This is a genomic window from Kribbella sp. NPDC026596 (genome assembly GCF_040638415.1).
Lineage (GTDB): Bacteria > Actinomycetota > Actinomycetes > Propionibacteriales > Kribbellaceae > Kribbella.
In genome coordinates this window covers 1-181,672 of sequence record NZ_JBEZYF010000009.1, presented here as the reverse complement: position 1 = coordinate 181,672, position 181,672 = coordinate 1, and the positions used below count along the sequence as shown (strand labels likewise).

Genomic DNA, 181,672 nt, shown 5'->3' with positions numbered 1-181,672 from the left:
GGGCCCTGGCTCCCGGCCTTCCCTCGTCGCTCCGGTCGCTGCGCTCCCTGCGCTCCTCAGTCCAGGCCGGGAGGCCCCATGACCGAACGTGTGGTGATCATCGGTGGTGGGATGGCGGGCCGGCGGCTCGCTCAGCTGCTGCCGAACGCGGTTGTGCTCGGTGACGAGCCGTCGTACAACCGCAGTCGGCTGACCGAGTACGTCGCCGGCCGTGCGGCAGCCCCCGTGGTCGGGGACGAGGCGGTGGCTACCGCGGTTGCCGTCGACCGGGATCGCCGGGTGGTGACCGATGCCGGTGGTCGCGAATGGGAGTACGACCGGCTGGTGTTCGCCACTGGGGCGGTGCCGGTGGTGCCGGCCGGGGTGGTCGAGGCGGCCGGGATTCACACGTTGCGATCCACAGCCGACGCGGAGGCGGTCGTTGGTCTCTCGCACGTGCGGCGGGCCGTGGTTCTTGGTGGTGGCGTGCTTGGTGTGGAAACCGCGTGTGCGCTGCGAGAGCGGGGTGTCGCGGTCACGTTGGTTCATGACGGGGAAAGCCTGCTGGACAAGACGGTTCGGCTCTCCGCCGGGCGGCGGGTCACGCGGGCCGTGCGGGAGTTGGGTATCGAGGTGCTGCTCAACACGCACCTGGACGGGACCGAGCTGAAGGACGGGAGCTTTCGGGCGCTGCGGCTGCAGAGTGGGCGGCAGGTGTTCGGTGAGTTGCTGGTGGTCGCGTGTGGGGTGAAGCCCCGGACCGAGTTGGCGACCGGGCTGACCGTCCGGACCGGGATTGTTGTCGACCGCACGCTGACGAGCCCGGATGACCCGCGAGTGCACGCGATCGGCGACTGCGCCGAGGTGGACGGCCGGATTACAGGCACTGTTGCTTCTGCCTGGTCTCAGGCCGAGGCACTGGCCCAGCAGTTGTCGGGTGCGCCGGCTGAGGTGCCTGACCTTGACGTGGTTCGGCTGACGGCCGGCGGGCTCGACGTGCTTGTGCTGGGTGGCAAGGACGAGGGCGGGGAAGTTGTCCGGCTGGAGGACGGCGGCCGGTATGTGCGGGCCGTTCTGCGGGACGGCGTGGTGCGGTCGGCGGTCGCGGTGGGGGCGCCGGACGTAGCCGCGGAACTGGTTTTGCTGGCGGACCGTGGGACGCCGGTGGTGGCGGACGGGTTGCTGGCGGAACCCGTCGTACCGAAGAAGAAGGTGGCGACCGTCTGCAGGTGCAACGGCGTCACCCGGGCCGCGATCGAGGCGGCCTGGCGTGGGGGTGCCGACAGTGTCGCCGGCATCGCCGCCACGACGCGGGCGACGACCGGGTGCGGCAGTTGCACCGGCGCCGTCGGCGAACTGCTCGACCGCTTCCGTCGCGGCGAGACCGAACCAGTCCCGAGCAGGAGGGCGACGATGGCAGAGCTGAACAAGGCCCGGCAGGTTGTGGTGGTGGGCGGCGGCATGGTCGCGCACCGGCTCGTGGAGGCACTGCGCTCCCGCGACACCGGTGTCAACTACCGCGTCACCGTGCTGGCCGAGGAGCCGCGGCTCCCGTACGACCGAGTCGCGCTGACCAGCTACTTCTCCGGCCGCGACCCGCACGACCTCTCGCTCGGCGACCCGGAGCTCTGGGACGACCCCGCCGTGACCCTGCGCAAGGGCGTGCAGGTCACCGAGATCGACACCGCCGGCAAGACCGTGAAGACCGCGCGCGGCGAGGAGATCGGGTACGACGAACTGGTCCTGGCGACCGGCTCGTCGGCCTTCGTCCCGCCGGTGAAGAACAGCGACGCCCAAGGCTGCTTCGTCTACCGCACCATCGACGACGTGGCCGCGCTGCGGGTGTACGTCGAACGGCTCAAGAGCGAAGGCAAGGACGTCCACGGCGTCGTCGTCGGCGGCGGTCTGCTCGGCCTCGAGGCAGCCGGTGCACTCCGGGCCTTGGGTGCGGCAACCAAGGTGGTCGAGTTCGCGCCCCGGCTGATGCCGCTGCAGGTCGACGAGGGCGGCGGCAGCGCGCTCGCCCGGCTGATCCGGGACCTCGACGTGGACGTGATGACCTCGACGGCGACAACCCGGGTCAAGCTCACCTCGCAAGGTGCGGCCCGCGCGATGGCCGTTGCCGAAGGCCCTGATCTCCCGGCTGACGTGGTCGTCTTCGCGACCGGCGTACGCCCGCGGGACGAGCTCGGTCGGGCCGCCGGCCTGGAGATCGGTGAGCGCGGCGGCGTGGTCGTCGACGAGGCCTGCCGTACGTCGGTGCCCGGTGTCTGGGCGATCGGCGAAGTCGCTTGTATCGAAGGCCGTGTGTGGGGATTGGTTGCCCCCGGCTACACCATGGCCGAGATCGTCGCCGACCGGCTGCTCGGTGGCGAGGCGACGTTCCCGGGTGCGGACACCTCCACCAAGCTGAAGCTGCTCGGCGTCGACGTGGCCAGCTTCGGTGACGCGTTCGGCGCGACCGAGGGCGCGCTCGACATCGTGTACGCCGACCCCGTGGCCGGTGTCTACAAGAAGCTCGTGCTGTCCGATGACGCTCGTACGCTGCTCGGCGGCATCCTGGTCGGCGACGCGTCGGCGTACTCCGGTCTGCGCCCGATGGTCGGCCGTGAGCTCGGCGCGGATCCAGCCGCGTTCCTGCTGCCAGAGGGTGCGGGACCGGTGCAGCTCGAGCTGCCCGACGACGCGCCGGTGTGTTCGTGCAACAACGTGTCCGCGGGCACGATCCGGTGCGCCGTACGGGACGAAGGCTGCAGCGACATCAAGTCGGTGTGTGGCAAGACCAAGGCCGGGACGAGCTGTGGTTCCTGCCTGCCGATCGTGAAGAACCTGCTCAACACCGAGCTCACCAAGGCCGGCGTCGAGGTCAGCAAGGCCCTGTGTGAGCACTTCGCGTTGAGCCGGGCCGAGCTGTTCGACGTCGTCCGGATCACCGAGCTGCGCACGTTCAGCGAGATCGTCGAGCGGCACGGGACCGGCCGCGGCTGCGACATCTGCAAGCCGGTGGTGGGCTCGATCCTGGCCAGCCTGGACCCCAGCGGGCACGTGCTCGACGGCGAACGGGCGACGCTGCAGGACACCAACGACCACGTGATGGCCAACATGCAGAAGGACGGCACGTACTCCGTCGTCCCGCGGATCCCGGGTGGCGAGATCACCCCGGAAGGCCTGATCACGATCGGCGAGGTGGCCCGCGACTTCGGCCTCTACACCAAGATCACCGGCGGCCAGCGGGTCGACCTGTTCGGCGCCCGGATCGAGCAGCTGCCGGCGATCTGGCAGCGGTTGGTCGACGCCGGCTTCGAGTCCGGGCACGCCTACGGCAAGGCGTTGCGGACGGTGAAGTCGTGTGTCGGGTCCACTTGGTGCCGGTACGGCGTACAGGACTCGGTGGGCATGGCGATCGCGCTGGAGCTGCGGTACCGCGGGCTGCGGTCGCCGCACAAGCTCAAGCTCGGGGTGTCCGGCTGCGCCCGGGAGTGCGCCGAGGCCCGCGGCAAGGACGTCGGCGTGATCGCGACCGAGAAGGGCTGGAACCTGTACGTCGGCGGCAACGGCGGCATGACGCCCCGGCATGCCGAGCTGCTCGCGTCCGATCTGACCGACGAGGAGCTGTTCCAGGCGATCGACCGGTTCCTGATGTACTACATCCGCACCGGCGACCGGCTGCAGCGGACCGCCGTGTGGATGCGTGAGCTCGACGGCGGCCTGGATCACGTGCGGGACGTCGTACTGAACGACAGCCTCGGCATCGCCGCCGACCTGGACGCCGCGATGGCCAAGCACGTCGACTCCTACGTGGACGAGTGGCAGGCGACCCTGAACGACCCCGACAAGCTGGCCCGGTTCGTCTCGTTCGTGAACGCACCGGACCAGCCCGACGCCGACCTGCGGTACGTGGTCGAGCGCAACCAGCCGCGGCCGGCCACCCCGGCCGAACGCGGACAGCTGGAGCCGGTGCTGCTCGCCGGCCCCCGATTGGAGGTACGCCAGTGAAGGAGCGAAGCGAGTTCACAATCAAGCACAGCGTGCCCGGTGCCTCATCCGCGCCCGGAGCGAAGCGAGGACGCGGATGAGTGTGACGGCCATGAGTCAAACGGTGGTCTGCCGGTACGACGTACTGTTGCCGGAGCGTGGTGTCGCGGCCCTGATCGGGGACGTGCAGATCGCCTTGTTCCGCACGCACGACGGCGAGGTGTTTGCCATCGGCAACCAAGATCCGTTCAGCGGCGCGAATGTGATGTCCCGCGGCATCGTCGGCAGCCGGGGCGACGTACCGACGGTGGCGTCGCCGATGTTCAAGCAGGTCTTCGACCTTCGCACCGGCCAGTGCCTGGACGATCCGTCGGCGTCACTTCCGGTGTATCTGGTCGAAGTGGTCGACGGACAGGTAGTGGTGAACCTCGGTGACTAGGACCGGGCCACTCAGTGGCTGCACGATCGCGATCAGCGCGCACCGCCGCGCCGAGGACCTGATCGCCTCGTTCGAGCGGCGCGGCGCGAAGGTGATGCACGCGCCGACGCTGCAGATCGTGCCGGTCGCCGACGACCATGCGCTACTCGAGGCGACCCGGCGGGTGATCGCGAACCCGCCGGACGATGTCGTCGTCACCACCGCCGTCGGTTTCCGCGGCTGGATCGAGGCGGCCGACACCGCCGGCCTGGCCGCGGATCTCCTCGGCACGCTGGAGCAGTCGCGCATCCTCGCCCGCGGTCCGAAGGCTCGGGGTGCGATCCGGGCTGCTGGACTGGTCGAGCACTGGTCGGCTCGGTCGGAGACGACCGCCGAGGTGGTGGAGTGGCTCCGTGACCAAGGGGTGCACGGGCGGAAGATCGTCGTACAGCTGCATGGATTGTCGGACCCGGCGCTGCAGGACGCACTGCGGTCGGCTGGGGCGTCGGTGCGCGGGCTGGAGGTGTACCGCTGGGGCCCGGCGCCTGACCCGGCGATGGTCGAGCGGATGATCGGTCAGGTCTGCACAGGGATCGTGGACGCGGTGGTGCACACCTCTGCACCCGGTGCGCAGGCCATGCTGGACGCTGCGGCGCTGACCGGGCAGTACGACGCTCTCGTGTCGGCACTGCGGACAGGTCGGGTGCTAAACGCCTGTGTCGGCCCGGTCACCGCTGGACCCTTTGTGGCGTTGGGCTTGGAGCCGCTCGTGCCGGATCGCTACCGATTGGGTGCCCTGATCCGGATCGTGACCGACCGGCTGACGGATGACAACGCCCGGTCGATCGAGACGGAATTCGGGCAGTTGGTGATCCGCGGTGGTGCTGCGGTGCTGGACGGTGTGGTCCTACCGCTCGGCCCGGGTCCCCGCGCCGTACTGGCCGCCCTTGTCGCGGCCGGCGGTGATGTGGTCTCGCGACCCGCGTTGCTCGCCGTACTCCCCGGAGCCGAGGACGTCCACGCGGTGGAGGTAACGGTCAACAGACTGCGTACGGCGGTGGGCCGTCCCGAGCTCGTGCGGACAGTCGTCCGCCGCGGCTACCGCCTCGCAGTCGAACCAGCCGGAGTGCCAACGTGACCGATCTGATCGCGGCGGCTCACGGTACGGCGGACCCGCGCGGGATCCGGACGGTGCACGAGCTGGTCCGGATGATGGCCCGACAGCGTCCCGACGTACCGGTCTCCCTCGGCTTCGTCGACGTCGATGTCCCCGCGCTCCCCGGGCTCGTGCGTCGTGTCGTTGCTGACAGCAACCAAGCTGTGGTGGTGCCGCTGCTGCTGTCCGGCGGCTACCACGTGTATGTCGATGTGGCTGCGGAGGCGGATCGGTACCCCGGCCGGGTCCACGCCGCCGACGCGCTCGGCCCGGACCCGGTGCTGGCCGAGATTCTCGCCGACCGCCTCGGGAGCCTGAGCCGCGTCGACCACGTGGTCCTGGCCGCGGCGGGTTCCTCGGACCCCCGAGCTCTCGCCGACTGCGCCGGGACAGCCGAGCTGCTCTCCGCGCGGATCGACCGCCCGGTGTCGGTCGGCCACGTCTCCGGCGCGGGTGAACGCCTCGCCTCCGTCCTGTCCCGAACGCCGGGCCGGGTGGCCGTGGCGACGTACCTGCTGGCCCCTGGCTTCTTCGCCGACCGCGTCCGTCGCCTGTCGGTCGGTCGCCCGGTGAGCCGGCCGCTCGGTGCCGATCCCCGGCTGGCCGCGCTGGCCGTTCAGAGGTACGACGAAGCGCTGGCGCCGATCTACGCCGCAGCCGGCCGGTAGGTGTTGATCACCACGCCGGTCGTGGTGGGCTCGAAGTGCTCGAGGGTGAGTGGTTGGTGCAGGTCGCCGAACAGGCGGCGGCCGGTGCCGAGGACAAGCGGGTGGATCAGCAGGATGTACTCGTCGATCAGGTCCGGAATCGATCGGATCAACTCACCGCTGCCGAGGACGATGAGGTCCTGCTCGGCCTTCAGCTTCGCGATGTCGTCCACGCCGATCACGTGGCTGTTGACCCATTCGGGGTCCGTCAGCGTCGACGAGACGACGTACTTCTGCTGGCGGTTGAGCGCCTCGGTGTACGGGTTGTCCGGCTGCTTCGGCCAGAAGTCCGCGAAGTCGTCGTACGTACGCCGCCCGAGCAGCATCCCGCCGTACCTGCCGGCCCGCTGACCCAGCACGCGCCCCATCGCGTCCTGGCTGTACGGCGTCGCCCAGCCGCCGTACTCGAAGCCGTCGCGCACATCCTCATCCACCCGCCCCGGCGCCTGCATCACACCGTCCAGCGTCAGGTTGCACACCACCGTGATCATGACTATCTCCTCGCGTAGGCGTTCTCTCACCCCGTACACGAATGCCCCGACCACGGATCGACAGTCACGCCTTGGTTTCCGGCCTACGCCAGGTTGCGCCCGTCTGCCGCACGTACTCCTCGACGGCCTCGTCCAGCGTCGGGAGGAAGTGCTGCGGATCGATCGTGCGGGTCAGTTCGTACCGCTCGATCTTCTCGCGCACCGGATCCTTCATCTCCGCGAAGACCAGCGAAACCCCACGCTCGTTGAGCCAGGCGTCCAGCTCGTGCAGCATGTCGGAGGCGGTGGTGTCGACGTCGGTGATGGGCTCGGCGGCGACGATGATCCATCGCAGGTCCGGGTCGTCCTCGGCGAGCTCCCGCACCTTCTCACCGAACATCCGCGCGTTCGCGAAGATCAGCGGTGCGTCGAAGCGGTAGACGACCAGACCGGGCAGCAGATCGGCGTCGGGGTAGCTCTCGGTGTCGTGCAGGCCGTCGATCCCCTCCACCCGGCCGAGCTCGGCCTGGTGCGGCCACCAGGCGCGGCGGAAGACGTTGAGAATGGACAGGCCCACGGCGATGAGAATGCCGGGCAGTACACCGAGGAGGGCCACGCCGAGCAGCGCGATGATGGACAGCCAGAACTCCGTCCGCCGTTGCCGCCACAGCCTGCGCGTCCCGGCGATGTCGGCCAGCGACAGCGCGGCGGCGATGACGATCGCGCCCAGGGTCGGCTGCGGCACGTACTGCATCAGGCCGGTGGCGAAGACCAGCACCACCGTGATCGTCACAGCGCCGACGACACCGGTCACCTGGGATTTGGAGCCGGCCTGCTCGGCGACGGCGGTACGGGACCCGCTGGTGCTGACCGGAAAACCCTGGAAGAACCCGGCCGCGATGTTGGCCGCACCGATACCGACCATCTCCTGGTTCCCGCGCACCCGGTCGCCTCTGCGAGCGGCGAACGCCGACGCCGTGGACATCGTGTCGGCGAGCGCGACGACGGCGATGGCGAACGCCCCGACGACCAGTGGTGGCAGGTCGCCCCAGGTGACATCCGGGATCGTGAACGGCGGGAAGCCTTCCGGGAGCACGCCGACCGTGTCGACGTCGTGGGACGTCAGGTCGAACGCGCCGACCAGAACGGAGGTCAGCACCACGATGATGAGGACGCTCGGCAGCTTGGGCATGAACCTGTTCAGCAGCAGGATGCCGGCCAATGAACCCACGCCGAGGATCGCAGCGGTCAGGTTGGCCTGCCCGTTCGCGAGCCCCGACGCCACCTCCCGCACCTCCTCCACCAGCCCCTCGGCATCGACCGAGAACCCGAACAGCTTGGCCAGTTGGCCGATCACGATGGTCAGCGCGAGCCCGTTCATGTAGCCGATCTGGGTCGGCTTCGACAGCAGGTCGGCCACGAACCCGAACCGGGCCAGCCCGGCGACCGTCATCACCACGCCGACCATCAGCGCCAGCATCGACGCGAGTGCGATGGCTCGGGCGGGGTCACCATTGGCGAGCAGGAGTGGGGCGATCGTTGCCGCGATCATCGGGCCGAGCGAGGAGTCGGGGCCGAGCACCAGGACCTTGGACGGCCCGAAGACCGCATAACCGAGCAGGCACAGGATCGAGGTGTAGAGGCCGGTCACCGGCGGCAGGCCGGCCAGTTGGGCGTACGCCATCCCTTGCGGCACCAGCAGCGCCGACAGGACGAGGCCGGCGACGATGTCCTTGGGCAACCAAGCTCGCTGGTACGTCCTGGCCAGCTCCACGCCAGGCACATACTCCCGCCACCAAGGCGGTTTGACGTCAGGACGGTCGGCGGGCGCAGCCATCGGGATCGTGGCCTACCCTGCGAGGAACGGATCGGCCGCCGCCCCTTTCGGCGACTGTGCCTCGAGGGTCTTCTTGATCTCCAGGAGCGCTTGCCGTGCGTCGCTGTCGATTGTGGGGAAGCGCGGATCGAGCTCCATGAGCGCGTGGGCGATCACGGCGCCCGAAGCGATCCGTGCGTACCACTTGCGGTCGGCCGGAATCACGTACCACGGCGCCCACTCGGTGCTCGTGTTGGACAGCATCTTCGAGAACGCCCGCTGGTAGTCGTCCCAGTACTCACGCTCGCGGACGTCGGCCGAGGAGAACTTCCAGTTGTGGTCGGGCAGATCGATCCGCCGCAGGAAGCGGGTCCGCTGCTCCTCCTTGGACAGGTTCAGGAAGAGCTTGACGATCTTGAACCCGTTGCGGCTGAGGGTTCGCTCCCACTCGTTGATCTCGTGGAAACGGCGCTTCCAGAGCCCGTGCCCGCGGGCGTTCCCGGGCAGGTTCTGACGTTCGAGGAGCTCCGGGTGCACGCGGACGACGAGCACCTCCTCGTAGTGTGAGCGATTGAAGATGCCGATCTCGCCGCGACGGGGCAGTTGCAGCCCGTAGCGCCACAGATAGTCGTGATCCAGCTCCGCGCTGGAGGGAACCTTGAAGCCGTGCACGGCGACGCCCTGGGGATTGACCCCGGTCATGACATGGCGGATGGTGCCGTCCTTTCCACCGGCGTCGAGCGCCTGGAGAACCACGAGAACGCCGTGGGTGTGCTGTGCGTACAGCCGGCTCTGGTACTCGGCCAGCAGTTCGATGCCCCCGGCCAGCAGTCGACGGCCCTCCTTCTTGGACTTGATCGTCCCCCGGAAGGCCGGATCGAAGTCCCTGCCCAGCTTGACCTTCGAACCTGGCTCGACCCGGAACGCCTCGATGAAGTCGGCGATCCGCTGCTCGCGAGATGTCATCCACAACCCCCTACCGGCCCGATCCGGCTCCACCCTCCAAGCGATCATTCGACTACCCCGGGCACCCGTCCTGCATCACCCTGCCCGGATGAAGCCGGATCAGCGACGGCCCCGTCCCGCGCGTGGGAGAATTCGCCATGGTGGCCGACGGCGGGTGGGTTACGGAGTACGTACGCGTCGAGGGCAGGTCAGTCCACGTCCAGCGCAGTGTGAGTGGCGGCGGGATCCCCCTCGTCCACATCCACGGCTTCGCCATCTCCGGCGCGTACATGATGCCTACGGCACGTGTCCTTGCCGGCCGCCGGCTCAACGTCGTCCCGGACCTGCCGGGCTACGGCCGCAGCGAACGGCGCGACCACGTCCTGGACATTCGCGCGCTGGCCGGCGCCCTGCTGGCGATCCTGGATGCCCTCGATATCGACCAGGCCGTGCTGCTCGGGAACTCGATGGGCTGTCCGATCGGACTCGAGGTGGCGCACGAGGCGCCTGAGCGGGTCCACAGCCTGGTCCTGGTCTCGCCGGCTGGAGGTCTGCAGAACCAGCCGCTGCGCCGCGGGCTCGGCCAACTGGCGCTGGACGTGAGTCGTGAGAGCCCGAGGATGGTTCCCGTCGCGCTGCCGGACTACCTGCGGTTCGGGCCGGTCAACGGCCTGCGCCTGTTCCACCAGCTGACCCTCTTCCCGTCCCTGGAGCGATTGCTGCACACGCCCGTCCCGACGTTGGCCGTCCTGGGTGGCCGGGACCCGCTCATGCCGTCTCCGTCGCGGGTCGACGAGGTGGTCCGGCTCGCTTCCGGGCACCTGTCGGTCGCGCTCGTCGAACGGGCGGCGCACGCGGTGAACTTCAGCCACCCGGAGGAGTTGGCGAAGGTGGTCGAGGCCTGGCTGGACGGGGCGCTGCTTGCCGGCGGCGCTCAACTACCTGCCGGGGTCCGTGTGGTCCACCTCCCCGGAGACACCGTCTGACGTGGTCGCCGGCCGTCGAGCGCGTGCCGGGGCGACGGCGTACTCGGGGGTCAGGGTTGGTGGTCGGGGGTGGCGGCGGCGTCTGATCAGCTTGCCTACCTCGACGACGATCGGGAGGATCGCGGCCAGGCCGGCGCAGGTGAACCACTGGCGCGGACTCAGTTGGGTGGTGAGCAGCCCGCCCTGGAGTGTCGGGAGCTGCGTGCCGAGGAAGAGCAGGACGAAGGAGATCAGCCCGATCGCCACGGCCTTCACGATCGGTGGGGTGAGGCCGCTGGTCGGGTCACGCCGGTTGACCACTGCGTTGAAGACGGTCCCCAGACCCATCACCACGAACGTCATGGTCATCGACACGCTGGCCTGGGTGGGACTCGGCTCGTCCGGCCCCAGGATCAGGGGCCCCAGCGCGGCCAGGAACAGCGCGAAAGCGTAGACGAGCCACATGATCACGGCGCCCCGGTTCGTGATCGGTACGCCGGGGTCACGCGGTGGCCGGTGCATCACGTCGGGGTCACCGGGATCGACGGCGATGATGACGACGCCGGCCACGGTGGCGACGAACAGCAGGTACAGCACCATGGAGGGCGTCATCGCCACACCCTCGTTGATGTTGAACACCGTCGCGGCGAGGTAGAGCAGGACCAGCGACAGCAGTTGCGTCATCTGGTACCGGACGTACGACACGACCTTGTCGTAGACGCGCCGGCCGATCTCGACGGCGTGTACGAGCGTGCCGAAGTTGTCGTCGGTGAGCACCATCCGCGCGGCCTGCTTGGTCACCTCGCTCCCGCTGCCCATCGCCACTCCGATGTCGGCCTGTTTGAGGGCAGCCGCATCGTTGACGGCGTCACCGGTCATCGCGACGATCAGGCCCAGCTCCTGCATGGTGCGGGCGAGCCTCAGCTTGTCCTGGGGCGTGACGCGGCCGAACACGTGCAGCTGGGGCAACCGCTCCTTCAGCTCTTCGTCGGTGAGCGCCTTCAACTCCGCCCCGCTGACTGCCCCCGGACCAAGGCCCAGCTCGCCGCCGATCGCCTGCGCGGTGATCGCGTGGTCACCGGTGATCATGCGTACGTCGATGCCGGCCGTGAGCGCCGTCCGGACCGCGTCCTTGGCCTCCGCGCGCAGTGGGTCGATGATTCCCGCCATCCCCACGAACGACAGCCCCTGGGTCAACGCCATCGGGTCGGCGGTCATCGTGGGCAGTTCGTCGTCGGCGATCAGGCGGGCGGCGAACGCGAGGACCCGCAGGCCCTTCTGTCCCATCCGCAGGTTGGCGTCGTCGATACCGGCCCGCGACTCGGCGATCGGCAGCTGCGAGCCGCTGAGCGGACCGCCGGCCTGGGTGCAACGCGCGACGACCACGTCGGGTGCGCCCTTGACCAGTTCGATGACGTGCTCGACATCGTCGACGGTCACCCGGTGGAACGTCGCCATGAACTTGTACTCGGAGTCGAACGGAACCTCGGCCAGCCGCGGGTAGGCCTGCCGGGTCTCCTCCGCGTCGATGCCGAGCTTCGCGGCCAGCACCACCAGCGCCGCCTCGGTCGGGTCGCCGATCACCGATCCGTCGTCACCGACCACCGCGTCGCTGTCGAGGGCCAGGCCGAGGGCGAGGCGGGTGAAGTCCGGCACGGGCTTGCCGGCCACCGAGCGGATCGCGCCGCTCTTGCGGTAACCCTCACCGTCGACGGTGAACCACAATCCGCTCGCGTACAACGTCGAGACCATCATCTGGTTGAGCGTCAGGGTCCCGGTCTTGTCGGTGTTGATCGCGCTGGTGGCGCCGAGGGTCTCGACATCGGTGAGGTTCTTCACCACCGCCTTCGCCGCGGCCAGCTGCTTCGCGCCGAGCGAGAGCAGGCCGGAGACGAACGCCGGCATGCCGGTGGGGATCGCCGAGATCGCCATCGCGGTGCCGAGCAGCAGCACGTCCTTGCCCGGCACCCCGCGGATCAGGCCGGCGACCACGATGATCGCGACCGCGCCCCAGGCGATGGTCCCGAGGATCTTCGTCAGCGAGTCCAGCTCCCGCTGCAACGGCGACCGCGTCCGCTTCACCGAGGTGAGCATCGTCGCGATCTGGCCCATCTGCGTCTGCATCCCGGTCGCGGTGACCAGGATCGTGCCGGTGCCCCGGGTCACCGAGGTGTTCTGGAACAGCATGTCGGTCTGGTCGCCCAGCGCGACATCTGCCTCGATCAGCGTGCCGGAGTCCTTGGCGATCGGCGCGCTCTCCCCGGTGAGCGCGGCCTCCTGCGCCTCCAGCGTCGCGGACCGGATGATGCGCCCGTCGGCGGGCACGATGTCGCCCGCCTCGACCTCGACCAGGTCGCCCGGAACCACCTCGGTCGCCGCGATCATCGTCACCTCGCCGTCGCGGATCACCCGGGCCTGCGGGATCTGCATCTTGGCCAGGGCATCGACGCTCGCCCGCGCCGTCAGCTCCTGGCGGGTGCCGAGTCCGATGTTCAGCAGGATGAGCAGGGCGACCAGGATCCCGGTCGAGAGCTCCCCGATCAGCAGGCTCACGACCACGACGGCGATCAGCATCAGGTTCATCGGGTCGCGGACCTGGGCCAGCGCGACGGCCAAGATCGAGGGCGGCTTCTCCGCCGCGATCTCGTTCGGGCCGTACGACGCGAGCCGGCTCGCCGCTTCGGTCCCGGTCAGCCCGGCGACCGCGTCGGATCCGGCCGCGGCGACCGCTTCGTCCGTCCCCAGCGAGTAGGGCGGCCCCCCGGTGCCGGTCGATCCGGTGCCGGTTGCTGCTTTCCCGGTCGATCCGGTACCGGTTGATGCGGACGCTGTCATGCCGGTCTCGCTCACGGTTTCTCCCCTCCGCCTCGTGTACGGCGGCCCCGCTTTCACGGTAGACCGAGCGTCGCCGTACGCCTACGGCTCCGCGTCGTGGGGATCTACCGGGTGTTCAGCGACTCGAGGTCGGCCTGGCAGCGGCGCTCGACCTCCGCCAGTTCCTGCAAGGTCTCGTCGATGTCGCGGCGGCGCTGTTCGAGGTCGGCGCGGCGGTGGGTGATCTGGGCGAGGAGGTATTCGAGCTGGCCTGCCTCACCCGGCTCGGCGTCGTACATGTCGACGATGGTGGCGATCTCGTCGAGGGAGAAGCCGAGGCGCTTGCCGCGCAGGATCAGGCCGAGGCGGACCTTGTCGCGGGAGTGGTACACGCGGACCGTGCCGCGGCGCTCGGGCGTGAGCAGGCCGCGGTCCTCGTAGAACCGGATCGTTCGCAGCGTGACGTCGTACTCGGCTGCCAGTTCGGCTATCGACCAGGTAGGCACCGGGATATTGTGCACGCACCCCAGCGTGCTTTACGTTTACGTAAGCGTCAAGCACAGAGGAGTGCGTCATGTTCGAGCTGTCCGAGGAGCACCGCGAGTTCCGCCACAGCGTCCGCGACTTCGCCGAGGCGGAGATCGCGCCATACGCCGCCGAGTGGGACCGCAAGCACTACTTCCCGGTGGAGGTCGTGCAGAAGATGGGCCGGCTCGGCCTGTTCGGACTGACCGCACCGGAGGAGTACGGCGGTGCGGGCGGTGACTTCACGAGTCTGTGCGTGGCGATCGAGGAGATCTCCCGGGTCGACCAGTCGATGGGCATCACGCTCGAGGCGGCGGTCGGGCTCGGGATCAACCCGATCCTCACCTTCGGCACCGACGAGCAGAAGGCCACCTGGCTGCCCGACCTGGTGGCGGGCCAGAAGCTGGCCGGGTTCGGGCTGACCGAGCCGGAGTCCGGGTCGGACGCGGGTGCGACCAAGACGCGCGCGGTGCTCGACGGCGGCGAGTGGGTGATCGACGGCGCGAAGCAGTTCATCACCAACTCCGGCTCCACGATCACCTCGTGCGTGACCGTGACCGCGCGGACCGGTGAGAAGGCCGACGGCAAACCGGAGATCTCCACGATCATCGTCCCGAGTGGTACGCCGGGCTTCGTGGCCGAGGCGGCGTACGACAAGCTCGGCTGGCATGCGTCTGACACGCATCCGCTGGCGTTCACCGGCTGCCGGGTGCCGGAGGCGAACCTGCTCGGCACGCGCGGCAAGGGGTTCGCGCAGTTCCTCGCGACGCTCGACGACGGGCGGGTGGCGATCGCAGCTGTCGCGCTCGGATGCATCCGGGCCTGCCTGGAGATGTCGGTCAAGTACGCCGGGGAGCGGCAGACGTTCGGTGGTCCGATCGGGCGCAAGCAGGGCGTCGCGTTCCAGATCGCGGACCTGAAGGTGATGGCCGACGCGGCGGAGCTGCTCGTCTACCGGGCCGCGGCCCTGAAGGACGCCGGGGCGTCGATGGCCGAGTTCAAGCAGGCCGCATCGGTGGCGAAGCTGTACGCGACCGAGTCCGCGGTGACCGCGACCCGGATCGCGACCCAGGTCTTCGGCGGCTACGGCTTCATGGAGGAGTACCCGGTGACGCGCTTCTACCGCGACGCCAAGATCCTCGAGATCGGCGAGGGTACGTCGGAGGTCCAGCGGATGCTGATCGCGCGGGGCCTCGGCCTCCCAGTGGAATGATGGCTGAATGACTGTATTGATGCCACGCCTCCGGCGCGGCGGGTCATGGGGCTTTGGCTCCCGGCCTTCCCTCGTCGCTCCAGTCGCTGCGCTCCCTGCGCTCCTCAGTCCAGGCCGGGAGGCCCCATGACCCACGATCACTGGACCGAGGTCAAGGTCGCCCGCGAGGCGACGCTGGGGCCGCCGGAGAAGGCCGCGGCCAAGCTCGCGAGTCAGAACAAGCTGTACGTGCGTGACCGGATCGCCCTGCTCGTCGACGAGGGCAGCTTCGTCGAGGACGCCCAGCTGGCCAACGCGCTCAACCCCGGGCTGCCCGCCGACGGCGTGGTCACCGGCCGGGCGCTGGTCGACGGCCGCCCGGCCCTGCTGGTCGCCAACGACCCGACCGTGAAGGCCGGGTCGTGGGGCGCCCGGACGGTGGAGAAGATCGTCCGGATGACCGAGGTCGCGATCCGCGACGAGCTGCCGATCTTCTGGCTGATCGACTCCGCCGGCGCCCGGATCACCGACCAGGTCGACCTGTTCCCCGGCCGGCGCGGTGCCGGGCGGATCTTCCACAACCAGGTCGCGCTGTCCGGCAAGGTGCCACAGATCTGCTGCCTGTTCGGTCCGTCCGCCGCCGGTGGCGCGTACATCCCGGCGTTCTGCGACATCGTGATCATGGTCGACGGCAACGCCTCGATGTACCTCGGCTCACCGCGGATGGCCGAGATGGTGGTCGGCGAGAAGGTGACGCTCGAGGAGATGGGCGGCGCCCGGATGCACACCAGCGTCTCCGGCTGCGGTGACCTGCTCGCGTCCGACGACACCGAGGCGATCGAGCTCGCCAAGCAGTACTTCTCCTACCTGCCAGGTTCGTGGCAGTCGCGGCCGCCGTCGTACGACGCTTCGCCGCCGGCGCGCGATTTCACCCGGGACCTGGTGCCGGCCGAGGAGAGCGTCGGGTTCGACATCCACGACGTGATCGAGGCGGTCGTCGACGCGGACACGTTCTTCGAGGTCAAGCCGGCGTACGCGCCGGAGCTCGTCACCGGGTTCGGCCTGCTGGCCGGCCAGGTGGTCGGGATCGTCGCGAATCAGCCGGCCGTGAAGGGCGGCGTACTGTTCGTCGACTCCGCGGACAAGGCGGCCCGGTTCATCTGGTTGTGCGACGCGTTCAATGTGCCGCTGGTGTACCTGTGCGACGTACCGGGCTTCATGATCGGCAGTGAGGTGGAGCGGGCCGGGATCATCCGGCATGGCGCGAAGATGATCACCGCGGTGTCGGAGGCGACCGTGCCGACCGTGTCGGTGATCGTCCGGAAGGCGTACGGCGCCGGCCTCTACGCGATGTGCGGACCCGGGTTCGCGCCGGACGCGTGTATCGCGTTGCCGACCGCGAAGATCGCCGTTATGGGGCCGGAGGCGGCGATCAACGCCGTGTACTACAACAAGATCCAGGAGATCGCCGACGTGGGTGAGCGGGTCGAGTACGTGTCGAAGCTCCGCGAGGAGTACGAGACCGATATCGACATCCTCCGGCTGGCCGCCGACCTGGTCATCGACGCCATCGTCGAGCCGGAGAACCTGCGCGACGACCTGATCGCCCGGCTGGCCGCCGCCCAGTCCAAGGACCGGACTTTCTCGCACCGCCGCCACGGCGTCCCGCCGGTGTAGTTAGCCTCGTCCGTATGACTGACTTCGCCAACCGGATCCGTTCGCGCGAAAAGCTGGTCGGCTACTGGGTGACGCTGGATGCGCCACCGGCGACCGAGCGGATCGCGCGGCTCGGCTACGACTACGTGGTGCTCGACGGGCAGCACGGGCTGATCGGATCCACCGGCCTGCTGAACGGGCTGCTGGCGATCGACGCGGGCGCGGCGCTCGGCGAGGTCAGGTCGGTCGGGCTGGTCCGCGTCGAGGCGAACGACCCGACGCCGATCGGGCGCGCGCTGGACTCCGGAGCGGCCGGTGTGATCGTGCCGTTGATCGACACCGCGGACGACGTGGCGCGGGCGGTCCAGGCGGCGAAGTACCCGCCGCTCGGTGGGCGCTCGTTCGGCCCGATCCGAGCGTCCCTGCGGATCGGCCCGGTCCCGGCCGACGCCAACGCGGCGACCGTCGTACTCGCGATGATCGAGACCCCACTCGGCCTGAAGAACGTGGCGGAAATCTGTGCGACGCCCGGCCTCGACGGCGTGTATGTCGGCCCGTCGGACCTCGGGCTGGCGCTGGGGGCTCGGTTCCCCGGCGACCCGGAGATCGACGGCCCGTTCGAGGAGGCGGTCGAGCTGATCGCGCGGACCGCCCAGGAAGCCGGGATCGCGGCCGGCATCCACACCTTCGACGGCGAGTCCGCCAAGCGCCGCCTGGACCAGGGCTACACCTTCGCCACCGTCTCCTCCGACCTCAGCCACCTCGAGGCCATCGCCGCCGCACACCTCGACACCGCGCGCGCGTAGGAACACCTCGGCACCGTCTCGGGTTAGGTTCGAAGAGGACCACACCGAGGAGGCCGGGAATGAAGGCACCCGAGCGAGCGGCGCTGCCGCTGGGACTGGCGGCGACGCTGGGGCGGACGTATGGGCGCCTGACCGAGACCGTGCAGGGGTTGAGCGACGCGGACTTCGAGCGCGAGACCAGATGCGCCGGTATGCCGGTCGGTCCGCTGCTGGTCCATCTCCTGTACGACGCTCAGCGCGCTCTGATCGCGTTCGCCAGCCCGGCCACCGCGGATCCGGACCGCGATTTCGTCACCTACTGGCAGGACTTCCCGGCCCGGACCAAGGGTGACCCTGAGCCGGACACGAGTTTCGTCCGCGGGGTCGCGGCGGCGTACCGGAAGCCCGGCGTACTCGTCCAGCACTGGCGCGAGGTGTCCGAGGCGGCGGTGCGTGCGGCCGCGGTCGGCCTGGCCGACAAGACCCGCCGGGTCGAGACACAGGGACATGTGCTGCGGGCGAAGGACTTCGTCGCGACCTTGGTGCTCGAAGCAACCGTCCACCACCTCGACTTGGTCGTCGGCTTCCCGGACGCGCCCGAGCCGGACCCGGAGGGGCTGCAGGTGGTGGCCCGGACGCTGGACGGCCTGTTCGGCCCGGAGGCGTGGGACGAGATTGGCTGGGACACCACGACGTACGTGCTCAAGGCGACCGGCCGGATCCCGCTCGACGAGGACGATCTCGACATGCTCGGCCCGCACGCAGACCGCTTGCCGCTTCTCGCCTAGAGCACCCCGGCGAACGGGTCGTCGAGGTCCTGCCAATTCAGGCTGGCGAGCTCGGACTCGGTCAGCAGGCACGCGTCGAGGACCGACTGCAGGCGGGCCGGATCCAGGCCCATGCCGGTCGCCACGACCGTGCACTCCGCGAGGTGCTCGGTCTCGGACCACTCGCCGAGCATGCCGAGCGACGCGCTGTACCCGGCCGACTCCCAGCGGACCCGTTGGGTCGGACGGTTCGCCAGCCAGACCACACCGCGGCTGCGGACCACGCCGTTCACGATGTCCTCGAGTGCGTCGTTCAGCCTGGCCGGATGCAGCGGCCGAGTCGATCGCCACAGCACAGTCGTGACGCCGTCCCCGCTGGGTTGGACCCGGTCCGACGACGCGAGCTCACCGGCCCACGCCTCGGCCGCGTCGAAGTCGAACAACCCGGTACGCGCGACCGCGCCGATCGGCACGCCTCCCGGGTCGGTGGCAACAACCGTCGTCCGCGGGTTCAGGTGCCCGAGGAGGTTGTGCAGTCGCCCGGGCGCCGCGTTGCGATGGGCGTTCGCGAGTACGCAGACATCGGCGTACTCGATCTGTCGTGCGGTGAGCTCCGCGACGTTGCGTCGGTCCGGCAGGCCGAGCGCGAGCCCTCGCTCTGCCAGCAGTTCGTCGCCGGACAGTTGCGCGACGAGCAGTACGGCGTCGACCACGCAGGTGACCGTGTCGACGACGAGCTCGGGCAACGCCGCGACAAGTGTGGTCACGAGCGGCCGCGCCTCCATCGCCGGGGGAGTGGCCAGTACGACGTGATCCCAGTGCGCCCGCGCGACCAGAGTCTCGAGTAGGGGCACCAGCGACGCGATCAGCTGGCACGCACCGCAGTCGTCCCCGACCGTGAACTCGCCGGCGTCGATCGGCCCGGACGCATCCTGCACTCGCCAGGTCAGCACGTCGCGCTCGGGCAGCTCGTCCTGATCGATCACCACGACCACTGTGGTCGCGTCCGTCATCGCAGCGAGCACCGGCTCCCGCAGCGTCGTGGAGAGCCCCACCAACAGGGACAACGGCGTCTTCACTTGGGCGGTCATGCCCCGAGTATATGAAAACGATTTTCATCAGTCCAGACCTGAGCTGATCTCTTGCTCAGCCTCGTCGGCAACGGATGCCCAAGGCAACAAGAGCCTTCGCACGCCCGGTCCCGGGGGTACTACCGGCTGTCGTCGGGACGGGAATTCGGTGGGCGAGGGTCCGGGGGTCTGGTAGGCAGGGGGCATGGCGATCGAGACCGGGCGGTTCAAGGGTGGGTGGGACGAGCTCGTCGAGCTCCTGGACCTGGCGTTCGCGGCGCCGTGGACCGACGCGCAGTACGAGACGGAGCGCAAGGTCTGGGAGGCGGACCGGAGCATCGTCGCGATCGACGACGGACAGCTGGTCGGTCATACCGGGGCGTTCTCGCTGCGGATGGCTGTGCCGGGTGCCGCCCGGGTGCCGGTGGCCGGGGTCACCATGGTCGGGGTCCGGCCGACGCATCGGCGGCGTGGCATCCTGCGGGACCTGATGCGCGAGCAACTGACCGAGATCCACGAGACCGGGACCGAGCCGCTGGCCGCCCTGACCGCGAGCGAGCCGGTCATCTACGGCCGCTTCGGCTATGGGTTCGCGTCGGACGTCCAGGAGATCGTCGTACCCAAGGCCGCGCGCGGACTGCGACCGGTGGCCGGCATCGACGACGTACGGATCCGGTACGTCGACGTGCGGGAGACCCTCGCGACCTGCGCGGCACTGCGCAACCGGCTCGCGGCAGAGCGGCCGGGGATGTTCCAGCATGACGAGCGCTGGCACGAGTACGTGATCGCCGACAACGGGACGGGCGATCCGGCCAGCGGGTCGAAGCGGCGGTGTGTGCTGGCCGAGCGCGACGGCGAGGTGACCGGGTTCGCGTACTACCGGACGAAGCGGGCCGAGAAGGGTTTCGTCGAGGTCAACCGGGTGCACGCCGTGGACGTCGCGTCGCACGCTGCGCTGTGGCGCTACCTGCTGGAGCCAGACCTGCTGAGTGAGACCCGCTGCGAGATGCTGGCCTCGGACGACCCGCTGCTCGATCTGCTGCTCGACCAGCGAGCTCCGTCGCCGATCACCCGGGACGGCCTGTGGGTGCGTACGGTCGACGTCGGCCGCGCGCTCGCCGCCCGGACGTACGGGCGGGATCTCGACGTCGTCCTCGCGGTCACCGACAACTTCCTGCCCTGGAACGCCGGGACGTGGCACCTCACCGGTGGGCTGGACGGCGCCACCTGTGAGCCCAGCACGCGGACGCCCGATCTGACCGTCGACGTCCGCGAACTCGGGGCCGTCTACCTCGGCAAGCCGTCGCTCGCGCGGCTCGGCCGGGCCGGACTGGTCGAGGAGCACACGGCCGGTGCGCTGGCCGCGACCTCGCAAGCGTTTTCCACATCTCGCCTACCGTTCCTCGATACCGGCTTCTGATCGGTTAGCCTTCCCAGATGCAGACGCAGCGTCGGGGTGCGCTCGCGCTGGCCGCCGTCCTGCTCGTGGGGGTCGTGGCGGCCGGATTCGTGGTGCTCGCGTCGGCCGGTGGTTCGGTCCGGCCGGTCAGTGAGAGCACGTTGCGGTCCAGCCCGCGCACGCTGCCGACCTTCACGCCGACCCAGTCCGTGAACGTGCCGACACCGGTCGGGCCGCCGCCGCAGCGCAACGTGAAGCCCCGGCCGGTGCCGGACTGGTTGAAGGCCTTGTGGCAGGCGCTGGTCTACCTCCTGATCGCGGTGATCGCGCTGTTCCTGGGCCGGCTGATCTACCGCATCATCCGCAAGGTCGAGCTTCCGCAGGCAGAGACGACGGACGCCGAGTGGGAGCGGATCAAGGCCGATCGGTTGGCTGAGGCCGTCGACACCGGCTTGGCGCGGATCGACTCCGGTACGGCGACCGACGCGGTGATCGCGTGCTGGGTCGCGCTCGAGGAGGCGGCCGCGTCCGCGGGCGTGGCGCGTGATGCGTCGGAGACGCCGGCCGAGTTCACCGTTCGGGTCCTGGGCGTCGGGGGTATCTCCGAGCCGCAACTGGATCGGCTCGGTGAGCTGTACCGCGAGGCCCGCTACTCCACGCACGGCTCGACCGAGGAGGCGCGCACCGAGGCCCGGGCCGCGCTCCTTCGTCTCCGCGACGAGCTGGCTGTTGCCGACACCGCAGGAGCCGTGTCATGACGTCGTACCGATGGTCGCCGTTGGAGGAGAAGGGACCGCCGCCGGATCCGAAGGAGCGGAAGAAGGTCCGGTCGCTGCGGCCGAACAAGGTGCTTCTGCAGCATGTCGGGCTCACCGTGCTGGCGAGCCTGCTGCTGGTGGCTACGTTCGCGGCGGCCGGGATGGCGCCTCGGCCGTTGTGGTTCGTGACCGCGGCGCTGGCGATCGGGTTCGGGTCGCTGGCGATCCGGCTGATCGGCCCGCAGGTGCTGGAGACCAACTGGCCCGGTCGGCAGGACGAGCTGGCCGTGCTGCGGGCCCGGAGCAACGACAACCGGACCCAGTTCATCGCCACCTGGTTGCAGGAGTCCAGCCGGGAACGCCGGGCCGGCGAAGGCTCGCAGACGTTCATCCGCCGGATCCGCCCGCTGCTGCTGGAGCTGACCACCGATCGCCTGGTGCACCGCCACGGCATCGATCCCGAGCGCGAGCCGGACCGGGCCCGCGCGCTCACCGGCGATCGGCTCTGGGGTCTGATCACCGGCGACGACAAACGCACCGCGTCCCTCGACGAGATCGAGTACGCGATCCACACCATCGAGAACCTGTGAGGAACTGTGACTGATCACGACCTAACGCTCGGTGAGGTCTCTGAGCTGAGCCGCCGGGTGCTTGAGCGGGTGAGCCAGGCAGTGGTCGGAAAGTCCGAGGCGTTGGAGCTGGTGCTGGCCGGGATCCTCGCGGGCGGGCACGTGCTGCTGGAGGATTACCCGGGCCTGGCGAAGACGCTGGCGGCCCGGTCGTTCGCGCAGGCGCTCGGGCTGGAGTTCCGCAGGGTGCAGTTCACGCCCGACCTGCTGCCGTCGGATGTGACGGGCGCGTTCGTGTACGACCAGAAGGAGTCGGAGTTCGTCTTCCGGCCCGGGCCGATCTTCACCGGCCTGCTGCTGGCCGACGAGATCAACCGGACCCCGCCGAAGACCCAGGCCGCGCTGCTCGAGTCGATGCAGGAGCACCAGGTCACCGTCGAGGGCCAGACCTTCCCGCTGCCCAACCCGTTCCACGTGCTCGCGACCGCGAACCCGGTCGAGTACGAAGGCACCTACCCGCTGCCCGAGGCCCAGCTCGACCGCTTCATGTTGCGCATCGGCTTCGGCTACCCGAGCGCCGAGGAGGAGTGGGAGGTACTGCGTCGCCGGATGAGCCGCCGCCAGGAGGACCAGACGGTCGACGCCGTCACCGATGCCGCCGGACTGCGTGCCGCCCAACGGGCCGTCGAAACGGTCACCGTCGACAACACGGTCGGCCAGTACTGCGTGGAGCTCGCTGCCGCGACCCGTCGGGACTCGCAGGTCCTCGTCGGCGCATCACCTCGTGGCTCGCTCGCGCTGCTCCTGACGGCCCGTGCGTACGCCGTGATCCAAGGCCGGGACTACGTCGTACCAGAGGATGTGAAGGCGGTCGCCGTACCTGCTCTGGCGCACCGGATCACCGTGCGGCCGGAGCTGTGGCTGCATGAGGTCACCGGCGCGACCGTGGTCCGCACAGTGCTCGGTACGGTCGCGACACCTCCGACCGTGGTCAGCGCTTCCCGCTGATGAGATGGCAACCGACCCATGCGCAGATCCGGGCGGTCTGCGCGGCCGCTGTGCTGCTTGGCATCGCGGTGCTCGCGCGGCGGCCGGATGCTGCGGTGTTCGGGCTGCCACTGGCGTTCGTCGCGGTCTGGGGACGGTACTTCCGGCCGCGTGAACGGCCCGACGTGCATACCGAGCTCGACACGGACGTGTTGTTCGAGGGACAAGCGACGACGTACCGGCTGCGGGTGTCCGGGACCATTGACCCGGACATCGACCTGATCGTGGCAGCCTTGCCGAGGTCGCAATGGTTCCAGTACGACCCACCGCAGGCGGCGATCGCGGAGCCGGTGTCGGACGGTGCCGTCACGCTCGAAGTCGGGTTGCGGTCCAAGCGGTGGGGTCAGCGGGCGTTGGAGCGACCAACGGTTGCGGCGACCTCGACGCTCGGCGCTTATCGGGTCCAGGTGACGTCGGCGGAGCCGCTGTCCGTGACCACGTTGCCGTTGCGGGAGGGCTTCGAGGCGGTCGACGCCGTACCGCGGCCGGCCGGATTGGTGGGGCTGCACCGCTCGCGGCGACCGGGTGAGGGGACCGAGCTGGCCGGCGTACGGCCGTTCCGTACCGGGGACCGGCTGCGGCGGATCAACTGGTCCGTGTCCGCGCGGACCCGCGAGCTGCACGTCACGTCGACCTGGTCCGATCGCGACACCGAAGTGGTGATCCTGCTCGACACCGGCGGCGAGATCGGGATCAGCGAAGGCATCGACGGGCGCTCGAGCAGCCTGGACACCGCCGTACGAGCGGCCGCGTCGATCGCCGAGCACTACCTGCGGCACGGCGACCGCGTCCGGCTGATCGACACCGGGAACCTGGTCCGCGGCGTCCGCTCCGGCAGCGGCCGGGGCCATCTGCGCCGGATCCTCGACACCCTCGTGCACGCCGATCGCCGGGGCCGCCAGCAGGACGAAGAACAACTGGCCCGGCGGAACCGGATCAGGTCCGACAGCCTGGTGCTGGTGCTCAGCCCGCTGCTCCGGCAAGCAATGCTCGGGTACGTCGTGACGCTCGTGCACTCGGGTTGCACGGTGATCGCCGTGGACACCTTGCCACCGGACATCGCGTCGATCATCGACCTCGAAGAGCACGACGCCCGGACCTGGCCGCTCGCCTGGCGCCTGCGGCTGCTGGAACGACGCCGAGACCTCGACCGCCTCAGCGACCTGGGCGTACCGACCGTGCGCTGGCGAGGCGCCGGCACCCTGGACGAGGTCCTACGAGACGCGTCCCGGCTATCCGCGGCCCCAAGGATGCGCTCATGACAGCCGCCGAGAGGATCACGCTGTGGCTGGCCCAACTGCGGGCATCCGGACGAGCCGTACTACTGGCAAGGCTGGTGATCGCCGTCGCGGGAACCGTCGCCCTCGTGGTCCCGGCGCTGCAGTCCTGGGACCAGATGGACCTGATCCCACTGCTCGGGGTCCCGATGCTCCTCGCGACGGTGGTCCTACCGGATTCGCTGGCCGGGTTGGTCTTCCTCCTGATAGTCACCTTTGGCTGGCTGATGCGAGCCCCGGGCAAGCCGACCTGGGGCCTGGCCATCACCGCGATCGCCTTACTCCTGGTCCACCTGGCCACCGCGTTCACCGCCCAACTCCCGTCGTACGCCCGAATCCACCGAGACGCCGTCCGCCGGTGGCTGTTGCCGGGGGCAATTGCCACCCTCCTCGTCCCAGTAGTCGCCATAGCCGCCGCCCTGGTCCAAGGCGCCGACATCCCGGGATCCCTCCTAGTCACCGTCGGCGCCCTCCTCCTCGCCACCGCTACCATCTGGTTCGCCGCCGGCCAAAAACTCACCCGCGACTAGCAGCCAGGAACTCCCGCCACCTTGTGCACCGGTCGACCACCGAACTGGCCCGACAATGGTCGGTGGATGCACAAGGTCGATTCAGATGCGGCGACGGAGGAACCCGTCAGCCTGCCGCGCCGACCCAATGGTGGTAGGCGTTGAGGTCGACGTTGCTGCCGCACACGATGGTGACCACGTGTCGGCCGGCGAAGCGGTCACGGTCTTCGAGGATCGCCGCGATGCCGAGCGCGGCTGACGGTTCGACGACCAGGCCGGCGCGGTCGAGGAGTAGCCGCATTCCGGCGATGATCGACGCTTCCTGGACCAGGACGGCGTCGTCAGCGACCTTGAGGAGGTCGTCCAGGACGGCCGGGATGGGATAGCGGCCGGCGACGCCGTCGGCGATCGTGTTGGTGGAGTCGGTGGTGACGACGCGTCGTTGGTGCCAGGAGTGGGTCATCGCCGGTGCGCCGAGCGGCTGGACGCAGATCACCTCGATCTCGGGTGCCAGGGCCTTCAGTACGTGACCCACGCCGGTGGCCAGCGCCCCGCCGCCGAGCGCGATGAGCACGGTGTCGAACGATGGCGCGGTGTCCACGAGTTCCAGGCCGATGGTCGCGGCGCCCTCGCAGGTTTCGATGTCCAGGCTGTCTTCGAGCAGCCGGATGCCGTCGTACTGCGCGATGGCCGCCGCCCGCTCACGGGCCAGCTCGTGGTCGCCGTCGACCAGTTCCAGCTTGGCGTCCAGCGCGCGGATGCGATCAAGCTTGGCGACGGTCGCGAAGCGGGATGCCACGACGGTGACGTCGAGCCCGCGTCCGCGACCGGACCACGCGAGGGCTTGGCCGAGGTTGCCCGCGCTGGCGCACACCACGGCCCGCGAGCCGTTCTCCGCGAGCTGCGCCGCGACTAACTCTGTGCCGCGGCCCTTGAAGCTGCGGACCGGATTCGCCGTCTCGAGCTTGATGCTCACCGCGCACCCGAGGGCCGGCTCCAGCGCCTCACAGGGGTACAGGGGAGTGTCCAGAAAGATCGGGTCGATAACCCGCCGAGCCGCCCGAACCCGAGCAAGATCAAGCCGCGTCTCCAGCACGCGACAGGAGTCTAGCCGGGAGTACGCGCGGGTTAGTCGGTGCCGAAGGTGGAGGTCAGTTCTTCGGACCAGGGGAGGGTGATGGCGTTGGGGCCTAGGACTTGCATGGCTGACATGACGGTGAGGAGCATGCCGGTGGAGAGGAACTCGCGGGCCTCTCGCGGGGACGCGCCGGTGAGGTCTCGGATCAGGTGGTAGATGCCGCCGAAGCGGTTGCGGACGCAGTCCCCGATGGCTGGGTCGCCGCTGGCTGAGAAGCCGTGCAGGAGGACCAGCAGGAGCTCCGGCTCCTCCAGCAGGCGCTCGTAGTTGTGGCCGAGACTGCTCAGCTCGGGGGACTCCTCGGCCGCCTCGCGGAAGATCTGTTCGATCCGGTCGCAGACGGACTGTACGGCGGCCAGGAACAGCTGCTGCTTCGTGCCGAACAGGCGGATCACGTAGGGCTGGGACACACCCGCCATCCGGGCGATCTCGTCCGTCTTGGTGCCCTCGTACCCGGATGCTCCGAACGCCTGCACAGCCGCCCGCAGCACCTCCTCGCCCCGCTCAGCCGCCGTCAACCGAACCCTCGTCATAGATCTTCTCCTTCGCGTCCCTTGACATGTTATCAGTGGATGCATACTTTGGTCATCAACTTGTTATCAGTGAATTACAACTAGGAGCTTGAGATGACGCCGACCGCTCTCGATGAGCTGGACAAGGTCACACCGCCGGCCCGCCGCTTCGGGCTCGGCGCTGTGCTGGCCGCGGTGGGGATCCCCACCTTCATGGTCACGCTGGACAACCTGGTCGTGACGAACGCGCTTCCGGTGATCAAGGCCGAGCTCGGCGCGTCCCTGTCCGACCTGCAGTGGTTCGTGAACGCCTACACGCTGTCCTTCGCCGCCCTGCTGCTGACCGCGGCGGCGATCGGTGACCGGCTCGGTCGCCGGCGGATCTTCCTCGCCGGGATCGTCCTGTTCACGCTCGCCTCGGCGGCCTGCGCGCTGGCGACCGAGCCGTGGATGCTGATCGGTGCCCGCGCGATTCAAGGTGTCGGCGCGGCAGCCGTGATGCCGTTGTCGCTGACACTGCTGGCCGGCGCCGTACCCGAGAAGATGCGCAGCGCCGCGATCGGCATCTGGGGTGGCATCTCCGGACTCGGCGTCGCGGTCGGTCCGGTCGTCGGTGGAGCTGTTGTCGACGGCCTGAACTGGCAGTGGATCTTCTGGCTGAACGTGCCCGTCGGCGTGATCGCCGTACTGCTCGCCGCCCGCGTGCTGACCGAGTCGAAGGGTACGGCGAAGCGCCTGGACCTGCTCGGCTTGGTTCTGGCCACCGGTGGGGTGCTGTCGATCGTCTGGGGTGTCGTGCACGGTGCCGACGACGGCTGGACCTCTGCTGGAGTGCTGGGCTCGCTGGTCGCCGGTGTTGCGCTGCTGGCCGCGTTCATCGGCTGGGAGCGGCGGACCGCGGCTCCGATGCTCCCGCTGCGGTTGTTCTCGGTACGGGCGTTCAGCGTCGTGAACATCACCTCGTTCACGTTCTCGGTCGGTGTGTTCGGCTCGGTGTTCCTGCTGGCCCAGTTCTTCCAGGTCGTGCAGGGCTACAGCCCGCTGGAGTCGGGCATCCGGACGATGCCGTGGACGATGGCGCCGATGGTGGTCGCACCGATCGCCGGCCTGATCGTCGACCGAGTCGGGGCGCGGGCGCTGATCGCGACCGGGCAGGTGTTCCTCGCGGCGGCACTCGGCTGGATCGCGCTGATCACCACGGCGACGACGCAGTACGGCGAACTCGTCGTACCGTTCGTCCTGGCCGGGGTCGGCATGGGGCTGACCTTCGCCCCGGCCGCGAGTGTCGTGATGGCGAGCGCGTCCGACGCGGACCGCGGTGTGGCGTCCGGCACGAACAACACCATCCGTGAGGTCGGTGTCGCGATGGGCGTCGCCGTACTCGCGTCAGTCTTCGCCTCGGCCGGCTCCTACGAGTCCCCGGAGCGGTACGCCGACGGACTGGTCCCCGCGGTCTGGACCGGCGCCGCCATCGTCGCCGCCGGCGCGGTCGTCGCGCTCCTGCTCCCGGGCCGCAAACGCCTTACAGTGTGAGCGTGCTGGACGCTGACGACGTACGACGGATCGCGCTGTCCTTCCCGGCGACGGTGGAGAAGCAGCGGTGGGGACACCCGACGTTCGATGTCGCGGGGCGGATGTTCGTGACGGTGCCGGACGACCAGACGTCGTTCGCGGTGCGGTGTCCCCGGCTGGAGCGGGAGGAGCTGATCGCGGCGGAACCTCAGAAGTTCTGGGTTCCGCCGCACGAGGCGGGTTCGAACTGGGTTCGGGCCCGCCTCGCCGCGCTCGAGGACGCCGACGAGCTGCACGACATCCTGCTCGACTCGTGGCAGCAGGTCGCCCCGCCGGATCTAGCTGACGTTGGCGGGTGACGCCGCGAAGGTGTTGCAGCTGGCCGGATTCGCGTTGGTGAAGGACTTGCCCATGAAGCGGGCCTGGCTGGCCACGCTGCCGTGGTCACCCTGCTCGGGCTTGTCTCCGGCGGTGACGACCCACTTCTTCCAGACGTAGAGCATCATCCCGTTGATCGGGTAGCTGCGCTTGTTCGCGGCCAGGAAGACACCGGCGAAGCAGTTCGCCTGCAGTTCCATCCGGCGCGTCATCCGCATCTGGCCGGCGTAGTCGGTCTGCTCGTACCGCATCCGGCTGGACGCCTGCAGGATCCCGGTCATGTACTGCACGCTGTGCCCGTACTCGTGGGCGATCGACCGCGAATACCACATCCGCGCGTACGCCTTGGACTCCGCGTCCGGGTACTCGTTGTACGCCTTCACGAAGACGTCGACCTTCATGTACATCATGTGGTTCCCGGAGCAGTAGAACGGCACGTTGACCGGGCCGTCGCCGCACGGACTGTGCACGCTGGTGCCCGACCAGTAGAGCATCTGCGGCGCCGTGAACTTGTAGCCCGCCTTCGCCACCAGCGGGGCCCATGACTGGTCCAGGCAGGGCTTGAGCGCGGCCCAGTACGACGCCGCGTTCTTGGCGGTGGTCGGCCGGACCTTCGGCTCCTTGCAGTTCACGGTGCGCATCTGGCCGACGGTGTAGAGCGCGTTCTTGGCGACGACCGTCGCGTCGGACGGGGCCTGCGTCGGAGCTGAGGTCGACGACGTCGAGGTCGGCTCCTCGGTGGGCTGCTCGGTCGGCTCCGAGGTGGTGGTCGGCTCCGGCGTGTACCGGCGCGAGCTGACCGGCGGGGTGTAGTCGTTGTCGGCGTTCTTCTTGATCACACCGAAGATCCAGGCACCGACGACGGCCACCCCGACCAGGCCGAGAATGGCGACCAGCGGTCCCTTGGACTTCTTCTTCGGCCGCTGCGGCTGCCAGCCCGGCTGGAACCCCGGACCACCAGGACCACCAGGCCCACCCGGACCGGGCGGCCCGAAGCTGGGTCCCCAGCCGAAGCCCGGTCCCTGCTGCGGCGCCATCGAGGCCGGGCGGTACTGCGGCTGACCGCCGTACTGAGGCTGGCCCTGAGGCTGACCGCCGTACTGCTGTGGTGGCGGACCGTAAGAACCGGGTGGCGGGCCGTACTGGGCGGGTGGCGGACCCGGCTGCTGGTACGGCGGGTTCTGACCCGGACCGCCGTAGGGTGGCTGACTCAACCCCGTTCCTTTCCTCAGAATCGCTCGGCCACAGTATCGGCAACAAACAGGTCAGCCCTCCGCACCCCTGCGAGGTAGGGTCGGCCAGGTGACCGACGCACTCACGCCGAACAGCCCGATCGACCAGCTCGCCGACCGCTACCTCGAGCAGTACGTCTCTCTGCAGCCGGCCGCCGCGACCTTCATGGGGATCGCGGGTCACGACCACGCGTTACCGGACTACTCTCCGTCCGGCTTCGAAGGCCTGATCGAGCTGACCCGGCGATCGGTCGCCGAGGCGCGGGCGATCGAGACGAGCAGCCCGCGCGAGGAGGTCGCCAAGGACGCGTTCCTGGAGCGCCTCGGGCTGGAGCTGGAGACGTACGAGGCCGGCCTGCCGCAGCACCAGGTGAACGCGATCGCCTCGGTCGCGGCCGAGATCCGGCAGGTGTTCGACCTGATGCCGACGGCAACGGATCAGGACTGGGAGACGATCGCGATCCGGCTCAACCAGGTCGGTACGGCGCTGGACGGGTACCGCGACTCGCTGCTCGACCAGGCCGGGAAGGGCCGTGTGTCGGCGGTGCGGCAGGTGAAGGATCTGGCCGACCGGATCGCCAGCTGGACCGGCGCCGACGGGGACGACTTCTTCGCCGGACTGGCCGGCCGGGCACCGGACAGCGCGGTCAAGTCGAGCGTGGAGGCGGCCGCTGCCTCGGCGCGGAAGGCCTACGAGCAGTTCGGTCAGTGGCTGACGTCCGACCTGGCGCCGCGAGCGACGGAGAAGGATGCGTGCGGTCGCGAGGTGTACTCGCTGGCCTCCCGCAACTTCCTGGGCGCCACGATCGACCTCGAGGAGACGTACGCCTGGGGCTGGCAGGAGCTGGCCCGGATCGAGGCGGACATGCAGGCGATCGCGGCCGGCCTGAACGGCGGCGACCCCGGCATCGAGGCGGCCGCGGCCTTGCTGGACGACGACCCGGGCCGCAAGATCCACGGCAAGGACGCGTTCCGGGACTGGATGCAGCAGATGTCCGACGCGGCCGTGGCCGAGCTGGGCGGCACGCACTTCGACATCCCGGACGAGATCCGCATCCTCGAGTGCATGATCGCGCCGACCTCGGACGGCTCGATCTACTACACGCCACCGAGCGAGGACCTGACCACCCGGCCGGGCCGGATGTGGTGGGCGGTCCCGAACGGTGTCGAGGACTTCGCCACCTGGCGTGAGGTCACCACGGTCTACCACGAGGGCGTGCCCGGGCATCACCTCCAGTGCGCGCAGACGATGCTGCGCACCGACCTGCTGAACCGCTGGCAGCGGATCGCCTGCTGGGTCTCCGGTCACGGCGAGGGCTGGGCCCTGTACGCCGAACGCCTGATGGAGGAACTGGGCTACCTCGAGGACCCCGGCGCGCGGTTCGGCATGCTCGACGCGCAGGGGTTCCGGGCGGCCCGGGTGATCGTCGACATCGGCATGCACCTGGAGCTGGAGATCCCGCGGGACAACCCGTTCGGCTGGCGTCCGGGGGAGCGGTGGAACGCCGACCTCGGGTTCGAGTTCCTCCGCGCGCACTGCCGGATGGAGACCGAGTTCCTGCGGGCCGAGCTGAACCGCTATCTCGGCTGGCCCGGGCAGGCGCCGTCGTACAAGGTCGGTGAACGGATCTGGCTGCAGGCGCGCGAGGAGGCCAAGCAGCGCAAGGGATCCGCGTTCGACCTGCGGACGTTCCACTCCGCTGCGCTCAACCTCGGGTCGATCGGCCTCGACCCGCTGCGCCGGGCCCTCGCGAAGCTGTGAAGCCCCGGTTCGTGCTCGCGTCGGCGTCGCCGGCGCGGCTGAAGACATTGCGGGATGCCGGGGTCGAGCCGGAGGTCATCGTCTCCGGGGTCGACGAGGACCACATCACCGCCGAGAACCCGAGTGAGCTCGCGCGTCTGCTCGCGACCCTCAAGGCCCGGGCGGTGGTCGCCTCCCTGGACGACCACGCGACCGTGCTCGGGTGCGACTCGGTGCTCGAGTTCGACGGCGTCGCGTACGGCAAACCCGGTACGCCGGAGGCCGCGCGCGATCGGCTACGGACGATGCGCGGGCGGTCCGGCGTACTGCACACCGGCCACTGCCTGATCGACACCAACTCGAAGCAGGAACTGCGCGAGCTCGCGTCCACCACCGTGCACTTCGCCGACCTCACCGACGCGGAGATCGACGCGTACGTCGCCACCGGCGAACCGCTCGTGGTCGCCGGCTCGTTCACCGTCGACGGCCTCGGTGGTCCGTTCGTCTCGGACATCGAAGGCGACTACCACAACGTGGTCGGCCTCTCCCTGCCGCTCCTCCGCCGGATGCTCATCGAGGTAGGCATCCCGTGGCCCGCCCTCTGGCAGCCGTCGACCCGCTTCACCTACGACGAGTCCGTGGCTTCCACGTACGACGAAACCCGCGGCGGCACCATCCGCGCCCAAGCCGCCGCCCACGCCGTCCACTCCCTCCTCCCTGGCGGCGGGCGGGTGCTCGAGCTGGCGGTGGGCACCGGGGCTGTCGGCGCCGAGCTTGTTGCCTTAGGCAACCTCGTGCACGGGGTGGATCTGTCGGCCGCGATGTTGCGGCACGCGAAGATCCGGCTGCCCGGTCACGTCGCGGCCGCGGACGCGACCACGCTTCCGATCGCCGACCGCCGCTGTGACGCGGTCGTCGCGATCTGGCTGCTGCACCTGCTCGACGACAGCGAACCGGTGATCGCCGAGATCGCACGGATCCTGCGCCCGGGCGGAGTCTTCATCACCACCACCGACAAGACCGACGCCGGCCTCTACGCCGACGGACGCGTCCCGAACGAGTCCCGCGCCCAGGACGCCCTCACCCACCTGGTCGCCACCGCCGCCCGCCACGGCCTCACCCTCGACGGCGCCACCACCTTCCCCGGCCCGCCCCGCACCACCGACCAGACCCCGATCTACCCGCTGATCCGCTTCCGCCGGACCTGACGTGGAGATCACCACTATCAACGGCGTGCCCGTGCTGCGACACAGCGGGACACAGAGCCACACCGACATCACGCTGACGTTCGCCGTCGGTTCGCGGGACGAGACCCTGCGCACCATCGGTGTCGCGCACGCCCTCGAGCATCTGGTGATGCATGCCGTCCGCGACGTACCGATCGAGATGAACGCCGAGGTCGACCTGATGACGACCACGTTCGTCGCGTCGGGCTCGGCGGCCCGGGTGGGCGAGTTCCTGAACCGGTTGTGCCGCGTGCTCGCCGACCCTCCGGTGGAGCGCCTCGCGCTGGAGGCCGGCGTGCTGGCCGCCGAGGAGGGCAGCGTCGCGCATCCGGTGACGGCACTGCTGATGTACGTGCGGTACGGCGCGACCGGACCCGGCCTCGCCTGGCTGGAAGGTCCCGGGTACGACGGCCTGACGCCGGAGCACGTGACGTCGTTCGCGCGCCGGTGGTTCGTGGCGTCCAATGCCGTACTCCAGGTGTCCGGCCCGCTGCCGGAGAACTTGGAGCTCGCGCTCCCTGCCGGTCCCGCTGCGGATCGGGTCCTGCGGCCCGGGCGGACGTTCGACGGTCCGGCCGTGGTCGGGTTCGGAATCCCGGCGGCTGGTGTGCTGCTCACGCTGCCGCCGGACGACGACGTACGGCTGTCCACCTTGGCGATCGGCGTGCTGCGGCAGCGGGTCGAGGAGCAGTGCCGGCACGTCGGCGGGCACAGCTACGACGTCGACGCGGACCTGCTCGTGGGACCGGGTGGAAGCAGTGACTGGGTCGTGTACGCCGATGCCCGCGACGGCAGCGAGAAGGCGGTGTCGGCGGCGGTCGTCGAGGCGCTCATCGACCTCGCCGGGAACGGGCCGACGGCAACGGAGCTCGGGTACGCGGTCGCCCGCGCGGAGGAACGGATCGCCGCGGACGAACCCGAGCTGCGCCGGGCGTTCATGAACCTGCTGGGTGGGATGTTCGGCGAGCCCGAGCTCAAGCCCGTCGATCTGAACCGGCTGGCCGCGGTACAGCCCGCGGACGTTGCCGCCGTACTGAAGGCTGCGCTGCCGACCGCGCTCGGATACGCCGACGAGCACGCACTGGACCCGTGGCGGCAAGCCGGGTTCACACGTCAGGCGATCTGCCCGGTGGTCGCCGAGCTGCCGCCGGGTCGGACGTTCCGGCCGTCGCTCGCAGCGCGTGCGTTTCTCAAGGAGGCGCGGGCGATGACGTGGGTGCGCACCGACGAAGCGTTGGTACTGCGGGACGAGGACGGGGTGCACGCGGTCCGGTGGGACGAGATCGCCGGTGTGCAGCGCGGCGACGACGACAGCCCGACGATCGTCTTCGGGCTGAACGGCTGCTCGATCCCGGTGGACACCGACATGTTCCGCGGCGCCGGTGACCTGCTCGCCGAGCTGGGAGACCGCGTCCCGGCCGAGCTCTGGTTCGACGAGACCAAGCTCGGCCCGGCCGACCACTAGCGTCAGGCGGTCAGTCCGGTCTTGGCGTCCAACTGCTGGAGCAGGTCGTGCGCGGCCAGCTCCACGGACTTGTGCCGCCACTCCGCGGCTCGATACACGCAGGCGATCAGAGCAGTGCGGTGGATCCGGCGGAAATCGCCCATGACGAAGGCGTAGCGCGCCTTGGTCTCATCGCTCGGCCCCTCGGTCAGCCCGAGGTGCCAGGCGGCGTACTCGGCCCAGCTGTGCTTGTCCAGGAACGCGTTCTGGTCGTCGGCCCGGGGCTGCACCTCACCCCAGTCGCTGTCGAGCACGTACTGCCGCGCCTCGATCAGCTTGCGTGCGTTCTCGACCGCCTCGGCATTGACCTCGTAGCTGGCCATACAGCCAGTGTTACGGATGGGCGCTTGCGCGCCAACGACCCGGGCCGGGGTGGAACGGCGTACGGGCGTTGCGCCAGTAGGTGGCCCAGTTGTTGGCTCGCTCGGGTTCGGGAGCGGGCGCTGGGGCAGCCGCGCGGGCGGCGATGACCGTGACGAGAGCTGCCAGCTCTTCGGGAGTGGGGTCGCCCTTGACGACCTGCAGGATCGGTTCGGCCTTCACAGGGGGATGTTCCCATGCTTCTTGGGCGGCAGGGTGTCGCGCTTGGTGCGCAGGAGGCGGAGGCCGCGGACGATCTCGGCGCGGGTCTCGCTCGGCTTGACGACGGCGTCGATGTAGCCGCGCTCGGCCGCGATGTACGGGTTCGCGAGGTGGTCCTCGTACTCGGTGACCAGCTGCTGCCGGCGGGACTCCGGGTCCTCGGCTCCGGCCAGCTCGCGGCGGTAGAGGATGTTCACCGCACCCTGTGCGCCCATCACCGCGATCTGCGCGGTCGGCCAGGCGATGTTGATGTCGGCGCCCAGGTGCTTCGAGCCCATCACGTCGTACGCGCCGCCGTAGGCCTTGCGGGTGATCACGGTGATCATCGGCACCGTCGCCTCGGCGTAGGCGTAGATCAGCTTGGCGCCGCGGCGGATGATGCCGTTCCACTCCTGGTCGGTACCGGGCAGGAAGCCGGGCACGTCGACGAAGGTCAGGATCGGCACGTTGAACGCGTCGCAGGTACGGACGAACCGGGCCGCCTTCTCGGACGCGTCGATGTCCAGCGTGCCGGCGTACTGCATCGGCTGGTTCGCGACCACGCCGACCGGGCGGCCCTCGACCCGGCCGAAGCCGACGATGATGTTCGGCGCGAACAGCGTCTGCACCTCGAGGAACTCACCGTCGTCGACGACCGCCTCGATCGCGGTGTGCATGTCGTACGGCTGGTTCGGCGAGTCCGGGATCAGTGTGTCCAGCGCGAGGTCGGTCTCGGTGAGCTCGAGGTCCGCGGGAGCGTCGTACACCGGCGGGTCCTCGAGGTTGTTCTGCGGGAGGTGACCGACCAGGGCCTTCACCCACTCGATCGCGTCCTCCTCGTCGCTGCCGAGGTAGTGCGCGTTGCCGGACTTGGTGTTGTGCGTCCGGGCGCCGCCGAGCTCCTCCTGGGTGACGTCCTCACCGGTGACGGTCTTGATCACGTCCGGGCCGGTGATGAACATGTACGACGACTCGTCCACCATCACGGTGAAGTCGGTGACCGCCGGGGAGTAGACCGCGCCGCCCGCGCACGGGCCCATGATCAAGGAGATCTGCGGGATCACGCCGGAGGCACGGACGTTGCGGCGGAAGATCTCGCCGTACAGGCCGAGGCTGACCACGCCCTCCTGGATCCGCGCGCCGCCGGAGTCGTTGATGCCGATCAGCGGGCAGCCGATCTTGGTGGCCAGGTCCATCACCTTGAGGATCTTCTCGCCGAAGACCTCGCCCAGGCTGCCGCCGAAGACCGTGAAATCCTGGGCGAACACGCACACCTGGCGGCCGTCGATGGTGCCGAACCCGGTCACCACGCCGTCGCCGTACGGGCGGTTGCCGTCCAGGCCGAAGCTGGTCGACCGGTGCCGGGCGAACTCGTCCAGCTCGGAGAAGGAGCCCTCGTCCAGCAGCAGCGCGATCCGCTCGCGGGCGGTCTTCTTGCCGCGGGCATGCTGCTTCTCCACCGCGCGCTCCGACCCGGCGTGCACGGCCTCGTCGAGCCGGTGCTCGAGGTCGGCGATCTTCCCGGCAGTCGTGTGGATGTTCACCGTCTCTCCCATAAGCGGGCAGCCTACGCGCCAGTACGGCGTACCGGCGCTGTGATGTTCCCCGCAACAGTCCCGCTGAACCGTGTCACCGATAGGTTCCAGCCGTGGCGGACGCGAATGTCGACAAGCTCATCCGCAGCATCAACCGGCTCGTGGTCGAAGACACCGGCGGCGTGTCGCTTGCCACCGCTCGCGACACCGCGTCTGATGCAACGGCTGCTGCCGCAAGGCGGCGCGGAGATGCTCGGGCTCGATCCCAAGCCTCCACTGGCGTACGACACCGTGGCCGCGCGGACGATTGCCGTCGGCATCAGTGGGCGGACCGGTACGGGCGAGGACGAGATCCTGACCGAGATGGCGGGCGCCGGCCGAGGTGCGGCCGGGCTGGCCGGAGCACGGCTGCTGATGCGATCGCGGCCGGGGTTCGCGCAGTTGGCGGAGGCCGACCAGCGGGCGATCGTGGAACGCGTCGCGGCTGACCCGGCGGTTGCTCCGGTGCGGAAGATCCAGACCTCGGCTGCGGCACCTGGGTCGGTCCGTGGCGCCCCGCAGGAGCAGAAAGGGGTCGGGCCTCGATCGGTGAGGTCAGCTGGGGCCGACGGCGAAGATCTTGGTGAGGCGGGCGGCCAACGCGAGGTCGCCGCGGACGGAGAGGCGTTGCTTCAGCACGGCCAGGACCGGGTCCTCGTTGCCTGTGACGACGCGAAGCAGGGTCGTGGGATCGGTGCGGATCGAGATGTCCGCGGGTTCGGGGTGATCGGCGAGCACCGTGCAGCGGCCGTCGCGGATCCGGATCCAGTGCTCGTCCACGTCCTCGGGCCGACCGTCCCCGCCGGCCCCCGTGATCTGCCAGGCGACGACTGCGTCGAACCCGGCGGCCCGGGCGGGGCGGAGATACTCCGGCATCCGGCGAAAGATCTCGCGCAACGCGATCTCTCGCACACCCCCGATGAGCCGATGCCGAAGCTCTCGCTCCGAGGTCCGGTCGACCAGCCGGGCCAGTTCCTTCGCGTCCAGCGTGGTGAGTCCTGCGGACTCGAGCCACACGGCACTGCCTCGCTCGGCCATCGCGACCACCCCCGGGCAGTTCCTACCAGACCGTAGGAATTTCCTACGATCTGGTAGGTTTGTCAAGTGGTTGAGGATTCCGAGAAACGCCGCCGGGCGGCGCATCTCGGGCCGGAACGCCGGCGCCCGATGATCCTGGACGCCGCCCTCGAGGTGTTCTCCGCCAACGGCTACGCCGGTACGACGATGCAGTCGGTGGCCGACGCGGCCGGGGTGACCAAGCCGGTCGTCTACGACTGCTTCGCGAACCGCGACGAGCTGCTGCTAGCTCTGCTCGGCCGCGAGGAGCAGCACCTGGTCGCCTCGATCGTCTCCGCGCTGCCCGCCGACCCGAGCGTCGGCACTCCCGAGGAACACGTCCTCGACGGCCTGACCGCCTTCCTCACCACGGCGGCGAAGAACCCGCAGTCCTGGCGGATCGTTTTCGGGGCGCAGTACGGCGCCGCACCCGCGGTGGCCGAGCGAGTCCGGGCCGCCCGCGCGTTCCTGGTCGAGGGTTTGCGCCTGACCCTGCTGCAGTCCCTGCCCGGCGTCACCGACCCGGACGCGAACCTGCCGGTCCTGGCCGAGCTGCTCGCCTCGATGACCGAGGCCTGCGCCCGGATGCTCGTCGTCGACGGCACCGATCGCACCCCCGTCGAGCTGGCCAAGGTCGTCTCCCAAGTCGTCGGCGGCGGCTTCGCCAACGTCTGATCTCCTTACTGGGAAGTAGCTGAGCGCAGGGTCACGATCAGCTTCCAGTGGGCGGACGGGCGGGCGTCGGCGGGCGCCCGCCGATAGGGTGGGCGAACGTGACCGAGACCGGTAGTGAGACCCGTACCCGCGCGCGGTTCGAGGTGCCCGAAGAACTTCGGGCCGACGTCCGCCTGCTCGGCGAGATCCTCGGCAAGGTTTTGGTCGAGTACGCCGGTCAGCCGCTGCTCGACGACGTCGAGAAACTGCGGGAGCTGACCATCGCCGGTGACGGCGCCGCCGCCGAGCAACTCGTCGCGTCCTGGCCGTACGAACGAGCCGAGGACGTCGCCCGCGCGTTCACCTGCTACTTCCACCTGACCAACCTCAGCGAGGAACTGCACCGCGCCCGCGTGCTGCGCGAGCGGGACCGCTCCGGGGACGCACCGGCGATCTCCGAGCTGGCCCAGGCGGTCGAGCAGATCTCCCACGACAGCGGCGAGCAGCAGGCGCGGGCACTGCTCAACGGGCTGGAGTTCCGCCCGGTGCTGACCGCGCACCCGACCGAGGCCCGGCGGCGCGCCGTCCTGGCCACGATCCGGCGCATCTCGTCGCTGCTGGACGAGCGTGGCGACCCGCGGACCGGCGACAGCGAGCTCGCGGAGAACCGGCGCCGCCTGATCGAGCAGGTCGACATCCTCTGGCGTACGTCGCAACTGCGCACGAGCCGGCCGTCTCCGCTGGACGAGGTCCGGTCCGCGATGGCCGTGTTCGAGGAGACGCTCTTCGATGTCATCGGCAACGTCTACCGGCGGCTGGACGACGCGCTCGCCGGTGACGCGGCCGGGATGCGCCCGCCCGTGGTGGCGCCGTTCGTCCGCCTCGGTTCGTGGATCGGCGGCGACCGCGACGGCAACCCGAACGTCACCGCCGCGATCACCCGCGAGGCCATGCAGATCCAGGCCGACCACGTACTGCGGGCGCTCGAGCAGGCCACCGACGTCCTCGGCCGGGCGCTCACCCTGGACGCCGCGACCACTCCGCCGTCCGCCCCGGTCCGTCGGATCCTGGAGGACGCCCGGGCGGTCAACCCGGACCTGATCGCGGACATTGAGACTCGCTCACCCGCCGAACCGCACCGCCAGCTCCTGCTGCTCGCGGCGCGCAGGCTGGCCGCAACTCGCTCCCGCGACGCCGACTTCGGCTATCCGCGGGCCTCTGACTTCCTGCACGAGCTCAAGGTGCTGCAGGACTCTCTGGTCACCGCTGGAGCACCACGCCAGGCGTACGGCGAGCTCCAGCAACTCATCTGGCAGGTCAACTCGTTCGGCTTCCACCTGGCCGAGCTGGAGGTCCGTCAGCACTCCTCGGTCCACACCAAGGCGCTCGAAGAGGTGCTGGGCGGCGGTGAGCTCTCCGACCAGACCGAAGAGGTGCTCGCGACGCTGCGGGTGATCGGTCAGATCCAGCAGCGCTTCGGCCCCGAGGCGTGCCGTCGGTACGTCGTTTCGTTCACCCGCAACGCCGGAGACCTCGCAGCTGTCTACGAGCTGGCGGATGCGGCGATGGACGGGCGTCCGATCGAGCTGGACGTCGTACCGCTGTTCGAAACCGGTGAAGACCTGCAGAACTCGGTGGAGGTGCTGGACAACGCGATCCAGCTCACCCGGGTCCGGCACCGGCTCACCGCCAACGACCGGCGCTTCGAGGTCATGCTCGGGTACTCCGACTCCGCCAAGGACGTCGGCCCCGTCTCGGCAACACTCGCCCTATACGACGCTCAGGCCCGGATCACCGCGTGGGCGCAGCGCAATGCGGTCCGGCTGACCCTGTTCCACGGTCGTGGTGGGGCCCTGGGACGTGGCGGTGGCCCGGCGAACCGTGCCGTACTGGCTCAGGCTCCCGGATCGGTGGCCGGGCGGTTCAAGCTCACCGAGCAGGGTGAGGCGATCCCGGCCCGTTATGGCAACGCGGCGATCGCGCAGCGGCACATCGAGCAGGTGACCGCGGCGACGTTGCTGGCCTCCACTCCGGCGATCGAGGAGCGGGCTGCCGCGGCGGCCAATCGGTTCGCCGTGGTGGAGAAGACCCTCGACGAGGCCGCGCGTACGACGTACCACCGGCTGGTGAAGGCGGATGGCTTCGCGGAGTGGTTCGGGCGGGTGACTCCGCTGGAGGAGCTCGGTCAGCTGCCGCTCGGGTCGCGGCCGGCCCGGCGTGGTGTCGCGGTGTCGTCGTTGGAGGACCTGCGGGCGATCCCGTGGGTGTTCGCGTGGTCGCAGGCCCGTGTGAACGCTCCTGGCTGGTACGGCCTCGGCTCTGCGCTCTCGGCGGTCGGGGACGTCGCCGCGCTGCGGGACGCGAACCAGAACTGGCCGCTGTTCCAGGTGATGCTGGAGAACGCGGAGATGTCGCTGGCGAAGACCGATCGGCGCATCCTGGGCCGCTACCTCGAGCTGGGCGACCGGCCGGACCTGACCCAGCTGATGCTCGACGAGCACGCCCTCACCACCGAGTGGGTGCTCAAGGTGCTCGACCAGGACCGGTTGCTGGCCGGGCGGCGAGTGCTGGGCCGAGCGGTCGAGCTGCGGAACCCGTACGTCGACGCCCTCAGCTACCTGCAGTTGCGGGCACTGCGGACACTGCGGACCGATGACTCACTCGACGAGGAGCAGATCGTTCGTACCCGGCGGTTGCTGTTGCTGACCGTCTCGGGTGTCGCCGCCGGCCTGCAGAACACCGGCTGATGTTCAGCGACCTGGATCGGCCGCCCCTCGACGCACGGTTCCTGCGTGGGCGGCTGGTGCGACTTGGTTCGTTCTGGACGCAGATCGACGTACTCGCGGAGACGCCGTCGACCAACGCGGTTGTCGCGGCGGCGGCGTCCGCGGGGGCCGCTGAGGGACTGGTGGTGGCCGCGGAGTACCAGTCGTCCGGTCGTGGGCGGCTGGGGCGCACGTGGACTACGCCGACGCGTTCCGCCGTACTGATGTCGGCCCTGCTGCGTCCGACGGCTGTGCCCGCGGCCCGGTGGCCATGGCTCGGTCTGCTGGTCCCGCTGGCGGTGGCAGCCGCCGTACGACGGGTGGGGGAGATCCCCGCGCTCGTGAAGTGGCCGAACGACGTACTGATCGAGGACCGCAAGCTGGCGGGCATCCTGCTCGAACGGGTCGACGGCCCGGCTGCTGTGGTCGGCATCGGCCTCAACGTCACCCTGCGCGAAGATGAGAAGCCGCATCCTGCGGCGACCTCGTTAGCGCTCGAGAAGGCGGCCACCACCGACCGGGCCACCGTGCTGACCGTCGTACTGCGCGAGCTCGCCGACCGCTACCAGACCTGGGTCGACGCGAACGGCGATCCGGCGACGATCCTGCCCGAGTACCGCGAACTCTCCGCCACCCTCGGGCAGGCCGTTCGCGTGGAGTTGCCGGACGGCTCCTTCCTCGAAGGCACCGCCCGCGACCTCGCCGACGACGGCCGCCTCATCGTCGACACCCGGGAAGGTCCGCGCCCGTTGGCCGCCGGAGACGTCACTCATCTACGCCCGGCGTGACACCTCGCCGATCGTCTTCCCGCCGTCCGGCCGATAGACCACGACGATCCGGTTGCCGGCCCGCACCGAGCCGGTCGACAGCACCTTGAGGTAGGCCCCGACCCGACCGGTACGCGCGAACCGGTGATGGAACCGCGGGATCCCCATCCGGCCCGACAGGTTGCCGCAGGGCGTGCGCGCCGACCGGACCTCGACCAGGATCCCGGTCGTCGGCCCGCCGATCCGCCAGCGTTCGCCGATCAGCGCACTGGTGATGTCGAGGCCATGAGTCGTCAGGTTCTCGCCGAACAGGCCGGGCGGGATCTCCCGGCCGAGCTCGACCGACCACCAGTCGGCGTCCTCCTCGGCGTACGCGTAGAGCGCTTTGTCCGGGCCGCCGTGATACCGGGTGTCGCACTGCTTGTCGCCGACCAGACCGAGCTCCTCGACCACGACCGCCCCGGGCACCGGGCGCTTGTCGATCGCGATCCAGCGGGTCGGTCCACGGATGATCTCGTGGACGACGTTGACCGCGATCAGTCGCGCGGACATCAGCTTGCCTGGGTGATCCAGCGGATCGGATCGCCACCGTCGAAGTCGTCGCGGCCCGCGTCGTGCAGAGCACCGGCGACGAGCGTCCGACGGTACGAGGCGAACGTGATGACATGGGCGATCATCGCGCCCGCGGTGTAGACCTCGACGTTGTCGCCCGGGCAGACGATCAGCTCGTCCAGGCGGTTCTGGCTGCAGAGTTCACCGATCTCGGCGGCGAACGCCGGCCCGGCCTCGTCGAGCCGGTGACGCATGCTCTGGACGCTTTCGCCTTGTTCTACAGCGAAGTCGTACTCCTGTCCGGCGAGATTAGCGTGCCACATGGCGAGCTGACCGACCAGGCGCGACAGGAGCGAGCGCAGGGTCGGGTGGTCGTCGATGCCTTCGACCGAGATCTCGATCGGGCGGTCGAGTTGCTCGTCGGTCAGCGTGGCCGCTTGCTCGAGCATCTTGCCCAGCAACCAGATGTGATGGTCGACGATCGTACGAACGAGGTCCATAGAGCTCACCTTGTCCCTGGCCGGCACGCGCAGGCCGTTCGGTGGGTGGAAGTGGATGCCACTCGGCGCGTCGATCCGGATCCGGTCCGGACGACCCCGCCAGGCCGCCGGCGCCACGCCGTACGCCCGGCTGAAGGCGCGCGTGAACGCCTCGTGCGATCCGTAGCCGGCCTCGACCGCGACGTCGAGGATGTGGCCCGGCCCGGTCAGCAGCCGGTACGCGGACCGCTCCAGCAGGATCCGGCGCCGGAACGCCCCCGGTCGCTCGCCCGCCGCGGCCGCGACCACTCGGTCGAGGTGCGACCGGGACAGCTGGACCCGAGCGGCCAGGTCGGCGGTGCCGGTCGCTCCGTGATCGTCCAGTGCCTCGGCCAGCACATCGACAAAGGCGGCGAACAGGTCAGTCATGGGAGGCCCCATGACTCGCCGGCGCCGGAGGCCCGGCGGATAGCACTGTCATGGGACCATCGTGCCGCCGCCGGGCTCGTCGTACTTGATCGTTTTCGCTGTTTTAACTGGTGAAGATCTTTGCCGCGGTGATCAGGGTTTCGATGATGCCGTAGCCGAGGAGTACGGCGACCAGGAGCCAGGAGATCACCAGGCGTGCGGTCTGGGTCATTGCGCTGCCTCCACAGTGGCTTCTTCAGATTTCTCGTGGAACCGGTCGGAGACCGAGCGGATCATCAGGTTGGCGACGAAGCCGAAGGCCAGCACGCCGACCATCGTGAACAACGCCGGCCGGTACGCCGCGGCCGTCAGCGTGCCGGGTTTCCCTTCGTGGTCGAGGAAACCGTTGATGATCAGCGGCCCGGCGATACCGGCTGCTGACCACGCGGTCAGCAGCCGGCCGTGGATCGCACCGACCTGATAGGTGCCGAAGAGATCCCGCAAGTACGCCGGAACCGTCGCGAACCCACCGCCGTAGAACGAGATGATCACCGCGGCCAGCAGGACGAAGATCACCGTGCTGTTATGCCCGACGGTGGCGAGCAGGAAGTAGGCGATGATGCCGACGCCCAGGTACATCGCGTAGATGGGCTTGCGGCCGATCACGTCCGACGTGGTGGACCAGCCGAACCGGCCGGCCATGTTGAAGATCGAGAGCAGTCCGACGAACCCGGCCGCCGCCGCGACTGCGACGCTGGACTTGCCGTCCGACCCGCGGAAGAAGTCCTGGATCATCGGGCTGGCCTGCTCGAGGATGCCGATCCCCGCGGTGACGTTGCAGAACAGCACGATCCACAGGCACCAGAATTGCGGTGTCTTGATCGCGTTGGCCGCCGACACGTTGGCGGTGGTCACCAGAGGCTTCTGCTTCACCGTCGCCGGGTCGAACCCGTCCGGTGCCCAGCCCTCCGCGGGCACCCGGATGTTGAAGACTCCGAACATCATGATAGCGAAGTAGCCGATGCCGAGGGTGAGGAACAGGCCGACCAGCGCGCCACCACCGGCGACCGACGAGCTGACGTCCGGGTCGTAGCCGGAGTCGTACACACTCAGCAGTTGCCGCGACAGCGGGCTGGCCACGAGTGCGCCGCCGCCGAAGCCCATGATCGCCAGGCCGGTGGCCAGGCCCGGGCGGTCCGGGAACCACTTGATCAGCGTCGAGACCGGGGAGATGTAGCCGATGCCCAGGCCGATGCCGCCGATCACGCCGTACCCCAGGTAGACCAGCCAGAGCTGGCCGGTGCCGATGCCGAGGGCGCCGACCAGGAAGCCGGTGGCCCAGAAACACGCGGACACGAACATCGCCTTGCGCGGGCCGTTGCGTTCGACCCAGGTGCCGCCGACCGCGGCGGACAGGCCCAGCATCACGATCGCGATGCTGAAGATCACTCCGATCGCGGTCTGGCTGCTGTCGAAATGCTTCACCAGCGACGTCTTGTACACGCTGGTCGCGTACGCCTGCCCGATACACAGGTGAACCGCCAGCGCCGCCGGCGGGATCAGCCAGCGGCTGTATCCCGGGGGCGCGACGGTTTGCTCCCGATCGAGTACCGACAAGATGCCCATCACGGCTCCTTCTCTTGTCCCCCAGGTGGTTACCCCTCGCGCATACTGGCGCACTGTATGCATTTTGTGAAGTGTTAAATCACTTCTTCGCCCGATCGTGTCGGGGCCGGTTCGGCCCGATCGTGTCGGGAGGGGACAGCGAACCTGGGAACTGTGACACTGGGGACATGGCGATCTCGGCGAAGTTGTTGGGTGAGGACGAGTACGTCGTCGTCAGCACCCGGACGCACTGGAAGGCGCTGATCTTTCCGGTGTTCCTGCTGCTCCTGGTGGCGGGCGGCGGCGGTTTCCTGGCCGCGATCGTGCCGTCCGGATCACTGCAGACGCCGGCCCGGATCGCGGTCCTCGCGGTCGGCGTGGTGATCCTCGTGGCCTTCGCGCTGAAGCCGTTCCTGAACTGGTTCTTCTCGACGTACACGGTGACGAACCGCCGGCTGATCACCCGCCACGGCATCCTCACCCGGACCGGGCGGGACATCCCGCTGATGCGGATCAACGACGTCTCCTACGAGCACGGCCTGATCGACCGGATGCTCGGCTGCGGGACCCTGCACATCGAGTCCGCCGGTGAGCGCGGTCAGGTCGTGCTGCCCGACGTACCGCATGTCGAGCACGTCCATCTGCAGATGTCCGACCTGCTCTTCGGTGGTCCGGAAGGCCGGCCCGGCGACGGCATCCTCGCGGACGAGGAGCCCCCGGACCACATGCGCCGCCGCCCGCAGCAGCAACAGCAACCTCGTACGGACGACAGCGAGACCCTGTTCAGCTCCGACGACAACGAGCGCTAGGACTCCGCACCGGACCAGCGATCGAGGAGCTCCGGGAGGCGGGACAGGACGTCGCGGAAGGTCTCGTAGGCGTCGGTGCCCAACTCATCGGTGAGCCACTGCTCGAGCTCGATCAGGTGCCGATAGCCGTCGCTCGCGACGGACACGCCGTGATCGGTGTAGGTGACGACCTTGGCGCGGCCGTCGTCGGGGTCGGTGCGCATCTCGAGGACGTCCAGGGCGACCAGGTCGCGGATCACCTCACCCATCGACTGCCGGGTCATGCCGGCGCGGGCGGCCATCTCCGCGGCCCGGGCGCCGTCCTCGGTCAGCGTCCCGAACACCGAGTTGTGGGCCGGCTTGACGTCGGTGTGCCCACGGAGGTGGGCGGTTCGGACCATGTCGGCCTGCAGGGCCCGGTTGGCCCGGTCGACCAGTGCGATCAGCGGCTTGCGGCCAAGCCGCGGCAGCTCAGCTCTTGACATCTTGTAAGGATACCTTCCAATATTTCGACAGGAATCCTTACAGTATCAGGAGGGGACGATGAACCCCAGCGCGCTGCACGAAGCGGTCGCGGTCCAGTTCGGCCAAGGCGGAGGTCGAGGCCGTCGCCGGACCGTTCGGGTTGCCGTCGAGCAGGAGTTCGTCGTCAGCGATGCCGCGACCGGTGACGCCGTACCGATCGAGCGGGTACGACGAGCGGCTGACTCGCTGTACCTGAGTTTCGAGCCCGGTGGTCAGCTCGAGCTGAGCCTGCCGTGTGGGCCGGATCCGGCCCGGCTGCTTTGCGATGTCACGCACGACCTTCAACGTCACCTGGCGGCGGCCGGCATCCGCATCCAGCCGATCCCGGTCGATCCACGTCCGCACGTGCAGTTGCAGCTGACGAGTCCGCGGTACGTCGCCATGCAGCGGCACTTCGACACGATCGGGTCGGCCGGGCGGCGGATGATGCGGCGTACCGCGTCGACCCAGGTGTGCCTCGACTGGTGGCCCGGGCGCGCGGGGCTGGAGCAATGGCGGGTCCTCAACCTCGCCGGTCCCTTCCTGGCCGCGGCGTTCGCGCGCAGCGCCGGGCCTGACGGCCGGCTCACCACGTGGCTCGACGTCGACCCGGCCCGGACCGGCTTCAACGACCGAGTGCTGCACGGCGATGACCCCGTCGCCGCGTACGCCGACTTCGCCGCCGGCGCCACGGTGTTCGTCGATGGCGGGCCGGCCGAGCACCTGACGACGATGTTCCCGCCGGTCCGGCCGCGGGCGACGTACCTCGAGGTCCGTTTCCTCGACGCGCAGGAGCCGGCCGCCGTCGGGTGCGCGATCACCGCGCTCACCGGTCTGCTGTACGACGACGAGCGCCGCCGGCGCGTCCTGGCCGCACTGGAACCGGAGCGGCACCGCCTCGCCGAGCAATGGCACGCGGCTGCCGCCGGGGAGCTCGACGGATTGGAGGCAGCGGCATGACCGGCGTCCTGTTCGTCACCGACCCGCTGGCCGGGCTGCAGGCCGACATCGACGCGACCATCGGCCTGATGAGCGCCAGCCAGGACCTGGGCCTCGACGTCTGGTGCTGCGATCCCTCCGGGCTCGCCGTGGTCGATGGGCGACTGTTGGCCCGAGCCCACCAGATCCGGCTCCGGCCGCGCCGGCCCGCGGGCGGCGATCACCGGTGGCTCGTCGACGCGACCTGGTGGGACGAGCTCGACCTCGCCACGGTCGAGGTGGCCGGGTTCGATGTGGTGCACCTGCGGATCGACCCGCCCGTCGACGAGCGTTACCTGCACGCGACGTACCTGCTGGACCTGGCCGGTACCCGGGTGGTCAATCGTCCGGAAGGGGTCCGGGCGGTCCACGAGAAGCTGGTTGCACTGCGGTTCCCCGAGCTGTGCCCACCGACGTATGTCGGTGCCTCGATCGCCGGCCTGCGTGACTTCGTCGCGTCGGTCGGTACGGCGGTCGTGAAGCCGGTCGACGGGTTCGCCGGACTCGACGTGTGGCTGGTGCGCGACGACCATACGGCGGTAGCGCTGCTGGAGTCGGCCACCCACGGCGGTCAGCGACAGGTGATCGCCCAGGAGTACCTGCCGACCGTTGCGCATGGCAACAAACGGCTGTTCCTCGTCGACGGTGAGATCGCCGGTGCGGTGCTGCGCCGGCCTGCCGCCGACGACTTCCGGATCGGGCCGCCGGTCGCGCCGGCAACGATCGACGACGCCGACCGCGCGATCGTCGCCGCGCTCGGTCCGCTCCTGCGCCGGCATGGCCTCGCCATCGCCGGGGCAGACGTCATCGGCGGCCGCTTGATCGAGGTCAACGTGACTTGCCCGGGTGGCATGCACAAGACCGACGCCCTGCTCGGCACCCGGCTGAGCGAAACCATCGTCCGCCGGCTCATCGAACCGGCGCTGCTCCCGGAAGGGGTAGTCGCATGAGTACTGTCACCATCGTTTGCATTGCGCTGATGGGCATTCTGCTGTTCGTCCTCGGCGCCAACGTCTCGCGGCAGCGCGGGATCCGCGGCGCGGGCAACCAGGCGCCGACCGACCCGACCGATCGGCTGCTGATCGCGATCCGCGCGCACGGCAACGCGGCCGAGTACATCCCGACGATGATCGTCCTGCTGCTGGTGTGTTCGACGCTGTCGGACAGCTGGCTGGTCGACGTACTGGCGGTGGCTTCGCTGGCCGCCCGGACGACGCACGCCGTTGGGATGCTCTCGGCGAAGACGCTCGCGGCCCACGGTCCGCTTCGCGACTTCGGGGCGTTCGGCACTTACTTCGTCGGTGTGGCCCTCGGCGTAACCGCGATCGTGACGATCTGAGCCGTTGTCAGAAGACCTCGATGCTGACTGGGGCGATCGGCCAGGTGAAGGCTGAGGTCACTGTGGCCACCGCTCCTGGGGTGTGCTCGGTGACCCGGCCGGTGGCGGCGAACTCGGCGAGGGTGCGGCCGCCGAGGTAGATCGCGCCGAGCTCGGTCACGGACAGCGTCAGGTCGGCCGGATCGTCGGTCCGTTCGCACCGGGCCGTCGTACCGTCGGCGGTGAGCTGGAACCGGCCGGCGTTGGCCGGGATCAGGTCGTCGGTCACGTCGAGGACGAGGTCCACGGGGACGGCGTACCGGCGCTGTTCGAGGGCGCGAGCGACGTCCGTCACGCGGAGCCAGAGCGACTCGTTCACCCGCCGGTTGAGCGCGGTCGGGGTGGTGACGAGTTGCTGCAGCGGCTCGTCGACGGCGGCGTACTCGAACTCGAGGGTGGCGGCCAGATCCAGCGTCAGCACGTGCTGCCACAACGCCTTGTACGCCGTCGGTTCGAGTGCGACGAGCTCCTGGAGCGACACCTCGCTGGCCGGACCGGTCGCGCCCCAGTTCAGCTTGCCGCGCCACAGCGCGTACCCGTCGATGGCGCCGGTCTCGTCACGGTGCACGAGGATCCGCCGGGCAGTCTTGCCGTGCCGATCGTCTTTCTTGTCTTCCAGCCGCCGCTGCCACTGGAGCTCGGAGCGGCCGGACACTCCCGGCCGTCGTTCCTGCAGGCTGCGGAGGAGCGGCGGCAGCTCCTTGAGGGCGTCATCCGCGGTCAGTTCGCCGAGCTCGCCGGGACGGATCCGCACGCTGGGCGGGCCGACGCGGTGCAGATCGACCTCGTACGCCGTGCCCCACGTGGCAGCGCCGTACCCGAATCGGCCGTAGATCCCCGGCTCGCTGGCCCAGAGCACCGCGATCGCCTCCGGCACCTCACGCAACTGCCGGGTGATCAAGGCCGACATGACACCCCGCCGACGATGCGTCGCCTTCACCCCGACCCCGGTCACATGCGCGGCCGCCACCACCCCGCCCGGCACCGACAGATCCCGCGTCAGCGCCCGGGTAGTCCCGACAACCTCCCCGCCATCGGTCGCCACCAACGCCCGCTCAGGCTCGAAGAGTTGCCGACCCAGCTCATTAGGCGATGGATCAAACATCATCGCCGCCCCGAACAACTCCGACACGTCCTCGAAGTCTCCGGCCACCCCGACTCGAACACCGATCTCAGCCATGCCGCATCTTCACACGCCCCACCGACAGACAGCCAACGACAAACCTGCGCCGGCAGCTCCGAGATTCGTGAAGCCCGCGCTAACGGACCGCTGGGAGGTCTCCGGTGGACTCGGGGTCCAGGGCGGCGGGGGAGTTGGGGGCGGGGGTGTGTTCGGCCTCGTCGAGTTCGATCTCTTCGCGGAAGACGAACTTGCGATAGGACCAGAAGCGGAAGAGGGTGCCGAGACCCAGGCCGACGAAGTTCGCGGCGATGTTGTCGGACAGCCAGCTGTGCAGGTCCAGGACGTAGCGGGAGAAGGCCAGGCAGCCGGCCGCGATCAGCAGGCCGATGCCGTTCAGCACGAAGAACAGCACGTACTCGCGGTGCAGCCCGCTGCGCTCACGGTGCCGCCAGGTCCAGTACCGGTTCCCGAAGTAGGTCACGATGGTCGCGACCGTCGTCGAGATCAGCTTCGCGGTCAGCGGCTTGTGGTGCAGCATGCCCTCGCCGGAGTCGGCGAGCACCAGAGGGTTGTTGAAGACCAGCCAGTTGTAGATCGGCAGGTCGACGACCAGACCGAGCAGACCGACCAGACCGAATTTGGCCACTTCGTGCACCAGGTGCTCAACCTGGCGATACAGCGTGGTGACAAGCTTCAACGGTCTCCGGAACCTTCTGTGATCGCATCGCAACGGGGAGGGGCAGCATCCCACGGTACCCGGCGAACGGTCCGGTTCCGAAATCCCCCGCGCGTGTCCGTAGCCCGCTGCCGGACGGATGATGTATGGACATAAGCTCCAGCCTGTGAAGTTCGATCGCAAGGATCTCCCCGTCGGAACACCCGTGGTCGGTATGGTCGGCGGCGGTCAGCTGGCCCGGATGACGCAGGAAACCGCGGTCGCGCTCGGCATCCAGCTCCGCGTGCTCGCCGAAGGCCCGACGGTGTCGGCCGCCCAGGCGGTCGCGGACGCGCCCGTCGGCGACTACAAGGACCTCGAGACGGTACGCCGGTTCGCTGCCGAGTGCGACGTGGTCACGTTCGACCACGAGCACGTTCCGACCGATCTGCTGCACGCGCTCGAGGCGGACGGCATCAAGGTCCACCCGGGACCCGACGCGCTGGTCCACGCCCAGGACAAGGCGGTCATGCGCCGCCGGCTCGACACCTTCGACGCACCCTCGCCGGCGCATCAGGTGGTCGAGACCGCGGCCGACGTCGCGGACTTCGCCAAGCGGGTCGGCGGGTTCCCGATCATCCTCAAGACCACCCGCGGCGGGTACGACGGCAAGGGCGTCTGGTTCATCGACGGCCCGGACGACGACGCGATCACGGTCGCGCTCGACAGCGGCGTACCGATCCTGGCCGAGGAGAAGGTCGACTTCGTTCGCGAACTGTCCGCGATCGTGGCCCGCTCGCCGCACGGCCAGGCGGTCGCGTACCCGATCGTCGAGTCCGTCCAGAAGGACGGCATCTGCGTCGAGGTGACCGCGCCCGCACCCGGCCTCGCACCGGAGAGGGCGGCCCAGGCCCAGCAGACCGCGCTGCGGATCGCGGGTGAGCTCGACGTCGTCGGCGTCGTCGCGGTCGAGATGTTCGAGGCCCGCGACGGGCGCCTGCTGGTCAACGAGCTCGCGATGCGTCCGCACAACACCGGCCACTGGTCGATCGACGGCGCGGTCACGTCCCAGTTCGAGAACCACCTGCGGGCTGTGCTCGACCTGCCACTCGGATCGCCGGCCGCGCGAGCGCCGTACACGGTGATGGTCAACCTGCTCGGCGGCGACGTCGAGGACATGCACCGCGGGCTGCTGCACTGCCTGGCCCGCGACCCCGGCCTGAAGGTCCACTTCTACGGCAAGTCGGTCAAGCCGGGTCGCAAGATCGGCCACGTCACGGCGTACGGCGACGACCTCGAGCAGACCCGGGAACGCGCCCGGCACGCGGCCGCGTACCTGACCGGAACCATCGACGAGTAGGGGTAGCGCATGAGTGTTGGCATCGTGATGGGGTCGGACAGCGACTGGCCGACGATGAAGGCCGCGGCCGAGGTGTGCGTCGAGTTCGATGTGCCCTTTGAGGCAGATGTGGTGTCGGCGCACCGGATGCCGACCGAGATGATCGACTACGGACGGTCAGCGCACGAGCGGGGACTGAAGGTGCTGATCGCCGGTGCCGGCGGGGCCGCGCACCTGCCCGGCATGCTCGCGTCGGTGACTCCGTTGCCGGTGATCGGCGTACCGGTGCCGCTCAAGTACCTGGACGGGATGGACTCGCTGTTGTCGATCGTGCAGATGCCGGCCGGCGTCCCGGTGGCGACGGTGTCGATCGGCAACGCGCGCAACGCGGGCCTGCTCGCGGTCCGGATCCTGGCCGCGTCCGACGAGAAACTGCGGGACCGGATGATCGCCTTCCAGGAGTCCCTGGCCGATCTGGCCCGGGCCAAGGGCGATACTGTGCGTAACGGCGCGGCAGAGCTCCGTAAAGGCTGAATACGCCTCAGGTTTTCCACAAGCTGCAGCAGGGTAGTCGTGTGATCCCACCCGTTGTCGTCTAAGGTCGTCGATCGTGACTCCGCCCACTGAACCGGATACGCAGCGCATCCCGGTCCGCTACTGGATCTGGCTGTTCGGCGCTGTCGTGTCCTTGCTGGGTGACCTGACGATGACGTTCGCCATCGGATGGTCGGCCACCCAGCACGGCGGCCGCGTCGCCGGCCTCATCCTGCTGCTGGCCGCCGCCCCTCGGGCCGCTCTGCTGCTGATCGGCGGCGCCGTCGGCGACCGCTTCGGCGCGCCTCGCGTCCTGCTGGTCAGCTGTACGGCGATGTTCCTGGTGACAGCCGCCCTGGTCCCGGCCTCGGCGGCGGTGGGCGAGCCGATCTGGCTACTGGTCGTGCTGGCGCTCGTCGTCGGCGTGATCGACGCCTTCTTCCTGCCGTCGTCGCGATCCATGCCGCGGCTGCTCGTCCCGCCGGCGCAGGTGCCGCGCGCCCTGGCCAGCTTCCAGGTCATCGGCGTCGTCTTCGCCGTCTCCGGCACCGCGGTCGGCGGTGTCCTGGTCAACTGGGCCGGCCTGACAGCCGCGGCCGGCTTCGACGCCCTCACCTTCGGCATCATGATCGTCGTCCTGATCGTGCTGCGCGGCACGACGGCGCCGCACGGCGCGCGGACCACGACCATGTTCCGCTCGATCGTCGACGGCGTCCGCGCGGCGTTCGGCCGGCCACTGACCCGCGCGCTGCTGATCACGATGACCATCGCGGCCGGTCTGCTGATCCCGATGGACTCGCTGCTGCTGCCCTTGCTGGCCCGCTACCACCACTGGGACGCGCAGACCGCGGGCATCCTGATCGCCACCCGCAGCCTCGGGGTCGGCGTCGTTTCGATCCGCATCCTGATGCGCGGCGCGTTCCAGCGACCGGGCATCGTCGCGATGCTCGGCCTGCTGCTCGCGGCGGTCGGATTCATCGGACTGTCCGCGCTGGACCGACTGCCGCTGACCATCGCGGCTGCTGTGGTCAGCGGCATCGGTGTCGGCACCTTCACCGGACACGTACTGCCCTTGCTGATGAACTCGGTGGAGCGCGAGTACCAGTCGCGGCTGCAGTCGGTCATCGTGCTCTGCCAGAGCCTCGCCCTGGTCGTGATGAACCCGATCCTCGGCAGCCTCGCCGACGTCAGCAGCGTCGGCATCACCGGTGTGTGCCTGGGGATCGGCATCGCGGCCGCACTGATCGGGCTCGTGGCCCTCAGCCGCCCGGTCATCCGCAGCGCGACAGTGTCCTAATGCGTCCTCGGGCTCCGTCCTAAGGGGTCCTAGGGCTTGCCGGGGGCCCGGTAGGTCCAGCCGGCGGCGCGCCAGGCGGCGGCGTCGAGCAGCAGGCGGGCGTCGATCACGACCGGGTGCTCCACCACGCCGCGGAGCGCGGCCGGGTCCAGCTCCCGGAACTCGGGCCACTCGGTCAGGTGCAGTACGGCGTGCGCACCCTCGCAGGCCTCCGTGGCGGAGGCGGCGTAGCGCAGGGTCGGGCGGACCTTGCGGGCGTTCTCCATCGCCTCGGGGTCGTAGACGGTGACGTTCGCGCCGTGCAGTTGGATCCGGCCGGCCACGTCGAGGGCGGGCGAGTCGCGGACGTCGTCCGTACCGGCCTTGAAGGCGGCACCGAGGACGGTGACGTTCTTGCCGACCCACTCGCCGCCGAGCACCTCGTGGGTGACGTCGACGATCCGGGCCCGGCGGTGCTGGTTGATGTCGTCGACCTCACGCAGCAGCGTGATCACCTCTTCGACGCCGAGCTCGCCGGCCCGGTGCATGAACGAGCGCAGGTCCTTGGGCAGGCAGCCGCCGCCGTAGCCGGGGCCGGCGTTCAGCATGCCGCGGCCGATGCGCTTGTCGTACCCGAGCGCGTCGGCCAGTTGGGTGACGTCGGCGCCGGTCGCGTCGGCGAGCTCGGCCAGCGCGTTGATGAACGAGATCTTCGTGGCCAGGAAGGCGTTCGCGCCGCCCTTCACCAGCTCCGCGGTCGGCCGGTTGCACACGACCACCGGCGTACCCTCGGCGATCGGGGTGGCGAAGACCTCTCGCAGCCGGGCCTCCGCGGTCGCCGACTCCACGCCGAACACGAGCCGGTCCGGGTGCAGCGTGTCGTCCACGCCGTGCGCCTCACGGAGGAACTCAGGCTGCCAGGCGAGCTCTACCGCCGTGCCCGCCGGCGCCTCGGTGTGGAAACGCTGCTCGATGTGCTTCGCCGTACCGACCGGCACGGTCGAGCGGCCCACCACCAGCGTCGGCTTGGTCAGCAGCGGCGCGAGCATGTCGACGACCGAGTTCACCTGCGACAGGTCGGCCGCCTCGCTGCCCTCGAGCTGCGGCGTGCCGACGCAGATGAAGTAGACGTCGGCCCAGTCGCCGATCTCGCGGTAGTCCTTGGTGAACCGCAGCCGGCCGGAGTCGACGTGCTTCTTCAGCAGCGGGTCCAGCCCTGGTTCGTACAGGGGGGCCTTGCCGTCGTTCAGCAGCTTCAGCCGGTGCTCGTCGATCTCGACCCCGATGACGTCGAAACCGAACTCGGCCATCCCCCCGGCGGTGTTCGCGCCGAGGTAGTTGGTGCCGATGACGGCGATCCGCAGGGGGCGGGAGGTCGCTTCACTCATGCCGGGGACTCTACCCATCGTGGTTATCACCCGGTGACCGGCTCATGTCCACCGGCTCTCCAAGGTGTGCGCTGTTGGTCACTTTCGGCGTACGACGTCCTCCGTTCGCGGATTGTTCGTCGTACTGTGTGACTCGTGAGTAACTCATTCGACCTGTACGCGCTGTCCGAGGAGCACCAGGCGATCCGCGACGCCGTGCGCGACGTCTGCGACGCCAAGGTCGCCCCGCACGCGGGTGACGTGGACGAGCTCGCGGAGTTCCCGAAGGCGTCGTACGACGCGCTCAAGGCGTCGGACTTCCACGCCCCGCACATCCCGGAGCAGTACGGCGGCGCCGGGGCGGACGCGCTCGCGACGGTGATCGTGATCGAGGAGGTCGCCCGGGCCTGCGCCTCGACCTCGCTGATCCCGGCCGTCAACAAGCTCGGCTCGCTGCCGCTGCTGCTGTCCGCGTCGGACGAGGTCAAGCAGCGTTACCTGCCGCCGGTCGCCGCGGGTGACGCGATGTTCTCGTACTGCCTGTCCGAGCCCGAGGCCGGCTCGGACGCGGTCTCGATGAAGACGCGCGCGGTCGCCGATGGCGACGGGTTCGTTGTGAACGGCGTGAAGCGGTGGATCACCAACGCCGGGGTGAGCGACTTCTACACGGTCTTCGCGGTGACGGATCCAGAGGCGCGGTCTCGCGGAATTTCTGCCTTCGTGGTGGAGAAGTCGGATGAGGGGGTGTCGTTCGGGGCGCCGGAGAAGAAGCTCGGCATCAAGGGCTCGCCGACCCGCGAGGTGTACTTCGACAACGTGCGGATCCCGGCTTCGCGGATGATCGGAGAGCCGGGCACCGGGTTCGCGACCGCGATGGCGACGCTGGACCACACCCGGGTGACGATCGCCGCGCAGGCGCTCGGGATCGCCCAGGGTGCGCTCGACTATGCGCTCGGGTACGTGAAGGAGCGCAAGCAGTTCGGCAAGGCGATCGCGGAGTTCCAGGGCCTGCAGTTCATGCTCGCCGACATGGGCATGAAGATCGAGGCGGCCCGCCAGCTCACGTACGCCGCTGCCGCGCGCTCCGAGCGTGGCGACGCCGACCTCACCTACTTCGGCGCCGCCGCCAAGTGCTTCGCCTCCGACGTCGCCATGGCCGTCACCACCGACGCCGTCCAACTCCTCGGCGGCTACGGCTACACCCACGACTACCCCGTCGAACGCATGATGCGAGACGCCAAGATCACCCAAATCTACGAAGGCACGAACCAGGTCCAGCGAATCGTCATGGCCCGCCAACTCCTCAAGGGCCTCGGCTAAGGACGTTTCCGCAGGAAAGCCATGCCCGCGACTCGGCCTGCTCGCCACCATCCGCGACCTCGCTGCCCGGGGTGCTCGACTGGGAGGCGCTCGGCACCAGGCTGGCGTCCTACGGTCGGCGTCCCGCGGGATGTCAAGAATATGATCGTGGTCCCGACCAGGAGGTGACCGGCCGCTCGGCCGGTCACCGTCCAGCGGAGGTGCCACATGAGAACCGACATCCTGACCGTCCCCGGCGCGAGGTTGTATTACGAGGTCCGCGGGGCCGGGCCTGTCCTGCTTTTGGTGTGCGGCGGGGTCTACGACGCCGCTGGGTACGCCGATCTGGCCGAGCACTTCGCCGATCGGTACGCGGTGGTGACCTACGACCGGCGGGGTAACTCCCGCAGTCCGCTGACTGGTCCGCCCGAGCGGCAGAGCATCGAGGTCCACAGCGACGACGCCGCGCGGGTGCTCGCGGCGGTAGGCGTCACCGCGGACGAACCGGCCGAGATCTTCGGCAACAGTTCGGGCGCGATCATCGCGCTCGACCTGGTCGCCCGTCACCCCGAGCTGGTCCGCACAGTCGTCGCCCACGAACCGCCGTTGTTCGAGCTGCTGGCCGACCGCGACCACTGGCGCAAGATGATCCGATCAGTCGAAGAAGCCTTCCAGTCCGCCGGCCCGTGGGCCGCCCTGGAAACCCTGAACGCCGGCTTCGCCGCCGACCGTGCAGGAGATGAGGGACCGAAGACAGAAGGTGACCGTCCGCCGGGGCCGGATGCTGAGGCTGATGCGGAGACCGTGGCGCGGATGCAGGCGAACTTCGCGTTCTTCGTGGGCTACGAAGTGCCGCCGTTTGCGGCGTACGAGCCGGACCTCGCGGCGCTCGCAGCGGCGCCGACGCGCGTGGTACCGGCTGTGGGTGAGGGGTCGGACGGCGAGCCCTGGGTGCGGGCCGCCGTCGTCCTGGCGGAGCGGCTGGGAACTGATCCTGTTGGGTTCCCTGGAGACCACGGTGGCTTCGGTAGCGAGCACCTGCAGTTCGCCGCCCAGCTGGACAAGATCCTCAGAGGGGCAGTGTGAGCAGGGGAGCGAGGCGCTCGCCGATCAGGCGGTCGCCCTCGGGCCCCGGGCACGCGACACACTCCTCGCGGCGCACAGCTCACCCATCCCGAGGGCGAGTATGACCCTGCGAGCCGTGCGCGGGCAAGGGTAGCGTCAGGTGGGGGAGCGAGGGGGAAGCGATGAGTCTCCTGCTGCGGCGTTGGGGTCGCGCGCTGATCGCCGCCGCATGTGTGGGCCTTGGGCTGGTCGCCGGTGGGTGTGCCTCGGACGCAGACCGAGCTGCGCGAGAGGTCGCTTCGTGGCCGTTGCGCGGCAACCTCGCCGATGACAGGCAACTCGTGGATGGCATGAATGGCCGACTCGACGCGGAGCGGCGCGAGCCCGGCAGGATGCTGATCGCGACTCGGGTCGAGGGTCTGACTCTGTTCGTGGCCGAGACCAAGTCCGGGAAAGGATCCTTCGTCGCGGTCTATGGCCGGACCGGAACGCCGGTACAGTCGATGCGCCTGGTCGACCTCGGCAAGCCGCCAGATGCGACAACGCTGTCGTTGGGGATCGACAACGCGGTGGCCAAGGTGGCGTTGGTGGTGCCGGCCCCGACTGTTACCCGCGTGGCGATCAAGGCCGGCGTGGATGCCGCCGGCCAGCCTGTCATGGTCGAGGTGCCGATTCGTGACGGAGTCGCCTCGCTGCCACTCAAGGGTCAGCGGCCGGCCAACATACTCATTGATCTGGAGGTCGATGGCCAGGCAGTGACCTCGGTACCGGAGCTGCAGGCGCTGGACGTCGACGATCCGGTGAAGGCGCAGCCGAACTTCAAGCCGGACTTGGAGGACGAACCGTCGGCTGAGGCGTACGAAAGAAACTATCTCGCTCTTGGAGCGTTTGTTGCCTTGGTCGCCCTGGGTGTGGCGGCGATCTGGGCCGCGGGCCGCACGAAGAACATCGCGAGCCATTCACGATGGTCTGTGCCCGCTCTGGCGGCAATCGGGCTGACTCTGGCTGCGCCGCTGGTTTGGGTTGCCGCGAGCCTGGCGATGTACTACCTGTCGGCTTCGGACCCGTCATTCGAGGCGCCCGCCTATTGGCTTCCGTTCGTGCCCGCGATCCTGGTCTGCGTCGCGGCGATCCGCTGCGCACACACGGGACTCCAGCAGGCGCGAGACCCGGCCCGCCGCCCGGCCCTGGCGCTATCTGCCGGCGCCACGGAGTTGGTCGTGGCATTCGCCTACCTCGTCGGCGTGCTGCTCGTAGTCGCCGGCGGCTTCTTCGCCCTGCTCAGCCTTGGGGGAGGTACGTTGAGTGGCGGCTGAAGACGCCAGCACTGTCAGGTGCTTCGTCGAAATGCATTGAGCGACCGAAGTCGTGAGACACCGACGATCACCTGCAGCGTGGCAGGCATGGAATTTTGACTTCCACGCCGCCTCGTCGTCACCGGCCCACCGAAGGCGGCAGCATCACCCACCCCCGATCCAGGCGACCGGGCTGTGGAGGCCGCGGTGCGACCGGGTGCTGCCCTCACCGGCCAGCGAGGACTTCAAGCTGTCCAGCACCGCCTCGACCCTGTGTGCCGGCGAATGGCTTCCCGGAACTACGGGAGAGTGTGGCCGGCGGCGGTGAAGAGGCGGTACCACTCCTCGCGGGTGAGGTCGATGGTGGCGCCGGCGGCGGATTCGCGGACTCGGCCGGGGTTGGTGGTGCCGATGACGACCTGCATGCGGGCGGGGTGGCGGGCGATCCAGGCGATGGCGATGGCCGTCGGGGTGGTGTTGTGGGTCTGGGCCAGCTCGTCGAGGGTGTCGTTGAGCTCGGGGTAGTTCTCGCGGTCGCCGAGGAAGACCCCGCCGGGTGGGGGCTTCTGCAACGAGCCCCAGGTCTGGATAGTGATGTCCTTCAGGCGGCTGTAGTCGAGTACGCCGAGATCCAGGTCGGCGGACTGGTCGAGCCCGGTGATGTTCGCAGCCAGGCCTTGGGCGACGAGGGCGGCGTTCGCGATGCTGAACTGCATCTGGTTGGCGACGAGCGGCTGCCGGACCGACTTGGCCAGCAGTTCCATCTGCGCGGGCGTGTGGTTCGAGACGCCGAACGCCCCGACCTTGCCGCTGCTGTGGAGCTCGTCGAACGCGGCAGCGACCTCGTCCGGCTCGACCAGGGTGTCCGGGCGATGGATCAGCAACAGGTCCAGATAGTCGGTCCGCAACGCTTTCAGCGACTGCTCGACACTCGACAGGATGTGTTCGCGCGAGGAGTCGAAGAAGCCGGCGCGGATGCCCACCTTGGACTGGATCGTGACCTGGTCGCGCTCCGCCGGCGGGACGGGTTGCGCGTCGCCGTACCGCTGCTCGCAGCCATGCGACCCGCCGTAGATGTCGGCGTGGTCGAACATCGTCACCCCGGCCTCACGTGCGGTACCGACCAGCTCCCGGATCTCCGCATCCGTGAGCTGCTTGATCCGCATCAGCCCCAGCACAACCCGGGACACGACCATCCCGGACCCGCCCAACTCAACCGTCTCCACAGCAGCCGTCCTTCTACTCGGGTGGGTTGCCGGTGAAATGTTCCGGCTTGACGAGGACCGCCGTACGACGGTCTGCCGCCATCGCGCGATCGTATTCCTCGAGGTCCGGGTGCACGCCGCCGGCCGCGTGGTAGATGTCGCGCAACAGCAATCGCAAACGCTCCGCGTCGATGCCGGGCAGGGCGTTGTCCGGCCCCGCGAGCTCGACCGAACCGCTGACGCCGACCCATTGCCAGCCCGCGCGGAAGACGAGCGTGGCCTGCGGGGATCGCCGTAGGTGGGCGAGCTTCGCCGTACCGCCGCGGGCGACGAGGGCGACGACCGGCTCGCCGGTGAGCGGATGGTCCAGCACGCCGGCGTTCACGACCGAGGCGGCCGGTTCGCCGGAGCGGCGTTGGGTGATGAGCACGGCGAGCCAGTGATCCTGACTGCCGAGCCGGGAAACAAGATCGAGTCCGCTACGAGTGTCCACCCCAGGACGCTAACGGATTCGGCCAGAGCTCGGGCTGGATGGCCGGGTCGGTGTAGTCGGGATCGGGGTTGTGCCCGACGAGCGTGTCGTTCGGGTGGGACGAGCCGGCGCGCCAACGGTTGTCACTCGGTTGCAGGTGGATGGCGAGAGACCGGCGTGGCGCCGTACTGCGGTTTGCCGAGCTGCCGTGGACCGTGCGGCAGTGGTGGAAGCTGACCTGCCCGCGACGCATCCGGGGTACGACGGGAGCCGGATCGAAGCCCTGGTCGACGATCGAGGCCTCGAGAGCGGAAACGTCCTGCGAGAAGAAGTCCAGCCCGGTCACGTCCCACCGATGACTCCCTGGCAGGAACGACACCGCACCGTTGACCTCGTCCACGTCATGGAATCCGACCCACGCGGTCAGCATGTCGTCCGACGTACAGGACTGCCAGTACTGCCGGTCCGTGTGCCAGCCCACCTGCGCCGAGCCGCCCACCGGCTTCCGCAGCAGCTGGTCGTGCCACAACCGGATCCCGTCCGCACCGGACAGCGCGGCCGCCGTCGCGCCGATCGCCGGATGCCGGACCAGCGCCGCGAGCTCGTCCACCCGCAGCGAGGAGTAGTCGTTCTTCCGGAGTACGTCGCCATCGGACGGCTGCCAGCCACGGGTCGCCGGCAGGTCCGGGAGGGCGTGGTCGTGATCGCCGGCGTAGAAGCGTTCCATCCCGCGCTCGGCCGCGTCGAGTACCTCGGGCGGCACGATCACCGGCGAGATCCAGTAGCCGTGTTCGCGGTAGAAGGCGATGTCGTCAGGTCCTGGGAGCATGCGAGAACCGTAGCCAGCCCGGTGGTCGGAAGCGTTGCCGTTGTTCAGGCGACTGGACACAATCTTCAGGTGTCTCTCACCCGGCCGAGCGGACTCCGCGCAGGCTTCCATGCCGACGTGCACGACCCGATCAGCGGTCTCGTGCATGCCGGTGAGCAGTGGGTCCCCGAGCAGTTCCTGATCGAGCCGCACGACCATCCGGTCTGGGAGATCTACCTGCAACTGCACGGCATCACGCACTGGGTGGCCGGTGCGGAGAGCTATGTCCTCCGGCCCGGCCACCTCTTCGCCGTACCGCCCAACGTCACCCACCATCTGGCCGGACGCTCGGGCAACCACCACTTCTACTTCGCCGCCATCGACCTGGACCCCGTCGTACGTCGCCAACCGCCGCTGGCGACGCCATGGCCGAAGACCGTGGTGCACCGGGAGGCGGGGGAGCTCGCTTACGCCTTCGCCCAACTGGTCCGCGAGGTCACCACGCGCTACGAGTACGCCGGAACCGGTCTGGCGCTCGCGGTCGACCATCTGGTGCTGGCGGTCGCGCGATCCATGACGCCGACCGCCGTACCGCAGCTCGCGATGCATCCGGCGGTGCGGACCGTGAAACGCCTTCTGGATCAGGAGTTTCACGAACGGTGGACACTCCGGCAGCTGGCCGATCGCGTCGGCCTCGCGCCGTCGTACCTGGCGGAGTTGTTCGCCGGCCAGCTGGGTCAGCCGCCGCATCGCTATCTCAACGAACGCCGGATCGATCGCGCCCGGCAGCTCCTCGACACCAGCGACGTGACCATCACCGCCCTCGCCCTCAGCCTGGGCTTCAGCTCGAGTCAGCATCTCGCCCGGGTCTTCCGTCAGCTGGCCGGGACCACGCCGACTGCCTACCGCTCGTCCTCGGCCGGCGGCAGCGTCGGGTAGTCGAGGATCGGGTAGAGCCCGACCGTGAAGCCGTAGGTGGTGTCGCCGGAGCGCGGCAGTTGGTCGAAGGCGTGGATGACCCGGTCGACCTCCTGCCAGAACTCGGCCGCGCGCTCCTCGGGGATCCGGGCATGCCGGATGAACGATCGCATCTGCCCGGCCTCGTACGCCGACTTGGACTCGTCGGCGGCGACCTCGAAGTCGTTGAAGTCGTGCGGCAGCTGCCCGTCCTGCCCCTGGCGGCCGAGACCGACGTAGAACATCCGGGCGGCCCGGCCGTAGAACCGCTCCTCGATCGCCCGCACCCGCCGGGTCCGGACCACCTGCAGGATGCCGGCGTCGGTCAGCACCTTCACGTGGTGCGCGACCGTGCTCTTCGGGCGTTTGACCGCGATGGACAGCTCGGTCACGGTCGCGGCCCGCTCGTGCAGCAGGCCGAGGATCGTCGTCCGCAACGGGTCGCTGATCGCGCGGACCTGCTCCACCGTGGTCAGCTCGATGGTGTCCGCGAGGTCGTAATCGGGGACCGAACTGTTGATCGACATGATCCGAATAGACTAGCATCGCCGATTGTTCGAGATATTTGGATCATTGGAGCTGATGATGGCCGAGGTTGTGCTGTACCACCATGCTCAGGGACTGACCGACGGGGTGAAGTCGTTCGCCGACGAGCTACGTCAGGCGGGCCACACCGTTCACACGCCCGACCTCTACGAGGGCCGGACGTTCGGCACCCTCGAGGAGGGGATCGGGTACGCGAAGGAGACCGGCTTCGGGGTGATCCTCGACCGCGGCCTCAAGGCCGGCGAGGGATTCTCCGACAGTGTCGTCTATATCGGGCACTCGCTCGGCGTGATGCCCGCGCAGCAGCTCACGCAGACGCGCCCGGGGGCGAAGGGTGCCGTGTTCCTCTACTCGTGCCTGCCGGTGTCCGAGTTCGGCTCGTGGCCGGCCGGCGTACCCGTGCAGATCCACGGCATGGACGGCGACCCGTTCTTTGCCGACGAGGGTGATCTGGACGCGGCCCGGGAGCTGGTCGCATCCACCGATCGGGCCGAGCTGTTCCTCTACCCCGGCAAGGACCACCTCTTCGCCGACGCCTCACTTCCGGCGTACGACGAAGCGGCGGCCGCACTGCTGACGCGCCGCGTGCTCACCTTCCTCGGCGCGCTCGAGGCGTGAGGGGCGGAGCTACAGGGCGTGGAGTTTGGTGAAGGGGGCCTGGATGCGCATCAGCTTGCCGGCGCCGAAGTCGACGACGACCGCGTAACCGCCGTCGACCGAGCTGATCCGGCCTAGGCCTTCTCTGTCGTGGGACACTCGCTGCCCGACCTCGAAGACTTTGACCGGGTCCGGCACGCGGGGTTTGAAGGGGCTCGTGGACAGATGACGACGCGTCGTCCCGCGGAAGGATTCCATCAGGTCTCCAGTATGCGCCACATCGGCGTGACGTGAACCGGCCAGGTGGTGTCCGCTTGATGCCAAGCAGCCGCACCCGGCCGGTGTCGACGTCGTCAGGCGCGCGCGGCCTCGGCTTCCAAGACCGGTGAGTCCGCGCCGCGGCTGGTCGGGATGAAGGAAGCGATCGCGAGGGCGGTCAATGCGGCGCCGGCGCCGATCAGGAGCACGACGCGGAAGCCGGTCTGCGACGGCAACGTGTAGCCGCCGAGGCTGATGGTCAGCTGGGCCAGGATGACCCCGGCGACCGCGCTGGACACCGAGGTGCCGATCGACCGCATCAGCGTGTTGAGGCTGTTCGCGGCCGCGGTCTCCGAGACCGGTACGGCGGCCATGATCAGCGCGGGCATCGCGCCGTACGCGAGGCCGATGCCCGCGCCGATCAGCAGCGAGACCAGGACGAGCTCCCAGACCGAACTCATCAGCACACTGCCCACGCCGTACCCGGCCGCGACGACGACGGCGCCGAGCATCAGCGTGACCTTCGGGCCGCGGGTCTTGGAGATCTTCGCCGAGAACGGCGCGGTGATCAGCATGACCAGGCCGGACGGGCCCATCACCAGACCGGAGGCCAGCATCGACTGGCCGAGGCCGAACCCGGTTGCCTTCGGCATTTGCAGCAACTGCGGAAGGACCAGCGACATCGCGAACATCGCGAACCCGAACACCATCGAGGCCAGGTTGGTCAGCAGCACCTGCGGGCGGGTCGTCGTCCGCAGGTCGACCAGCGGCTCGTCGGTACGGCGTTCCCACCAGCCCCACGCGAGCAGCGCGGCGACCGCGAGCGCGAACAGACCGAGGGTCCGGCCACCGGTCCAGCCCCAGTCGGCACCTTGAGAGATTGCCAACAGCGACGAAATCAGGCCGACCGACAGTCCGACCCCACCGAGTACGTCGAACCGGCCGCCGGAGCGGACCGATGACTCGGGAACGAAGCGCAGAACGAGGACCAAGACGATCGCGCCGAGGGCGGCCGACAGCCAGAACAGCGTGTGCCAGTTGAAGTTCTCGGCCAGTAGCGCGGCCGCCGGCAGACCGAGCGCACCACCGACACCGAGTGACGCGCTCATCTGCGCGGTCGCCGTACCGAGCTTCTCCGACGGGAGCTCGTCACGCATGATGCTGATGCCCAGCGGGATCACGCCGGCCGCCAGGCCCTGCAGCGCACGGCCGGCGATCATCGGCACGAGCGAGCTGCTCAGCGCGGCGACGACCGAGCCGGTGATCAGCATCCCGATGCTGATCAGGAGCATCCGGCGCTTGCCGTACATGTCGCCGAGCCGGCCCATGATCGGCGTCGCGACCGCGGCAGCGAGCAGGGTGGCGGTGATCGCCCAGGCGGTCCCGGCGGCCGAGGCGTGCAGCAGCTTCGGCAATTCCGGGACGAGCGGGATCACCAGGGTCTGCATCAGCGCGACCGTGATGCCGGCCGAGGCGAGCACCGGTACGACGGCACCGGTGCGCGCAGGCGCTGGTGGTGCCCCAGCTTCAGACGCAGCCGAGGTAGGAGCAGCGGACATCACGAGCCTCCGACGAACTAGATAGTTGGTTTGTGCAACTAGACTTTAAGTCAGGCAGTTGACTTAAACAAGTCCATCGGGCAAACTGTGAGCGGTGATGATGATGGCGAAGGAAGTCCGGACCGAGCGGGTCAACCAGACCCGGGAGCTGATCATGGCCACTGCGGAGCGGATGTTCGCCGAGCGCGGCGTGCACGAGGTGTCGAACCGGCAGATCAGCGAGGCAGCCGGGCAGGGCAACAACACGGCGGTCGGCTACCACTTCGGGACCAAAGCCGATCTGATCCGGGCGATCGTGCGCAAGCACTCCGAGCCGATCGAGGCGCGACGGCGGGAGTTGCTGGCCGAGCTCGGCCCGCGGCCGGACGTGCGGGACTGGGTCACCTGCCTGGTCCGGTCGGCTACCGATCACATGGGCAGCCTCGGCACGCCCAGTTGGCTGGCCCGGTTCAGCGCGCAACTGATGACCGATCCGTCCTTGCGGGAGATCCAGATCGAGGAATCGCTGACGTCGCCGACGCTGCAACAGATTCTCGAAGGGCTCAACGAGTGCCTGGCCGAGCTGCCGTTGCCGGTGCGACTCGAACGCGGCGACATGGCACGCCACCTGATCATCCAGATGACCGCGGAGTTCGAACGCGCTCAGGCTGACGGAACGCCCACCGCACGAGCGACCTGGCGCGAGATGGCCGACGGACTCATCGACGGCATCGTCGGTCTGTGGACCGCACCGGTGATTACCTGAGTGTTCTCGCGCTCCCGAGTAGAGTGCGGGAGATGATCAATGGTGCGCATGTGATCATCTACAGCCGGGATGCCGAGGCGGATCGGGACTTCTTCCGGGACGTGCTGGAGTATCCGCACGTTGACACCGGCCATGGCTGGTTGATCTTCAAGCTGCCGCCGGCCGAGGTGGCGATGCATCCGGCCGACGAGGAGTCGCACGAGCTGTTCCTGATGTGCGACGACCTCCAGCGAACCGTCGCCGAGCTGACCGCGCGGGGAGTGGAGTTCGTCAAGCCGGTAGCGGAAGAGCGCTGGGGTCTGGTGACGTCGATCCGGTTGCCCGGGGGTGGGGAGGTCGGCCTCTACCAGCCGCTGCACCAGACGGCGTACGACCTCTGAGGTGATCCCGTTCAGCATCGAGGTGCCGGATGCGGAGCTCGATGACCTGCGGGAGCGGCTGCGGCGGGTTCGTTGGCCCCGGCAACTGCCTGGGGACGGGTGGGATCGTGGGGTGCCGGTGGATTATCTGCGCGGGGTGGTCGATCGTTGGCTGGCCTATGACTGGCGGGTGTGGGAAGCGCGGCTCAACAAGTATCCGCAGTTCACGACGCGGATCGACGAGCAGACGATTCACTTCCTGCATGTTCGGTCGCCCGAGGTTGATGCACTGCCGCTGATCTTGACGCACGGTTGGCCCGGGTCGATTGCCGAGTTCCTGCCGATTCTCGGTCCGCTCACGGACCCGGCGGCGTACGGCGGGGATGCGCGGGATGCCTTTCACGTTGTGGCGCCGTCCGTGCCGGGGCACGGGTTCTCGGTGCCGTTGGAGTCCGCGGGATGGAACCACGGGCGGATCGCTCGAGCCTGGGTCGAGCTGATGAGCCGGCTCGGTTATCAGCGGTACGGCGCTCAGGGCGGCGACACCGGATCCGTCGTGTCACCCCTGCTCGGGCAGATCGATCCGGCGCACGTGATCGGCGTACATATCAATGGTGGCTTGGCGTATCCGGCGATCGAGCCCGGTGATCTCGAGCAGCTCACTGACCTCGAACGCGGGCGGCTCCAAGCTGCCGAGCGGCTGCGTGCGGTCGGGACCGGGTACGCCGAGCTGCAGGCGACGCGGCCGCAGACCGTGTCGTACGGGTTGAGCGATTCGCCGGTGGGGCAGTTGGCCTGGATCCTCGAGAAGTTCTGGGAGTGGACCGATCCGGCGCATGGGCTGCCCGAGGACGCGGTCGAGCTCGATCACCTGTTGACCGATGCAAGCATCTACTGGTTCACGAACACGAGCGCGTCCTCGGCCAACCTGTACTACGAGAATCGCACCACGGCTGACGACCTCGGGCCGGGCGTGCCCACCGGTGTCGCGGTGTTTCCAACGGATCCCGCGATCCGGCGGGTGCTAGATCGCCGGCACCGGATCGTGCACTGGTCGGAGTTCACCCGTGGCGGGCATTTCGCCGCGCTCGAGGCGCCGGACCTGCTCGTCGACGACATCCGCGCGTTCTTCCGGCTGGTCCGGTAGGCGCGCCGGTACGGAGAACTCGAGGAGCGTGCCCTCGCGCTGCACCGTTGCCTCGGGCCAGCGGCGGCGGATCATCCGGATCGTCCGGTCGTTGGCCGCGCCGACCATGAACAGGAAGCGCGTGGCGCCGGCCGCGATGGCGTCCGCGGCCGCGATCGACAGCATCCGGATCCCGAGCCCGCGCCCCTGCTCGGGTTCGCTGATGATCGCCGCCAGCTCGGCAGCGGAATCGCCCGGAGCCCAGGCCCACATCGCGTGGCCGACGATCGCGTTCGCGCGGGTCGCGACGAACGCGTCGCCGGTCGGGCACAGCATCCGCAGCAGGAGTGCGGGCCGGGGCGGCCGGCCGATGGCGGTCTGGAACCGGAAGTAGAGGCTGACGTCGGTCAGCCCCGTGAGCATCCGCGCCAGCTCGTCCGTGTCGGCTTCACCGGCACGGCGGACGAGCGGCGTACTCATCGGCGTCGGCACCGGTCGCGACGCCCGCGCCCGGTCCGTTGTCTGAGTCTGGTTCACGGATTCAGCCTGACTCGGCTTGGCTAAGTCTGTCAAGCGGACTTATCCTGACGCTATGACTGAGCAGGTGCCCGAGGCGATGCGCTGGTCGACCGAGAACTGCACGATCTCGCGGACGATGCAGATCCTCGGCGACAAATGGACGTTCCACGTGCTGCGCGAGCTGTTCGTCGGCGTCCGGCGGTTCGAGGACATCCGGGCCCGGGCCGGGATTCCGCGGCAGGTGCTGACCGAGCGCCTCGCGGCCCTGATCGAACGCGGCTTGCTGCGCCGCCAGCCGTACCGCCTGCCCGGCCAGCGCGAGCGGTTCGAGTACCGCCTCACCGAGGCCGGACTGGCGCTGTATCCGGTCCTCGTCGCGATGATCCAATGGGGCGACGAGTACCTTCCGCTCGACGGCGGCCCGCCGATCGAGCCCCGCCATCGCGGCGACTGCAACGAGCGCGTGCACGTCGTCCTGCAGTGCGAAGCCGGCCACGAACCGACACCGCGTGAAGTCGCGATCCGCCCCGGACCGGGCGCACAACTCCGCGCACTGGCGGGCTGACCGCTAAATGGCGTCGATAGCTTCGCGGAGGATGCGGTCGGTCTCGCGGGGCTGAGCCGCGGTGATGGAGAGTGCGTCCATCGTGACGACGTACGCGTCGAGGTCTTCGCGCTTGTCCAGGTAGACGGCGCTGGTCAGATGCTCGATGTAGACGATGTCCGGCAGGTCGGTGTCGTTGAAGCGCAGCAGCGTGAAGGCGCCGCCGGTCGCGGTATAGCCGCCCTTGTCGAACGGGATGATCTGCAGCGTGACGTTGTGCCGCTTCGATGCCTCGATCAGGAACTCCAGTTGTGTCTTCAGCACCGCCTTGCCGCCGATCGGCCGGCGCAGTACGGCCTCGTCGACGACTGCCCAGAGCCGGGCCGGTCGCGGCCTGGTGAGCACCTGCTGACGGCCCATGCGCAAGGTGACCAGACGCTCCTGCTCCGAGCGTGCCAGCGGCCGGTCCTGCCGGCCGAGCTGGACCACGGCCCGGGCGTAGTCGGGGGTCTGCAACAGGCCGGGGATGAACTGGAGCTCGAAGGTCCGGACCAGGTCCGCGGCCATCTCCAGGCCGAGGTAGGAGTGGAACCAGTTCGGCGTCAGGTCGTCGTACCGCTGCCACCAGCCCGGGTTGTTGGCGTCCCGGGCCAGGTTGAGCAGACGTTCGCGTTCCTCGCCGTCCTTGAGCTTGTAGAGCGTGAGCAGGTCGTCGACGTCGCGGACCTTGAAACCGACCCGGCCGAGCTCGAGCCGGCTGATCTTGGACTCCGAGCCACGGATCGCCCAGCCCGCGTCGGTCCGGGTGATCCCGGCCTCCTCACGCAGCCGGCGCAGGTGTACGCCGAGCATGATCCGCAGGGCGGTTGGGCCGCCGTACGTGCCCGGTTCCGTCACGCCTCGCCTCCCAGCAGCACTGTGTCCCTGTGCAAGCAGTAGATCATTTCACAACAGATTGTGAACGCGTCCAGCCGGACGCGCATACACGACGTGTTCACCGGCCCCTACTGTCAGTAGAGTCGGAGCCACAGTCATCCCGACCCTCTGCGAGGCCCACTGATGCCCGATGCCACCAAGGCACCCAGTTCGATCCCGGTGGGCGTGGACACCACCCGAGCGAGTATCGCCCGGGTGTACGACGCCGCCCTGAACGGCAAGGACAACTTCGAGATCGACCGCGAGGTGCTCCGCCAGGTCGCCACCGTGGCGCCCCAGGTCAACGACCTGGCCTGGTCGAACCGGAACTTCCTGATCCGGGCCTGCCGGTTCCTGGCCGGCCAGGCGGGCATCACGCAGTACCTGGACTGTGGTTCCGGGCTGCCGACCGCGGAGAACACCCACCAGGTCGTGCAGCGGCTGCAGCCGGAGGCGAAGGTTCTCTACATCGACAACGATCCGGTGGTGCTCGCGCACGGCCGGGCGCTGCTGGAGGAGAACGAGAACACGCGGTTCGTCAGCGCGGACATCTTCGACCCCGACGACGTGCTGAGCCTGTCCGAGGTGAACGACTTCCTCGACTTCAGCCAGCCGATCGCCGTCATCCAGAACGGCACGCTGCACCACTACGTCGGCGACGACGGTCCGCAGATCATGAAGAAGTATGTCGACGCCGTGGTGCCGGGGTCGTACACGGTGGTCGCGCACTTCTTCGACCCGGAGACGCCGGAGCACTCCGAGATCGCCCGGATGATGGAGGACAAGTTCGTCCACAGCCCAATGGGCAGTGGCGTCTTCCGCACCCGCGATCAGCTGCTCGAGCTGTTCCCCGACCAGGAGCTGATCCCGCCGGGCCTGGCGCTCTGCGACGACTGGTGGCCGGACGGCCCCCGGGTCAAGCCCCTCAACCAGGTCGAGGAGTGCATCGCCGGAGCCGTCGGCCGCAAACTCTGATCGATCGCGTACGACGATGCGCCCGGGACCACTGTGGTCCCGGGCGCACCCGTTTCAGGCCGGCGTGGTCCAGCGCTGGGCCGCCGAGTTATTGCATGCGGCAACAGTCACCTGGTTGCCCAGGGCACCTGGTGCGGTCAGGCACAACCCGTTCGCGCGGATGGTGCCGTCACCTGGCTACGCGTAGGTGTGACCGGCGACTGGTCGAGGCGGCAACTACCGCCGGTGCCGTCCTCCTGGAACTGAATGCAATACGTGCCGGCGTCGCCGACGCGCCAGGCGGTCGAGTTCCACAGGGAGTAGATGAACATGCCGACCCCGTCGCGATGCGTCTGGATGCCGGTGTACCCGCCGACAGCGGCGGCGGTGAAGCTGAACTGGTTGGCCCAGTAGACGTTCGCCTTGCCGCGGCGTTGTCCAGAGGTGAGCGCTTGACGTTACACGTGCTCGGAAACGAGCGTGGCGGCAGTGTCTTCCTCAAGGGCCTGGAAGATGTGCGGGAGGTCGCCGGGATAGGCGATGTAGTCGCCCGGGTTGAGTTCGACCGGGTCGTCGGCCGGGCCGACCAGGGCCCGGCCGGAGCCGAGGATGACGTGTTCGACGACGCCCGGCATGTGCGGTTCGGACTTCCGGCCGGGGCCGGGGGAGGCGACGATGCGGTAGATGTCGCGACGGGCGTTCGGTGGGCTGGATGCGACCAGGGTGGCGCTGTATTCGGCCTGGTCGGAGTAGATGATCGGGCCCTCGCCGGCGCGGATGAGCTGCACCTTCGGGCGGGGTGGGTCGAGGAGTGCCGCGAACGGGGTGTCGAGGGCAACCGCCAAGGCCCACAGGGTTTCGACGCTGGGGTTGCCGGTGCCGGACTCGAGCTGCGAGAGCGTCGACTTGGCGACGCCGGCGCGTTTGGCCACCTCGGTCAGGGACAGCCCTGCCCGGGCCCGATGTCTGCGCAACGACGCGGCGATCACGTCGAGGGGTGCCTTGGTGTCCATCTGTGTTCGCTCCATCGGTCTGGTTGTTCGGCTTGACGAACGGGCGGAGTGCTGTTCATCATAATGCCCATGCGTTCGATCTGGCGAACACTCGACCGTGGCCTGGGCCGTGACATCGGCCTGGTCTGCCTGGCCGACGGCGTGGTCGGTCTGTCCTACGGCGCGATCAGCGTCGGCGGCGGGCTGCCGCTGTGGGTGCCGGTGCTGCTCTCGATCGTGGTGTTCGCGGGCGCGTCGCAGTTCCTGTTCGTCGGGATCGTGGCGGCCGGCGGCAGCCCGATCGCCGCGATGATCGCCGGTCTGCTGGTGAACACCCGGCACGTCGCGTTCGGTCTGGCGGTCAGTGACGTCATCGGCAGTGGCTGGCGGCGTTTCCCGGGCAGCCACGTGATGACCGACGAGAACGTCGCGTTCGCGATGGGCCAGGAGGAGCTCGAGCAGAAGCGCGCCGCCTACTGGGCGGGCGGCATCGGCATCTTCATCTGCTGGAACCTCGGCGTCGTCGTCGGCGGTCTGGCCGGCTCCGTCATCACCGACACCGACAAGTTCGGCCTGGACGCGGCCTTCCCCGCGGTTCTGCTCGCCCTGGTCCTGCCGGCGCTGCGCGATCGTTCGACCCGTACGGCGGCCTTGATCGGAACCGTGGTCGCGTTGGCGGCAACGCCTTTCCTGCCGGCCGGTCTGCCGGTGCTGCTCGCCTTGGCGGGCCTGCTGTTCTATCGCGCGGACAAGCCCGCCCTGGAGGTGTCTCGATGACCAACACCCCGCTCGTGCTGGCCGGCATCCTGATCCTTGCCGTGGGCACCTTTTCGCTACGATTCGCCGGTCCGGCGCTGCGCAGCCGCTTCGAGATCCCGGAGCGGGCCCAGCAGTTCCTCGCCGCGGCGGCCATCGTCCTGCTGACCGCGCTGGTTGCGACCTCCGCGCTGACCGACGGCCACGGTCCGGCCGGGATCGCCCGCCCTGCTGGTGTGCTGGTCGGCGGCGTCCTGGCCTGGCGTAAAGCCCCGTTCGTGCTGGTCGTGGTGGCGGCCGCCGTGACCGCGGCCGGCCTGCGACTGCTCGGCGTACCGTAGCCGGAAGCTATAGCGTGCTCTCATGAACGAACGCAGTGAGTTCATCATCGAGCGCAGCGCCTGTTGTGTCTCATCCGCGCCCGGAGCGAAGCGAGGACGTGGATGAGCACCTATCCCGGGCAGCCGGTGCCGGCGCCGGCTCCGGCGAAGAAGACGCTGATCTGGATCGCGATCGCGTGCTTCACGATCGGCCTCCTGCTGACCGGGTTCTTCGTCTGGCGGATCGTCGTGACGGCACCGCGGACGCCGGAGTCGATCGACAACGGCGTGGTCCACCTGGACAAGGAGGGCCTGACGATCTACTCGTCCGTGCCGGTGCCCGCGCCGCCGTGCGAGGCGAAGGACTCCTCGGGGGCTGACGTGCCGCTCGAGGATCCGGGTGGATCGGAGACGATCACGATCAACGGCGAGAGCTGGTACGTCGTCGCCCGGTCGGTGGACCCGGTCCCGGCGGGGGACTACAGCATCTCCTGCGCCGATGAGGAGACGTCCGCGACGTACGCCGTCGGGCCGCGGTCGTCCGTGGTCGCGTTCGTGCTGTCGATCTTCGGGGCGATCGGGTCCTTCCTCGTCTTCCTCGCCCTCGGCGCGACCCTGCTCGTCATCGGCATCGTGAAGAACCGCCGCCGCAACCGCCCGGGCAACACCTTCCCCACCCAGCCACCAGGTGCCCCCGGCAACTACCCGCCCGGCACCTATCCCCAGCAGGGGAACTACCCGCAGCAGGGGAACTACCCGCAGCAGGGGAACTACCCGCAGCAGGGGAACTACCCGCCGCCGGGCAACTATCCGCCGCCGGGGAACTACCCACCGCCGGGCGGCTATCCGCCGCCGGGGAACTACCCACCGCCGGACAGCAATCCACCACCGGGCAGCAATCCGCAGCAGGGCAACAACCCGCCGCCGGGCAACACATTCCCGCCGCCTCCGCCGTACAACCCGGGACCGAATCCGGACCGCCCCCAGGATCGGTAACCCCATGGACCTCGACTGGCCCGGCTGCCGCAACGCGCGCGACGTCGGCGGACTGCCGACCGCCGACGGCCGCACCATCCGCCCAGGCGTCCTGATCCGTTCGGAGAGCCTGCAGTACCTCACCCCCGAAGGCGTCGAGGCAGTACGGCGTTCCAACGTCAGCCGGATCCTGGATCTCCGCGGCGACTGGGAGGTGGAGAGCGCACCGACCCCGTTCACCGGCGGCCCGCTCGCCGTCCGCCAGTCACTGCAGGACCCGGCCGACCCGGATCACGGCCAGCCGACGATCGTCGCGGCCTGCATCTGGATGCTCGACCGGCGACCGGAGTTGTTCGCGGCCGCGGTGAAGGCGATCGCGGACGAGCCCGAAGGCGCGGTGGTCGTGCACTGTCACGGCGGCAAGGACCGCACCGGCATGGTCGTGGCGCTCGCGCTCAGCGTCGCCGGCGTACCCGAGGACGAGATCGTGGCCGACTACTTCCTCACCCAGGTGCGACTCGCCGGGTGGCTGGCCGAACAATTGGCGGACGAACCGGACACCTCGAAGCATTCGGAGATGATCGAGTTCCGCGACACGCGCGCCGAATCGCTGGTCGCAATTCTGCGGCATGTCGACGAAAAGTACGGCGGCGCCGAGGCATACCTGCGGCACGGTGGTCTCACCACCGACGATCTCGACCGCCTGCGCGCCCGGCTGATCGCCTAGCCGCTGAGGTCGACCACCGTCACGACCGCGTCACAGAGCGCAGTAGATTGGCGCAATGCCGACCGCCGCAGTGTTGGATGCCGCCCCTCCGGCGCGGCGGGTCATGGGGCCTTGGTTCCCGGCCTTCCCTCGTCACTCCAGTCGCTTCGCTCCCTGCGTTCCTCAGTCCAGGTCGGGGGCCTCATGACCGGGCCGACCGGGGTAACCGACCCGGCGGCACTGGCCGAACGCTTCGGACTCTCCAAAAGCTCGATCCGCCCCTCGCTCGGCTCGTATCTGCGCGAGCTGTGGAGCCGTCGCCAGTTCGTCCTCAGCTACGCCACTGCCCGCACCTACGCCATGTACGCCGGAGCCCGCCTCGGCTCGCTCTGGCAGGTGCTGACACCGCTGCTCAACGCCGCGGTCTACTACCTCGCCTTCGGTGTCCTGCTCGGTACCAAGAACGGCATCGACAACTACGTCGCGTTCTTGCTCAGCGGGATCTTCGTCTTCACGTTCACGCAGCGTTGCATGACCGAAGGCTCCCGCTCACTGGCGCTGAACCTGTCGCTGATCCGCACTCTGCACTTCCCGCGCGCGACGCTCCCGCTGGCCTATGTGCTGAACGAGCTGAACCAGATGCTCGTCTCGATGGGCATCCTGTTCGTGATCGTCGGCCTCACCGACGGATTCGCCTGGCGCTGGCTGCTCGTCGTACCGGCACTGTTCCTGCAGGTCATGTTCAACGTCGGGATCACGCTGGTCTTCGCGCGGATCGGGACGTTCGTGTCGGACGTCAGTCAGCTGCTGCCGTTCATCACGCGGACCTGGCTGTACGCGTCCGGGATCTTCTTCTCGCTGCCGGCCAAGCTGGCCCAGATCGACGCACCGGGCTGGGTGGTCCAGGTCCTCGCGTTCAACCCGATCTCGGCGTACATCGACATCGTGCGGCGCGCGCTGCTCGACGAGCACGAGCGCAACCAGCTGCCGCATGCGTGGACGATCGCGATCGTCTGGTCGTTCGTGATGCTCGCCGCGGGGTTCGTGTACTTCTGGCGTGCGGAGGATCGCTATGGGCGAGGCTGAGCCAACGGTCATCGCGGACCACCTCGACATCATCTACAAGGTGATCGCGGGCCAGGGCGGCAAGGGCACGGCGGCGACCGCGTTCCGGCGGATCCTGAAGCACCAGGACCGGCCGACGATCCGCGAGGTGCATGCGGTCAGGGACGTCAGTTTCACTGCCTACAAGGGCGATGCGATCGGCGTGATCGGCCGCAACGGCTCCGGCAAGTCGACGCTGTTGCGTGCGATCGCCGGGCTGCTGCCACCCGCGTCCGGCGTGGTCTACACCGGCGGGCGGCCGTCGCTGCTCGGCGTCAACGCTGCGATGATGAACGACCTCACCGGCGACCGGAACGTCGTCCTGGGGTGTCTCGCGATGGGCATGTCGTCGGCCGAGATCGAGCAGCGGTACGACGAGATCGTCGAGTTCTCCGGGATCGGCGACTTCATCGACCTGCCGATGTCGACGTACTCGACCGGGATGGCGGCGCGGCTGAAGTTCGCGATCGCGTCGGCGAAGACGCATGACATCCTGCTCGTTGACGAGGCGCTGGCGACCGGTGACGCCGAGTTCCGGGTCCGGTCCGAACGCAAGATCCGCGAACTGCGCGACCAGGCCGGCACGGTGTTCCTGGTCAGCCACAGCCTCGAGGTCGTCCTCGACACCTGCAACCGAGCCCTCTGGCTGGACGCCGGCGTACTCCGCCAGGACGGCCCCGTCGAAGAAGTAGTAGCCGCCTACACCAAATCCGCCACCCGGGCGTAGCTCCCGCCCCGCGGTGGGGTGGTTGGTGGTGGGGTGGGTCAGACGGCTTTCGGGTCTTCTTTGAGGCCTAGGAGGAAGCCGAGGCCCCAGGAGACGTGCATGGTGGCGCAGACCAGGGGCATCCAGATCAGGGCCTTCCACGGCAGGTAGCGGCCTTCGAACGCGGAGCCGGCCAGCAGGAGTACGGCGTACCCGAGCGGAGCCAGGAAGCCGAGGTCGAGCCAGCTGCTGCCGGTGGCCAGGCCGATGATGCCGAGGATGGTGCCGACCGCGAGCAGGATCACCGCGACCGGCGGCGCCAGGTAACGCTTGTTCGCCGTCTCGGGGTGCCGGCGGATCACCTCGCGGCGCCACTGGCCGGTGTGGAAGAACTGCTTCGCGACCGCCGACAGCGACGAGCGCGGCCGGTAGGTGACGGACAGGTCGGGAGTGAACCAGATCAGGCCACCGGTCTTGCGGATCCGGTAGTTCAGCTCCCAGTCCTGGGCCCGGTGCATGGTCTCGTCGAACCCGCCGACTCGTTCGAGCGCGGCCCGCCGGAACACGCCCAGGTAGACGGTGTCGGCCGGCCCGGCCTTGCCGCCTTGGTGGAACGCCGACGCACCCAGGCCCAGCCGGGACCGGTAGGCGCAGGCGACCGCCATCTCGGTCGGCGTCCGGCCCTCGGCCGCCATCACGCCGCCGACGTTGTCCGCGCCGCTCTCGTCGAGCACCTCGACCGCGCGGGTGATGTAGCCGTCGGTGAGGGCACCGTGCCCGTCGACCCGGACCAGGATGTCGTGCTTGGCATGCGCGATGCCGACGTTCAGCGCGGCCGGCGTCTTGCCGGTCGGGTTCGGCACGATGCTGATCCGCGGGTCGCGGTCGGCCAGCTTGTCCGCGATCTCCTGGGTCCGGTCCTTGCTCGGGCCGATGGCGAGCACGACCTCCAGCTCGCCGGGGTAGTCCTGGTCGAGGACGCGGCCGACCGCTTCCTCGAGGTGGCGTTCCTCGTTCAGCACGGGCATCACGACGGACACGGGCGGCCAGTGGGACAGCGGCATATCAGGCCTTACAGATCGAAGCGACGTCGTCGACGCCGGTGGCGGGTGTGGTGGTCGAGCTGCCGGGTTTCGGTGTGCTCGGCTTCTTCGTCGTACTGGTGGTCGGCTTGCTGGTGGTGCTACGCGGAGTGTTCGGAGTCTTACCGTCTCCCCCCGAGCCCGCCTTGTCCAGCGCTTCCGACTTCGCGATGGTCTCGGCGACCTTGGTTCTGATCAGCGCGAAGTCGGGATCGCCGGTGTGGATCAACGGCGGGACCGCGGAGAAGCTTGACACCGGCAGCTTCTTCGCGTCCAGCGCGAGATCGGTGAAAGTGCCCAGCTCACTGGCCGGAATGCTGGTCTTGACCACCTGTTTGCTGGCCGAGGCGATGCCCTGGAACTTGGTCAGCACGGTCGACGGCGACAGCTGGTTCAGCATCGCCGACATCACGCACTTCTGCCGGGCCATCCGCTCGTAGTCCGACGACTCGGCCCGGGACCGCGCGAACCAGAGTGCGTGGTAACCGTCCAAGTGCTGGTTCTTGCCGGCCTCGATGTAGCCCTTGATCGGCGAGCTGCCGCCGCCGATCGGGACCCGCTTGCCGATGTCCAGGGTGATCCCGCCGACCGCGTTGAGCAGGTCCCGGAATCCGGCCAGGTCGATCAGCACGAAGTAGTTGATCTTCAGCCCGGTGACCGCCTCGATCGCCTGCGTGGTCGCGGTCTCACCGGGGTTCGGGTCGCCGGGGAAGAGGTTCTTGTGGTCGGCGGCGTACGTATAGACGGCGTTCAGCAGGCACTCGGCGCCGCAGTTCTTCCACGTGAATCCGTCCGGGAACTGCTTGGCCATCGCCGTGCCGGCCGGGAACGGCACCTTGGCCAGGTTCCGCGGCAGGCCGATCAGGACGGTCCGGCCGGTGTCCGCGTCGATGCTGGCCACGGTCATGCTGTCCGGGCGGGTGCCGATCCGGTCCGCGCCGGAGTCGCCGCCCATCAGCAGCACGTTGTAGCGGCCCTTCTCGGCCTTCGACTTCTGCCCGCTGCCGAACACGCTGGCGACGAAGTCGCGCTGGGTGTTCACGATCACGCTGCCGTAGATGAGCGCACCGACCACCGCGAACACCAGGACACCGTCCAGGATGCTGGTGATGAGCCGGTGGTTGCGCTCCAGCGTCAGCGGCTGGCCGAGCCGGTACGCGTCGACGAACAGCGCGGCCCAGCCGATCGCGAGCAGGATCAGCAGCACCTGGACGATCCGCAGGGTGCCCGGCCTGGCCATCAGGTTGATCGTGCCGGAGCGCCACACCAGCCCCAGCAGCACCAGGAAGACGACGATCGCGATCAGCCCGGCGACGATGCGCCAGGCCCAGCGACCGGCTCGCTTGCTGCCGGCCACGATCTGCGCCGATCCGGGCAGCACCAGTGTCATCAGGACCAGCGTCAAGGCCCGCTTGAACCGCACCGGCTCGCCGAGATTGCGCAGGTCAGGTTTCTCCTGCGGCATGACGTCCTTCCGTTCTCTGATCACGCGGCACGGCGGGCCGATACTGCAGTCGACCGTACCTTGTCGTCCCCACCCTCTCCGGTACGACGTGCCGGATGAGCCGATGGTTCGAGCAGAGGCGGACCCGGAGACGAAGAGTAGCAGTCCTCTCACGCAGCGCAGGAAAACCCGTGCGTATACCCGCCTTCATACGGCTGTGATGGTGACCGGCAGGTGCATGCGTTACGAAGTCTTCCAAATACAATCAGTGAGAACAGGAAACCGCCCATGAAACTGTTCCGTACACTTCTGGCCGCTACCGCGGTCGTCGCCACCACGCTGGTCGGCAGTACGTCGGCCCAAGCCTTCGAACCCGCCGTACGGGCGCCTGGCGCCGACTTCACCGGGATCGCCGCGCTCAGCAACTGCTCCGCGTCCCTGGTCCGGTACGCCGAATCCGTCAGCACCGACAAGGCGCTCGTACTCACCAACGGGCACTGCTACGAAGGCGGGTTCCTGCAGCCCGGTCAGGTGCTGGTGAACCGTGCGTCGTCCCGGTCGATCACGCTGCTCAAGCCGGACTCCAGCCGGGCCGGCACCGTCCGCGCGAGCCGGATCCTCTTCGGCACGATGACCAAGACCGACATGATCGTCTACCAGGTGAACGAGAGCTACGCCTCGATCAAGAGCCGTCTCAACGTCTCGCCGCTCACGCTGGCCAAGCAGGGCCCGGCGAACGGCGCCGGGATGGCGGTCGTGTCCGGCTACTGGAAGCGCATCTACACGTGCTCGGTGCAGGCGACCATCCCGCAGTTGCGCGAGGGTGACTGGACCTGGCAGAGCTCGATCAAGTACCAGCAGCCCGGCTGCGAGACGATCGGCGGTACGTCGGGATCCCCGGTGGTCAGCACCTCGACCGGTGAGGTGATCGGCGTGAACAACACCGGTAACGAGGACGGCGAGCGCTGCACGGTGAACAACCCGTGCGAGGTCGACGCCGATGGCAACATCACAGTCGAGCAGGGCGCGGCGTACGGTCAGCAGACCTGGTGGCTCTACACCTGCCTGACCGCGACCCGCGCCATCGACCTGAACAAGTCGGGGTGCCAGCTCCCGAAGCCGGCCGCGCGTCACTGACGCTGCGTCACGACGGGTGCGGGGTGACGCACACCACTGGGAAATCCGGTAACGTCGCCCCGCATGGCTGTCGACTCCTCCACTGACCAGGTCAGTACGTCGAGGTGGCCGAGTCCCCTCGGGGTCCGGACCCGCTTGGTCGCGTCCAGTGCGCTGATGCTCTTCACCGAGCTTGCGCTGATCCGCTGGACCGGCTCGAACGTGGTCCATCTCAGCTACTTCTCGAACTTCGTGCTGCTCGGTTCGTTCCTCGGTATCGGAATCGGCATCCTCCGGTCCGGCAAGGCGAAGCGGTTGCCGTACTACTCACCGATCATGCTCGGGCTGCTGGTCCTGGTGATCGCGTGGAAGCCGGTGACGGTGAACCGCGGCAGTTCGTCGAGCGTCATCTACTTCACCAGCCTGAACACCACCGGCCCGCCCGTGTGGGTGATCCTGCCGATCATCTTCATCGCGGCCGCGGTGGTGCTGGCCGGTCCCGCCGAGCTCGTCGGCCGGTGTTTCGCCGAGTTGCCACGACTGACGGCGTACCGGTTCGACCTGATCGGCAGCCTGATCGGGATCGTTGGCTTCACCGGGTTGTCGTTCCTGGGCGCGCCGCCGATCTGGTGGGGCCTGGTCGTCACGGTCATGTTCGGTGCCCTGATGATTCCGCGGTCTCCCGGAACCGGTCGCCGTGCCGTTGCCACCGGGTTGAGTGCCGCGTTCGTACTGTCGCCGTTGCTGGTGATGCTGGGTGTGCTCTTCCATGAGTCGACGCGGCCGGAGAACAGTTGGTCGCCGTACTACAAGGTGCAGACCAAGCAGTACACGTGGGAGAACGTGCCGCTGCTGACGATCACGGTGAACGGCGTACCGCACCAGCAGGCGATCCCGGCGGACGCACGGTTGCAGTGGGAGCCGCAGTACGGCCTCCCGTACGAGCGGGCCAACGTCGGCAAGGCGCCCAAGAACGTGCTGATCATCGGCGCCGGGTCGGGGTCGGACGTGGCGATCGCGTTGAAGAAGGGCGCGACGCACGTGGACGCGGTCGAGATCGACCCGCGGATCCGTGACCTCGGCAAGGCGCTGCACCCGGACAGGCCGTACCAGGACCCGCGGGTCTCGTCGCACATCGACGACGGACGGGCGTTCCTGTCCCGGACCGACAAGAAGTACGACCTGATCCTGCTGGCGCTGCCGGACTCGCTGACGCTGGTGAACGGTGCTAGCTCGCTGCGGCTGGAGAGCTACCTGTTCACCGAGGAGGCGTTCAAGTCCGCTCGCGATCACCTCAATCCGGGTGGCGCGTTCGCGATGTACAACTACTACCGCGAGACCTGGCTGATCGACCGGCTGGCGTCGACCGCGCAGTCGGCGTTCGGGCACAAGCCGTGCGTGGACAAGGTCGGCGACGACCTGCAGCAGGCGGTGGTCACGGTCGGTCTCACCGAGCAGGACCAGAGCTGTCAGAACGAGTGGGCCGGGACGACCTCCATCACGCCGCCGCCCGCGACCGACAACCGGCCGTTCCTGTACCTGTTCACCGACCGGATCCCGTCGCTGTACCTGGTGACGCTCGGCCTGGTCATGCTCGCCGGTCTGATCGGGGTCGGGATCGCCGGCGGCGGATCGTCGTACCGGCGGATGCGCCCGTACGCGGACCTGTTCCTGCTCGGCGCCGGCTTCATGCTGCTGGAGACCAAGAGCATTACCGGGTTCGCGCTGTTGTTCGGTACGACGTGGGTGGTGAACGCGATCGTGTTCGCCGGGGTGCTGGTGGCGGTCCTGGCCGCGGTCGAAGTGACCAGGAAGTTCAAGACGCCACCGGTGAAGATCATGTACGCCATTCTGTTCGGCGGGCTCGCGCTGGCGTGGATCTTCCCCGACGAGTGGCTGCTCTCGATGCCGCTGGGGTTGCGGGCCCTGGTTGCGGTGCTGATCGCGTTCCTGCCGATCTTCGCCGCGAACGTCATCTTCGCCAAGCGCTTCACCGACACCGCGGACGGCACCGCGTCCTTCGGCGCCAACCTGCTCGGCGCGATGCTCGGCGGCTGCCTCGAGTACGCCGCGCTGATCATCGGCTTCGACGGCCTCCTGATCATCGCCGCCCTGCTCTACGCCGGCGCCTTCATCCTCACCCCCAAAATCCGCCAGGTGGTACGGAGCTAACCGATGAGCGACCTGGCTGACTACTACCGCGACCGTGCGACGGAGTACGACGCGGTGTACGCGAAGCCGGAGCGGCAGGAGGACCTGGCGCGGCTGCGGGCCCTCCTGCCACCGCCGGCTTCTTCTGGTCACATGTGCCGCGGGCCGACGTACGACGATTTGCCGAGGCGCTGGTGGATCGGATCGAGCCGGGTGGCGTGGTGGTCCTGGCCGACAACCGTTTCGTAGCAGGCAGCAACCACCCGATCACGCGGACCACGGTGGACGGCGATACGTACCAGACACGGCAGTTGTCCGACGGGCGCACGTTCGAGGTGCTGAAGAGCTCCGCCGAAAGGTCCAGACCGGTCAGTCCCGGGCGATCTCCTGGGTCCGGGCGCGGACGTTTTCGTCGAACTCGGCCACTTTGGCCGCGGTCCGTTCGGGGGTGAGGGCCGACTCCTCGAGAACGGTGAAGCGGCCCGGGCGGGTCAGCGGGGCGTAGCACACGATCTCGGCGAACTCGTCCAGGCTGAAACCGAGGTCTGCGGGTCGTACCGGGAGCCCATGGCGATACAGGCAGTCGACGGTCGCGTTGAAGTGGTCCGCGTCGCCGCGCAGGAACCACGCGAAAGCTGCTCCCAGGCCGACTTGCTCACCGTGGAAGGCCCGTCGGCCCGGATAGCGCAGATCGATGGCGTGGGAGATCTCGTGGCAGGCCCCGGAGGCCGGCCGCGAGTTGCCCGCCACCACCATCGCCATCCCGGACAGCACCAGGCCCTCGGCCAGAGTGGTGAGGAACGCGTCGTCACCGACCCCGCCGCGATGATCCATCACCGCTTGTGCGGCGGTCCGGGCCAGCGAGACCGCGAAACCATCGATCGCCTCCCCGCGCAACCGGTGTGCGGCCTCCCAGTCAGCGGTCGCGGACAGGTTCGAGACGATGTCGCCGATGCCGCTGCGGACCGATCGAGGTGGTGCTTGGCCGATCAGGTCGAGGTCCACCAGCACGGCGATCGGCGCGGGAACGCTGTACGAACCGCGACCGGCGTCGTTGTCCAGCGTGCTGATTGGTGAGGCGATGCCGTCGTGCGCGAGGTTCGTGGCCACCGCGACCATCGGCAACCCGAGCCGGGCCGCGGCGAACTTGGTCACGTCCAGCACCGTGCCACCGCCGATCCCGACGATCGCGTCGTACTGCCGCGGGCGGATCTGCTCGACCAGCCTGATCGCGGCGTTGATCGTGCAGCCGTCCACGGTGAACCAGTCCGCGCCCGCGAGCCCGGCCTGGAAGGTCTCCCGGACGACCGGACCATGGGTCGGCCCGACCGCGATCGCCACCCGGCCGGAGGGCGAGATCCGCTGGTCGGCCAGGATCTTCGCCAACTCGCACAGGGCTCCCCGCCGCACGTCCACAACGAGCGGTGCCGGGATCATCCGGGCTAAGAGCGGCATACGATCTCCCGCGCCCGGGTCAGGTCTGCGTGGTTGTCGATCTCGACCCAGTCGACCGTGCCGATCGGAGCCACGTCGATCCGGAATCCCTGGTCCACAAGGACTTGGTACGCATCTTCGTAGTAGAGCTGCGGATCGTCTTCCCAGGTCTCCTGGAGTGCGGTGGCGAGGTCGGTCGCCACGTCCGGCTCGATCACGCAGACGCCGATGAACTCACCGGTGGCGGCGCCTGGGTCCATCAGCTTGGTGATCCGCTCGACGCCGTTGTCCTCGGACCAGATCACCTTCATCTCCTCCTCGGCCAGCTTCTTCTCGGTGTCGAGGGCCAGGATGATCCGCCGACCGCCACCACGGGCGTCGAGCAGGGTCTGCTGGACCGAGGCCGGGTGCACGGTGTCGCCGTTGGCCAGCAGCGCGCCGGATTTCAGGTGGTCGCGGGCGCACCACAGCGAGTAGGCGTTGTTCCAGGTCTCGGCCTTGTCGTTGTGGATCAGTTCGAGGCTGACGCCGTGCCGCTGCTCGAACCCTTTGACGCGGGCCGCGACCGCATCAGCGGCGTACCCGACGACTATGCCGACATCGGTGACGCCGACCGACGCGTAGTTGGCCAGGATCAGGTCGAGCACGGTGGTTTCCGGGCCGATCGGGACCAATGCCTTGGGCAACGTGTCCGTGTACGGGCGGAGCCGGCGACCCGCGCCGGCGGCGAGAACGAGGCCGATCATGACCCATGGTACGAGTTCGGCCCGTCTGAGCGCGCTGGTTTGCGAGGTGGTGGCACCATCAGGTCATGACGTGGCTTGTGACTGGTGGTGCTGGGTATATCGGGGCGCATGTGGTGCGGGCGTTCCTGGCCGATGGGATCGATGTTGTGGTGATCGATGACCTGTCGAGTGGGAAGGCCGAGTTCGTGCCGGACGGGGTGCCGTTCGTGCAGGCGAACCTGCTCGACGGCACGGCGGTGCGCAGCGCGCTGGACGGGGTCAGCGGGGTCGTGCACCTGGCCGGGTTCAAGTACGCCGGTGTCTCGGTGGACCGGCCGCTGCACACGTACACCCAGAACGTGACCGGGATGGTGTCGCTGCTGGAGGCGATGGCGGAGCAGGAGATCCGCAACATCGTGTTCTCCTCCAGCGCGGGCGTTTACGGCACCCCGAAGGACGAGCTGGTGACCGAGCAGACGGCACCGGATCCGCAGAGCCCGTACGGCGAGTCGAAGCTGGTCGGGGAGTGGCTGCTCCGGGACCAGGCCGCCGCCACCGACCTGCGCCACACCTCGCTGCGCTACTTCAACGTGGTCGGCTCCGGCGACCCGAAGGTGTACGACGCCAGCCCGTACAACCTGTTCCCGATCGTGTGCGACCTGCTCACCCAGGGCAAGGTGCCGCAGATCTACGGCAACGATCACCCGACGCCGGACGGCACCTCGGTCAAGGACTACGTCCACGTTGCCGACCTGGCTCGCGCGCACGTGGCCGCCGCCCGCGCCCTGGACGCCGGCAAGACCCTGGAGCGGGTCTACAACCTGGGCAGCGGCACCGGCACCTCGGTCCGCGAGATCATGGACGCCGCCCGCCGCGTCACCGGGATCGACTTCACCCCGACCGAGGGTCCGCGCCGCCCCGGTGACCCGTCACGCGTCGTCGCCGACGGTCAACTGGCCGCCCGCGATCTCGACTGGAAGAACACCTACTCGGTCGACGACATGTTCGCGACCGCGTGGGAGGCCTGGCCGAAGAGCTGAATCGTGGTGAGCGGTCCTCGCCGGTTGTAGCCTGTGGCGCAGTTCACAGAACCGCCCGCGCGCCGGGCACCGATCGAGGGGTGCGATCCATGAGTTACGAGAGCCTGCCGCAGTTCCTGTCGAAGATCGATCTCTTCGAGGGGCTGTCGAAGGACACGCTGTCCGACCTGATCGAGCGTGGCACCACGCTGAAGGTCGCGGCCGGCCGCCACGTGATCGAGCAAGGTGCGAACGACGCCGGCCTGCAGGTCGTGCTGGAGGGGTCGGCCGAGGTGGAGGTCAACGGTGTCGTCCGGGGGCCGCTGAACGTGGGGGACTACTTCGGTGAGATCTCGCTCGTCGACGGCCTGCCGCGGTCCGCGACCGTGGTGGCGGGGCCGGACGGGCTGAGCACGTTCGCGCTGTCCGCACTGGCCTTCGAGCCGGTCGTGAAGGAGAACCCGGAGGTCGCCCAGGCCCTCCTCAAGGCCCTGACCGCCCGGATCCGCTCGCTAGAGTCCGAGAGCTGAGCCGTCCTGCTCGATCAACGCCCGGGGGCCTCATGACCGAGGAGCGCAAGGTCGTCTCGGTGCTGTTCTGCGACCTGGTCGGCTTCACAACCGCGTCCGAGTCCGCCGACCCCGAAGACGTCCGCCGCTGGCTGGCGCCGTACCACGCGACCCTGCGGCAGACGGTCGAGCGGTACGGCGGGACGGTGGAGAAGTTCGCCGGGGACGCGATCCTGGCCGTGTTCGGCGCACCGCGGTCCCGGGAGGACGATGCCGAACGAGCGGTCCGGGCCGGCCTGGCCATCCTCGAGGCGGTGCGCGCACTGCCGGACGGGCCGCTGGAGGTCCGGATCGGGATCGAGACCGGCGAGGCGCTGGTCCAGTTGACCGCGCGACCCGAGCTCGGCGAGCCGTTCGTCACCGGCATGGTCGTCAACACGTCCGCCCGGCTGCAAGCCTCGGCGCCGGTCGGCGCGGTCGTGGTCGGGCCTGGTACCTACTCGGCGACGAGTCGCGTGTTCGGTTACGAAGCGCTGGAATCCGTTGTGGCCAAGGGAATCAGCCACCCGGTCGAACGCTGGCGGGCCGGACCGCCGCGAGCCCGGTTCGGCGCGGACGTGATCCGCGACCTCAGCACGCCGATGGTCGGCCGGCAGCGTGATCTCACCTTGCTGTGCACGGCGTTCGAGAAGGCTGTCGCGGAGCGGGTGCCGCAGTTCGTCACGTTGCTGGGCGAGCCGGGCATCGGCAAGTCCCGCCTGGTCGCGGAGCTCGGTGCCTGGCTGGATCAGCACGACGAGCTCGTCACCTGGCGCGAGGGCCGGTCAGTGCCGTACGGCGAGACGCCGTTCGGGCCGATCGCGGAGATCTTCAAGGTCCAGGCCGGGGTCCTGGACACCGATCCGCCGACGCTGGTCGCGGACAAGCTCGATGCGATCCTGCCGGACGGCGCCGACCGTGCCTGGCTGCGCGCCCGGGCCGGAACGCTGGTCGGCGTCGAACGTTCCGGGCCGCCGGAGTCGGTGACGCAGGAGGAGTCGTTCGCGGCCTGGCGGCAACTGCTGGAGTCGTTCGCCGAGCAGTCACCGGTGGTTCTGGTGTTCGAAGACCTGCACTGGGCGACGGACGCGATGCTCGCCTTCGTCGACCACCTGGCCGAATGGCTGAGCGACCTGCCACTGCTGGTCGTCGTGACCGCCCGCCCGGAGCTGCTCGAACGCGGACCGCAATGGACCCGCGGGGTGCAGAACTCCCTCACCATCGGCCTCTCGGGGTTGACGGCAGCCGAGACCGATCAGCTCCTGATCGAGATGTTCGCCGGTCAGGACGTCCCGGACGAGACCCGCCGGCGCCTGGTTCATCGCGCCGACGGCAACCCCCTGTACGCCGAGGAACTCGCCCGGATCGTGACCGAGTGCGGCCCGGACCAGGCCGCCTCCGCCGAACTGCCCGCCGGCATCGCCGCGCTCATCGCGGCCCGGCTGGACACGCTGGAGCCCGATCGCAAGGCACTGCTCGCCGACGCGGCCGTGATCGGCCGGGTGTTCTGGGCCGAAGCCGTTGCTGCGCTGTCGGACCGGGACCCGGCGGACGTCGTCCAGGCACTGCAGGAGCTGGCCCGCAAGGAGCTGGTGCGTCCGGTCCGGCGGTCGACGATGCTGGGCCAGCACGAGTACACCTTCTGGCACGCGCTGACCCGCGACGTCGCCTACAGCCAGGTGCCGCGGGCAGCTCGGTCGGCGCGACATCTCGCCGCCGCCGACTGGCTCGAGCTGCGCTGCCCCGCGTGCCAGGCCGAGACTCCGAACCTGATCGCGTACCACCTCACCACCGCCCTCGATCTGGCCGCGGCAGTCGGCGACACGGACGCGGTCGCGGCGATCAGGCCACAGGCCCGCCATTACCAGCTGATGGCCGCCGAGCTGGCGATGAACCTCGATGCCAGCGAGGCGATGGCCCTGCTCGACCGCGCGCTCGGGCTCACTCCGGCCGGGGATCCAGAACGTCCGGCGGTCCTCGCACGCTGGGGCTGGGCGGCGTTCCTGGCCGGCCGGCTGGACGACGCGCGGACCGCCTACCGCGAGGCGATCGCCGGATTCGAGGCGTCCGGCGACGTCCGCGGACTGGCTCGCGCCTTACGTGCGTCGACGTACGCGCTGAACACCATGGAGGAGAGTCTGGCGACCGTCGACCGGGCGGTCGCGATGCTCGAGGATCTCGGGCCGAGCGAGGACCTGGTCCAGTTGCTGGCCGGCCAGGCGACCATCCGGATGGTCGCGAGCCGTCGTCAGGATGCGATCGTCGCGGCGGACCGCGCCCTGCGGATGGCGGCCGAACAGGGGTACGCCGTACCGCAACGGGCCCTCGAGGCCCGGGGGCTCGCCCGGGTCGGTCAAGGCGACACCGGCGGACTGGTCGACGTCAAGGAGGCGCTGGCCGCGCTGCTCGAACTCGGGCAGGGGCGCGACGCGGCGGTGACCTGGCTGAACTACGGCTGGCTGCTGTGGCAGATCGAGGGGCCGGTGGTCGCCTTGGACGAGCTGGACACCGCTCGTGAGTTCGCCGCCCGGCGCCGGCTGGCCGAGATGGAGCAGCAACTCAGTTGTACGGTCCTGCAGTTGATCATCGAGAAAGGCCGGCCGGACAGGGCCATCGCGGACTGCCGGGCGCAGCTCGAGCACCCCGGACCGGCGTTCACCACCTTGCGCCGCATCGAGGTTCTCTCGGCACTGGCAGTGGCGGAAGTCGAGTCCGGAGTCCCGGGCGCGCGGGACTCGGCGGAGGAGGCGTACCGGCTGGCGGTCGACGCGGGCTGGCCGGACCTGATCGCCATCGCGGCCTCGCCCGCGGCGACGACCCGGGCACGCGACGACGACCAGGCCGGCGTACTGGAGATCCTCAGGCTCCTCGCCTCGCTCACCCACCTGCGCGGCAGTCTCGAGTTCGATGCCCGGCTGCCGTCGCTGGTGCGGGCCGCGCTCGCCGCCGGTCATGCCGAGGCGGGCGCGGTGCTCGCGGACTTCGTGGAGCCGGTGCTACCGATGCGCGAGTACTCGGCGACGACGGCTCAGGCGCTGCTCGCCGAGCACCGCGGCGACATCGAGACAGCAGCCACCTGTTTCGCGCGCGCCGCCGCCGACTGGGGTGCCTTCGGCAACAAACTCGAGCAGGCCCATGCGCTGCGCGGACTGCACCGCACCACCGGCGATCCCGCCGCCTGGGTGCAGGCGGAGCAGCTGTTCAGCTCTGCGGATACTCCTTCTTGAAAGCGCCGGACGGCGTGAGGTCCATGACGCCGCCCGGGCCGGTCAGGACGCCACCTTCGACCGGCAAGGTGTGGCCGGTGATCCAGGAAGCGTCGTCGGACGCCAGGAACGCGACGGCCGCGGCGATGTCCTCGGGCTCGCCGACCCGGCCGAGCGGGTACATCTTCGAGAAGAGCTCCAGGGTGCCCGGCTGCGTGTCCCAGTTCGGGGTCCGGATGGTGCCAGGGGCAACCACATTGAAGCGGACGCCCATCCCGCCGTACCGGGCGGCGTAGTTGACCGTCATCGCGATCTGCCCGGCCTTGGCCGCCGAGTACTCGACGTTGCCGAAGGCGGCCAGGCCGTTGACCGAGCTGATCGTGACGACGTTGCCGCGGGTCTTCACCAGGTGCGGGAGCGCCGCCTGGATGCACCGGGACGCGCCGACCAGCGTCAGGTCGAGCTGCTGATGCCACTCCTCGGCGGTCGTGTCCTCGGGTACGGACGTCACGATGCAGCCGCCGGCGTTGTTGACCACGACGTCCAGCCGGCCGAACCGTTCGACCGCGGCCGCGATCGCCGTGTCGACATCGGGACGACTCGTCACATCGACGCGCAACCCGAGCGCCCGGTCACCGATCCCGGCGGCGACCTCCGCGACCTTCTCCTCCTGGAGATCGGTCACGACCACCGACGCACCTTCGTCGGCGAGCCGCCGCGCCACCGCCGCGCCGATTCCCTGCGCACCCGCCGTGACCAGAGCCACCCGTCCCTCGAACCGCTGCACGTTCACCCCTCCACCACTCGGTCGACCTTCTCGTCCGCGACCCGGCGCTCCAGCTTGGCGGCGTCGAGGTTGCGGCAGAGGACGATCGAACCACCTCCGGAGATCACCCCGACGAGCAGACTCACCCCGTCCCGCGTGGTCAGGTCCCGCGTCACCAGGATCCGGTCGGTGACGGGTTCCGCCGTACCGATCAGGTCGTCGTGGGTCAGATCCTCGTACGCCGGTGACGTAGGCACCGGCGGGTCGAACGGGACGAAGACGTCCGGGTGGTTGTAGACCTCGGCGCCGTAGTCGCGGATCCCGTCCGGCAGCGGCTCGCGGAACCGGCCGCCGAGCGGGAGCAACGCGGAGGCGACGGTCACCCGGGAGCCCCGGATCCCGAAGTCCGGGCCGGTGATCGCGAGCGTGCCGGTGCCACTGGTCAGGGACGCGCCGGCCGACCAGGTGGACAGCGCCCAGACCACGCCGAGCCAGTGCGGCGGCAGGCCGATCGCGACGGTCTCGCCGGACTCCAGGTCGTACTCGTCGACCAGCAGGTTGGCGGTCTTGGCGACCCAGTTCGCGGTGGTGAGGGCGCTCAGCTCGATCCGCTCACCGCTCGCGTCGTCGTAGTAGGTGAGGAAGGGGCCGGCACCGTCCCGGCGGACCGCGGCCGCGAACAGCTCGGGCAGAACTCGTGACATATGGCCCACCCTACGGTTCGCGCGCCGACGTACTTTGGTGGGGGATTCAGGGAAAGAAGGCTTGTGATGGTGCCACAGCTCGAGCTGCCGCAAGGTGGCGAATGGGTCGTGATTCTGATCATCGTGGTGCTGCTCTTCGGCGCGAAGAAGCTGCCGGAGCTCACCAAGAACGCGGCCCGGGCGATGAACGAGTTCAACAAGGCGAGGTCCGGCGACGACGAGAAACCCGAGGTCGAGGCGACCGGGACCGGGTCAGCCGGGCGGGCTGACCTCGAGGGCGGCGGTTCGGAGAGCGTCGGCGAGGACCGCCGCGGGCTCTGACAGCCGGCCGGGCAGCCGAGCCAGGATCGTACGGCGCAACTCCTTCGACCCACCGCGGACCGTCACCACGCGGACACCCGGTGGTGCCGCCGGGGCCATCGACGCGGAGATCGTGGTCAACCCGGCGCCGGCCGCGACCAGTTGCAGTTTCGCCAGCCAGTCGCGGGCCGTGTGCGCGATCGCCGGCCGTTCGTCGAGCCCGGGCCAGACACCCATCAGCAACTCTTCACCGGCCGCGGGGCCGGCGATCCAGCGTTGACCGCGCAGGTCGTCCACGTCCACCGAGTCGTGGGCCGCGAGCGGATGGCTGGCCGGCACCGCGAGCCGCAGACTCCGCTCGGCCAGCGTCTCCAGCTTCAACGCGGGCGACTCCGCGTCCGGCGGCCGGAACGGTGGCGCCGAGGCCAGCAGCGCCAGCTCGAGAGTCCCGGCCCGCAGCGCCCGTACGAGCGCCGGGGTCGAACCTTCCCGCGTCGTCACCGTGATCGACGGATGTGATCGCCGGACCGCACTGATTGCCCGTGGCAACAACACCGCGCCGGCGCTGGGGAACCAGCCCAACCGCACCGTCCCGCCGGCGGCGGGTAGCCCGGCGAGCTCCCGGGCCGTTGCGTCGAGCTGATCCAGTACCCCGGCGGCATTCCGCAGTACGACGTGACCGGCCGCGGTCAGCAGCACACCTTCGCGCCGTCGCTCCAGGAGTGGCGCGCCCGCGGCCCGCTCGAGCGAGGCGATCTGCCGGGACACCGCCGACTGGGTGTACCCGAGCGCGGTCGCCGCCGCCGTGAACGTGCCGCGCTCGGCGACCTCCCGGAACACCCGCAACGCGACGAGTGAGACATCACTGAAGTCCATGACGTTTACGCATACTACCTGTGCCGAAGTTTCGTTGGAGTCATGCATGTGACCGCCCTACGTTTGCCACATGACAGAACAACGCATTGCCCTCGTCACCGGCGCCAACCAAGGCATCGGTTTCGCTTTCGTAGAAGCTCTGGCAGACCGGCTGAACGCCGAGGATCTGGTCCTGCTCACCGGCCGGGATCCGCAGCGGGTCGGTGACGCGGTTCGTCAGGTGCACGGAGTCGCCCGAGTCGAGGGGCGAGTGCTGGACGTGACGGATTCCGAGGCGGTCGCAGCTTTGGCGGCCGAGCTCGGAGCGGTCGACATCGTCATCTCCAACGCGGTGGGTCCCTTGCATCCGGATCGGACGCAGGCTGAGCAGGCGGACGTGTTCATCGACGTGGCCAATCTCGGGGCTCAGGCAGTGCTGCGGTCGTTCGGGCCGATCCTGAAGCCGGGTGGCCGGCTGATCGTGGTGGCGAGTTCGCTCGGGACGCTCGATCATCTGCCGGAGGAGTTGTGGCCGCGGTTCGACGGCGTCACGCTGGGTGAGGTCGAGCAGGCGGTCGAGGACTGGCGGGCCGCGATCCACGCCGGCGAACAGGGCTGGCCCGAGTGGATCAACTTCCCGTCGAAGGTGGCGCAGGTGGCCGCCGTACGAGCCGTCGCCGCGGACCGGCGTACGCAGGATCTAGCCGACGGGACCCTGGTCGCCTCGGTCTGCCCCGGTCTCGTCGACACCCGGGCGTCCCGGCCGTGGTTCGACGACTTCAGCGAGGCGAAGTCCCCGGCCGACGCGGTCACCCCGATCGTCGACCTGATCCTCGCCGACCACCTCGACCCGGCGATGTACGGCGAACTGATCCGCGACGGCAAGGTCCTCCCCTGGAAGCCGTCTCGATAAGCCCCCGCGGTACTCCAGGGGCTGGAGTTCTCTTAAGGTCAGTACATGTTGATCGTGGCCGGTTTGGCTCTGATCCTGGTGCTGACCGTTGCCACTGGCTACTTCGTCTCCCAGGAATTCGCGTACGTCGCGGTGGACCGGAGCCGGCTGCAGACCCTCGCCGACGGCGGTGACGCGGCCGCGGTCCGGGCACTGAAGGTGACCTCCCGGTTGTCCTTCGTGCTGTCCGGAGCGCAGGTCGGCATCACCATCACCGCGCTGCTGGCCGGGTACTTCGCCGAGCCGTACCTCGGTGCCGGGCTGGAGGACCTGTTCGGATCGGCCGGGATGCCGGAAGCCGTGAGCAGGTCCGTCTCGGTCATCCTGGCGTTGCTGTTGGCAACGATCATCCAGATGGTGCTCGGCGAGCTGGCGCCGAAGAACCTCGCGATCGCGAAGGCCGAGGCGATCGCGCTCCGGCTGGCCCGGTCCACGCTGCTGTACCTGACCGTCGCCGGCCCGCTGATCCGGGTGTTCGACTCGGCCTCGAACCGGATCCTGCGCCGCGTCGGGATCGAGCCGATCGAGGAGCTGCCGCAGGGCGCGACCGCTCAGGAACTCGATCGGATCATCGCGACGTCGTACGAGCAGGGCCTGCTGGACCAGGACACCATGCGGCTGCTCGACCGCGGCCTCGACTTCCGCGCCCGGACCGCCGGTGAGGCCATGGTTCCGCGCGTGGACGTGGTCACCGTGCACCGCGACGAGCCGCTCACCCGAGTCGTCGACCTGCTGGACACCGGGCACAGCCGGTTCCCGGTGATCGCCGAGTCGGTCGACGAGGTGATCGGCGTGGTCGCGATCGGTGACGTGGTCGAGCTCGAACCGGCCGACCGGGAGCACATCGCGGCCGGCTCACTGGCTACGCAACCCGTCGTCGTACCGTTCACGCTGCCGCTGCCCGGCGTACTGGAACGGCTGCGGACGGCCCGTCGCCAGGTCGCGATCGTGGTCGACGAGTACGGCGGGTTCGCCGGGATCGTGTCGCTCGAGGACATCGCGGAGGAACTGGTCGGCGAGATCCGGGACGAGGACGACCTGCCGGAGACCGGGCTGGTGCAGGGCGGCGACGGCTCGTGGGTGGTGCCGGCCAGGTGGCGGCTCGACGAGGTCGAGGAGGCCACCGGGGTCGCGCTGCCCGAGAACGACGACTACGAGACGGTGTCCGGCCTGGTGATGGCGCGGCTCGGCCGGATCCCGGTGGTCGGCGACGACCTCGTGGTCGAGCTGGTCCAGCGGATCGACCACGACGGGCGTCCGATCCCGGCCGAGTTCGTCCGGCTCACGGTGCAGACCATCGAGCGCCGGGTGCCCGGTCTCGTCGTGATGGAGCGGACGGCATGAGTACGACGCTCGCCCTGATCATCTCGGCGATCCTGCTGGCGCTGAACGGGTTCTTCGTCGCCGCCGAGTTCGCCCTGGTCGCGTCGAAGCGGCACCGGCTCGAGGAGGCGGCCGCGTCCGGCAGCCGGGCGGCCCGGGCCGCGCTCGCCGGAGTGAGCGAGTTGTCGGTGATGCTCGCCGGCGCGCAGCTCGGCATCACCTTGTGCACCCTGGGTCTCGGCGCACTGAGCGAGCCGGCCGTGGCGCACCTGCTGCATCCGTTGTTCGAGCTGGTCAACATTCCGGAGGGCGTCGGTCATGTGATCGCGCTGATCATCGCCGTCGCCGGGATCGGCCTGCTGCACGTCCTGCTCGGTGAGCTGGCACCGAAGTCGTGGGCGATCAGCAACCCCGAGCGGTCCGCCCTGTTGCTCGCGCTCCCGTTCCGCGGCTTCACGTGGGTCTTCCGCCCGCTGTTGCTCGTGCTCAACTGGATCGCCAACCTGTGCGTCCGGCTGGTGAAGGTGACCCCGCAGAACGAGCTGGCCAACGCGCACGGTCCGGACGAACTGCGCCTGCTGATCGGCTCCTCCCGGCAGCACGGCACGCTGGAAGAACCCGAGCACGACCTGCTCACCGCGATGCTGGCGCTGCAGAACACCACGGTCTCCCAGGTGATGACCCCGATCGCCCAGCTCTCGACGGTCCCCGCCGACGCGTCCGCCCGCGAGGTCGAGCTGACCAGCCGCCGCGAAGGCCGCAGCCGCCTGGCGGTCGTCAACTCGGGTACGACGATCTGCGGCATCGTCCACGTCCGTGACGCGGCCCGGGCGACCACGAGTGCCGGTACGACGCTGCGCGCCTCCGACCTGATGACCGCACCCCTGCGCCTGGCGGCCGGGGCCCCGGTGGCGACCGCGATCCGGACGATGCGCGACGAGCGGTCCCAGCTGGCCGTCGTCTGCGATTCCGATCAGCCGGTCGGCGTGGTGGCGCTGGAGGATCTGCTGGAGGAGGTGATCGGGGAGTTCGACGACGAGACCGACCCGATCGTCAGCGCCGCGAAGGCAGAATCACCGGAGCAGTAGATTTGCGGCGGCTACCGTGTAGCCAGATACCCGTCGGGAGGAGAGCGCCGTGCCGATCAGCCGGATTGGGCTTGTCGTTCACGAGGGGCGGCCGGTGGCCGTGCGGACCGCCGCGACCGTGCGTGAATGGGCGGCCGAACACGACATCGGCTGCACGGCCATCGACGTGTGGAAAGCGCACGAGGACCGGCGCGGTGGGATGGACGAGCTGCATCACGCGGGGGACCCGGATCTGATCGTCACGCTCGGCGGAGACGGTACGTTCCTGCGCGGTGCGCGGATCGCGGCGAAGAACGACGCCGCGGTGCTCGGAGTCGATCTCGGCAAGGTCGGATTCCTGACCGAGGTGGCGTGCCGCGATGTCGAGACCGCACTGGAAGCGGTGCACCACGGCGGGGCGACGTACGAGGAGCGGATGACGCTCACCATGCGGGCCTCGCGTCCGCTGGAGATCCCGAGTGGCATCGAGTCGTTTCTGCGCTACGGGCATGGTCCCGCGTTGCCGCCACCGGCGGTTCGCCGAGAGGTGGCCGAGGGCGACGGCTGGGGTGTCGCTCTGGACGTGACCGCGCTGAACGACGTCGTCCTCGAGAAGCTGGCACGCGACCACCAGGTGGCCCTCGGTGTGTACCTCGCCGGCCGGCTGCTGGCGTCGTACTCGGCCGATGCGGTGATCGTGGCCACGCCGACCGGCTCCACGGCGTACAGCTTCGCGGCCGGTGGGCCGATCCTGTCGCCGAACGCCGAGGCCATCGTTTTCACGCCGGTGGCACCGCATATGACCTTCAATCGAACGGTTGTCGCGGCACCGGACGAGCCGGTCGCGCTGCGCGTCCTCCCGCACTCCGGCCAGGCTGCGGTCAGCATCGACGGGCAGCTGCGCGGGGTTCTCGATCCGGGTGACTGGATCGGCGTGTATGGATCGCACCGGCGGCTTCGGCTGGTCCGCTTGCGTCCGACGGACTTCTACGGCCGGTTGCGTGACCGCTTCCGACTTACCGACGCGCCCGCGACGGCGCTCGACGGCGAGTCCGACCTGTTCTGGCGGACGACCACACCGGTCCCACCAGACCTTGCCCACCTCAGGATTCCGCCACCGGCTGGTGAGGACCGGTAGGGTCTCTCCTCATGCGAAACGTGGTGATCTTGGCTGGTGGTTCGGGGACCCGGTTGTGGCCGCTGTCCAGAGACGACCGGCCGAAGCAGGTGCTGCCGCTGGCAGCCGGCGACTCGTTGCTCCGGGTTGCGTACAACCGGCTCCGCGGCCTGGTCGAGCCGGCGAACATCTACGTGTGCACGGTCGGTGCGTACACCGAGGTCGTCCGCAAGGAACTGCCCGAGCTCGGCGAGCACAACATCATCGGTGAGCCGGCCCGCCGGGACACCGCGAACGCGGTCGGCCTCGCGTCCGCGGTGGTGGCCCGCAACGACCCCGACGCGGTGGTGGCGTTCGTCGGGTCGGATCACCTGATCAGTCCGGAGGACGAGTTCCGGGCCGCGATCGAGAACGGTTTCGCGGTCGTCGAGCAACGGGCCCGATCGCTGGTGACGTTCGGGATCGAGCCGACCCATCCGCACACCGGACTCGGGTACATCGAACGCGGTGCGCCGATCGAGGGGACCAAGGCGTTCGCCGTCGACCGGTTCCGGGAGAAGCCGGATCGCGCGACCGCCGAGGAGTACCTGGCCACCGGGCGGTTCTGGTGGAACTCCGGCATGTTCGTGTGGCGGGCCGAGACCGTGCTGAGCGTGCTGGACGAGCTCCTGCCGGAATCCGCCGCTCAGCTGCGTCAGGTCGCGTCCGTGTGGGACACGCCGACGCGTGAGGCGACGCTGGCCGAGATCTACCCGAACCTGCGCAAGATCAGCGTCGACTACGCGGTGATGGAGCCGGCTTCGCAGGGCAAGGTGGACGCAGACGTGGTCGTCGTACCGATGCCGGTGCACTGGCTCGACGTCGGCTCCTGGGCGGCGCTGGCCGGCACGTACGACGCCGATGCCAACGGCAACCGTACGGACGGGACCACGCTGAGCTGCCTGCTCGACTCCCACGACAACATCATCGTCACCGACGACCCCGACCACCTGGTCGCCGCCGTCGGCCTCCGCAGCCACATCATCGTCCACACCCAAGACGTAACCATGGTCTGCCCGCTGTCCGACGGCGAACGAGTAAAAGACCTAGTAGCCCAAGTCCAATCAGACCACGCCGAACGCTACCTCTAACCCGCTCGCGGGTTGTTCGGCGGACCTGCTGCACTCACTAACCCACCGCAGCAGTCTTCATCGGCCACGAGCTGAGCGTGATCCACCTCGGCCCTCGCGCGTTGGTGAGTGTTACATGTCCGCATGCACGGATGCGAACGCCCCCGGGAGGTAGTTTCTCGGGGGCGTTCGGTGTGGCTGGGTAGTGTTCAAGTTGGCTTCGCGGGGTGCGTTGCGCGGGTCGCCGGGTGGGCGCGGCGCCGGAGGTGCTCAAAGAACAGCCGCCGCCGAAGGCGGTGTCCTTTCGGCGGCGGGTGGCGGCGGGGTGATTAGCCGCCGGCGGGTTCTTGGGCGTCTGTGGAGGGGTATTTGTCCATGAACTGCTTGAGGGCGTCGCCGCTGACGGAGCCGCAGAACTGGCGGTGGCCGAAGGCTTTATCCTGGCCCGCGGCGTTGCCGCTCCAGTGGGAGAAGGCGATGTTCTTGCCGTCCGGCCAGGGCTTGCCGTCGGTCTCGCGGAAGGGCGCGGCGATGAACTTGCCGTTGGTGCTGTCCGGCAGCTTGGCCTTGGAGAGCTTCTCGATCTGGTCGATCTGGTCCTTGGGGAGGGCTTCCTTGTACCAGAGGATCGTGTAGCCGTGCTCCAGGTTGTGCACCAGGTTCGCGACCGGCGGCCGGTCGTCGAGGGTGTAGAACTTCTTGTTGAACGGCGCCCAGGTCGCGTAGTGCGGGCCGGACGACGGCGGTGAGACCGAGTAGTTGATCACGGTGCCGTCGGGCTTGTGGTCCTGCGTGCCGCCGGCCTCGTCGTTGGTGGGTGCGTCGCAGGACGCCGCCGACGCGGCCACGCCGAGCTCGGTGATGGCCTGGTTCTTGGTCCGGGAGTCCTGGATCAGCCGGATCGCCGGGTAGGCGATGATCGCCAGACCGACCACGATCGACGCGACCACGATGAGGATGGTCCGGTTCCGGTCCGTGCGGGCCTGGTCCCGTTGCATCTTCTCGATCATCTCGCGGCGCGACTGCTTCTGCGACGACGCTTTACCCACAGTGTTGGTCTTCCCGGATCTGGGCGGCCACCGCGCCGCCGTGCGGGAGCAGTGTACGCAGCGACCCTGAGAGGTTACCTAGAAAACTACTTCGACCGTGAGCCGAACGTGATCGTCGCCTCACTGCCCGGTCCAGTCCGCACGCTGACGCCGTACCCCTCCGCGTGCAGCAGTACGGCGAGCCGCTCAGCGATCACCCCGACCGCGACGGGCTCGTCTCCGAAGACCGTGACAGCGTTGTCAAGCAGCTCGAGGTGAATGTCCTCGGCCTCGTCCAGCAGCCCGTCCCACAGCGCCGGATCGACGTCCCGCGGACCCGTAGGCGCCTGCCGTTCCAGTACGGCGGCCCGCGCGGCCTCGCGAGTCCCAAGGCTGAACATGTCCTGCTCGGCGTCCCGCACCAGCGCCCGCGCTCCGGCGCCATGCTCCCCAATCGGGAGTACGGCGTCCTGCAGGCCCCGCAGTACGGCGACCGGGACGCCGTCCGCCTTGCCCTTGACCAGCTCGCTCGCACTGGCGATCTCGTCGGCCAGAGCCGGTTCTGTCACCGCGAGGACGTTGCCATGGCTGTCCGTCGTACCGCGGAGGTCTTCCACCACGCGGACTCCGGCGGCACCGATGGCCAGATCGGTCTGACCGTTGCGCCACGGGCGGCCCAGGGTGTCCGTGATCACGATGCCGACGTTGACGTCGTACCGCTGCTTCAGGGCGGTCCGAAGCTGCCGGGCCGACTCGTCGGGGTCGATCGGGAGCAGCAGGACCGTGCCGGGGGCGGTGTTGGACGTATCCGTCCCGGCGGCCGCCATCACCAGGCCGTGCCGGGTCTGGACGATTCGGGTCTCGCCGCGCTGGGCCACGACCCGCACGAGCTCGGCGTCGATCGCCTCCTGCCGCGTGCCGTGGGTCAGCCGGCCCTCGGCCTTGCTGACGATCTTGGACGTGACCGACACGACATCGCCGTCCCGCAGATCGGTCCCCTCGGCGATCAGCGCGGCCAGGTCGTCCCCGGCCGCCACCTCGGGTAGTCCGGTCACCGGGAAGACGTCCAGGTGCTTCCTCATCGCCGTACGGCCTCCGCGAGGTTCAGTGCCGCGGTAGCCATCGCGGCGGTGGTGGTCTCGTCCGTCATCCACAACGGCACCGCCTGGACGTGAATTCCGGCTCCGGCGATCGAATCCGCCTGGATCGCGTCCGAGCTGTCGATCAGCCAGCCGTCCAGTACGCCGCCGGACGCGCGCGAACCGTAGTACCGCGCCACGGCCGAGGCGGTCGAGGCCACACCGACGGCGGCCAGCACCTTGTCGGCCATGCCGCGGACCGGACTGGTGCCGATGATCGGCGACAGCCCGATGACCGGCGCGGACGTCTCGCGGACCGCTTCCCGAATCCCCGGTACGCCGAGGATCGTGCTGATCGAGACGACGGGGTTGGACGGCGGCAGGATCAGCGCGTCGCAGTCCGCGATGGCATCCAGCACACCGGGCGCGGGCTTCGCCTTCTCCTGGCCGACGGCGACGATCTGGTGCGCGGTGACCTCCGCGTGCCAGCGGACCCAGTACTCCTGGAAGTGGACGGCCTTGCGCCGGCCGGGCTGGTCCGGATCGTCCACGACCACGTGGGTCTCGACCCGGTCGTCACTCATCGGCAGCAGCCGCACCGGCAGCTTCCAGCGCTCGCACAGCGCCTCCGTGACCGCGGTCAGGCCGTACCCGGCGTCGAGCATCTGTGTGCGGACCAGATGGGTCGCCACGTCCCGGTCGCCGAGGCCGAACCAGGTCGGCTCCACGCCGTACGCCGCAAGCTCCTCCTTGATCACCCAGGTTTCGTCCTCCCGGCCCCAGCCACGTTCGGCCGAGATGCCGCCACCGAGCGTGTACATCACCGTGTCGAGGTCCGGACAGACCCGCAGCCCGAACAGGGTGATGTCATCCGCGGTGTTCCCCACCACGGTGATCTCGGCGTCCGGGCGGGCCTTCAGCAGCCCGCGCAGGAACGTGGATCCGCCGATGCCACCGGCCAGCACTGTCAATCGCATGGGAAGAGTCTGCACGAGTCGTCAATCGGTCGGACCACCGCACGACTATGCTGCGGTGGGTCCGAACCATCCGCACAGCTCAGTTGTACGGCCCCCCAACATCCCGAGGAGCCCTCGTGGTCACCGACGCAACCAAGAAGCTCAGAGAGCCGGTCGCGTACATCCTGCTCGCATTCGCCGGCCTGCTCGTGCTGGCCTCGCTGATCCGGCTGTTCGTCGGCGGCGCCGGCTTCACAGCCGCCGCCGGAGGCGTGCAAGGCATACTCACCCCGCCCTCGTTCAGCGCGCTCCTGCTGCTGGTCGCCCTGGCGGGCGCGGTCTGGCTGGTGAGCGAGGCCGGTGAGCGGACGCCGAACGCCCGTACCGTGGCCCTGGCCGCGCTGGTGATCACCGGTGTGGCGCTGCTGGTCGGCCTGATCACGGCGTTCGCGGGCTTCAACGAGACCAGCACCGCCGGTCTGAAGGTCGTGGGCTTCATCTACGCACTCGCCGGCCTGGCTCTGTACGGTGCCGCCGGTCTCTACATCCTCAAGACGTACCAGGCGCTGCCGGCGCCGGTCCGTGCGCCCAAGCCGGGTCAGTTCGCGCCCCAGGGCCAGCAGGGCCAGTACGGCCAGCAGCAGTACGGCCAGACGGCGCCGTACGGTCAGCAGCAGGGTGGCTACGGCCAGCCGCAGGGCCAGTACGGTCAGTACGACCAGGGCCAGGGCCAGTACGGCGGGTACGGCGCGGCAGCCGCAGGCGGCGCGGTCGGTGGCTACGCGGCGGCGCAGGGCGACCAGCAGCAGTGGCCGCAGGAGCAGGGCTGGAACCAGGGTGAGCAGCAGGCCTGGTCAGCCGGCGAGGCCGAGGCACAGCAGCACGCGGACCCGCAGCAGCAGCCGGCCGAGCAGGCCTGGTCGGCCGAGGGCCAGGGCGTCGAGCCGACGCAGGCGTGGAGCTCCGAAGGCCAGCAGCAGTGGAGCGGCCAGGACCAGGGCCAGCAGTGGCCGCAGGAGCAGCAGTGGGGCGGCGCCGACGCCGGCCAGCAGCAGTGGAGCGGTCAGGACTACGGCCAGCAGCAGCCGCAGGGTCAGCAGGAGTGGGCCGGCCAGGGCGAGCACGCGGTCCGGGAAGAGGGCTCGCACGAGGCGCCCGAGGCCCAGCAGGCGCCGTGGCCGCAGGAGCAGGCCTGGCAGGCCGAGGAGGCTCCGGCCGCCGAGGCGGCCCAGCCGGAGCAGCCGGCCACCGAGGCGGCTGACGAGACCCGGGTCGACCCGCGGGTGACCGAGCCCGAGAAGGACGAGCAGAACCCGCAGCAGGGTCAGGGTCAGCAGGGCTGGTGGTCCCAGCCTTCCTGAGGCTGACAAGCAGCAAGCCCTTGCCGAGGTGGCCGTGGAACTACTTCACAGCGCCTCGCCCGGGCGTCGACGGATGCGGGAGGCCTGTGTACGCAGGCCTCTCGTTCTTTTGCAGCCGTGTTGCGGATGACGCCAATAGCAGACCACAGCTTGACTTTCGTGGATTGCAGGAATGTAATTTCAATCGTGTCGTTCGTTGACACTCGGTATCGGGGACCGTTTTCAGCACACAGAACGGTCGAGGTCAGGCATGTGGGACCGCAAACCCACATGTACAGGGGAACGAACAGGGTCGAGGAGGTCGTACCGTGACAGAGGGCCTGATGGCGATTGTCGACGGTGAGGCGATCGAGGAGGAGCCGAACTGGCAGGAAAGGGCACTGTGCGCCCAGACCGACCCAGAGGCTTTCTTCCCGGAGAAGGGCGGTTCCACGCGTGAGGCGAAGAAGGTCTGCCTCGGGTGTGACGTGCGGGGCGAGTGCCTCGAGTACGCACTGCAGAACGACGAGCGCTTCGGGATCTGGGGCGGGCTGTCGGAGCGGGAACGCCGCAAGCTGAAGAAAAAGGCCGTCTGACGGTCACTACCCGGCACACAACTTCACACGAACTTTCCGCGAGGCCCCGGGGACGACCAGTCACCGGGGCCCGCGGCTTTTCTGGGCTTCGGCGTACGGCTGTATGGTGACCCAGACCGTCCGTAACCATCGAGGTGTCACAGCTCCGTATGGAACAAGAAGCTCCGGCCGGCTGGGAGTTCTTCGACTCTGTCGACTTCCCGACCGATCACATCGACGACCCGATGGGCCGCCCGCGGGTTCGGCACGTCGTCACCGCGGTGGTGGTCGGGCATGAAGGTGCCGCCTGGCTGCCGCGGCTGTCCGAGGCGCTGTGGGCGCTCAACCCACGCCCGGACCGGCTGATCGCGGTCGACACCGGATCCACCGACGAGACGGCCGAACTGCTGGCCGCGATGCCCGGCGTCGAGCCGGTGGTCAGCGTGTCCGCCCGGACCGGTTTCGGTACGGCGGTCGCCCGCGGCATCGAGGCGGTCGGCTTCGCGCCGATCCCGTCGCCGTACGGCCCGTACGGCGACGACGCGCAGATGCCGGTGGTCGAGTGGTTGTGGCTGCTGCACGACGACTGCGCGCCGGCCCCCAAGGTCCTCGAGAAATTGTTGCTCCAGGCCACCATCTCGCCGGATGTCGGGGTCTGGGGCCCGAAACTGCGGCTCTGGCCGCGCGACCGCGAACTGCTCGAGGTCGGCGTCACCACCTCACTCGGCGGCCGCCGCGACACCGGCATCGAGAACGGTGAGCTGGACCAGGGTCAGCACGACCAGCCGCGGAACGTCCTCGCGGTCAGCTCGGCCGGCATGCTGGTCCGCCGCGACGTCTGGGAGGCGCTGCACGGCTTCGACCCGCGGCTGCCGATGTTCCGCGACGACATCGACTTCGGCTGGCGCGCCAGCCGGGCCGGCTACCAGGTCGGCGTCGCGCCGGATGCGGTCATCTACCACGCCCAGGCCGCCGCGACCGGCGAGCGCGCGCTGGCCGGCACCCGTCGGCACGCCTATCAGCTCGACCGTGCGCACGCGTACTACACCGTGCTCGCGAACGCGCCCGGCAAGCTGCTCCCACTGCTGATCCTGCGTTTCCTGCTCGGCACTGTGCTGCGCTCGATCTGGTTCCTCCTCGGCAAGACACCCTCCGGTGCGGTCGACGAGTGGACCGCCCTGCTCGGCACCTTGCTGGCCGGTGGCTGGACCCAAGCCCGCAAGAGCCGCCGCCACCTCGACCAAGTCCCGTACGACGACATCAAGGGACTGTTCTCCCGGTCGGTGCACGCTCTGCGGCACAACCTGGAAGAGACCACCGGCACGATCTCCGAGCGGATCCGCGAGGCCTGGGCGGACGAGCCCGAGGAGCAGGTCGTCACGACCGCTCGCAGGGCCAAGTCCACCGCCCGGGTCGCCACCGATCAGCCGCGCTGGCGTCGTCAGCTGATCCGCCGCCCGTTCCTGGTCGCGTGGGTGTTCCTGGCGATCGGTGCGTTGATCTCGGCCCGCAGTCTGATCGGTAGCGGCACACTGCGGTCCCACCTCTTGCTGCCGGCGCACGAGAGTCTTGGTGCGCTCTGGCATGCCGCGGCTTCGGGTCCTCCCGGTGTGACGCCTCCTGCCTGGCTGGCGCAGTTCTGGGCGTTCTCGACGGTGACGTTCGGCCCGGGTGGAGCGACGAACCTGCTGTTACTCGGTGCCGTCCCGCTCGCCGCTCTGGCCGCGTGGGCGTTGCTGCGTTCGTTCGTCGTGGACCGGATGGCGCGGGCGTGGGGCGCGGCGGCGTACGGGCTTGCCGTGTTCACGAACGGCGCTATCAGCCAAGGCAGGATCGGGACCTGTGTGGCCGCAATCGTGCTGCCGCTGCTCGGTGCTGCCGTGCACACCGTCGCCCGGCGGCGTCGTGTGGTCATTCAGGGCAGTTGGCGGGCCGCATGGTTCGCCGGAATCTGCCAGGCCGTGCTCTTCGCCTTCACTCCGGCGCTGGGACTGCTGATCAGCGTCCTGCTGGTCTTCGGTGCGGTGCTTGGCCTCGGCTGGCGCCGGCAAGGTCGCCAGTTGGTGTTCTCCGTCGTACTGGGTCTGTTGCTCGTGCTGCCGTGGACGATCCAGTTGGTGCTGCACCCGTCGCGCCTGGGGCAAGAGGCCGGTGGTCCGCCCACTGCCGCGATCGGTCCGGGCGACAGCCTGCAGCACCTGCTCACGGGTACGCCGATAGGTGGGCCGACGCCATGGTGGTTCGCCGTACCGCTGATCCTGGTGGCGTTGTTCAGTTTGCTGCGTCAGTCTCGGCAGCGGTACGAGTTGCTCGGGTGGTTCGCCGCAATGGCCGGCCTGGCCGGGACGCTGGTCGCGAGCCGGCTGGGTGGTGGCAGTGGGCCGCTGATGTTCCTGATGACGGCCGGCTGGATCATCGCGGTGACGGTCGCCTGGGACTCGGTCGGTAGGTCCACCGACATCATCGTGCAGGGCATGCTCGGGATCGTGCTGGTGACGACGATCGTGACGGCCGGGTTCTGGCTGGTCCGTGGGATGGACGGTCCGCTGTGGCGCGGGCCTGCTCAGGACCTGCCGGCGTACCTGATGTCAGCACAGGACCCGCCCGGGAACCAGTCGATCCTTGTTGTCCGCAAGGAGCCGGGCGGCGAGATGCGGTTCTCGCTGGTGAAGGACGGCGGCCCGCGGATGGGCGCGCTGGAGGCCGCGCCGACGGCGGAGCAGACCAAGCCGATCACCGAGGTGCTGTCGACCCTGGGTGGCGGTGGCACGGGTGAAGAGGGACGGCAGTTGGCCGGACTGGCAGTCGACTACGTCTACCTGCCCGCTCCGGTTGATCCGACCTTGCAGTCGACGCTCGACTCGCTGCCCGGTCTGACCCGGGCCAGTGCGAACGACGGCGACGCGTCATGGCTGGTGGACCGATCGAAGGTGGAAGGCAGTTCGCCCTTGCAGGACCAGACCCACACGCTGTGGCGACTGCTCGGCATCATCGGCTGGATCATCGCTCTGATCTTCTGCCTGCCGACAGTGCGCCGTACTGCCCCCGTCCCGCACGGCACCCATGCGAGGAGGGACCGGTGAGCCGGTTGCTGTCGGACCCGCGGATCCGGCTCGGAGTTTGTGTGCTGGCGATGGCCGTGATCGCCGGCCTTGCTGTGGTGACCCACCCCAAGGAGCCGAACACCCGACCACAGGACGCTGCCGCGCCGGCACCCACGATCGTGAACCGTACGGCGTTGTCCTGCCCGGTGCTCGCCGCCGGCGGCAAACTCGCGAGCGTTGTGAACGCGGTGTCCCCGACACTGCCGGAAGGCACTCCGACCGCGTCGGGCAGCGATGCGCCGCTGTCGATCACCCCACTGGCGGCCACAGCCAATCCGGTCGGTTCGCTGCTCGTGCGCGGCAAGATCGGCTCGACCACTCCGGCCACCAAGCCGGTGCCGTTGACGATCCACGGCACCGGACCACTGGCCGCCGGCACTGTCGGCACGAGTACGACGACCTCCACCGAGGGAGTGAATCGCGGCATGGCCAGCGTGCCGTGCCAGCTGCCCGGTTCGGATTTCTGGTTCGTCGGTGCATCCGGAGCAAGCGACCGGCGCGACGTGCTGGTGCTGACGAACCTGGACAGCATCAACGCAGAGGTCAACGTCACCGTGTACGCGCGGAGTGGTCCGCAGGACCTGCCTGCCGCGCGGGGGATCGTCGTACCGGCGCGAGGGACGTTCGAACTGTTCCTCGGCCAGATTGCGGCCAACCTGCGGGACGTCGCCCTGCATGTCGAGTCGACCGGTGGACGGGTGGCACCCGCGGTGCGGAGCAACCCGACCACGAACGGCAAGCCGGCTGGTGTGGACTGGCTGAACGCGTCGGCTCCGCCCGCGACCAAGGTGTTCGTGCCGGCCTCGGCGCCGGGTGCGGGAACGCGGTTCCTGTCGGTGGCGAACCCGTCGGACCTGCAGGCGACCGCCAGCCTGACCGTGAACGGGCCGAACGGCCCGTTCAAGCCGGCCGGTCTGGAGACCGTGGAGATCGCGGCCGGGTCGGTGAAGACGTTCAAGCTGGACACGGTGCTGAACGGCGATGCCAGTGCGATCACCCTGTCGTCGGACCAGCCTGTCACCGCGTCGATGCGGATCTCGGACAAGAGTGGCGAGGACTTCGCGTCGATCGGGTCGGCCGAGGCGCTGATGGGACCGGCGTACCTGGTTCTGCCCGCACACCAGCAGCCGGCTGTCCTGCAGGTGACCGCACCGGGGAAGACCGGGAGCGTGAAGCTCGAGCTGCGGGATCTGGCCGGACGCGTGCTGCAGACACGGGCCGTCGATGTCGTCGGTGGCGCGACCACTCCGATCTCGTTCGCGGCGCAACCGCGGGCGACGTACCTGATGGTCGAGCAGACGCGGGGCACGGTCGTGGCCGGCGTCACGCTGATGCCCGCGGCCAAGCCGGGCGACGACGACGTGGCTCAGGTGGCTGCCTGGCCGCTCAACACCTCACTGGTGTTCCGGGCTCAGCTGGGCGCTCAGCCGGACCTCACCGCAGCCCTGCGGTGAGGTAGGTCAGCCTTCGGAGGTGTTCGCGCCGGGGTCCTGGAGCATTCGCAGGTGACGTCGGCGGGCGATCTCGACCGGTGCGCCGGGAGTGCCGGTGCCCGGCTCTCGGCGGGGCAGGGGCCGCGCGGCCTCGCGGACCGCGTTGGCCAGGGCTTCCAGGTCGTCCGAGGACGGTCCGGCCGCGGCCGGGTCCGGAGCGAGCCGGATGACTTCCCAGCCATTCGGTGCCGTCAGCCGGTCGGCGTGGTCGGCACACAGGTCGTAACAGTGCGGTTCGGCGTACGTCGCCAGTGGGCCGAGCACACACGTGGAGTCCGCATACACATAGGTGAGCGTCGACACAGCCGGTTTATGACAGGCGGCGCGCGAACAGATCCTGGCGATGCTCACGACCAGACGTTACCCCCACTAGGCTGAGCGCGTGACCGAGGCTCGCCGTCATCGCAGGCACATCGACCGCCACGGGCGCGGCATGCTCGGCCCGATCAGCCGGCCGAGCCGGTTCGCGCCGCGGGGTCTGCCGCTGCAGCGGGCCGCCGCGGCCCAGTTCGACGAGGTGGTCGCGATCGAGGTGACCCGGCTGGAGAAGCGGCTGCCGCAGGTCGTCGCCCGGGTCGAGTTCGCGATCGAGGACGTGCCGAACCTGGAACTCGACGAGACCGAGATCCCGCTCACCCACGCCAGCGGCGGTACGTCGCACGAGCCGTACCGGATCGTGGTGTTCCGGCGTCCGATCGAGCTGCGCGCCGAGCGCTCGGGGGCCGGCCTGGCTTGGCTGGTCCGGTCCGCGCTGGTCCTCGAGCTGGCCGACGTACTCGCGCTCTCCCCGGAGCAGATCGACCCGGACTTCGACGCCGACGAGGATTGAGCGCGGCCGACACGCCCGACGGGCAAAACCACTCGCACCACTGGTGTTCGAACCTGTTTCGTACTGTGGGAAGGGGTTTGTGACCATCGTTGTCAATGCGAGAGGATCGTCGGTGTGAACGATCAAAAACTGCGCGTCGGAGTTGTCGGGCTGGGATTCGCCGGGCGGACGGCCCTGGAGGCGTTCTCCGAGCTGCCGGATGTCGAGGTGGTCGCGCTGGCCGGGCTGGAGAAGGACATCCTGACCAGCCTGGGCGAGAAGCACGGCGTACCGCATCTCTACGAGAAGTGGGAGGACCTGCTCGAGACCGAAGGCCTGGAAGCGGTCAGCATCGGCACGCCGACGCAGTTGCACGCCCCGATCGCGCTGAAGGCGCTGGAGAAGGGCCTGCACGTGCTGTCGGAGAAGCCGCTGGCCCGGACGGTCGCCGAAGGCACCGCGATGGTCGAGGCCTCCAAGGCGGCCGGCCGGGTGCTCAAGGTCGTCTTCAACCACCGCGAGCGTGGTGACGTCGCGGCGCTGAAGCACCAGATCGACGAGGGTCAGCTGGGCCGGATCTACTACGCGAAGGCGCACTGGATGCGCCGCAACGGCATCCCGGGCATGGGGGGCTGGTTCACCAACCGCGAGCTGTCCGGTGGCGGGCCGCTGATCGACCTCGGCGTCCACATCCTCGATCTCGCGCTGCACCTGATGGGCGAGCCGCAGGTGACCACGGTCTCCGCGGACACCTTCGCCGAGCTCGGTCCGCGCGGCAAGGGCAGCGTGAGCAGCACGGAGCGGCCGACCGTCGACACGCTCGGGTCGAAGTTCGAGGTCGAGGACCTGGCGACGGCGTACCTGCGGCTGCAGGGCGGCGGGGCTCTGCAGCTGGAGACCAGCTGGGCCACCTTCCGCGCGCCGGGCGACAACTTCGGCATCGAGCTGTTCGGCACCGAGGGCGGCGCCAAGATCGAGGTGCAGAACTACACCACGGTCGACACGCTGCGCATCTTCACCGACGTCGCCGGCGTACCGGCCGAGGTGAAGCCCGCGACCGGCGCCGGCCTCGGCCACCGCGCCGTGGTGCGGGAGTTCGTCCGGATCGTCCGCAGCGGCGACTGGGAAGGTCAGAACGGGTCCGAGGCGCTGCTCCGGACCGAGGTCATCGACGCCTGCTACGCCTCGGCGAAGGCGGGACGAGAGGTTGTGCTGCATGACTAACCCGATTCGCGTCACCGTCTGGGGCGAGAACGTGCACGAGGGCCGCGACGAGTCCGTGCGCAAGATCTACCCCGACACCATGCACGGCACCATCGCGGCGGCGCTGCGGACCAAGCTCGGCGAGGACGTCGTCGTCAGGACCGCCACGCTGCAGGACCCGGAGCACGGGCTGACCGAGGAGGTGCTCGCCGACACCGACGTACTTACCTGGTGGGGTCACGCGGCGCACGGCGACGTCGACGACGCGATCGTCGAGCGGGTGCAGCGGCACGTGCTGTCCGGGATGGGCCTGATCGCGCTGCACTCGGCGCACTTCAGCAAGATCTTCATCCGCCTGATGGGCACCACCTGTTCGCTGGACTGGCGGGCCGAGAACGACCGCGAGCTGATCTGGACGGTCGCGGCCGGGCACCCGATCGCGCAGGGCATCCCGCACCCGCTGGTGATCGAGCGCGAGGAGATGTACGGCGAGCTGTTCGACATCCCGCAGCCCGACGAGCTGGTGTTCGTCAGCTCCTTCACCGGCGGCGAGGTGTTCCGCTCCGGCTGCTGCTACCGCCGCGGCCAGGGCCGGGTCTTCTACTTCCGGCCGGGTGACCAGGAGTTCCCGACCTACCACCAGCCGGAGGTCCAGCAGATCATCGCCAACGCGGCCAAGTGGGCGGCTCCTTCGAGCCCGCGGCAGCTGCCGACCGTGCACCACCGCAAGGACATCGGCTGGTTCGACCGAGCCTGAGATACGAATCTCGACGTGGGCCGGATAGGGTCCACGCATGGTTGACGTTGCTGCGATCTTCAAGGCGTACGACGTACGTGGGGTCGTCCCGGACCAGTTGGACGAATCGGTGGCCCGGGCGACCGGCGCCGCGTTCGTCGAGGTCCTGGACGTTCTCGGTGGCCCGGGGGCGGTCGTGGTCGGTTACGACATGCGACCGTCCAGCCCGGGGCTGGCGGCCGCGTTCGCCGAGGGGGTGACCAGCACCGGCGCGGACGTGATCGACATCGGGCTGGCCTCCACCGACCTGCTGTACTTCGCGTCCGGCCGGCTCGATCTGCCCGGCGCGATGTTCACCGCCAGTCACAACCCGGCGAAGTACAACGGCATCAAGATGTGCCGTGCGGGCGCCGCGCCGGTCGGCTCCGACTCGGGCCTGCGCGACATCGCCGACCTGGTCGCCAAGGCCCTGGTCGATGGCCCGGCGACCGGCACCGCGGCGGGCCACGTCCGCCACAAGGACCTGCTCACCGCGTACGCCGACCACCTGCACGACCTGGTCGACCTGAGCGGGATCCGCCCGCTCAAGGTCGTGGTCGACGCGGGCAACGGCATGGGTGGCCACACCGTCCCGGCCGTCTTCGCTTCCGGACCGGTGACGATCGTCCCGCTGTACTTCGAGCTCGACGGCAACTTCCCGAACCACGAGGCCAACCCGCTGGACCCGAAGAACCTGGTCGACCTGCAGGCCAAGGTGCGCGAGGCCGGCGCCGACCTGGGCCTGGCCTTCGACGGCGACGCCGACCGCTGCTTCGTGGTGGACGAGAAGGGCGAACCGATCTCGCCGAGCGCGATCACCGGGGCGGTCGCCGTCCGGGAGCTGGCCAAGCACCCCGGCTCGACCATCCTGCACAACTTGATCACCTCGAAGGCGGTGCCGGAGCTGATCACCGAGCACGGCGGCACACCGGTGCGGACCCGGGTCGGGCACTCCAACATCAAGCAGAAGATGGCCGAGACCGACGCGGTGTTCGGCGGCGAGCACTCCGCGCACTACTACTTCCGGGACTTCTGGCGGGCCGACACCGGCATGCTGGCCGCCCTGCACGTGCTGGCCGCGCTCGGTGAGCAGGACAGGCCGGCCAGCGAGCTGTTCGCCGAGTACGAGCGGTACGTCGCGTCCGGCGAGCTGAACAACAAGGTCGAGGACGCCGCGGCGACCGTGGCCGCGATCGAAGACATGTACGCCGGCCAGGACGGGATTACCGTTGACCATCTGGACGGTCTGACCGTGTCGGCGGGACAGTGGTGGTTCAACGTCCGTGCGTCGAACACGGAACCGCTGCTGCGGCTGAACGTCGAGGCCGCGGACCGCGCCACCATGGAGCGCGTCCGCGATGAAGTACTGGCCCTGATCACCGGTGCATCGGTGGAGGAGAACTGAATGGCAGTCAATCTGGACCCGGACCTGCTGAGCATCCTGGTCTGCCCGAAGTGCCGGTCGGAGTTCCGCGTGGACGACGAGGCGAACGAGCTGGTCTGCACCAACAGCGCCTGTGCCCTGGCCTACCCGGTCCGGGACGACATCCCGGTGCTGCTGATCGACGAGGCCCGGGACACCCGGGCAGAACAGTCTGAGACCGCGGACAACTGATGAGCCAATTCGACGACACGCGGCTGGATGATCTGGCCGCACTGCGGGCGGCGGACCACCTGCTCCGCCGGCTCGCGATGGCCGGGGCGCGGGTCCGGGCCGAGCTGGAGGCGGCCGAGGAAGCGCTGGCGAAGGTGGAGTCCGACGGCTTCCGGCCGCGGGCCGTCGTGGCCGCCGGCCGGGATGCCCGGCTGGTCCGCGCCGTACTGGAGCCGGTCTGCCCGGTTCCGTTCCTCGCCTGGCCCGGTCCGGGGCTGCCCGGGTGGGCCGGTCCGCTGGACCTGGTGGTCATCCTGAGCGGCGCCACCGAGGACTCGGAGGCGGTGTCGGCCGCCGGTGAAGCGGTCCGGCGGGGCTGCGGTCTGGTGGTGGCCACTCCGGCGGACTCACCCGTGGCGATCGCGTCGGCCGGCCTGCGGCACGCCATCCGGCTGCCGTCCCAGTCCGACGACCAGTTGGCGTCGGCTGTCGCCGTACTGCAGGCCCTGCATCAGATGGAGCTCGGTCCGGAGGTGGACCACAAGGCGGTCGCGGCGCAGCTGGACGAGGTCGCGATCGAGTGCTCACCCAACAACGACGTGGCGTCCAACCCGGCCAAGGACCTGGCTCTGGTGCTGGCCGACGCACTGCCGCTGGTGTGGGGCGGCTCTGTCCTCGCAGCCCGTGCCGCACGGCGTGTGGTCGAGTCCATTCGGCTGGCGAGTGGCCGGCCCGCTTTGGCTGCCGACGCGGGCCACCTGCTGCCGGTGCTCAGCCAGCCGCCGCGGGATCTGTTCGCAGACCCGTTCGACAAGCCGGAGGAGCTGCGGCCGGCTCTGATCATCCTCGACGACGGTGTGGACGACCCAGGCGTCGCCGAGCACCGACGCAAGCTGGAGTCCAAGGCCGAGGCTCACGACGTGCGGGTGCACGTGGTGAGGCAGGCCGACGGCACCGACATCGCCCGGTACGCCGCTCTGAGCCAGCACGGCCGCTATGCCGCCGCGTACCTGGGGATCGGCCTCGGCCGCTACGGTACGGCGACCGATATCGACCCGGACGAGCCAGGGAATCCCTCGGAGGACCCAGCGTGGTAGTGCGGCTGCAGAACACCATCCGGGACTATGCCTGGGGATCGCTGACCGCGCTCCCCGAGCTGATCGGCGTGGAGCCGGACGGCAAGCCTCAGGCCGAGCTGTGGATGGGCGCGCACGAGTCCGCACCGTCGGTGCTCCCGTCCGGTGACTCCTTGTACGACGTGGTGTCCGCTGGGCCCAGCGACGTACTGGGGGCGGAGACGGCAGAGCGTTTCGAGGGCCGGTTCCCGTTCCTGGCCAAGTTGCTGGCGGCCGGGCAGCCGCTGTCGATCCAGGCGCACCCGTCGCGGGAACAGGCGATCGACGGGTACGCACGGGACGAGGCCGCCGGGATCCCGCGGGACGCGGCCGACCGGAACTACAAGGACGCCTGGCCGAAGCCGGAGATCCTGATCGCGCTCGAGCCCTTCAACGCGCTGGTCGGGTTCCGGCCGCTGCACAGCACCGTCGCCCTGCTGGACGCACTGGCACCGGAGGGCTTCGACGAGCTCACGGATCTGCTCCGCAACGGCAAGTTGCAGGACGCGTTCACGCAGTTCATGAGCGCCGACCGGGACTCCATCCGGCCGCTGGTCGCCGCGCTGGGCGAGGCCGTGGCGCGGTACACCGGCAAGGCGTTCGGTTTGGAGCGGGAGTCGCTGGCGAAACTGTGCGCCGACTTCCCGGACGACCCCGGCGTACTCGCCGCCCTGTTGCTGAACCGGGTGCGGCTGGAGCGGTTCGAGGCGGTGTATCTGCCGGCTGGGAACGTGCACGCGTATCTGCAGGGGCTCGGGTTCGAGGTGATGGCGAACTCGGACAACGTGTTGCGGGGCGGGCTGACGAGCAAGCACATCGACGTACCGGAGCTGGTGTCGGTGGTCGACTTCGAGCCACTGGCCGATCCGGTGCTGACCGCGACAACGGTGGCTGATCGAGTAGCGACGTACGAGACCGGTTGTGAATACTTCGCCATCCACCGGGTGGAGCTGGACGGTGACGAGCGGACGGTCGACGGCGTCGGACCGCGGATCATCTGCTGCGTCGCCGGGACGATCGATGCTCTCGGCAAAGAATCCGCTGTGACGTTGTCCACCGGTCAGTCCGCGTTCGCCGCGGGACCCGAGGGACCCTGTATCTTGCGTGGTTCCGGCACGGCGTTCGTCGTGTCCGCGCGCTGATTCCCGACGGAGGACCTGGAGACATGGCTGGTGGCGGTAACAAGGCCGTCGTGGCGGCATTGCTGGCGAACACCGGGATCGCGGTCACCAAGTTCGCCGCCTGGGCGCTGACCCAGTCGGCCTCGATGCTGGCCGAGGCGATCCACTCGCTCGCCGACGCCGGCAACCAGGTGCTGCTGCTGGTCGGCGCCAAGCGGGCCAAGCGGGAAGCCGACGAACTGCACCAGTTCGGGTTCGGCCGGGAACGGTACGTCTACTCGTTCATTGTCGCGATCGTGCTGTTCAGCGTGGGTGGTCTGTTCGCGCTGTACGAGGGCTGGCACAAGGTGCACGATCCGCACCCGATCGAGAACTGGAAGTGGGTCCCGATCGCCGTCCTGCTGATCGCGATCGTGATGGAGTCGTTGTCGTTCCGGACTGCGATCATCGAGGCGAACAAGCTGCGGGGACACGTGTCCTGGACCAGGTTCGTCCGGAACGCGCGGGCGCCGGAGCTGCCGGTGATCCTGCTGGAGGACTTCGCGGCCCTCACCGGCCTGGTGCTGGCGCTGATCGGAGTCAGCCTGACGCTTGCCACCGGCAACGGTGTGTTCGACGGCCTGGGCTCGATGTCGATCGGTGCGCTGCTGGTCTGCGTGGCGATCTTCCTCGCGATCGAGATGAAGTCACTGCTGCTCGGTGAGTCGGCGACCCGCGAGGCGCAGCAGAAGATCGTCGACGCGATCGAGAACACCCCGGGCGTGCAGCGGCTGATCCACATCAAGACCCTGCACCTCGGCCCGGAGGAGGTCCTCGTCGCCGCGAAGGTCGGGGTCGAGCCGACCACCGACGCGGCTGTCGTGGCCGAGACCATCGACGCGGCCGAACGCGCCATCCGCGAGGCTGAGCCGACCTCGGTCCACATCTACCTCGAGCCCGACGTCTACCACGAGAACCACGTCCCCGACGAACGCCCCGCGGTCCCCGAGGCGCCCTCCCACTAACGCGGTTTGGGTGGGAGGACGCCGGAGCGGCCGAGCCAGCGGAGGGCTCGGTCGCGGTCGATCTGGGACTGGGTGGGCGGCGCGCTGAGGCGGCCGGTGCGGTAGCCGAGGTTGCGGATGTCGGCCGCAACGGACGGTTCCGCGAGCGCCTTGAGGGCGAACGCCAGCGCTGCCGGCGTCACGTCGTACCGGCGTTCGAGGTCCAGTGCGAGCTGGACGGCCGCCAGGTCGCGGTCGTCGTACTGGCGTTGGGCGGTGTGCGCGCCGCGTGAGCGCGGGAGCAGGCCGAGAGCCTCCCGGTAGCGCAGCATGCGCGGGGTGGTACCCAGTCGGCGGGCGGCCTCGGTGATGCGCATACGACAATCTTGACATTTCAGTGTCAAAAATGGTCCCCCGGCGATCAAACCGGTCGGCTCGGCCCTCTAGGCTCTGGCAAGCAGGAAGCAATCCAAGTCTTCAGGGGAGCGGGAACCGGTATGACGTTCGACTACAAGGTGGCGGACCTCGGCCTGGCCGAGTTCGGGCGCAAGGAGATCCGGCTGGCCGAGCACGAGATGCCCGGTCTGATGGCGATGCGGGCGCAGTACGGCGAGAGCAAGCCGCTGGCCGGCGCGCGGATCGCCGGATCGCTGCACATGACCGTGCAGACCGCCGTACTGATCGAGACGCTGGTGGCGCTCGGTGCTCAGGTCCGCTGGGCGAGCTGCAACATCTTCTCCACCCAGGACCACGCGGCCGCCGCGATCGCCGTCGGGCCCGAGGGCACGGTGGAGAACCCGGCCGGTGTCCCGGTGTTCGCCTGGAAGGGCGAGACGCTGGAGGAGTACTGGGCCTGCACCGAGCAGATCCTGACCTGGCCCGGTGGTGAGGGCCCGAACATGATCCTCGACGACGGTGGTGACGCCACCATGCTCGTCCACAAGGGCACCGAGTTCGAGAAGGCGGGCGCCGTACCGGACCCGTCGACGGCGGAGTCGGAGGAGTACGGCGTCGTCCTGAAGCTGCTGACCAGGTCGCTGGCGGAGTCCACGGACAAGTGGACCACCATCGGTCAGGGCATCAAGGGTGTCACCGAGGAGACCACGACCGGCGTGCACCGGCTGTACGAGATGCACAAGGCCGGGGCGCTGCTGTTCCCGGCGATCAACGTGAACGACTCGGTGACCAAGTCGAAGTTCGACAACAAGTACGGCTGCCGGCACTCGCTCATCGACGGCATCAACCGCGCTACCGACGTACTCATCGGCGGCAAGGTCGCGGTCGTCTGCGGGTACGGCGACGTCGGCAAGGGCTGCGCGGAGTCGCTGCGTGGTCAGGGCGCCCGGGTGATCGTGACCGAGATCGACCCGATCTGCGCGCTGCAGGCCGCGATGGACGGGTACCAGGTGGCCACGCTGGACGACGTGGTCGGGACCGCCGACATCTTCGTCACCACCACCGGCAACAAGGACGTCATCACCGCCGACCACATGGCGGCGATGAAGCACCAGGCGATCGTCGGCAACATCGGCCACTTCGACAACGAGATCGACATGGCCGGGCTGTACAAGACCGCGGGCATCGAGCGGGTCAACATCAAGCCGCAGGTCGACGAGTTCCGGTTCCCCGACGGCCACACGATCATCATCCTGTCCGAGGGCCGGCTGCTGAACCTGGGCAACGCCACCGGGCACCCGTCGTTCGTGATGTCGAACTCCTTCACCAACCAGGTGCTGGCGCAGATCGAGCTGTTCGTGAAGACGGCCGACTACCCGACCGAGGTGTACGTGCTCCCGAAGCACCTCGACGAGATGGTCGCCCGCCTCCACCTCGACGCGCTGGGCGTCCGGCTCACCGAGCTCACCAAGGAGCAGGCGGCGTACCTCGGCGTACCGGTCGAGGGCCCGTACAAGTCCGAGCACTACCGCTACTGATCCCCCCACAGCAAGCGCCCCACCGGTTCGGTGGGGCGCTTTGCTTTATGCCTCGTTGCTGCCCGGAGCGGCCCAACCCTGGGGATTGAGGAGGGCTGGGCGGGGCGTGGTGACTGGGGGTGGGGCGAAGGGGCCCGGGACGGGTGGTGGGGGGAGTATGCCGTACGGGCTGGGTGGGGCGAAGGGGCCGGGAGGGACCGCGTACGACCGCGCGAAGGGCCCGGTGTGGACTGGACGTCGGGTGGCCAGGCGGTTGAGTTCTCGGCGGCGGCGTTCGGCCAGTACGGCGGACAGGTACGCCGGCGCGATCAGCGGAATCGGTGGGACGGGCGCCGTGACAGCGGCCACGCGGGTGGCGAGGGCGTCGCCCAGGGTGGTGCGGGCGTCGGGCTGAAGCTCGGTGTAGCGGGCGAGGTAGTCGCGGGAGGCGTTGGCGAGGGCGTCCGACAGCCGGGACAGCTCCAGCGACTGCGCCCACTGGACCAGATGGCCGGGGACGAACAGCGGCGGCGACGCCATCGGCTGGTGGCGTTCGCGGATGACGACAGTGCCGGAGACCATGTCGCCGATCCGCTTGCCCTGCTTGTTCATCAGGCTCGCCACAATCCCCGGGCAGGCCGCGAACCACGGCGCGAAGTCGACGAAGAACCAGAACAGCGTCCGTACCAGCGCGTGCCGGAACCGGATCGAGCTGCCGTCGTCGCGCACCACCTTCAGGCCGAGCACCATCTTGCCCAGCGTCCGGCCGCGGGTCAGCGTCTCCATTACCACCCGGTAGCCGACCGCGACGAGCAGGACGACGATGAAGATCAGGGCGACCGCGAGCGCCTCGCTCGCCTGACCGCCGATCAGGAAGCCGGCCAGCAGCGAGATCAGGACGACGAGCACGATGCCCTGCAGGATGACGTCGATCGCACATGCCAGCGCCCGCGTCGGCATCCGGGCGATCCGCACCTGGAGAACAACCGCTTCTCCGGTGACCAGCTGAGACACTCCGTCGCCCCCCTCATGCGTAGACACCGCGTCCGGTTAGTCTGCCAGCGCAAGGAGCCAGTCGGGTGGAGGAGGTGCGGCGGTGGACGTCGAAGCGTTCGTGTCGGTGCACCAGCCGCAGTGGGACCGCCTGGCCTACCTGACCCGCCGCCAGCGCCGGTTGTCCGGCGCCGAGGCGGAAGAACTCGTCACCCTCTACCAGCGCGTGGGCACGCACCTGGCCGCGCTCCGAGCCGCAGGAGCCGACCCGGTCTCGATCGGACGCCTGTCCGGCCTCATCGCGGACGCGCGCGGCGCGGTGACCGGTGCCCAAGCGCCCGTCTGGCGTGACATCTCGAAGTACTTCCTGGTGAGCTTCCCAGCCGCCCTCTACGCGTCCAGACGCTGGTGGATCACCATCGGCCTGCTCTTCTACCTGGTCGCGGCCTGGGCCGCCTGGCGGATCCTCGTGCACCCGGAGGTGATCGACTCGATCGGCACGCCGGCCCAGATCCAGCAACTGGTCGACCACGACTTCGAGTCCTACTACTCGGAGAACCCGGCGCAGGACTTCGCCCTCCGGGTCTGGATCAACAACGCCACTCTGAGTGCCGCCGCACTCGCGCTCGGCATCCTGTTGATCCCGTCGGTCTTCATTCTCTGGGACAACGCCGTCAACCTCGGCGTCAGTGCCGGACTGATGATCAGCCACGACAAGGGCGGCCTGTTCTTCAGCCTGATCGCGCCGCACGGGTTGCTCGAGCTGACCGCGGTCTTCGTCGCGACCGCGGCCGGCCTCCGGCTCGGCTGGGCCTGGATCGCCCCCGGTGCGCGAACCCGCATGCAAGCGCTCGCCCAAACCGGCCGCGCCACCGTCGGCATGGCGATCGGCCTGGCCGCGATTCTCCTGGTCACGGGCCTGATCGAGGCCTTCGTGACCCCGTTCCTGCCCGGACCGGTCCGGATCACCATCGGCGTCCTCGCCGAGCTCGCGTTCTTCACCTACGTCTGGACCCTGGGCCGCCGCGCCGCCCGCTCCGGCGAGTACGGCGACATCGACCTGGCCGACCGGGAAGCGACCGCCCCCGTCTCCGCGTAAACCGTTTGGCCCCAGGGCACCGGATCTGGAGTGCGGAACCAAAGCAGCACTGCCCACGAAGTCAGACACAGCCGCTGGTACGGCGTAGCCGTCACCGTCGGCTTGATCGCGTACGGCGTGGTCTTCCTACTGATCGCGTGGATCGCCCTGCAACTCGCCTGGGGCAAGTCGTCGGAGGAAGCCTCCCAGCAAGGCGCCCTCCAGGAACTGGCCGGCAAACCGGCCGGCGGCGTACTGCTCTGGATCGTCGCCATCGGCCTGTTCGCGCTGGTCATCTGGCGGGTCCTCGACCTCGCCTACGGTCACCTCGACCTGGAGAAGAAGGTGTCGTCGGTGGGACGCGGGGCCGTCTACCTCGTCCTCGGCATCACTGCGGTGAAGGTCGCCGTCGGATCCGGTGGTTCCAGCACCGGTCAGCAGCGCACCCTCAGCGCGCGCCTGATGGCGCACGGCGGGGGCCGGGCGCTGATCGTCGTGATCGGGCTGGTGATCATCGCCGTCGGTGTCCGCCAGCTCTACAAGGCGATCACGAAGAAGTTCCTCGAGGACCTGGTCGGCGGGGTGTCCGAGGGCACCATCCTGCTGGGCCGGATCGGGTACGCGGCGAAGGGGGTCTCGTTCATCCTCGTCGGCGCCCTGTTCGCGTGGGCGGCGATCGACTACGACCCCCAGAAGGCGGGCGGCCTGGACACCGCGCTGCGCACGGTCAAGGACCAGCCGTTCGGCCCGGTCCTGCTCACCATCCTTGCCCTCGGTCTCGCCGCGTTCGGTATCTACGCCTTCGCCTGGTCCCGCAACGCCCGCACCTGACCTACCCGATCGGTAGATCGCGCCGCCGCAGCCCCACCAGCCCAGCGACACCCAGTACGGCGGCAATGGCGAGCAGCGCGATCAGCGGACCGGCTGACGTCGAGCCGCCCGGGAGTTGCGGGAGGTGGCTGAACGGCGAGATGTCCCGGACCCAGTCGTCCAGCTCCACACCGGAGCTGACGAGCCCGATCAGGAGGCAGATCGCCGGACCGGCCCACGCGACCGGAGACAGCCGGGGGAACAGCCCGAAGATGGCCAGGGTGATCGCGGCCAGCACCCACACGGCCGGAAGCTGCGCCAGTGACGCACCGATCAGCCGCGGCACTTGTCCGCCCACATCACCGATCGCCGACCCGTAGGCGAGTCCTTCGGCCGCACCTGCGACGAGCAGGGCCAGCGCCGGCCCGAGCAGACTGAAGGCCAGATGGCTCCCGGCCCACTGCAGCCGACTGGTCGCGGTCGCCAGTACCGGTTCCGCCCGTCCGCTGGTCTCCTCGGCCCGCAACCGCAGGGTTGCCTGGACCGCGTACGCCGACGCGATCAGCCCGACGATCGTCATCACCCCGGCCAGGAACGAGTCGATCAGGCCGGTCGAGCCTCCGAGCCGCGCGAAGATCTCCTGGATCTTGGGATCGTCCCGCATCATGTCGCCGACCCCTTCGGCAACGCCGCCGAACAGCAAGCCCAGCAAGGCGAATCCTACTGACCATGCGGCCAACAGCCCGCGGTGCAACCGCCAAGCCAGGGCAAGTGGCGAGCCAAGCTTGCCCTCCGCCGGGCCTACCCGGGCCGGCAACAGTCCGGCTCCGACATCCCGTCGTACGGACAGATAGAGGGCAACGGCAACGAGTACGACGGTTGCCGCGAGCACCAGAATCCCGAGTCCCCACCGGTTCTCGCCGTACGGGTGGATCCGTTGTGCCCAAGCGATCGGGGACAACCAGGACAGCCAGGCGAGCGGTCCGTCCGTGTGCTCGCTGGTGTCGCCAGCAGCCCGCAGCACGTACGTCGCTCCGAGCACACTGATCGCGATTCCCCGAGCGGTCCCGGCGCTCGCGGACAGTTGGGCGGCGACGGCGCCGACCGCCGCGAACAGCCAGCCGGTGAAGGCGAACTCGATGCCGATAGCAACGGAGCCGGACCACGGCAGATCCTGACTGTGCATGCCGAGGGCAAGCAGTACGGCGAGCACGAGATTCGCGCCGAAGGTGGCCAGCAGGGCCGCGGCCAACTGGGCATGGCGGCCGACGACGCTCGACCTGAGCAGTTCGCTGCGGCCGGTCTCCTCCTCGACCCGGGTGTGCCGGATCACCGTGAGGAGGCTGATCAGCCCGATCATGACCGGGACGAATCCCAGTCGCCAGGTGACGAACTCACCCAGGCTGGTCCCGGACAGTTCGCCGTACAGGGTGATGAAGCCCGCGTTGTTGGCGTAGTTGCGGCGTGACTCCGCGGTCGGGAACAGGTCGCCGTACGACTGCACGTAGCTGATCGGGATCACGCACAGCAGCACGATCCACAGGGGCAGGACGATGCGGTCACGGCGCAGGATCAACCGGATCAGCCCGCCGGTGCCGGCCAGGTTCGTCATTTGACGACCTCCGGCTCCCGGTCCTGGTCCGGCTCGTACAGCCGCAGGAACAGTTCCTCCAGCGACGGCGGCTGGCTGACCAGACTCCGTACGCCGATCTCCGTGAGCCGGCGCAGCACCGGGTTGATCTCGTCCGTGTCGACGTCGAACCGGACCCGGCCGTCATCCAGCCGCAGGTCGTGGATGCCGTTCAGCCGGGCCAACCCCTCCATCGGCCCGACCAACTCGGCTTGGATCGACGTACGCGTCAGGTGCCGCAGCTCGGACAGCGTGCCGCTCTCGACCGCCCGTCCGGCCCGGATGATCGTGACCCGGTCGCAGAGTGCCTCGACCTCGGACAGGATGTGGCTGGACAGCAGAACCGTCCGGCCGTCCCCTTCGCTTACCTCCTGGACGACCTCGCGGAAGACCTCCTCCATCAACGGGTCCAGGCCGGAGGTGGGCTCGTCGAGCAGCAACAGCTCGACGTCGGAGGCCAGTGCGGCGACCAGCGCGACCTTCTGGCGGTTGCCCTTGGAGTACGTGCGGGCCTTCTTCCGCGGGTCGAGGTCGAAGCGCTCGAGCAGCTCGGCCTTGCGCTTCTTGTCCACCCCGCCGCGCATCCGGCCGAGCAGGTCGATCGCCTCGCCGCCGGACAGATTCGGCCACAGCGTCACGTCGCCGGGGACGTAGGCGAGCCGGCGGTGCAGGGCCGTCGCGTCCGACCAAGGGTCATCGTCCAGCAGCCGTGCGGTGCCGGAGCTTGCCCGGGTCATCCCGAGCAGGATCCGGATCGTGGTGGTCTTCCCCGCGCCGTTCGGGCCGAGGAAGCCGTGCACCTCCCCGGTCCGCACCTCGAGGTCGAGACCGTCCAGGGCGCGGGTCCGCCCGAACGTCTTGACCAGACCTTCCGTGCTGATCGCAGCCGGCATGATCACTTCTCCTCAGAGCGTTTGCGTAGTTGTTCTGCTTGTTCCGGCGTGACCAGCGGGATGGTGAAAACCTCCATCAGCCCCTGGCCGATCCGGGCATACCCCGCCGGTGAGGTGATGTCCTCGCCGAGTGCCTTCGAGACCTGGTCACGGAACACGAAGACGCTCAGCTTGATCGCGGCCAGCGCTGCCGCGTAGGCCCGCCGGTCGCTGGGCTCGATGCCGTAGCCCGTGCTCCACTGCTCGATCGTGTCGACCGCGTCGAGGAACAACGCGGTCGCGGTCTCCGAGCCGTCCATCATCGAGCGGACCAGATAGAGCTGCAGCGGGAACACCCGCGGATGCAGAGTCGCCGGGTCGAGGCCCGCCACCCCCTCCTGATCGGCCAGCTCCGCGCCGATCTCGGCCATCCGCTCCCGCGCGTACCGGTCGCAGGCGTCGCGCAGCGCTTCCTTCGATCCGAAGTGGTGCCGGACCAGCCCGGACGAGACCCCCGCCTCGGCGGCGATGTCACGGATCGACGCCCCCTCGATACCGCGCTCGCCGAACAGCTTGATCGCCGCGTCCCGAATCCGGGCCCGCGCAGTCAGGTCGTCGACCGGCCGATCCATCTCGTGCTCCTCTCGCTACACACAAAAGCAAACTACTACACGCTCGTGTAGTCAAGTCCCGTGGTTCGGCCCACGCGTGCTTCGCAGGTGCTTGCCTCGTCGCTGCGCTCCTCGACGCACCTGCTGCGCGCGCTCCCACCCACCCCCGGCTCAGCGCCGTGCATTCCTTCCGGGCTATCGCCGGCTGCCGCCGACGTGTTGCGAGCTGCCGCTCGCGGGTGACTGCTTGGCCGATGCCCCCGAGGAGCTGGCCGTGGCGATGGCCCCGAGCCCGCTCCGCATTCGCCGGCGACTCACGCGCGCATCCGAGACCCTTGCGGACCCGGGCCGATCCCCACCGCGGCTCGCTTGACCACCACGGCACGCGGTCGGTCGCAGGGCGCAGCCCGCATCTCCCGGCGGTAGCCGGCAAACCCGGCGCTAGCCGAAAGGATGCACGGCGCGAAGCCGGGGGTGGGTGCGAGCGCGCGGAGCGGGCGCGTCGAGGAGCGCCGCGACGAGAGAAGCGCCCGCGAAGCACGCGTGGGCGAACCCTACTAGCCCGGAAAGAAGATTACTTAAATGTGACGAAGTTTCGTATCTCGTTGACAGGAGAGCGCTTGCTCGTGTGGGGTCCTTCCCAACACACCTACCTGGGGAAGGTCTGGCGATGATCAGGAAGATGTTGGCCGCGGGCGCGGCGCTGTGCCTGCTGGCGTTCCTACCCGGTATGGCGCAAGCCGCGGAGCCGGGCCGCAAGGTGATCAAGATCGGCGTGACGCAGTCGGTCGACTCGATGAACCCGTTCCTGGCGGTGCGACTGGTGACTGGGTCGATCCAGCGGATGATCTACGGCTTCCTGACCGTGCCGGACTCCAAGACCCTGCAGCCCAGCCCGGACCTGGCCGAGTCCTGGACGACGTCGCCGGACGGGCTGACCTGGACGTTCAAGATCCGCCAGGCGAAGTGGTCGGACGGGCAGCCGATCACGGCCGACGACGCGGCCTGGACGTTCAACAAGATGATGACCGACGACAGCGCCAAGACCGGCAACGGACCGGCGGTCGAGAACTTCGCCGGCGTCACCGCGAACGGCCAGGACCTCACGATCAAGCTCAAGGCCCCGCAGGCGTCGATGCTGGACAACCCGGTGCCGATCATGCCCAAGCACGTCTGGGAGAAGGTCACGAACATCGGCGAGTACGACGCCGAGGTCTACCCGACCGTGGGCAGCGGCCCGTACGTTGCCGTGGAGCACAAGAAGGACCAGTTCGTCCGGCTCGAGGCGAACCCGGACTACTGGCGCGGCCGGCCGAAGATCGACGAGCTGCAGGTGATCTTCTACGACAACCCGGCGGCCTCGATCGTCGGGCTGAAGAAGGGCGACATCGACCTGATCGGCCGGCTCAACCCGCCGGACTTCGAGTCGCTCAAGGGCGATGACAACATCGTGCAGTGGAACACGCAGGGCCGGCGGGCGACGTACCTGCAGATCAACCACGGCGCCACCACCAGCGACAACAAGCCGATCGGTGACGGTCACCCGGCGCTCAAGGATCCGAAGGTGCGGACCGCGCTGCACTACGCGATCGACAAGCAGAAGCTGGTGGACGAGGTGCAGAACGGGCTGGCCAAGCCGGCCGACGGCTCGATCATTCCGCCGCTCTACAAGGACTTCTTCTGGGAGGCGTCCGGCGACGAGAAGGTCTCCTTCGACCTCGCCAAGGCCAACAAGATCCTGGACGACGCGGGCTACAAGAAGGGGCCGGACGGCGTACGGACGATGCCCGACGGATCGCGGAAGCTGCAGTTCCGGTTCAGCATCCACACCGACACACCGATCGAGGACAAGCTGTCGGAGTATCTGACCGGCTGGTTCAAGGAGATCGGGATCACCCTGACCACCAAGCGGCTCGACTCCAGCAAGTTCAGCGAGGAGACCGGGACGACGGCGCTGTTCGACATCGCGATCAGCGGCTGGTCGGTGAACCCCGACCCGGAGGAGGTGCTCGGCACGCACCTGTGCAGCCGGCGTCCGACGGCGACCGGCCAGGGTGGCGGGACGGAGTCGTTCTACTGCGACCCGCAATACGAGAACCTCTACCTGCAGCAGCAGAAGGAGCTCGACCGGCCGAAGCGCGCCGACACCATCAAGAAGATGGAGGAGCGGCTCTACACCGACGCGCCGGTGATCGCGCTGTACTACCCGAACGACCTCGAGGGCTACCGGAAGGACCGGATCGCCAGCATCACGCCGATCCCGGAGGACAAGGGCCTGCTGTACGGCGGATCCGGGTACTGGCCGTTCTACACGCTGGAAGCCGTGTCGCACGACGGTACGGGCGCGAGTGATGACGGCGGATCGAGCACCGGTGTGATCGCGGGCGTCGCGGGTGGTGTCGCCGTACTGGCCATCGGTGGGTTCCTCGTACTGCGACGCCGCCAGGGCGCGGCCGACGAGCGCGAATGAGTGCTCTGGAATCGGGTCCGCTCGACTCGTCCGAGGATAGCCCGGCCCGCCATGGTCTGCTGCGGTACGCGGCGACCAAGGCGGGCGGGGCTTTGCTCAGCATCGCGATGGTGATCGTCGCGACGTTCTTCCTGTTCCGGATGCTGCCCGGCGATCCGGTCCGGGCGCTCGCGCAGGGCCGGAACATGACGCCGGAACAGCTCGACCTGGAACGGGCCCGGCTCGGGCTGGACAAGTCGATCCCCGAGCAGTTCGTGCACTTCGTCAAGCAGACGGTGCAGTTCGACCTCGGCGTCTCCTACGAGTACAAGCGTCCGGTCGTCGACCTGATCGGGGAGCGGATCGGGTCGACCCTGCTGCTCACCGGTACGGCGTTGGTGATGGCGGTCAGCCTGGGGATCTGGCAAGGCGCTCGCGCCGGCTGGAAGCCGGGCAGCCGGTTCGACAAGATCTCGACCGCGATCTCGCTGGTGCTGTGGTCGGTGCCGACGTTCTGGCTGGGACTGCTTCTGCTGATGGTGTTCGCGGCCGGGGTCGGGCCGATCCCCGGGATCTTCCCGACCCGGGGCAACTCGAGTGTCGACAAGCCGGACGGGATCGCCGGCGTACTGGATGTCGCGCAGCACATGGTGCTGCCGTGTCTCACGCTGGTCGCCGTCGTGTACGCGCAGTACCTGCTGGTGATGCGGTCGTCGGTGCTGGACGAGCTCGGGCAGGACTACATCACCACGGCCCGGGCGAAGGGGCTGCGAGACGACGACATCCGGCGTCGGCACGCCGTACCGAACGCGTTGCTGCCGACGGTGACGCTGGTGTTCATGCGGATCGGGTTCGTGGTCGGGGGTGCGGTGACGGTCGAGGCGATCTTCAGCTGGCCGGGGCTCGGGCAGTTGTTCTACGAGGCGATCCGGGTGCCGGACTTCACGTTGATGCAGGGCACGTTCCTGCTGATCACAGTGTCGGTGATCCTGATGAACACGCTGGCGGACGTGGTCTACCACGTGCTGGATCCACGGGTGAGGTCGGCATGAGCAGTGTTACCTGGGTCCGTCGTCGCCGGGCGGTGTCGCGTTTCTGGACCGAGTTCCGGGGGCATCGGGCCGGGATGGCGGGGCTGGTGATCCTTACTGCTGCCGTCGTACTGGCGTTGGCGGCACCGCTGTTCATCGACGCTGGAGTGACCAACGTGGTCAGCGGGACGGGCGCGAAGATGGCGCCGCCGAGCCTCGACGATCCGCTGGGAACCGATGAGTCCGGGCGGTCGGTACTGCTGATGATCTGGTGGGGTTCGCGGACTTCGCTGCTGATCGGATTCCTTGCCGCGCTGCTGAGCATGGTGATCGGGACCGTGCTCGGGATCGCAGCCGGGCACTTCCGGCGCTGGACCGGAGCAGTCATCCTCCGGGTGACCGACTGGTTCCTGGTGCTGCCGTCACTCGTCACCGCGCTGGTGCTGGCGGCGATCCTCGGTGGCAGTACGGCGACCATCATCGTCGCGATCGGGGTGACGTCCTGGCCGTCGACGGCCCGGTTGATCCGCGCGCAGACGCTGGCTGTCGAGGCGCGTCCGTACATCGAGCGGTCGCTCGCCCTCGGCGCCGGGCACTGGCACATCACCACCCGGCACGTGCTGCCCAACGTCGCACCGTTGCTGTTGGCAAGTACGACGCTGGAGGTGGCGAGCGCGATCGTGACCGAGTCGACGCTCGCGTTCCTCGGCGTCAGTGCGAACAAGACCTCCTGGGGGACGATGCTGCGTGGCTCCTACGACTGGGGTGCGGCCACCGCGGGAGCGTGGTGGTACATCCTCCTACCCGGTCTGTGCATCGTGATCGTCGTGATGGCTTTCACCTTGTGTGGAAGGGCTCTGGAGAGTGTGCTCAATCCCCGGCTACGGACGAGGGCGGTGTGATGAGTCTGCTCGAACTGGACGACCTGTCCGTGACCTATCAGCTCGCCGCCGGTGAAGTCCCCGCCGTACGAGGAGTCTCGCTCTCGCTGGCGGCCGGCGAGGCCGTCGGGCTTGCGGGGGAGTCGGGGTCCGGGAAGTCGTCGGTGGCGCTCGCGTTGCTGCGGTTGCTGCCGCGATCGGCGCGCGTGTCGGGGCGGGTGCTGCTCGACGGCGACGACGTACTCGCGATGAAGTGGGGCCGGCTGCGGGCGGTCCGGTGGTCCTCGGCGTCCATCGTGTTCCAGGGTGCGCAGCACGGGTTGAACCCGGTGCAGCGGATCGGTGATCAGATCGCCGAGCCGTTGCTGGTGCATCGGCTGGCGTCGGGTTCCCAGGCCGCTACGAGGGTGCGGGAACTGCTGGAGCAGGTGGGGTTGCCGGCCTGGCGGGCGCGGAGCTATCCGCACGAGCTGAGTGGTGGCCAACGGCAACGAGTCATGATCGCTATGGCGCTCGCCTGCTCGCCGCGACTCATCGTCGCCGACGAACCCACCACAGCCCTCGACCTGATGGTCCAGGCGCAAGTGCTCACCCTCATCCAGCAGTTGATCGCCGAACACGGCATCTCGCTGCTGATGATCTCCCACGACCTCTCCGTCCTCGCCGACGTGTGCGACCGGCTCGCGGTCATGTACGCGGGCCGACTCGTGGAGTCCGGTCCGTCGTCAGGACGGTTCCGGCATCCGTACAGCCAGGCCCTGGCCGCGGCATTCCCCACCGTCGGGGATCCCGCATCCCGGCTCGCGCCGCGCGGGCTCGCCGGAGACCCACCGGATCCGCAGGAACTGCCGGGCGGCTGTTCGTTCCATCCGCGCTGCCCGGTGGCGCTGGAGTCGTGCTCTTCGGTTGAAATCGATTTGCGTGCGGCCGGTGCGGATCGGACCGCCGCCTGTGTTCTGGTGGGGGACTGACCATTGCTTGAGGCAACTGATCTGAAGGTGGAGTTCCCGGGACGTGACGGCCGCCGGGCGCGTGCGGTCGACGGGGTGAACCTGTCCGTCGGCGCGGGCGAGATCGTGGCGCTGGTGGGCGAATCCGGCTGCGGCAAGACGACTCTCGCCCGTACCCTGCTCGGTCTCGAACGGCCTTCTTTTGGGCAGGTGTCGTACGACGGGAGACCGCTGAGCTACTCGGGTCGCGCGTTGCGTGCCTTCCGTCGCCAGGTCCAGTTGGTGCTCCAGGATCCGATGGGCTCGCTCAATCCGCGGCAGACCGTGTACGAGGCCGTTGCCGAAGGCCCGCGGATCCACGGCTTGCCGGACGAGGAGCCGGTGGTTTCGGCGGCCTTGTCCCGCGCCGGCTTGCGCCCACCGGAACGGTTCTTCCTGCGCTATCCGCACGAGCTGTCCGGCGGTCAGCGTCAACGAGTGGTGATCGCCGGTGCGCTGGCCCTGAACCCCAAGGTCCTGATCGCCGACGAGCCAGTCGCCTCTCTTGACGCCTCCGTCCGCGGTGAGATCCTGTCGCTCCTGCTGCGGTTGCGCGACGACCTGGGCCTGTCAGCGTTGGTCGTCACCCACGACCTCGGCCTCGCCTGGAACATCGCCGACCGCGTCGCGGTCATGTACCTCGGCCGCATCGTCGAATCCGGTCCCACCGAAGACGTCCTCACCAATCCCCAGCACCCGTACACCCAAGCCCTGCTCTCAGTCCTCCCCGAATCCCCCGAACGCATCATCCTCACCGGCGAACCCCCCGACCCCACCCGAATCCCCACCGGCTGCCGCTTCCACCCCCGCTGCCCCCTAGCAACCACCGCCGAAGCCTGCACCACAACCACACTCCAAATCCTGCCTGCGGTCAGCGACCCCCAGGTCGCCTGCCACCTCACCCCAGTCACCACCCCCACCTGACTCCGACGGACCACCGCCGTACGCGCGCCCGCCGCTGCCCGACGTACGAGCTCTCCTCGCCGAGCCGACCTGGGCGAACCCTCCAACTGAGGGGATAACCCCCGAGTTGGAGGGTTGCCCACTCAGAATCTCGGGGGGCAACCCTCCAGCTCAGGGGCTAACCCCCTGAGGTTCCGCCTCTCCCGGTGCTTCAGGTTGTTGACAATAGTTGTGCTGGCGGTTAACTATTGCGGGATGGTGGAAGATCAGGTGGATCGGTTCTTTGAGGTGTTGGCTGATCCGACTCGGCGGCAGGTGGTGCGGTTGCTGGGTGAGGGGCCGCGGCGGGCGGGGCAACTGGCGGCCGCGACCGGCGCGTCGTCGCCGGCGATGAGTCGGCATCTGCGGATCCTGCTGGCGGCCGGGCTGGTCGCCGACGAGCGGGTGCCGGACGACGCCCGGGTCCGGGTCTTCCGGCTGAACCCCGAGCCCGTGGTCGCGGTGCAGGCCTGGCTCGACCAGGTGCAGGCGCACTGGCGCGAGCAACTGGGCTCGTTCAAACGACACGTCGAGCAGAAGGAGTCGTCATGACCGCACAATCCGCCAGGGCGTCCGTCGAGGTCGCTGCCGATCCGTCGACCGCGTTCCGCATCTTCACCGAGGAGATCGACCTGTGGTGGGTCCGCGGCCCGATCAACTTCTTCGACGCCGCCCGGGCTACCGCGATGCAGATCGAGCCCGGCGTCGGCGGCCGGATCCTCGAGGTCTACTCGCCGCCGGACGACGTACTCGAGCTGGGCACGATCACCGACTGGGAGCCCGGCGCGCTGTTCGCGTACCGCAGTTCGGTCGACGACACCGAGACCCGGATCAGCTTCGACGCATTCGACAGCGGGACCCGGGTGACCGTCGTACAGTCACTCGTCCCCGGTGGCGAGAAGGCCTTCTACTTCTGGCCCAACGTCATTCACTGGCTCCCAGCGTGGGTCAGCCGGCGCGACAGCGCGCCGCGCACTCCCCGCGAGCTCGATCGGCTCGCGATCGCCTTGTACTACGAGGATCCAGCAGCCGCGGCCCGGTGGCTGCACACCGTCTTCGGCCTGGACTCCTGGGACAAGATCCCCGCCGAGGGTACGGATCCGTCCTGGATCGAACTGCAGGTGGGTACTCGCGCGATCCTGCTCTTCAAGCTCACCGAGAAGCGCACCGCGCAGCTGGACCACAGCGTCTGGGTGTACGTCGACGACCTCGACGCCCACTTCACCCACACCCAGTCCAACGGCGCCAAGATCCTCAGCGAGATCCACCAGCACGGCTACCGCTGCTACGAAGCCGAGGACCTCGAAGGCCACCACTGGACCTTCGCCCAAGCCCGCCCCACCATGTGATCCCGCTGACCGGAGGCCGCCTCACCCAGGGCGTCGTACGCATCGCAGACACCGTACGACGCCCTGCGTCGGAGAAGTCCGCCTTCACCGCCGAGCTTCTCCACCTGCTCGAGGCACAAGGCTTCGCTGGAGCCCCACGGCACCTCGGCCAGGACGACGAGGGCCGCGACATCCTCACCTATCTCGACGGCTGGGTCCCGCCGAGGTTCCAGCGCTGGCAAGACGACCAGCTAGCCGCCGCCGGCGCACTCCTCCGCGCCTTCCACGACGCCACCCGCGGGAGCCGGCTCGCCGGCCATCATCCCGTCGTCTGCCACCACGACCCGGGCCCGAACAACTTCGTCTTCCGCGACAACCGCCCCGTCGCCCTGATCGACTTCGACACCGCCGAACCGGGAAGCCCGCTCGAGGACATCGGCTACGCGGCCTGGACCTGGTGCATAGCCTCGAAGTACGACGACCCCGACCGCCAGGCCGCCCAAGTCAGAGTCCTCGCCGACGCCTACGGCCTCACCGCCCAACAACGGACCGCCGTCGTCGACGCCACGATGGAGCAACAACTCCGCAACGCCCGCTTCTGGACCGAGGTCGACGCCGAAGTGACGGACCGCCGACGCGCCGAACGCATCGCCTGGTCCCGCCGCGAACACACCTTTACAGCAGCCAACAGGCACATCTTCGAAGCAGCGCTCTAGAGGCGGCCGGCCTTTTTGAGGGATAGGTAGGTGTCGGCCAGTGCCGGGGCTATGTGGTTGGGGGTTTCGTCGATGACCGTGACGCCGGCTCGGGTGAGGATGGCGGTGACTCGTTCGCGGTCGAGGCGGGTGCGGGCGGCGGAGGCGGCGGCGTAGACCTCGGGGAGGTCGGCGCGGGTGGACTCGAGTTCGGTGAGGCGCGGGTCGGCGACCGACGCGAGGACGATGACGTGGCGGCGGAGCAGCGGGCCGATCACCGGCAACAGCGACTCCTCGATGACGGCGGGGTCGAGTCCGGTCAACAGCACCACGAGGGAGCGCTGGCCGAGGCGTTCGAGGACCTGCGAGACGACGACGCGGAAGTCGGTCTGGACGAGTTCGGCCTCGACGTTCGCCAGCGCGTTCACGAACGACGGCAGCACGTCTTCCGGGGCAGGCCGTCGTACGTCGGCGCGGACGGCGGAATCGCAAGCCAGCAAGGAAACCCGGTCACCCGCGCGGGTGGCGAGTGCCGCCAGCAACAACGCCGCGTCCATCGCGTGGTCGAGGCGTGGCGCGTCACCGACCCGGCCCGCGGACATCCGGCCGGAGTCGATCACGATGGCGACCTGCCGATCGCGCTCCGGTCGCCAGGTCCGCAGTACGACGTTGCCGCGCCGAGCCGTCGCACGCCAGTCGATACTGCGTACGTCGTCCCCTGGCACGTAGTCACGCAACGAGTCGAACTCCGTGCCCTGCCCCCGCACCAGCAACGCCGTCCGCCCGTCCAGCTCCCGCAACCGCGCCAACCGCGACGGCAGATGCTTCCGGCTCTTGAACGGCGGCAACGCCCGCACAGTCCACGGCACCTGATGCGACCCCTGCCGACCAGCGAAACCCAGCGGGCCAACGGACCGGACCGTCACTCGGGAGGCGTGCCGGTCACCACGCCGCGTCGGCACCAGATGCGTCGCCAGCCGCCGCCGTTCCCCAGCAGGCAGGTCCAGCTTGTGCGGCGGATCCAGTACGCCGGCCGACGGCGGCCACGCGTCCCGCAGCAACCCCCGCACCCGCCGACCCGGATTCGCGACCAGCAACTGAACCACAGCCTGCTCACCAAGTCGTACGGCGTTGTCACCCTCACGACTCAGCTGCAGCCGCCGAGGCGACCCGGCCAGCAGCATGTCGAACACGCACACCACCAGCACGACCGCGACCACCACGCCGACCCCACTCCAGCTAGGCATCACCAGAGCGACGAAGACGACCCCGGCCGCAGCCAGCAGAGCGGCCCTGCCCGTCAGAACCATCAGCGTGGTACCGGCACGGTGGCCAGTACGCTCTCCAGCACCGCATCGGCGCTGACACCCTCGAGCTCCGCCTCCGGCCGCACCTGCACTCGATGCCGAAGGCAAGGACGCGCCATAGCTTTCACATCGTCCGGGATCACGTAGTCACGTCCGGACAACCACGCCCACGCCCGAGACACCGCGAGCAATGCGGTCGCACCGCGCGGCGACACCCCGAGCTGCAGCGACGGCGACTGCCGCGTCGCCCGGCAGAGGTCCACCACGTACGCCAACACGTCTTCCCGCACTGCAACCCGGCGTACGGCGTTCTGACCGGCCAGCAGGTCCTCTGGCCCGGCCACCGGGCGCAGACCGGCCGCCTCCAGGTCACGGGGGTCGAAGCCCTGCGCATGCCGGGCCAGTACGGCGATCTCGGCGTCGCGCGGCGGGATGTCGAGGGTCACCTTGAGCAGGAAGCGGTCGAGCTGGGCCTCCGGCAACGGATAGGTGCCCTCGTACTCGATCGGGTTCTGGGTCGCGGCCACGACGAACGGTGCCGGCAGTTTGCGCGGTTCGCCGTCCACGGTGACCTGGCGTTCCTCCATCGCCTCCAGCAGCGCGGCCTGCGTCTTCGGTGGGGTCCGGTTGATCTCGTCGGCCAGCAGGATGTTCGTGAACACGGGCCCTTTCCGGAACTCGAACTCACTGGTCTTCGCGTCGTACACGAGCGACCCGGTGACGTCACCCGGCATCAGGTCCGGCGTGAACTGCACGCGCTTGGTCTCCAGCCGCATGGCCATCGACAGTGCGCGCACCATCAGCGTCTTCGCCGTACCGGGCACGCCCTCCAGCAGCACGTGGCCACGGCAGAGCAGGGCGAGCACCAAGGCGGTCACCGCGGTGTCCTGACCGACCACCGCCTTGCCGATCTCGGTCCGCAGCGCCACCAGCGCCTGCCTGGCCTGATCGGCACTGACCTCGGTGGTGGTCACGGGGCCTCCCGGCGTGGACTGAGGAGCGTAAGGAGCGAAGCGACTGAAGCGACGAGGGAACGCCGGGAGCCAAGGCCCCGGGACCCCCGCGCCGGAGGCGCGGCAAAAAGCAGGGTCACCTGTGTCTTACCTCCTGGGTCAGTACGTCGAGTTCATGGGACAAGGACATCAGTGCGGCGTCACTGAGTGGTGGAAGGCCGTAGAGGAGTTCGTAGAGCATGGCCGGATCCCGACCGGTCCGAGCGGCCACGGTTGCCACCACCGCCGACGGGTCGGCCCGTCGGGGGATGCCATGCGCCTTGTGCAGCTTGCCCAGGGCAGACTCGCGCAGCGCCGCCGCAGCACGGTCCCGAGCGCGTGAGCGCCGGTAGAGCCGCGCTCTGCCTTCAGTGGTCTCCGCAGCATGCACGATCACCGGAAGCCGCTCCGCAATCACCGGACCAAGCCGACGCCCCCGCCAGAGCGCCACGACCAGTACGGCGAACGCCAGCGCCCAGCCGATGTAGCGAACATCCGGCGGGATCAACGGTGGACCGTCGGACTCCTCGTCGTCGAAACCACTGGACTCCCACTGCGGCAGATACCAGGTCAGCTCCTGGTTGGTGCCCAGCAGGTTGAGTGCCAGCGCCGCATTGCCGTCCTCAGCGAGCTCTTCGTTGGTGAACGAGCGCGGAGTGCCCACGACATCGACGATCCGGTCGCCTGTGTCCAGACGGATCACCGTGTTGTTGATGCCGTCGCCATAGCAGCGCTGCGCAGTACTCGGAGCGGAGTACGTCGACCCGCCGACAGTCACCGTGCCCGCCTTCACCGCGGCCGGTAGCTCGCAGCCGGGTCCGCGACTACCCGACGACAGCACCTGTCCGGTGTCGTGCACACCCGGTGCGAGGATCTCCAAGGCCCGTGACCCCGGGCGGATCAGGACGAGGTGACTCCACCGCGCATCCGCGATGCGCGTCCAGTCGTAGCGATCCAAAGACCCCGCCGGGCCGATGACGAGCGTCTTGCCGTTTCCGGATTGCACTGCGTCTTCCAGGACCTCGGTGCCGTGCACATTGACACCGTGGTTCTTCAGCAGCGTCGCCAGGGCACGTGCACCGTCCGACTCGGTGGAGTCCGGACTGAACGGCCCTGACGTCCGTGCGGTCGTCGCGATCATGACGATGATCGCGATCAGCACTATGGCTCCGGTGACGAGCAGTGGTGTCCGCAGGACACGCCAGCTCTCGCCGGCACTGCGTCCGACCGCCGTACTCACGCCAGCACCCGAGCAGTCCGCGCTGCGTCGTCGGCCGCCACGACAGCGGCGTACCGCTCCGGCGTCCCGGGACGGTTGCCATAGACAACCTCAGTGAAGGCCAGTGCGGCCGGCTGCAGCGGCTCCCGCAGCGCTGGCACGGTACGACCGGCGTCCGCGACCACCTCGTACGCCGTCCGGCCGGCGCGCTCATCCAGAATCGTGCGTTTGGTGAGCTCGGAGACGCAGGCCCGGAAGCGACTGCGGATCGCGAGCGCATAGTCGCCGGAGGCAGCCTCTCGCTCCGACTGGGCGCGGTACTCGGCCGCTGTGCGCGGCTTGGCCGTGTCGAAGACCGCCTGCGGCGCGCGGCGACTGGTCCGCAGTACGCCGGCCCGCCACAGCACCACGACGACGATGAGCGCGAGCAGGCCGATCAGCATCGCCAGACCGGCGTGACCGTTGGGGGAGGAGCCGGTGAGGCTGTCCAGCAGGTCACCGATCCACTCCAGCACCTTGCCGATCGCCTTCTCGATGAGCGAGCCACCGGACTGCCGGTACGCCGACTTGGACAGCTCCTGCGCCGCCTCCTGCGCAGCCTGGTCCCGCCCGATGTCCACAGGCGGCTCCTGGAGGAAGATCACGAGCCACCCCCAGAGCGCAGCACCGGGCGCATCCACAGGTCCAGGCCTTCCCGGCGTACCCGGAGGTCCAGATAGATCAGCGCCTGGACAGCGGACATGAACGCGAGGCTGGCGATCAGCGTCAGCACAGTCGCGATACCGGCGGCCGCACCGAGCGCGATCGCTACCGCTGTGGCCCCGCTGCCCTCGCTGCTGTCCGCCCACGAACCAACCGTGAACACCAGCGTCGAGATCCCGAACTGCAAGGCGTACCCGACGATGTTCACCACGAGCCCCCCGAACAGCAGGATGCCGAACACCCGCCAGAACTTGCCCTTCACCAGCTGCCATGACCGCCGCAGCGCACCCCAGATCCCCACTCTGACACCGATGTAGAGCCCGATGTCCGGCGCGTGCAGGCCCTCCATCAGTACGACGGTCCCGGCCAGCACCAGGCGGACACCGAAGATCAGCACGAGCGCTCCGCCGACCAGCATCATCGCCACGGCCACGGCACCGGCCACATCGGAGGAGATCGCCGCATCCGCGCCCGTACCGATCCCGAGCACCGCCAGCCCCCAGCCTCCGATCAGCAGCACGAACGACAGCGACTGCACCAGGCCGACCGCGGCCAGTGCGGGCAGAGCCGGCCGGACAAGCCGCAGAAGCTCCCGCGGACCGACCCGGTGCGCCAGCTGGCTCCGCACCGCGGCCAGCGCGATGATCCCGGCCAGCATGCTCGACACCACACTGAACAGCACGAGCTGCACGCCGTACGTCAGCAGGAGCGCCGCACCGGCCTGCTGGAACGGGTCATCCGCCCCGAAGAACCCATCCAGCCCACCTGGTACGGCGACCTGGGTCAGAGCGGCCTGCACTGCGACCAGAGCGATAGCGGCCAGCACCGGAAGGCCCAGCATGATCGTCTTGTTGTCGGAGATGGTCCGGGCCGCGTTGTCCAGCAGGTCCGCGGGCAGCCAGGGCCGCAACGGCTCCGCCGCCGCTTCCTCGTGCAAACGGATGTCGTCGGCCACTACCTGCCTCCCCTCGCTGAACCGCCGGCCCGGATTGTGCGTGAGTTGTGGTAAGCCCCGGCGATGCACCATGATCACAGCCCAACTCGGGGTCACACGGCGATCCGGCGTGTGCACTACCTGGGGGATGGGACACTATCCGTAGTGCGTACGGTCAGCATCCGCTGGGCGCACAAGATCGGACGGCAAGGAGCCAGGCGTGGCAGATGGTAACCGGACGATGAGAGGTCGGGTCCTCATCGTCGACGACGACACCGCGTTGTCGGAGATGCTCAGCATTGTGCTGCGCAACGAAGGCTATGACACCTATCTGTGCGCGACCGGTGACAAAGCGGTACCGGCGTTCCGCGAGTTCAAACCGGATCTGCTGCTGCTCGACCTGATGCTGCCCGGGATGGACGGGATCGATGTCTGCCGGGCGATCCGGGCCGAGTCCGGCGTACCGATCGTGATGCTGACCGCCAAGAGCGACACCGTCGACGTCGTGCTGGGGCTGGAGTCCGGGGCCGACGACTACGTGGTCAAGCCGTTCAAGCCCAAGGAGCTGGTGGCCCGGATCCGGGCCCGGCTGCGCCGGATGGACGAGCCCGGGCCGGAGTCGCTGACGATCGGCGACCTGACCATCGACGTGGCCGGGCATTCGGTGAAGCGGGCCGGCGAGACGATCCAGCTGACGCCGCTGGAGTTCGACCTGCTGGTCTGCCTGGCTTCCAAGCCGTGGCAGGTGTTCACCCGTGAGGTGCTGCTGGAGCAGGTCTGGGGCTACCGGCACGCGGCCGACACCCGGCTGGTGAACGTGCACGTCCAGCGGCTGCGCTCCAAGATCGAGAAGGATCCTGAGCACCCGGAGATCGTGGTCACGGTCCGCGGGGTCGGTTACAAGGCGGGTGCGGACTGATCGAGTACGGACGCGACCAAGAGTCGCCGGCTGTCGCCGAAGCTCCGGTCACACCGGGTCCGGAGCAGCAGCCGCCCGCCCCTCCCAAGCCGGAGGTGGCCGAGTCCCGTGGCACGGAGCTGGAACTGACCGCCGCCACGGTGGACTGGCCTGCCTACCCCCAGCCGCTCTGGCGGACCCACCCCAGGCACTGGCCGGACCTCTGGCGCCGGTCCATCCAGGCCCGGATCGTCACCGGCACCCTGCTGATGTCGACCCTGGTCCTGCTGCTGGTCGGCTGGGTGATGATGAGCCAGGTCACCGACGGCGTGCTGGAGTCACGCCGTACGAGCGCGCAGGCGGAGGCGGTCGCACAGCTCACGCAGCTGTCCAACACGATCAACGCCGCCGACCGCAACACCATCAACCAGCAGCTGTCCGAGCTGGTGCTCGGCTCCAACCGCCCCGGCCTGTACGACGTCCTCCTGGTGCCGAGCGACAACGCCAACTCCAACGCGATCCGCTACACCGGCCTGGTCGACAGCGACTCGATCCCGCAGGCACTGGCGTCCTCGGTGACCAGTGACGAGTCCAAGCTGTACGACACCTACACCCAGATCAACTACCGCGACGGGCCCAGCGTCCCCGGCCTGGTGATCGGCTCCCAGCTCCGGATCAACTCCACGAGTGAGCGGTACGCCGTCTACTTCCTCTTCCCACTCACCGCGCAGCAGGAGACGCTCGACGTCGTCCAGCGCGCCCTGGTGACCGCGGGACTGCTGCTGATCGTGCTGCTCGGCGCCGTGGCCTGGCTGGTCACCCGGCAGGTCGTCACCCCGGTCCGGATGGCGCGGCGGATCGCGGAGCGGCTGGCGGCCGGCAAGCTCGAGGAGCGGATGCAGGTCCGCGGCACCGACGACCTGGCCCGGCTGGCGGTCTCGTTCAACAAGATGGCGAGCAACCTGCAGCGGCAGATCCGGCGGCTGGAGGAGCTGTCCCGGCTGCAGCGCCGGTTCGTCTCCGACGTCTCGCACGAGCTGCGCACGCCACTGACCACGGTCCGGATGGCCGCCGACCTGCTGCACGAGACCCGCGACCAGTTCGACCCGATCAGCCGCCGCTCGGTGGAGCTGTTGCAGAACGAGCTCAACCGGTTCGAGGAACTGCTCGCCGACTTGCTGGAGATCAGCCGGTTCGACGCCGGCGCGGCCGCGCTCGACCTGGAGGACGTCGACCTGCGCGACATCGTCAGCCGGGTTCTGGAGAACCACGAGACCCTGTTGCAGCGCAAGGGCTGTGCGGTCGAGCTGGACATGGCGCAGCCGTGCCGCGCCCAGGTGGACTCGCGCCGGATCGAGCGGATCCTGCGCAACCTGATAGGCAACGCCATCGAGCACAGCGAGGGCCAGCCGATCCGGATCAGTACGGCGCACGACGACGACGCCGCCGCGGTGGCCGTGCGCGACCACGGGGTCGGCTTCCGGCCCGAGGAGGCCGAGATGGTGTTCAGCCGGTTCTGGCGGGCCGACCCCGCGCGGGCCCGGACCACGGGCGGGACCGGTCTCGGCCTGTCCATCGCGCTGGAGGACGCCCGGCTGCACGGCGGCCGGCTGGATGCCTGGGGCGCACCGGGTGACGGCGCCTACTTCCGGCTCACCCTGCCGCGCCGGCCCGACGTCACCCTGGCCGGATCGCCGTTGCCGGCCCGCCCGGCCGACGCGAGCCGGGTCGTCACCGAGCTCGTCGACGTGGGAGCGCCGTACCAGAAGCTGAGCGGTGGTGAGGACCGGTGAGGCGGAGACTGCTCGCGGCCGTCCTGGCCGTCCTGCTCCTGGCTGGCTGCGCGACCGTGCCGACCAAGGGCACCATCCGCAGCGGCAGCCGCCAAGGCCTGGCGCCGGAGCTCGGCGGCGTCGGAGTGGAGGCGCAGCCACCCAAGGACAACCTCAAGGAAATGCAGGTGGTGACCGGGTTCCTGGAGGCCATGTCGGACTCGCAGGCCTACGACGTCGCCCGGCAGTACATGACGCCGGAAGCCGCGGCGGCGTGGAAGCCTGAGTCCCAGACCGTGGTCTACGACCAACGACCCGACGCGCTGACGCTGCAGGGCGGTGGGGTCAAGCTCACGGCCCGCAAGATCGCGACCATCAACGACCGCGGCGAGTGGATCCCCGCGGCGGCGGACGTGCCGGCCGACTTCTTCTTCAAGCTCACCAAGGTGAACGGGCAGTTGCGCGTCGCGTCGGCGCCTCCTGGTGCCTACCTCGGCAGCAACCAGGTGGACCTCAAGCTCGCCCCGCGGGACCTGTACTTCTTCACACAGGCGAAGGACATGCTCGTCCCCGACCCGGTCTACCTGCCGCTGAACCTGTCCTCCGGCCAGGCCGCGACCCAGCTCGTCCAGGAGCTGCTGAAGGGCCCGACCGGCCGGCTGGGCAACGGCGTGGTCACGATGGCGCAGCCTGGCACCGAGGTCCAGGTGTCCGTCCCGGTCGAGTTCGGCGTGGCGACGGTGGCGCTCAACGACACGGCCGGTTCACTCCGGGAGGCGGAGCGGCGGTTGCTGGCCGCCCAGATCGTCTGGACGCTCAACCAGATCAGTCTCCGGGTCAAGATCACCGTCGGCGGCGCACCGCTGCTGCCGGACGACCCGGACGTGCTCCCGTTCGCGAACTTCAGCCAGTTCGACCCGTCCGTCCCCGGCGGGGCGCTGACCGACCTGTACGGCCTGAAGGGCGGGAAGGTGCAGCGGATCGTCGGGCTGGACGGTTCGTCCGACATCGCCGCCAAGCCGCTGGACTCCAGCCAGCTGCACGGATACAACGCCGAGTCGTTCGCGGTGAACCTGCACGGTGACTCCGGCGCGATCGTCACGACCGACAAGGACGGCAACAAGCTCGTCGCGTACGCCAAGCTGGACGCGACCGACAAGGCCGACGAAGTCAAGCCGATCCCGGTGGCCGGCACGGTGCTGCCACCGAGCTACGACAACCAGGACAACCTCTGGATCATGGACAAGGCGGACAGCGCGGAACCGCGGCTCCGGGTCCGCAACCGCGACGGCGTGGTCAGCATGGTGAAGACCAGCTTCCGCGGTGATTCCCCGGTGGTGCTCAAGATGGCGCCGGACGGCGTCCGGGCCCTGATGGTGATGAAGTCCAAGGCCACCGGGCAGAACTACGTGCAGACCGGGGCCATCCAGTACGCCAACGGCGGCAAGCAGCTGCTGCTCGGGCAGTTCCGCCAGCTCCGGCTGCCGCTCACCAGCATCACCGACGCGGCTTGGAATAAGCAGGGCATCCTGGTCGTCGGCGCGAGCCCCACGGGCAACAACCCGAGTCGGCTGCCCTGGCTGGTCAACACCGACGGGTCCCGGCTGCAGTTGCTGCCCGGTTCGCTACCCGGGTTCACCGCCAAGACCGTCGCGTCCAACCCCAACAAGGACACGCTCCCGGTCATCGAGGACGTCGAAGGCAGGGTGCACTGGCTCAGCCGCGATCTGCTCTGGACGCCGATGGATGCCGACGAGAAGGACCCGCCGCTCGTTCCGGTCTATCCCGGCTGACGCCCAGGTTGTCCACAGGCCAGGTTGTCCACAGGCCGGCGGCCGGGTGGTTGCTTTGACCGGCCGCTGCACCGATCGTGGGTGCGGTGCCGGCCCGGGACGCGTTCGTGGATCTCGTCCTGGGTGGGCGCTGCGCGGGCTGCGACCGGCCGGGCGTCACTCTCTGTGATGGTTGCCGAGGGCTACTGACGAGGCTGACTCCGTTCCGTGCCTGGCCGGACCCGCGGCCGCCCGGACTGCCGCCGCCGACCGCGAGTGCGCCGTACGCCGATGAGGTGCGGCGGCTCGTCATCGCGCACAAGGAGAACGCTCGGTACGCGCTGGCGCGGCCGCTCGGCGGCGTGCTCGCGACCGCGGTGTCAAGCGCGCTGGGGAAGCGCGACGGGGCCTGGTTGTGCCCGGTCCCATCGGCGCGGGCGACCGTCCGGCAGCGCGGCCACGACCCGTTGCGGCGCATCACGAAGGCCGCGGTACGGGCGCTGCGCAGGCAGGGGATCGACGCCCGGATCGCCGACGCGCTGCGGGTCGTACGGCGTCCGGACGACCAGGCCGGCCTGTCCGCGCAACGCCGTACCGCCAACCTGGACGGGGCTTTCGCGCTTCGTTCGCGCTGGGCTGAAACGCTGACAGATCAGCCGGTCGTGCTGGTCGACGACGTCATCACCACCGGTTCCACGCTCGCGGAGGCGTGCCGGGCCTTGGAAATCGGGGGAATCCCGGTCCTCGGATGCGCCGTACTGGCCGCGACCCGCCGGTACTCGGCGTCTGGTTCATGAGAACTTCCCTACCGGTTTTCGCCGAAGCCGACTAGCGTTGGCCCATGACACCCGCAGGGGCTTGTCGAGCAGGGATGTGGTGCAGGGCCGGATCAGCCGGAATCCTCACCGCGACCTCCGACCGGCTCGATAGCGGGTGTCTTCGTTTCGGGCGCCCCAACCGCAACCGACACAGCGAAAAGGAGTCGTTTTTTCACTCTGATGGGGGTGCGGAGACGTAACAAAGAGTCGCCGATCGATGGAGGTTTCCGTGGACGTCGTTGTCAAGGGTCATCACTGCGAGGTCAGTGACCGCTTCCGGCAGTACGTCGAGGAAAAACTCGAGCGAATCGAGAAGGTCGATCACCGAGTACTGCGGTGCGAGGTGGAAGTCAGCCAGGAGAAGAACCCGCGACAGCACGATCGGGCGATGCGTGTCGAGCTCACCATGTACACCAAGGGTCCGGTGGTCCGCGCCGAAGCGTGTGGCGAGACCAAGACGGCGGCGTTCGACGTCTGCCTCGACCGGCTCCGGGCCCAGGTCCGCAAGGCGGCCGACCGCCGCCGGGTGCACCGTGGGGAGCGTTCGCCGGAAGGCCTGCGGCACGTGAACGCGAAACAGTCGGCAAACAACACAGCTCCGGAGGAGGCAGTCGCCGAGGACAAGGTGGCGACGTACAAAGTCGGATCGCTCACGGTCACCGGCGACGGACCACTGGTGATGCGCGAGAAGACCCACACCGCCAAGCCGATGTCCCTGGACCAGGCGCTCTACGAGCTCGAACTGGTCGGGCACGACTTCTACCTGTTCGTCGACGCCGACGAGAACCAGCCCAGCGTCGTCTACCGCCGACGCGGCTACGACTACGGCGTGATCCGGCTGGCCGTCTGAGCCTGTCCGACCGAACAGCGTGATCTTGGGAGGAGCACCACAACAGAAAGGGCCGGGCCACTGAGCCCGGCCCCTTCTTCTGCCCACGGATGACAGTCTCGTCATCCCCGGTGCAGGGCTGTTCCTGCGCGTCGTGAGCGGGCGTAGCTTTCCAGAGTCCGGATTTCCCCTGGTCCTGGAAGCAAGTCGCCATGTCCCGCCATCGAGCCTCAGCACGAGTCCGTGGCCCACTGGCGCGACTCGCCTGGTTCCTCTGGTATCTCGCCGTCCTGCTGGTCCCGCTGGTCCTCACCTGGGGAGTGATCGGGCCACCGGACGCCGGTGCCGGGGCTGCGCTGGTGCTGAGCGCTGGGCTGGTCGGCTTCTCCGCGCTGGTGGTGGCCGTCGCGCTACCGGCCCGGCTGCCGTGGCTGATCGCGGCCTTCGGGATCGAGACCGTGCTAGCCATCCACCGGATGGTCGCGCTGATCGCGGTGGTGCTGGTGGTCGTGCATCTCGTCGCGGTGCTGTTCGTCGATCCGCGCGGCCTGACGATCCTCGAGCTCTGGAACACGACCTGGGCGGCCCGGGCGGCTGTCATCTCGACGGTCGCGCTGGTGCTGGTCGTCGTACTCGCGCTGCGACGTCCACGCCGCCAGCCGCGGTACGAGGGCTGGCGGCTGGTCCACAACGGACTGGTGGCGGTCGTCCTCGTCGCGGCCTGGCTGCACGTCTGGTGGCTGCGCCATCTGGTGTCGCACGTGGTGGTGGCCGCGTGGTTCGTCGCGTCCGGCCTGTTACTGGCCGGCCTGGCCGCGCGGCGCTGGATCTGGCTGCCGATCCGGTCCCGGAAGTTCGCCTACGCGGTGGTGTCGGTGCGGGCTGCGGCCGGCGACGGCGTAACGCTGACGATCCAGGCCGACGGTCATCCCGGCCTGTCCTTCGAGGCCGGCCAGTTCGTCTGGCTCAAGATCGGTTCGACGCCGTTCGTCTTCGAGGAACACCCGTTCAGCGTCGCCTCGTCCGCCGAACACCCGGACCGCATGGAGTTCACCATCAAGGCGCTGGGAGATTTCACCGAACTCCTCGGCGCGCTCCGCCCGGGCCGTCCGGTCTTTCTCGACGGGCCGTACGGCGGGTTCACCATCGAGGGTCTGGACGACGCGCCAGGGTTCGTGTTCATCGGCGCCGGCGTCGGCATCACGCCGCTGCTCAGCATGCTGCGGACGCTTGCGGACCGGGCCGACCAGCGGCGGCTGTGGCTGATCGTCTCGGCCCGCACCGAGTCCGACCTGATGCTGCGGCGCGAGGTGGAGCAGGTCCGGACGCGGCTGAACCTCAAGGTCCTCGAGGTGGTCAGCGCGCCCGGACCGGGGTGGACCGGCGAGGTCGGGCGGATCGGTCACAACCTGCTCAGCCGTAACCTCCCGCGCCGCCCGCACCGGCTCCACTACTTCCTGTGTGGTCCCCAGCCGATGGTCACCTCGGTCAGCCACGACCTGGCCGCCCTCGGCGTCCCGCTCCGCCGGATCCACACCGAACGCTTCGGTTCGGTCTAGCTGTCGATCTGGGACTGGAGTTCGGCGGCGTAGGTGGCTACCTCGGCGTAGACACCGGGGTTGCCGGCGTCCGCGCAGCCGACGCCCCAGGAGACGACGCCGAACAGGCGGCCGTTGAGGACGAGCGGGCCGCCGGAGTCGCCCTGACAGGAGTCCTTGCCGCCGTCCTCGTAACCGGCGCAGATCTCGCCGTCGGCGGTGTAGCCCTCGCTCGCATACGCCTGCTCGCAGTACGCGTCTCCCAGAACCGGTACGTCGACCTTCTGGAAGGTGTCCGCCGGCCCGGTGCCTTCGGTCTCACCCCAGCCGTAGACGATCGAGGCGGCGCCGGCCGTGTCCGCTGCCTTGTCTGTCTCCAGTGCGAGCGTGGGTACGCCGTCGAACGGCGTGGCCAGCGTCATCACCGCGACGTCGTGACCAGGCTGCTTGCCGTACTGCGGGTCCACCCAGACGCTGCTGACCTTGGACTCCTTGCCGGTGGACTTGTCGCTCAGCACGTCCCGGCCCTGGATGGCGGTGTAGGTCGTCGCCGTCTCCTGCGCGCAGTGCGCGGCGGTGACGATCTTGTTCGCCTTCACCAGCGTCGACCCACACCACTCCTCGGTCGGGTCGGGGGAGCCGCTGTTGGACAGCTGAATGGCCCAGGGGGTGTCCGCGGTGTGGGCGATGGTGCCGCCGACGATCCGGGTCTTGGGTCCGTCGGGCGACTGCGCGGCCGATGCGGAGCCGGCCACGGCCACCGCACCGAGGGACGCCGCGGTCAGTACACCGGCCGCCAACACGGCCCGGACCAACTGCAATCTTCCTGTCATGCCTCACTCCAGGTTGATAGGGGCCACACGGGCGGCGTGACCTCCTCGCAGCGTCCCTTGAACACCCTCCGTAGCGCACCTCCCACTTGCGGTAACTTCCGAGTTATGGCCAGAGAACTGTCGGAGGTACCCGGCACAATCCAGAGGGTGACAGTGCTTTGGCCGGGCCTTCGGCGCCGGCGTGGTCATGGGGCCTTGGCTCCCGGCCTTCCCTCGTCGCTCCAGTCGCTGCGCTCCCTACGCTCCTCAGTCCAGGCCGGGAGGCCCCATGACCATGCAGGTGTTGTCGACGGCTCAGGCTCGGCGGGTGGCGCTGGCGGCGCAGGGATTCATGGATCCGCGCCCGAAGGGGACTCCGGATGCGCGGGCGCTCGCTCGGGTGCTGGGGCGGATCGGTCTGATCCAGATCGATTCGGTCAACGTGCTGAGCCGCACGCAGTACCTGCCGTTGTACTCACGGCTCGGGCCCTACCCGCGCGACCTGCTGGACCGGGCATCGGGGAAGGCACCGCGGCGCCTGGTGGAGTACTGGGCGCATGAGGCGTCCCTCATCCCGGTCGAGACGCACCCGCTGATGCGCTGGCGGATGGCCCGCGCGGCGACCGAAGCCTGGGGTGGCCCGCGGTCGATCGCCGCGGAGCGGCCGGAGCTGGTCAAGCAGGTGCTCGCCGACGTCCGCGAGCACGGTCCGCTGACCGCCCGCGAGATCGACGACGACGTCGAGCGTGACCGGACCAACTGGGGCTGGAACTGGTCCGACGTGAAGCGTGCCCTCGAGTTCCTGTTCTTCGCCGGCGAGATCACGGTGGCCCGTCGCAACCAGCAGTTCGAGCGGATGTACGACGTACCCGAGCGGGTGCTGCCTCGCGCGGTTGTGGAGACGCCGACGCCGTCCGTGGCGGAGGCGCATCGAGGGCTGGTGTCGATCGCGGCCAAGGCGCACGGGGTGGCGACCGCTCAGTGCCTGAAGGACTACTTCCGGACCTCGCCGGAGCCGACCGCGCTGGCGATCGCGGAGCTGGTCGAGGAGGGCGAGCTGCTCCCGGTCCAGATCGACGGGTGGAAGCGGCCGGCGTACCTGCACAGGGACGCGCGGCTGCCCCGGCGGGTGAACGCGCGGGCCCTGGTCAGCCCGTTCGACTCGCTGGTGTTCGAGCGCACCCGGACCGAGGTCCTGTTCGACTTCCGGTACCGGATCGAGATCTACGTCCCGGCCGAGAAGCGCATCTACGGGTATTACGTCCTCCCGTTCCTGCTCGGGGACCGGTTGGTCGGCCGGGTGGACCTCAAGGCGGACCGGTCAGCCGGTGTCCTGCTGGTCCAATCGGCCCACGCGGAGCCGAAGGCACCGGTCGAGACGGCGGACGAATTGGCCGCCGAGCTCGTCCAGTTGGCCGGCTGGCTCGGGCTCGATCAGGTCCGGGTGGCCGGGGGCGGTGACCTCTCGCCAGCACTCAGTGACGCCCTGCGAGGTTTCTGACGGAGCAGCGGGAACTTTCCGGCCCGCCTGAACGTGGGTCCGATAAGCCGGTCGGCACGCATCCGGCGTGGCTTGGGACACCCAGCCCCGTACCATGGGTGTCGCGCGCCTGCCCGAGGGTGGAACGTGCTCTCAGGCGTCGCCCGCTTCCAGGCTTCAGCAGCAAGGAGAGAACTCCCCACCATGAAGGTGATCGACAAGGTCCTGCGGATCGGCGAGGGCAAGATCCTGCGTCAGCTCCAGGGCATCGCGAAGATGGTCAACTCGATCGAGGACGACTTCGTCGGCATGACCGACGAGGAGTTGCGTGGTCAGACCGCGGAGTTCAAGCAGCGCCACGAGAACGGGGAGTCGCTCGACGCGCTGCTGCCGGAGGCTTTCGCCGTGGTCCGGGAGGCCGCCAAGCGGACCCTGCACCAGCGGCCGTACGACGTCCAGGTCATGGGTGGCGCGGCGCTGCACCTGGGCAACATCGCCGAGATGAAGACCGGTGAGGGCAAGACGCTGGTCGGCACGATGCCGACGTACCTGAACGCGCTGTCCGGCCGCGGCGTGCACGTGGTCACGGTGAACGACTACCTGGCCAAGTTCCAGGCCGAGTGGATGGGCCGGGTGTACCACTTCCTCGGCCTCGACTACGGCGTGATCCTGCCGGAGATGACGCCGGCCGAGCGACGGGTCGCGTACAACAAGGACATCACCTACGGCACCAACAACGAGTTCGGCTTCGACTACCTGCGCGACAACATGGCGGGCAGCATCGAGGACCTGGTCCAGCGCGAGCACAACTTCGCGATCGTGGACGAGGTGGACTCGATCCTGGTCGACGAGGCCCGGACCCCGCTGATCATCTCCGGCCCGGCCGAGGACTCGCAGCGCTGGTACGTCGAGATGGCGCGGATCGCGGGCACGCTGAAGCCGCGGATCGCCGACGACAAGGTGCCGGAGGAGCAGCGCCCGGTGGCCGACTACGAGGTGGACGAGAAGAAGCGCACGGTCGCCATCCTCGAGCGCGGCATCGAGAAGGTCGAGGACCGGCTCGGCATCGACAACCTGTACGAGTCGGCCAACACCCCGCTGATCAGCTACCTGAACAACGCGCTGAAGGCCAAGGACCTGTTCCGCAAGGACAAGGACTACGTGGTCGTCGACAACGAGGTGCTGATCGTCGACGAGCACACCGGCCGCACGCTGCACGGCCGCCGCTACAACGAGGGACTCCACCAGGCGATCGAGGCCAAGGAAGGCGTCGAGATCAAGGAGGAGTACCAGACCCTCGCGACGATCACCCTGCAGAACTACTTCCGCCTGTACGACAAGCTGGCCGGCATGACCGGTACGGCGATGACCGAGGCGGCCGAGTTCTCCAAGGTCTACAACCTCGGCGTAGTCCCGATCCCGACCAACAAGCCGATGATCCGGGTCGAGGAGCGGGACCTGATCTTCCGCACCGAGGACGCCAAGTTCGACGCGGTGGTCAAGGACATCGTCGACGTGCACCAGAGCGGCCAGCCGATCCTGGTCGGCACCACCAGCGTGGAGAAGTCCGAGCGGCTGTCCGCGCGGCTGCGCAAGGAGAACATCGCGCACGAGGTGCTGAACGCCAAGCAGCACGCCCGGGAGGCCGCGATCGTGGCCGAGGCGGGCCGCAAGGGCGCGGTCACGGTGGCCACCAACATGGCCGGCCGCGGCACCGACATCATCCTCGGCGGAAACCCCGAGTTCCTGGCCGACAAGGAGCTGCGGACCCGCGGCATCGACCCGGCCGAGTCGGTCGAGGAGTACGAGGCCGAGTACCCGACGCTCCTGGAGCAGTTCGAGAAGCAGGTCAAGGACGAGCAGGAGGAGGTCCGCGAGGCCGGCGGCCTGTACGTCCTGGGCACCGAGCGGCACGAGTCCCGCCGGATCGACAACCAGCTCCGTGGCCGGTCCGGCCGCCAGGGCGACCCGGGCAAGTCCCGGTTCTACCTGTCGCTCGAGGACGACCTGATGCGGCTGTTCAAGCGCGAGATGGTCGACTGGGCGATGTCGCGCAACAACGACGACAGCCAGCCGCTGGAGAACAAGGTCGTCACCAAGGCGATCGCGTCGGCACAGTCCCAGGTCGAGGCGCAGAACTTCGAGACCCGGAAGAACATCCTCAAATACGACGACGTGATGAACCGGCAGCGGCACGTCGTGTACGACGAGCGCCGCCGGGTGCTCGAGGGTGCCAACCTGCGCGAGCAGGTGAGCGACATGCTCGACGAGACCGTCACCGGGTACGTGCAGGGCGCGACCGCGGACGGGTTCGCCGAGGACTGGGACCTGGACGCGCTGTTCACCGCGATGAAGACGCTCTACTCGACCGAGCTGACCGAAGACGAGCTGATCGAGGAGGCCGGCGGCGAGAAGGCCGGCCTGACCCAGGACTTCCTGATCGAGCGGTTCATCGAGGACGCCCGGGGGGCGTACGAGCGGCGCGAGGAGCTGCTCGGCGAGGACGCGATGCGTGAGCTCGAGCGTCGCGTCGTGCTGAGCGTGCTGGACCGCAAGTGGCGTGAGCACCTGTACGAGATGGACTACCTGCGCGAGGGCATCGGCCTGCGTGCGATGGCGCAGCGCGACCCGCTGGTGGAGTACCAGCGCGAGGGCTACGACATGTTCGCCGCGATGATGGAGTCGATCAAGGAGGAGTCGGTCGCCTTCATCTTCAACGTCGAGGTCGACGTCGAGGCGATGCGCGCCGAGATGGAGCTCGCCGCCGAGGCGGACGCGGCGGTGAACATCGACCTGGAGTCCGAAGGCCTCGAAGGCCGCCGGATCGAGGACATCCTCACACCGGGTGCACCGGTGGCGGAGTTCCCCGGCCGGGTCCAGGACGAGGTGCGCCCGCGGGACACTCCGCGGCTGCGGGCCAAGGGGCTGACCGGTGACAGCCGGCCGCAGCGCCTGTCCTACTCCGCCCCGACCATCGACGGTGACGACGAGGTCGCGGTTCGCCAGGAGGCCGGCGAGGAAGGTGCGTTGCAGTACGCGGGCACCCCGCGCAACGCCGCCTGCCCGTGCGGCTCGGGCAAGAAGTACAAGCGCTGCCACGGTGACCCGGCCTCGGACGTCTACAAGTTCTGAGCCAAGAACCGTGTGGCTGACGGAGACGTTCGGCCTGGGCGTGCCCGTGGTGGGCGCGCCCATGGCCAACGTCAGCGGTGGCAAGCTGACCGCCGCGATCTCGGCGGCGGGTGGGCTCGGCATGCTCGGCGCCGGGTCGGCGGTGACCGCTGACTGGATCCGGACCGAAGGCGCGGTCGTCGCGGCGAGTGGGAAGCCGTGGGGGATCGGGCTGATGGCCTGGTCGGTGCAGGAGCGGCCTGAGCATCTCGAGGCGGTGCTGGAGCTGAAGCCCGCACTGGTCTCGCTGAGCTTCGGCGACTACGCGTCGTACGTCGGTCCGCTGCAGGAGGCGGGCATCGTCGTCGCCACCCAGGCCGGGACGGTCGCCGACGCGCGGGAAGCGATCGACGCCGGTGTCGACGCGATCGTTGCCCGGGGCGCCGAAGCCGGTGGGCACGGCCGCGATGCCGTCGCCACACTTCCTTTGCTGCAAGCGATTCTGGACCTCACGGACCTGCCGGTGCTCGCGGGTGGTGGGATCTCGGGACCGCGCGGGCTCGCCGCCGTACTGGCTGCCGGTGCCGCCGGCGGCTGGATCGGTACGGCGTTCCTCACCTGCGCAGAGGCACTCACGTCGGAGCCGGTTCGGCAGCGGGTGATCGAGGCGGACGAGACCGACACCGTCTACGGCACGGTCTTCGATGCGGCGTCGCGGGCCGGCTGGCCTGACGAGTTTGGCGGCCGGGCGCTCCGCAACGCGTACTTCGACACCTGGCAGGGCCGCGAGGAGGAGTTGAAGGCTGACGACGCCGGTCACGCCGAGTACGTCGACGGGACCCGCGCCGCCGACCCGGCCCGCGCCTCGATCTACGCGGGCCAGGGCGTCGGTGCCCTCAACGGCAATCCGACCGCCGCCGAGGTCCTCGACGGCTTCGCGACCTACCGCACCTACCTCACCGCCGCCTTCAACGACGGCGCCAAGTAATTGCTGTGCGCAACCACCATCTCGTCGCACAGCTCCCAGATCCGCTCGACCGGTAGGGCCGCCGCGGTGGCCGGGTCGACCATCACGGCCTGCCGGATCGCTCGTGGGTCCTCGTCGATCGCAGCCTTCACCACGAGCTCGGCCACGTTGAGATAGGACCGGTTGAGCGCGGCGCACTGTGCCGGCAACGCACCGACCGAGGTCGGCTGCACACCCGAACCGTCAACCAGGCAAGGAACTTCGACGGCCGCGCCGGCTTGCAGGTTGCTGATCAGCCCGGCGTTCGGCACGTTGCCGTAGATGGTCCGCGGCGTCCCGGTGACGATGCTGTGGATGACCTGCGGCGCGTACTCCATCGTTGGTTCGACCACTACCGGTTCTCCGGCCTTCAACGCGTTCCGCGTCCGTTCGTACGACGCCAGATTCTCCTCGACGATCCCGAGATACGCACCGACCGGCAGCCGCAGCCGGTCGATCTCGGCCGGATGCGAGAGATACCAAGGCACGTACTCCGACGAGTGTTCACTCGTCTCGGTCGGATAGAACCCGAGCCGCCGGTACATGTCCACCCGCACCCGCCGCAGCAACCCGGGATCCGCCGCGATCGCCGCGTCCAGCCGCTCGTACAGGTTCTCGGCGCCGCGTTCGAACCGCAGGACCCATGACTGGTGGTTCACGCCGGCGGCCAGGTAGGTGACGTCGTCGTACGGTACACCGACCAGCTCGGACAGGCCCTGCATGGTCCAGTAGACCGAGTGGCAGAGCCCGACGACCTTGCGGACTCCGAGTGCGGCCAGGTACCACACGTTCATCACCATCGGATTCGTGTAGTTCAGCAGCCACGCGTCGGGGCACACGTCCGCGATGTCCTCCGCGAGCCCGCGCAGTACCGGGAACGTGCGCAGTGCCCGGAACACCCCGCCGACGCCGAGGGTGTCCCCGATCGTCTGCCGGATCCCATACCGGGCAGGGATCTCGAAGTCCGCCCGGGTCGCGGCGTTCATGCCGACCTGAACGATGTTGATGACGAAGTCCGCGCCGTCCAGCGCCGCCCGCCGCTCGAGGTGCGCGGTGATCCGCGGCGTCGCTCCACGTTCCCGAGCGATGTACGCCGCTGCGGCGGCCGCCGTGTCGAGTCGCTCGGGATCGATGTCGTGCAAAGCGATATGCAGCGGACCCAGGTCCAGACTGAACAGGTCGGCGAGCAGCCCTTGCGTGAAGACCACGCTGCCCGCGCCGATGAAGACGATCTTGCTCATGTGGTCACGCTCTCGATGGCTAGGTCCCAGTCCGGTTGGGCCGCGGTGCCTCCGGCCGCTCGGGTGGACAGTGATCCGCAGGCCGCGGCGATCGCGAGTGCCCGCTCGGTGCGGGATCCGTTCAGGACGGCGACCACCCAGCCGGCGTCGAAGCTGTCACCTGCCCCGACCGCGTCGACGATGTCGACCTTGAGCGCCGGCGCGGTCGTCACCTTGCTGCCGTTGTGGGCCAGAGCACCATCGGCGCCGTTCTTCACCACGACCAGCGGTCCCCGCCGCGCCAGGATGCCCGCGGCGTCCTCGACCGCAGGATGGCCGGTCAGCGCCAGCGCCTCGGCAGCGTTCGGCAGGAAGTAGTCGGTGACGCGCAGGATCGGGTCCAGGACCATTCGGTCCCAGCGCCCGGCCGGGTCGTCGTTCGGGTCGAGGGACGTCGTCGCCTTCGCGGCCTTCGCCTCCTTGAAGAGCCCCGCCAGCCCAGCCGCCAGTGCCGGCATCAGATAGAACGACGCCGCATGCACATGCCGAACCGACCGCAGCAACGCTTTCGGTACGTCGTCCGCCGTGGTGGCCGGGAGACAGCCAGGGGAGGTGAGGATCGCCCGATCGTCGCCAGAGGTCAGGATCGTGGTCAGTGGCGTGGGCAGGGCGTTGTCAACAATCAGAGCGTCGACATTCACCCCGCGGTCGGCCAACGACGTACGGACGAAGTCGCCGGCGGAGTCGTCGCCGACCCGACCGGCGAACGCGACACTGAGCCCCAACCGGGCCGCACCGCACGCCATGATCGAGGCCGAGCCGCCGAGCACGAGAGAGCCATGCGGAACAAGCCGTTCCCGCTGGCCGAAGAGCAGAGGTTGGTCGACCGGCCCGATCACCACATCCGGGTTCGCGTCGCCGATCACCAATAAGTCGAAAGTCATATTCAGCCTTTGAGTCCGGTGGAGGCCAGTGAGCGGATGAAGGCCTTCTGGGCGAAGAGGAAGCCCAGCAGGACCGGTAGGACGGTGATGACGTTGCCCGCCATCACGGCTGCCCACTGGGTGTGGTGCTGGCCCTGGAAGGTGGTCAGGCCGAGCTGGAGTGTGTAGGTGGTGTCGGTGTTGATCGCGATCAACGGCCAGGTCAGGTCGTTCCAAGTCGCCAGGAACGTGAGTACGGCGACTGTGCTCAACGCCGGCCGGGCCAGCGGCAGCACGATCGAGATCAGGATCCGCAACCGCCCGCAGCCGTCGATCCAGGCCGCCTCCTCGAGCTCGCGTGGCAGCGAGACGAAGAACTGGCGGAACAAGAACACCGAGAGCGGGGTCACCAGTGACGGGATGATCAGCGCGCCGAGGGTGTCGATCAGCCCGAGCTCCTTCATCACCAGGAAGGTCGGGATCATCGTCAGCTGGAACGGGATCACCATCGTCGCCAGCATCAGCCCGAGCACGATCTTCGACCCGCCGAACCGGATCCGCGCGAACGCGTACCCGGCGAGCGACCCGAGGACGAGGTTGGCCGTCACCGCCACCGCCGACACGATGAACGAGTTCACGAACCAGCGCGGGAACAACGCGTTGCCGAGCACATAGCGATATCCGTCGAAGCGGATCGCGTGCGGGATCAGCGCCGGTGGGAACCGATTGATCTCGGCATTGCTCATCACCGAGCTCACCAGCAACCACACCAGCGGCAACGCGAACAACACCGCGAGCGGCGCGAGTACGAGGTGCCAGGCGCTGAAAGGCAATCGCTTCATCGGGCCACCCTCCGCCGGTAGACCTGCATGGCGACGCCGATCACGAGCAACCCGACCGCCAAGGTGTACGCCGCCGCCGCGCTGTAGCCGGCGGTGAACGTCTTGAACGCCTTCTCCCAGATGAAGTACACGATCACCGTCGTCGACCCGAGCGGTCCGCCCTTGGTAGTGACGAACACCAGGTCGAACACCTGCAACGCGTTGATGGTCTGGAACAGCAGCAGGAAGATCGTCACCGGCGTCAACGCGGGCAACGTGACGTGCCGCAGGACGCCCCAACGCCCGGCTCCGTCGATCCGTGCGGCCTCGACCAGATCGCTCGAAACCCCTTGCAGGCCGGCCAGATAGACGATCACGCAGAACCCGGTCCCGCTCCACAACGAGATCGCGACCAGCAGGTACAACGCCTGACCCGGATCACTGAAGAACCCCTGCGCCGGCAGACCGAGCTTGTGCAGCACCGAGTTCGCCACACCGAACTCCGGGTCGAGTACGAACGAGAACAGCACGCCCTGCGCGGCGGCCGACACTACGAACGGCACGAACACCAAGGTCCGATAGAGACCGATGAACGCGATCTTCCGATCCAGTGCGATCGCGATCGACAGCCCGGCGACCACGCTCAGCGGTACGTAGAGCACGGTGTAGATCAGCGTGTGCTCGACGGCCGCACCGAAAGCCGGGTCCTTCATCAGTGCCTTGTAGTTGGCCAGCCCGACCCACTCGCTCGGCGAGACCAGGTCGTTCACCTGGAACGACAGCAGCAACGACCACACCACCGGTACGACGCTCAGCCCCAGGATGATCAGCACCGCCGGGCTGACGAACGCCCAGCCCGTCGCACTCTCACCCCGGGCGCGCCGCCTGGCCGCGGTCCGGCTCCGGGGATCGACGGTGAACGTACCGACCACGCTGGCCATCAGCTCGGCACCGCCAGCACCTGGTTGCACTGATCAACGGCCTGCTTCACGGCGTCGCCGGGGCTCTGCTTGCCCAGCAGGACAGCGGCGATCGCCTGGCCGAGGTGCTGCGAGATCTGCGGGTACGCCGTGATCGTCGGCCGGACCTTCGCCGTGTCGAGCGCCTTCACGAACACGTCCAGACCGTTCGTCTCGGTCGAGTGCTTCTTCCACTGCGGGAGCTCGGCGGTGGCCTTGGTGATCGGCAGGCTGCCGCCCTCCATGTCCCACTGGATGTCCTGCGCCGGCTCGGCCATCCACTTGACGAACTCGGTGGCCGCCTGCACCTTCGCCTTGCCGTTGTCGAAGACGGTCCAGGTGTCCGGACCCGAGATCGTCACCGGCTTCCCGGAGTACGACGGCAGCGGCACGACGCCGTACTCGAGTCCGTTGTCGATCAGCTCGGGGAGCTGCCAGGGGCCGGTGGCGACCATGCCCATCCGGCCGCCCAGGAACACCTGGTAGAGCTGCTCGCTGCCCGGCTTCGGGTCCACGTACAGCGACTTGTCGGTGCGCAGCCGGTCGAGGGTGCCGAGCGCCTTCTCACCGACCTGGTCGAAGCCCACCTTCTTGCCGTCCTCGCTGACCACGTCGCCGCCGAGGTCCCAGATCATCGGCCAGATCCGCCAGACCGTGTCCTCGTCGCCGACGCCGGGCCAGCCGGTACCGAAGACGCCCTTGGCGGGGTTGGTGAGCTTCTGCGAGGTGCTGACGAAGTCGTCCCAGGTCCACCCGGCCTTGGGCTCGGGCAGGCCGGCCGCCGCGAACAGCTTCTTGTTGTAGACCACGCAGAGCGAGTCGAGCAGGGCCGGCGCGGCCCGGACCTTGCCCTTCACGCTGACCGCGTCCTTCGCGGCCGGCCAGTAGTCGTCGATCTTCAGCGCGCCGGTCAGGTCGGCGACCTTGGGGCTCTTGGTCAGGCTGGCGAGGTCCGACCCGAAGATGTACGCGACATCCGGGAAGGACCCCGCCGCCAGCCCGGCGGTGACCTTCTGCAGCATGCTGTCCGCGGTGACCCCGCCACCGCCGCCGACCACCTTGATCTTCGGGTGCGACGTGTTGAACTCCTTGATCAAGGCATCGATCGCCGCCTTGCCGGTGTCGACCTGGCCGTGCCAGAGGTCGACGGTGACGACACCGTCCGGGCCGGCTCCTTCGTCGTCGTTCTTGCCGCAGGCGCCGAGGGTGCCGGCGGCGGCGGCTGCTGCCGCGGCGCGCAGGACGTCACGGCGGGACAGGGTACGGGCATGCTGGGACATGACGGTCTCCAGAAACAGGTGATGGGTGTGGAGCTGATTCAGCAGGTCTTGCGGACGTAGCCCGAGTCACCGGGGACCGAGACGTCCACGTCGCGCTGCACGATCGTCAACGTGCCGCCGAACTGCGAGCAGGCGGTCCGCCGGCCCTTGTCGGTGTACTCGATCACGATCACGTTGTTGCCAAAGGCATCGACGTAGTCACCGCACTCGTCGTACTGGCCGCACTCCTCGGCGACCGCGAAGTCCAGGCCGACGGCTTGCCGGTCGCCGGCCAGTTCGACGGTGTTCTTCTGTGCGATGGCCAGGTTCTTCGAGTGCGCGTGGGTGGCCAGCAGCGTCAGGTACGCCTTGGCCTGAGCCGCCGTGAGCAGCTTCTTCGAACGGGTGTAGCTGTCGTAGTTGTCCGGCTCGATCGCCTTGTACCCCTTGGCGGCACAGCCGTCGATCCAGCCGTTCACCGTCGCTGCGACGCGGTTGCGCTTGTCGGCCGTCCGCAGGTCCAGGAGTGGCTCGCCCCAGTCCTCGTCGATCACCAGGTTGCCCTTGGCGTCGCGAAGCAGGAGGTCGGACGCCCACTGGCCCTGTTCACCGGGCTGGACCTGGAAGGCGTTCACGTAGCAGATGTTGTACAGCCCGGCGGCGGGTGCCGCGGTCCGGTCGCGGGTCACGACCTGGACGCCGGCGGGTGGCGTGTACGCGCCGCCGATCTGGTAGTCGAACTTGGCGTGCGTCGGCGGCAGCATGACGGCCGCATCGGCTGGGTTGCGGGTGAAGACGGTGACGGCCGCGGTCACGGCAAGGGCTGCGGCCACAGCGGCCAAGAGCAGGCGGCGAGCAAGGTTGGACACGATTGCTCCATCGGTCCCGGGGACGCGACCCCGCCTCGGGCTTGGGTGGATCGAGCGGCCCTGGCGCCTGAAAACCGGACTCCGGACCTCGTCGGACCGCTACCGGCTGGGTGCGTCACTGCCGACCAAGTCAAGCGCCGCGGCGTCTCCCCGTCAAGGAGAAGTTGCAAACAAGTGCGCGAATTCCGCCAGATAGTGCGGCACTGCGCAGGGAAGTCCGGGGGAAGGTCGCGGGAAGGCGCCCCTCCTAACGTCCACGGCAGACACCAGCGGGAGGCCGGTGCCAACCAGGGAGGATCCCATGAAGGAGCGAAGCGAGTTCATCATCAAGCGCAGTCCATGTCGTGTCTCGTCGGCGCCCGGAGCGAAGCGAGGACGTCGATGAGCACCACAACTGACAAACCGCGCCGGAACGGGGTCGACACCGCGACGCTGTTCGCGACCATCGACGCGGTCAAGGGCCAGAACGAGATCGCCAAGTTCCAGTTCCGGGCGAGCAACACCTGGGTGTCCGGGACGCACAGCCGTTCCACCGCGTCGGACTTCTTCGGCGCGATGCAGGAAATGCGGCACAAGTCCGACACCGTGGTCGAGTTCGACCACCCGGAGGTCCTCGTCGGGACCGACCACGGGCCGACCCCGGTGGAGTACCTGCTGCACGCGATCGCCGCCTGTCTGACCGCCGGTGTCGCCAACATCGCCGCGGCCCGGGGCGTGCAGCTCACCAAGGTCACATCCACGGTCACCGGCGACATCGATCTGCTCGGGATCCTCGGTCTGTCCGACGGCTCGGTCCGCAACGGGTACGAGCAGATCCGGGTCACCTTCGCGATCGAGGGTGAGGCCGACGAGGAGACCCTGCGCGGCATCGTCGAGCAGTCCCGGCGCCGCTCGGCCGTGTACGACGTACTCGCGAACCCGACGCCCGTCGCCATCGACATCGTCTGCAACTGATCGCCGACGGCCGGCACCTGAGGGGGATGTGATGATCGCCATCGACACCGTCGTGATCGGTGCCGGCCATGCCGGGCTGGCCGTCAGCCGGCTGCTCACGCAGGCGGGCCGCGAGCACGCGGTCATCGACCGGGGACAGCTCGCCGAGAGCTGGCGTAGCGAACGCTGGGACTCGCTGCGACTGCTCTCGCCGAACTGGATGATGCGCTTGCCCGGCTGGGACTACCAAGGACCCGACCCGGACGGATTCATGACGACCGGCCGCTTCGTCCGCCACCTCGAGCGGTACGCCGAGTCGTTCGGTGCTCCGATCATCACCGGCACCACGGTGCTGGACCTGTCCCGTATGGGTTGCGGCGACTATCGGCTGGCGACGGACCACGGCACCTGGCGAGCTCGCCACGTGGTCATCGCGACCGGACCCGGAGTGCCGCGGGTGCCGACCGGGCTGGGGCAAGACATGACCACGGCGACCGGCTATCGCAATCCGGCTCAGCTCCCGCCGGGTGGCGTGTTGGTGATCGGCGCTTCGGCTTCCGGCGTACAGATCGCCGACGAGCTCAACCGGGTCGGCCGCGAGGTGTTCCTCTCGGTGGGCCGGCACACGAGGATGCCTCGCTCGTACCGCGGCAAGGACATCTTCTGGTGGCTGGAACGCACCGGGCGGCTGGCGCGGACCATCGACGACGTCCGTGACCCGGCTGCGGCCCGGCGGGAACCGTCGATGCAGCTGGCGGGCCGGGCCGAAGTGCTTGACCTGGTCACCCTTCAGAGCGACGGGGTCCGACTGCTCGGTCACTTCGACGGGATGGCGGGCGCCCGGGCGCGCTTCCGGCCGGACCTGGCCGAGACCACGGCGGCAGCCGATGCGCGCATGTACCGCCTGCTGGACGCCGTCGATCGGTACGACGATGCCCCGCGCGGCCACCGGCCACCCGCTGTGGTGGCTCCACCGCCGACGGCCGTCCTGGATCTGCACAGGGCAGGCATCACCACTGTGCTCGTCGCCACGGGCTATCGGCCTGACTACCCGTGGCTCCGGCTACCGATCCTCGGTCCGGACGGCCACATCCGGCAGGACCGCGGCGTCACCGCGGCACCAGGTGTGTACGTCGTCGGCCAGCGGTTCCAGTATCGGCGCGACTCCGCGTTCATCGACGGAGCTCGTCATGACGCGGCAACCGTCGTACGACATCTGACTGCTTGCAACGAGGAGCCGGCCGCATGAGCACGTACGACGTTCTCGTTGTCGGTGGACGGGTGGCGGGTGCAGCGACCGCGATGCTGCTGGCCCGAGCGGGTGCTCGCGTCGCTCTGATCGAGCGGGCGGCCTACGGGAGCGACACCGTCTCCACGCACGGTCTGATGCGGGCCGGTGTCCTGCAGTTGTCGCGCTGGGGGTTGCTGGACGAGCTGGCCGGTACGCCACCGATCCGCTGTACGACGTTCCACTACACCGACCGTGAGCCTGAGGAAGTCGCCATCCGTGCCAGTGGCGGCGTGGACGCCTTGTACGCGCCACGTCGACAACTCCTCGACCGGGTTCTCGTCGACGCGGCGGCCGCTGCCTGTGTGCAGGTCCGGCACGAAACAGCTGTGACGGCGCTCCTGCACGACGAGCACGGGCGGGTGAACGGCGTCCGCGTCCGGCACCGTACGAGGCGGACCGAGGATCTCCGGGCCGGGATCACGGTCGGGGCCGATGGCATTCGGTCGACCGTGGCGGCGGCGACCGGCGCGCCCGTCGTTCGGCGAGGTCAGTCCCGGAGCGCGATCCTGTATCGGTACTACAGCAACGTACGCGCGGCTGGCTACGAGTTCGCGTATGCCGCCGGCAGCGGCGCCGGTCTGATCCCCACGAATGATGGGCTGACCTGCGTCTTCGTCGCTACCACGCCGGCCCGCATGCGAGCCCTGCGTCGCGGCGGGACCGAACAGGCCTTCGCCACGCTGCTCGCGGAAACCTCGACCGACCTGGCCTACCGAGCGTTCGCGGCGAGGGCGGCGGATCGGATACATGGCTGGGCGGGCGCGGCCGGATTCGTCCGTCGGTCCTACGGGCCGGGGTGGGCTCTGGTCGGAGACGCGGGCTACTACAAGGATCCGATCACCACGCACGGAATCACCGACGCGCTTCGTGATGCCGAGCTGCTGAGTGATGCACTGACCGGAGGAGCGGACCTGGAGAGTTACCAGGCGACCCGCGATCGCTTGTCCAGTGCGCTGTTCGACGCCACCGAGTCGGTCGCGTCGTACGCGTGGAGCCTCGACGAGGTGCGGGTGCGACTCCGGGACGTCAGCGCCGCGATGCGCGACGAGGTCGCGCACTTCTCGCTATAGAAGGGGATTCTCCTGGCGCCTACGATCCGAGTTATGCACGTCAGCGTCCAGCTGCTGGGCGGTTTCACCGTCCTCGTGAACGGCGCGCCGATCACCGCGAACCGCTGGGGTCGGCGCCAGGCCGCCGCGCTGGTCAAGCTACTCGCGCTGGCGCCCGACGGCAGGGTCCACCGGGACCGGGTCGTGGATGCGCTGTGGCCAGAGGTCCCGATGGACGTCGCTCTGCCGCGGCTGCACAAGGCGGCTCACTATGCCCGCACCGTGCTCGGTGATCGGGACGCCGTCGTCCTGAAGGGTGAGGTGATCGCGCTCTTTCCCGATGCGCAGCTCGAGGTCGATGCGACCACTTTCGAACTCGGCGCGGACGACGCGCTCGGCGCCGAGCCGGTGTCGCCCGAACGCTGCGCCCAGGCCTTGAAGCTGGCCGGCGAGCTGCTGCCCGACGACTTGTCCGAGCCATGGCTGGAGGAACCCCGCGAGCGCCTCCGCCTCCGAGTCATGCGGCTGCTGCGGTGTGCGGGCCGGTGGGAAGACCTGCTGGCCATGGATCCAGCCAACGAAGAGGCGCACGTCGAGCTCCTGCGCGAGGCGGTCGTCGCCGGAGATCGAGCGAGTGGACTGCGCCAGTACGCCCGGATGGAAAGGGTTCTCGAGGCCGAGCTCGGTCTCGCGCCCGGCCCCGAGGCCGTCGTACTGCGGGACCGTTTGCTGGCCGTCGATCCGCCCTCTCGGCAGGTGGCGGTGGAACCCCGCATCCCCGGGCGGACGGACCTCGTGGAGCGCGACGTCGAACTCGCGGAACTCGCCGCGGCGGCCGATGCGGCCGTCGAGGAAGGCCGTGGCGTCGTCGCCCTGGTCTCGGGTGAGGCCGGTGCCGGCAAGTCGGCGCTGGTGCGCGCTTTCCTCGACGGGCTGAGCCCGGCGATCAGGGTGGCCGTGGGCGGGTGTGACGACCTGCTGGCGCCGCGCAGTCTCGGGCCGTTCCGCGACATGGCCGAGAACGACCCGGAGCTGGCGTCGGCGCTGGCCGGTGATCGGGCGGACAGTGTGCTGCCCGCCTTGCTGCGGATCTTCTCCGAACGCCCGTCGGTCGTCGTGGTGGAGGACATCCACTGGGCCGATGACGCGACCCTCGACGCGATCCGCTTCCTCGCCCGCAGATTCCCAGGCATCCCTGCAGTGCTGCTGCTGACCTTCCGCGAAACCGGGGTCGACGCCGGGCACCCGCTCCGGCAGTTGCTGGGAAGTCTGGCCGGCGCGTTGGTCCAGCGAGTGACGCTACCGCCGTTGAGCGTGGAGGCCGTACGACGACTTGGCGCGGCGACCCCGGAGGACGCCGTGGAGATCCACCGGGTCACGCAGGGGAATCCGTTCTTCGTCACCGAGGTGCTCACCGGCGGTGGGGCCGGCGTACCGCACACGGTGCGCGATGCCGTCCTCGCGCGGGTCGGCAAGTTGCCGGCCCCCGCACGGGCGCTGGTCGAACGGCTGTCCGTCATCCCGACCCGGACCGAGCGCCGGCTGGCCGAGAGCCTCGCGGATCCTGACGTGCTGCTCGAGGTCGAGCGGTCCGGCATCGTGATCGGTACCGATACGACCGTCGCCTTCCGCCATGAGCTGGCCAGGCAGGCGATCGAGTCCGCGCTGACCGCGGGTGAGCGGATCCAGGCCAACAAGGCGGTGGTCGACGTACTCCTCGGACGCCCCGAGGTGGAGCCTTCCCGGTTGGTGCACCACGCGGAGCGAGCCGGCCGGATCGACGTCATCCTCGAGTACGGCCCGGGTGCCGCGCTCGAGGCGGCCCGCCTCGGTGCGCATCGGCAGGCCGCCGGCGTACTGGACGTCGTACTGCGGCATCGTGAGCTGCTCGACTCGCGGACGGCAGCCGAGTTGTTCACCCGGCGGGCCTACTCGCTGTACGTCGTCAACCGTTTCGAGGCAGCCTCGGAGTCCGCCGAGTCAGGGGTCGTGGCCGCCCAGGGCGATGCCGTCCTGCAGGCCGAGGCGTTGCTGGTGCTGGCTCGGGTCGCCATGTTCGCACCCGGGCCGATGCGGGCACGACAAGCGGCGGACCAGGCCGTCGAGATTCTCGAGCCGCTCGGTGACGACGCCCGGCTCGCGGCCGCGCTCATCGAGGTGGCCCGTGCGCACAGCAACCTGGCGACGGTCGGCATCGTCGCCGAGCCCAGCCGCCGCGCGGAGTCTGCCGCCGAGCGGGCGTTGAACCTCAGCCAGCGCCTCGATCGGCCGGATCTGGAGGCGCAGGCCAATTGCTATCTGGGCGATGCCAGGCTGGCCCGGGGTGATCTGGGCGGCGACGCGGACCTGCGGCGGGCGATCTCGCTGGCCGGGTCGGACAGCCGGATCGAGACCTTGGTGCGGTGCTACGTCAACGCGGCGGGCGGCGCGTATCGCAGCGGCCGGCTGGACGAAGCGGAGAAGTACGTCGCCGGTGGGCTCAGGGCCGCGGCGGACGGGGAGTTCTTCGCGGGACAGTACCGGCTGCGACTCACCCTGGCCGCGGTCCAGGCGAGCCGGGGGAAGTGGGATCGGGCGATCGCCGATCTGCGGGAGCTGCTGGACGCGCCGGGTGAACCGGGGGTGATGGAGACGCTGGCCAGGAGCTTGCTGGCGCGTCTGCTCGCGCGGCGCGGAGACCAGGAGGCCGGTGCGGTCCTGGCCGTTGCGCTGGCAGACCGTGCGGTTGCCGACGACAGCTTTGTGGCCACGCGACTGGCAGTGGCGCAGGCCGAGCTGGGATGGCTGGACGGCTCCTGGGGTTCGCTGACCGATGAGCTCCGGCTGACTCTCGCGACGGCGGAGAGTGCGGGACACCGATCGGTCCTGGGAGAGCTCTGCGCGTATCTGGGCCGGGCCGGGATCGACGTCCCGGAACCGGTCGACGCGCCTGGACCGTGGGCGGCCACTCTGGCCGGCCGGTGGCACGAGGCCGCGGCCGCCTGGGCCGAGCTCGGCGAACGGTACGAGCAGGCAGTGGTGCTGGCGACAGCTCCGGATCGTGCGGCCCGGGCACAGGGTCTGTCCCTGCTCCGCGACCTCGGCGCGGTCGCGACGACCGTCGCCGTCTGACTGCGATCCAGACCCTTGACGAATGAGTTTTTAACCGGTTTAGTAACTGTTTAAACCGGTTTAAATCCCCTCTCCCTCCCCCGCAGTGAGGTGCCGTGAGCAAAGAGCGACCGACGATCGCGGATGTCGCGCGCCGGGCCGGGGTGTCCAAGGGCTCGGTCTCGTTCGCGCTCAACGGGCGGCCCGGGCTGGCGCAGGCGACCGTGGACAAGATCCTCGCCGCCGCGGACGAGCTCGGCTGGCGGCCGAGCAAGCGGGCCCGGTCGCTGTCGGTCTCGAAGGCGTTCGCGCTCGGCCTGGTGATCACCCGGGACCCGGCCGTGCTGTCCTCGGACCCCTTCTTCCCGGCCTTCATCGCCGGGGTCGAGAGCGTGCTGGCCACCGGCGGACAGGCGCTGGTCCTGCAGGTCGTCACGGCCGGCCAGGACGAGGAGGCCGGTTACCGGCGGCTCGTGCAGGACGCGCGGGTCGACGGGGTGTTCCTGTCCGACCTCCGGCACGACGATCCCCGGATCGACCTGCTGGTCGAGCTCGACCTGCCGGCGGTCACGCTGAACCGCCCCGACAGTACGTCGCCGTTCCCGGCGGTCATCCTGGACGACCGGCCGGGCACGAGCGCGGTGGTCGAGCACCTGCTCGAGCTCGGCCACACCCGGATCGCGCACGTTGCCGGTCCACCCGAGTTCGTGCACGCGACCGCGCGATCCACAGCGTTCGTCGCGACCCTGGCCGCCGCCGGTCTGGAGCCGGTGGCGGGCGAGACCGGTGACTTCACGGCCGCCAGCGGGATCGAGGCGACCCGGAAGTTGCTCGCACTGCCGAAGCCGCCGACTGCGATCGTCTACGCCAACGACCGGATGGCGATCGCCGGCCTCGGCGCGGCCCAGGCCGCCGGACTGACCGTTCCGGACGACCTGAGCATCGCCGGCTTCGACGACAGCGAACTGGCCGAGTACGTCCACCCCGGCCTGACCACTGTCCGCGCCGACCCGTTCCGCTTCGGCGAAGCGGCGGCGCACACCCTCAACCAGCTCGTCGACGGTGCGTCCGCCGTACCGGATGTCGAGCTTCCCCCCGCGCAGCTCGTCGTCCGCCGGTCCACCGGCCCCGCGCCTGCGTAGTGCCCCCCTGGAGGAAACATGAAGTTGCAAGCTGGACTGCTGGCGCTGGTTCTGGCCGGCTCACTCGCCGCCTGTGGTGACAGCGGCGGCGGCTCTGGTGACGCCGACGCCGCGGCCAAGGCCACCGGGCCGATCACGATCTGGTACTCGAACAACGCCGAGGAAGTGGCGTGGGGCAAGCAGATGGTGGCGGCCTGGAACGCGGCCCACGCGGACCAGAAGGTCACCGCCCAGGAGATCCCGACCGGGAAGAGCTCCGAGGAGGTCATCGGTGCCGCGATCACCGCGGGCAACGCGCCCTGCCTGATCTTCAACACCTCGCCGGCCTCGGTCTCGCAGTTCCAGAAGCAGGGCGGCCTGGTGGCGCTGGACAGCTTCAGTGACGGCAAGTCCTACATCGAGGACCGCTCCGGCGACGTCGCGCAGCAGTACAAGTCGTCGGACGGCAAGTACTACCAGCTGCCCTGGAAGTCGAACCCGGTCGAGATCTTCTACAACAAGAAGGCGTTCGCGAAGGCCGGCATCGACACCACCAACCCGCCGCTGAAGACCTACGACGAGTTCCTCGCGACGTCGCGCAAGCTGGTCGCCGCGAAGGCCGCGAAGGTCGCGATCTACCCGGCGCCGAGCAACGAGTTCTACCAGTCCTGGTTCGACTTCTACCCGCTGTACGCGGCCGAGTCCGGCGGCAAGCAACTCGTCGAGGACGGCAAGTCCACGTTCGCCTCCGACGAGGGCAAGCGGGTCGCGACCTTCTGGCGGACGATGTACGCGGACAAGCTCGCCTCGCAGGAGAAGTACACCGGTGACGCGTTCGTCGACGGCACAGCCGCGATGGCGGTCGTCGGTCCGTGGGCGATCGCGTCGTACAAGGGCAAGGTCGACTGGGGCGTCGTCCCGGTGCCGACCTCGAGTGGCAAGCCGGCGAACGAGGTCCACACCTTCTCGGACGCGAAGAACATCGCGATGTACTCGTCCTGCAAGAACCGCGGGACCGCGTGGGACGTGCTGAAGTTCGCCACCAGCCAGGAGCAGGACGGTAAGTTCCTGGAGACGACCGGACAAATGCCGCTGCGTAAGGACGTCGCGACGGTGTTCGCGGACTACTTCACCAAGAACCCGGACTACAAGACGTTCGCCGACCAGGCGGCCCGGACGGTCGAGGTGCCGAACGTGCCGAACTCGATCACCATTTGGCAGACCTTCCGCGACGCCTACTCCAAGTCGGTGATCTTCGGCCAGCAGGACCCGGGTGAGGCCCTCGACGGCGCGGCACAGAAGATCGATCAGCTGGTCAAGCAGTCATGAGACGGGGTCCGGTCACCCGGATCCTCGGAGAGCATCCGGTCGGCACCGCGTTCGTCACGCCGTACGTCGTGTTCGTCGCGGCCGTGTTCGCGTACCCGCTCGGGTTCGCGGTGTACATGTCGTTCCACGACTACTTCTTCGCGGCGCCGGGCGCGATCGTGGACCGGCCGTGGGTGGGGTTCGCCAACTACGTCACTGTGCTGACGGACCCCGCCGTCCAGCGGTCGTTCCTGAACGTGCTGATCTTCCTGGTCATCAACGTGCCGCTGACCGTGATCCTGTCGCTCGGGCTGTCGACCGCGCTGAACTCGGCGATCCGGTGGCGGACGTTCTTCCGGGTCAGCTACTACGTGCCGTACGTGACCGCGAGCGTGGCAGTGGTCGGGGTGTGGCTGTTCCTGTTCAGCTCGAACGGGCTGGTCAACTCCATCCTCGGCCCGCTCGCGCCGGACCCGTCCTGGCTGGTCAACTCGAAGCTGGCGATGCCCACGGTGGCGTTCTACGTGACCTGGAAGCAGCTCGGGTTCTTCATCCTGCTGTACCTGGCCGCCTTGCAGAACGTTGGCGCGGATCTGTACGAGGCGGCGTCGATGGACGGCGCCGGTCGCTGGCAGTCGTTCCTGAACGTGACCGTTCCAGGGGTCCGGCCGGCGACCACACTGGTGGTTCTGCTGGCCACGGTGACCGGGGCCAACCTGTTCACCGAGCCCTATCTGCTGACCGGCGGCGGTGGCCCGGACGGCGCTTCGGCGTCGCCGGTGCTGATCATGTACCAGAAGGGCATCGAACAAGGCAATCCGGACGTCGGCTCCGCGATCGGCGTACTGCTGGTGATCGGCGTGCTGATCCTCGCGCTGCTCGAACGGCGCTTCGTCGGGAGGGAAGACTGATGCGGCTGCGGTTCGTCGCGCTGCTGATCGGCGCCTTCGTGTTCCTGTTCCCCTTCTACTACATGCTGATCGGCAGCCTGCAGGCCGAGCCCGATCCGTCCGTCTCCGGGTCGATCCCGACCGGGAACGTGACGCTGCACAACTACAGCGAGATCAACAAGGCGATCAACCTCGGGAAATCGTTGATCAACTCCGGCATCTTCACCGGTGGGGTGATCCTCGGGACGCTGATCTTCGGTGTGCTCGCGGGCTACGCCCTGGCCCGGTTGCAGTTCCGCGGCCGCGCGGTGGTGTTCAATCTGATGCTGCTGATCCAGGTCGTGCCCTTCCAGCTGCTGACGATCCCGCTGTACGTGATGATCGTGCGCAGCTACGGCCTGGCCGACTCGTACCTCGGCATGATCCTGCCGTTCGCGATCAACTCGACAGCGGTCTTCGTGTTCCGCCAGTACTTCCTGCAGTTGCCGGCCGAGTTGTTCGACGCTGCCCGGATCGACGGCGCGTCCGAGCTCAGCATTTTGTGGCGGGTCGCCGTACCGCTGGTGAAACCGGCGCTGCTGACCGGTGTGCTGCTGACGTTCATCGGGCCGTGGAACGAGTTCCTCTGGCCGTTCCTGATCACCAAGCAGCAGACCCTGCAACCGCTCGCGGTGTCGCTGTCCAACTACCTGACCACCGTGTCGGCCCGAGCAGCCAACCCGTTCGGCGCCGTCCTCGCCGGGGCGTGCGTGCTCGCCGCACCCGCGGTCGCACTGTTCGTCATCTTCCAACGCCGCTTCATCTCCTCGAACATCTCGTCCGGAGTGAAGGGCTGATTTTGAGAGGCATTTCGTGGTGACTGTTCCTTACACCCTGACCCGTGTCGGCGTCCTGATGACGCCCGAGCCGGGCAACGAACTCGAGGCCGAGGGCGTGCTGAACCCAGCCACCGGTCATACCCCGGACGGGCAGCTCTACCTGCTGCCCCGACTGGTTGCGTCCGGCAACATTTCCCGGGTCGGCCTGGCCGCGGTCGAGCTGGCCGACGGCGTACCGGTCGGCGTCCGGCGCGAAGGCGTCGTCCTCGCGCCCGACGAAGGCTGGGAGCGCGGGAAGAACAACGCCGGCGTGGAGGACCCGCGGGTGACGTTCGTACCGTCGCTCGGACTGCATGTGATGACGTACGTCGCCTATGGCCCGCTCGGGCCCAAGCCGGCGCTCGCCGTGTCGTCGGATCTGCGGGAGTGGCGGCGGTTGGGGCCGCTGCACTTCGAGTACCAGCCCGACCTGGACACGGACCTGAACCTGTTCCCCAACAAGGACACGGTGTTCTTCCCCGAGCCGGTGCCCGGGCCGGACGGCGAACCGTCGTACGCCATGCTGCACCGGCCGATGTGGGACCTCGGGTGGTTCCGCGAGGGCGAGGGCGTCCATTTGCCGGCCGGGGTTACCGATGACCGGCCGGGGATCTGGGTGTCGTTCGTACCGGTGGCTGACGTCGAGCGTGATGTGCGGAATCTCGTGCACCTGCGGAATCACCGGCTGGTGGCGATGTCGGAGTACCCGTTCGAAGAGTTGAAGATCGGGGCCGGTCCGGCGCCGCTGCGGGTGCCGGAGGGCTGGCTGGTGATCCACCACGGCGTCACCGGTGAGCAGCCGGAAGGTTTCGACCCGACCACGCAGAAGGTTTGCTACGCAGCCGGTGCGCTGCTGCTCGACCCGGAAGACGTGACCCGGGTGATCGCGCGTACGTCGGAGCCGATCCTGGTGCCCGAGACCGAGGAGGAGAAGGTCGGAACCGTCGGCAATGTGGTCTTCCCGACCGCGATCGAAGAGGTCGACGGAGTCCGCTACGTCTTCTACGGCATGGCCGACGCCGCCATCGGTGTCGCCAGATTGGACCGGCTGACATGAAACCCACCCGCCGAACCGTCCTCGGCGGTGCTGTGGCCCTGGCCGCCGCATCAGCGGTAACACTCCCGGCGTCCGCCTCCGGACGCCTGTCCAACCTCGCCCATCTCGACTTCCTCCGCGCCTCGGTCACTCCGCCGCCGGCCGCGGGTCACAGCACGTTCGGATCGGGACCGCTGGGCGTGCTGTGGACCTATGCGGACCGGCAGCCCGACGGTTCGTACAAGCGCATTGGCGGCGGTGCCTATGACCCTGTGAGCAACACCTACGGTCAGGGTGCCTTCAACACCGACGACATCGCCCGGGCTGCCGTGGTCTACCTGCGCCACTGGCGGCAGTTCGGCGAGCGCACCTCGATGGTCGCCGCCCGTGACCTCCTGCGCGGGTTGACCTATCTGCAGTCGCCCAACGGCAACGTGGTGCTCTGGATGCAGCCGGACGGCACTTTGAATCCCAGTGCCGATCCGGTCGAGCTCCCCGACCCGTCCGACTCCGGACCGTCGTACTGGCTCGCCCGGACCGTGTGGGCGCTGGGGGAGGGGTACGCCGCCTTCCGTTCCCAGGACCGTGCCTTCGCCGACTTCCTCCGGGCTCGACTCGAGTTGGCGATCGCTGCGCTCGAGCGGCAGGTTCTGATCCGCTATGGCACATGGAACGTCGTTGACGGTCGCCGTCTGCCAGCGTGGCTCATCGTCAACGGCGCCGATGCGACGTCCGAGGCCGTCCTCGGTCTGTCGGCGTACGTCCGGGCAGGCGGTTCAGCGCGGGCTCGGCGGGCGCTGTCACAGTTCGCGGAAGGCATCGCGGCCATGAGTGCCGGATCGAGCCGGGACTGGCCGTTCCGTGCGCTGCTGCCGTGGGGCGAGTCGATCTCGGACTGGCATGCGTGGGGCGCACAGATGCCGTCGGCACTCGCTGCCGCTTCGTCAGCGCTGGGTTCCCGCAAGCTCCTGACTCCAGCGATCGGCGACACGGCCGGCTTCACACCGCTCCTCATGACCGCTGGCGGTCCTGACAACGGCTGGCTCCCAGTCCCGATCGACCGCACCCAGATCGCGTACGGCGTCGACGCTCGCCTGCAGGGCCTGTTGGCGGTCGGACTCCCCGGCCTCAAGCAGGTCGCCGCCTTCGTCGCGGCCTGGTACTTCGGCGCGAACCGGGCCGGTGAGGCCACCTACGACCCGGCCACCGGTCGTACGTACGACGGCGTCTCCGGCGACGGTGTCATCAACCGCAACTCCGGCGCCGAGTCCAGCATCCACGGCCAGCTTTCGATGCTCGCTCTCGACGCCAACCCGGACGTGGCCCGGCTGGCTGGGCGTCCGACGTACGACGGCCTGCAGATTGTCGAAGCCGAGTCCGCTGTCGGCGGCCAGGTGGTCACCCCACCGTCTGCCTGGACCGGCGAGTCCCAATGGAGCAACGGGGCCTACCTGTCCCTCGACGCCGGTGGCTCTGCCACGTGGACCCTCTCGGCCTCACCCCAGGCCCGACTCGTCCTCCCCGTCGTCAACCTGGTCGACACACCCAACCCCGCTCGCACGACCTGGACCACGGGCTCGCGGGTGCTGGGCGCGATCAACCACGTGACCGGTCCGCAAGGCATCTCCGCCGCACCTGGCGCCTTGCAGCCGATCACCTTGCGCACGTCGCTTCCGGCGTACGCGACGAACCTGGTGGTGGCGGCGAGCGGCCCGGTCCAGCTGGACTCGCTGCTCCTGATCCCCACCATCAGCACCCTCCGCTTGGGTGCTGCGACCTTGCTGACCAGCGTGGACACCCACCCGCGCACCGTCAGCGTCCCGGGACGGGTTGCGTACTCCTACACGTCCTCCGGCGAACTGCACTCCCGCGGAAACGCCGCTCGTGCGGTCGTCCAGCCCGGCGGCTTCACCGTCGTACTCGGCTGAGCGCCGCCGCGCACCAGTCGGCGACGAAGGCGAGCGCCAGGCCGCGTTGCTGGAAGAGGTGACGGCTGTCGGTTTGCTGGTGGTAGGCGTTGTGTGAGGTGTCGGAGGCGCGGCCGAGGAGGCCGGGAAGGAGCCAGGCGTACTTGACGCCGGACGCCATCACGGCCAGGCGCACCTGGTCGGGATCGCCGCGCCAGCCGGCCTCGCGGAGACCGTCGAGATAGTTGGCGATACAGGTCTCCGCGAGCTCCGGCAGGCGCTCGGCCGGCCAGAACAGGTCGAAGACGGCGTCCGGGATGTGGTTGCCGAGGTCCTCACCCAGGGCGCCGTCGCCGGTGAACGCCCAGTCGAACAGGGCTAGTTCGCCGGTGGGTCGTTGGACCACGTTCGAGACCCAGAAATCGAGATGGCAGCGGGCGCGGGGGAGACCGGCGACCAGGTCGAGCAGTTCATCGCGGTGGGCCAGCAGGTAAGTCCAGGCCGCCCTCAGTTTGGGCGGCCAGGTCTCCGCGACGAGCGGCTGCTGCCAGGCCGCATCGTCGTTCATCAGGTGCCACGGGACCTCACGGGTCGTGGAGTAGTCACGTAGGAAACCGGTCGACGTCCATGCCCGCTCTCCCGCGGGCCGCGCCTGCCACCGACCGCAGGCCCGGGCGAGTGCCGCGTGCTCGGCCAGACTGAATTCGGTCCCGGATGTGCCGGTGATGTCTTCCATCAGCAGTACGGCGCCATCCGCATGCTCCTCGACCTCCGCTGCGGGGAGCACGAGACCGGCGTCGGCCAGGTGCTTGCGGAGCTCCTCGTCCTGGTAGACGTCGAGCTCACGACGCCAGTAGTTCCAATGCCGCGGGTCGGTCGAGGCCGCCCATGGGCCGGTCGAGTCCACCGGCTTCCGCAGTTGCTTGCGTACCGCGGTGCGGCCGTCGGCGTACGTGATCCGCTCCACGGTCGCCGTCACCGCGTTCAAGGGGTTGTGCCGCAGAGTCGCCGTACTGATCTCGGCAGTCATGAACAGCAATGCTGACATGCGACGGGCGGCTAGCCCAGGAGTATCCGAGGGGGGAGACCGGTCAGCGCTTTGACGTCCCGCGTGAAGTGGGCCTGGTCGGCGTACCCGGTGAGTACGGCGACGTCCGCGAGTGCGACGCCGGTGCGGGCGCGGTCGAGGGCGACGTTCATCCGCAGGACGCGGTCGAGCATCTTCGGGCCGTAGCCGAACGCATTTAGGCAGCGCCGATGCAGCTGGCGCTCGCTCAACCCGACGCTGCCCGCGAGACTCAGCACACCTTTGCGCAGCATGCCGGACCGGATGCTGCGCAGCACGTGGGAGATCAGCCGATCCGGTGGCACCTCAACCAACCTCGCGACCGCTTCGTCCAGCGCGAAAGCCGGGTCCTGCGCCGACCGCACTCGATCCAGTAGCCGTCTACTCCGGGCAGGCGACCACAGTTCACTCAGCGGCACTCGCTCGTTCAGCAGTTCGCGTGCCGGGACGCCGAGAAAGCTTGGCGCCGCGCCTGGTGCGAACCGGATCCCGGCGTACCTCGTGCCTGCTTCCGCGGTGCCGGTCCAGGCCCGGCTGTCCGGCCCGGCCACGATCAGGTCGTCATCCATCAAGATCAGGTCCATGCACCCGTCGGGCAGGACCCGGTAGTCCCCGCCCTCCGCGGTCCGCGTCCACACCGCGGCACCGGGCACCAGGGCGGGTCGCTCCCGGTACGGCTCGACATCCAGAGTCACGCCCTCAGTCTGCAACGCACCACCGACAGATTCCTCCGGCGGCGTTGCAGTGGTGGCTCTCACGAACAAGAATGTCTGGTCCTGGGGCCATACGGTCTATGCCGTAAGGAGATATTGATGTCGCGTCGCGAGGATGTGTCGGCGGTACCGCTGCTCGGACGAACGGTCGCGCCGGCGGGATCGGGGCTGGTGCTGGCGGAGTGGGAAGCGGCGGGGCGTACGTCGGACCAGGTGGCGTGGCAGGCGCCGCTGCACGTGCATCACGAGGACGACGAGGCGTGGTACGTCCTCGCCGGGACGCTGCGGCTGCGGATCGACGGCGAGGACTACGACGTTCCGGCCGGCTCGGGGATCGTCGGTCCGCGCGGGGTGCCGCACACGTTCGGCAACCCGGGCGAGGAGCCGGCGAGGTACGTGCTGGTGATGTCGGCGAAGACTCACGCCATGCTCGGCGAGTTGCACGGCGGATTCTCCGGAGACGTGGCCGCGCTCTTCGAGAAGTACGGCTGCTCGTTACTCGATTAGCGGCTGTGCCGGCGGGCAGTTGCTTCCAGGACTCGGGTCACGCGCCCGACGGCACGACGTCCAGTACTTCGACGCCGGTGGGGACATATTTGACCAAGGCAACGTTCTCGCGGATCAGTTCGTCGCGGGTCGGCGTACCGGTGCGGCGGTCGATCACGGTCCGCCAGATCTCGTTCCGACGGAAGTAGTCCGCGCCGACCCGGAGGAACCGCTCGTCCTGCGAGAACACCCGGTACGACGACTCGGTCTGGGTGTCGGAGAGGATCTCGCCCTCGAGGTAGCGCTCACCCACGTCGAGCCGCAGCTGGAACGTCTGGTCGGTGTCGTTGCGGAACTGCAGATCCACGTAGTTGTAGACGATGCTGCAGCCCACGCCCCACGGCAGCACCCGCCCGTTGTCCGGGAACGGGTCGAAGCTGTGCGTGGACCGCTGCGTCACCGTCATCGGGGAGTGCAGCACCATCCAGTGCAGCAGATTGGCGAGCTGGCAGATCCCGCCGCCGATACCGGGCCGTGCCTGCCCGTTCGACAGCCGCATGCCTTTCCGATAACCCTTGCGACGCGTCGCGTTCCCGACCAGCTTGTTGAACGAGAACGTCTCGCCCGGCCGGATCAGCAGCCCGTCGACCTGCGCACACGCGAGCTTCAGGTTGGTCACCTTGTTGTGCTGCATCCACATCTCGGTCTCACCGAGTTGCCGCAACAAGAACGACTTGTGCCGCTTCACCCGCACCGGCAGACGATCCAGCTCCCGACTCCGTGCGTACGGCGTACTGGACGTCATCCACTCGAGGCGCTTGCGCACCCGGTGGAACCGTACGGCCAGCGGATAGAGCAGCGGCATCCGCTCGGTCCACCGACGTCGCCGTACGGTGGGCAGGACTCGCGCCCGCTCCGCGTCGGTCAAGTCGTCCAACGCGACCTGCCACGGCACACCCGGCGTCACCCCAGTGGACTCCGCTCGTACGCCGCCTGCCGGTCCGCTGGACCCCAGCGTCCTGGTGAACGTGCTGTCTGACATTCGTTCCCCCGAACGACGAGGACCGATCCATCGACCGACCCGGTTACGGTACGCCGCGCCCGCCGCAGCCACATGACAACAACCGCACGATCCGATTGCGCTCCTTAGACGCTCCACCCCCACCCCAAAGTTCACCCGCTCAACCCGCCGCCCATGTGGTCAGCCACCCGTCCCAACCGACTGCCCGTGTGGTCAGCTGCCCGCTCAACCCGCTGCCCGCTCAAACCGCTGCCCGTTCGACCGGCTGCCCGTGTGGTCAGCTGCCCATCCAAACGACTGCCGTGCGGTCAGCTGCTCGTCCAACCAGGTGCCCGTTCGATCAGCCGAGCTCGAGTGCCGTGCAGACCCATCGGTTGCGGCGAATCTCCATCCGCAAGGCGATCGCCCGAGACCGATCCCCGTGCCGCACGTGCGCAGCAACCTCAGCCACATGCTCAGTCGGCGCACAAACCCGAACCGACCGCACCGCACTCCGCTCCTTCGCCCCACGAGTGGTGGCAGTCGTCGTCAGCCCCAACATCCGAACCCGCCGATTCAACTCCGTGAACACAGCATCATCCGTAAACCGCACCAGCTGCGAAATCGGCCGATCTCCCGCCAGCACCTCCGAAACCGCCTGCACCAACCGAGAAGCCCAAGCCCCCGCCTCCGGCACCCCAGACCCAACTCCTGCAGCCCGCCCAGCCGATCCCGCACCCGCCGAGCCCGCACCCGCCGAGCCCGCTCCCACCGCACCCGCACCCACCGAGCCGGCGCCCGCCGAGCCGGCGCCCGCCGAGTCAGCGCTCGCCGAACCCTCGCACGCCGAGCCAGCACCCGCCGAAGCCCGCCCGACAGCACCTCCGGCAGATGCCCCACGCTCCGGCACCGCGACCAGCACCCGCTCCACCGCCGACCCACCACTCTCCGCCGACCCCGACGTCGCCGCCCCAGCCCCGTCCGCCACCGCGTCACCAGCCGGCACCGCTGCAAGCTTCCGCGCCTCGGCCACCGACGCAGCCGCAGCCGCGGCCGGTGCAGGCTCGCCCTGAGCGTTCACCACACCCCGAACGGCGGCCTGCTCATCCGCCCCGCCGACCACCGCCGGAGCCTGAGCCGGCGCAGATGTGAACGCCGCCAGGCTGGTGAGAGTGGTAGGCGCAGACACCACCCCAAGCCGAGTGATCGCCTGCAACCGCAGGGCCAACGCCCCCTCCGTCATGCTCTCCGCATACCGCACCGTCGCCGGCACCCTGTGCTCAACACCAGACCCGACACCCGGCCCGAAACCGCGCTCGGCAGCAGGCCCGACACCTGGCCCGGCAACGGACCCGGCACGGCGCTCGGCAACAGAGCCGGCACCGCGCTCGGCAACAGAGCCGACACCTGGCCCGGCAACGGACCCGGCTCCGCGCTCGGCAACAGAGCCGACACCTGGCCCGGCAACGGACCCGGCACCGCGCTCGGCAACAGAGCCGACACCTCGCCCGGCAACGGACCCGGCGCCGCGCTCAGCTCCGGTCCCCGCCGACCGACCGCCGACGGCCCGCAGCCGGGGCGTAGCCACGCTGACCATCCCGACTACGTCGTCCGAGGCGGCGGCCTGCGGAACGGCCGCGAGAGTGGAGAGGGGAGTCGGGTGCTGGAGTTCGTCCGCACGGAGGTTCTGTGGCTGGCTCATGTCACTTCTCCTGTTGGGTGGGCGGCACATGATGGCCAGTACCGGCTGCAGGGATGCGCAGCACCTGACCGGGAAGAATGAGGTCGGGATCGGACCCGATCACCTGACGATTGGCGGCGTACCACTCCGGCCACCGAGCCGCGACCGCCTCAGCACTCGCACCCGCCCCGAGCTCCGCCGCCGCAAGACTCCACAACGAATCCCCGGCCGTCACCACAACCGACCCAGGCACCCGCACGGGAACCCCAGACCGCAGATCCGTATACCGAGTCCCCGCCCCCACAGCCGGCCGATCAGGCACCCCCACCCGAACCCGCCCCGCACCGGCCACCGGCTCGCCACCATCCCGACGAGCACCCGCAGTCGGCTCAGAGGTTGGTACGCCGTCATGCCGACGAGCGTCCGCAGTGGGCTGGGTAGTCGGTACGCCGTCATGCCGACGAGCGTCCGCAGTGGGCTGGGTAGTCGGTACGCCGCGCGGCTGCCCAGCGCGTGTGGTCGGCGCAGGGGCTGCCACACCGTCGTGCTGGCGAGTGCCCGCAGTCGGCTGAGGCGTCGGTACGGCGTCGCGCGCGTCAGCACCTGTGGTTGGCGCCGGAGTCGCCACGCCGGTGTTCGGCTGGGCGGCTTCGGCCGGTCGCTCCGGGGGCGGTGTAGTCGTGTGCGGGTTGGGTGCATCAGTCCGGCCAACGGACTGCGCCGGACCTGTGCCCGACGCCTCCTCAGTCAGCCGGACCGTCGACGGCGGCTCGCTTGCACGCCAGTCCGTCGTACCCGAGGAGGCGGCCGGCCGATGGATGCCGGCGTCGGGTGCGGCGATGTGGATGGTGGATTTGGGCTCGGTGGTGCGCTGGTCTGCGGTACCCGAAGGAGCAGCTTCCGGGTGGGTGCCGGGTGCGGCGAGGCGGATTGTTGAGGCGGGCTCGGTGGTGCGCCAGCTGGTGGTGTCGGTGAGTTGGACGGTTGAGCGGGGCTCTACCTGTGTCCATGCCTGGCTGGTGCCGCCATCGCCGGGGGTTGCGTGGGCTACGCCGACCGTGAGGGGCGTTACGGCGGCTACGCCGAGGCCGGAGCGGAGGAGCGTGCGGGCGGTCTTCGAGGTGATTCGCCCGACGACAACACTCGCCAGCGCGCCGATCGCCCCGGGGATCTGCTCGAGGACAGTCATGAGGACCGCTAGCACGAACCACCCGTAGGCCATCCACGCGACGGTCCCGACCACGAGGACCGTCATCGACTCGAGGTCGTAGGTCCGCATCCCGGTGATCGCGCCGTCGGTCATCCAGCGCAACCCCAGGCCGACCGCGACGAGTGCCGCAACCGCGAGCATCCCCTTCGCCCCTCGGATCATCGCGTTCATCCCGCTTCGCTCCCGACCTATGAGTTTGCGTTAGTTTGCTTTGGCTTGATCACTATAGACCGGATCTACGGCCGCTTTGCAAGTCCTTAACCCACAAAGCGTCAACTTCCCTGACCCAAGGTGACTGCCCGGCCTCCGTGAACGCGCGCGGGTGGTGGGCTGGGATGACGCGGGCGGCCGGTAGGTTCGCGGGTATGCGGTGGGATGCGTTGTTCGCGGATCTGGAGTCTCAGTTCGAGGCGCTTCAGGAGGGGGATCTGTACGGCGAGGTCGCGGATCGGATCCGGGCCGAGGTCGGGAAGATCACCGTGCTCGACCGGCTGCGGGGTGCTGTCGACACCGTCGTACGGGTCGAGTTGATCGACGCGGATCCCGTGCACGGGATGCTGACGCGGGTCGGGAAAGACTGCGTGCTGATCGAGACCGAGCGGTACGAGGAATGGCTGATCCCAGTCGCCGCCCTGGTCGCCGTACACCGCCTGGGCCCGTGGGCGGAGCCGGCCATCGGAGCGATCGAAGGCAAGCTCGGCCTGGCCCATCTGCTGCGCGGAATCGCGCGCGATCGCTCCCCGGTCACCCTCTTCTGCGCCGGAGGTTCCCCGGTCACCGGCACGATCGACCGAGTAGGTGCCGACTTCCTCGAGCTAGCCGAGCACCCGCTCGACGCCCCCCGCCGCCGAACCGAGGTCTACAACGTCCGCCTAGTCCCCACCCAAGCCCTCAGAGCCCTCCGCCGCCGCTAATCCCACTCCAACCGCCGAGTCGTGGCGTTGGGCGGAGGAGGGTGGCGCCGAGTCGTGGCGTTGGGCGGGGGAGGGTGGCGCCGAGTCGTGGGTATCGGTGGGCGACACGCCGAGTCGGGCGACCCAGATCCACGACTCGGCGCCGCCCAGCCGTTGAGGACTCGGCTTCGCCCTAGCCGTTGAGTGCGCCGAGCAGGCGCCGGATGGGCCTGCGGCACGCGGTGTGAGTCTCGGAGCGGCGCCAGCTCGCCGGTCCGGGCGGTATTACTGGTGGGCTTGTTCGGGTTGGTCTGCTTCTTCGCCGAAGGGGTGGGTGTCGATGAAGTCGCGGGTCTCGGTGTAGAGGCGTTCGATGTACTTCTCGAGTTCGCTGGCCTCGACGCGCCACTGGCCGCGGCCGCCGATCTTGACGGCGGGGATGTCGCCGCGGCGGACCAGGGCGTAGACCTGGTTGGCGGAGATGTTCAGGACCTCGGCGACGTCGGCGAGCTGGAGGAATCGGGGACCCGGCATCCGTCCTACTCCTTCACATAGTGGCTGGTTCCTTCAGTTTGCCACGGTTGGCGACCGGACGACCGCAGTTGTCCCCAGGCTGTGTCAGGCTGTCACAGCCTGTGGACAACCGTTCACGGCGCGGTCCGGGGACACGGCAGAATGTCGGCGGACAGCGATCGATTGACTGGGGAGCCGACGTGGTCGACACAGCAGTGCGGAGTGGGTTCGGGGCGCCGTCGGTCCCGGCTCAGCGCAACAAGCGCGCCCGGTGGAAGGACGGCCGGCTCGTCCTCGGCGTGCTGCTCGTCGCCATCACCGCGCTGGTCGGCGCCAAGCTGCTGTCGTCGGCCGACGACACCACCACGATCTGGGCGGCCAAGCACGACCTCCCGGCCGGCACCAAGCTGACCGGCGACGACCTGGCCACTGTGCGGGTGCGCTTCACCAGCAGCGACGACGCCAACAAGTACGTCGCCGCCGACGCCGATCTCAAGGGTCTCGTCGTCGCCCGCGCGGTCGACGCGGGTGAGTTCGTGCCGCGCGGGGCCGCCGTTTCCGAGTCGGAGAACGATCGCACCGAGCTGCCGCTGTCCGTCGCCAGCGGACGCTTGCCGTCGGACACCGCAGCCGGCGACCTGGTGGACCTCTGGGTCGTCCCCAAGGCAGAGGGGCAGTCGGCCAAGTTGTGGTGGACCAATGTCCGCGTCCTTCAGATCGACTCGGTGAAGGGCGTCGCGGGCGGCTCGGCCCGTCGACAGGTCCTGATCGGCCTCGCACCGAACGATGTGCAGCGACTCCCCGCCGCGCTCACCGCAATGAGTGTCGGCGAGCCCACTCTCGTCCGACGAGCCAGCTGATGTCGGTACCAGTCCTCCTGGCGGTGACCGGCGCCCCTTGGGAGGCAGACGTGGTACGGCGGACCGAGCACGCGCCGGGGATCCGAGTCGTACGGCGCTGTGTCGACATCGCCGACGTGATGGCGGCGGCCGCGAGTGGGCAAGCCCGCGCGGTGCTGCTCGCCGACGACTTGCCCCGGCTCTCGTCCGACGCGGTGTCCGCGTTGCACGCGCGCGGCATCGCCGTACTCGCTCTCGTCGACCCGACCGAGAACGGCGCACCCTTCGGCGCCGAGGATCGCCTGAGCCGGATGGGCATCGAGCGCATCCTCCCGGCCGACGTCAGCCCGGAGGACCTCGGCCGTGCGGTGACCGATGCGGTGGAGTCCGGCCCGCCGGTGTCGGTCTCGCACTTCGCCGGCGGATTCGTACCGTTGACGCCGGAGACGGCCGGCAACCCGCAGCCCGCATATACCCAAGGCAGCGGCCGGCTGATCGCGGTCTGGGGTCCGACGGGTGCACCCGGGCGTACGACGGTCGCCGTAGGACTCGCCTGCGAGCTCGCGATCAAAGGCGTGCCGACCCTGCTCGCCGACGCCGATGTGTACGGCGGGACTGTCGCGCAGATGCTCGGGATGCTCGACGAGACCTCCGGACTGGCGGCCGCGGCTCGGTCGGCGTCGAGTGGTTCGCTCGACATGGTGATGCTGGCGAAGCACGCCCGTCAGGTCGAGCCGCATCTGCTGGTGCTGACCGGGCTCAGCCGCGCCGACCGGTGGACGGAGTTGCGGCCGGCCGCGATCGAGTCGATCTGGGCGACCGCGCGGACCCTCGCGCCCTGCACCGTGGTCGATGTCGGCTTCTGTATCGAGGCGGATGAGGAGATCTCGTTCGATTCGCTGGCGCCGCGCCGCAACGGGGCGACGATGTCGACGCTGGAGGAGGCCGACGAGGTGATCGTCGTCGGTACGGCGGACCCGGTCGGCCTGACCCGTTTGATCCGAGCGGTCCACGAGCTGAGCGCCGTCGTACCGTCGGTCAACCTCAGAGTCGTCGTCAACCGGATCCGCCCCGGCTCACTCGGCAGCTCTCCGGCTGATGCAGTCACTGATGCGCTCACGCAGTACGCCGGAGTCGAGCCGGCTGCCCTGCTTCCGTACGACCTGAGCGCTGTGGACACCGCCATGTCGCACGGCCGCAGCCTGGCCGAGTCGGCCAAGTCCAGCAAGCTCCGGAAGGCCCTGCAGCAACTCGCCACCGCCGTGGCCCAAGACCTCGGCACTTGATCCCCCTCGGGTCGGAGGAAGCGGCTGACTCAAGGCGCCGGCGGATGGGCGGGGACTCAGGGTCGGGTCGGTGGGGATACGGGGGAAAACCCCACCGACACGGGGTCGGGGATGTGTCAGGGTTGGGGTAATTGACCGCACCCCAGGGGGAAGCATGTCCGACGTCCAGGGCCGGCCGGCGAGCACGATGAGCACCGAGCGGCGGTATGGGATCGCGATCTCGGTCGCGCTCATCCTCGGCGGTGTGTACTGGGCGCTGACCGGACTGACGGAGGGCACCAAGACAAGCCAGGACAGCTACCCGGTCCAGGGCGACGAGCTGCGGGTCGACACCACCTCCGCGGAGGTCGAGGTCCGGGCCGGGGACGGACCGGACGTCCAGGTCGAGCGGCAGTTCGAGCGGAACGTGTTCGGGTCGGACCCGAAGGAGAAGTACGACAACGGGAAGCTGGAGCTGCGCGACAGCGGCTGCGGCTTCCTGTCGTTCGGATGCAAGACCAGCTACATCCTGACCGTGCCGAAGGACGTGAAGCTGACGCTGAGCAGCAGCAGCGGCGACATCACGGTGTCGGGGCTTTCCGGTGGTGCGGACCTGACGTCGAGTTCGGGCAGCATCGAGGTGCACGACGTCGGTGGGTCGCTGCGGCTGGAGTCCAGCTCGGGTGATCTCGAAGCGCAGGGTCTGACCGCGACCACGGTGACGACCGAGAGCAGTTCCGGGAGCGTCGACCTCGACTTCGCGGTGGCGCCGCAGTCGGTGGACTCGAAGGCGAGCTCGGGGGACGTGTCGATCCGGATCCCGTCCGGCGCCGAGGCGTACAAGGTGGACACCGACACCTCGTCCGGGGACGAGTCGGCGAACGTGAAGATCGACCCGAACGCCACCCGCACGCTCAAAGCCAAAACCTCCTCAGGTGACGTAACCATCGAGTACAACCACTGACCCGTTGTTCGCAGGTGAAACGGACACCGGCAGGGAGTGGTGGGCAGGCGACGTAACCATCGAATACAACCACTGACCCTGATTGTCCGCAGGCGAGGCGGACACGAGTGGTGTTCGCCGGCTTGCGATGGGTGAAGCGGGGACGGACTGCGTGATGTCGGCGTCGGCTGGCGCGGTGGCGTGGTTGGCGTGTGTACGGGGAGTGATGGGTAGGACCGGCGGCGTGAGCGCCTCTATGTTCTGAGTAGGCTGGCCGGCATGTCTGAGGTTGAGGTGGTGCCGCGTGGGCTCTTGGTGGATTGGGGCGGCGTGCTCACCTCCGGCCTGGAGGAGGCGCTGCGGCGCTGGGCCGAGCTCGACGGTTTCGACTTCGATTCCTACCTGCAGGCGGTCCTCGCCTGGCTGCCCGCCGAGTCGCCGGAGAACGCGACCGCGGAAGCCGAGCTGAACCCGGTCCACGCCCTCGAGCGCGGCCAGATCGCCGTCCCCGACTTCGAGCGCAAGCTCGCCTCGATCCTGGTCCGGCGCGACGGTACGCCGGTGCCGGCCGAGGGCCTGATCGAGCGGATGTTCGCGCACTTCGAGCACCAGCCGGCGATGTCCGCCCTGGTCCGCCGGGCCCGCTCGCACGGGATCCGCACCGCCCTGCTGTCGAACTCCTGGGGCAACACCTACCCGCGCGATACCTGGGACGGCATGTTCGACGACATCGTGATCTCCGGCGAGGTCGGGATGCGCAAGCCCGAGCCGGAGATCTTTCTGCTCGCCGCCCGCCGGCTGGAGCTGAAGCCCGAGGAGTGCGTGTTCATCGACGACCTCGAGCTCAACATCGACGGCGCCCGCGCGGTCGGCATGACCGCGATCCTTCACACCGAGTACGACGAGACCCGGCAAGCGCTGGAAACCCTGTTCGGAGCCGACCTGACGTGACCGTGACCACCACGCCCTCCTCCCCACCCCGCCCGGCCGGCCGGCGCCGCGTACTGATCGCGATCGTCGGCTGCGCGCTGCTCGTCGCCCTGGGCGCCTGGGTGGGCAGCCTGTTCGCCGGCATGATCGACCTGCGCGTGTACCGGATGGGCGGCTCGGTGCTGCTGCACGGCAACGCGCTGTACGACGCCGAGCTGCCGGGCTCCGGGTTGCCGTTCACCTACCCGCCGTTCGCCGCGATCGCGATGGTGCCGCTGGCCGCGGTCCCGTGGGGCGTCGCGCTGGTGGCGTGGACGACGATCTCGGTACTGAGCATCACTGCGCTCTGGCGGACCAGCCTGACCAAGACCTTCTGGTCGTTCATCACCCAGCGCAAGCGGACGGCGGTCCTGGTCGCGCTGACCGCACTCTCACTGCTGCTCGAACCGGTCTGGCAGACGATCCAGTTCGGCCAGATCAACCTGTTGCTGACAGCAATGATCCTGCTCGACCTGGTCCGGCCCGACAACGCGCGGCTGCGCGGGTTCTGGCTCGGTGTCGCGATCGGCGTCAAGCTGACCCCACTGCCGTTCCTGGCGCTGCTCATCGTCACCAAGCAGTGGCGTGCGCTGCGTAACGCCGTACTCGGTCTGCTGGCCACGATGGCGATCGGGTTCGCGATCGTGCCGCACCAGTCGTGGCGCTACTGGACCGACGTCATCCTCGACGCCAACCGGGTCGGCGGGATCGCCTACACCGGCAACCAGTCCTTCAACGGCTTCCTCCACCGGATCGGTAACGAGGCGGGCTGGGTGCAGCCGACGTGGTTCGTGCTCTCGGTGGTGTTCGGTCTGCTTGTGCTCTGGCTGGCCCGGCGCTACTGGCTCGCGGACGAGCGCGTGACCGCGATCTCGGTGATGGCTCTGGCCGTGCTGTACGCGTCGCCGATCTCGTGGAGTCACCACTGGGTCTGGATCATCCCGCTCGGCGTGAGCCTGATCCGCGCGGTCAACCGGGTCTGGGGTCTCAACCCCGCAGTAGTGACCGGAGTGCTCTTCTACGGCCTCTTCGTACTGCGTTCGATCTGGTGGGTGCCGTACCGCGACGACCGCGAACTCGGCTGGAGCTTCTGGCAGTCCATCCCCGGCAACTCGCATCTGATAGTCGGGATGATCGCGTTCATTTTGCTGGCGGTCACCAGCCGGAGTCTGCCTAAGCCGTCGTCGTCAACGCCCGCAGCGGCGGAGCAAGCCTGACCGCGAGGTCGGCGTCGACCACAAGCACCTCGGCCAGCAGTACGTCGACACTGGCGCGGAACGCCCGTACCAGCTCAGCAGGGTCGAGTGACCGCACCAGCGTCGGCTCCACTGCCGCAGTGGTAGCCGCAGGCAACAGATGCAACCCACGGCCCTGTGAATGCGGCACACCGTGCCGGAGACACATCAGCATGAGCACGTGGTCGCGGACCCCGCTGATCATGTACTCCGCCTGCCAGACCTTTCCCCGCGCGATGCTGGAGCGCGCATGCAACGCATACAGCCACCCCATGCCCACCAGGTCCACCGGTGAAGGTGTGCTCCAGGCCGGCTGCTCCACTGCCTCCCCGAAGAGGAGCTGGAAGGTAGGACCCAACGCACCGAACTCAGCTGCCGGTGCGAAGGCGATGTCCACCTGCAGCGTCGACGACAGCAGGAACACCCGGTACTCGGTCCCGCGGGACCACACGTCCGCGTGATGCACGGCGCCGTGTTCGTAGAGAAGCGCAGTCCAGTCGGCCAGTACGGCGTCTTGGTCGGCGTCAACCGCGAGTCCGAGCGCCAGATCGACGTCGGACCACTCGTCCTCAGCCCCGATCGCGGCCGACCCGGTCAGCGCCGCACCGGTGATCCGTGCGTCGGACCGGGCGGCC

General features: G+C 69.0%; 170 protein-coding genes and 1 pseudogene. 107 read left to right on the top strand and 64 right to left on the bottom strand.

Translation table 11 applies throughout. The annotated features are described in order from the left end of the window. Positions 1-78 precede the first annotated feature (78 nt). The 4 genes from nirB (at position 79) to AB0E63_RS10395 (ending at position 6,196) form a co-directional block, all read left to right on the top strand. Positions 79-3,975, top strand: a complete 3,897-nt coding sequence (nirB, locus tag AB0E63_RS10410) for a nitrite reductase large subunit NirB (protein WP_360363941.1) — start codon at positions 79-81, stop codon at positions 3,973-3,975. Between the two features lie 91 nt (positions 3,976-4,066). After that, a complete protein-coding gene (gene nirD, locus AB0E63_RS10405) occupies positions 4,067-4,393 on the top strand; it encodes a nitrite reductase small subunit NirD (RefSeq protein WP_360363939.1) in 327 nt (108 codons plus the stop codon). Beyond that, a complete protein-coding gene (locus AB0E63_RS10400; RefSeq protein WP_360363937.1) occupies positions 4,386-5,510 on the top strand; it encodes a uroporphyrinogen-III synthase in 1,125 nt (374 codons plus the stop codon). The genes nirD and AB0E63_RS10400 overlap by 8 nt, the downstream gene beginning before the upstream one ends. After that, positions 5,507-6,196, top strand: coding sequence for a sirohydrochlorin chelatase (locus AB0E63_RS10395; RefSeq protein ID WP_360363935.1), 690 nt, complete (start codon positions 5,507-5,509; stop codon positions 6,194-6,196). The genes AB0E63_RS10400 and AB0E63_RS10395 overlap by 4 nt, the downstream gene beginning before the upstream one ends. Here the strand turns inward: AB0E63_RS10395 and AB0E63_RS10390 are convergent. The 3 genes from AB0E63_RS10390 to AB0E63_RS10380 form a co-directional block, all read right to left on the bottom strand. Beyond that, positions 6,175-6,726: a dihydrofolate reductase family protein gene (locus tag AB0E63_RS10390; RefSeq protein ID WP_360363933.1), complete on the bottom strand. Its 552-nt coding sequence runs from the start codon at positions 6,724-6,726 to the stop codon at positions 6,175-6,177. The genes AB0E63_RS10395 and AB0E63_RS10390 overlap by 22 nt on opposite strands. A 64-nt stretch (positions 6,727-6,790) precedes the next feature. Next, positions 6,791-8,479, bottom strand: coding sequence for a SulP family inorganic anion transporter (locus AB0E63_RS10385; RefSeq protein ID WP_360363931.1), 1,689 nt, complete (start codon positions 8,477-8,479; stop codon positions 6,791-6,793). Between the two features lie 75 nt (positions 8,480-8,554). Further along, on the bottom strand, positions 8,555-9,487 hold the full coding sequence (locus tag AB0E63_RS10380) for a polyphosphate kinase 2 family protein (RefSeq protein ID WP_360363929.1): 933 nt from the start codon (positions 9,485-9,487) through the stop codon (positions 8,555-8,557). A gap of 122 nt (positions 9,488-9,609) precedes the next feature. Between AB0E63_RS10380 and AB0E63_RS10375 the strand changes: the two genes are divergently transcribed. Further along, the gene (locus AB0E63_RS10375) at positions 9,610-10,452 is read left to right on the top strand and encodes an alpha/beta hydrolase (RefSeq protein ID WP_360363927.1); all 843 of its coding nucleotides are present in this window, start codon (positions 9,610-9,612) and stop codon (positions 10,450-10,452) included. On the opposite strand, the gene AB0E63_RS10370 is transcribed toward AB0E63_RS10375, so the two are convergent. Further along, complete coding sequence (locus AB0E63_RS10370) at positions 10,405-13,281, bottom strand: cation-translocating P-type ATPase (protein WP_360363925.1); 2,877 nt, start codon at positions 13,279-13,281, stop codon at positions 10,405-10,407. The two genes, AB0E63_RS10375 and AB0E63_RS10370, sit on opposite strands and share 48 nt — an antisense overlap. Before the next feature lie 89 nt (positions 13,282-13,370). Further along, positions 13,371-13,751 (bottom strand): MerR family DNA-binding transcriptional regulator, encoded by a 381-nt coding sequence (locus AB0E63_RS10365; protein WP_360363923.1) that lies wholly within the window; start codon positions 13,749-13,751, stop codon positions 13,371-13,373. A 68-nt stretch (positions 13,752-13,819) separates the two neighbouring features. Here AB0E63_RS10365 and AB0E63_RS10360 point away from each other — a divergent pair, with 68 nt between their 5' ends. The 4 genes from AB0E63_RS10360 to AB0E63_RS10345 all read left to right on the top strand — a co-directional run bounded on the left by AB0E63_RS10360 (position 13,820) and on the right by AB0E63_RS10345 (position 18,191). Next, positions 13,820-14,983, top strand: coding sequence for an acyl-CoA dehydrogenase family protein (locus AB0E63_RS10360; protein WP_360363921.1), 1,164 nt, complete (start codon positions 13,820-13,822; stop codon positions 14,981-14,983). A 126-nt stretch (positions 14,984-15,109) separates the two neighbouring features. Next, on the top strand, positions 15,110-16,639 hold the full coding sequence (locus AB0E63_RS10355) for an acyl-CoA carboxylase subunit beta (RefSeq protein WP_360363919.1): 1,530 nt from the start codon (positions 15,110-15,112) through the stop codon (positions 16,637-16,639). A gap of 14 nt (positions 16,640-16,653) precedes the next feature. Then, on the top strand, positions 16,654-17,424 hold the full coding sequence (locus AB0E63_RS10350) for an aldolase/citrate lyase family protein (RefSeq protein ID WP_360363917.1): 771 nt from the start codon (positions 16,654-16,656) through the stop codon (positions 17,422-17,424). A 59-nt stretch (positions 17,425-17,483) separates the two neighbouring features. Continuing rightward, the gene (locus tag AB0E63_RS10345; protein ID WP_360363915.1) at positions 17,484-18,191 is read left to right on the top strand and encodes a maleylpyruvate isomerase N-terminal domain-containing protein; all 708 of its coding nucleotides are present in this window, start codon (positions 17,484-17,486) and stop codon (positions 18,189-18,191) included. On the opposite strand, the gene AB0E63_RS10340 is transcribed toward AB0E63_RS10345, so the two are convergent. Beyond that, positions 18,188-19,261: a GTP-binding protein gene (locus tag AB0E63_RS10340; protein ID WP_360363914.1), complete on the bottom strand. Its 1,074-nt coding sequence runs from the start codon at positions 19,259-19,261 to the stop codon at positions 18,188-18,190. The genes AB0E63_RS10345 and AB0E63_RS10340 overlap by 4 nt on opposite strands. A 184-nt stretch (positions 19,262-19,445) precedes the next feature. Between AB0E63_RS10340 and AB0E63_RS10335 the strand changes: the two genes are divergently transcribed. Genes AB0E63_RS10335 through AB0E63_RS10310 form a run of 6 tightly spaced genes read left to right on the top strand, consistent with a single transcriptional unit; the run spans position 19,446 to position 24,820 of the window. After that, the gene (locus AB0E63_RS10335; RefSeq protein WP_360363912.1) at positions 19,446-20,660 is read left to right on the top strand and encodes a GNAT family N-acetyltransferase; all 1,215 of its coding nucleotides are present in this window, start codon (positions 19,446-19,448) and stop codon (positions 20,658-20,660) included. Between the two features lie 17 nt (positions 20,661-20,677). Beyond that, positions 20,678-21,397, top strand: a complete 720-nt coding sequence (locus AB0E63_RS10330; protein WP_360363910.1) for a DUF4129 domain-containing protein — start codon at positions 20,678-20,680, stop codon at positions 21,395-21,397. Next, the gene (locus AB0E63_RS10325) at positions 21,394-21,987 is read left to right on the top strand and encodes a hypothetical protein (RefSeq protein ID WP_360363908.1); all 594 of its coding nucleotides are present in this window, start codon (positions 21,394-21,396) and stop codon (positions 21,985-21,987) included. The genes AB0E63_RS10330 and AB0E63_RS10325 overlap by 4 nt, the downstream gene beginning before the upstream one ends. 6 nt (positions 21,988-21,993) lie before the next feature. After that, positions 21,994-22,974 carry a MoxR family ATPase gene (locus AB0E63_RS10320; RefSeq protein ID WP_360363906.1) on the top strand — a complete coding sequence of 327 codons (981 nt, stop codon included), beginning with the start codon at positions 21,994-21,996 and terminating at the stop codon, positions 22,972-22,974. Then, positions 22,974-24,275: a DUF58 domain-containing protein gene (locus AB0E63_RS10315; RefSeq protein ID WP_360363904.1), complete on the top strand. Its 1,302-nt coding sequence runs from the start codon at positions 22,974-22,976 to the stop codon at positions 24,273-24,275. Before AB0E63_RS10320 ends, AB0E63_RS10315 begins: the two co-directional genes overlap by 1 nt. Then, positions 24,272-24,820 (top strand): hypothetical protein, encoded by a 549-nt coding sequence (locus AB0E63_RS10310; protein ID WP_360363902.1) that lies wholly within the window; start codon positions 24,272-24,274, stop codon positions 24,818-24,820. Before AB0E63_RS10315 ends, AB0E63_RS10310 begins: the two co-directional genes overlap by 4 nt. Before the next feature lie 106 nt (positions 24,821-24,926). On the opposite strand, the gene AB0E63_RS10305 is transcribed toward AB0E63_RS10310, so the two are convergent. Together AB0E63_RS10305 and AB0E63_RS10300 are read right to left on the bottom strand one after the other, a co-directional pair. Next, positions 24,927-25,895, bottom strand: a complete 969-nt coding sequence (locus tag AB0E63_RS10305; RefSeq protein ID WP_360363900.1) for a pyridoxal-phosphate dependent enzyme — start codon at positions 25,893-25,895, stop codon at positions 24,927-24,929. Between the two features lie 32 nt (positions 25,896-25,927). Next, positions 25,928-26,470, bottom strand: coding sequence for a TetR/AcrR family transcriptional regulator (locus AB0E63_RS10300; protein WP_360363898.1), 543 nt, complete (start codon positions 26,468-26,470; stop codon positions 25,928-25,930). 93 nt (positions 26,471-26,563) lie between these two features. Here AB0E63_RS10300 and AB0E63_RS10295 point away from each other — a divergent pair, with 93 nt between their 5' ends. Continuing rightward, entirely contained in the window at positions 26,564-27,982 is a 1,419-nt protein-coding gene (locus AB0E63_RS10295) for a DHA2 family efflux MFS transporter permease subunit (protein ID WP_360363896.1), read from the top strand. Positions 27,983-27,984: 2 nt separating this feature from the next. After that, complete coding sequence (locus AB0E63_RS10290) at positions 27,985-28,320, top strand: MmcQ/YjbR family DNA-binding protein (RefSeq protein ID WP_360363894.1); 336 nt, start codon at positions 27,985-27,987, stop codon at positions 28,318-28,320. Here AB0E63_RS10290 and AB0E63_RS10285 read toward each other — a convergent pair. Continuing rightward, positions 28,300-29,553: a neutral zinc metallopeptidase gene (locus AB0E63_RS10285; protein ID WP_360363892.1), complete on the bottom strand. Its 1,254-nt coding sequence runs from the start codon at positions 29,551-29,553 to the stop codon at positions 28,300-28,302. The genes AB0E63_RS10290 and AB0E63_RS10285 overlap by 21 nt on opposite strands. An 88-nt stretch (positions 29,554-29,641) precedes the next feature. On the opposite strand from AB0E63_RS10285, the gene AB0E63_RS10280 reads away from it, so the two are divergent. The 3 genes from AB0E63_RS10280 to AB0E63_RS10270 are packed head-to-tail and all read left to right on the top strand — an operon-like array spanning position 29,642 to position 34,003. Continuing rightward, positions 29,642-31,333 carry a DUF885 domain-containing protein gene (locus AB0E63_RS10280; protein WP_360363890.1) on the top strand — a complete coding sequence of 564 codons (1,692 nt, stop codon included), beginning with the start codon at positions 29,642-29,644 and terminating at the stop codon, positions 31,331-31,333. Then, the gene (locus AB0E63_RS10275; RefSeq protein WP_360363888.1) at positions 31,330-32,520 is read left to right on the top strand and encodes a Maf family nucleotide pyrophosphatase; all 1,191 of its coding nucleotides are present in this window, start codon (positions 31,330-31,332) and stop codon (positions 32,518-32,520) included. The genes AB0E63_RS10280 and AB0E63_RS10275 overlap by 4 nt, the downstream gene beginning before the upstream one ends. A 1-nt stretch (position 32,521) precedes the next feature. After that, positions 32,522-34,003 carry a hypothetical protein gene (locus tag AB0E63_RS10270; protein ID WP_360363886.1) on the top strand — a complete coding sequence of 494 codons (1,482 nt, stop codon included), beginning with the start codon at positions 32,522-32,524 and terminating at the stop codon, positions 34,001-34,003. 2 nt (positions 34,004-34,005) lie between these two features. Here AB0E63_RS10270 and AB0E63_RS10265 read toward each other — a convergent pair whose 3' ends face one another. From AB0E63_RS10265 to AB0E63_RS10250, 4 genes are all read right to left on the bottom strand, one after another. Further along, a complete protein-coding gene (locus tag AB0E63_RS10265; RefSeq protein ID WP_360363884.1) occupies positions 34,006-34,365 on the bottom strand; it encodes a hypothetical protein in 360 nt (119 codons plus the stop codon). A 10-nt stretch (positions 34,366-34,375) separates the two neighbouring features. After that, on the bottom strand, positions 34,376-34,585 hold the full coding sequence (locus tag AB0E63_RS10260) for an acyl-CoA carboxylase subunit epsilon (RefSeq protein WP_360363882.1): 210 nt from the start codon (positions 34,583-34,585) through the stop codon (positions 34,376-34,378). Further along, positions 34,582-36,159 (bottom strand): acyl-CoA carboxylase subunit beta, encoded by a 1,578-nt coding sequence (locus AB0E63_RS10255; RefSeq protein WP_360363880.1) that lies wholly within the window; start codon positions 36,157-36,159, stop codon positions 34,582-34,584. Before AB0E63_RS10255 ends, AB0E63_RS10260 begins: the two co-directional genes overlap by 4 nt. Positions 36,160-36,732: 573 nt before the next feature. Beyond that, positions 36,733-37,215: an SCP2 sterol-binding domain-containing protein gene (locus AB0E63_RS10250; protein ID WP_360363878.1), complete on the bottom strand. Its 483-nt coding sequence runs from the start codon at positions 37,213-37,215 to the stop codon at positions 36,733-36,735. Between the two features lie 66 nt (positions 37,216-37,281). On the opposite strand from AB0E63_RS10250, the gene AB0E63_RS10245 reads away from it, so the two are divergent. The 3 genes from AB0E63_RS10245 (at position 37,282) to AB0E63_RS10235 (ending at position 41,440) form a co-directional block, all read left to right on the top strand. Further along, positions 37,282-37,908 carry a TetR/AcrR family transcriptional regulator gene (locus tag AB0E63_RS10245; protein WP_360363876.1) on the top strand — a complete coding sequence of 209 codons (627 nt, stop codon included), beginning with the start codon at positions 37,282-37,284 and terminating at the stop codon, positions 37,906-37,908. A gap of 98 nt (positions 37,909-38,006) precedes the next feature. Continuing rightward, positions 38,007-40,634 (top strand): phosphoenolpyruvate carboxylase, encoded by a 2,628-nt coding sequence (locus AB0E63_RS10240; protein WP_360363874.1) that lies wholly within the window; start codon positions 38,007-38,009, stop codon positions 40,632-40,634. Beyond that, a complete protein-coding gene (locus AB0E63_RS10235; RefSeq protein ID WP_360363872.1) occupies positions 40,634-41,440 on the top strand; it encodes a biotin--[acetyl-CoA-carboxylase] ligase in 807 nt (268 codons plus the stop codon). Before AB0E63_RS10240 ends, AB0E63_RS10235 begins: the two co-directional genes overlap by 1 nt. On the opposite strand, the gene AB0E63_RS10230 is transcribed toward AB0E63_RS10235, so the two are convergent. The 3 genes from AB0E63_RS10230 to AB0E63_RS10220 all read right to left on the bottom strand — a co-directional run bounded on the left by AB0E63_RS10230 (position 41,426) and on the right by AB0E63_RS10220 (position 44,484). Continuing rightward, positions 41,426-41,971 (bottom strand): MOSC domain-containing protein, encoded by a 546-nt coding sequence (locus tag AB0E63_RS10230; protein WP_360363870.1) that lies wholly within the window; start codon positions 41,969-41,971, stop codon positions 41,426-41,428. The two genes, AB0E63_RS10235 and AB0E63_RS10230, sit on opposite strands and share 15 nt — an antisense overlap. Further along, the gene (locus AB0E63_RS10225; RefSeq protein ID WP_360363868.1) at positions 41,971-42,879 is read right to left on the bottom strand and encodes a helix-turn-helix transcriptional regulator; all 909 of its coding nucleotides are present in this window, start codon (positions 42,877-42,879) and stop codon (positions 41,971-41,973) included. Before AB0E63_RS10225 ends, AB0E63_RS10230 begins: the two co-directional genes overlap by 1 nt. Before the next feature lie 207 nt (positions 42,880-43,086). Then, positions 43,087-44,484, bottom strand: a complete 1,398-nt coding sequence (locus AB0E63_RS10220; RefSeq protein WP_360363866.1) for an OFA family MFS transporter — start codon at positions 44,482-44,484, stop codon at positions 43,087-43,089. A gap of 167 nt (positions 44,485-44,651) precedes the next feature. Between AB0E63_RS10220 and AB0E63_RS10215 the strand changes: the two genes are divergently transcribed. Further along, a complete protein-coding gene (locus tag AB0E63_RS10215) occupies positions 44,652-45,272 on the top strand; it encodes a PH domain-containing protein (RefSeq protein WP_360363865.1) in 621 nt (206 codons plus the stop codon). Here AB0E63_RS10215 and AB0E63_RS10210 read toward each other — a convergent pair. Continuing rightward, the gene (locus AB0E63_RS10210) at positions 45,269-45,736 is read right to left on the bottom strand and encodes a hypothetical protein (protein WP_360363863.1); all 468 of its coding nucleotides are present in this window, start codon (positions 45,734-45,736) and stop codon (positions 45,269-45,271) included. The genes AB0E63_RS10215 and AB0E63_RS10210 overlap by 4 nt on opposite strands. 58 nt (positions 45,737-45,794) lie before the next feature. On the opposite strand from AB0E63_RS10210, the gene AB0E63_RS10205 reads away from it, so the two are divergent. From AB0E63_RS10205 to AB0E63_RS10195, 3 genes are read left to right on the top strand one after another with little or no spacing between them, the layout of a single operon-like run. Further along, on the top strand, positions 45,795-46,715 hold the full coding sequence (locus AB0E63_RS10205; protein WP_360363862.1) for a glutamate-cysteine ligase family protein: 921 nt from the start codon (positions 45,795-45,797) through the stop codon (positions 46,713-46,715). Beyond that, positions 46,712-47,683: a hypothetical protein gene (locus AB0E63_RS10200; RefSeq protein ID WP_360363860.1), complete on the top strand. Its 972-nt coding sequence runs from the start codon at positions 46,712-46,714 to the stop codon at positions 47,681-47,683. The genes AB0E63_RS10205 and AB0E63_RS10200 overlap by 4 nt, the downstream gene beginning before the upstream one ends. Continuing rightward, positions 47,680-48,072: an MAPEG family protein gene (locus AB0E63_RS10195; RefSeq protein WP_360363858.1), complete on the top strand. Its 393-nt coding sequence runs from the start codon at positions 47,680-47,682 to the stop codon at positions 48,070-48,072. Before AB0E63_RS10200 ends, AB0E63_RS10195 begins: the two co-directional genes overlap by 4 nt. A gap of 7 nt (positions 48,073-48,079) precedes the next feature. Here AB0E63_RS10195 and AB0E63_RS10190 read toward each other — a convergent pair whose 3' ends face one another. Then, entirely contained in the window at positions 48,080-49,291 is a 1,212-nt protein-coding gene (locus AB0E63_RS10190) for a GNAT family N-acetyltransferase (protein WP_360363856.1), read from the bottom strand. 79 nt (positions 49,292-49,370) lie between these two features. Further along, positions 49,371-49,931 (bottom strand): GtrA family protein, encoded by a 561-nt coding sequence (locus tag AB0E63_RS10185; protein WP_360363854.1) that lies wholly within the window; start codon positions 49,929-49,931, stop codon positions 49,371-49,373. Between the two features lie 121 nt (positions 49,932-50,052). Between AB0E63_RS10185 and AB0E63_RS10180 the strand changes: the two genes are divergently transcribed. From AB0E63_RS10180 to AB0E63_RS10170, 3 genes are all read left to right on the top strand, one after another. Continuing rightward, positions 50,053-51,249, top strand: a complete 1,197-nt coding sequence (locus AB0E63_RS10180) for a 5-(carboxyamino)imidazole ribonucleotide synthase (RefSeq protein WP_360363947.1) — start codon at positions 50,053-50,055, stop codon at positions 51,247-51,249. A gap of 9 nt (positions 51,250-51,258) precedes the next feature. Beyond that, positions 51,259-51,762 (top strand): 5-(carboxyamino)imidazole ribonucleotide mutase, encoded by a 504-nt coding sequence (gene purE / locus AB0E63_RS10175; RefSeq protein WP_360363852.1) that lies wholly within the window; start codon positions 51,259-51,261, stop codon positions 51,760-51,762. Positions 51,763-51,838: 76 nt separating this feature from the next. Further along, complete coding sequence (locus tag AB0E63_RS10170; RefSeq protein WP_360363850.1) at positions 51,839-53,059, top strand: MFS transporter; 1,221 nt, start codon at positions 51,839-51,841, stop codon at positions 53,057-53,059. Positions 53,060-53,088: 29 nt separating this feature from the next. Here AB0E63_RS10170 and AB0E63_RS10165 read toward each other — a convergent pair whose 3' ends face one another. After that, the gene (locus AB0E63_RS10165) at positions 53,089-54,426 is read right to left on the bottom strand and encodes a UDP-glucose/GDP-mannose dehydrogenase family protein (protein ID WP_360363848.1); all 1,338 of its coding nucleotides are present in this window, start codon (positions 54,424-54,426) and stop codon (positions 53,089-53,091) included. Between the two features lie 135 nt (positions 54,427-54,561). Between AB0E63_RS10165 and AB0E63_RS10160 the strand changes: the two genes are divergently transcribed. From AB0E63_RS10160 to AB0E63_RS10150, 3 genes are all read left to right on the top strand, one after another. Further along, complete coding sequence (locus AB0E63_RS10160; RefSeq protein WP_360363846.1) at positions 54,562-55,725, top strand: acyl-CoA dehydrogenase family protein; 1,164 nt, start codon at positions 54,562-54,564, stop codon at positions 55,723-55,725. 207 nt (positions 55,726-55,932) lie between these two features. Next, positions 55,933-56,790, top strand: a complete 858-nt coding sequence (locus AB0E63_RS10155; RefSeq protein ID WP_360363844.1) for an alpha/beta fold hydrolase — start codon at positions 55,933-55,935, stop codon at positions 56,788-56,790. Between the two features lie 287 nt (positions 56,791-57,077). Continuing rightward, positions 57,078-58,085, top strand: a complete 1,008-nt coding sequence (locus tag AB0E63_RS10150; protein WP_360363842.1) for a hypothetical protein — start codon at positions 57,078-57,080, stop codon at positions 58,083-58,085. Positions 58,086-58,363: 278 nt separating this feature from the next. Here the strand turns inward: AB0E63_RS10150 and AB0E63_RS10145 are convergent, their stop codons facing one another. Genes AB0E63_RS10145 through AB0E63_RS10135 form a run of 3 tightly spaced genes read right to left on the bottom strand, consistent with a single transcriptional unit; the run spans position 58,364 to position 60,570 of the window. Further along, entirely contained in the window at positions 58,364-59,290 is a 927-nt protein-coding gene (locus tag AB0E63_RS10145; protein ID WP_360363840.1) for an aldo/keto reductase, read from the bottom strand. Positions 59,291-59,303: 13 nt separating this feature from the next. Next, on the bottom strand, positions 59,304-59,762 hold the full coding sequence (locus AB0E63_RS10140) for a pyridoxamine 5'-phosphate oxidase (protein ID WP_360363838.1): 459 nt from the start codon (positions 59,760-59,762) through the stop codon (positions 59,304-59,306). Then, positions 59,749-60,570 (bottom strand): phytanoyl-CoA dioxygenase family protein, encoded by an 822-nt coding sequence (locus AB0E63_RS10135; protein WP_360363836.1) that lies wholly within the window; start codon positions 60,568-60,570, stop codon positions 59,749-59,751. The genes AB0E63_RS10140 and AB0E63_RS10135 overlap by 14 nt, the downstream gene beginning before the upstream one ends. 69 nt (positions 60,571-60,639) lie before the next feature. On the opposite strand from AB0E63_RS10135, the gene AB0E63_RS10130 reads away from it, so the two are divergent. Then, positions 60,640-61,488 carry a helix-turn-helix domain-containing protein gene (locus tag AB0E63_RS10130; RefSeq protein WP_360363834.1) on the top strand — a complete coding sequence of 283 codons (849 nt, stop codon included), beginning with the start codon at positions 60,640-60,642 and terminating at the stop codon, positions 61,486-61,488. Here the strand turns inward: AB0E63_RS10130 and AB0E63_RS10125 are convergent. Continuing rightward, positions 61,452-62,033 carry a winged helix-turn-helix domain-containing protein gene (locus tag AB0E63_RS10125; protein WP_360363832.1) on the bottom strand — a complete coding sequence of 194 codons (582 nt, stop codon included), beginning with the start codon at positions 62,031-62,033 and terminating at the stop codon, positions 61,452-61,454. The two genes, AB0E63_RS10130 and AB0E63_RS10125, sit on opposite strands and share 37 nt — an antisense overlap. 58 nt (positions 62,034-62,091) lie before the next feature. Here AB0E63_RS10125 and AB0E63_RS10120 point away from each other — a divergent pair, with 58 nt between their 5' ends. Continuing rightward, positions 62,092-62,670 carry a dienelactone hydrolase family protein gene (locus tag AB0E63_RS10120; protein ID WP_360363830.1) on the top strand — a complete coding sequence of 193 codons (579 nt, stop codon included), beginning with the start codon at positions 62,092-62,094 and terminating at the stop codon, positions 62,668-62,670. A gap of 9 nt (positions 62,671-62,679) precedes the next feature. Here the strand turns inward: AB0E63_RS10120 and AB0E63_RS10115 are convergent, their stop codons facing one another. After that, on the bottom strand, positions 62,680-62,907 hold the full coding sequence (locus AB0E63_RS10115; protein WP_360363829.1) for a hypothetical protein: 228 nt from the start codon (positions 62,905-62,907) through the stop codon (positions 62,680-62,682). A 95-nt stretch (positions 62,908-63,002) separates the two neighbouring features. Then, positions 63,003-64,466: an MFS transporter gene (locus AB0E63_RS10110; protein ID WP_360363827.1), complete on the bottom strand. Its 1,464-nt coding sequence runs from the start codon at positions 64,464-64,466 to the stop codon at positions 63,003-63,005. Between the two features lie 103 nt (positions 64,467-64,569). On the opposite strand from AB0E63_RS10110, the gene AB0E63_RS10105 reads away from it, so the two are divergent. From AB0E63_RS10105 to AB0E63_RS10095, 3 genes are read left to right on the top strand one after another with little or no spacing between them, the layout of a single operon-like run. After that, positions 64,570-65,211, top strand: a complete 642-nt coding sequence (locus tag AB0E63_RS10105; protein ID WP_360363825.1) for a TetR/AcrR family transcriptional regulator — start codon at positions 64,570-64,572, stop codon at positions 65,209-65,211. A gap of 32 nt (positions 65,212-65,243) precedes the next feature. Then, the gene (locus AB0E63_RS10100) at positions 65,244-65,591 is read left to right on the top strand and encodes a VOC family protein (RefSeq protein WP_360363823.1); all 348 of its coding nucleotides are present in this window, start codon (positions 65,244-65,246) and stop codon (positions 65,589-65,591) included. A 1-nt stretch (position 65,592) separates the two neighbouring features. Next, positions 65,593-66,717: an epoxide hydrolase family protein gene (locus AB0E63_RS10095; protein ID WP_360363821.1), complete on the top strand. Its 1,125-nt coding sequence runs from the start codon at positions 65,593-65,595 to the stop codon at positions 66,715-66,717. A gap of 78 nt (positions 66,718-66,795) precedes the next feature. Here the strand turns inward: AB0E63_RS10095 and AB0E63_RS10090 are convergent. Then, positions 66,796-67,032: pseudogene (locus tag AB0E63_RS10090) on the bottom strand (GNAT family N-acetyltransferase); the annotation flags it as partial. A 256-nt stretch (positions 67,033-67,288) separates the two neighbouring features. Here AB0E63_RS10090 and AB0E63_RS10085 point away from each other — a divergent pair. Continuing rightward, the gene (locus AB0E63_RS10085; protein WP_360363819.1) at positions 67,289-67,780 is read left to right on the top strand and encodes a helix-turn-helix domain-containing protein; all 492 of its coding nucleotides are present in this window, start codon (positions 67,289-67,291) and stop codon (positions 67,778-67,780) included. A 3-nt stretch (positions 67,781-67,783) separates the two neighbouring features. Here AB0E63_RS10085 and AB0E63_RS10080 read toward each other — a convergent pair whose 3' ends face one another. Then, positions 67,784-68,656 (bottom strand): helix-turn-helix transcriptional regulator, encoded by an 873-nt coding sequence (locus tag AB0E63_RS10080; protein ID WP_360363817.1) that lies wholly within the window; start codon positions 68,654-68,656, stop codon positions 67,784-67,786. A gap of 162 nt (positions 68,657-68,818) precedes the next feature. Here AB0E63_RS10080 and AB0E63_RS10075 point away from each other — a divergent pair, with 162 nt between their 5' ends. Next, positions 68,819-69,649, top strand: coding sequence for an SAM-dependent methyltransferase (locus AB0E63_RS10075; RefSeq protein ID WP_360363815.1), 831 nt, complete (start codon positions 68,819-68,821; stop codon positions 69,647-69,649). A 437-nt stretch (positions 69,650-70,086) separates the two neighbouring features. On the opposite strand, the gene AB0E63_RS10070 is transcribed toward AB0E63_RS10075, so the two are convergent. Next, positions 70,087-70,656: an XRE family transcriptional regulator gene (locus tag AB0E63_RS10070; protein WP_360363813.1), complete on the bottom strand. Its 570-nt coding sequence runs from the start codon at positions 70,654-70,656 to the stop codon at positions 70,087-70,089. Positions 70,657-70,710: 54 nt separating this feature from the next. Between AB0E63_RS10070 and AB0E63_RS10065 the strand changes: the two genes are divergently transcribed. The 6 genes from AB0E63_RS10065 (at position 70,711) to AB0E63_RS10040 (ending at position 75,208) form a co-directional block, all read left to right on the top strand. Further along, positions 70,711-71,397 (top strand): AzlC family ABC transporter permease, encoded by a 687-nt coding sequence (locus tag AB0E63_RS10065; protein ID WP_360363811.1) that lies wholly within the window; start codon positions 70,711-70,713, stop codon positions 71,395-71,397. Next, positions 71,394-71,717: an AzlD domain-containing protein gene (locus AB0E63_RS10060; RefSeq protein WP_360363809.1), complete on the top strand. Its 324-nt coding sequence runs from the start codon at positions 71,394-71,396 to the stop codon at positions 71,715-71,717. Before AB0E63_RS10065 ends, AB0E63_RS10060 begins: the two co-directional genes overlap by 4 nt. Before the next feature lie 102 nt (positions 71,718-71,819). Continuing rightward, positions 71,820-72,692, top strand: coding sequence for a hypothetical protein (locus AB0E63_RS10055; RefSeq protein WP_360363807.1), 873 nt, complete (start codon positions 71,820-71,822; stop codon positions 72,690-72,692). Between the two features lie 4 nt (positions 72,693-72,696). After that, the gene (locus AB0E63_RS10050) at positions 72,697-73,398 is read left to right on the top strand and encodes a tyrosine-protein phosphatase (protein ID WP_360363805.1); all 702 of its coding nucleotides are present in this window, start codon (positions 72,697-72,699) and stop codon (positions 73,396-73,398) included. 183 nt (positions 73,399-73,581) lie between these two features. Continuing rightward, positions 73,582-74,463, top strand: a complete 882-nt coding sequence (locus AB0E63_RS10045) for an ABC transporter permease (protein WP_360363804.1) — start codon at positions 73,582-73,584, stop codon at positions 74,461-74,463. Then, positions 74,450-75,208 carry an ABC transporter ATP-binding protein gene (locus AB0E63_RS10040; RefSeq protein WP_360363802.1) on the top strand — a complete coding sequence of 253 codons (759 nt, stop codon included), beginning with the start codon at positions 74,450-74,452 and terminating at the stop codon, positions 75,206-75,208. The genes AB0E63_RS10045 and AB0E63_RS10040 overlap by 14 nt, the downstream gene beginning before the upstream one ends. 38 nt (positions 75,209-75,246) lie before the next feature. Here the strand turns inward: AB0E63_RS10040 and AB0E63_RS10035 are convergent, their stop codons facing one another. Together AB0E63_RS10035 and AB0E63_RS10030 are read right to left on the bottom strand one after the other, a co-directional pair. After that, the gene (locus AB0E63_RS10035; protein WP_360363945.1) at positions 75,247-76,245 is read right to left on the bottom strand and encodes a glycosyltransferase family 2 protein; all 999 of its coding nucleotides are present in this window, start codon (positions 76,243-76,245) and stop codon (positions 75,247-75,249) included. A 7-nt stretch (positions 76,246-76,252) separates the two neighbouring features. Continuing rightward, positions 76,253-77,734 (bottom strand): LCP family protein, encoded by a 1,482-nt coding sequence (locus tag AB0E63_RS10030; RefSeq protein WP_360363800.1) that lies wholly within the window; start codon positions 77,732-77,734, stop codon positions 76,253-76,255. 267 nt (positions 77,735-78,001) lie between these two features. On the opposite strand from AB0E63_RS10030, the gene AB0E63_RS10025 reads away from it, so the two are divergent. From AB0E63_RS10025 to AB0E63_RS10015, 3 genes are all read left to right on the top strand, one after another. Continuing rightward, on the top strand, positions 78,002-78,850 hold the full coding sequence (locus AB0E63_RS10025) for a serine protease (protein WP_360363798.1): 849 nt from the start codon (positions 78,002-78,004) through the stop codon (positions 78,848-78,850). Positions 78,851-78,913: 63 nt separating this feature from the next. Continuing rightward, complete coding sequence (locus AB0E63_RS10020; RefSeq protein WP_360363796.1) at positions 78,914-81,001, top strand: spermidine synthase; 2,088 nt, start codon at positions 78,914-78,916, stop codon at positions 80,999-81,001. 3 nt (positions 81,002-81,004) lie between these two features. Continuing rightward, entirely contained in the window at positions 81,005-81,229 is a 225-nt protein-coding gene (locus tag AB0E63_RS10015; protein ID WP_360363794.1) for a hypothetical protein, read from the top strand. 120 nt (positions 81,230-81,349) lie between these two features. Here the strand turns inward: AB0E63_RS10015 and AB0E63_RS10010 are convergent, their stop codons facing one another. Both AB0E63_RS10010 and AB0E63_RS10005 read right to left on the bottom strand, forming a co-directional pair. After that, positions 81,350-82,435: an iron-containing alcohol dehydrogenase family protein gene (locus tag AB0E63_RS10010; protein ID WP_360363792.1), complete on the bottom strand. Its 1,086-nt coding sequence runs from the start codon at positions 82,433-82,435 to the stop codon at positions 81,350-81,352. Continuing rightward, positions 82,423-83,160: a phosphocholine cytidylyltransferase family protein gene (locus tag AB0E63_RS10005; RefSeq protein WP_360363790.1), complete on the bottom strand. Its 738-nt coding sequence runs from the start codon at positions 83,158-83,160 to the stop codon at positions 82,423-82,425. Before AB0E63_RS10005 ends, AB0E63_RS10010 begins: the two co-directional genes overlap by 13 nt. Before the next feature lie 65 nt (positions 83,161-83,225). Here AB0E63_RS10005 and galE point away from each other — a divergent pair, with 65 nt between their 5' ends. From galE to AB0E63_RS09990, 3 genes are all read left to right on the top strand, one after another. Beyond that, positions 83,226-84,179, top strand: a complete 954-nt coding sequence (gene galE, locus AB0E63_RS10000; protein ID WP_360363788.1) for a UDP-glucose 4-epimerase GalE — start codon at positions 83,226-83,228, stop codon at positions 84,177-84,179. A gap of 89 nt (positions 84,180-84,268) precedes the next feature. Beyond that, on the top strand, positions 84,269-84,688 hold the full coding sequence (locus AB0E63_RS09995; protein WP_360363786.1) for a cyclic nucleotide-binding domain-containing protein: 420 nt from the start codon (positions 84,269-84,271) through the stop codon (positions 84,686-84,688). A 32-nt stretch (positions 84,689-84,720) separates the two neighbouring features. Continuing rightward, complete coding sequence (locus AB0E63_RS09990; RefSeq protein WP_360363784.1) at positions 84,721-87,933, top strand: AAA family ATPase; 3,213 nt, start codon at positions 84,721-84,723, stop codon at positions 87,931-87,933. Here AB0E63_RS09990 and AB0E63_RS09985 read toward each other — a convergent pair. Both AB0E63_RS09985 and AB0E63_RS09980 read right to left on the bottom strand, forming a co-directional pair. Then, the gene (locus AB0E63_RS09985) at positions 87,908-88,705 is read right to left on the bottom strand and encodes an SDR family NAD(P)-dependent oxidoreductase (RefSeq protein WP_360363782.1); all 798 of its coding nucleotides are present in this window, start codon (positions 88,703-88,705) and stop codon (positions 87,908-87,910) included. The two genes, AB0E63_RS09990 and AB0E63_RS09985, sit on opposite strands and share 26 nt — an antisense overlap. Continuing rightward, positions 88,702-89,382, bottom strand: coding sequence for a TIGR03089 family protein (locus tag AB0E63_RS09980; protein ID WP_360363780.1), 681 nt, complete (start codon positions 89,380-89,382; stop codon positions 88,702-88,704). Before AB0E63_RS09980 ends, AB0E63_RS09985 begins: the two co-directional genes overlap by 4 nt. A gap of 66 nt (positions 89,383-89,448) precedes the next feature. On the opposite strand from AB0E63_RS09980, the gene tatA reads away from it, so the two are divergent. Further along, on the top strand, positions 89,449-89,703 hold the full coding sequence (gene tatA / locus AB0E63_RS09975; protein ID WP_360363778.1) for a twin-arginine translocase TatA/TatE family subunit: 255 nt from the start codon (positions 89,449-89,451) through the stop codon (positions 89,701-89,703). Here tatA and AB0E63_RS09970 read toward each other — a convergent pair. Further along, entirely contained in the window at positions 89,635-90,558 is a 924-nt protein-coding gene (locus tag AB0E63_RS09970) for a LysR family transcriptional regulator (RefSeq protein WP_360363776.1), read from the bottom strand. The genes tatA and AB0E63_RS09970 overlap by 69 nt on opposite strands. A gap of 70 nt (positions 90,559-90,628) precedes the next feature. On the opposite strand from AB0E63_RS09970, the gene AB0E63_RS09965 reads away from it, so the two are divergent. Genes AB0E63_RS09965 through AB0E63_RS09945 form a run of 5 tightly spaced genes read left to right on the top strand, consistent with a single transcriptional unit; the run spans position 90,629 to position 96,126 of the window. Next, positions 90,629-91,450 (top strand): SDR family NAD(P)-dependent oxidoreductase, encoded by an 822-nt coding sequence (locus AB0E63_RS09965; RefSeq protein WP_360363774.1) that lies wholly within the window; start codon positions 90,629-90,631, stop codon positions 91,448-91,450. 45 nt (positions 91,451-91,495) lie between these two features. Next, on the top strand, positions 91,496-92,833 hold the full coding sequence (locus tag AB0E63_RS09960) for a hemolysin family protein (RefSeq protein WP_360363772.1): 1,338 nt from the start codon (positions 91,496-91,498) through the stop codon (positions 92,831-92,833). Next, positions 92,830-93,900, top strand: coding sequence for a hemolysin family protein (locus AB0E63_RS09955; protein WP_360363770.1), 1,071 nt, complete (start codon positions 92,830-92,832; stop codon positions 93,898-93,900). The genes AB0E63_RS09960 and AB0E63_RS09955 overlap by 4 nt, the downstream gene beginning before the upstream one ends. Before the next feature lie 49 nt (positions 93,901-93,949). Continuing rightward, positions 93,950-95,017, top strand: coding sequence for an NAD(+)/NADH kinase (locus AB0E63_RS09950; protein ID WP_360363768.1), 1,068 nt, complete (start codon positions 93,950-93,952; stop codon positions 95,015-95,017). 11 nt (positions 95,018-95,028) lie between these two features. Continuing rightward, the gene (locus tag AB0E63_RS09945; protein ID WP_360363766.1) at positions 95,029-96,126 is read left to right on the top strand and encodes a mannose-1-phosphate guanylyltransferase; all 1,098 of its coding nucleotides are present in this window, start codon (positions 95,029-95,031) and stop codon (positions 96,124-96,126) included. 308 nt (positions 96,127-96,434) lie between these two features. On the opposite strand, the gene AB0E63_RS09940 is transcribed toward AB0E63_RS09945, so the two are convergent. The 3 genes from AB0E63_RS09940 to cofD all read right to left on the bottom strand — a co-directional run bounded on the left by AB0E63_RS09940 (position 96,435) and on the right by cofD (position 99,189). Beyond that, positions 96,435-97,154: a DUF3105 domain-containing protein gene (locus AB0E63_RS09940; RefSeq protein WP_360363764.1), complete on the bottom strand. Its 720-nt coding sequence runs from the start codon at positions 97,152-97,154 to the stop codon at positions 96,435-96,437. 86 nt (positions 97,155-97,240) lie between these two features. Next, positions 97,241-98,215: a coenzyme F420-0:L-glutamate ligase gene (locus AB0E63_RS09935; RefSeq protein WP_360363762.1), complete on the bottom strand. Its 975-nt coding sequence runs from the start codon at positions 98,213-98,215 to the stop codon at positions 97,241-97,243. Beyond that, positions 98,212-99,189, bottom strand: a complete 978-nt coding sequence (cofD, locus tag AB0E63_RS09930) for a 2-phospho-L-lactate transferase (RefSeq protein ID WP_360363760.1) — start codon at positions 99,187-99,189, stop codon at positions 98,212-98,214. The genes AB0E63_RS09935 and cofD overlap by 4 nt, the downstream gene beginning before the upstream one ends. 116 nt (positions 99,190-99,305) lie before the next feature. Here cofD and AB0E63_RS09925 point away from each other — a divergent pair, with 116 nt between their 5' ends. The 4 genes from AB0E63_RS09925 to AB0E63_RS09910 all read left to right on the top strand — a co-directional run bounded on the left by AB0E63_RS09925 (position 99,306) and on the right by AB0E63_RS09910 (position 105,641). Next, entirely contained in the window at positions 99,306-100,529 is a 1,224-nt protein-coding gene (locus tag AB0E63_RS09925) for a hypothetical protein (protein ID WP_360363758.1), read from the top strand. 308 nt (positions 100,530-100,837) lie between these two features. Next, entirely contained in the window at positions 100,838-101,104 is a 267-nt protein-coding gene (locus AB0E63_RS09920; protein ID WP_132150138.1) for a WhiB family transcriptional regulator, read from the top strand. Positions 101,105-101,253: 149 nt separating this feature from the next. Next, positions 101,254-104,166 carry a glycosyltransferase family 2 protein gene (locus tag AB0E63_RS09915; protein ID WP_360363756.1) on the top strand — a complete coding sequence of 971 codons (2,913 nt, stop codon included), beginning with the start codon at positions 101,254-101,256 and terminating at the stop codon, positions 104,164-104,166. Further along, on the top strand, positions 104,163-105,641 hold the full coding sequence (locus AB0E63_RS09910) for a DUF5719 family protein (RefSeq protein ID WP_360363754.1): 1,479 nt from the start codon (positions 104,163-104,165) through the stop codon (positions 105,639-105,641). The genes AB0E63_RS09915 and AB0E63_RS09910 overlap by 4 nt, the downstream gene beginning before the upstream one ends. 6 nt (positions 105,642-105,647) lie before the next feature. Here the strand turns inward: AB0E63_RS09910 and AB0E63_RS09905 are convergent, their stop codons facing one another. Continuing rightward, a complete protein-coding gene (locus AB0E63_RS09905; protein WP_360363752.1) occupies positions 105,648-106,031 on the bottom strand; it encodes a DUF3499 domain-containing protein in 384 nt (127 codons plus the stop codon). 31 nt (positions 106,032-106,062) lie between these two features. Here AB0E63_RS09905 and AB0E63_RS09900 point away from each other — a divergent pair, with 31 nt between their 5' ends. The 8 genes from AB0E63_RS09900 to AB0E63_RS09865 all read left to right on the top strand — a co-directional run bounded on the left by AB0E63_RS09900 (position 106,063) and on the right by AB0E63_RS09865 (position 113,300). Next, positions 106,063-106,509, top strand: a complete 447-nt coding sequence (locus tag AB0E63_RS09900) for a metallopeptidase family protein (protein WP_360363750.1) — start codon at positions 106,063-106,065, stop codon at positions 106,507-106,509. Positions 106,510-106,623: 114 nt separating this feature from the next. Further along, entirely contained in the window at positions 106,624-107,712 is a 1,089-nt protein-coding gene (locus AB0E63_RS09895; RefSeq protein ID WP_360363748.1) for a Gfo/Idh/MocA family oxidoreductase, read from the top strand. Continuing rightward, complete coding sequence (locus AB0E63_RS09890; protein WP_360363746.1) at positions 107,705-108,448, top strand: ThuA domain-containing protein; 744 nt, start codon at positions 107,705-107,707, stop codon at positions 108,446-108,448. Before AB0E63_RS09895 ends, AB0E63_RS09890 begins: the two co-directional genes overlap by 8 nt. Before the next feature lie 37 nt (positions 108,449-108,485). Beyond that, positions 108,486-109,871 carry a phosphomannomutase/phosphoglucomutase gene (locus AB0E63_RS09885; RefSeq protein ID WP_360363744.1) on the top strand — a complete coding sequence of 462 codons (1,386 nt, stop codon included), beginning with the start codon at positions 108,486-108,488 and terminating at the stop codon, positions 109,869-109,871. Further along, a complete protein-coding gene (locus AB0E63_RS09880) occupies positions 109,872-110,081 on the top strand; it encodes a Trm112 family protein (protein ID WP_360363742.1) in 210 nt (69 codons plus the stop codon). Continuing rightward, positions 110,081-111,157 (top strand): SIS domain-containing protein, encoded by a 1,077-nt coding sequence (locus AB0E63_RS09875; protein WP_360363740.1) that lies wholly within the window; start codon positions 110,081-110,083, stop codon positions 111,155-111,157. The genes AB0E63_RS09880 and AB0E63_RS09875 overlap by 1 nt, the downstream gene beginning before the upstream one ends. Beyond that, positions 111,151-112,317 carry a mannose-6-phosphate isomerase, class I gene (gene manA, locus AB0E63_RS09870; RefSeq protein ID WP_360363738.1) on the top strand — a complete coding sequence of 389 codons (1,167 nt, stop codon included), beginning with the start codon at positions 111,151-111,153 and terminating at the stop codon, positions 112,315-112,317. Before AB0E63_RS09875 ends, manA begins: the two co-directional genes overlap by 7 nt. Positions 112,318-112,340: 23 nt before the next feature. Continuing rightward, positions 112,341-113,300 carry a cation diffusion facilitator family transporter gene (locus AB0E63_RS09865; protein WP_360363736.1) on the top strand — a complete coding sequence of 320 codons (960 nt, stop codon included), beginning with the start codon at positions 112,341-112,343 and terminating at the stop codon, positions 113,298-113,300. On the opposite strand, the gene AB0E63_RS09860 is transcribed toward AB0E63_RS09865, so the two are convergent. Continuing rightward, positions 113,297-113,656: a MerR family transcriptional regulator gene (locus AB0E63_RS09860; protein ID WP_360363734.1), complete on the bottom strand. Its 360-nt coding sequence runs from the start codon at positions 113,654-113,656 to the stop codon at positions 113,297-113,299. The two genes, AB0E63_RS09865 and AB0E63_RS09860, sit on opposite strands and share 4 nt — an antisense overlap. A gap of 120 nt (positions 113,657-113,776) precedes the next feature. On the opposite strand from AB0E63_RS09860, the gene ahcY reads away from it, so the two are divergent. Beyond that, a complete protein-coding gene (gene ahcY / locus AB0E63_RS09855) occupies positions 113,777-115,213 on the top strand; it encodes an adenosylhomocysteinase (protein ID WP_360363732.1) in 1,437 nt (478 codons plus the stop codon). 45 nt (positions 115,214-115,258) lie between these two features. Here the strand turns inward: ahcY and AB0E63_RS09850 are convergent, their stop codons facing one another. Further along, complete coding sequence (locus AB0E63_RS09850) at positions 115,259-116,233, bottom strand: RDD family protein (protein WP_360363730.1); 975 nt, start codon at positions 116,231-116,233, stop codon at positions 115,259-115,261. Between the two features lie 55 nt (positions 116,234-116,288). On the opposite strand from AB0E63_RS09850, the gene AB0E63_RS09845 reads away from it, so the two are divergent. Continuing rightward, entirely contained in the window at positions 116,289-117,284 is a 996-nt protein-coding gene (locus AB0E63_RS09845; RefSeq protein ID WP_360363728.1) for a stage II sporulation protein M, read from the top strand. A gap of 30 nt (positions 117,285-117,314) precedes the next feature. Continuing rightward, a complete protein-coding gene (locus AB0E63_RS09840) occupies positions 117,315-118,094 on the top strand; it encodes a DUF1206 domain-containing protein (RefSeq protein WP_360363727.1) in 780 nt (259 codons plus the stop codon). Position 118,095: 1 nt separating this feature from the next. Here the strand turns inward: AB0E63_RS09840 and AB0E63_RS09835 are convergent, their stop codons facing one another. Genes AB0E63_RS09835 through AB0E63_RS09825 form a run of 3 tightly spaced genes read right to left on the bottom strand, consistent with a single transcriptional unit; the run spans position 118,096 to position 121,207 of the window. Beyond that, the gene (locus tag AB0E63_RS09835; RefSeq protein WP_360363725.1) at positions 118,096-119,685 is read right to left on the bottom strand and encodes an ABC transporter permease; all 1,590 of its coding nucleotides are present in this window, start codon (positions 119,683-119,685) and stop codon (positions 118,096-118,098) included. After that, the gene (locus AB0E63_RS09830) at positions 119,682-120,596 is read right to left on the bottom strand and encodes an ABC transporter ATP-binding protein (RefSeq protein WP_360363723.1); all 915 of its coding nucleotides are present in this window, start codon (positions 120,594-120,596) and stop codon (positions 119,682-119,684) included. Before AB0E63_RS09830 ends, AB0E63_RS09835 begins: the two co-directional genes overlap by 4 nt. A 2-nt stretch (positions 120,597-120,598) precedes the next feature. Then, entirely contained in the window at positions 120,599-121,207 is a 609-nt protein-coding gene (locus tag AB0E63_RS09825; protein ID WP_360363721.1) for a helix-turn-helix domain-containing protein, read from the bottom strand. A 649-nt stretch (positions 121,208-121,856) separates the two neighbouring features. On the opposite strand from AB0E63_RS09825, the gene AB0E63_RS09820 reads away from it, so the two are divergent. From AB0E63_RS09820 to AB0E63_RS09785, 8 genes are all read left to right on the top strand, one after another. Continuing rightward, a complete protein-coding gene (locus tag AB0E63_RS09820) occupies positions 121,857-123,656 on the top strand; it encodes an ABC transporter substrate-binding protein (RefSeq protein WP_360363719.1) in 1,800 nt (599 codons plus the stop codon). Further along, positions 123,653-124,687, top strand: coding sequence for an ABC transporter permease (locus AB0E63_RS09815; RefSeq protein WP_360363717.1), 1,035 nt, complete (start codon positions 123,653-123,655; stop codon positions 124,685-124,687). The genes AB0E63_RS09820 and AB0E63_RS09815 overlap by 4 nt, the downstream gene beginning before the upstream one ends. After that, entirely contained in the window at positions 124,684-125,568 is an 885-nt protein-coding gene (locus AB0E63_RS09810) for an ABC transporter permease (protein WP_360363715.1), read from the top strand. The genes AB0E63_RS09815 and AB0E63_RS09810 overlap by 4 nt, the downstream gene beginning before the upstream one ends. Next, positions 125,568-126,518, top strand: coding sequence for an ABC transporter ATP-binding protein (locus AB0E63_RS09805; protein WP_360363713.1), 951 nt, complete (start codon positions 125,568-125,570; stop codon positions 126,516-126,518). The genes AB0E63_RS09810 and AB0E63_RS09805 overlap by 1 nt, the downstream gene beginning before the upstream one ends. A 3-nt stretch (positions 126,519-126,521) precedes the next feature. Beyond that, a complete protein-coding gene (locus AB0E63_RS09800; protein WP_360363711.1) occupies positions 126,522-127,460 on the top strand; it encodes an ABC transporter ATP-binding protein in 939 nt (312 codons plus the stop codon). Positions 127,461-127,694: 234 nt separating this feature from the next. Beyond that, positions 127,695-128,030, top strand: a complete 336-nt coding sequence (locus AB0E63_RS09795; RefSeq protein WP_360363709.1) for a metalloregulator ArsR/SmtB family transcription factor — start codon at positions 127,695-127,697, stop codon at positions 128,028-128,030. Further along, on the top strand, positions 128,027-128,827 hold the full coding sequence (locus tag AB0E63_RS09790; RefSeq protein WP_360363707.1) for a VOC family protein: 801 nt from the start codon (positions 128,027-128,029) through the stop codon (positions 128,825-128,827). Before AB0E63_RS09795 ends, AB0E63_RS09790 begins: the two co-directional genes overlap by 4 nt. Next, complete coding sequence (locus AB0E63_RS09785; RefSeq protein WP_360363705.1) at positions 128,824-129,522, top strand: aminoglycoside phosphotransferase family protein; 699 nt, start codon at positions 128,824-128,826, stop codon at positions 129,520-129,522. Before AB0E63_RS09790 ends, AB0E63_RS09785 begins: the two co-directional genes overlap by 4 nt. On the opposite strand, the gene AB0E63_RS09780 is transcribed toward AB0E63_RS09785, so the two are convergent. The 5 genes from AB0E63_RS09780 to AB0E63_RS09760 form a co-directional block, all read right to left on the bottom strand. Further along, on the bottom strand, positions 129,519-130,811 hold the full coding sequence (locus AB0E63_RS09780) for a DUF58 domain-containing protein (protein ID WP_360363703.1): 1,293 nt from the start codon (positions 130,809-130,811) through the stop codon (positions 129,519-129,521). The genes AB0E63_RS09785 and AB0E63_RS09780 overlap by 4 nt on opposite strands. Then, complete coding sequence (locus AB0E63_RS09775; RefSeq protein WP_360363701.1) at positions 130,811-131,782, bottom strand: MoxR family ATPase; 972 nt, start codon at positions 131,780-131,782, stop codon at positions 130,811-130,813. The genes AB0E63_RS09780 and AB0E63_RS09775 overlap by 1 nt, the downstream gene beginning before the upstream one ends. Before the next feature lie 115 nt (positions 131,783-131,897). Further along, entirely contained in the window at positions 131,898-133,040 is a 1,143-nt protein-coding gene (locus AB0E63_RS09770) for a DUF4350 domain-containing protein (RefSeq protein WP_360363699.1), read from the bottom strand. Beyond that, positions 133,037-133,639: a DUF4129 domain-containing protein gene (locus tag AB0E63_RS09765; protein ID WP_360363697.1), complete on the bottom strand. Its 603-nt coding sequence runs from the start codon at positions 133,637-133,639 to the stop codon at positions 133,037-133,039. The genes AB0E63_RS09770 and AB0E63_RS09765 overlap by 4 nt, the downstream gene beginning before the upstream one ends. A gap of 20 nt (positions 133,640-133,659) precedes the next feature. Beyond that, positions 133,660-134,676, bottom strand: coding sequence for a hypothetical protein (locus AB0E63_RS09760; RefSeq protein WP_360363695.1), 1,017 nt, complete (start codon positions 134,674-134,676; stop codon positions 133,660-133,662). A 220-nt stretch (positions 134,677-134,896) separates the two neighbouring features. Here AB0E63_RS09760 and mtrA point away from each other — a divergent pair, with 220 nt between their 5' ends. The 6 genes from mtrA to AB0E63_RS09730 all read left to right on the top strand — a co-directional run bounded on the left by mtrA (position 134,897) and on the right by AB0E63_RS09730 (position 142,303). After that, positions 134,897-135,574, top strand: a complete 678-nt coding sequence (mtrA, locus tag AB0E63_RS09755) for an MtrAB system response regulator MtrA (protein WP_131345780.1) — start codon at positions 134,897-134,899, stop codon at positions 135,572-135,574. 95 nt (positions 135,575-135,669) lie between these two features. Further along, positions 135,670-137,346 carry an MtrAB system histidine kinase MtrB gene (gene mtrB / locus AB0E63_RS09750; RefSeq protein WP_360363693.1) on the top strand — a complete coding sequence of 559 codons (1,677 nt, stop codon included), beginning with the start codon at positions 135,670-135,672 and terminating at the stop codon, positions 137,344-137,346. Next, entirely contained in the window at positions 137,343-139,118 is a 1,776-nt protein-coding gene (locus AB0E63_RS09745) for an LpqB family beta-propeller domain-containing protein (protein ID WP_360363691.1), read from the top strand. The genes mtrB and AB0E63_RS09745 overlap by 4 nt, the downstream gene beginning before the upstream one ends. An 86-nt stretch (positions 139,119-139,204) precedes the next feature. Continuing rightward, positions 139,205-139,894, top strand: coding sequence for a phosphoribosyltransferase family protein (locus AB0E63_RS09740; protein WP_360363689.1), 690 nt, complete (start codon positions 139,205-139,207; stop codon positions 139,892-139,894). Between the two features lie 250 nt (positions 139,895-140,144). Next, positions 140,145-140,765, top strand: a complete 621-nt coding sequence (gene raiA, locus AB0E63_RS09735) for a ribosome-associated translation inhibitor RaiA (protein WP_360363687.1) — start codon at positions 140,145-140,147, stop codon at positions 140,763-140,765. A gap of 191 nt (positions 140,766-140,956) precedes the next feature. Continuing rightward, a complete protein-coding gene (locus AB0E63_RS09730) occupies positions 140,957-142,303 on the top strand; it encodes a ferric reductase-like transmembrane domain-containing protein (RefSeq protein ID WP_360363685.1) in 1,347 nt (448 codons plus the stop codon). Here AB0E63_RS09730 and AB0E63_RS09725 read toward each other — a convergent pair. Beyond that, the gene (locus AB0E63_RS09725; protein WP_360363683.1) at positions 142,300-143,115 is read right to left on the bottom strand and encodes a serine protease; all 816 of its coding nucleotides are present in this window, start codon (positions 143,113-143,115) and stop codon (positions 142,300-142,302) included. The genes AB0E63_RS09730 and AB0E63_RS09725 overlap by 4 nt on opposite strands. 274 nt (positions 143,116-143,389) lie before the next feature. Between AB0E63_RS09725 and AB0E63_RS09720 the strand changes: the two genes are divergently transcribed. From AB0E63_RS09720 to AB0E63_RS09710, 3 genes are all read left to right on the top strand, one after another. Next, positions 143,390-144,595 carry a crosslink repair DNA glycosylase YcaQ family protein gene (locus AB0E63_RS09720; RefSeq protein WP_360363943.1) on the top strand — a complete coding sequence of 402 codons (1,206 nt, stop codon included), beginning with the start codon at positions 143,390-143,392 and terminating at the stop codon, positions 144,593-144,595. Positions 144,596-144,778: 183 nt separating this feature from the next. Next, the gene (gene secA, locus AB0E63_RS09715) at positions 144,779-147,706 is read left to right on the top strand and encodes a preprotein translocase subunit SecA (protein ID WP_360363681.1); all 2,928 of its coding nucleotides are present in this window, start codon (positions 144,779-144,781) and stop codon (positions 147,704-147,706) included. Positions 147,707-147,767: 61 nt separating this feature from the next. Then, positions 147,768-148,673 (top strand): nitronate monooxygenase, encoded by a 906-nt coding sequence (locus tag AB0E63_RS09710; protein WP_360363679.1) that lies wholly within the window; start codon positions 147,768-147,770, stop codon positions 148,671-148,673. Here the strand turns inward: AB0E63_RS09710 and AB0E63_RS09705 are convergent. The 6 genes from AB0E63_RS09705 to AB0E63_RS09680 are packed head-to-tail and all read right to left on the bottom strand — an operon-like array spanning position 148,637 to position 154,742. After that, positions 148,637-149,932, bottom strand: coding sequence for an alpha-glucosidase/alpha-galactosidase (locus AB0E63_RS09705; RefSeq protein ID WP_360363677.1), 1,296 nt, complete (start codon positions 149,930-149,932; stop codon positions 148,637-148,639). The genes AB0E63_RS09710 and AB0E63_RS09705 overlap by 37 nt on opposite strands. Continuing rightward, positions 149,929-150,855: a carbohydrate kinase family protein gene (locus tag AB0E63_RS09700; RefSeq protein WP_360363675.1), complete on the bottom strand. Its 927-nt coding sequence runs from the start codon at positions 150,853-150,855 to the stop codon at positions 149,929-149,931. The genes AB0E63_RS09705 and AB0E63_RS09700 overlap by 4 nt, the downstream gene beginning before the upstream one ends. A 2-nt stretch (positions 150,856-150,857) precedes the next feature. After that, a complete protein-coding gene (locus tag AB0E63_RS09695; protein WP_360363673.1) occupies positions 150,858-151,676 on the bottom strand; it encodes a carbohydrate ABC transporter permease in 819 nt (272 codons plus the stop codon). Further along, on the bottom strand, positions 151,673-152,596 hold the full coding sequence (locus tag AB0E63_RS09690) for a sugar ABC transporter permease (protein ID WP_360363671.1): 924 nt from the start codon (positions 152,594-152,596) through the stop codon (positions 151,673-151,675). The genes AB0E63_RS09695 and AB0E63_RS09690 overlap by 4 nt, the downstream gene beginning before the upstream one ends. Further along, positions 152,596-153,894, bottom strand: coding sequence for an ABC transporter substrate-binding protein (locus tag AB0E63_RS09685; RefSeq protein WP_360363669.1), 1,299 nt, complete (start codon positions 153,892-153,894; stop codon positions 152,596-152,598). The genes AB0E63_RS09690 and AB0E63_RS09685 overlap by 1 nt, the downstream gene beginning before the upstream one ends. A 38-nt stretch (positions 153,895-153,932) precedes the next feature. Next, complete coding sequence (locus tag AB0E63_RS09680; RefSeq protein WP_360363667.1) at positions 153,933-154,742, bottom strand: endo alpha-1,4 polygalactosaminidase; 810 nt, start codon at positions 154,740-154,742, stop codon at positions 153,933-153,935. A 381-nt stretch (positions 154,743-155,123) separates the two neighbouring features. Between AB0E63_RS09680 and AB0E63_RS09675 the strand changes: the two genes are divergently transcribed. The 10 genes from AB0E63_RS09675 (at position 155,124) to AB0E63_RS09630 (ending at position 168,245) form a co-directional block, all read left to right on the top strand. Then, positions 155,124-155,696 (top strand): OsmC family protein, encoded by a 573-nt coding sequence (locus tag AB0E63_RS09675; RefSeq protein ID WP_360363665.1) that lies wholly within the window; start codon positions 155,124-155,126, stop codon positions 155,694-155,696. A 31-nt stretch (positions 155,697-155,727) separates the two neighbouring features. Next, complete coding sequence (locus tag AB0E63_RS09670; RefSeq protein WP_360363663.1) at positions 155,728-156,924, top strand: FAD-dependent oxidoreductase; 1,197 nt, start codon at positions 155,728-155,730, stop codon at positions 156,922-156,924. Then, entirely contained in the window at positions 156,921-158,036 is a 1,116-nt protein-coding gene (locus tag AB0E63_RS09665) for an NAD(P)/FAD-dependent oxidoreductase (protein WP_360363661.1), read from the top strand. Before AB0E63_RS09670 ends, AB0E63_RS09665 begins: the two co-directional genes overlap by 4 nt. A 33-nt stretch (positions 158,037-158,069) precedes the next feature. Next, a complete protein-coding gene (locus AB0E63_RS09660; RefSeq protein WP_360363660.1) occupies positions 158,070-161,126 on the top strand; it encodes an AAA family ATPase in 3,057 nt (1,018 codons plus the stop codon). 95 nt (positions 161,127-161,221) lie between these two features. Continuing rightward, positions 161,222-162,247: a LacI family DNA-binding transcriptional regulator gene (locus tag AB0E63_RS09655; protein WP_360363658.1), complete on the top strand. Its 1,026-nt coding sequence runs from the start codon at positions 161,222-161,224 to the stop codon at positions 162,245-162,247. A gap of 18 nt (positions 162,248-162,265) precedes the next feature. Then, the gene (locus AB0E63_RS09650) at positions 162,266-163,555 is read left to right on the top strand and encodes an extracellular solute-binding protein (RefSeq protein ID WP_360363656.1); all 1,290 of its coding nucleotides are present in this window, start codon (positions 162,266-162,268) and stop codon (positions 163,553-163,555) included. Further along, positions 163,552-164,445, top strand: a complete 894-nt coding sequence (locus tag AB0E63_RS09645) for a sugar ABC transporter permease (RefSeq protein WP_360363654.1) — start codon at positions 163,552-163,554, stop codon at positions 164,443-164,445. Before AB0E63_RS09650 ends, AB0E63_RS09645 begins: the two co-directional genes overlap by 4 nt. Continuing rightward, positions 164,445-165,260, top strand: coding sequence for a carbohydrate ABC transporter permease (locus AB0E63_RS09640; RefSeq protein ID WP_360363652.1), 816 nt, complete (start codon positions 164,445-164,447; stop codon positions 165,258-165,260). Before AB0E63_RS09645 ends, AB0E63_RS09640 begins: the two co-directional genes overlap by 1 nt. A 19-nt stretch (positions 165,261-165,279) precedes the next feature. Then, positions 165,280-166,338, top strand: coding sequence for a glycosidase (locus AB0E63_RS09635; protein ID WP_360363650.1), 1,059 nt, complete (start codon positions 165,280-165,282; stop codon positions 166,336-166,338). Next, entirely contained in the window at positions 166,335-168,245 is a 1,911-nt protein-coding gene (locus AB0E63_RS09630) for a hypothetical protein (RefSeq protein WP_360363648.1), read from the top strand. The genes AB0E63_RS09635 and AB0E63_RS09630 overlap by 4 nt, the downstream gene beginning before the upstream one ends. Here the strand turns inward: AB0E63_RS09630 and AB0E63_RS09625 are convergent. Further along, positions 168,226-169,254: an aminoglycoside phosphotransferase family protein gene (locus AB0E63_RS09625; RefSeq protein ID WP_360363646.1), complete on the bottom strand. Its 1,029-nt coding sequence runs from the start codon at positions 169,252-169,254 to the stop codon at positions 168,226-168,228. The two genes, AB0E63_RS09630 and AB0E63_RS09625, sit on opposite strands and share 20 nt — an antisense overlap. A 29-nt stretch (positions 169,255-169,283) precedes the next feature. Next, positions 169,284-169,985, bottom strand: a complete 702-nt coding sequence (locus AB0E63_RS09620; protein WP_360363644.1) for a helix-turn-helix domain-containing protein — start codon at positions 169,983-169,985, stop codon at positions 169,284-169,286. 117 nt (positions 169,986-170,102) lie between these two features. On the opposite strand from AB0E63_RS09620, the gene AB0E63_RS09615 reads away from it, so the two are divergent. Next, complete coding sequence (locus tag AB0E63_RS09615) at positions 170,103-170,510, top strand: cupin domain-containing protein (protein WP_360363642.1); 408 nt, start codon at positions 170,103-170,105, stop codon at positions 170,508-170,510. Between the two features lie 37 nt (positions 170,511-170,547). Here AB0E63_RS09615 and AB0E63_RS09610 read toward each other — a convergent pair whose 3' ends face one another. The 3 genes from AB0E63_RS09610 to AB0E63_RS09600 form a co-directional block, all read right to left on the bottom strand. Then, a complete protein-coding gene (locus AB0E63_RS09610; protein ID WP_360363640.1) occupies positions 170,548-171,531 on the bottom strand; it encodes a VanW family protein in 984 nt (327 codons plus the stop codon). A gap of 319 nt (positions 171,532-171,850) precedes the next feature. Further along, positions 171,851-173,191 (bottom strand): Rv3235 family protein, encoded by a 1,341-nt coding sequence (locus tag AB0E63_RS09605; RefSeq protein WP_360363638.1) that lies wholly within the window; start codon positions 173,189-173,191, stop codon positions 171,851-171,853. Between the two features lies 1 nt (position 173,192). Then, the gene (locus AB0E63_RS09600) at positions 173,193-174,551 is read right to left on the bottom strand and encodes a hypothetical protein (protein ID WP_360363637.1); all 1,359 of its coding nucleotides are present in this window, start codon (positions 174,549-174,551) and stop codon (positions 173,193-173,195) included. 194 nt (positions 174,552-174,745) lie between these two features. On the opposite strand from AB0E63_RS09600, the gene AB0E63_RS09595 reads away from it, so the two are divergent. After that, a complete protein-coding gene (locus AB0E63_RS09595; RefSeq protein ID WP_360363635.1) occupies positions 174,746-175,294 on the top strand; it encodes a hypothetical protein in 549 nt (182 codons plus the stop codon). 264 nt (positions 175,295-175,558) lie between these two features. On the opposite strand, the gene AB0E63_RS09590 is transcribed toward AB0E63_RS09595, so the two are convergent. After that, entirely contained in the window at positions 175,559-175,807 is a 249-nt protein-coding gene (locus tag AB0E63_RS09590) for a helix-turn-helix domain-containing protein (RefSeq protein ID WP_360363633.1), read from the bottom strand. A gap of 179 nt (positions 175,808-175,986) precedes the next feature. On the opposite strand from AB0E63_RS09590, the gene AB0E63_RS09585 reads away from it, so the two are divergent. The 5 genes from AB0E63_RS09585 to AB0E63_RS09565 all read left to right on the top strand — a co-directional run bounded on the left by AB0E63_RS09585 (position 175,987) and on the right by AB0E63_RS09565 (position 181,019). Continuing rightward, the gene (locus tag AB0E63_RS09585) at positions 175,987-176,646 is read left to right on the top strand and encodes an SAF domain-containing protein (RefSeq protein WP_360363631.1); all 660 of its coding nucleotides are present in this window, start codon (positions 175,987-175,989) and stop codon (positions 176,644-176,646) included. Next, positions 176,646-177,911, top strand: coding sequence for a hypothetical protein (locus AB0E63_RS09580; RefSeq protein ID WP_360363629.1), 1,266 nt, complete (start codon positions 176,646-176,648; stop codon positions 177,909-177,911). The genes AB0E63_RS09585 and AB0E63_RS09580 overlap by 1 nt, the downstream gene beginning before the upstream one ends. 154 nt (positions 177,912-178,065) lie before the next feature. Continuing rightward, positions 178,066-178,854 carry a DUF4097 family beta strand repeat-containing protein gene (locus AB0E63_RS09575; RefSeq protein WP_360363628.1) on the top strand — a complete coding sequence of 263 codons (789 nt, stop codon included), beginning with the start codon at positions 178,066-178,068 and terminating at the stop codon, positions 178,852-178,854. Positions 178,855-179,112: 258 nt separating this feature from the next. After that, positions 179,113-179,784 (top strand): HAD family phosphatase, encoded by a 672-nt coding sequence (locus tag AB0E63_RS09570; RefSeq protein ID WP_360363626.1) that lies wholly within the window; start codon positions 179,113-179,115, stop codon positions 179,782-179,784. Continuing rightward, on the top strand, positions 179,781-181,019 hold the full coding sequence (locus AB0E63_RS09565) for a glycosyltransferase 87 family protein (RefSeq protein WP_360363624.1): 1,239 nt from the start codon (positions 179,781-179,783) through the stop codon (positions 181,017-181,019). Before AB0E63_RS09570 ends, AB0E63_RS09565 begins: the two co-directional genes overlap by 4 nt. On the opposite strand, the gene AB0E63_RS09560 is transcribed toward AB0E63_RS09565, so the two are convergent. Continuing rightward, a partial coding sequence (locus AB0E63_RS09560; RefSeq protein WP_360363622.1) for a nucleotidyltransferase domain-containing protein occupies positions 180,976-181,672 on the bottom strand: 697 nt, incomplete at its 5' end. The genes AB0E63_RS09565 and AB0E63_RS09560 overlap by 44 nt on opposite strands.

Excerpts from the sequence above, each read along its gene's own strand:
- nirB (WP_360363941.1), top strand. The coding sequence starts at position 79 with ATGACCGAACGTGTGGTGATCATCGGTGGTGGGATGGCGGGCCGGCGG.
- nirD (WP_360363939.1), top strand. The coding sequence starts at position 4,067 with ATGAGTCAAACGGTGGTCTGCCGGTACGACGTACTGTTGCCGGAGCGT.
- AB0E63_RS10390 (WP_360363933.1), bottom strand. The coding sequence starts at position 6,726 with ATGATCACGGTGGTGTGCAACCTGACGCTGGACGGTGTGATGCAGGCG.
- AB0E63_RS10380 (WP_360363929.1), bottom strand. The coding sequence starts at position 9,487 with ATGACATCTCGCGAGCAGCGGATCGCCGACTTCATCGAGGCGTTCCGG.
- AB0E63_RS10360 (WP_360363921.1), top strand. The coding sequence starts at position 13,820 with ATGTTCGAGCTGTCCGAGGAGCACCGCGAGTTCCGCCACAGCGTCCGC.
- AB0E63_RS10355 (WP_360363919.1), top strand. The coding sequence starts at position 15,110 with ATGACCCACGATCACTGGACCGAGGTCAAGGTCGCCCGCGAGGCGACG.
- AB0E63_RS10350 (WP_360363917.1), top strand. The coding sequence starts at position 16,654 with ATGACTGACTTCGCCAACCGGATCCGTTCGCGCGAAAAGCTGGTCGGC.
- AB0E63_RS10345 (WP_360363915.1), top strand. The coding sequence starts at position 17,484 with ATGAAGGCACCCGAGCGAGCGGCGCTGCCGCTGGGACTGGCGGCGACG.
- AB0E63_RS10340 (WP_360363914.1), bottom strand. The coding sequence starts at position 19,261 with ATGACCGCCCAAGTGAAGACGCCGTTGTCCCTGTTGGTGGGGCTCTCC.
- AB0E63_RS10335 (WP_360363912.1), top strand. The coding sequence starts at position 19,446 with ATGGCGATCGAGACCGGGCGGTTCAAGGGTGGGTGGGACGAGCTCGTC.
- AB0E63_RS10330 (WP_360363910.1), top strand. The coding sequence starts at position 20,678 with ATGCAGACGCAGCGTCGGGGTGCGCTCGCGCTGGCCGCCGTCCTGCTC.
- AB0E63_RS10325 (WP_360363908.1), top strand. The coding sequence starts at position 21,394 with ATGACGTCGTACCGATGGTCGCCGTTGGAGGAGAAGGGACCGCCGCCG.
- AB0E63_RS10315 (WP_360363904.1), top strand. The coding sequence starts at position 22,974 with ATGAGATGGCAACCGACCCATGCGCAGATCCGGGCGGTCTGCGCGGCC.
- AB0E63_RS10310 (WP_360363902.1), top strand. The coding sequence starts at position 24,272 with ATGACAGCCGCCGAGAGGATCACGCTGTGGCTGGCCCAACTGCGGGCA.
- AB0E63_RS10300 (WP_360363898.1), bottom strand. The coding sequence starts at position 26,470 with ATGACGAGGGTTCGGTTGACGGCGGCTGAGCGGGGCGAGGAGGTGCTG.
- AB0E63_RS10295 (WP_360363896.1), top strand. The coding sequence starts at position 26,564 with ATGACGCCGACCGCTCTCGATGAGCTGGACAAGGTCACACCGCCGGCC.
- AB0E63_RS10265 (WP_360363884.1), bottom strand. The coding sequence starts at position 34,365 with ATGGCCAGCTACGAGGTCAATGCCGAGGCGGTCGAGAACGCACGCAAG.
- AB0E63_RS10255 (WP_360363880.1), bottom strand. The coding sequence starts at position 36,159 with ATGGGAGAGACGGTGAACATCCACACGACTGCCGGGAAGATCGCCGAC.
- AB0E63_RS10250 (WP_360363878.1), bottom strand. The coding sequence starts at position 37,215 with ATGGCCGAGCGAGGCAGTGCCGTGTGGCTCGAGTCCGCAGGACTCACC.
- AB0E63_RS10235 (WP_360363872.1), top strand. The coding sequence starts at position 40,634 with ATGTTCAGCGACCTGGATCGGCCGCCCCTCGACGCACGGTTCCTGCGT.
- AB0E63_RS10230 (WP_360363870.1), bottom strand. The coding sequence starts at position 41,971 with ATGTCCGCGCGACTGATCGCGGTCAACGTCGTCCACGAGATCATCCGT.
- AB0E63_RS10225 (WP_360363868.1), bottom strand. The coding sequence starts at position 42,879 with ATGACTGACCTGTTCGCCGCCTTTGTCGATGTGCTGGCCGAGGCACTG.
- AB0E63_RS10220 (WP_360363866.1), bottom strand. The coding sequence starts at position 44,484 with ATGGGCATCTTGTCGGTACTCGATCGGGAGCAAACCGTCGCGCCCCCG.
- AB0E63_RS10215 (WP_360363865.1), top strand. The coding sequence starts at position 44,652 with ATGGCGATCTCGGCGAAGTTGTTGGGTGAGGACGAGTACGTCGTCGTC.
- AB0E63_RS10210 (WP_360363863.1), bottom strand. The coding sequence starts at position 45,736 with ATGTCAAGAGCTGAGCTGCCGCGGCTTGGCCGCAAGCCGCTGATCGCA.
- AB0E63_RS10205 (WP_360363862.1), top strand. The coding sequence starts at position 45,795 with ATGAACCCCAGCGCGCTGCACGAAGCGGTCGCGGTCCAGTTCGGCCAA.
- AB0E63_RS10200 (WP_360363860.1), top strand. The coding sequence starts at position 46,712 with ATGACCGGCGTCCTGTTCGTCACCGACCCGCTGGCCGGGCTGCAGGCC.
- AB0E63_RS10195 (WP_360363858.1), top strand. The coding sequence starts at position 47,680 with ATGAGTACTGTCACCATCGTTTGCATTGCGCTGATGGGCATTCTGCTG.
- AB0E63_RS10190 (WP_360363856.1), bottom strand. The coding sequence starts at position 49,291 with ATGGCTGAGATCGGTGTTCGAGTCGGGGTGGCCGGAGACTTCGAGGAC.
- AB0E63_RS10180 (WP_360363947.1), top strand. The coding sequence starts at position 50,053 with ATGTATGGACATAAGCTCCAGCCTGTGAAGTTCGATCGCAAGGATCTC.
- purE (WP_360363852.1), top strand. The coding sequence starts at position 51,259 with ATGAGTGTTGGCATCGTGATGGGGTCGGACAGCGACTGGCCGACGATG.
- AB0E63_RS10165 (WP_360363848.1), bottom strand. The coding sequence starts at position 54,426 with ATGAGTGAAGCGACCTCCCGCCCCCTGCGGATCGCCGTCATCGGCACC.
- AB0E63_RS10155 (WP_360363844.1), top strand. The coding sequence starts at position 55,933 with ATGAGAACCGACATCCTGACCGTCCCCGGCGCGAGGTTGTATTACGAG.
- AB0E63_RS10135 (WP_360363836.1), bottom strand. The coding sequence starts at position 60,570 with ATGCTCCCAGGACCTGACGACATCGCCTTCTACCGCGAACACGGCTAC.
- AB0E63_RS10125 (WP_360363832.1), bottom strand. The coding sequence starts at position 62,033 with ATGTCGATCAACAGTTCGGTCCCCGATTACGACCTCGCGGACACCATC.
- AB0E63_RS10120 (WP_360363830.1), top strand. The coding sequence starts at position 62,092 with ATGGCCGAGGTTGTGCTGTACCACCATGCTCAGGGACTGACCGACGGG.
- AB0E63_RS10115 (WP_360363829.1), bottom strand. The coding sequence starts at position 62,907 with ATGGAATCCTTCCGCGGGACGACGCGTCGTCATCTGTCCACGAGCCCC.
- AB0E63_RS10110 (WP_360363827.1), bottom strand. The coding sequence starts at position 64,466 with ATGTCCGCTGCTCCTACCTCGGCTGCGTCTGAAGCTGGGGCACCACCA.
- AB0E63_RS10105 (WP_360363825.1), top strand. The coding sequence starts at position 64,570 with ATGGCGAAGGAAGTCCGGACCGAGCGGGTCAACCAGACCCGGGAGCTG.
- AB0E63_RS10100 (WP_360363823.1), top strand. The coding sequence starts at position 65,244 with ATGATCAATGGTGCGCATGTGATCATCTACAGCCGGGATGCCGAGGCG.
- AB0E63_RS10085 (WP_360363819.1), top strand. The coding sequence starts at position 67,289 with ATGACTGAGCAGGTGCCCGAGGCGATGCGCTGGTCGACCGAGAACTGC.
- AB0E63_RS10075 (WP_360363815.1), top strand. The coding sequence starts at position 68,819 with ATGCCCGATGCCACCAAGGCACCCAGTTCGATCCCGGTGGGCGTGGAC.
- AB0E63_RS10070 (WP_360363813.1), bottom strand. The coding sequence starts at position 70,656 with ATGGAGCGAACACAGATGGACACCAAGGCACCCCTCGACGTGATCGCC.
- AB0E63_RS10065 (WP_360363811.1), top strand. The coding sequence starts at position 70,711 with ATGCGTTCGATCTGGCGAACACTCGACCGTGGCCTGGGCCGTGACATC.
- AB0E63_RS10060 (WP_360363809.1), top strand. The coding sequence starts at position 71,394 with ATGACCAACACCCCGCTCGTGCTGGCCGGCATCCTGATCCTTGCCGTG.
- AB0E63_RS10055 (WP_360363807.1), top strand. The coding sequence starts at position 71,820 with ATGAGCACCTATCCCGGGCAGCCGGTGCCGGCGCCGGCTCCGGCGAAG.
- AB0E63_RS10050 (WP_360363805.1), top strand. The coding sequence starts at position 72,697 with ATGGACCTCGACTGGCCCGGCTGCCGCAACGCGCGCGACGTCGGCGGA.
- AB0E63_RS10045 (WP_360363804.1), top strand. The coding sequence starts at position 73,582 with ATGACCGGGCCGACCGGGGTAACCGACCCGGCGGCACTGGCCGAACGC.
- AB0E63_RS10040 (WP_360363802.1), top strand. The coding sequence starts at position 74,450 with ATGGGCGAGGCTGAGCCAACGGTCATCGCGGACCACCTCGACATCATC.
- AB0E63_RS10030 (WP_360363800.1), bottom strand. The coding sequence starts at position 77,734 with ATGCCGCAGGAGAAACCTGACCTGCGCAATCTCGGCGAGCCGGTGCGG.
- AB0E63_RS10025 (WP_360363798.1), top strand. The coding sequence starts at position 78,002 with ATGAAACTGTTCCGTACACTTCTGGCCGCTACCGCGGTCGTCGCCACC.
- AB0E63_RS10020 (WP_360363796.1), top strand. The coding sequence starts at position 78,914 with ATGGCTGTCGACTCCTCCACTGACCAGGTCAGTACGTCGAGGTGGCCG.
- AB0E63_RS10015 (WP_360363794.1), top strand. The coding sequence starts at position 81,005 with ATGAGCGACCTGGCTGACTACTACCGCGACCGTGCGACGGAGTACGAC.
- AB0E63_RS10010 (WP_360363792.1), bottom strand. The coding sequence starts at position 82,435 with ATGCCGCTCTTAGCCCGGATGATCCCGGCACCGCTCGTTGTGGACGTG.
- AB0E63_RS10005 (WP_360363790.1), bottom strand. The coding sequence starts at position 83,160 with ATGATCGGCCTCGTTCTCGCCGCCGGCGCGGGTCGCCGGCTCCGCCCG.
- galE (WP_360363788.1), top strand. The coding sequence starts at position 83,226 with ATGACGTGGCTTGTGACTGGTGGTGCTGGGTATATCGGGGCGCATGTG.
- AB0E63_RS09995 (WP_360363786.1), top strand. The coding sequence starts at position 84,269 with ATGAGTTACGAGAGCCTGCCGCAGTTCCTGTCGAAGATCGATCTCTTC.
- AB0E63_RS09990 (WP_360363784.1), top strand. The coding sequence starts at position 84,721 with ATGACCGAGGAGCGCAAGGTCGTCTCGGTGCTGTTCTGCGACCTGGTC.
- AB0E63_RS09980 (WP_360363780.1), bottom strand. The coding sequence starts at position 89,382 with ATGTCACGAGTTCTGCCCGAGCTGTTCGCGGCCGCGGTCCGCCGGGAC.
- tatA (WP_360363778.1), top strand. The coding sequence starts at position 89,449 with ATGGTGCCACAGCTCGAGCTGCCGCAAGGTGGCGAATGGGTCGTGATT.
- AB0E63_RS09970 (WP_360363776.1), bottom strand. The coding sequence starts at position 90,558 with ATGGACTTCAGTGATGTCTCACTCGTCGCGTTGCGGGTGTTCCGGGAG.
- AB0E63_RS09965 (WP_360363774.1), top strand. The coding sequence starts at position 90,629 with ATGACAGAACAACGCATTGCCCTCGTCACCGGCGCCAACCAAGGCATC.
- AB0E63_RS09960 (WP_360363772.1), top strand. The coding sequence starts at position 91,496 with ATGTTGATCGTGGCCGGTTTGGCTCTGATCCTGGTGCTGACCGTTGCC.
- AB0E63_RS09955 (WP_360363770.1), top strand. The coding sequence starts at position 92,830 with ATGAGTACGACGCTCGCCCTGATCATCTCGGCGATCCTGCTGGCGCTG.
- AB0E63_RS09945 (WP_360363766.1), top strand. The coding sequence starts at position 95,029 with ATGCGAAACGTGGTGATCTTGGCTGGTGGTTCGGGGACCCGGTTGTGG.
- AB0E63_RS09935 (WP_360363762.1), bottom strand. The coding sequence starts at position 98,215 with ATGAGGAAGCACCTGGACGTCTTCCCGGTGACCGGACTACCCGAGGTG.
- cofD (WP_360363760.1), bottom strand. The coding sequence starts at position 99,189 with ATGCGATTGACAGTGCTGGCCGGTGGCATCGGCGGATCCACGTTCCTG.
- AB0E63_RS09915 (WP_360363756.1), top strand. The coding sequence starts at position 101,254 with ATGGAACAAGAAGCTCCGGCCGGCTGGGAGTTCTTCGACTCTGTCGAC.
- AB0E63_RS09890 (WP_360363746.1), top strand. The coding sequence starts at position 107,705 with ATGACTAACCCGATTCGCGTCACCGTCTGGGGCGAGAACGTGCACGAG.
- AB0E63_RS09885 (WP_360363744.1), top strand. The coding sequence starts at position 108,486 with ATGGTTGACGTTGCTGCGATCTTCAAGGCGTACGACGTACGTGGGGTC.
- AB0E63_RS09880 (WP_360363742.1), top strand. The coding sequence starts at position 109,872 with ATGGCAGTCAATCTGGACCCGGACCTGCTGAGCATCCTGGTCTGCCCG.
- AB0E63_RS09875 (WP_360363740.1), top strand. The coding sequence starts at position 110,081 with ATGAGCCAATTCGACGACACGCGGCTGGATGATCTGGCCGCACTGCGG.
- AB0E63_RS09865 (WP_360363736.1), top strand. The coding sequence starts at position 112,341 with ATGGCTGGTGGCGGTAACAAGGCCGTCGTGGCGGCATTGCTGGCGAAC.
- AB0E63_RS09860 (WP_360363734.1), bottom strand. The coding sequence starts at position 113,656 with ATGCGCATCACCGAGGCCGCCCGCCGACTGGGTACCACCCCGCGCATG.
- ahcY (WP_360363732.1), top strand. The coding sequence starts at position 113,777 with ATGACGTTCGACTACAAGGTGGCGGACCTCGGCCTGGCCGAGTTCGGG.
- AB0E63_RS09835 (WP_360363725.1), bottom strand. The coding sequence starts at position 119,685 with ATGACGAACCTGGCCGGCACCGGCGGGCTGATCCGGTTGATCCTGCGC.
- AB0E63_RS09830 (WP_360363723.1), bottom strand. The coding sequence starts at position 120,596 with ATGCCGGCTGCGATCAGCACGGAAGGTCTGGTCAAGACGTTCGGGCGG.
- AB0E63_RS09825 (WP_360363721.1), bottom strand. The coding sequence starts at position 121,207 with ATGGATCGGCCGGTCGACGACCTGACTGCGCGGGCCCGGATTCGGGAC.
- AB0E63_RS09820 (WP_360363719.1), top strand. The coding sequence starts at position 121,857 with ATGATCAGGAAGATGTTGGCCGCGGGCGCGGCGCTGTGCCTGCTGGCG.
- AB0E63_RS09815 (WP_360363717.1), top strand. The coding sequence starts at position 123,653 with ATGAGTGCTCTGGAATCGGGTCCGCTCGACTCGTCCGAGGATAGCCCG.
- AB0E63_RS09810 (WP_360363715.1), top strand. The coding sequence starts at position 124,684 with ATGAGCAGTGTTACCTGGGTCCGTCGTCGCCGGGCGGTGTCGCGTTTC.
- AB0E63_RS09805 (WP_360363713.1), top strand. The coding sequence starts at position 125,568 with ATGAGTCTGCTCGAACTGGACGACCTGTCCGTGACCTATCAGCTCGCC.
- AB0E63_RS09795 (WP_360363709.1), top strand. The coding sequence starts at position 127,695 with ATGGTGGAAGATCAGGTGGATCGGTTCTTTGAGGTGTTGGCTGATCCG.
- AB0E63_RS09790 (WP_360363707.1), top strand. The coding sequence starts at position 128,027 with ATGACCGCACAATCCGCCAGGGCGTCCGTCGAGGTCGCTGCCGATCCG.
- AB0E63_RS09780 (WP_360363703.1), bottom strand. The coding sequence starts at position 130,811 with ATGGTTCTGACGGGCAGGGCCGCTCTGCTGGCTGCGGCCGGGGTCGTC.
- mtrA (WP_131345780.1), top strand. The coding sequence starts at position 134,897 with ATGAGAGGTCGGGTCCTCATCGTCGACGACGACACCGCGTTGTCGGAG.
- AB0E63_RS09730 (WP_360363685.1), top strand. The coding sequence starts at position 140,957 with ATGTCCCGCCATCGAGCCTCAGCACGAGTCCGTGGCCCACTGGCGCGA.
- AB0E63_RS09725 (WP_360363683.1), bottom strand. The coding sequence starts at position 143,115 with ATGACAGGAAGATTGCAGTTGGTCCGGGCCGTGTTGGCGGCCGGTGTA.
- AB0E63_RS09720 (WP_360363943.1), top strand. The coding sequence starts at position 143,390 with ATGCAGGTGTTGTCGACGGCTCAGGCTCGGCGGGTGGCGCTGGCGGCG.
- secA (WP_360363681.1), top strand. The coding sequence starts at position 144,779 with ATGAAGGTGATCGACAAGGTCCTGCGGATCGGCGAGGGCAAGATCCTG.
- AB0E63_RS09710 (WP_360363679.1), top strand. The coding sequence starts at position 147,768 with ATGGCCAACGTCAGCGGTGGCAAGCTGACCGCCGCGATCTCGGCGGCG.
- AB0E63_RS09705 (WP_360363677.1), bottom strand. The coding sequence starts at position 149,932 with ATGAGCAAGATCGTCTTCATCGGCGCGGGCAGCGTGGTCTTCACGCAA.
- AB0E63_RS09700 (WP_360363675.1), bottom strand. The coding sequence starts at position 150,855 with ATGACTTTCGACTTATTGGTGATCGGCGACGCGAACCCGGATGTGGTG.
- AB0E63_RS09695 (WP_360363673.1), bottom strand. The coding sequence starts at position 151,676 with ATGAAGCGATTGCCTTTCAGCGCCTGGCACCTCGTACTCGCGCCGCTC.
- AB0E63_RS09690 (WP_360363671.1), bottom strand. The coding sequence starts at position 152,596 with ATGGCCAGCGTGGTCGGTACGTTCACCGTCGATCCCCGGAGCCGGACC.
- AB0E63_RS09685 (WP_360363669.1), bottom strand. The coding sequence starts at position 153,894 with ATGTCCCAGCATGCCCGTACCCTGTCCCGCCGTGACGTCCTGCGCGCC.
- AB0E63_RS09675 (WP_360363665.1), top strand. The coding sequence starts at position 155,124 with ATGAGCACCACAACTGACAAACCGCGCCGGAACGGGGTCGACACCGCG.
- AB0E63_RS09670 (WP_360363663.1), top strand. The coding sequence starts at position 155,728 with ATGATCGCCATCGACACCGTCGTGATCGGTGCCGGCCATGCCGGGCTG.
- AB0E63_RS09665 (WP_360363661.1), top strand. The coding sequence starts at position 156,921 with ATGAGCACGTACGACGTTCTCGTTGTCGGTGGACGGGTGGCGGGTGCA.
- AB0E63_RS09660 (WP_360363660.1), top strand. The coding sequence starts at position 158,070 with ATGCACGTCAGCGTCCAGCTGCTGGGCGGTTTCACCGTCCTCGTGAAC.
- AB0E63_RS09650 (WP_360363656.1), top strand. The coding sequence starts at position 162,266 with ATGAAGTTGCAAGCTGGACTGCTGGCGCTGGTTCTGGCCGGCTCACTC.
- AB0E63_RS09645 (WP_360363654.1), top strand. The coding sequence starts at position 163,552 with ATGAGACGGGGTCCGGTCACCCGGATCCTCGGAGAGCATCCGGTCGGC.
- AB0E63_RS09640 (WP_360363652.1), top strand. The coding sequence starts at position 164,445 with ATGCGGCTGCGGTTCGTCGCGCTGCTGATCGGCGCCTTCGTGTTCCTG.
- AB0E63_RS09630 (WP_360363648.1), top strand. The coding sequence starts at position 166,335 with ATGAAACCCACCCGCCGAACCGTCCTCGGCGGTGCTGTGGCCCTGGCC.
- AB0E63_RS09625 (WP_360363646.1), bottom strand. The coding sequence starts at position 169,254 with ATGACTGCCGAGATCAGTACGGCGACTCTGCGGCACAACCCCTTGAAC.
- AB0E63_RS09615 (WP_360363642.1), top strand. The coding sequence starts at position 170,103 with ATGTCGCGTCGCGAGGATGTGTCGGCGGTACCGCTGCTCGGACGAACG.
- AB0E63_RS09610 (WP_360363640.1), bottom strand. The coding sequence starts at position 171,531 with ATGTCAGACAGCACGTTCACCAGGACGCTGGGGTCCAGCGGACCGGCA.
- AB0E63_RS09605 (WP_360363638.1), bottom strand. The coding sequence starts at position 173,191 with ATGAGCCAGCCACAGAACCTCCGTGCGGACGAACTCCAGCACCCGACT.
- AB0E63_RS09600 (WP_360363637.1), bottom strand. The coding sequence starts at position 174,551 with ATGAACGCGATGATCCGAGGGGCGAAGGGGATGCTCGCGGTTGCGGCA.
- AB0E63_RS09595 (WP_360363635.1), top strand. The coding sequence starts at position 174,746 with ATGCGGTGGGATGCGTTGTTCGCGGATCTGGAGTCTCAGTTCGAGGCG.
- AB0E63_RS09590 (WP_360363633.1), bottom strand. The coding sequence starts at position 175,807 with ATGCCGGGTCCCCGATTCCTCCAGCTCGCCGACGTCGCCGAGGTCCTG.
- AB0E63_RS09580 (WP_360363629.1), top strand. The coding sequence starts at position 176,646 with ATGTCGGTACCAGTCCTCCTGGCGGTGACCGGCGCCCCTTGGGAGGCA.
- AB0E63_RS09575 (WP_360363628.1), top strand. The coding sequence starts at position 178,066 with ATGTCCGACGTCCAGGGCCGGCCGGCGAGCACGATGAGCACCGAGCGG.
- AB0E63_RS09570 (WP_360363626.1), top strand. The coding sequence starts at position 179,113 with ATGTCTGAGGTTGAGGTGGTGCCGCGTGGGCTCTTGGTGGATTGGGGC.